At 64.1% G+C, this 226,770-nt stretch carries 213 protein-coding genes, 3 tRNA genes, 1 pseudogene and 3 riboswitches (1 of these 220 cut by a window edge); of the genes and pseudogenes, 114 read left to right on the top strand and 103 right to left on the bottom strand.

Annotation, left to right across the window (positions count from 1 at the left end):
- The 5 genes from CLU88_RS02940 to CLU88_RS02920 all read right to left on the bottom strand — a co-directional run.
- Window positions 1-159, bottom strand: partial view of a methionine ABC transporter permease gene (locus CLU88_RS02940; RefSeq protein ID WP_099655321.1) — the 5' portion only. The gene continues 507 nt to the left of window position 1, outside the view; 159 of the gene's 666 nt are visible here — the first part of the coding sequence; it begins with the start codon at window positions 157-159; the stop codon falls past the left edge of the window.
- 6 nt (window positions 160-165) lie between these two features.
- Window positions 166-1,221 carry a methionine ABC transporter ATP-binding protein gene (locus tag CLU88_RS02935; RefSeq protein ID WP_099655320.1) on the bottom strand — a complete coding sequence of 352 codons (1,056 nt, stop codon included), beginning with the start codon at window positions 1,219-1,221 and terminating at the stop codon, window positions 166-168.
- A 127-nt stretch (window positions 1,222-1,348) separates the two neighbouring features.
- The gene (locus CLU88_RS02930) at window positions 1,349-2,599 is read right to left on the bottom strand and encodes an MFS transporter (protein ID WP_099658599.1); all 1,251 of its coding nucleotides are present in this window, start codon (window positions 2,597-2,599) and stop codon (window positions 1,349-1,351) included.
- Between the two features lie 173 nt (window positions 2,600-2,772).
- Entirely contained in the window at window positions 2,773-3,414 is a 642-nt protein-coding gene (locus tag CLU88_RS02925) for a CoA transferase subunit B (RefSeq protein WP_099655319.1), read from the bottom strand.
- A 44-nt stretch (window positions 3,415-3,458) separates the two neighbouring features.
- The gene (locus tag CLU88_RS02920) at window positions 3,459-4,166 is read right to left on the bottom strand and encodes a CoA transferase subunit A (RefSeq protein WP_099655318.1); all 708 of its coding nucleotides are present in this window, start codon (window positions 4,164-4,166) and stop codon (window positions 3,459-3,461) included.
- Window positions 4,167-4,274: 108 nt separating this feature from the next.
- On the opposite strand from CLU88_RS02920, the gene CLU88_RS02915 reads away from it, so the two are divergent.
- The gene (locus tag CLU88_RS02915) at window positions 4,275-4,820 is read left to right on the top strand and encodes a PAS and helix-turn-helix domain-containing protein (RefSeq protein ID WP_099655317.1); all 546 of its coding nucleotides are present in this window, start codon (window positions 4,275-4,277) and stop codon (window positions 4,818-4,820) included.
- 30 nt (window positions 4,821-4,850) lie between these two features.
- Here the strand turns inward: CLU88_RS02915 and CLU88_RS02910 are convergent, their stop codons facing one another.
- The gene (locus CLU88_RS02910) at window positions 4,851-5,240 is read right to left on the bottom strand and encodes a carboxymuconolactone decarboxylase family protein (protein ID WP_099655316.1); all 390 of its coding nucleotides are present in this window, start codon (window positions 5,238-5,240) and stop codon (window positions 4,851-4,853) included.
- 171 nt (window positions 5,241-5,411) lie between these two features.
- Between CLU88_RS02910 and CLU88_RS02905 the strand changes: the two genes are divergently transcribed.
- On the top strand, window positions 5,412-5,993 hold the full coding sequence (locus CLU88_RS02905; RefSeq protein ID WP_099655315.1) for a peroxidase-related enzyme: 582 nt from the start codon (window positions 5,412-5,414) through the stop codon (window positions 5,991-5,993).
- 41 nt (window positions 5,994-6,034) lie between these two features.
- Window positions 6,035-6,781: a hypothetical protein gene (locus tag CLU88_RS02900; RefSeq protein WP_099655314.1), complete on the top strand. Its 747-nt coding sequence runs from the start codon at window positions 6,035-6,037 to the stop codon at window positions 6,779-6,781.
- A 91-nt stretch (window positions 6,782-6,872) separates the two neighbouring features.
- Here CLU88_RS02900 and CLU88_RS02895 read toward each other — a convergent pair whose 3' ends face one another.
- Window positions 6,873-7,655, bottom strand: a complete 783-nt coding sequence (locus CLU88_RS02895; RefSeq protein ID WP_099655313.1) for an SDR family oxidoreductase — start codon at window positions 7,653-7,655, stop codon at window positions 6,873-6,875.
- 141 nt (window positions 7,656-7,796) lie between these two features.
- Between CLU88_RS02895 and CLU88_RS02890 the strand changes: the two genes are divergently transcribed.
- Window positions 7,797-9,497, top strand: a complete 1,701-nt coding sequence (locus CLU88_RS02890; protein WP_099655312.1) for an electron transfer flavoprotein-ubiquinone oxidoreductase — start codon at window positions 7,797-7,799, stop codon at window positions 9,495-9,497.
- A 141-nt stretch (window positions 9,498-9,638) separates the two neighbouring features.
- Here CLU88_RS02890 and CLU88_RS02885 read toward each other — a convergent pair whose 3' ends face one another.
- A complete protein-coding gene (locus CLU88_RS02885) occupies window positions 9,639-10,088 on the bottom strand; it encodes an Lrp/AsnC family transcriptional regulator (RefSeq protein ID WP_099658598.1) in 450 nt (149 codons plus the stop codon).
- Between CLU88_RS02885 and CLU88_RS22660 the strand changes: the two genes are divergently transcribed.
- From CLU88_RS22660 to CLU88_RS02845, 9 genes are all read left to right on the top strand, one after another.
- Complete coding sequence (locus CLU88_RS22660) at window positions 10,087-10,386, top strand: hypothetical protein (RefSeq protein ID WP_143225934.1); 300 nt, start codon at window positions 10,087-10,089, stop codon at window positions 10,384-10,386. The two genes, CLU88_RS02885 and CLU88_RS22660, sit on opposite strands and share 2 nt — an antisense overlap.
- 51 nt (window positions 10,387-10,437) lie before the next feature.
- Window positions 10,438-11,409 (top strand): TRAP transporter substrate-binding protein, encoded by a 972-nt coding sequence (locus tag CLU88_RS02880; RefSeq protein WP_099655311.1) that lies wholly within the window; start codon window positions 10,438-10,440, stop codon window positions 11,407-11,409.
- A gap of 127 nt (window positions 11,410-11,536) precedes the next feature.
- Window positions 11,537-12,031, top strand: a complete 495-nt coding sequence (locus CLU88_RS02875; protein ID WP_099655310.1) for a TRAP transporter small permease — start codon at window positions 11,537-11,539, stop codon at window positions 12,029-12,031.
- Between the two features lie 85 nt (window positions 12,032-12,116).
- Window positions 12,117-13,394, top strand: coding sequence for a TRAP transporter large permease (locus CLU88_RS02870; protein WP_099655309.1), 1,278 nt, complete (start codon window positions 12,117-12,119; stop codon window positions 13,392-13,394).
- A 16-nt stretch (window positions 13,395-13,410) separates the two neighbouring features.
- A riboswitch (glycine riboswitch) is annotated at window positions 13,411-13,502 on the top strand.
- A 21-nt stretch (window positions 13,503-13,523) separates the two neighbouring features.
- A riboswitch (glycine riboswitch) is annotated at window positions 13,524-13,654 on the top strand.
- A gap of 51 nt (window positions 13,655-13,705) precedes the next feature.
- The gene (gcvT, locus tag CLU88_RS02865) at window positions 13,706-14,863 is read left to right on the top strand and encodes a glycine cleavage system aminomethyltransferase GcvT (protein ID WP_099655308.1); all 1,158 of its coding nucleotides are present in this window, start codon (window positions 13,706-13,708) and stop codon (window positions 14,861-14,863) included.
- A gap of 102 nt (window positions 14,864-14,965) precedes the next feature.
- Window positions 14,966-15,340: a glycine cleavage system protein GcvH gene (gene gcvH / locus CLU88_RS02860; RefSeq protein WP_099655307.1), complete on the top strand. Its 375-nt coding sequence runs from the start codon at window positions 14,966-14,968 to the stop codon at window positions 15,338-15,340.
- A gap of 139 nt (window positions 15,341-15,479) precedes the next feature.
- A complete protein-coding gene (gcvP, locus tag CLU88_RS02855; RefSeq protein WP_099655306.1) occupies window positions 15,480-18,392 on the top strand; it encodes an aminomethyl-transferring glycine dehydrogenase in 2,913 nt (970 codons plus the stop codon).
- A gap of 270 nt (window positions 18,393-18,662) precedes the next feature.
- Window positions 18,663-18,959 (top strand): DUF1010 domain-containing protein, encoded by a 297-nt coding sequence (locus CLU88_RS02850; protein ID WP_099655305.1) that lies wholly within the window; start codon window positions 18,663-18,665, stop codon window positions 18,957-18,959.
- 173 nt (window positions 18,960-19,132) lie between these two features.
- Window positions 19,133-19,636: a hypothetical protein gene (locus CLU88_RS02845; RefSeq protein ID WP_199173406.1), complete on the top strand. Its 504-nt coding sequence runs from the start codon at window positions 19,133-19,135 to the stop codon at window positions 19,634-19,636.
- Between the two features lie 19 nt (window positions 19,637-19,655).
- Here the strand turns inward: CLU88_RS02845 and CLU88_RS02840 are convergent, their stop codons facing one another.
- Window positions 19,656-20,468: an IS5 family transposase gene (locus CLU88_RS02840; RefSeq protein ID WP_099655131.1), complete on the bottom strand. Its 813-nt coding sequence runs from the start codon at window positions 20,466-20,468 to the stop codon at window positions 19,656-19,658.
- Here CLU88_RS02840 and CLU88_RS02835 point away from each other — a divergent pair.
- The 4 genes from CLU88_RS02835 (at window position 20,458) to CLU88_RS02820 (ending at window position 23,705) form a co-directional block, all read left to right on the top strand.
- Window positions 20,458-20,754: a DUF1010 domain-containing protein gene (locus CLU88_RS02835; RefSeq protein ID WP_369827584.1), complete on the top strand. Its 297-nt coding sequence runs from the start codon at window positions 20,458-20,460 to the stop codon at window positions 20,752-20,754. The genes CLU88_RS02840 and CLU88_RS02835 overlap by 11 nt on opposite strands.
- A gap of 75 nt (window positions 20,755-20,829) precedes the next feature.
- Entirely contained in the window at window positions 20,830-21,231 is a 402-nt protein-coding gene (locus CLU88_RS02830; RefSeq protein ID WP_099655302.1) for an FKBP-type peptidyl-prolyl cis-trans isomerase, read from the top strand.
- An 8-nt stretch (window positions 21,232-21,239) separates the two neighbouring features.
- Window positions 21,240-22,286: a MerR family transcriptional regulator gene (locus CLU88_RS02825; protein ID WP_099655301.1), complete on the top strand. Its 1,047-nt coding sequence runs from the start codon at window positions 21,240-21,242 to the stop codon at window positions 22,284-22,286.
- Between the two features lie 72 nt (window positions 22,287-22,358).
- The gene (locus CLU88_RS02820; protein ID WP_255410633.1) at window positions 22,359-23,705 is read left to right on the top strand and encodes an MFS transporter; all 1,347 of its coding nucleotides are present in this window, start codon (window positions 22,359-22,361) and stop codon (window positions 23,703-23,705) included.
- Between the two features lie 106 nt (window positions 23,706-23,811).
- Here the strand turns inward: CLU88_RS02820 and CLU88_RS02815 are convergent, their stop codons facing one another.
- On the bottom strand, window positions 23,812-24,471 hold the full coding sequence (locus CLU88_RS02815) for an NAD(P)H-dependent oxidoreductase (protein ID WP_099655300.1): 660 nt from the start codon (window positions 24,469-24,471) through the stop codon (window positions 23,812-23,814).
- Window positions 24,472-24,885: 414 nt separating this feature from the next.
- Between CLU88_RS02815 and CLU88_RS02810 the strand changes: the two genes are divergently transcribed.
- Entirely contained in the window at window positions 24,886-27,105 is a 2,220-nt protein-coding gene (locus CLU88_RS02810) for an ATP-binding protein (RefSeq protein WP_099655299.1), read from the top strand.
- Window positions 27,089-27,841, top strand: a complete 753-nt coding sequence (locus CLU88_RS02805) for an RluA family pseudouridine synthase (RefSeq protein ID WP_099655298.1) — start codon at window positions 27,089-27,091, stop codon at window positions 27,839-27,841. Before CLU88_RS02810 ends, CLU88_RS02805 begins: the two co-directional genes overlap by 17 nt.
- A 163-nt stretch (window positions 27,842-28,004) precedes the next feature.
- Here CLU88_RS02805 and CLU88_RS02800 read toward each other — a convergent pair whose 3' ends face one another.
- Window positions 28,005-28,448 carry a DUF4902 domain-containing protein gene (locus CLU88_RS02800; protein ID WP_099655297.1) on the bottom strand — a complete coding sequence of 148 codons (444 nt, stop codon included), beginning with the start codon at window positions 28,446-28,448 and terminating at the stop codon, window positions 28,005-28,007.
- Window positions 28,449-28,535: 87 nt separating this feature from the next.
- Window positions 28,536-29,249: an autoinducer binding domain-containing protein gene (locus CLU88_RS02795; protein ID WP_099658596.1), complete on the bottom strand. Its 714-nt coding sequence runs from the start codon at window positions 29,247-29,249 to the stop codon at window positions 28,536-28,538.
- A 232-nt stretch (window positions 29,250-29,481) separates the two neighbouring features.
- Here CLU88_RS02795 and CLU88_RS02790 point away from each other — a divergent pair, with 232 nt between their 5' ends.
- Genes CLU88_RS02790 through CLU88_RS02770 form a run of 5 tightly spaced genes read left to right on the top strand, consistent with a single transcriptional unit; the run spans window position 29,482 to window position 34,550 of the window.
- Complete coding sequence (locus CLU88_RS02790) at window positions 29,482-30,036, top strand: acyl-homoserine-lactone synthase (protein WP_099655296.1); 555 nt, start codon at window positions 29,482-29,484, stop codon at window positions 30,034-30,036.
- Between the two features lie 28 nt (window positions 30,037-30,064).
- Window positions 30,065-30,739, top strand: a complete 675-nt coding sequence (gene cysC / locus CLU88_RS02785; RefSeq protein ID WP_099655295.1) for an adenylyl-sulfate kinase — start codon at window positions 30,065-30,067, stop codon at window positions 30,737-30,739.
- Window positions 30,736-31,767 carry a hypothetical protein gene (locus CLU88_RS02780; RefSeq protein WP_233205355.1) on the top strand — a complete coding sequence of 344 codons (1,032 nt, stop codon included), beginning with the start codon at window positions 30,736-30,738 and terminating at the stop codon, window positions 31,765-31,767. Before cysC ends, CLU88_RS02780 begins: the two co-directional genes overlap by 4 nt.
- Window positions 31,764-32,843 (top strand): sulfotransferase, encoded by a 1,080-nt coding sequence (locus CLU88_RS02775; RefSeq protein WP_099655294.1) that lies wholly within the window; start codon window positions 31,764-31,766, stop codon window positions 32,841-32,843. Before CLU88_RS02780 ends, CLU88_RS02775 begins: the two co-directional genes overlap by 4 nt.
- Before the next feature lie 54 nt (window positions 32,844-32,897).
- Entirely contained in the window at window positions 32,898-34,550 is a 1,653-nt protein-coding gene (locus CLU88_RS02770; RefSeq protein WP_099655293.1) for a methyl-accepting chemotaxis protein, read from the top strand.
- A gap of 158 nt (window positions 34,551-34,708) precedes the next feature.
- Here CLU88_RS02770 and CLU88_RS02765 read toward each other — a convergent pair whose 3' ends face one another.
- Window positions 34,709-35,677, bottom strand: a complete 969-nt coding sequence (locus CLU88_RS02765) for an EamA family transporter (RefSeq protein ID WP_099655292.1) — start codon at window positions 35,675-35,677, stop codon at window positions 34,709-34,711.
- A 102-nt stretch (window positions 35,678-35,779) separates the two neighbouring features.
- On the opposite strand from CLU88_RS02765, the gene CLU88_RS02760 reads away from it, so the two are divergent.
- The 4 genes from CLU88_RS02760 to CLU88_RS02745 all read left to right on the top strand — a co-directional run bounded on the left by CLU88_RS02760 (window position 35,780) and on the right by CLU88_RS02745 (window position 39,545).
- On the top strand, window positions 35,780-36,355 hold the full coding sequence (locus tag CLU88_RS02760) for a MarR family winged helix-turn-helix transcriptional regulator (RefSeq protein WP_099655291.1): 576 nt from the start codon (window positions 35,780-35,782) through the stop codon (window positions 36,353-36,355).
- Between the two features lie 94 nt (window positions 36,356-36,449).
- On the top strand, window positions 36,450-37,211 hold the full coding sequence (locus CLU88_RS02755; protein ID WP_099655290.1) for an SDR family NAD(P)-dependent oxidoreductase: 762 nt from the start codon (window positions 36,450-36,452) through the stop codon (window positions 37,209-37,211).
- 89 nt (window positions 37,212-37,300) lie between these two features.
- Complete coding sequence (gene bktB / locus CLU88_RS02750; RefSeq protein ID WP_099655289.1) at window positions 37,301-38,485, top strand: beta-ketothiolase BktB; 1,185 nt, start codon at window positions 37,301-37,303, stop codon at window positions 38,483-38,485.
- Between the two features lie 70 nt (window positions 38,486-38,555).
- Window positions 38,556-39,545, top strand: coding sequence for a tripartite tricarboxylate transporter substrate binding protein (locus CLU88_RS02745; protein WP_099655288.1), 990 nt, complete (start codon window positions 38,556-38,558; stop codon window positions 39,543-39,545).
- Window positions 39,546-39,915: 370 nt separating this feature from the next.
- Here CLU88_RS02745 and CLU88_RS02740 read toward each other — a convergent pair whose 3' ends face one another.
- From CLU88_RS02740 to CLU88_RS02715, 6 genes are all read right to left on the bottom strand, one after another.
- Entirely contained in the window at window positions 39,916-40,353 is a 438-nt protein-coding gene (locus CLU88_RS02740) for a universal stress protein (protein WP_099655287.1), read from the bottom strand.
- Between the two features lie 129 nt (window positions 40,354-40,482).
- Entirely contained in the window at window positions 40,483-41,253 is a 771-nt protein-coding gene (locus CLU88_RS02735; protein ID WP_099655286.1) for a 2OG-Fe dioxygenase family protein, read from the bottom strand.
- 158 nt (window positions 41,254-41,411) lie between these two features.
- Entirely contained in the window at window positions 41,412-44,021 is a 2,610-nt protein-coding gene (gene alaS / locus CLU88_RS02730) for an alanine--tRNA ligase (RefSeq protein ID WP_099655285.1), read from the bottom strand.
- 79 nt (window positions 44,022-44,100) lie between these two features.
- A complete protein-coding gene (locus tag CLU88_RS02725; protein WP_199173405.1) occupies window positions 44,101-45,366 on the bottom strand; it encodes an ABC transporter substrate-binding protein in 1,266 nt (421 codons plus the stop codon).
- The gene (locus CLU88_RS02720) at window positions 45,363-47,024 is read right to left on the bottom strand and encodes a sensor histidine kinase (protein ID WP_199173404.1); all 1,662 of its coding nucleotides are present in this window, start codon (window positions 47,022-47,024) and stop codon (window positions 45,363-45,365) included. Before CLU88_RS02720 ends, CLU88_RS02725 begins: the two co-directional genes overlap by 4 nt.
- Window positions 46,957-47,760, bottom strand: coding sequence for a response regulator transcription factor (locus CLU88_RS02715; protein ID WP_099655283.1), 804 nt, complete (start codon window positions 47,758-47,760; stop codon window positions 46,957-46,959). The genes CLU88_RS02720 and CLU88_RS02715 overlap by 68 nt, the downstream gene beginning before the upstream one ends.
- Before the next feature lie 325 nt (window positions 47,761-48,085).
- Here CLU88_RS02715 and CLU88_RS02710 point away from each other — a divergent pair, with 325 nt between their 5' ends.
- On the top strand, window positions 48,086-49,450 hold the full coding sequence (locus CLU88_RS02710; protein WP_099655282.1) for a CitMHS family transporter: 1,365 nt from the start codon (window positions 48,086-48,088) through the stop codon (window positions 49,448-49,450).
- A gap of 78 nt (window positions 49,451-49,528) precedes the next feature.
- On the opposite strand, the gene CLU88_RS02705 is transcribed toward CLU88_RS02710, so the two are convergent.
- Window positions 49,529-50,947, bottom strand: coding sequence for a PLP-dependent aminotransferase family protein (locus CLU88_RS02705; protein ID WP_099655281.1), 1,419 nt, complete (start codon window positions 50,945-50,947; stop codon window positions 49,529-49,531).
- 208 nt (window positions 50,948-51,155) lie between these two features.
- On the opposite strand from CLU88_RS02705, the gene gabT reads away from it, so the two are divergent.
- The 7 genes from gabT (at window position 51,156) to CLU88_RS02670 (ending at window position 58,810) form a co-directional block, all read left to right on the top strand.
- Complete coding sequence (gabT, locus tag CLU88_RS02700; protein WP_099655280.1) at window positions 51,156-52,448, top strand: 4-aminobutyrate--2-oxoglutarate transaminase; 1,293 nt, start codon at window positions 51,156-51,158, stop codon at window positions 52,446-52,448.
- A gap of 32 nt (window positions 52,449-52,480) precedes the next feature.
- Complete coding sequence (locus CLU88_RS02695; RefSeq protein WP_099655279.1) at window positions 52,481-53,578, top strand: ABC transporter ATP-binding protein; 1,098 nt, start codon at window positions 52,481-52,483, stop codon at window positions 53,576-53,578.
- 67 nt (window positions 53,579-53,645) lie between these two features.
- Window positions 53,646-54,677 carry an ABC transporter substrate-binding protein gene (locus CLU88_RS02690; protein ID WP_099655278.1) on the top strand — a complete coding sequence of 344 codons (1,032 nt, stop codon included), beginning with the start codon at window positions 53,646-53,648 and terminating at the stop codon, window positions 54,675-54,677.
- Between the two features lie 106 nt (window positions 54,678-54,783).
- Window positions 54,784-56,046: an ABC transporter permease gene (locus CLU88_RS02685; protein ID WP_099655277.1), complete on the top strand. Its 1,263-nt coding sequence runs from the start codon at window positions 54,784-54,786 to the stop codon at window positions 56,044-56,046.
- Between the two features lie 42 nt (window positions 56,047-56,088).
- The gene (locus CLU88_RS02680) at window positions 56,089-56,907 is read left to right on the top strand and encodes an ABC transporter permease (protein WP_099655276.1); all 819 of its coding nucleotides are present in this window, start codon (window positions 56,089-56,091) and stop codon (window positions 56,905-56,907) included.
- Between the two features lie 270 nt (window positions 56,908-57,177).
- Complete coding sequence (locus CLU88_RS02675) at window positions 57,178-58,668, top strand: NAD-dependent succinate-semialdehyde dehydrogenase (RefSeq protein WP_099655275.1); 1,491 nt, start codon at window positions 57,178-57,180, stop codon at window positions 58,666-58,668.
- 68 nt (window positions 58,669-58,736) lie between these two features.
- Window positions 58,737-58,810, top strand: a tRNA-Gly gene (locus CLU88_RS02670).
- A gap of 358 nt (window positions 58,811-59,168) precedes the next feature.
- On the opposite strand, the gene CLU88_RS02665 is transcribed toward CLU88_RS02670, so the two are convergent.
- From CLU88_RS02665 to CLU88_RS02580, 18 genes are all read right to left on the bottom strand, one after another.
- Entirely contained in the window at window positions 59,169-59,363 is a 195-nt protein-coding gene (locus CLU88_RS02665) for a hypothetical protein (protein ID WP_099655274.1), read from the bottom strand.
- A gap of 94 nt (window positions 59,364-59,457) precedes the next feature.
- A complete protein-coding gene (locus CLU88_RS02660) occupies window positions 59,458-60,006 on the bottom strand; it encodes a methylated-DNA--[protein]-cysteine S-methyltransferase (RefSeq protein WP_233205354.1) in 549 nt (182 codons plus the stop codon).
- Between the two features lie 101 nt (window positions 60,007-60,107).
- Window positions 60,108-61,016, bottom strand: a complete 909-nt coding sequence (locus CLU88_RS02655) for an SDR family oxidoreductase (protein ID WP_099655272.1) — start codon at window positions 61,014-61,016, stop codon at window positions 60,108-60,110.
- A 170-nt stretch (window positions 61,017-61,186) separates the two neighbouring features.
- On the bottom strand, window positions 61,187-62,119 hold the full coding sequence (locus CLU88_RS02650) for a glutathione S-transferase family protein (RefSeq protein ID WP_099655271.1): 933 nt from the start codon (window positions 62,117-62,119) through the stop codon (window positions 61,187-61,189).
- Between the two features lie 179 nt (window positions 62,120-62,298).
- Window positions 62,299-62,766 (bottom strand): GNAT family N-acetyltransferase, encoded by a 468-nt coding sequence (locus CLU88_RS02645; RefSeq protein ID WP_099655270.1) that lies wholly within the window; start codon window positions 62,764-62,766, stop codon window positions 62,299-62,301.
- A 142-nt stretch (window positions 62,767-62,908) separates the two neighbouring features.
- On the bottom strand, window positions 62,909-63,925 hold the full coding sequence (locus tag CLU88_RS02640) for an NADP-dependent oxidoreductase (RefSeq protein WP_099655269.1): 1,017 nt from the start codon (window positions 63,923-63,925) through the stop codon (window positions 62,909-62,911).
- 82 nt (window positions 63,926-64,007) lie between these two features.
- Entirely contained in the window at window positions 64,008-64,439 is a 432-nt protein-coding gene (locus CLU88_RS02635) for a PaaI family thioesterase (protein ID WP_099655268.1), read from the bottom strand.
- A gap of 166 nt (window positions 64,440-64,605) precedes the next feature.
- Window positions 64,606-65,403 (bottom strand): SDR family oxidoreductase, encoded by a 798-nt coding sequence (locus CLU88_RS02630; protein WP_099655267.1) that lies wholly within the window; start codon window positions 65,401-65,403, stop codon window positions 64,606-64,608.
- A gap of 184 nt (window positions 65,404-65,587) precedes the next feature.
- Window positions 65,588-67,459 carry an acyl-CoA dehydrogenase gene (locus CLU88_RS02625; protein ID WP_099655266.1) on the bottom strand — a complete coding sequence of 624 codons (1,872 nt, stop codon included), beginning with the start codon at window positions 67,457-67,459 and terminating at the stop codon, window positions 65,588-65,590.
- 144 nt (window positions 67,460-67,603) lie between these two features.
- Window positions 67,604-68,779 carry an acetyl-CoA C-acyltransferase gene (locus tag CLU88_RS02620; protein ID WP_099655265.1) on the bottom strand — a complete coding sequence of 392 codons (1,176 nt, stop codon included), beginning with the start codon at window positions 68,777-68,779 and terminating at the stop codon, window positions 67,604-67,606.
- A 39-nt stretch (window positions 68,780-68,818) separates the two neighbouring features.
- Complete coding sequence (locus CLU88_RS02615; RefSeq protein WP_099655264.1) at window positions 68,819-70,918, bottom strand: 3-hydroxyacyl-CoA dehydrogenase NAD-binding domain-containing protein; 2,100 nt, start codon at window positions 70,916-70,918, stop codon at window positions 68,819-68,821.
- Window positions 70,919-71,116: 198 nt separating this feature from the next.
- Window positions 71,117-72,766, bottom strand: a complete 1,650-nt coding sequence (locus CLU88_RS02610; RefSeq protein ID WP_099655263.1) for an oleate hydratase — start codon at window positions 72,764-72,766, stop codon at window positions 71,117-71,119.
- Window positions 72,767-73,069: 303 nt separating this feature from the next.
- On the bottom strand, window positions 73,070-73,765 hold the full coding sequence (locus tag CLU88_RS02605) for an ABC transporter ATP-binding protein (protein ID WP_099655262.1): 696 nt from the start codon (window positions 73,763-73,765) through the stop codon (window positions 73,070-73,072).
- Window positions 73,766-73,768: 3 nt separating this feature from the next.
- Window positions 73,769-74,554, bottom strand: a complete 786-nt coding sequence (locus CLU88_RS02600) for an ABC transporter ATP-binding protein (protein ID WP_099655261.1) — start codon at window positions 74,552-74,554, stop codon at window positions 73,769-73,771.
- A 2-nt stretch (window positions 74,555-74,556) separates the two neighbouring features.
- Entirely contained in the window at window positions 74,557-75,885 is a 1,329-nt protein-coding gene (locus CLU88_RS02595) for a branched-chain amino acid ABC transporter permease (RefSeq protein ID WP_099655260.1), read from the bottom strand.
- Between the two features lie 4 nt (window positions 75,886-75,889).
- Window positions 75,890-76,843: a branched-chain amino acid ABC transporter permease gene (locus CLU88_RS02590; RefSeq protein ID WP_099655259.1), complete on the bottom strand. Its 954-nt coding sequence runs from the start codon at window positions 76,841-76,843 to the stop codon at window positions 75,890-75,892.
- 68 nt (window positions 76,844-76,911) lie between these two features.
- On the bottom strand, window positions 76,912-78,144 hold the full coding sequence (locus CLU88_RS02585) for a branched-chain amino acid ABC transporter substrate-binding protein (protein ID WP_099655258.1): 1,233 nt from the start codon (window positions 78,142-78,144) through the stop codon (window positions 76,912-76,914).
- Window positions 78,145-78,277: 133 nt separating this feature from the next.
- Complete coding sequence (locus CLU88_RS02580; protein WP_099655257.1) at window positions 78,278-79,921, bottom strand: 3-(methylthio)propionyl-CoA ligase; 1,644 nt, start codon at window positions 79,919-79,921, stop codon at window positions 78,278-78,280.
- 167 nt (window positions 79,922-80,088) lie between these two features.
- On the opposite strand from CLU88_RS02580, the gene CLU88_RS02575 reads away from it, so the two are divergent.
- The 5 genes from CLU88_RS02575 to CLU88_RS02555 all read left to right on the top strand — a co-directional run bounded on the left by CLU88_RS02575 (window position 80,089) and on the right by CLU88_RS02555 (window position 83,734).
- Window positions 80,089-81,579, top strand: a complete 1,491-nt coding sequence (locus CLU88_RS02575) for a YdiU family protein (RefSeq protein WP_099655256.1) — start codon at window positions 80,089-80,091, stop codon at window positions 81,577-81,579.
- Entirely contained in the window at window positions 81,576-81,989 is a 414-nt protein-coding gene (gene msrB / locus CLU88_RS02570) for a peptide-methionine (R)-S-oxide reductase MsrB (protein WP_099655255.1), read from the top strand. Before CLU88_RS02575 ends, msrB begins: the two co-directional genes overlap by 4 nt.
- 58 nt (window positions 81,990-82,047) lie before the next feature.
- Window positions 82,048-82,587, top strand: a complete 540-nt coding sequence (locus CLU88_RS02565; protein WP_099655254.1) for a septation protein A — start codon at window positions 82,048-82,050, stop codon at window positions 82,585-82,587.
- 36 nt (window positions 82,588-82,623) lie between these two features.
- On the top strand, window positions 82,624-82,881 hold the full coding sequence (locus CLU88_RS02560; protein ID WP_099655253.1) for a BolA family transcriptional regulator: 258 nt from the start codon (window positions 82,624-82,626) through the stop codon (window positions 82,879-82,881).
- 67 nt (window positions 82,882-82,948) lie between these two features.
- Entirely contained in the window at window positions 82,949-83,734 is a 786-nt protein-coding gene (locus CLU88_RS02555) for a peptidylprolyl isomerase (protein ID WP_099655252.1), read from the top strand.
- A 174-nt stretch (window positions 83,735-83,908) separates the two neighbouring features.
- Here CLU88_RS02555 and CLU88_RS02550 read toward each other — a convergent pair whose 3' ends face one another.
- From CLU88_RS02550 to CLU88_RS02535, 4 genes are all read right to left on the bottom strand, one after another.
- A complete protein-coding gene (locus tag CLU88_RS02550) occupies window positions 83,909-84,682 on the bottom strand; it encodes a heparan-alpha-glucosaminide N-acetyltransferase (RefSeq protein WP_158235571.1) in 774 nt (257 codons plus the stop codon).
- Between the two features lie 155 nt (window positions 84,683-84,837).
- Window positions 84,838-84,914 (bottom strand) — tRNA-Pro (locus CLU88_RS02545).
- Window positions 84,915-85,093: 179 nt separating this feature from the next.
- Window positions 85,094-85,348 (bottom strand): translation initiation factor IF-1, encoded by a 255-nt coding sequence (gene infA / locus CLU88_RS02540; RefSeq protein WP_099655250.1) that lies wholly within the window; start codon window positions 85,346-85,348, stop codon window positions 85,094-85,096.
- A 381-nt stretch (window positions 85,349-85,729) separates the two neighbouring features.
- Entirely contained in the window at window positions 85,730-88,078 is a 2,349-nt protein-coding gene (locus tag CLU88_RS02535; RefSeq protein ID WP_233205353.1) for a putative Ig domain-containing protein, read from the bottom strand.
- Window positions 88,079-88,218: 140 nt separating this feature from the next.
- A riboswitch (cyclic di-GMP riboswitch) is annotated at window positions 88,219-88,306 on the bottom strand.
- 137 nt (window positions 88,307-88,443) lie between these two features.
- Between CLU88_RS02535 and asd the strand changes: the two genes are divergently transcribed.
- Window positions 88,444-89,289 (top strand): archaetidylserine decarboxylase, encoded by an 846-nt coding sequence (gene asd / locus CLU88_RS02530; RefSeq protein ID WP_099658593.1) that lies wholly within the window; start codon window positions 88,444-88,446, stop codon window positions 89,287-89,289.
- A 69-nt stretch (window positions 89,290-89,358) separates the two neighbouring features.
- On the opposite strand, the gene CLU88_RS02525 is transcribed toward asd, so the two are convergent.
- The 21 genes from CLU88_RS02525 to cysS form a co-directional block, all read right to left on the bottom strand.
- A complete protein-coding gene (locus tag CLU88_RS02525) occupies window positions 89,359-89,589 on the bottom strand; it encodes a hypothetical protein (RefSeq protein ID WP_369827583.1) in 231 nt (76 codons plus the stop codon).
- Between the two features lie 218 nt (window positions 89,590-89,807).
- Window positions 89,808-90,611 (bottom strand): N-formylglutamate deformylase, encoded by an 804-nt coding sequence (gene hutG, locus CLU88_RS02520; protein WP_099655248.1) that lies wholly within the window; start codon window positions 90,609-90,611, stop codon window positions 89,808-89,810.
- A 26-nt stretch (window positions 90,612-90,637) separates the two neighbouring features.
- Window positions 90,638-92,032, bottom strand: a complete 1,395-nt coding sequence (locus CLU88_RS02515) for a formimidoylglutamate deiminase (RefSeq protein ID WP_099655247.1) — start codon at window positions 92,030-92,032, stop codon at window positions 90,638-90,640.
- Window positions 92,029-93,294, bottom strand: a complete 1,266-nt coding sequence (hutI, locus tag CLU88_RS02510) for an imidazolonepropionase (protein ID WP_099655246.1) — start codon at window positions 93,292-93,294, stop codon at window positions 92,029-92,031. The genes CLU88_RS02515 and hutI overlap by 4 nt, the downstream gene beginning before the upstream one ends.
- Before the next feature lie 71 nt (window positions 93,295-93,365).
- Window positions 93,366-93,992, bottom strand: a complete 627-nt coding sequence (locus CLU88_RS02505; protein ID WP_099658591.1) for a HutD family protein — start codon at window positions 93,990-93,992, stop codon at window positions 93,366-93,368.
- A gap of 80 nt (window positions 93,993-94,072) precedes the next feature.
- Window positions 94,073-95,830 carry a urocanate hydratase gene (gene hutU / locus CLU88_RS02500; protein ID WP_099658590.1) on the bottom strand — a complete coding sequence of 586 codons (1,758 nt, stop codon included), beginning with the start codon at window positions 95,828-95,830 and terminating at the stop codon, window positions 94,073-94,075.
- Window positions 95,831-95,871: 41 nt separating this feature from the next.
- Window positions 95,872-97,518 (bottom strand): histidine ammonia-lyase, encoded by a 1,647-nt coding sequence (hutH, locus tag CLU88_RS02495; protein ID WP_099655245.1) that lies wholly within the window; start codon window positions 97,516-97,518, stop codon window positions 95,872-95,874.
- A gap of 89 nt (window positions 97,519-97,607) precedes the next feature.
- On the bottom strand, window positions 97,608-98,489 hold the full coding sequence (gene hutC / locus CLU88_RS02490) for a histidine utilization repressor (RefSeq protein WP_099655244.1): 882 nt from the start codon (window positions 98,487-98,489) through the stop codon (window positions 97,608-97,610).
- 14 nt (window positions 98,490-98,503) lie between these two features.
- Window positions 98,504-99,283, bottom strand: a complete 780-nt coding sequence (locus tag CLU88_RS02485; RefSeq protein ID WP_099655243.1) for an ABC transporter ATP-binding protein — start codon at window positions 99,281-99,283, stop codon at window positions 98,504-98,506.
- Entirely contained in the window at window positions 99,280-100,116 is an 837-nt protein-coding gene (locus CLU88_RS02480; protein WP_099655242.1) for an ABC transporter permease, read from the bottom strand. Before CLU88_RS02480 ends, CLU88_RS02485 begins: the two co-directional genes overlap by 4 nt.
- 21 nt (window positions 100,117-100,137) lie before the next feature.
- Window positions 100,138-101,103: an ABC transporter substrate-binding protein gene (locus tag CLU88_RS02475; protein ID WP_099658589.1), complete on the bottom strand. Its 966-nt coding sequence runs from the start codon at window positions 101,101-101,103 to the stop codon at window positions 100,138-100,140.
- A 376-nt stretch (window positions 101,104-101,479) separates the two neighbouring features.
- Window positions 101,480-102,976, bottom strand: a complete 1,497-nt coding sequence (locus tag CLU88_RS02470) for a cell wall metabolism sensor histidine kinase WalK (protein ID WP_099655241.1) — start codon at window positions 102,974-102,976, stop codon at window positions 101,480-101,482.
- Entirely contained in the window at window positions 102,973-103,659 is a 687-nt protein-coding gene (locus CLU88_RS02465) for a response regulator transcription factor (protein ID WP_099655240.1), read from the bottom strand. Before CLU88_RS02465 ends, CLU88_RS02470 begins: the two co-directional genes overlap by 4 nt.
- Before the next feature lie 9 nt (window positions 103,660-103,668).
- Complete coding sequence (locus CLU88_RS02460; protein ID WP_099655239.1) at window positions 103,669-103,977, bottom strand: hypothetical protein; 309 nt, start codon at window positions 103,975-103,977, stop codon at window positions 103,669-103,671.
- Window positions 103,978-104,006: 29 nt separating this feature from the next.
- Window positions 104,007-104,477 (bottom strand): Spy/CpxP family protein refolding chaperone, encoded by a 471-nt coding sequence (locus CLU88_RS02455; RefSeq protein WP_099655238.1) that lies wholly within the window; start codon window positions 104,475-104,477, stop codon window positions 104,007-104,009.
- A gap of 173 nt (window positions 104,478-104,650) precedes the next feature.
- The gene (locus CLU88_RS02450) at window positions 104,651-105,919 is read right to left on the bottom strand and encodes an HD-GYP domain-containing protein (protein WP_099655237.1); all 1,269 of its coding nucleotides are present in this window, start codon (window positions 105,917-105,919) and stop codon (window positions 104,651-104,653) included.
- Between the two features lie 208 nt (window positions 105,920-106,127).
- Window positions 106,128-106,220: transfer RNA gene (locus tag CLU88_RS02445), tRNA-Ser, on the bottom strand.
- A gap of 228 nt (window positions 106,221-106,448) precedes the next feature.
- A complete protein-coding gene (tilS, locus tag CLU88_RS02440; protein WP_099655236.1) occupies window positions 106,449-107,399 on the bottom strand; it encodes a tRNA lysidine(34) synthetase TilS in 951 nt (316 codons plus the stop codon).
- A 138-nt stretch (window positions 107,400-107,537) separates the two neighbouring features.
- Window positions 107,538-108,515 carry an acetyl-CoA carboxylase carboxyltransferase subunit alpha gene (locus tag CLU88_RS02435; protein WP_099655235.1) on the bottom strand — a complete coding sequence of 326 codons (978 nt, stop codon included), beginning with the start codon at window positions 108,513-108,515 and terminating at the stop codon, window positions 107,538-107,540.
- An 87-nt stretch (window positions 108,516-108,602) separates the two neighbouring features.
- A complete protein-coding gene (locus CLU88_RS02430; protein WP_369803809.1) occupies window positions 108,603-109,277 on the bottom strand; it encodes a DNA-3-methyladenine glycosylase in 675 nt (224 codons plus the stop codon).
- A 45-nt stretch (window positions 109,278-109,322) separates the two neighbouring features.
- Window positions 109,323-110,699, bottom strand: a complete 1,377-nt coding sequence (gene cysS / locus CLU88_RS02425; protein ID WP_099655234.1) for a cysteine--tRNA ligase — start codon at window positions 110,697-110,699, stop codon at window positions 109,323-109,325.
- A 214-nt stretch (window positions 110,700-110,913) separates the two neighbouring features.
- On the opposite strand from cysS, the gene CLU88_RS02420 reads away from it, so the two are divergent.
- The 6 genes from CLU88_RS02420 (at window position 110,914) to CLU88_RS02395 (ending at window position 116,247) form a co-directional block, all read left to right on the top strand.
- Entirely contained in the window at window positions 110,914-111,999 is a 1,086-nt protein-coding gene (locus tag CLU88_RS02420; RefSeq protein ID WP_099655233.1) for a tetratricopeptide repeat protein, read from the top strand.
- Between the two features lie 111 nt (window positions 112,000-112,110).
- Entirely contained in the window at window positions 112,111-113,436 is a 1,326-nt protein-coding gene (locus CLU88_RS02415; protein ID WP_369827582.1) for a L,D-transpeptidase family protein, read from the top strand.
- The gene (locus CLU88_RS02410) at window positions 113,433-114,014 is read left to right on the top strand and encodes a peptidylprolyl isomerase (protein ID WP_099655232.1); all 582 of its coding nucleotides are present in this window, start codon (window positions 113,433-113,435) and stop codon (window positions 114,012-114,014) included. The genes CLU88_RS02415 and CLU88_RS02410 overlap by 4 nt, the downstream gene beginning before the upstream one ends.
- 45 nt (window positions 114,015-114,059) lie before the next feature.
- A complete protein-coding gene (locus CLU88_RS02405) occupies window positions 114,060-114,566 on the top strand; it encodes a peptidylprolyl isomerase (RefSeq protein ID WP_099655231.1) in 507 nt (168 codons plus the stop codon).
- 20 nt (window positions 114,567-114,586) lie between these two features.
- Window positions 114,587-115,378: a UDP-2,3-diacylglucosamine diphosphatase gene (locus CLU88_RS02400; protein ID WP_099655230.1), complete on the top strand. Its 792-nt coding sequence runs from the start codon at window positions 114,587-114,589 to the stop codon at window positions 115,376-115,378.
- 38 nt (window positions 115,379-115,416) lie between these two features.
- A complete protein-coding gene (locus CLU88_RS02395; RefSeq protein ID WP_099655229.1) occupies window positions 115,417-116,247 on the top strand; it encodes a zinc-dependent peptidase in 831 nt (276 codons plus the stop codon).
- A gap of 120 nt (window positions 116,248-116,367) precedes the next feature.
- Here the strand turns inward: CLU88_RS02395 and mdeB are convergent, their stop codons facing one another.
- On the bottom strand, window positions 116,368-119,052 hold the full coding sequence (gene mdeB, locus CLU88_RS02390; protein ID WP_199173403.1) for an alpha-ketoglutarate dehydrogenase: 2,685 nt from the start codon (window positions 119,050-119,052) through the stop codon (window positions 116,368-116,370).
- 102 nt (window positions 119,053-119,154) lie between these two features.
- On the opposite strand from mdeB, the gene CLU88_RS02385 reads away from it, so the two are divergent.
- Window positions 119,155-119,625, top strand: a complete 471-nt coding sequence (locus CLU88_RS02385) for an Lrp/AsnC family transcriptional regulator (RefSeq protein WP_099655228.1) — start codon at window positions 119,155-119,157, stop codon at window positions 119,623-119,625.
- A 26-nt stretch (window positions 119,626-119,651) separates the two neighbouring features.
- On the opposite strand, the gene CLU88_RS02380 is transcribed toward CLU88_RS02385, so the two are convergent.
- A complete protein-coding gene (locus CLU88_RS02380; protein WP_099655227.1) occupies window positions 119,652-120,683 on the bottom strand; it encodes an AraC family transcriptional regulator in 1,032 nt (343 codons plus the stop codon).
- Between the two features lie 75 nt (window positions 120,684-120,758).
- Here CLU88_RS02380 and CLU88_RS02375 point away from each other — a divergent pair, with 75 nt between their 5' ends.
- Entirely contained in the window at window positions 120,759-122,024 is a 1,266-nt protein-coding gene (locus CLU88_RS02375; protein ID WP_369827580.1) for an MFS transporter, read from the top strand.
- Between the two features lie 62 nt (window positions 122,025-122,086).
- Here the strand turns inward: CLU88_RS02375 and CLU88_RS02370 are convergent, their stop codons facing one another.
- The 5 genes from CLU88_RS02370 to CLU88_RS02350 all read right to left on the bottom strand — a co-directional run bounded on the left by CLU88_RS02370 (window position 122,087) and on the right by CLU88_RS02350 (window position 126,005).
- Entirely contained in the window at window positions 122,087-122,989 is a 903-nt protein-coding gene (locus CLU88_RS02370; RefSeq protein WP_099658584.1) for a DUF3014 domain-containing protein, read from the bottom strand.
- Window positions 122,990-123,162: 173 nt separating this feature from the next.
- A complete protein-coding gene (locus CLU88_RS02365; RefSeq protein WP_099655226.1) occupies window positions 123,163-123,837 on the bottom strand; it encodes an alpha/beta hydrolase in 675 nt (224 codons plus the stop codon).
- A 177-nt stretch (window positions 123,838-124,014) separates the two neighbouring features.
- Window positions 124,015-124,869, bottom strand: coding sequence for a class III extradiol ring-cleavage dioxygenase (locus CLU88_RS02360; protein ID WP_099655225.1), 855 nt, complete (start codon window positions 124,867-124,869; stop codon window positions 124,015-124,017).
- A 138-nt stretch (window positions 124,870-125,007) separates the two neighbouring features.
- Window positions 125,008-125,430, bottom strand: coding sequence for an alternative ribosome rescue aminoacyl-tRNA hydrolase ArfB (arfB, locus tag CLU88_RS02355; RefSeq protein WP_233205564.1), 423 nt, complete (start codon window positions 125,428-125,430; stop codon window positions 125,008-125,010).
- Between the two features lie 224 nt (window positions 125,431-125,654).
- Window positions 125,655-126,005, bottom strand: coding sequence for a hypothetical protein (locus CLU88_RS02350; RefSeq protein ID WP_099655224.1), 351 nt, complete (start codon window positions 126,003-126,005; stop codon window positions 125,655-125,657).
- 208 nt (window positions 126,006-126,213) lie between these two features.
- Between CLU88_RS02350 and CLU88_RS02345 the strand changes: the two genes are divergently transcribed.
- From CLU88_RS02345 to CLU88_RS02285, 15 genes and pseudogenes are all read left to right on the top strand, one after another.
- A complete protein-coding gene (locus CLU88_RS02345; RefSeq protein ID WP_099655223.1) occupies window positions 126,214-128,049 on the top strand; it encodes a glutamine--tRNA ligase/YqeY domain fusion protein in 1,836 nt (611 codons plus the stop codon).
- A gap of 3 nt (window positions 128,050-128,052) precedes the next feature.
- Window positions 128,053-128,661: a zeta toxin family protein gene (locus CLU88_RS02340; protein ID WP_099655222.1), complete on the top strand. Its 609-nt coding sequence runs from the start codon at window positions 128,053-128,055 to the stop codon at window positions 128,659-128,661.
- A complete protein-coding gene (locus tag CLU88_RS22655) occupies window positions 128,631-128,819 on the top strand; it encodes a hypothetical protein (protein ID WP_143225933.1) in 189 nt (62 codons plus the stop codon). The genes CLU88_RS02340 and CLU88_RS22655 overlap by 31 nt, the downstream gene beginning before the upstream one ends.
- Window positions 128,813-129,069: pseudogene (locus CLU88_RS02335) on the top strand (glutamine--tRNA ligase); the annotation flags it as partial. The gene CLU88_RS22655 and the pseudogene CLU88_RS02335, both read left to right, overlap by 7 nt.
- Before the next feature lie 42 nt (window positions 129,070-129,111).
- Entirely contained in the window at window positions 129,112-129,513 is a 402-nt protein-coding gene (locus CLU88_RS02330) for an AAA family ATPase (RefSeq protein WP_099658582.1), read from the top strand.
- Window positions 129,419-129,970, top strand: a complete 552-nt coding sequence (locus CLU88_RS22650; RefSeq protein ID WP_143225932.1) for a hypothetical protein — start codon at window positions 129,419-129,421, stop codon at window positions 129,968-129,970. Before CLU88_RS02330 ends, CLU88_RS22650 begins: the two co-directional genes overlap by 95 nt.
- A gap of 19 nt (window positions 129,971-129,989) precedes the next feature.
- Window positions 129,990-130,979: an AAA family ATPase gene (locus CLU88_RS02325; RefSeq protein ID WP_099655221.1), complete on the top strand. Its 990-nt coding sequence runs from the start codon at window positions 129,990-129,992 to the stop codon at window positions 130,977-130,979.
- Window positions 130,980-131,025: 46 nt separating this feature from the next.
- Entirely contained in the window at window positions 131,026-131,550 is a 525-nt protein-coding gene (locus tag CLU88_RS02320; protein ID WP_099655220.1) for a DUF924 family protein, read from the top strand.
- Between the two features lie 130 nt (window positions 131,551-131,680).
- Window positions 131,681-131,914, top strand: coding sequence for an addiction module protein (locus CLU88_RS02315; protein ID WP_099655219.1), 234 nt, complete (start codon window positions 131,681-131,683; stop codon window positions 131,912-131,914).
- Window positions 131,911-132,204, top strand: a complete 294-nt coding sequence (locus CLU88_RS02310; RefSeq protein ID WP_099655218.1) for a type II toxin-antitoxin system RelE/ParE family toxin — start codon at window positions 131,911-131,913, stop codon at window positions 132,202-132,204. Before CLU88_RS02315 ends, CLU88_RS02310 begins: the two co-directional genes overlap by 4 nt.
- Before the next feature lie 111 nt (window positions 132,205-132,315).
- Window positions 132,316-132,627 carry a hypothetical protein gene (locus CLU88_RS02305; RefSeq protein ID WP_099655217.1) on the top strand — a complete coding sequence of 104 codons (312 nt, stop codon included), beginning with the start codon at window positions 132,316-132,318 and terminating at the stop codon, window positions 132,625-132,627.
- A gap of 161 nt (window positions 132,628-132,788) precedes the next feature.
- Window positions 132,789-133,304 (top strand): helix-turn-helix domain-containing protein, encoded by a 516-nt coding sequence (locus tag CLU88_RS02300; RefSeq protein ID WP_099655216.1) that lies wholly within the window; start codon window positions 132,789-132,791, stop codon window positions 133,302-133,304.
- Window positions 133,294-134,007: a nucleotidyl transferase AbiEii/AbiGii toxin family protein gene (locus CLU88_RS02295; protein WP_099655215.1), complete on the top strand. Its 714-nt coding sequence runs from the start codon at window positions 133,294-133,296 to the stop codon at window positions 134,005-134,007. The genes CLU88_RS02300 and CLU88_RS02295 overlap by 11 nt, the downstream gene beginning before the upstream one ends.
- Window positions 134,008-134,052: 45 nt before the next feature.
- Entirely contained in the window at window positions 134,053-134,379 is a 327-nt protein-coding gene (locus tag CLU88_RS02290) for a hypothetical protein (protein WP_099655214.1), read from the top strand.
- A gap of 294 nt (window positions 134,380-134,673) precedes the next feature.
- Window positions 134,674-135,759 carry a restriction endonuclease gene (locus tag CLU88_RS02285; RefSeq protein WP_233205351.1) on the top strand — a complete coding sequence of 362 codons (1,086 nt, stop codon included), beginning with the start codon at window positions 134,674-134,676 and terminating at the stop codon, window positions 135,757-135,759.
- A gap of 162 nt (window positions 135,760-135,921) precedes the next feature.
- Here the strand turns inward: CLU88_RS02285 and CLU88_RS02280 are convergent, their stop codons facing one another.
- Window positions 135,922-136,863, bottom strand: coding sequence for an isopenicillin N synthase family oxygenase (locus tag CLU88_RS02280; RefSeq protein WP_233205563.1), 942 nt, complete (start codon window positions 136,861-136,863; stop codon window positions 135,922-135,924).
- A gap of 1,011 nt (window positions 136,864-137,874) precedes the next feature.
- On the opposite strand from CLU88_RS02280, the gene CLU88_RS02275 reads away from it, so the two are divergent.
- Together CLU88_RS02275 and CLU88_RS02270 are read left to right on the top strand one after the other, a co-directional pair.
- Window positions 137,875-138,894 (top strand): ABC transporter substrate-binding protein, encoded by a 1,020-nt coding sequence (locus CLU88_RS02275; protein ID WP_099655211.1) that lies wholly within the window; start codon window positions 137,875-137,877, stop codon window positions 138,892-138,894.
- Complete coding sequence (locus tag CLU88_RS02270; protein WP_099655210.1) at window positions 138,891-139,412, top strand: nucleoside deaminase; 522 nt, start codon at window positions 138,891-138,893, stop codon at window positions 139,410-139,412. Before CLU88_RS02275 ends, CLU88_RS02270 begins: the two co-directional genes overlap by 4 nt.
- A 237-nt stretch (window positions 139,413-139,649) precedes the next feature.
- Here the strand turns inward: CLU88_RS02270 and CLU88_RS02265 are convergent, their stop codons facing one another.
- The 3 genes from CLU88_RS02265 to CLU88_RS02255 all read right to left on the bottom strand — a co-directional run bounded on the left by CLU88_RS02265 (window position 139,650) and on the right by CLU88_RS02255 (window position 141,926).
- Window positions 139,650-140,048 carry a DUF6678 family protein gene (locus CLU88_RS02265; RefSeq protein ID WP_143225930.1) on the bottom strand — a complete coding sequence of 133 codons (399 nt, stop codon included), beginning with the start codon at window positions 140,046-140,048 and terminating at the stop codon, window positions 139,650-139,652.
- Between the two features lie 7 nt (window positions 140,049-140,055).
- Complete coding sequence (locus CLU88_RS02260) at window positions 140,056-141,030, bottom strand: M14 family metallocarboxypeptidase (RefSeq protein WP_099655208.1); 975 nt, start codon at window positions 141,028-141,030, stop codon at window positions 140,056-140,058.
- 113 nt (window positions 141,031-141,143) lie between these two features.
- The gene (locus tag CLU88_RS02255; protein WP_099655207.1) at window positions 141,144-141,926 is read right to left on the bottom strand and encodes a transporter substrate-binding domain-containing protein; all 783 of its coding nucleotides are present in this window, start codon (window positions 141,924-141,926) and stop codon (window positions 141,144-141,146) included.
- Between the two features lie 229 nt (window positions 141,927-142,155).
- Between CLU88_RS02255 and katG the strand changes: the two genes are divergently transcribed.
- The 7 genes from katG (at window position 142,156) to CLU88_RS02220 (ending at window position 148,197) form a co-directional block, all read left to right on the top strand.
- On the top strand, window positions 142,156-144,384 hold the full coding sequence (gene katG / locus CLU88_RS02250; RefSeq protein WP_099655206.1) for a catalase/peroxidase HPI: 2,229 nt from the start codon (window positions 142,156-142,158) through the stop codon (window positions 144,382-144,384).
- Between the two features lie 163 nt (window positions 144,385-144,547).
- Window positions 144,548-144,868, top strand: a complete 321-nt coding sequence (locus tag CLU88_RS02245; RefSeq protein WP_099655205.1) for a DUF2322 family protein — start codon at window positions 144,548-144,550, stop codon at window positions 144,866-144,868.
- A gap of 136 nt (window positions 144,869-145,004) precedes the next feature.
- Window positions 145,005-145,472, top strand: a complete 468-nt coding sequence (locus CLU88_RS02240) for an SRPBCC family protein (RefSeq protein WP_099655204.1) — start codon at window positions 145,005-145,007, stop codon at window positions 145,470-145,472.
- Window positions 145,473-145,786: 314 nt separating this feature from the next.
- Window positions 145,787-146,035 (top strand): hypothetical protein, encoded by a 249-nt coding sequence (locus tag CLU88_RS02235; protein ID WP_099655203.1) that lies wholly within the window; start codon window positions 145,787-145,789, stop codon window positions 146,033-146,035.
- 150 nt (window positions 146,036-146,185) lie between these two features.
- Window positions 146,186-147,073, top strand: a complete 888-nt coding sequence (locus tag CLU88_RS02230) for a peptidoglycan DD-metalloendopeptidase family protein (protein WP_099658581.1) — start codon at window positions 146,186-146,188, stop codon at window positions 147,071-147,073.
- Between the two features lie 105 nt (window positions 147,074-147,178).
- Window positions 147,179-147,436 carry a hypothetical protein gene (locus CLU88_RS02225; RefSeq protein ID WP_233205350.1) on the top strand — a complete coding sequence of 86 codons (258 nt, stop codon included), beginning with the start codon at window positions 147,179-147,181 and terminating at the stop codon, window positions 147,434-147,436.
- 74 nt (window positions 147,437-147,510) lie between these two features.
- The gene (locus tag CLU88_RS02220; protein WP_099655202.1) at window positions 147,511-148,197 is read left to right on the top strand and encodes a pseudouridine synthase; all 687 of its coding nucleotides are present in this window, start codon (window positions 147,511-147,513) and stop codon (window positions 148,195-148,197) included.
- 226 nt (window positions 148,198-148,423) lie between these two features.
- Here the strand turns inward: CLU88_RS02220 and CLU88_RS02215 are convergent, their stop codons facing one another.
- From CLU88_RS02215 to CLU88_RS02200, 4 genes are all read right to left on the bottom strand, one after another.
- The gene (locus CLU88_RS02215; RefSeq protein WP_099655201.1) at window positions 148,424-148,801 is read right to left on the bottom strand and encodes a hypothetical protein; all 378 of its coding nucleotides are present in this window, start codon (window positions 148,799-148,801) and stop codon (window positions 148,424-148,426) included.
- A 52-nt stretch (window positions 148,802-148,853) separates the two neighbouring features.
- Window positions 148,854-149,276 carry a hypothetical protein gene (locus CLU88_RS02210; protein ID WP_143225929.1) on the bottom strand — a complete coding sequence of 141 codons (423 nt, stop codon included), beginning with the start codon at window positions 149,274-149,276 and terminating at the stop codon, window positions 148,854-148,856.
- Between the two features lie 128 nt (window positions 149,277-149,404).
- On the bottom strand, window positions 149,405-149,956 hold the full coding sequence (locus tag CLU88_RS02205) for a DUF2242 domain-containing protein (protein ID WP_369803874.1): 552 nt from the start codon (window positions 149,954-149,956) through the stop codon (window positions 149,405-149,407).
- A gap of 386 nt (window positions 149,957-150,342) precedes the next feature.
- Entirely contained in the window at window positions 150,343-152,394 is a 2,052-nt protein-coding gene (locus CLU88_RS02200; protein WP_158235570.1) for a DUF3857 and transglutaminase domain-containing protein, read from the bottom strand.
- A gap of 407 nt (window positions 152,395-152,801) precedes the next feature.
- Between CLU88_RS02200 and CLU88_RS02195 the strand changes: the two genes are divergently transcribed.
- Window positions 152,802-153,239 (top strand): thermonuclease family protein, encoded by a 438-nt coding sequence (locus CLU88_RS02195; protein ID WP_099658579.1) that lies wholly within the window; start codon window positions 152,802-152,804, stop codon window positions 153,237-153,239.
- 29 nt (window positions 153,240-153,268) lie between these two features.
- Here CLU88_RS02195 and CLU88_RS02190 read toward each other — a convergent pair whose 3' ends face one another.
- The 3 genes from CLU88_RS02190 to CLU88_RS22640 form a co-directional block, all read right to left on the bottom strand.
- A complete protein-coding gene (locus CLU88_RS02190; protein WP_099655197.1) occupies window positions 153,269-154,969 on the bottom strand; it encodes a flagellinolysin in 1,701 nt (566 codons plus the stop codon).
- Between the two features lie 572 nt (window positions 154,970-155,541).
- The gene (locus tag CLU88_RS22645; RefSeq protein WP_143225928.1) at window positions 155,542-155,886 is read right to left on the bottom strand and encodes a hypothetical protein; all 345 of its coding nucleotides are present in this window, start codon (window positions 155,884-155,886) and stop codon (window positions 155,542-155,544) included.
- 178 nt (window positions 155,887-156,064) lie between these two features.
- Window positions 156,065-156,520, bottom strand: a complete 456-nt coding sequence (locus CLU88_RS22640; RefSeq protein WP_143225927.1) for a hypothetical protein — start codon at window positions 156,518-156,520, stop codon at window positions 156,065-156,067.
- A gap of 274 nt (window positions 156,521-156,794) precedes the next feature.
- Here CLU88_RS22640 and CLU88_RS02185 point away from each other — a divergent pair, with 274 nt between their 5' ends.
- The 3 genes from CLU88_RS02185 to CLU88_RS02175 all read left to right on the top strand — a co-directional run bounded on the left by CLU88_RS02185 (window position 156,795) and on the right by CLU88_RS02175 (window position 161,288).
- Window positions 156,795-158,042 (top strand): MFS transporter, encoded by a 1,248-nt coding sequence (locus CLU88_RS02185; protein WP_369827687.1) that lies wholly within the window; start codon window positions 156,795-156,797, stop codon window positions 158,040-158,042.
- Between the two features lie 227 nt (window positions 158,043-158,269).
- Window positions 158,270-159,967 (top strand): DUF1800 domain-containing protein, encoded by a 1,698-nt coding sequence (locus CLU88_RS02180; protein ID WP_099655195.1) that lies wholly within the window; start codon window positions 158,270-158,272, stop codon window positions 159,965-159,967.
- 109 nt (window positions 159,968-160,076) lie between these two features.
- Entirely contained in the window at window positions 160,077-161,288 is a 1,212-nt protein-coding gene (locus tag CLU88_RS02175; protein WP_099655194.1) for a DUF1501 domain-containing protein, read from the top strand.
- Between the two features lie 117 nt (window positions 161,289-161,405).
- On the opposite strand, the gene CLU88_RS02170 is transcribed toward CLU88_RS02175, so the two are convergent.
- Both CLU88_RS02170 and CLU88_RS02165 read right to left on the bottom strand, forming a co-directional pair.
- Window positions 161,406-162,323, bottom strand: a complete 918-nt coding sequence (locus CLU88_RS02170; RefSeq protein WP_099655193.1) for a DHH family phosphoesterase — start codon at window positions 162,321-162,323, stop codon at window positions 161,406-161,408.
- Between the two features lie 97 nt (window positions 162,324-162,420).
- Window positions 162,421-162,756: an ankyrin repeat domain-containing protein gene (locus CLU88_RS02165; protein ID WP_099655192.1), complete on the bottom strand. Its 336-nt coding sequence runs from the start codon at window positions 162,754-162,756 to the stop codon at window positions 162,421-162,423.
- A 114-nt stretch (window positions 162,757-162,870) separates the two neighbouring features.
- On the opposite strand from CLU88_RS02165, the gene CLU88_RS02160 reads away from it, so the two are divergent.
- From CLU88_RS02160 to CLU88_RS23055, 3 genes are all read left to right on the top strand, one after another.
- Window positions 162,871-163,674 carry a pseudouridine synthase gene (locus CLU88_RS02160; RefSeq protein WP_099655191.1) on the top strand — a complete coding sequence of 268 codons (804 nt, stop codon included), beginning with the start codon at window positions 162,871-162,873 and terminating at the stop codon, window positions 163,672-163,674.
- A 64-nt stretch (window positions 163,675-163,738) separates the two neighbouring features.
- Window positions 163,739-167,032, top strand: coding sequence for a hypothetical protein (locus CLU88_RS02155; protein WP_099655190.1), 3,294 nt, complete (start codon window positions 163,739-163,741; stop codon window positions 167,030-167,032).
- A 108-nt stretch (window positions 167,033-167,140) separates the two neighbouring features.
- Window positions 167,141-167,284, top strand: coding sequence for a hypothetical protein (locus tag CLU88_RS23055; RefSeq protein WP_162995987.1), 144 nt, complete (start codon window positions 167,141-167,143; stop codon window positions 167,282-167,284).
- 165 nt (window positions 167,285-167,449) lie between these two features.
- Here the strand turns inward: CLU88_RS23055 and CLU88_RS02150 are convergent, their stop codons facing one another.
- Both CLU88_RS02150 and ylqF read right to left on the bottom strand, forming a co-directional pair.
- Window positions 167,450-169,732 (bottom strand): bifunctional diguanylate cyclase/phosphodiesterase, encoded by a 2,283-nt coding sequence (locus CLU88_RS02150; protein WP_099655189.1) that lies wholly within the window; start codon window positions 169,730-169,732, stop codon window positions 167,450-167,452.
- A gap of 157 nt (window positions 169,733-169,889) precedes the next feature.
- A complete protein-coding gene (gene ylqF, locus CLU88_RS02145) occupies window positions 169,890-170,864 on the bottom strand; it encodes a ribosome biogenesis GTPase YlqF (protein ID WP_099655188.1) in 975 nt (324 codons plus the stop codon).
- Window positions 170,865-171,043: 179 nt separating this feature from the next.
- Here ylqF and CLU88_RS02140 point away from each other — a divergent pair, with 179 nt between their 5' ends.
- Both CLU88_RS02140 and CLU88_RS02135 read left to right on the top strand, forming a co-directional pair.
- The gene (locus tag CLU88_RS02140; protein WP_099655187.1) at window positions 171,044-171,298 is read left to right on the top strand and encodes a hypothetical protein; all 255 of its coding nucleotides are present in this window, start codon (window positions 171,044-171,046) and stop codon (window positions 171,296-171,298) included.
- Window positions 171,295-171,540 carry an oxidoreductase-like domain-containing protein gene (locus CLU88_RS02135; protein WP_233205349.1) on the top strand — a complete coding sequence of 82 codons (246 nt, stop codon included), beginning with the start codon at window positions 171,295-171,297 and terminating at the stop codon, window positions 171,538-171,540. The genes CLU88_RS02140 and CLU88_RS02135 overlap by 4 nt, the downstream gene beginning before the upstream one ends.
- An 86-nt stretch (window positions 171,541-171,626) precedes the next feature.
- On the opposite strand, the gene gshA is transcribed toward CLU88_RS02135, so the two are convergent.
- Both gshA and CLU88_RS02125 read right to left on the bottom strand, forming a co-directional pair.
- The gene (gene gshA / locus CLU88_RS02130) at window positions 171,627-173,150 is read right to left on the bottom strand and encodes a glutamate--cysteine ligase (protein WP_099655186.1); all 1,524 of its coding nucleotides are present in this window, start codon (window positions 173,148-173,150) and stop codon (window positions 171,627-171,629) included.
- A 177-nt stretch (window positions 173,151-173,327) separates the two neighbouring features.
- On the bottom strand, window positions 173,328-174,236 hold the full coding sequence (locus CLU88_RS02125) for an SDR family NAD(P)-dependent oxidoreductase (protein WP_099655185.1): 909 nt from the start codon (window positions 174,234-174,236) through the stop codon (window positions 173,328-173,330).
- 640 nt (window positions 174,237-174,876) lie between these two features.
- Between CLU88_RS02125 and CLU88_RS02120 the strand changes: the two genes are divergently transcribed.
- The 10 genes from CLU88_RS02120 (at window position 174,877) to tolA (ending at window position 182,304) form a co-directional block, all read left to right on the top strand.
- On the top strand, window positions 174,877-175,503 hold the full coding sequence (locus tag CLU88_RS02120; RefSeq protein ID WP_099655184.1) for a DUF938 domain-containing protein: 627 nt from the start codon (window positions 174,877-174,879) through the stop codon (window positions 175,501-175,503).
- A 72-nt stretch (window positions 175,504-175,575) separates the two neighbouring features.
- Window positions 175,576-175,866, top strand: coding sequence for a 2Fe-2S iron-sulfur cluster binding domain-containing protein (locus CLU88_RS02115; protein WP_099655183.1), 291 nt, complete (start codon window positions 175,576-175,578; stop codon window positions 175,864-175,866).
- Between the two features lie 287 nt (window positions 175,867-176,153).
- Window positions 176,154-177,275, top strand: a complete 1,122-nt coding sequence (ribBA, locus tag CLU88_RS02110) for a bifunctional 3,4-dihydroxy-2-butanone-4-phosphate synthase/GTP cyclohydrolase II (RefSeq protein WP_099655182.1) — start codon at window positions 176,154-176,156, stop codon at window positions 177,273-177,275.
- Between the two features lie 2 nt (window positions 177,276-177,277).
- Window positions 177,278-177,742: a 6,7-dimethyl-8-ribityllumazine synthase gene (ribH, locus tag CLU88_RS02105; RefSeq protein ID WP_099655181.1), complete on the top strand. Its 465-nt coding sequence runs from the start codon at window positions 177,278-177,280 to the stop codon at window positions 177,740-177,742.
- A complete protein-coding gene (gene nusB, locus CLU88_RS02100; RefSeq protein WP_099655180.1) occupies window positions 177,739-178,320 on the top strand; it encodes a transcription antitermination factor NusB in 582 nt (193 codons plus the stop codon). The genes ribH and nusB overlap by 4 nt, the downstream gene beginning before the upstream one ends.
- A gap of 159 nt (window positions 178,321-178,479) precedes the next feature.
- Window positions 178,480-179,664, top strand: a complete 1,185-nt coding sequence (locus CLU88_RS02095; protein WP_099655179.1) for a pyridoxal phosphate-dependent aminotransferase — start codon at window positions 178,480-178,482, stop codon at window positions 179,662-179,664.
- Window positions 179,665-179,684: 20 nt separating this feature from the next.
- Entirely contained in the window at window positions 179,685-180,101 is a 417-nt protein-coding gene (ybgC, locus tag CLU88_RS02090) for a tol-pal system-associated acyl-CoA thioesterase (RefSeq protein ID WP_099655178.1), read from the top strand.
- Window positions 180,098-180,802 carry a protein TolQ gene (tolQ, locus tag CLU88_RS02085; RefSeq protein WP_099655177.1) on the top strand — a complete coding sequence of 235 codons (705 nt, stop codon included), beginning with the start codon at window positions 180,098-180,100 and terminating at the stop codon, window positions 180,800-180,802. Before ybgC ends, tolQ begins: the two co-directional genes overlap by 4 nt.
- Window positions 180,803-180,811: 9 nt before the next feature.
- A complete protein-coding gene (locus CLU88_RS02080; protein ID WP_099655176.1) occupies window positions 180,812-181,234 on the top strand; it encodes a biopolymer transporter ExbD in 423 nt (140 codons plus the stop codon).
- 23 nt (window positions 181,235-181,257) lie between these two features.
- A complete protein-coding gene (gene tolA / locus CLU88_RS02075) occupies window positions 181,258-182,304 on the top strand; it encodes a cell envelope integrity protein TolA (protein WP_099655175.1) in 1,047 nt (348 codons plus the stop codon).
- Between the two features lie 96 nt (window positions 182,305-182,400).
- Here tolA and CLU88_RS02070 read toward each other — a convergent pair whose 3' ends face one another.
- Entirely contained in the window at window positions 182,401-182,802 is a 402-nt protein-coding gene (locus CLU88_RS02070) for a hypothetical protein (RefSeq protein ID WP_143225926.1), read from the bottom strand.
- A 135-nt stretch (window positions 182,803-182,937) separates the two neighbouring features.
- Between CLU88_RS02070 and CLU88_RS02065 the strand changes: the two genes are divergently transcribed.
- Window positions 182,938-183,789 carry a helix-turn-helix transcriptional regulator gene (locus tag CLU88_RS02065; RefSeq protein WP_199173401.1) on the top strand — a complete coding sequence of 284 codons (852 nt, stop codon included), beginning with the start codon at window positions 182,938-182,940 and terminating at the stop codon, window positions 183,787-183,789.
- Between the two features lie 117 nt (window positions 183,790-183,906).
- Window positions 183,907-185,022, top strand: a complete 1,116-nt coding sequence (locus tag CLU88_RS02060) for an ISAs1 family transposase (protein ID WP_099655172.1) — start codon at window positions 183,907-183,909, stop codon at window positions 185,020-185,022.
- Between the two features lie 84 nt (window positions 185,023-185,106).
- On the opposite strand, the gene CLU88_RS02055 is transcribed toward CLU88_RS02060, so the two are convergent.
- From CLU88_RS02055 to CLU88_RS02035, 5 genes are all read right to left on the bottom strand, one after another.
- Window positions 185,107-187,665: a DUF3592 domain-containing protein gene (locus tag CLU88_RS02055; protein WP_233205348.1), complete on the bottom strand. Its 2,559-nt coding sequence runs from the start codon at window positions 187,663-187,665 to the stop codon at window positions 185,107-185,109.
- 148 nt (window positions 187,666-187,813) lie between these two features.
- The gene (gene acnB, locus CLU88_RS02050; RefSeq protein WP_099655170.1) at window positions 187,814-190,405 is read right to left on the bottom strand and encodes a bifunctional aconitate hydratase 2/2-methylisocitrate dehydratase; all 2,592 of its coding nucleotides are present in this window, start codon (window positions 190,403-190,405) and stop codon (window positions 187,814-187,816) included.
- 128 nt (window positions 190,406-190,533) lie between these two features.
- Window positions 190,534-191,169 carry a hypothetical protein gene (locus tag CLU88_RS02045; protein ID WP_099655169.1) on the bottom strand — a complete coding sequence of 212 codons (636 nt, stop codon included), beginning with the start codon at window positions 191,167-191,169 and terminating at the stop codon, window positions 190,534-190,536.
- Between the two features lie 28 nt (window positions 191,170-191,197).
- A complete protein-coding gene (locus CLU88_RS02040; RefSeq protein WP_233205347.1) occupies window positions 191,198-192,109 on the bottom strand; it encodes a CoA ester lyase in 912 nt (303 codons plus the stop codon).
- Between the two features lie 176 nt (window positions 192,110-192,285).
- Window positions 192,286-193,272: a malate dehydrogenase gene (locus CLU88_RS02035; protein ID WP_099655168.1), complete on the bottom strand. Its 987-nt coding sequence runs from the start codon at window positions 193,270-193,272 to the stop codon at window positions 192,286-192,288.
- A 203-nt stretch (window positions 193,273-193,475) separates the two neighbouring features.
- Here CLU88_RS02035 and CLU88_RS02030 point away from each other — a divergent pair, with 203 nt between their 5' ends.
- The 10 genes from CLU88_RS02030 to fghA all read left to right on the top strand — a co-directional run bounded on the left by CLU88_RS02030 (window position 193,476) and on the right by fghA (window position 202,290).
- Window positions 193,476-194,264: a GntR family transcriptional regulator gene (locus tag CLU88_RS02030; RefSeq protein WP_099655167.1), complete on the top strand. Its 789-nt coding sequence runs from the start codon at window positions 193,476-193,478 to the stop codon at window positions 194,262-194,264.
- A gap of 134 nt (window positions 194,265-194,398) precedes the next feature.
- Window positions 194,399-194,833, top strand: a complete 435-nt coding sequence (gene sdhC / locus CLU88_RS02025) for a succinate dehydrogenase, cytochrome b556 subunit (RefSeq protein ID WP_099655166.1) — start codon at window positions 194,399-194,401, stop codon at window positions 194,831-194,833.
- A 63-nt stretch (window positions 194,834-194,896) separates the two neighbouring features.
- Window positions 194,897-195,262, top strand: a complete 366-nt coding sequence (gene sdhD, locus CLU88_RS02020) for a succinate dehydrogenase, hydrophobic membrane anchor protein (protein ID WP_099655165.1) — start codon at window positions 194,897-194,899, stop codon at window positions 195,260-195,262.
- 22 nt (window positions 195,263-195,284) lie between these two features.
- Entirely contained in the window at window positions 195,285-197,093 is a 1,809-nt protein-coding gene (gene sdhA, locus CLU88_RS02015; protein ID WP_099655164.1) for a succinate dehydrogenase flavoprotein subunit, read from the top strand.
- A 25-nt stretch (window positions 197,094-197,118) separates the two neighbouring features.
- The gene (locus tag CLU88_RS02010) at window positions 197,119-197,823 is read left to right on the top strand and encodes a succinate dehydrogenase iron-sulfur subunit (protein WP_099655163.1); all 705 of its coding nucleotides are present in this window, start codon (window positions 197,119-197,121) and stop codon (window positions 197,821-197,823) included.
- Between the two features lie 19 nt (window positions 197,824-197,842).
- Window positions 197,843-198,163 carry a succinate dehydrogenase assembly factor 2 gene (locus tag CLU88_RS02005; protein WP_099655162.1) on the top strand — a complete coding sequence of 107 codons (321 nt, stop codon included), beginning with the start codon at window positions 197,843-197,845 and terminating at the stop codon, window positions 198,161-198,163.
- A gap of 56 nt (window positions 198,164-198,219) precedes the next feature.
- Window positions 198,220-199,530, top strand: coding sequence for a citrate synthase (locus CLU88_RS02000; protein ID WP_099655161.1), 1,311 nt, complete (start codon window positions 198,220-198,222; stop codon window positions 199,528-199,530).
- Window positions 199,531-199,779: 249 nt separating this feature from the next.
- Window positions 199,780-200,046, top strand: coding sequence for a metal/formaldehyde-sensitive transcriptional repressor (locus CLU88_RS01995; RefSeq protein ID WP_099655160.1), 267 nt, complete (start codon window positions 199,780-199,782; stop codon window positions 200,044-200,046).
- A gap of 150 nt (window positions 200,047-200,196) precedes the next feature.
- Window positions 200,197-201,312, top strand: a complete 1,116-nt coding sequence (locus tag CLU88_RS01990) for an S-(hydroxymethyl)glutathione dehydrogenase/class III alcohol dehydrogenase (protein WP_099655159.1) — start codon at window positions 200,197-200,199, stop codon at window positions 201,310-201,312.
- Window positions 201,313-201,426: 114 nt separating this feature from the next.
- Window positions 201,427-202,290, top strand: a complete 864-nt coding sequence (gene fghA / locus CLU88_RS01985) for an S-formylglutathione hydrolase (protein WP_099655158.1) — start codon at window positions 201,427-201,429, stop codon at window positions 202,288-202,290.
- Window positions 202,291-202,379: 89 nt separating this feature from the next.
- Here the strand turns inward: fghA and CLU88_RS01980 are convergent, their stop codons facing one another.
- Window positions 202,380-204,308, bottom strand: coding sequence for a PhoX family phosphatase (locus CLU88_RS01980; protein WP_099655157.1), 1,929 nt, complete (start codon window positions 204,306-204,308; stop codon window positions 202,380-202,382).
- Window positions 204,309-204,907: 599 nt separating this feature from the next.
- Here CLU88_RS01980 and CLU88_RS01975 point away from each other — a divergent pair.
- On the top strand, window positions 204,908-206,716 hold the full coding sequence (locus tag CLU88_RS01975; RefSeq protein ID WP_099658576.1) for a phosphoethanolamine transferase: 1,809 nt from the start codon (window positions 204,908-204,910) through the stop codon (window positions 206,714-206,716).
- Between the two features lie 109 nt (window positions 206,717-206,825).
- Complete coding sequence (locus CLU88_RS01970) at window positions 206,826-207,296, top strand: hypothetical protein (RefSeq protein WP_099655156.1); 471 nt, start codon at window positions 206,826-206,828, stop codon at window positions 207,294-207,296.
- 186 nt (window positions 207,297-207,482) lie between these two features.
- On the opposite strand, the gene CLU88_RS01965 is transcribed toward CLU88_RS01970, so the two are convergent.
- The 9 genes from CLU88_RS01965 to CLU88_RS01925 form a co-directional block, all read right to left on the bottom strand.
- Window positions 207,483-208,952 carry an NAD-dependent succinate-semialdehyde dehydrogenase gene (locus CLU88_RS01965; protein WP_099658575.1) on the bottom strand — a complete coding sequence of 490 codons (1,470 nt, stop codon included), beginning with the start codon at window positions 208,950-208,952 and terminating at the stop codon, window positions 207,483-207,485.
- Between the two features lie 98 nt (window positions 208,953-209,050).
- The gene (locus CLU88_RS01960; RefSeq protein WP_099655155.1) at window positions 209,051-210,139 is read right to left on the bottom strand and encodes a tartrate dehydrogenase; all 1,089 of its coding nucleotides are present in this window, start codon (window positions 210,137-210,139) and stop codon (window positions 209,051-209,053) included.
- A 32-nt stretch (window positions 210,140-210,171) separates the two neighbouring features.
- The gene (locus CLU88_RS01955; protein ID WP_099655154.1) at window positions 210,172-211,818 is read right to left on the bottom strand and encodes an ABC transporter ATP-binding protein; all 1,647 of its coding nucleotides are present in this window, start codon (window positions 211,816-211,818) and stop codon (window positions 210,172-210,174) included.
- A gap of 10 nt (window positions 211,819-211,828) precedes the next feature.
- Window positions 211,829-212,704 carry an ABC transporter permease gene (locus tag CLU88_RS01950; protein ID WP_099655153.1) on the bottom strand — a complete coding sequence of 292 codons (876 nt, stop codon included), beginning with the start codon at window positions 212,702-212,704 and terminating at the stop codon, window positions 211,829-211,831.
- 80 nt (window positions 212,705-212,784) lie between these two features.
- Entirely contained in the window at window positions 212,785-213,741 is a 957-nt protein-coding gene (locus CLU88_RS01945; protein WP_099655152.1) for an ABC transporter permease, read from the bottom strand.
- A 37-nt stretch (window positions 213,742-213,778) separates the two neighbouring features.
- Complete coding sequence (locus CLU88_RS01940) at window positions 213,779-215,398, bottom strand: ABC transporter substrate-binding protein (protein WP_099655151.1); 1,620 nt, start codon at window positions 215,396-215,398, stop codon at window positions 213,779-213,781.
- Between the two features lie 91 nt (window positions 215,399-215,489).
- Entirely contained in the window at window positions 215,490-216,791 is a 1,302-nt protein-coding gene (locus CLU88_RS01935) for an FAD-binding oxidoreductase (RefSeq protein ID WP_099655150.1), read from the bottom strand.
- Between the two features lie 50 nt (window positions 216,792-216,841).
- A complete protein-coding gene (locus tag CLU88_RS01930; RefSeq protein ID WP_099655149.1) occupies window positions 216,842-217,507 on the bottom strand; it encodes a haloacid dehalogenase type II in 666 nt (221 codons plus the stop codon).
- Window positions 217,508-217,717: 210 nt separating this feature from the next.
- Window positions 217,718-219,199 carry an aldehyde dehydrogenase gene (locus CLU88_RS01925; protein WP_099655148.1) on the bottom strand — a complete coding sequence of 494 codons (1,482 nt, stop codon included), beginning with the start codon at window positions 219,197-219,199 and terminating at the stop codon, window positions 217,718-217,720.
- Window positions 219,200-219,499: 300 nt separating this feature from the next.
- On the opposite strand from CLU88_RS01925, the gene CLU88_RS01920 reads away from it, so the two are divergent.
- The 7 genes from CLU88_RS01920 to CLU88_RS01890 all read left to right on the top strand — a co-directional run bounded on the left by CLU88_RS01920 (window position 219,500) and on the right by CLU88_RS01890 (window position 226,749).
- Complete coding sequence (locus CLU88_RS01920) at window positions 219,500-220,396, top strand: GNAT family N-acetyltransferase (protein ID WP_099655147.1); 897 nt, start codon at window positions 219,500-219,502, stop codon at window positions 220,394-220,396.
- A gap of 36 nt (window positions 220,397-220,432) precedes the next feature.
- Entirely contained in the window at window positions 220,433-221,386 is a 954-nt protein-coding gene (locus CLU88_RS01915) for a glyoxylate/hydroxypyruvate reductase A (protein WP_099655146.1), read from the top strand.
- Window positions 221,387-221,664: 278 nt separating this feature from the next.
- Complete coding sequence (locus tag CLU88_RS01910) at window positions 221,665-223,068, top strand: aspartate aminotransferase family protein (RefSeq protein ID WP_099655145.1); 1,404 nt, start codon at window positions 221,665-221,667, stop codon at window positions 223,066-223,068.
- Between the two features lie 96 nt (window positions 223,069-223,164).
- Window positions 223,165-223,659 carry an Lrp/AsnC family transcriptional regulator gene (locus CLU88_RS01905; protein WP_099658574.1) on the top strand — a complete coding sequence of 165 codons (495 nt, stop codon included), beginning with the start codon at window positions 223,165-223,167 and terminating at the stop codon, window positions 223,657-223,659.
- A gap of 128 nt (window positions 223,660-223,787) precedes the next feature.
- Entirely contained in the window at window positions 223,788-224,183 is a 396-nt protein-coding gene (locus CLU88_RS01900) for a (2Fe-2S)-binding protein (RefSeq protein ID WP_099655144.1), read from the top strand.
- Window positions 224,180-225,568: an NAD(P)/FAD-dependent oxidoreductase gene (locus tag CLU88_RS01895; protein WP_099655143.1), complete on the top strand. Its 1,389-nt coding sequence runs from the start codon at window positions 224,180-224,182 to the stop codon at window positions 225,566-225,568. Before CLU88_RS01900 ends, CLU88_RS01895 begins: the two co-directional genes overlap by 4 nt.
- Window positions 225,565-226,749, top strand: a complete 1,185-nt coding sequence (locus tag CLU88_RS01890; RefSeq protein WP_099655142.1) for an FAD-binding oxidoreductase — start codon at window positions 225,565-225,567, stop codon at window positions 226,747-226,749. The genes CLU88_RS01895 and CLU88_RS01890 overlap by 4 nt, the downstream gene beginning before the upstream one ends.
- Window positions 226,750-226,770: the final 21 nt, after the last annotated feature.

The raw sequence follows: 226,770 nt of genomic DNA, 5'->3' as shown, positions 1-226,770 counted from the left end.
GTTTTGCAGCACGCCGCCATGGTCTGTGAGGCGCAAGAAAACGCCCAACGGCACGCCCAGCAAGGCCCCCACCAGGCCCGAGATGCCCACCATGATGAGGGTCTCCCACAGCGAGGTGACAAACAGCTCCAGCATGGCTTCAGTGAAATTGGCAAACATCGCTTTTTAACCCCCGCTCTCAACCACTTGCACCTGCACGCCGTTGGCGCGCAGGTGCTCCACCGCACCGCTCAGGCGGGCGGGCTCGCCCGTGGCGTACAGCGCCAGCGAGCCAAAGGTCTGGTCCTGAATCTCGTCCACCTGCCCGTGCAGGATGCTCATGTCCACACCGTACTCGCGCACCATGCGCGAGAGCACCGGCTGGTAGGCGCTGTCGCCCGCGTAAGACAAGCGCAGCAACTGGCCCACATGCCCCGGCGCCGTGGTGCGCAACTGGCCTGCCAGGTGGCGCACATGCTGCAGCACGCTGGCGGGCAGCTCTTGCGGCAGGATTTCGTCAATCAGGCTCTTGGTGATGGCCTGCTGGGGCTGGGTAAAGACATCCAGCACGCGGCCTTGCTCCACGATCTGGCCGGCCTCGATCACCGCCACGCGGTCGGCCACCTGCTTGATGACCTGCATCTGGTGCGTGATGAGCACCACCGTGAGGCCCAGCTCGCGGTTCACCTGGCGCAGCAGGTCCAGAATCGAACGGGTGGTTTCGGGGTCCAGCGCCGAGGTGGCCTCGTCGCTGAGCAGCACCTTGGGGCGGCTGGCCAGGGCCCGCGCAATGCCCACGCGCTGCTTTTGGCCACCGCTGATCTGGGCGGGGTAGCGGTCGGCCAGGGCGGCCAGGCCCACCAGCTCCAGCAGCGGGCTCACCCGTTCGCGGATGGCGGCTTTGTCCATGCCCGCCAGCTCCAGCGGCAGGGCCACGTTGTCGTACACGGTGCGCGACGACAGCAAGTTGAAGTGCTGGAACACCATGCCAATGTCGCGGCGCGCTTCGCGCAACTGGGCGTCGCTCAACTTCGTCAGGTCGCGCCCGTTGACGATGACCTCGCCGCGCGTGGGGCGGTTGAGCAGGTTGATAACGCGCACCAGCGAGCTTTTGCCCGCGCCGCTGCGCCCGATGATGCCAAACACCTCGCCGGGTGTGATGTGCAGGTCAATGCCTCGCAAGGCCTCCACCGGGCCTTGTGGGCCCTTGTATGTCTGGGTAATGCCCCGTAATTCAATCATGCAAACAAAGCGCGCCGCCCGGGTGGGTTACCCGCAGCGGCGCTGGATAGTTGGGTCAGGGGCTGAACTGTATTGCTTTGCTATAAAAAATCAAACCATCAAAAAATTACGTCATAAGACACGCAGGTTATTTGGCCGACGAAGCCCCTGCTACCTTGGTCCCTGCGGCGTCCATCGCACGGGCTCGGTGCAGCGAGCGGCCAATCACCGCCCCCAGCGCCACCACGCCCAGGGCAGCGGCCGTAAACACCGGCACCAGCCAACCTCGGTCCACACTCAACGCCACCAAAAACACCCCGCACGACTGCCCCAGGAACAACAGGCACGCGAACAAGGTCACGGCCATGCCCCGGGCGTGGGGGGCCATTTGCGTGGCCTGGGTCTGCAAGGTGTTGTGCAGCATGTAAAAGCCCAGCCCCGCAAAGAAGCAACCCACCACGGCCCACGCCACCACGGGCGACCAGGCCAGCAACAACAAGCCGCAGGCAATGGCCAAAGCTCCCAGCATGGCCAGCCCATGCTCACCCAGCAAGGCCAGCCAGCGCCGCGCAAACAGGCTATAGAGCAAGCCACCAATGCCATACAGCACCATCACGCCCCCAGCGGCGGCGGCCGACAAGCCAAACCCCTCGACCATGCGGCTGGGCACAAACGCCAGCGTGCCAAAGGCCAAGGCACCTTCGATGGTGACCACAGTGAGCACCCAACGCACGCGCGGCATGGCCAGCAGTTGGCGGGTGTTGGACAAATAGGTGCGCAGCGAAAAAGGCGCAGCGGCTTGCGGCGTGGCGCCGGCAGGCGCCTGGGCAGCCACGGCACTCACCTGCCGCCACAGCAGCGTGGCGGCCACGGCAAACAACAGCGACAGCACCGCAAACGCTGCGCGCCAGCCCAAAGCCTCCACCGCAAAGCCACCAAACCACTGGCCCGCCATCATCCCGGAGACAGTCGCCACCATCAGCCCCGCCAGGGTCTCCTGGCGCTGCTCGTAGGGCACCTGGTCACCAATCCAGGCCATGCACAGCGGAATGATGCCCGCCGCCGAAGCACCCATGGCCGCCCGCGACACCACCAGAGCCGTCAGGTTAGGCGCCAGCGCCGTGATGGCGCTGAACAACGCGCACGCCGATGTGGCGCCAATCACCACCCGGGTCTTGCCCAGCCGGTCGCCCAGGGGGCCATAAAACAACTGCAGCAGCCCGTAGGCCACAGCAAACGCCGCAATCACCGCCGAGGCATCGCCCGTGCTGACACTGAACTCTTGCGACAAGGCGGGCAGCATGGGGTCGCACACGCGCATGGAGGCCATGCTGGTAAAAGCGGCCAGCGCCATGAAGCGCAAGGTGCGTTTGGTGGTTTCTTGGGGGGCGGTCTGCATGGCGGCGATTGTCACGGCTTGGTGAACAGCGCGCTGACGCAAACCAGAATGTCCTTCATTCGCATGCCCGTGCACGCCCCCAGCCGCACCGACAAGAAACAGCCCAAACAACAAGGGCCGACCGCCCTATTTGGCAGTCGGCCCCTTGAGGCAATGTGCAGCGGCGCGCGGCTTCAGCGCAACAAGGTCACGCCCGTCTTGGACTGGATCTGCTCAAAGCTCACCCCAGGCGCCAGCTCCACCAGCTTCAGGCCTTCGGGCGTCACGTCCATCACGCCCAGGTCGGTGATGATGCGGTCCACCACGCCCACGCCCGTCAAGGGCAAGGTGCAGCTGGGCAGAATCTTCATGTCTTCGGTGCCATCCTTCTTGCGCGCCACATGCTCCATGAGCACGATCACGCGCTTGACACCTGCCACCAAATCCATGGCACCGCCCATGCCCTTGACCATCTTGCCGGGGATCATCCAGTTGGCCAGGTCGCCCTTTTCGCTGACCTGCATGGCGCCCAGGATGGACAAGTTGATCTTGCCGCCACGGATCATGGCAAACGACTGGTCGCTGCCAAAAATGGACGAGCCCTTGATGGTGGTGACGGTCTGCTTGCCCGCATTGATCAGGTCAGCATCCACCTCGTCTTCGGTAGGAAATGGGCCAATGCCCAGCATGCCATTTTCAGACTGCAGCCACACCTCCTTGTCAGCGGGCACAAAGTTGGCCACCAACGTGGGAATGCCAATGCCCAGGTTCACGTAAAAGCCGTCTTCGAGCTCATGGGCGGCACGGGCCGCCATTTGGTCTTGACTCCACGACATAGTGATTTCTCCAGCTTGTTCTGTACTGTTGTGCTGCAGCGGGCTCAGACGCCAGCCTTGTCAGTGATGGTGCGCTTTTCAATGCGCTTCTCGGGCGTGGGGTTGTGCACGATGCGGTGCACGTAAATGCCGGGCAGATGGACCTGGTCGGGTGCAATGGCGCCGGTCTCCACCACCTCTTCCACTTCGACGATGCAAAGCTTGCCGGCCGTGGCCGCTGCGGGGTTGAAGTTGCGCGCCGTGAGGCGGAACTGCAGGTTGCCCGACTTGTCGGCACGCCAGGCCTTGACCAGCGACACATCAGGCACCAGCGAGCGCTCCATCACGTAGGTTTTGCCATCGAACTCACGCAGCTCCTTGCCCTCGGCCACGATGGTGCCCACGCCGGTCTTGGTGAAGAAGGCGGGAATGCCCGCGCCACCTGCGCGCAGCTTCTCGGCCAGCGTGCCTTGGGGGGTGAACTCCAGCTCCAGCTCGCCCGCCAGGTACTGGCGCTCAAACTCCTTGTTCTCGCCCACATAGGACGAGATCATTTTCTTGATCTGGCGGGTTTCGAGCAGCTTGCCCAGGCCAAAGCCGTCCACCCCGGCGTTGTTGGAGATGACGGTGAGGTTCTTCACCGCCGAGTCGCGCAGTGCGTCAATCAGGGCTTCAGGGATGCCGCACAGCCCAAAGCCACCCACGGCCAGCAACTGGCCATCGGCTACGACGCCTTCCAGCGCCTTGGCCGCTGAGGGAAATAACTTGTTCACCACGATCTCCTTGCGAATGTTGGATGCACTACGATACTACGTACCCCTGTAAGTAGTACCCCGTAAAGATTTGCCCGCAGTGGCACAGCCCCGATCACAGCACACACCATGGACGTTGACTACCGTTTGGCTTTTGACATGGCCCCCGTCGGGCTGGTGCTTTCTCGCAACCGCACCATGGTGGACTGCAATCGCCACGTCTGCGAGATGTTTGGCGCCTCGCGCGAGGTGTTGATGGGGCAGTCGTTCCAGGTGCTGTACCCCAGTGCAGACGAGTACGAACGCCTGGGCGCCCACATGGCCCCCATTCTGAACGCCAAAGGCCACTACGCAGACAACCGCGTGATGAAGCGGGCCAATGGTGAGCTGTTCTGGTGCCATGTGTCGGGCCGCGCGCTCAACCGCGACGAACCCCACGCCTCGGGCATCTGGAGTTTTGAAGACCTCAGCTCGCAACGCCCCGTGCGTGCTGAATTGACCGGCCGCGAGCGCGAGGTGGCCGCGCGCCTGCTGGAGGGGCTGACCTCCAAGGAGATCGGCCGCACGCTGGCCATCAGCCACCGCACGGTGGAGATCTACCGCGCCCGGCTCATGCGCAAGTACAACGCGTCGACGGCGGCCGACCTGGTGCACAAGCTGCTGGCAGGTAACTGATCCCGCAAGCCCCATCTCAGGGCTTGCACCTCAGCCCGGCTTGGGCCCGTCAATCACCTCGGCGGCCGAGCGAAAGGCGTCGACCGCCGTGGGCACACCGCAGTAGATGCTGGCGTGCAGCAGCACCTCCTGAATCTCCTGCACGCTGGCACCGTTGTTCAGCGCGCCGCGCACATGCCCTTTGAGTTCGTGCTGCTTGCCCAGCGCCGTCAGCAAGGCCACGGTGATCAGGCTGCGGGTCTTCAGCTCCAGCCCCTCGCGCTGCCACACATCGCCCCAGGCATTGCGGGTGATGAACTCCTGCATGGGCATCGTGAAATCGGTGGCATTGGCAAAGGCATTGGCCACAAAGTCCTCGCCCATCACCTGCTTGCGCGTGGCAAGCCCTTTGTCAAAATCTTTGTGGAAAGTGTCGGTCATGCAGTGGCTACCTCTGGCGGTGCGAACGCGCGCCCGCCGCGCATTCAGAGCGCGGATCTTCGCACCGCAGGTGGTGTAGCAGACCTCGTCAAACGCGAGCGCGGCACCTTCGCCCTATGATGGCCAGGCCAGCGCCGACATGGCCCCGCACAGACTTTGAGGAGACAAACGGTGACATCCCCCCGCTACCCGCATCCCGATCTGAACACCCTGCCGCAAGACATCCAGGACCGCATCTTGGCGGTGCAAGACAAGGCGGGTTTCATCCCCAACGTGTTCCTGGCCTTTGCGCGCCGCCCGGCCGAGTGGCGGGCCTTCTTCGCGTACCACGATGCGCTCATGCTCAAAGAAGAAGGCAGCCTGACCAAGGGCGAGCGCGAGATGATCGTCACCACCACCAGCGCAGCCAACCAGTGCCTGTATTGCGTGGTGGCCCACGGCGCCATCTTGCGCATCTACGAAAAAAAGCCGCTGGTGGCCGACCAGGTGGCGGTGAACTACCGCAAGGCCGACATCAGCCCGCGCCAGCGCGCCATGCTCGACTTTGCGATGAAGGTGTGCCAGCAATCGCACGCCATCGAAGAGGCCGACTTCAGCGCGCTGCACGCCCACGGCTTTGACGACGAAGACATCTGGGACATTGCCGCCATCACCGCGTTCTTTGGCCTCTCCAACCGCATGGCCAGCTTTGCCGGGATGATGCCCAACCCCGAGTTTTATGCGATGGGCCGCATGCCCAAGGCGCCCCAATGATCCGAACTGCAAAGCGATCCGTGGGCAGGCTCTTAAGCCGCTTGCTCCGGCTGCTGTTTTTGGCCGTGGGGCTGCCCGCTGCCTTTGGCCACGCAGCGGGGCTGCCAGAGGGCTTTCGGTGGGCCCCTGGCCCGGCCAACGCGCTGGCACTGAGCGCCTTGGAGATAGAGCAGCAGCCTGGCCGCTTGCAGCCCTGGCCCAGCGCATCACTGCTGCACAACGGCGCACAGCCTCCCACTTACTGGATCACTGCAGGCATGGGCATAGCGCGCCTGGGCATTGACGACCACCCCTTGGCCGCCGCCTGGCGCGTGGAAGCCACGGCCAGTGGCGCCCGCCTCGTTCACGTACCCATGGCCGATGTCAAAGCGCCCGAAGTGCGCGTGGTGCAGCACAGCGAGCTGCTGCCCATGACTTGCGCATCAGGCTTTACCGACGACTGCACCAGCATCGACGGGGTGCTGCGCATCCACACCAGCTTTGAGGGCAAGAAGCGCACACGCACGGTGGGTGGCGGTTTCTACGGCACGGAGGGCACCATCCAGCAGGACGTGTACACCGGCACCCGCACGCTGACCATCACCCACCAGCCCACAGGCCGCAGCCTGCAGCTGACCGAGCGACTAAACGACACCCCCGCCTACACGGCGCAGCAAACCGCCATACGCTACCTGCCCAGCCTGCGCCGGGTGCTGCTGCTGGGGGTGGTGAAAGACCGAGGCATGCCGCTGGCGCACTGCGTGGTGCTGCCCGAGGCTGCGGCTACCTCCACCGCTGCACAGCGGTAGATTGCTCCTTATTTGATAGCTGCTAGCGCTTTCTATACAAGCGCTAGCAGCACATTTTGCTCAAACTGCGCTTGCCAGCGCGCAGGCAACCTCAAATCGCAAACCCGTCGTCTGCCGCAATCACCGCACCGTTGATGAAATGGCTTTGGTCGCTGGCCAGCATCACCAGCAGCGCGTCCAGATCTTCGGGGCTGCCCACGCGCTTGCGCGGCAGCATGTTCACCAGCTTCTGGCCTTGTTCGGTCTGCCAGTGGTGGTGGTTGATTTCGGTGTCGATGTAGCCGGGGCAGATGGCATTGGTGTTGATGCCAAACTTGCCCCACTCCAACGCCATGGCGCGCGTCATCTGCACCACGGCGGCCTTGCTCATGCAATACGCGCCAATTTGCGGCAGCACCTTCAGGCCCGCCATGGACGCAATGTTGATGATGCGCCCGCCCGTGAAGCTGCCCGGCGCCGCGCCGCGCGAGCGGGCCAGCATGCGCTTGCCCACCTCTTGCGCCACAAAGAAGGCGCCCTTCACATTGGTGTCGAAGATGAAGTCGTAGTCTTCGGGCGTCACATCCTGGATGCGCTGGGTGGTGCTGACACCCGAGTTGTTGACCAGGATGTCGATGGAGCCCATCTCCGTTTCGGCGTGCGCCACGGCGGCTTTGATGGAATCGTGGTCCGTCACGTCCAGCTCCACCACATGGGCGTCGCCGCCCTCGCCTTCGATGCGGGCACGCAACTCCTTGAGCTTTTCGATGCGGCGGCTGGCCAGCACCACGCCCGCGCCAGCACGCGCCAGGGTGCGGGCAAACTGCGCGCCCAGCCCGCTGGAGGCGCCGGTCACAAACGCCACGCGGCCGGACAAGTCGATGCTGTATGCCATTGAAAGCCTCCAATTTCCACAAAAAAGAACGGTCGTTCGATTGTCTGTATTCCTTGAATACAATCAGTCGCCAGCCAGACAGTGATTCCCACCCCTGCCTGTAGAAAATCAGCCCATTATCAAACGCCCGACGAGACGCTCATGACGAACGAAGAAATTTTGGCCCAGTACGGTCCCCGCGAATCCATGGAGTACGACGTGGTCGTTGTGGGCGGCGGCCCAGGCGGCCTGTCCACTGCCATCCGGCTCAAGCAACTGGCCGCTGAAAAAGGCCAAGACGTCTCGGTGGTCGTGCTGGAAAAAGGCTCAGAGCCTGGTGCGCACATTCTCTCGGGCGCCATCATGGACCCCAAGGCCCTGACCGAGCTGATCCCCGACTGGAAGGCCAAGGGCGCACCACTGAACCAGCCCGTCACCGACGATGCCTACATCTTCCTGAGCCAGAAGTCGGGCTTTCGCGTGCCCAACCCGCTGCTGCCCCCCTTTGCGCACAACCACGGCAACTACATCGTGAGCCTGGGCGCCGTCACCAAGTGGCTGGCCGAGCAGGCCGAAGCCCTGGGCGTGGAAATCTTCCCCGGCTTCACAGCGGCAGAGGTGCTGTACAACGACGATGGCTCGGTGCGCGGCGTCGCCACGGGCAATCTGGGCATTGGCAAAGAAGGTGAGCCCACCGACAACTTCCAGCTCGGCATGGAGCTGTTGGGCAAGTACACCGTGTTTGCCGAAGGCGCACGCGGCCACCTGGGCAAGCAGTTGATTGCGCGCTTTCACCTCGACGAAGGCCGCGACCCGCAAAGCTTTGGCATCGGCATCAAGGAACTGTGGGAGATCGACCCCAAGCGCCACCAGCCCGGCTTTGTGATGCACACCGCCGGCTGGCCCATGGAGAACGACACCTACGGCGGCGCGTTCCTCTACCACCTCGAAGGCAACAAGGTCGCTGTTGGCTTTGTGACAGGCCTGGGATACACCAACCCCTACCTCAGCCCGTTTGAAGAATTCCAGCGCTGGAAGACGCACCCCAACGTCCGCTACTACTTCGAGAACGACAAGGGCGAAGTCACCGCCAAGCGCCTGTCGTATGGCGCGCGCGCCATCAACGCCAGCGGCATCAACGCGCTGCCCAAGACGGTGTTCCCGGGCGGCGCGCTGGTGGGCTGCAACGCGGGCTACCTGAACGTGGGCCGCATCAAGGGCAGCCATGCCGCCATCAAGACCGGCATGCTGGCCGCAGAAGCGGCTTACGAAGCCATCGTGGCAGGCCGCCAGCACGACGAGCTGAGCGCCTACCCCAAGGCGTTTGAAGCCAGCTGGCTGCACACCGAGCTGAACAAGGACCGCAACTTCAAGAACTGGTTCAAGTACGGCCTGACCACGGCCACGCTGATGAACGGCTTTGAACAATTTGTGCTGCGCGGCCACATCCCCTGGACACTGCACCGCGACAAGCCCGACCACGCGTACCTGAAGCCTGCGGCAGAGTGCAAGCCTATCGACTACCCCAAGCCCGATGGCAAGCTGACGTTTGACCGCCTCTCCAGCGTGTTCATCAGCAACACCAACCACGAAGAGAACCAGCCCGCGCACCTGACGCTCAAAGACGCCAGCGTGCCGGTCAACATCAACCTGGCGAAATACGCTGGTCCCGAGGCGCGCTACTGCCCTGCAGGCGTGTACGAGTTTGTGCCCGACACCGCCAAGGGCGGCGATGCCCAGCGCCTGCAGATCAACGCGCAAAACTGCGTGCACTGCAAAACCTGCGACATCAAGGACCCGACGCAGAACATCGTCTGGGTCACCCCCGAGGGCGGTGGCGGCCCCAACTACGCGGGCATGTAAGGCGCCTGCGCCCTGCACATTCAGGCTCCTTCGGGGGCCTTTTTTTATGCCCCTCCGCTACCGACGCAGGGCACGGCGGATTGCAGGCGAGAGCAGCCATTGCTCTCAAATCAATAGCTACCAGCGCTTTATTGATAAGCGCTACAGCGGTAAATCAGCCTTTTTCAGCGTGCGCAGCACAAAGCTGGAGCGGCTATGGCGTATGCCTTTGATCTTGTAGAGCTTCTCGCGCAGCAGGCGCTCATAGTCCCGCGTGTCTTTGACCACCACGCGCAGCAGGTAGTCGTAGTCGCCCGACACCAAGTGCGCTTCGATCACCTCAGGGATGCTGGCCAGCGTCTCGCCAAACTTCTCCAGCGTGTTGTCGGAGTGGCTGTCGAGCGTGACCTGCACCAGCACCGTGTCGGCCAGGTCTAGCGCCTGCGGGTTGATGCGCACCGTGTAGCCCTGGATCACACCCGCCTCTTCCATCTTTTTGATGCGCCCCCAGCAGGGCGAAGGGCTCAGCCCCACGGCCTGCCCAATCTCTTGCAAGCTGGCTCGGGCATCGGCCTGCAGCACCGCGAGAATTTTCCGATCTATCTTGTCCATGCTGCGCATTATTCCGCCACAGGCGACTATTCAGAATATTTTTCTGAATTTCTCAAAAATCAAAGACAAAACAGAAAACAAAACCAGGAAGCAATCCGCATACTTGCTCCATCAAGGCGCTCTTACCGGAGCCGCACAAACTGCCAAGGCCCCGGCTGGTTACCGCCAGCACGGGGCGCTTGCCATGGTGGGTAACACCCTCACCACGCCAGCGCCAATGGCCTGTAGCCCATGTGACTTGATAAGCACACTTACCAGCACAAACCCCGATGCTCCGGCGCAAGGCGGGCCAACATAATGAACCTGATCCGGCGTGCCACCGTGGGCGCGCCGCACAACAGGAGACACCATGCAATTGACCAAACTCGTCGTTGGCCTGAGCCTTGCGCTCGGCTTTGTGGCCACTGCGGCAGCGCAGACCACCATGCGCATCAGCATCTCTACGGCCCAGAACTCGCACCAGGGCGTAGCCATCGACACGTTTGCCAAAGAAGTGGAAAAGCGCACAGCCGGCCGCTACAAGGTGCAGACCTTCTACAACGGTGCCTTGGGCGGCGAGCGCGAATCAATTGAAGCCGTGCAACTGGGCACACAAGAGCTGGCCTTCAGCTCCAGCGGCCCGGTGCCCAACTTTGTGCCCGAGACCAAGATCCTTGATGTGCCCTTCCTGTTCCGCGACAAGGCGCATGCCCGCGCCGTGCTGGACGGCTCCATCGGCCAAGACCTGCTGGCCAAGTTCGACGCCAAGGGGTTCAAGGCACTGGCCTGGGCTGAAAACGGCTTCCGCCACATGACCAACAGCAAGCGCGATGTGAAGGAGCCCGGCGACCTCAAGGGCCTGAAGATGCGCACCATGGAGAACCCTGTGCACATCGCCGCGTACAAGGGCTTTGGCATCATCACCACGCCCATGGCCTTCCCTGAAGTGTTCACCGCGCTGCAGCAAGGCACCGTGGACGGGCAAGAGAACCCCCTGTCGGTCATCATCTCCGCCAAGTTCGACCAGGTGCAAAAGCACCTGTCCCTGACCGGCCACGTTTACTCGCCCGCCATCTTCGTGATGAACAAGGCGTCGTTCGACAAACTGTCGGCGGCTGACAAACAAGCCTTCCTTGACGCAGCCAAAGAAGGTGCCAAGGCCAACCGCGCCCGCGTGGATGAAGACGATGCCAAGGGCGTGGCCGACCTGCGCGCCAAGGGCATGACGGTGATCGACAGCGTTGACAAAGCCAAGTTTGTCGCAGCCCTGGCACCAGTGAACGCCGAGTTTGAAAAGCAGTTTGGCAAAGCCGCGCTCGACAAGATTCGCGACGTCAAGTGACTCAACTATTGATGCGACGCGCAAGCGCGAGGCAGACACGCCCTCGCTGACCCCGAACGCCCGTGGCGCCTGTGCCTACGGGCGTTTTGTCTTCTCATACTTTCTGTTCAGTGGCGTCCTGCACCCCATGAAAAACGCTTTTTTAACCTTGGAGCGGTGGACCACGTCCATCGCCATGCTCGGGGCCTGCGCCATGCTGGCACTGGCCTCCGCCCTGGGCATGTTCCAGATCCTGATGCGCTTTGTGCTGGAGCAGCCTGCCGAGTGGACTGAAGTGCTCATCCGCTTCAGCCTGATCTGGATGGTGTTCCTCGCCATCCCGGCGGCCTTTCGCCAAGGCGCCATGGTCAGCGTGGACGTGCTCTACCGCTGGAGCCCCCCGCGCATGAAACGTGTGCTGGACTGGGTGGTGACGCTCGCGGCGCTGGCGCTCATCCTCATCATCGTTTGGTTTGGCTGGGATTACGCGCGCCGCGGCGGTGTGCAAAGCATGGCCGGGCTGGAGTCTGTGTCGATGTTCTGGGCCTACCTGGCCATGCCTGTAGGCGGCTTGTTTTGCATCGTCGGCATCGTCGGGAATCTGATCGACCCACTGCGCATGGAACTGGAGACCGCCCAATGAACGCCGCGCCGAGCCGCCTCAAGCAAGTGAACGACCCCCTTGGGGGGCAGCGAGGACATGCAATGCCGAGCGTGGGGGCCACGCTATGAGCGTCGTAATGATCTGCACCATGGTGCTGTGCTTTGCACTCACCGTCTCCGTGGCCGTGTCCATCGGGCTTGCGTCCATTTTGGGTATCCAGGTGTCCAACGCCAACATGCTGATCTCGGTGAAGGAAATGTTTGCCTCGATCAATAAGTTTCCGCTGGCCGCCATTCCGTTTTTCATCCTGGCGGGCAACCTGATGGAAACCGGCGGCATCTCGCGCCGGCTGGTCGAGTTTGCCAAGAGCATCGTGGGCGGTGTGCAGGGTGGCCTGCCCATGACCTGCGTGCTCACCTGCATGATTTTTGCCGCAGTGTCAGGCTCGTCCGTGGCCACCACGTTTGCGATCGGCGCCATCCTGATTCCGGCGCTCATCAAGCACGGCTACCCCACCAGCTACGCAGCTGCCTTGCAGGCCACCAGTGCGGAATTGGGCGTCATCATCCCGCCCTCCATCCCCATGATCCTGTACGGTGTGAGCGCCGAGGTATCGATTGGCGAGCTGTTCATCGCGGGCTTTGGCCCCGGTTTGCTGATCAGCGGCGCCCTCATGCTTTTTGTCTGGGCCTACTGCAAATACAAGGGCTGGGGCAAGAACGATGGCGATGGGCGCCTGCCTTTTGGCCGAGCCACGCTGCAGGCGGGCTGGGCACTGCTCATGCCGGTCATCATCCTGGGCGGCATCTACGGCGGCGTGTTCACGCCCACCGAGGCATCGGCCGTGGCGGTGTTCTACGCACTGATCGTGGGCGTGGTGATCTACCGCGAGATCAAGATCAAGGACCTATACGCCATCCTGCGCAAGTCGGCCATTTCGTCGGCAGTGATCATGTTCATCATCGCCAACGCCGGGCTGTTTGCATTCCTCATCACGCGCGCTGGTGTGCCCGATGCCATTGGCCGCTGGCTGGAATCGGTGCTGCAATCCCCCGCCATGTTCCTGCTGGGCGTGAATGCCGCACTGTTTGTCATCGGCATGTTCATCGAGACCAGCGCCGCCATCATCGTGCTCGCGCCCATCCTGGCTCCTGTGGCCATGCACTTTGGCATCGACCCAGTGCACTTCGGCCTGATCATGGTGGTGAACCTGGCGCTGGGCATGATCACGCCACCGTTTGGCGTGAACCTGTTTGCCGCCTGCACGGTGGCCAAGATCTCGCTGGACCGCATCGTGGGGCACTTGCTGCCGTTTGTAGGCGTGATCCTGGCATGCCTCATGGTCATTACCTACGTGCCGTCGATTTCGTTGGCACTGCGCGATCTGGTGTACGCAAAGTAGGCTTACAATCCGCCCCGTCAGGAGAGAGTGCCCCACCTTGCAACCCAAGGCCGTGCGGCACCGCCGAAGGCGCAGGCAACAGCCGAACGCTCAGGCAAAAGGACTGACAACCGCCCGCAGTGATGCGGGCGTTCCCTTGCTGGAGAGAGGTGGTCCCCACATGAAAACTGTGCGCGAGGCCATCCACCGAAGGAGCAAACCGCACGGCCAGCCAGGGCGCTGCGGTGAATCTCTCAGGTAAAGCGGACAGCAGGGCAAATGTCGCAACCCCCCGTGGTTGCGTCCCCTATTTGCCCTGGAGTCACTGCCGCATGTCCGCCCCTACCCCCACCCCAGCAGCCGCTCTGCTGACCACGCCCCTGAACGCCCTGCACATTGAGCTGGGCGCCCGCATGGTGCCCTTTGCGGGCTACTCCATGCCGGTGCAATACCCCGCGGGCCTGATGGCCGAGCATGTGCACACCCGCACCGCCGCAGGCCTGTTTGACGTGTCCCACATGGGGCAGCTCAAACTCATCGGTGCCGACGCCGCCGCCGCGTTCGAGACGCTGATGCCCGTGGACGTGATCGACCTGCCCGTGGGCAAGCAACGCTACGGCCTGTTGCTCACCGACGAGGGCACGGTCATCGACGACCTGATGTTCTTCAACCAAGGCACCGTGGATGGCGAACCCACACTGTTTGTCATCGTCAACGGTGCTTGTAAAGTGGGTGACATCGCCCACATCCAGGCCCGCATCGGCCAGCGCTGCAAGGTGGCGCCCATGCCCGACCACGCCTTGCTCGCGCTGCAAGGTCCGCAAGCCGTCACCGCCCTCGCCCGCTTGGCGCCCGGCGTTGAAAAGCTGGTGTTCATGACCGGCGGCACATTCACCATCGCAGGCTGCGACTGCTTTGTGACCCGCAGCGGCTACACGGGAGAAGACGGTTTTGAAATCTCGGTGCCCGCCGCGCAGGCAGACACCCTGGCCCGCGCCCTGCTGGCCCAGCCCGAGGTCAAGCCCATTGGCCTGGGCGCGCGCAATTCGCTGCGGCTCGAAGCCGGTCTGTGCCTGTATGGCAACGACATCGACACCACCACCACACCGCCCGAGGCCGCGCTGAACTGGGCCATCCAGAAAGTACGCCGCACCGGTGGCGCACGCGCGGGTGGCTTCCCTGGCGCAGACAAGGTGCTGGCGCAGATCGACAACCCCGCCACCCTGCCCCGCAAACGGGTCGGCCTGGTCGCGTTGGAGCGTGTGCCCGTGCGCGAGCACACCGAGCTGCAAAGCGAAGGCGGCCAGAAGATCGGCGAAGTCACCAGTGGCCTGCTGGGCCCCACGGTGAACGAACCGGTGGCCATGGGCTACGTGCTGCCTGCGTTTGCCGCCATCGGCACCCGCGTGAACGCCATCGTGCGTGGCAAGGCTGTGCCGATGGAAGTGCGCGCCATGCCTTTCACGCCCGCCAACTATTTCCGCGGCTGAAGCCAGCGGGGCGATGGTACGTCACACGCCGCCCCCGCTTCAGCCGCTACATTCAGGTTTCGCTTTTTCAAACCCTTTTCAACCCATTTCGAGGAGCCCCTCATGACCGTCAAATTTTCCAAAGAACACGAGTGGATCAACACCGCCGACACCGCTGCCGCTGTGGTGGGCATCACCGTGCACGCGCAAGACGCACTGGGCGATGTGGTGTTTGTGGACCTGCCCGAGGTGGGCGCAACGTTCAACCAAGGTGACGTGGCAGGCGTGGTCGAATCCGTGAAGGCTGCTGCCGATGTGTACATGCCCGTCACCGGCGAGATCGTGGAAGTGAACGAAGCCCTGCGCGCCGACCCCGCCCTGGCCAACACCGACCCGCTGGGCGCTGGCTGGTTCTTCAAAGTCAAGCTGGCCGACGCAGGCCAGCTGGCCGAGCTGATGGACGAAACGGCCTACACCGCCTTCGCCGCCAACGCCTGATTGGCACTTGGCCACTTTCCGGTTTCAAAAACCATAGCTGCCCGCGCTTGATTCCATTGGGTTTCAAGCTAAAAGTCCTTGAAGCGCACCAAATACAAGCGCGAGCAGCTTCTCTTTTCATAGCACCCCTACGCCCGCCATGACCGCCGCCTTGTCCACATCCCTGCCGTTGTCCGCGCTGGAAAACGCTGCCGAATTCCTGCCCCGTCACATCGGCATCGATGCGGCCGATGAAGCCCACATGCTCTCGGTGATTGGCGAGGCCTCGCGCCGCGCACTCATCGACTCCATCGTGCCGCGCTCCATCGCACGCAGCAGCACCATGGACCTGCCCCCGGCCACCACCGAGGCCGCAGCGCTGGCCGAACTCCAGGCCATCGCGGGCAAGAACCAGGTGCTCAAGAGCTTCATCGGCCAGGGCTACTACGGCACGCACACCCCCGGCGTCATCCTGCGCAACATTCTGGAGAACCCCGCCTGGTACACCGCCTACACACCCTACCAGGCCGAAATCTCGCAGGGTCGCATGGAAGCCCTGGTCAACTTCCAGACCATGGTGTGCGACCTGACGGGCATGCCCATTGCCAACGCATCGATGCTCGACGAAGCCACCGCCGCTGCCGAGGCGATGACGCTGGCCAAGCGCTCCGTCAAAAGCAAGAGCAACGTGTTTGTGGTGGCGGGCGACGCCCACCCTCAGACCATCGAAGTGATCCAGACCCGCGCCAAGCCCTTGGGGCTGGAGGTGAAGCTGGCCAACTCCGCCGACGAATGGAACACCCTGCTGGCGGGCGACTACTTTGCTGTGCTGGCGCAGTATCCCTCCACCAGTGGCCGCATTGACGACCTGCGCGCCGATGTGGAAACAGCCCACGCCAAGCAAGCCGCCTTCATCGTGGCCGCAGACCTGCTGGCCCTCACGCTCATCACCCCGCCCGGCGAACAAGGCGCGGACATTGTGGTGGGCACCACCCAACGCTTTGGCATGCCCATGGGCGCGGGCGGCCCGCACGCCGCCTACATGGCCTGCCGCGACGAATTCAAACGCAGCATGCCCGGCCGCCTGGTGGGCGTGAGCGTGGACGTGCACGGCAAGCCCGCCTACCGACTGGCCCTGCAAACGCGCGAACAGCACATCCGCCGCGAAAAAGCGACCTCCAACATCTGCACGGCCCAGGTGCTGCCCGCCGTCATCGCCAGCATGTACGCCGTGTACCACGGCCCCCAGGGCCTCAAGCGCATTGCCCAGCGCGTGGCCAGCTACACCGCCATCCTGGCCCAGGGCCTCAAGCAACTCGGCGCCCCCGTGCGCGAACAAGCCAGCTTCGACACCCTGAGCCTGCACACCGGCGCCGCTACCAAAACCATAGCTGCTCGCGCGGTATCCATGGGCGCTAACCTGCACATTTACTTTGAAGAGTTCCTGTGCATCTCGCTGGACGAAACCACCACGCGTGCTGACATCGAGCTGCTGTGGAAGGTCTTCGCCAAGGACGGCCAGCAGCTCCCCACGTTCGCCGCCTTTGAAAACGGTGTCGAACCACTGATCCCCGCCGCGCTGCGCCGCACCAGCAGCTACCTCACGCACCCGGTCTTCAACACCCACCACAGTGAGACCGGCATGCTGCGCTACATCCGTGCGCTGTCTGACAAAGACCTCGCGCTGGACCGCAGCATGATCCCGCTGGGTAGCTGCACGATGAAGCTCAACGCCACCAGCGAGATGATCCCCATCACCTGGCCCGAGTTTGCGAACATGCACCCGTTTGCCCCCGCCGACCAGCAACAAGGCTACAAGGAGCTGGACGAGCAGCTGCGCGCCTGGCTGTGCCAGGCCACCGGCTACGCGGGCATCAGCTTGCAGCCCAACGCAGGCAGCCAGGGCGAATACGCGGGCCTCTTGGCCATCAAGGGCTACCACGAGTCGCGTGGCGAAGGCCACCGCAACATCTGCCTCATCCCCAGCAGCGCCCACGGCACCAACCCCGCCAGCGCGCAAATGGTGGGCATGCAGGTGGTGGTGACAGCGTGCGACGCCAACGGCAACGTGGACCTGGCCGACCTGAAGGCCAAATGCGAACAGCACAGTGCCAACCTGGCCTGCGTGATGATCACCTACCCCAGCACACACGGCGTGTTTGAGACCAGCGTCAAAGAACTGTGCGCCCTGGTGCACAGCCACGGCGGCCGCGTGTATGTGGACGGCGCCAACATGAACGCCCTGGTGGGCGTGGCCGCCCCCGGCGAGTTTGGCGGCGACGTGAGCCACCTGAACCTGCACAAAACCTTCTGCATCCCCCACGGCGGTGGCGGCCCCGGCGTAGGCCCCGTGTGCGTGGTGGCAGACCTCGTGCCCTTCTTGCCCGGCCTACCCGGCCAAGGCAGCCAGCCGCAAGCCCCCGCCACCGGCAAGGTAGGCCCCGTCAGCGCCGCCCCCCTGGGCAACGCCGCCGTGCTGCCCATCAGCTGGATGTACATCCGCATGATGGGCGCCGACGGGTTGCAAGCGGCTACAGAGACGGCCATCCTCAGCGCCAACTACATCAGCGCCCGCCTCAAGGACCACTACCCCACGCTGTACGCGAGCGAAAACGGCCACGTCGCGCACGAATGCATTCTGGACCTGCGCAGCCTCAAGGAAACCAGCGGCGTGATGGCCGAAGACGTAGCCAAGCGCCTGATCGACTACGGCTTCCACGCCCCCACGCTCAGCTTCCCCGTGCCCAACACGCTGATGGTGGAGCCCACCGAGAGCGAGACGCTGTTCGAGATCGACCGCTTCATCGACGCGATGATTGCCATCCGCGAAGAGATCCGCCAGATCGAAACAGGCAAGCTGCCGCAAGACAACAACCCGCTCAAGAATGCGCCGCACACGGCAGAGAACCTGCTGAGTAGCGACTGGGCTCGTCCCTACACCCGCGAAGCCGCTGCCTACCCGGTGGCGGCCTTGCGCCAGGCCAAGTACTGGTCGCCGGTGGGTCGGGTGGACAACGTCTATGGCGACCGGAACCTGTTCTGTAGCTGCGTGCCGGTGAGTGAGTTGGCGTAAAGCGCGCTGACGCAGCGCCGCGGTGGCGCTGCGTCCCAAGAAAACAAAGGCCCGGTAACAGGCCTTTTGCATTTGGGCCTCAATTCGTTGGCGTGTAGCCAAGCTTTGCAGGCAGCACTAAAACATTTGCAACATACCGTCAACATTGTTGAATCAATGTAAAAAGCCCTAAGATGGCGGCCAAGCCCGCTCCCTTCAGTCGCTGGACTTTGCGCGATAAAGCCGCGCAGCGCCGGTTCGCTCTACGTTAATCCCTTCATATTCCGCTTTATGCAGGCCCGCATATATTCCAGCGCTTCGCCTCGCTCAAAGATTTCTCCTTGGGGGTTTTGGCGCTCTGCTGGGCTTCGCCTGCGTTCGCTTTGTCGGTTTCAAGCCTTTTTGGACTCCAAAGCTTGTGCAGCAAGCGCTACCAGCTATCTTTCTTGCAGCGCTGCGCCGCTTTCAAGGCCCAGCGCTTTTTCGTGGGCTGCGCTCGTCTTCAAGGCTGGGCGCTCCCGCTTGGCCTTCGGGTATAACTGTTCGTCGCAGCCGACCACTACGCGGCGGCTGAATTCAGGTCGTTGAGTGCCAAAATCAAGGGTAGGAGAATGAATCATATATTTCGTGCTGTTGTGGCAGTTTTTACTCTCACTCTAGTCTCCGCATGCTCAACATATACAGGGGATAACCTGTTGAGACTCCCTGAGCAATCGAGTACGCACAATCAGGAAATAATTATTTCGGAAACTAAAGATGGTGTGTCTGACATACTCGATAGCCTCGGGGTTTCCGAAGAAGTGAAAAAATCTCTTGGAGAAATTTCCCCGAAAAACATCATTCGTGACAGTAAGCCTCTCAAGCTGAATAATATTGACAACCAGCTTGTAGTGGCGGGGGCTGATGCAAATATTGCCTTTGCAACAAATTCCATAATTATTTCAATCGGAGCCCTTCACATCGCACACAGTGGCAACAATGTCGTTGTATCTGGCGGCGATGTAGAAATCAGCCACGATGGAAGCTCAGGCAATGGAAGCCTTGTTATTTCGAAGGGCAAGACCAAGATTAGCCACGCTGAAAATTCCTTGATATATGCGATAAAGGGCGTTGAAATTTCTCACGCGCGTAACATACGGGCGTTCAACACACGCGAACGGAAGACGTCACGGGGTTACATCAATAACAATTTCGTAAAACCACTCTTTCGCGAAGAGACGGAACCCAAAAAATCACTCCAGCCGACTGGCTCCGTCGACGGCTGAGTTCAATCATTAGAGCGTGTTATGAACTTCCCGCTGCAGCCAGCACCCGTGCGGCAGCGGGCAACATGAGCACCGCAAACACCAGGAAATGCAGCCCGCCGAGCACTTCGGGCAGTCGCTCGTAGTCCCGGGAGAGCCTGCGGAACCTCGCCAGCCAGCCGAAGCTTCTCTCCACCACCCAGCGGCGCGGCAGCAGTACAAAGCCTTTCTTTGCCTCGGGCAGCTTCACGATGTGCAGGTCGATGCCGTTGTCCTGCGCCGCTTTGGATGCCGCTTCACCCGTGTAGCCTTGGTCTGCCCAGGCCAGTTGTACCGTGTGGCCCGTGGCCTGCTGTACGTCTTCGCACAGGCGCTGCACCTGCGCACGTTCCTGTTCGTGTGCAGGCGTGACATGCACTGCCAGCAAGTGGCCCAGCGTGTCCACGGCCATGTGCACCTTGCTGCCGCGCTTGCGTTTGTAGCCGTCGTAGCCTGCACGTGGACCGCTCTCGCAACTCGATTGCAGCGTGCGCCCATCCATCACTACTGCGCTGGGCTGGCCCTGGCGACCCTGTGCCACGCGGATGATGGAGCGCAGATCCGACACCATCGCCTCGAAGCAGCCCGCGTCAAGCCAACGCCTGCTTTGCTGGTAGACCGCCTCCCACGGCGGCAGATCGTTGGGCAGCATCCGCCAGGGCGCTCCTGCGCGCACCAGCCAGCGCAGCGAGTTGAAGACTTCGCGCAGATCATGCTCGCGCTGGGGCGCGTGCTGATTCATCAAGGTCAGGTAGGGCGCAGCGAAGCTCCATTCTTCATCGCTAACGTCTGTCGGGTAAGGCTTGCGGGGCATCTGCAAACTCTACCCTTTGCTCCGTGCTCACGCAGCAAAGTTCATAACACGCTCTAGCCCTTCACACTCCGCTTTATGCAGCCCCGCCGTTGACTCCAGCGCTTCGCCCTTCTCAGAGGTTTCTCCTTTAGGGCTTTGGCGCTCTGCTGGGCTTCGCCTGCGTTCGCTTTGTCCGTTTCAAGCCTTTTTGGCCTCCAGCGCTTGTGCAGAAATCGCTACCAGCTATCATTTTGAGAGCGCCGCGCCGCCTCAGCGACACAGGTTGCCCACACCTGCAGGCAGATAGCACCCCAATCCCCATCGCAGCGCCTCTCTGACGCCTCCGCAGGCCCTAACATTGGCCTTTTTCGGAGTTTTCTTCATGCGCGTTCTTTTTGCCCTGCTCACCTCGCTGGCCATCGCCCCCGCCGCCATGGCACAAACCAAACCCGTCACCACGGCCAGTGGCTTGGTGTATGAAGTGATCAAGGAAGGCTCGGGCGAATCGCCCAAGGCGACAGATACGGTGAAGGTGCACTACAAAGGCACGTTCCCTGATGGCAAGGAGTTCGACAGCTCTTACAAGCGTGGCGAGCCCACCGAGTTTCCGCTCAACCGCGTGATTCCCTGCTGGACGGAAGGCGTGCAGCGCATGAAGCCCGGCGGCAAGGCCAAGCTGACTTGCCCACCTGGCATTGCCTATGGCGCCAACGGGGCTGGTGGCGTGATTCCGCCCAACGCCACGTTGAACTTTGAGATCGAGCTGATTTCCGTGAAGCGCTGAGCTTTCAGATGCTGCTGAAGGTGGGAGAGCTGGCGCAGCGCGCGGGCCTGACGGTTCGCACGCTGCACCATTACGATGCCATTGGCCTGCTCACGCCTTCGGGCAGGTCAGAGTCGGGTTACCGCCTCTACGGCCAGGCCGATGTGCAGCGGCTGCACGCGATCCAGACGATGCGCCAGATGGGTCTGGCGCTCAATGACATAACCCACCTGCTGGAGGGCGACAGCGTTGCGCCCGAGCGCATCATCGGCCAGCAGATCCGCGCGCTGGACCAGCAAATAGCGCAAGCCACGGAACTGCGCGGGCGCCTGACCATGCTGCGCGACGGCCTGATGGCGGGGGCCGAGCCTGACATGGGTAACTGGCTCGAAGCGCTGGCGCTCATGACCACCTATGGCAAGTATTTCAGCTCGGCCGAACTCAAGCAGATCTTCAGCAGTTGGAACCTGATTGAGGCGGATTGGCTGGTCGTGAAGGACCTGGTGCAAAGCGCCATGGACCGCCAGTTGCCACCTGACACCCCCGAAGTCCAGGCGCTGGCCTACCGCTGGATGGGGCTGATGCTGCACTGGATGGGGGGCGACTTGGACCTGCTGGAGCGCTGGGGTCACATGTTCCGCACCGAGCCCAGCACGCAAGGGCGCAACCATGCGCCCGCAGGCGAGATGATTGAGTACATCGAAACGGCCATCAAGCTGCGCATGGCACTCCTGGAGAAGTACCTGACACGCGACGACCTGCGCACGCTGGGCCATGTGCCGCACACCGACTGGGCGGCATTGGAGGCCGATGTGCAACAGCTTCTGGCCCGTACCGTACCACACCAGCATCCTGACGCTGCAGCCGCCGCGCTGCGCTGGGGCGCGCTGTTCGACACACTGACGCGCAGCAGCCCCGAATTGCGCCAAAAGCTGCTCAAAGCGTCTGCCAGCGAACCGCTGCTGCAGGCGGGTTCGCCCCTGAGCGCCCCCGTGCGCTCGTATCTGCAAGCGGCGCTGGCACACGCTGCCACAGCCAACGCATCGACTAAAGCGCGGCCATCCGCACAGGGGTAAAAAGTGCGCAAGAGTGCTTGACCCTCACGCAACGTGAGGGTTCATAGTGGGTCCCCATGAATGGATCGAACTATGACTATTGACACAGCATCCCCCCACAAGCCGCAGAGCCCCAGCCCTGCCTCTCCCAAAGACCCGCGCGCCGCGCTGTTCAAAGACCCCAACTTTCGCTGGATGACGGCTGGCTCTTTCCTGTCCATGCTGGGCGATCAGTTCACCCTGATCGCACTGCCCTGGCTGGTACTGCAGATGACGGGGGACACCCTGGTGCTGGGCACCGTGCTGGCCCTCATCAGCATCCCGCGTGCGCTGTTCATCCTGGTGGGCGGAGCACTGGTAGACCGCCATTCGCCCAAGCAGGTGTTGATGGTCACCAAATACGTCAACCTGGTGCTGCTGGCCGCACTGGCGGGGCTGGTGCTTGCAGGCACCCTGACGCTGTGGATGGTGTACGCCCTGTCACTGGGCATTGGCCTGGCCACTGCCTTCAGCATCCCTGCCGGCACGGCCATGATGCCCCACGTGGTGGCGCGCCCGCAGTTGCAGGCGGCCAATGGCATCAGCCTGGGCCTGCGCCAGCTCACCATGTTTCTGGGGCCTTTGCTCGCCGGGCTGTTGATTGCGTTGTTCGGCACCGGGGACACTGCCGCCAGTGAAGCCACGCACGCAAACGCCACGGGCATTGGCCTTGCCTTTGCGATAGATGCGCTGAGTTTTGCGGTGTCGGCCTGGACACTGTCGCAAGTGCAAACCCATGCGGCGCCGGCCACACCCACCGCAGCGCCGCAGGCGGTGCTGGCCTCTGTAGCGCACGGCCTGGCGCACTTTTGGCGCGATCACGAGCTGCGCACCTGCTTTCTCTATTGGAGCGCCATCGCCCTGTTCATCATGGGGCCCATTCACATCGCCATTCCGGTGCTGGCCAGCAGCACGCCGCAACTCGGCGCGGCAGCGTTTGGCACCATGGTGGGCGCGCACGGCGCGGGCACGCTGCTGGGCATGGTGGTGTCGGGCATGGTGCCTCGGCTGCGCATCGGTAGCCTGGGCCTGACGATCCTGGCCTTCGACGCGGTCATTGGGGTGCTGTTCATGCCACTGGGGCTGATCACGGCCGTGTGGCAGGGCGCGGGGCTGATGCTGGCCATCGGCCTGCTGGGCGGGTTCATGCAAGTGAGCGTGTTTACCTGGATACAGCAGCGTGTGCCGCCTGCGTTGCTGGGCCGAGCGATGAGCCTATTCATGTTCATCTTCATGGGCCTGGCGCCGATCTCTGCGGCAGTGACAGGCTGGGTGATGAAGGGCATCACGCTGGCCCAGTTGTTTGCGGCCAGCGGCGGTACGCTGGTGGTGCTGACCGCACTGGCCTTGCTGCTCACGCCGATGCGCCGCGTGACGGACACGGCCCCCGCTGCGCGCTGAAAATGCCCTGAACGCCTCGGCCAAGGCCCGGACGAAAGCTGTGGTGGAAAGCAAAAAGGCCGGGCGCACGCGCCCGGCCTTTTTGGCAGGTGAGACAGACCGGGACTCAGACGGCCGTCACAAATTGCTCCAGCGGACGGCGCACCTTCTTCAGGTTCACCAGCCAGTCACCTTCATCGGCGCGGTAGCCCAGGGGCAGGATGGCGACGCTGCGCAGGCCCTTGGCACGCAGGCCCAGGATGTCGTCGAGGGCGGCGGGGTCGAAGCCTTCCATGGGGGTGCTGTCCACTTGCTCGAAGGCAGCGGCAATGATGGCAGCGCTCATGCCGATGTAGGCTTGGCGCGCTGCGTGCTGGAAGTTCACTTCGGCACCGCGCTGGGGGTAGCTGCTCAGCAGCATGTTGCGGTAGTTTTCCCAGCCTTCGTTCTTAAAGCCACGCACGTCGTTGGTGTAGTCGAACATGGCGTTGATGCGCTCGGCGGTGTAGTCGTCCCAGGCGGCAAACACCAGCAGGTGCGAGCCATCGGTGATCTGGGCCTGGTTCCAGGCGATGGGCTTGATGCGCTCGCGCACGGCGGCATCGGTCACCACAAAAATCTCGTAGGGCTGCAGGCCACTCGAGGTGGGCGCGAGGCGGGCTGCTTCAATGATGCGCTCCACCTTGTCTTGCGCCACCACCTTGGTGGGATTCATCTTCTTGGTGGCGTAGCGCCACTGCAGTTTGTCGATGAGGGCGTTGTCAGCGGCGGTATGGGTGGTGGTCATATGAAAGCGGCTTTCCGTAAGAATGAGGAGAGATACCGAGTGGGTATCAAAGGGGTACGGTGAGGAATGTAGTTTTCATCGGCCCAGGCAGATAGCCCGCAACGGGAAAAATATTGTTCGCGATCTGGCAACAATCGCCCCGCTCATTGGCCAATTTGGGCCCAATCCGCGCACAGACGCATCGATTCAAACTTATCGGCCCATCCATCGGCCGATGGTTGCGGCACCAGAGCCCCTTCGGCCAAGGCACTGCACACCTGTGAAGCACGTACACTGGCAATTCTCTCGGCCCCCTGCGAGCCCCCGGGTGGTCCGGCGTGCCAACCGCCATCCCAGGCCGTCGCACTGGTTGCGGTGGCATTGCCGAGACCCTTTGCAGGGCCCCAACCGCAGGGATTTATCGCGCCAAGCCCCATGAGCCAACCGGACCTCTCCTTTTTGCTGAACGCTGAGCCAGGCAGTGCCCAGCCACTTGTGCCTGCCGAGCGCCGCAAGGCCGACCGCCCCAAGGGCTCGGTGGCGGCTCTGATTGCCGAGCTGCGCGCCTCCCAGGCAGAGCTGGAAGGCCAGAACAAGGTGCTGCGCTACAGCCAGACAGTGGCCGAGAGTGCGTCGGAGCGGTTCGAGACCCTGTTCTCCAGCGTGCCGCTGGCGCTGATGGTGGTGGACGAATACGACATGGTGGTGCAGGCCAACTCGATGGCGCACCGGTCGTTTCAGCCCACCGAGCGCGACCGCCCCCTCACCGCGCTGATGCCTTTTGTCTCGGAAGCCGATGCGCCGCGTGTGCGCGCCGCGTTCGAGCAAGCGCAGGCCGAGGGGCACAGTGAGGTGACCGAGGTGGTCTTCCCCATCGGCCCCCAGGTGCACATCACCGGCGACCTGCACATTGCGCGCATCGAGGCGGCGCAGGACGACGGGACCGTGCAGCTGCAGTTTTTGTGCGCCGTGATTGACCAAGGCCCGCTGCTGGCCGAGCGCCATGCGCTGCAGCAAAGCGCATTGGCCGTGCAGCAACGCAATGAACAGCTCCACGCCAGCGAAAAGCGGCTGGAGGCCGTGATCAACTCGGCGCTGGACGCCATCATTTGCGTAGACCAGCACGGGCTGATTACCGTCTTCAACCCCACAGCGGCGGCCCTGTTCCAGTGCAGCGCGCAGGACGCCCTGGGCAGCCCGCTCGAGCGTTTTTTGCCCGCGGCCGGGCAGGCCATGGCATTTGCCCAGCTCACCACCCAGGCCATGCTGGGCGAGATGACGGCCTGCACGGCCAGCGCCAAAGAACTGGCGGTGGAGGTGAGCGTGTCATTTGAGCGCCATGCCGAGGGCGAGACCACCACCGTGTTTGCGCGCGACCTGACGGGCCGCAAAAAGACCGAGGCGCACCGCAATGAGCTGGAGGCGCAGCTGCGCGAATCCCACAAGATGCAGGCGGTGGGCACCATGGCGGGCGGTATCGCGCACGACTTCAACAACATCCTGAGCGCGATTTTGGGGAATGTGGAGTTGGCCAAAGCCGACTGCGGCCCAGGTTCTTCCGCGCTGGAGAGCCTGCTGGAGATTGAAAAAGCTGGGCGACGGGCGCGCGACCTGGTGCGCCAGATTCTGACCTTCAGCCGCAATGAGCCCCCCCGGCGCACCGCCGTGGCGCTGGCAGAAGTGGCACACGACACCGAGCGCCTGTTGCGCGTGACCCTGCCCCCGGCCATTGAACTGCACATGCATCTGCCCACCGGCCTGCCCCCTGTGCTGGCAGATGCCACGCAGGTGGAGCAAGCCCTGCTGAACCTGTGCACGAACGCCATCCAATCGATGGGCAGCGCCAGAGGCAGCATCCACGTCGAAGCGGTGGCCATCCAACCAGACCAGCGCCTGAGCGAGCGCCTAGGCTTGGCCACCGCCGACTATGTGGCCCTGAGCGTGCGCGACACCGGCCCCGGCATGGATACCGCCACGCTGCAGCGCATTTTTGAGCCCTTCTTCACCACCAAGCCCGTGGGCCAGGGCACGGGCCTAGGCCTGGCCGTGGTGCACGGCGTGATGCGCACGCACGAAGGCGCGGTGGACGTGCAAAGCACGCCAGGCGAAGGCAGCCGCTTCACGCTGTACTTTCCGGTGGCCCGGCCTGAGCAGACGGCAGAGCCAGCACCACCTGCCGCCGCCCTGCCCCCCCCAGAGGCGCCAAACCCGGCCCCCGAGCCCGCCACGGAGACACCAGCCACCATCCCTGCCAACGCACAGGCTCCCCGGGCCCACCACGTCATGTATGTGGACGACGACGAGGCCCTGGTGTTTCTGGTGCAGCGGCTGCTGCGCAGGCGGGGCTACCGCGTCAGCGGGTTTACAGACCCCCACGAAGCCACGGCAGCGCTGCGGGCCCAGCCGCAGGACTATGACCTGCTGGTGACCGACTACAACATGCCGGGCTTTTGCGGCGTGGACCTGGTGCGCGAAGCCAGGCTGATTCGGCCTGACCTGCCCGTGGCCCTGGCCTCGGGCTATGTGACGGCAGAGATTGAACAGGCGGCATTGGCTGAAGGTGCACGCGCCCTCATCCACAAGCCCAATGATGTGGAAGAGCTGTGTGCCACCGTGCACCAGCTGGTGCATGGCGACAATGCGCCCCCTCGCTGAAGAACACGGTGGCGCACAGGCCACCGCGCAACCCGCCACTGCTGTGCCCTTTGCCATACCCCCAGCCCCCCCAGCACTGGCAGTCCCCGCCGGGGTGCAGGCGGTGTACGAAGACGAGCACCTGCTGGTGCTGCACAAGCCCGCAGGCCTGCTGTGCGTGCCCGGCCGTGGCGAGGACAAGCAGGACTGCCTGAGCGCCCGAGCACACATGCGCTGGCCCGGCGCCCTCATCGTGCACCGGCTGGACCAAGCCACATCCGGGCTGGTGCTGATGGCCCGCAGCCTGGCGGTGCAACGCCAGTTGAGCGAGGCGTTTGCCACGCGGCAAGTGCAAAAGCGCTATGTGGCCGTGGTGCAGGGTGCCCTGGGCCAGCCCCAGTGCCCACCCGAAGGCCCCTGGCAACTGATTGACCTGCCCATTGCCGCAGACTGGGAGCGCCGCCCCCTGCGCGTGGTGGACGCCACCACCGGCAAACCCAGCCAGACCCACTGGCGGGCCGTGGGCTACGACAGAGCACAGCACACCACCCGCGTGGAGCTGGAGCCCCTGACCGGGCGCACCCACCAGCTGCGCGTGCACCTGAGCGCCCTGGGCCACCCCATTGTGGGCGACACGCTGTATGCACCGCCACCGCACCACCCCGGCCAGCGCCTGCTGCTGCATGCACGCGAACTGGGCTTTGCCCACCCGGTGCACGCTACCTGGTGCCACGTGGTGCAGGCAGAAGAGTTTTAGTGTTTTATGCCCCTAGCGCTTTAAATACAAGCGCTAGCAGCTATTATTTCAATAGCAAATTAACAAGCAGGCGAGGTCAAGCATCAGCCCAGAGACCCTGTGCCCCGCTGGTGCTCTGCAACCGATGGACGCAGAGGAAGCGACGGCGCAATCACAGCGCCCCTTACGGCACGGCGCAATGGCCCACGGGAGCATCCACCACCCCAAGCCCAGGCGATAGCCCCACCGCCCGCACCAAATGGTCCTGCCAAGGCAGGGCATCCACCACCGTGGCGAGCAACTCCAGATTTTTGATCCACCCCGTGTCGCCCCCTGCGGCATAAACCAGCATGACATTGGTGCGCGGCTGCCCCAATCGGGCCCACTGGAACGTCTGTTGCGCCTGCGACAACTGCAGCTGCCAGTCCCAGCCGATCGAGACGGCAGGTGACGAGGCACTGACCCACTCGGTGTAGCCGCTGATCACGGTCTCGCGGCCGCACTCCCGTAGCGCAACGGGGCAGGTGCCCGCCAATTCGGTGTCCACCCCAGACACCAAGTGCGCGATAGGCAAAGACAGCAGCTCGTCAATCGACAAGCGCAGCAGACCATCAGACGACAGCTGCATGGCCCGCTGCCTGTGGTGAATGAGGTCGCTGCACGCCGCCTGCACCACGCAAGGCGCGTGGGATGCGCGGGCCTAGAGCAAGGGCCATCAGCCCAGCAAACCCAGCATGGCCGCGCGCACTGTGGCCGCCGTCTTGTTGGTGGTCTGCAGCTTGAACACCGCGTTTTTCACGTGAAAGTTGACCGTGTTTTCCGACACATCCAGCAGCGAAGAAATATCGGCAGACGTCTTGCCATCGGCAGTCCATTTGAGCACCTCGATTTCTCTGGCGGTCAAGTTGGGCTGCATCTGCTCAGCTTGCCGTGTGGTGAAAATCCGCGACAGCACCACATGCGCCATGTGCGCCAGCCACCGCATCTTCATCTCGTTGTGGTCCACCTCTTGCGCAGTCAAGGCCTCGCCAGAGCGGGCCAGAGTCAGCATCCCCCGCACCCCGCCCCCATCAATGCAGGCCTTGGCCCACCCAAAGCGCAAACCAAACGAGCGCGCATCCTCCCAAAACCCCTGCGCCTGTGCAAACACCTCATCAGTCCACACCAGCGGCGTGTTCTTGCGGCAGCCATGCTGCACCGTGGGGTCGATCTGCACATAGCCTTGCCGCGCATAACGCTCCTGCCATTCAACAGGGTAGTTGTTGAGCAGGATGGTGCGAGGGTTGGACAAAGGCAATGGCACACGCAGCCCGTAGGCGCAGTAGTCAAAGCCCAACGACCGCGCAGCAAACTCGATCCTGCGGAACACCTCATGCTCCGACTGCGCCTGGTCGAGCACATCCAACAAATCCTCTTGCCAGCTTGTCATAGGGACTCCACCCACGGGCCAAAACCACAGCACGCCGGGGCCATGCAAACCAATGACCAGCCGGGGCAAAACGTTATCAAATTGTTACGTTTAGAGCATTCTGGCGCTTGCAATGCATTTTGGCGAGTGGATTTTTGCAGCCCAGGCCGCCCAGCACCACCTACCAAAGTTGGTAGTTACAAATCTCTTTGCGCAATTCTTTAATGACTCAAACATCTGAGAGGGAATTGACATGCGCATCACTTCGGGTTGTTCTGCAGAACTGCGCCCTCCGCTCATGACCCGCCTGGCCCGCTACCGGCACCGCGTGTTTGTAGAAACACTGGGCTGGCAGTTGCAATGCCGCGATGCGCTGGAGTGGGACCAGTTTGACCGCGACGACACCCTGTATGTGATTGCCCAGAACGCGGCGGGCGACGTGATCGGCACGGCACGCCTGCTGCCCACCACGCGCCCCTACCTGCTGTCTGAGGTGTTTCCGGTGCTGCTCAACGGCGCAGACCCACCCCAATCGCCCACCGTGTGGGAGCTGTCCCGCTTTGCGGCGGTGGACTTTGGGGGCACCACGGGCTCGGCCCTGGACCAGTTCTCCTCCCCCATCACCACCGGCCTGCTGCATGCCGCCAGCCGCTGCGCCATGGCCCAGGGCGCGCAGCGCATGGTGACGGTGTCGCCCCTGGGGGTGGAGCGCCTGCTGCGCCGCACGGGCTTTCAGTCACACCGGCTGGGCCCGCCCATGGTCGTCAATCAGCAGCCTTTGTTTGCCTGCTCCATCCAATGCCAATAGCCCAAATAGCCCATCACCCATCGCCCCCATGAATGCCCTGCCCCACACCCTACGCTCGGCCATAGACACGGCTGCGGACCCAGCGCACGCCAGCGCTGCGCCAGTGCGGGTGATCGTGCCGCACGCTGGGCACATCACGGCGCACCTGCGCCAGCACTTGCTGCAGCAGCGCCCGGTCACGGTGTGGTTCACCGGGCTCAGCGGTGCAGGCAAATCAACCCTGGCCTACGCGCTGGAAGAGCGCCTGCACCACAGCGGCTACGCCAGCTTTGTGCTCGATGGCGACAACCTGCGGCACCGCCTGAACAAAGACCTGGGCTTCAGCGCCCGCGAGCGCACCGAGAACATCCGCCGCGTGGCCGAGGTGGCGGCCTTGATGAACGAAGCCGGCCTGATGGTGTTCACCGCACTCATATCGCCCCAGCAGGAGGACCGCGCCATGGCCCGCGCCATCGTGGGTGCAGAGCGGTTCATGGAGGTGCACGTCAGCACGCCCCTGGAGGTGTGTGAGGAGCGCGACCCCAAAGGCCTGTACGACAAAGCCCGCGCAGGTGTCATTCCCCATTTCACAGGGGTCTCTGCGCCTTATGAGGCGCCCGCAGCCCCCGACCTCACGCTCAACACCGCAGGCATCAGCCTGGAATCCGCCACCCAGCAGGTGCTGAACCTGCTCATCCAACGTGGCTTCATGCCCGTGCCATGACCACACCCGACCACACCAGCCCCGAGGGCGCGACGCCGCCGCCCCACGCACAGCCCGCGCCCACGGCGTACGACCTGTTCAACGGGGATGCCGATGGCCTGTGCGCGCTGCACCAGTTGCGCACGCTGCAGCCACGTGACGCGGTGCTCCTGTCTGGCACCAAGCGCGACATTGCGCTGTTTGACCTGCTGCCCCAGGGGTGCCCACTGGAAGTGACGGCGCTGGATATTTCGTGGGATCGCAATGCCCACAGCGCAGTCCAGGTGCTGGAGGCCGGCGGCAGCGTGACCTATTTTGACCACCACGCCGCGCAAACACTGGTGCGCCACCCACGGCTGCAAAGCCACATCGATACGTCTGCCCAGGTCTGCACCAGCATGCTGGTAGACCGGCATTTGAAGGGTGCCATGCACCAGTGGGCCATCGTGGCTGCCTATGGCGACAACCTGGAAGCCGTGGCCGACCAGATGGCCCGCGCGCACGGCTGCACCGCAGGCACACGGGGCGCCCTGGCGCAGTTGGGCTACCTGCTGAACTACAACGCCTATGGCGAGAGCACGGAAGACCTGCACTTTCACCCCACGCAGCTGTACCGCTCTCTGCACCGCTTCGAAAGCCCGCTGGACTTCATCGCCAAAGCCTATGAATACCGGCGCCTGCTGGAAGGCCACGCCGACGACCAGCGTGCCGTGCACGACCTGCAGCCCTACGCCAGCCACCCCCGTGCCTGCGTGTACGTGCTGCCCGACAAGCCCTGGGCCCGGCGCCTGTGCGGGTCGCTGGCCAACCAGCTGGTGGCGGGCCATGGCGGACAGTCGGTGGCCGTGCTCACGCCCCGCTCGGACGGGCATTTTCTGGTGAACCTGCGCATGGGCTCGGCCAGCACCCGCCGCGCCGATCTGTTTTGCAGCCGCTACCCCGCTGGCGGCGGGCGCCACGCGGCGGGGGGCATCGACCGGCTGCCCCCCGGCGATGTGGAGCACTTCATCCAAGACCTTTTTCAACACCTACAGGAGCACGCCGCATGAGCCACACCACGGATGCCACACCCTCCAGGCCACTTCCGCTGCTGATGGTGCCGCTGCGGCGCTGCGGCAGCCATGCACTGCGCCTGCGGCTGAACGTGAGCCCCGCGTTCCACTCGCCCTACCCACTGCACATCGTGGACTTCATGCCCCTGGTGCCGCTGTATGGCGACCTGGCCGATGACGGCGCCTACCGACAGCTGGTGAAAGACGTGGTGGGCCTGCAAGCCGCCATCATGGTGAAGTGGCCCGGCGTTCACTTCGACGCCGACGAGATTTTTGAGGCACTGCGCCACGCGCCACGCAGCGTGCACCGCATCGTGTGGGAGCTGCTGCTGCGCAGCGGTGAGCAGCATGGCGCGAGCGTGGTCATGGACAAGTCCCTGGACAGCATCCACTACGCGTCCGAGTTGATGGCGCTGTACCCGCAGATGCGCTTTTTGAACGTGGTGCGCGACCCCAGGGCGCAGGTGGCGTCCATGAACCGCGCCATCATCCACGACTTCGACACCACGCTCAATGCACAGGCCTGGGTCAAGGCCCACAGCGCCGGGCGCGCATTGGCCGCCAGCCACCCAAACCGCGTGCTCACCATCCGCTACGAAGACTTTCTGAGCGACCAGGAGAGCACCCTGCGGCGGGTCTGCCAATTCATCGGCCTCGAATTCCTGCCCGCCATGCTGGACATTGGCGCATCGCAAGAGGCCCGGGAGCTGTCGAGCATGTCGGCCCTGTGGGAGTCCAACTGTTTCGCCCCCATTGCGGCCAACAAGGACAAGTTCAAGTCGCAGCTGACACTGCACGAGATCGAAACCATCGAAACCCTGGCGCGCGAACACATGCAGCACTACGGCTACGAACCCATGACGCCAGCCCAGGCCCCGCTGCCTGACGCCGCCGTCCTTGAGCAATGCCGCGCGCAATCGGCACGGCTGCGCCATCTGGCGTGGGAGCAGTTGCGGCTCAATGCCCCCAGCGACTATGCCGCCCGCCGTGTCCGGGCCGAGTACCTGGAGCGGGTGCACCAACGCCTGCTGGCCCACAGCCCCGACCAGACCAGCCTGGAACCCGCAGCCTGACGCACCGCCCACCTGCCCACCCCCTCTGCTTTCTGAGTACCCCCTGGAGACACCATGCGCATTAAAGACCTGAAACTGGGCATTCGCCTCGGAGCAGCCTTTGGGCTGCTGCTGCTCATCACCATCGGCATTGCAGCCATGGGCATCGCCAACATCTCGGCACTGCAAAAGAGCAATGAACACATCGCAACGTCAGAGCTTAAACGCCAGGACCTGGTCCAGCAGTGGCAGACCGACATCCAGATGAACTGGCTGCGCACCGAGGCCTTGCTCAAGGCCAACGACGCGCAGTACACCGCCAAGCTCAAGAAAGACATGTCGGGCGTGGTGGAGGTGCAGAGCAAGCGGATGGACGAGGTGCGCAACTACCTGCTGCCCGGCAAAGAGAAGGAGCTGTACGACCAGGCCATTGCAGCGCGCGATGCTTACCGGGTCAAACGCACCGAGCTGGTAAAAGCCAAGGAAGCCGGGCAGGACGTGGCAGCACAAACCGATACCAACCTCGCACCAGTGTTCAACCAATACTCCGGCGTGCTGCAGCAGCTCACCCAAACCCTGGACGAAGGCGTGAATGCAACGCTGAAAGAAACCACCGGCCAAGCGCAAAACAGCATGTTGTGGGTGGGCAGCAGCACTGTGCTGGCGATTGTGGTGGGCTTGTTCCTGGCGTACTGGACCACCCACTCCATCACCTTGCCGGTGCAACAGGCTGTGAATGCCACCACCGCCATCGCTGCGGGCGACCTGGCCACCCCCATTCCGCAAGGGGCCAAGGACGAACCCGGCCAGTTGCTGACCGAGCTGGCCATCATGCGCAACAAGCTCGCAGAGATCGTGTCCAACGTGCGCCAGAGCGCCGAGAGCGTCTCCACCGCCAGTGCCGAAATCTCACAGGGCAACCACGATCTGTCCGCCCGCACAGAACGCCAGGCCAGTGCACTGGAGGAAACCGCTGCCTCCATGGAAGAGCTGGGCTCTACCGTGCGCCAAAACTCAGACAGCGCGCAGGCCGCCAACAAACTGGCCATGAACGCCAACACCGTGGCCGTGCAAGGGGGTGAAGTGGTGGCGCAGGTGGTTGAGACCATGAAAGGCATCAACGACAGCTCGCGAAAAATCGCAGACATCATCAGCGTGATCGATGGCATCGCCTTTCAGACCAACATCCTGGCGCTGAACGCCGCCGTGGAAGCGGCGCGCGCAGGCGAGCAAGGCCGGGGCTTTGCCGTGGTGGCCAGCGAGGTGCGCGGCCTGGCTGGCCGTTCGGCCGAGGCCGCCAAAGAGATCAAACAACTCATCTCTGCCAGCGTGACCCGCGTGGAGCAAGGCACGGCGCTGGTCGACAAGGCGGGCCTGACGATGACCGAGGTGGTCACCTCGATCCGGCGCGTGACGGACATCGTTCGTGAAATCAGCGCGGCCAGTGCCGAGCAAAGTGACGGCGTGGGACAGGTGGGCGAGGCCGTGATGCAAATGGACCAGGCCACGCAGCAAAACGCGGCCCTGGTGGAAGAGATGGCAGCCGCCGCCAGCAGCATGAAAACCCAGGCACAAGAGCTGGTGGATGCGGTGGCGGTGTTCCGACTGGAGCAGAGCAGCACCGCCTTGGCATCGCGCACACCCCACCACGCCAGCGCGCCCGCGCTGGCCACAGCCCAGCTTCGGCCAGCCCCCTCGGTCAGGCCACGCGCGATTGCGGCGAGCTGACGCCCTGTCCCCAAGAGGCCCCAGCCATCCAACAGCTCAGGGGCGCGGCACCAACACCACCGCTGGCACCGCGCCGGGCAACTTTGAACAGGTTGTGGGAATGTGCAGCCGCCAGAGACCGCAGAGGCACAGGGCGCGGTGATTCGTGCAGAGGTTCTCTATCGCTTGGGCCGCGATACAGACCACTGCACCACGCCAATACAGACCAGCACGGTGCACATCCCCACCAGCGACCAGCCGGCCAATGCTTGCCCCAGCAAGGCCCAGCCCAGCACCACGGCCGCCACGGGGCTGAGCAGGCCCAGCGATGCCACCGCCACCGAGGGCAAGCGGGCAATGCCCCGGAACCACAGCGCATAGGCCACCAGCGCACCGGCAATGCAAAGGTAGGCGTAGCCCAGCACGTTCGTGCTGGTGAGCGCGGGCAAAGGCGGGTCAGCCCACCAAGCCACGGGCAGCAGCATGGCCCCGCCCAGCAGCAGTTGCCAGCCGGTAAAGGCCAGCACGGGCAATTGCGTTTGCCACTTGCGTGACCAAAAGGTGCCTGCTGCCATGCTCAGCGTGCCAGCCAGCGCGGCGGCCACGCCCAGCGGGTCCCACACCGTGCCGGGGGCCACCAGCAGCAGGGCCATGCCAACCACCCCGACAGCGCCCGCCAGCAGCACCGTGCGTGCGGGGCGCAGCTTGTCTACGCCCCAGGCAAAGCCCATCACCAGCAGCGGCTGCACCGCACCCACCACGGCCGCCACGCCACCCGGCAAACGGTAGGCCGCCACAAACAACATGGCCTGAAAGAACCCGATGTTCAGCGCCGCCAGCACCAGCAAGCGCAGCCAGCTGTGCGCTGCGGGCCAGCGCCGGCACCACAGGACCAGCAACAAGCCTGCAGGCAGTGCACGCAGTACGGCCGCGGTGAAGGGCCGGTCAGGCGGCAACAGCTCAGTGGTGACGATGTAGGTCGATCCCCAGATGAGTGGCGCCAGTGCCGTCAACAGCACATCCAGCGGGCCAGCTGCTGGGTGGCCAGGGGCGCGCACGGTGGCCGAAGCCTGTACAGCAGAAGCCGCCCCCACCCCGTGGGACGACGGTGCTTGCGAGGGCGTAAGGGTGGAAGGCCGAGAGTGCATGGGTCGATGTTTCAAAAACAAATGGACAAAGGCATTAATTACCTTGAATTCAAGATAAAACGATACCATAAAATCTTGAAATCAAGACAATATCCAATCACCATGCCCCCCACCCGCCCTGCCCGCCCCACCGATGCGGTCGACGACATCCTGGCCCAGTGGCAGCGAGAAAGGCCCGACCTGGACGTGAGTCCTATGGGCATCATTGGCCGCCTCAACCGCTGCACCGCCTTGCTGATGCGCAAGGTGGAAGAGGTCTTTGCCCAGTTCGATCTGAGCGCCTGGGAGTTCGACATGCTGGCAGCCCTGCGCCGCTCGGGTGCGCCCTACACCCTGGCACCCACCACGTTGTTTTCCACGCTCATGGTCACCTCAGGCACCATGACACACCGCATGCAGCGGCTGGAGGGCCGAGGCTTGGTCGCACGGTTGCCCAACCCCAGCGATGCGCGCAGCTCGCTGGTGCAGCTCACCAGTGCGGGGCTGGACTTGATCGACCGGGCTGTAGAAGCCCACGTTGCCAACGAACACCGCCTGCTGGCACCGCTGAAGGCGGCCGATCTTGCGGCCCTGGAGCACCGCCTGTCTTTGCTGCTGCACACGCTGGAGCCAGACCATGAACCAGCGCAAAGCCAAGACAACCGACTCAGCCCGACCGAGGCGGCGGGCACGAAGTAGAGGCAGCCAAGGCAAGGGGCGAAACGCTTTGCGCGCCATCATGCGGGGGCAATCCCCATGCGGCAAATGCGGCACATGACGGTACGATGCTCGCATGCCTCCAACACAGCTTTTTATCCTCACCGGCGCATCGCGCGGCATGGGCTTGGCCATGGCGCAGCAATTGCTCAAACCACACCACACCGTGGTCTGCATCGCGCGCCACAGCAACCCAGACCTGACGGCCGCTGCCATGGCCTCTGACGTGGCGCTGGAACAGTGGCAGCAAGACCTGTCGCGCGGCCAGGCCGCTGCCGAGCATTTGCGGACCTGGCTGAAGAAGCAGGCGCCCGACGCCTTCACCAGCGCCACGCTGATCAACAACGCAGGCGTCATCCCCCGCATTGCCCCCTTGTCTGACAGCGACCCCGCCGACCTGGCCAATGCCCTGCGCGTGGGGCTGGAGGCGCCCATGCAGCTCACGGCGGCTTTCCTGCACGCCACCGCAGACTGGGCCGTGCCGCGCAAGGTGCTCAATATTTCGTCTGGGCTGGGCCGCCGGGCCATGGCCTCGCAGGCGGCCTACTGCGCGGCCAAGGCGGGCATGGACCATTTCACCCGCTGCCTGGCACTGGACGAAGCGGCCAAGCCCCATGGCGCCAAGGTATGCTCGCTGGCTCCTGGTGTGATCGACACCGACATGCAGGTGCAACTGCGCGGCGCACCCACCGCAGACTTCCCTGATGCACCCAACTTTGCCCATCTCAAGAGTGGTGGGCTGCTGACCTCGCCCGCCGATGCCGCCACCCGCGTGCTCGCCTGGCTGGACCGCGCAGACTTTGGCACCCAACCCGTGGCCGATGTGCGCGAGGGCTGAGCCAGCCCGATCTTTTGCTCCATTTTTTATAGCTGCTAGCGCTTATAGATAAAGCGCTAGCGGCCCATTTCATTTGAAAGGACTTGATCATGAGCCGTGAAGTCGTCGTCGTGAGCGCAGTGCGCACCGCCATTGGTACGTTTGGCGGCAGCCTCAAAGATGTGGCCCCCACCGAGCTGGGAGCCCTGGTGGTGCGTGAATCCCTGGCCCGCGCCAACGTGGAAGGCAAGGACGTGGGCCATGTGGTGTTTGGCCACGTGGTCAACACCGAGCCCAAAGACATGTACCTCTCGCGCGTGGCCGCCATCCAAGGCGGCTGTGGCGAAGGCACGCCCGCCTACAACGTCAACCGCCTGTGCGGCTCGGGCCTGCAGGCCATCGTCAACGCCAGCCAGTCCATCTTGCTGGGCGACGCCGACGTAGCGATTGGTGCCGGTGCCGAGAACATGAGCCGCGTGCCCTTTGCCAGCCTGAACATGCGCTGGGGCGCCCGCATGGGCGACACCAAGATGGTGGACATGATGATCGGCGCGCTGCACGACCCCTTCCACAACATCCACATGGGTGTGACGGCCGAGAACATCGCCGCCAAGTGGGGCATCACCCGCGAAGACCAGGACAAGCTTGCCGTAGAAAGCCACAACCGCGCCGAGCGCGCCACGCAGGCTGGCGTGTTCAAGGACCAGATCGTCCCCGTCACCTTGAAGAGCAAGAAGGGCGACGTGCAGTACGCCACCGATGAGCACTTCCGCCCCGGCGCCACGCTGGAAGACATGGCCAAGCTCAAGCCAGTCTTCATCAAGGAAAACGGCACGGTGACCGCAGGCAACGCCTCGGGCATCAACGACGCCGCCGCCGCCGTGGTGCTGATGGAAGCCGGTGCCGCCAAGGCCCGTGGCGCCAAGCCCCTGGCCCGCCTGGTGGCCTACGCCCACGCAGGTGTGGACCCCAAGTACATGGGCATTGGCCCCGTGCCTGCCACGCAACTGGCACTGAAAAAAGCGGGCCTCACCGTCAACGACCTGGACGTGATCGAAGCCAACGAAGCCTTCGCGGCCCAGGCCTGCGCCGTGACCAAGGACCTGGGCCTGGACCCGGCCAAGGTCAACCCCAATGGCTCGGGCATTTCGCTGGGCCACCCCATCGGCGCCACTGGTGCACTCATCACCGTCAAGGCCATCCATGAGCTGCAACGCATCCAGGGCCGCTACGCACTGGTGACCATGTGCATTGGTGGCGGCCAGGGCATTGCCGCCATTTTTGAGCGCCTGTAACGCGCACCTGCATCAGCGCTGATCGCTGACCATTGAACACTGACCATTGAACCGACGGAGACACCCTCACATGATTCGCGCACTGATTTCCTTCACCGCCCTGGCCTTGGCCCTGGGCAGCACCGCGCAGGCCCAGACAGCCGCCTCGGCCCCGGCGGGCGCATACCCCAGCAAGCCCGTGCGCTTGATCGTGCCCTTCCCACCCGGCGGGGGCACCGACATCCTCTCGCGCCTGGTGGCCACCAAGCTCACCGAGCAGGCCAAGTGGACCGTGGTGGCGGACAACAAGGCGGGCGCAGGCGGCACCATCGGCATCACCGAAGCCGTGAAGGCCGCACCCACCGGCTACGACCTGGTCATGGGCCAGAAGGACAACCTGGTGATCGGCCCCTGGCTGTACAAAAACCTGCCATGGGACCCCACCAAAGACCTGACGGCTGTGGCCCATGTGGCCTACACCCCGGTCATCATCGTGACCAATGCCAACTCCAAATTCAAGACGCTGGCCGATGTGGTAGCCGCCGCCAAGGCCTCGCCAGGCACCGTGACTTACGGATCACCCGGCAACGGCACCTCCATCCATTTGGCGGGCGATCTGTTTGAGAAGGCAGCAGGCATCAAGCTGAGCCACATCCCCTACAAGGGCTCCAACCCCGCGCTGATGGATGCCCTCGCGGGCAATGTGGACCTGCTGGTGTCGTCCCTGCCCTCGGCCATGGGCCAGATCAAATCGGGCAAGCTGCGCCCCCTGGCCGTAACGTCCGCCAAGCGCAGCTCTTCGCTGCCCGACGTGCCCACGGTGGCCGAGTCTGGCTTCAAGGACTTTGATGTGAGCACGTGGTACGGTGTGTTTGCGCCTGCTGGTACGCCAGCCGCCGTGGTTACCACGCTCAATACCGAAATCAACAAGCTGCTGGCCACGCCTGACATGAAGGCCGCCATCCAGGCCCAGGGCGCTGAGGCTCAGGCCATGAGCCCTGCCCAGCTGAGCACCTTGCTCAAGAACGACTACACCAAGTGGAAGGGCATCGTGGAGGCTTCTGGCGCAAAGATTGAGTAACCCCCTGAGGTGCTAAGGACCCTTTGCACGAATCGAGCGGAAAGTGTGCGCTGCGGATCGGGATGGGTTGCTAGGCGCAGAGCGCAGCAATAGCCGCAGCTATTGCGAGCATTTGCAACGACGCAGACCGCCCGATGCCGCAGATGCACACGGCGCGGTGATTCGTGCAGAGGATCCTTAAGCCTTCCCCCTGAAGGGGGACGCACCCGGTGGCCTGGCAGAGCCAGTTCCACGGGTGCACTGGCTGGGAGAGTGCGTGCTCTACGATCTGTGGGATGCGCAAGATATGAAATGAAAAATGGCTCCACTCAGGAGCCATTTTGTTTTTCAGCGCATGTTGAGCATGCGCGGCAAGGGGCGGATTGACGGGTCAGTCGCGCACTACCAGCACAGGCACATGCACCAGGCCCAGCACGCGCTGGGTCACGCTGCCCAGCACCAGCTTTTCCAGCCCACGGCGGCCATGCGAGCCCATCACGATCAGGTCGGCGCCGGTGCTTTCCAGCGCACGCACGATGCCTTCGTGCACGGCATGGCCCTCGCCCACCACGGTGGTCACGTTCACGCCCGCTTCGGTCATGGCCTTGCGGGCGGCGTCCAGTGCGGTGTTGGCCTCGGCCGTGGCAGCACTCAGGTACTGCGCTTGCCCGTAAGCAAAATCAGCCCCCACGCCGGTGAAGGGATAGGGGTCCACCACATACAACGCCGTCACCACGCTGCCAAAGGTCTTGGCCAAAGCCGTGGCCTTGGACACAGCCAGCAGGGAAGTAGCCGAGCCGTCGATGGGAACCAGAATGTGCTTGAACATGGTATTGCTCCTAGGGTGATAGAAATCAGGCGGTGGCCCGAATACAAGCCACAGTGTGAACTGGCACCATACCCTGCATCTTGATTCGCATCAAATTTCACAGTGAATGGCTGTGCACACCACATCCATTCATTGCGGTGCGTCCACCACATCCGCGCCCTGGAAGTTGCCACGGCGGCAGGTGATGACCAGGGTGTCGCGGTAGGCACCATCGGCCAGGGGCTGGATGGGCGTGCTCTCGTGGATCATGCGGGCATCGTCCAGCAACATCAGCGACCAGGGCTGGGTCAATGTAAAGCGCACACCGCTCGGGCCCGTGGCCTCAAACACGCGGGTCTCACCGCCTTTGACGGCATGCCGGTCCACCAGAAAAACCGCCACCAGGTCCACCCCGTCGCGGTGCGCGCCCTCGGGCGTGGGGCGGCCAATGCCGTCGGTGGTGTCGATGCGGAACTGGTGCGCCTCCAAAAACCAGGGCTCGGTGGCGGGCGTGGCGGCAAACACGGTGTCCGATACGCCAGCCAGGGCCTGCAGCAGCTTGTTCCACACCGGTGCAGCCACGGTGGGGGGCAGCATGGGGGCAAACAGCCGCTGCATGCCGCCATGCAGCGCGTTGTATTCCACCGGCTGCCAGTGCGGGCGATGGGGCGCTTGCTGCACCGCACCGTGGTCCACCACAAAACAGGCGTGGCGGCGGCGGCGATAGCGCCCACCGTCTTTCAAAAAATCGTCTGGGGGCAGACCCTGCCAGTCGGGGTTGAGTGCCAGCAGCTCGTGCATATCGCACCCCACCCACGCCGCCACATCGGCCGGGGCCAGTACCGCATAACCGGCGCTGCGCAATTGTTCTGAAACCTGTGAAGGGCGGGTGAACGGCGGGGGGAAGGTGACTTGGGTCATAGAGCGCAAGAGCTTAACTGCAGCGCCACGCCGCTGCGAGGTAGCGTCGCAGAAGACGCACTGCCGACGAGGTAGATCAAAGAAAAAAGCCGCACCCGGTGGCACCGGATGCGGCTTTGGAGAGCCCTGGAAGAAGCCCTTGGGCGAGCGCAGAACGCTTAGACGCGCTCAGCCACCCAGCCTTGCACCGATGCCAAGGCAGCAGGCACCTTGCTGGCGTCTGTACCGCCTGCCATGGCCATGTCAGGCTTGCCGCCGCCCTTGCCACCCACTTGCTGGGCCACAAAATTCACCAGCTCACCGGCCTTCACTTTGCCAATGCTGTCGGCGGTCACACCTGCAGCCAGTTGCACCTTGTCGCCATCCACGGCGGCCAGCACGATGGCGGCGGTCTTGAGCTTGTCCTTGAGCTTGTCCATGGTGTCGCGCAAGGTCTTCGCGTCTGCGCCGGGCAGCACAGCCGCCAAGACCTTCAGGCCCTTGATGTCCACCGCCTGGGTCAGCAGCTCATCGCCCTGGGCAGAAGCCAGCTTGCCCTTGAGGGCGGCCACTTCTTTTTCCAGCGTGCGGGCGTTTTCCAGCGCCTGGGCAATGCGGGCGTTCAGCTCGGCCACGGGCGACTTGAGGGCGCCAGCGGCTTGGTTCACCGTGTCTTCCAGGGTTTGCAGGTAGGCCAGCGCATTGGCGCCGGTCACGGCTTCGATGCGGCGCACGCCTGCGGCCACACCACCTTCGGCCACCACCTTGAACAGGCCAATATCGCCCGTGCGCTGCACGTGCGTGCCGCCGCACAGCTCGCGGCTGGTGCCAATGTCGAGCACGCGCACGGTCTCGCCGTACTTCTCGCCAAACAGCATCATGGCGCCGGTCTTCTGGGCCGACTCGATGTCCATCACGCGGGCATCGGTGGCCGTGTTGGCCAGGATTTCCTCGTTCACACGGCGTTCGATCTCGCGGATCTCGGCATCGCTCACGGCGGCGTTGTGTGCAAAGTCAAAACGGGTGCGGTCGGCATTGACCAAGCTGCCCTTTTGCTGCACATGGCTGCCCAGCACTTCGCGCAGGGCCTTGTGCATGATGTGGGTGACCGAGTGGTTGCGCATGGTGGCGGCGCGCACTGCGGTGTTGACCTGGGCCTGCACCGTGTCGCCCACATTCAGCGTGCCCTCTTCGAGCGTGCCATGGTGGCCAAACACATCGGCCTTCACTTTGAGCGTGTCGCCCACCGCAAAGCGTGCTGAGCCGCTGGTGATGACGCCCTCGTCACCCACCTGACCGCCGCTTTCGGCGTAGAAGGGCGTCGCGTCGAGCACCACCACACCGTTCTGACCCGCCTTCAGCGCAGCCGTGCTGGTGCCGTCCACGTAGATGGCCACGATCTTGGCCGTCTCGGCCAGGTGCTCATAGCCCGTGAAGCGGTTGGCATCGCCGGTGTACTCCAGCGCCTTGTCCATCTTGAACTTGCCGGCAGCGCGGGCCTGGGCCTTTTGCTTTTCCATGGCGGTCTTGAAGCCCGCTTCGTCCACTTCCACGTCGCGCTCGCGGCACACGTCGTTGGTCAGGTCGAGCGGGAAGCCGTAGGTGTCGTGCAGCTTGAAGGCCACTTCGCCGGGCAGCACCTTGGCGCCACCGTCCAGCGCTGCGTCCAGGATTTCCATGCCGTTAGCCAGCGTTTCAAAGAAGCGCTCTTCTTCGGTTTTGAGTACATCGGTGATGCGCTGCTCTTGCTCGCGCAGGGCGGGGTAGGCATCGCCCATCAGGCGGGCCAGGTCGGCCACCAGCTTGTGGAAGAACGGGGTCTTCTTGCCCAGCTTGTAGCCGTGGCGGATGGCGCGGCGCACGATGCGGCGCTGCACGTAGCCACGGCCTTCGTTGCTGGGGATCACGCCGTCGCTCACCAGGAAGGCGGTGGCGCGGATGTGGTCGGCAATCACGCGCAGGCTCTTGTTGTCCAGGTCGGTCACACCGGTCTCACGGCCAGCGGCCTTGATGAGCTGGTCGAAGATGTCGATTTCGTAGTTGCTGTGCACGTGCTGCAAGATGGCAGCCAGGCGCTCCAGGCCCATGCCGGTGTCCACGCAAGGTGCGGGCAGCGGCGTGACCGAGCCGTCTTCCTTCATGTCGAACTGCATGAACACGTTGTTCCAGATCTCGATGAAGCGGTCGCCGTCTTCGTCAGGGCTGCCTGGAGGGCCGCCAGGGATGTGGTCGCCGTGGTCGTAGAAGATTTCGGAGCAAGGGCCGCAAGGGCCGGTGTCGGCCATCATCCAGAAGTTGTCGGACTTGTAGCGGCCGCCCTTGTTGTCGCCAATGCGGATCACGCGCTCGGGCGGCAGGCCGATTTCCTTGGTCCAGATGTCGTAGGCCTCGTCGTCTTCGAGGTAGACCGTGGCCAGCAGGCGCTCGGGCGGCAGCTTGTAGACCTCGGTCAGCAGCTCCCAAGCCCACTTCAGCGATTCGCGCTTGAAGTAGTCGCCAAACGACCAGTTGCCCAGCATCTCAAAGAACGTGTGGTGGCGGGCGGTGTAGCCCACGTTTTCCAGGTCGTTGTGCTTGCCACCCGCACGCAGGCAGGCTTGCACCGACACAGCGCGGTTGTACGGGCGCTTGTCGGAGCCCAAAAACACGTCCTTGAACTGCACCATGCCGGAGTTGGTGAACATCAGCGTGGGGTCGTTGCCAGGCACCAGCGACGACGATGCCACCACGGTGTGGCCGCGCTCGGCGAAGAAGTCGAGAAACTTGGCGCGGATTTCAGATACTTTCATCCGGGTCTTTCTACGCTGCCTCGGCATGCCGGGAGCGGTTGCGTCTAGGTTGGAAGAGGGGTCGAAACCCTCGATTATCTCACCGTTCGCCTGCCCCATGGCCTGCGCCAGGCACCCCCAGACTGGTCGCCCAGGCCTGCAAAAACCGCTGCCGCTTGAGGGGGTCCAGATAGACCAGCAAACCCAGCCCGGGAGACAAGAGCCGCCAGGCGCTGCCACTGGGCGCAGCCCCTTCCGCCGCAGGCAAGGGGCCGGGCTGGCCCGGCAAGGCCAGGGCACGGCCATCGCGCGCTGCGGCCACGGCCTGGCGCACGGGCAACAGCCGCGTGTCGCGTGCCAGCACGGCCTGCCCCTGGGGTGACAGCAGGTAGTCCAGAAACGGGCGGGCCAGCTCGGGGTGCCGGGCTGAAGCGGGAATGAGCGCCACGCGGGTGGTGAGCAAGGTGTAGTCCTCGGGCACGATCACCCGCAGGCTGGACCCGCCTGCCATGCGCGCCAGGGCATAGGACGCAGGCACGTTGTAGACCAGCGCCAGCTCGCCCTGCTCCAGCCGGTCCAGCAGCGGCTCGATGTGGTCGCCCAGCCGCGCTTTGGATGCCCCCATGGCCGCCAGCAACACGCTGGCCGTGCTGTCAAAGCGCGAGTCTTGCGTGGCCAGCAGGTAGCCCAGGCCGCTGCGCAGGGCATCGTAGGTGCCGATGCGCCCCTGCAGCGGGCTACCGCTTTGGCGCAGCAAAGCCAGCAACTGCCCCCGGGTGCGCGGGGCCAGCGCGGGGTTCAACAGGCGCGGGTTGTAGGCCATGACCACGGCGTCGGCCCCCAGCGTGAATGCTTCGCGCCGCCAGTGGGCGCCCTCGGGCAGCTCGCGGGTTTGGGGCGACTGGTGGGACAAGGCATACCCGTCGTTGGCCAGCTGGGTCTGCAGGTCGGGGCTGCTGCTGATGAGCAGGTCGGGCGCCTCGGCCACGTCCACCGCCGGGGCCGCTCCCCTGGCCCCAGCCAGTGCCAGGGCGCGGGCATGGATGTCCAGGCTTTGCCGGTCGGTGTATTGCACCGTGACGCTGGGGTACAGGCGCTGAAAATCGCGGATGGCGGGGGCAAACAAGGCCGTGTCGGTGGAGCTGTCGATGCGCAGCACCGATGCCTCGCGGGCCGTGGCGGCAAAGCGGGTCATGACGGCCGGTGGGCTGGTGGATGGCCCGGCGGTCTGCGCCCTGCCCGGCCCCCAGGCCGCGGCCAGCGCGGCAGCGGCAGCCGCCCGCAAAGCCTGGCGGCGGGTGGGCGATGCGGGCAGTGTGGGCCATGCATGCGCATGGGCCAATGGCGACATGTCTTTCAAAGTCATTCCGCCCCCCGCGCATCCATCGCCGCAGGCTCTGGCGCCAAGCCCGGAGCCTTGCCCGTCGCCCAATCCACCGGCAAGGCCATGGCCACACGCCAGCCGCCCTCGGCGCGATGGCCTACATCCAAGCACCCACCATGGCCTTGCACCACCCGTTGCACAATCGCGAGCCCCAGCCCAGCACCACCGGGGGCGGCCCCCGCGCCCCGGGCAAAACGCTCAAACAGGCGGGCCTGCTCAGCCTCGGGCACGCCGGGGCCGCAGTCCTCCACCACCACGCACCACTGGGGCTGGCCGCTGGCGGGGTCGGTCTGGCCTTGCACAGTCACATCCACCGGGCCGCGCTCGGGCTGGCCGTGCTTGAGGGCGTTGTCCACCACGTTCTTGAAGGCCTCGCGCAGCATGAGCGCATCGCCCTGCAGCACGGCTGCGGGGTGGCTTGCCAGAGACATTTCCATGATCATTTCGGCATCTAGCGCTCTATCTATAAGCGCTGGCAGCTCATTATTTAATAGCAAAACTTTCTCCTGCGACGCGCTGGAGCGCCACCACAGCCGCACCACAGGCCGGGGTTCGGCACGCGGCACCACGTCGTGCAGAGCCTCTTGCAGCAGCACCAGCAGGTCCACGGCCTCAAACCGCTGCAGGTGGCCCTGGTGGGTCACGCTGGCGTCTGAGAGCAACTGGTTGAGCAAGCGGCGCAGGCGCAGCGCATTGCGCTCCACCGCTTGCAGGCTTTGGCGCTGGGCGGCGGGGTCATCGTCGTCCAGGCCTTCTTGCGCCTGGGCGATGAGCGCGGCCAGCGGCGTGCGCATCTGGTGCGCGGCCTCGGCAATGAAGGTGCGCAAAGCGTCCAGGTTGACCGCCAGGCGCTGCATGAAGCCGTTGAGGGCGCGCACCGTCTGGGCCAGCTCTTGCGGCACGGGGCTGGCCATGGGGTGCAGGGCCGATGCGGGGCGCGCCAGCAGCTCTTGCTCCAGCAGCGCCAGGGGGCGCAGCGCCCGCCGCACGCCCAGCCACAGCAGGCAAAACACGCCCGCCATCAGCGCCACGATGGCCGCCGTGGCGCGCCAGGCGATGTCTGCCGCCAGCGCATCGCGCGCCAGGCGCGTTTGGCCCACCTGCACCCACACCAGGCCAGAGCCCGCACCACCGGCGATGTAACGGGGCACCACGGCAAATCGCACCGATTCGCCCCGGTAGGCCTGGTCAAAAAACTGGGCTTGCGCGGGGCCTGCCTCACGGGGCAAGCCTGCCAGGGGCGCGGGCAAATCGGCATAGCCCGTCAGGGTGCTGCCATCGGGCCCGGCAATGCGATAGAAGGCCCGGTCTTCCGGCGCCATGGCCAACAAGTCAAGGGCGGCATAGGGCAAATCCACCTGCCACTGCCCCTGGGCAAACGCCACGCTGTCGGCCATCGACAAGGCGGACGCCTTGAGCAAATGGTCGTAAGACCCATCGGCCGCCCGCTGGCCATAGCTGCGCGCCGCGCCAAACAACACCACCGTGGCCACCACAAACAGCGCGCAAATGGCGCGCAGCAGGGTGTGCCGCACGGCAGGCAGCGTGCGCACGGCAGCGGGTTGCAAAGCCTCAGGCACCATGCGGGGGCTGTTGAGGCGCCACTGCGGCATCGGCCGCAGCGTTATGAGCCACTGCATCGGCCGCAACGGGAAGGTCCGCTGCATCGGCAGCAACGGAAGGGGCCGCTGCATCGGCCACAGCCTCTTGGGGCACCACATCGGCCCGGTAGCCCACGCTGCGCACGGTGGCAATGCGCAGGCCGCTGGCGACCAGCTTTTTGCGCAGGCGGCCCACGTACACCTCGATGGCGTTCAGCCCCACGTCCTCGTCAAAGTTGAACAAGCGGCTGGCGATGTCGTCCTTGCTGACCACGCGGCCCAGGCGCCCCACCAGGATTTCGAGCAGGCTGTATTCGCGGTGCGGCAGCTCCAGCTCGGCCCCCAGCAGGCTCACCCGGCGCGCTGCGCTGTCGATGACCAGGCCACCCACCTCCCAGCGCCCCGCCACCTGGCCTTGCGGGCGGCGCAGCAAGGCGCGGCAACGGGCGTCCAGCTCCCTGAAATCGAAGGGCTTGTCCAGGTAGTCGTCCGCGCCCTCGTCCAGCGCATTCACCCGGTCTTCGATGTCCGATCGCGCGGTGAGCATCAGCACCGGGGTCTTGTTGCCCTGCCTGCGCAGCTGGGCCAGCAGGCTCAGCCCATCCATGCCCGGCAGGCCGATGTCCAGCAGCACCAGATCAAACGGCGTGTAGCCCAGCACCTCATAGGCCTTGCGCCCATCGCCCTGCCAGTCCACGGCATGGCCCTGGCGCCGCAAACGGCGCACCACGGCCTCGGCCAGATCGGGGTCGTCTTCTACCAGCAGGATGCGCATTTCAAACCTTCTCCCGCACGCAGATGCGGTTGCCATCAACAAAAAACCAGCGACCGGCAGTCGACAAACCACCGGGTCAAAGCCCCGTATTGTTCCACGCACCGATGCGGTGCAAGGGTTTACCCTATTAGTAAATACACGAAACCCCTGCACCACGACAGGCGCACGACAGAGTGGAAATCTAAGGTTCACCCCCTGTGGCGAGCACCGTTCATGCCCCGTGCATGGCAGCCCGGCCACGGCACCAAAAAAGGGCGGGAAACCAGCCACAGCCCTCTTCTCGTTTTGAACGGAACCCCATGACACCCACTCGGAGACCCCTGCCATGCTGCTGACCTTGCTTGGATTCGGCATGGTGCTGACCTTCATGATCCTGATCATGACCCGGCGGCTTTCGCCCCTGGTGGCCTTGATCAGCATCCCCATCGTGTTTGCCATCATCGGCGGCTTTGCCCCCACCATGGGGGCCATGATGCTCGACGGCATCCGCAAGATCGCCCCCACGGGCGTGATGCTGATGTTCGCCATCCTGTACTTCGGCGTGATGATCCACGCGGGCCTGTTCGACCCGGTGGTGGGCGTCATCCTCAAGCTGGTCAAGGGCGATCCGCTCAAGATCGTGGTGGGCACAGCGGTGCTGGCACTGCTGATCTCGCTGGACGGCGATGGCTCGACCACCTACATGATCACCGTGGCCTCGATGCTGCCGCTGTACAAGCGGCTCAAGATGAACCCGCTGAGCCTCACCTGCGTGGCCGTGGTGGCCAGCGGCATCATGAACCTCACGCCCTGGGGCGGCCCCACCGCCCGCGCCGCCAGCGCACTGCATGTGGACCCGGCTGATGTGTTTGTGCCCATGGTTCCGGCCATGGGGCTGGCCATCGTGGCGCTGCTGGCGGTCTCCGTTTACCTGGGCCTGCGCGAGCGCCAGCGGCTGGGCACTGTGAGCCTGCCGCTGCAAAGCGACACCCGCGCCGCCATGGAGGCCGATGAAGAAGCCACCGGCGAGCACCTGCCCACCATCACAGGCCCGGAGAACGCCGACATGCGCCGCCCCCGCCTGCTGTGGGTGAACCTGGGCCTGACCACCGCGCTGATGGTGACGCTGGTCATGGGCCTGCTGCCCTTGCCCGTGCTGTTCATGATGGGCTTTGCCGTGGCCATCGTCATCAACTACCCCGATGTGGCCGACCAGCGCAAGGTGGTGAGCGAGTACGCGACCAACGCACTGGCCGTGGTGGCGCTGATTTTTGCAGCGGGCATCTTCACCGGCATCCTGTCGGGCACCGGCATGGTCGAGGCCATGTCGCGTGGGCTGCTGGCGGCCATTCCCAAGAGCATGGGCCCCTACATGCCCACCATCACGGCGCTCTTGAGCATGCCGCTCACGTTCTTCATGTCCAACGATGCGTTCTACTTTGGCGTGCTGCCCATCTTGAACGAAGCCGCACAGGCCTACGGCATCAGCCCCGTGGAAATGGCCCGCGCTTCGCTGATCGGCCAGCCCGTGCACTTGCTCAGCCCACTGGTGCCCTCCACCTACCTGCTGGTGTCACTGGCGGGTGTGGACTTTGGCGACCACCAACGCTTCAGCCTCAAATGGGCCACGGTGGTGAGCCTGGCGCTCATGGGGGCGTGCCTGCTGCTGGGGCTGTTCCCGCTCATGGGGCAACTTACTGCAACCCCTTGACGCGCTGAGCCGTCAAAAGAGGAAAGACATGGCCCAGGCGCAGGGCCATGTGGACCACCCAGCGCCCGCTGCGCCAGCCTACTGCGCAGCCTGGCGCGCGCGCACCATGCTCTGGTCCAGAAAGCTCCACAGCCGCTCGTCCAGGCTGAAGGCCACGTTAAAGCGCAACCAGCCCGTGGGGCGCGATTCGGTCAGGAAGAGCTGGCCCGGCCCGAGCATGATGCCCGCGCCCGTGGCCTCCTTCGACAGCTCGGCACTGTCGGGCAAATCGGGGTGGCGTGCCCACAGGTACATGCCCGCTTCGGGTTCATGGAACAGCTCAAAGCCCAGCCCGTCGAGCTTGCGGCCCACTTGCTGGTGCGCCTCGGCCAGCCGCTCGCGCAGCGACTTCAGGTGCTTGCGCCAGCGCCCATCGGTCACCACGCCAAAGGTCAGGCGCTCGGTGATTTCTGACGAAGTCAGACCCGACACCATTTTCAGCTGCACCAGCTCGTCCAGCAAATCGCGCCGGGCCAACAAAAAGCCCGTGCGCAGGTTGGGCGAAATGGTCTTGGAATAGCTGCCCACGTACACCACGCGGTTGAGCTGGTCCAGGCTGGCCAGCGACGGGCGCGAGGTGGGGTCCATGTCGGCGTAGATGTCGTTCTCTACCAGCATGAAGTCGTGCTGCTCTGCCAACTGCAACAGGCGGTGCAGGTGCGCCATCGAGGCCACCGAGCAGGTGGGGCTTTGCAGGCGCGGCTGCGTGAAGAAAGCCTTGGGCTTGTGCTCGGCCAGCAAGGCCTCCAAGGCCACCAGGTCGTAGCCCGAAGCCGTGCGCGGCACGCCCAGCGTGTGCGCGCCAGCAAAGCGCAACATGAAGGTCAGATTGGGGTAGCCAGGGTCGTCCACCAGCACCACATCGCCAGGCTTGACCAGCTTGCGCGCCACCAGGTCCAGCGCCTGGCTGGAGCCCTGGGTCAGCATCACCTGGTCTGCGTCCACCGACAGGTGGTGCTCTGCCAGCGATTCAGCCACCACCATGCGCAGGGCCATGTGGCCATGTGGCAAGCCGTAGCCGTCCAGCTCAGGCCCGTCGGAGGACAGCTGGCGCATGCTGCGCCGCACGGCGTCGCCAAACAACCAGTCGTGCGGCAACCAGCCACAACCGGGCTTGAGCGGCAGGTTGCGGTTTTCAAAAATTTGCTTGAGGTACCAGCGCGCATCAAAACGGGGCACCGGGCGCTCCAGCCCGCCCCCTGCCGGTGCAGCCCCCTCGTCCCCACGCCGCTTGACGAAAAACCCCGCATTGGCCCGCGACACCAGCCAGCCCTGGGCCACCAGCCGGTCGTAAGCCTCCACCACCGTGAACACACTGACGCCATGCGACGCCGCAAACGCGCGGATGGAGGGAAGTTTGCTGCCCGGCTTGAGCACCTGGCCCACGATAAGGCCACGCAGCCCATCGACGATCTGGCTGACCAGAGGTGTCTGGAGGTCTGGGCTGAGAGTGAGCATCAAGCGATCAAAGAGAAGAGCCGACGAAAAAAGGGGGCGAATTGTGCACCGTGTTGGCGCACACCAAATCAGGGATTGCCTGTACAGCATTTTAGACCTGCACAGTCCGCGCCAATTTACGCTGCGGTGTACATGGACGGTGGGTGGCGCGGCTTTCAGAATTCACCCCATTCCCTCATCACCCACTTTTCACCAAGCCGCTGACACCATGCAACAAGACCGCCACTTCACCAACGCCGCCCTCCTCGCCCGCCGCCATGCCGCTGTGGCCAGGGGCGTGGGCCAGGCCCACGAGATCTTTGTGCACAAGGCCCGCAACGCCGAGCTGTGGGACGTGGAGGGTCGCCGCTTCATCGACTTTGCGGGCGGGATTGCCGTGCTCAACACCGGCCACCTGCACGCTGGCGTGATCGATGCGGTGAAAGCCCAACTGGAGCTGTACACCCACACCTGCTTCCAGGTGGTGGCCTATGAGCCCTATGTGGAAGTGTGCGAGCGCCTGAACACACTGGCCCCCGGCGCGTTTGCCAAGAAGAGCCTGCTGCTCACCACGGGCGCAGAGGCCGTGGAAAACGCCATCAAGATCGCCCGCTCGCACACCGGCCGCCCTGGCGTCATCGCCTTCACAGGCGGCTACCACGGCCGCACCAACTTCACGCTGGGCCTGACCGGCAAGGTCGCGCCCTACAAGCTGGGCTTTGGCCCCTTCCCGGGCGAGGTGTACCACGCACTGTTCCCCAATGCACTGCACGGCGTGAGCGTGGAGCAGGCGCTGCATTCGGTGGAGCTGATCTTCAAGAACGACATCGAGCCCGAACGCGTGGCGGCCTTCATCGTCGAGCCCGTGCAGGGCGAAGGCGGCTTCTATGTGGCCCCCCCCGAGTTCATCACCGGCCTCAAGGCGCTTGCAGACCGTTACGGCATCTTGCTGATTGCTGACGAAGTGCAAACCGGCGCAGGCCGCACGGGCACGTGGTTTGCTTGTGAGCAATGGCCTGTGGCCCCGGACCTGATCACCACCGCCAAATCACTGGCAGGCGGCTTCCCGCTCTCGGGCGTGGTGGGCCGCGCCGACGTGATCGACGCACCTGCGGCTGGCGGCCTGGGCGGCACCTACGCCGGCAGCCCCGTGGCCTGCGCTGCAGCCCTGGCGGTGATCGAAGCCTTTGAAAAGGAACACCTGCTGGCCCGCAGCCAGGACATGGGCGCCCTGCTGGTGCGCAGCCTCAAGGACATGGCCGCCAAGGTGCCTGCCATTGGCGACGTGCGCGGCCTGGGCGCCATGGTGGCCATTGAACTGTTTGAAAACGGAGACCCGCACCGCCCCGACGCAGCCCTGACCAAGAAGGTCGTGACCGAAGCCGCCAAGCGTGGCCTCATCCTGCTGTCGTGCGGCACCTACGGCAACGTGATCCGTATCCTCGTGCCTCTGACGGCCTCTGACGAACTGCTCGCCGAAGGCCTGGCCATCCTGGCCGACAGCTTTGCCGCTGTGGGCTGACCCATCCCCCGTTTGAACGCATCCCCCTCACCATGACCCACGCAGAACCCCTCGTCCGCTTCAGCGGCGTGCAAAAAACCTACGACGGCGAACAGCTGGTGGTGCGCGCGCTGAACCTGGACATCCAGCGCGGCGAGTTCCTGAGCCTGCTGGGGCCTTCGGGCTCTGGCAAGACCACCACGCTGATGATGCTGGCGGGGTTTGAATCGCCCACCTCGGGCGACATCCTGCTCGGCGGCAAACAGATCACCGGCACGCCGCCGCACAAGCGCAACTTTGGCATGGTGTTCCAAAACTACGCGCTGTTCCCCCACCTGACGGTGGGCGAGAACGTGGCCTACCCGCTGACGGTGCGCAAGGTGCCCAAGGCAGAGCAGGCCGAGCGCGTGAAGAAGGCACTGGACATGGTGCGCCTGTCGGGCATGGCCGACCGGCTGCCCACCCGCCTGTCGGGCGGCCAGCAGCAGCGCGTGGCCCTGGCCCGCGCCCTGGTCTTCAATCCCCAGCTGGTGCTGATGGACGAGCCTCTGGGTGCGCTCGACAAGCAACTGCGTGAGCACATGCAGATTGAGCTCAAAGAACTGCACCGCCAGCTGGGCGTGACCTTTGTGTACGTGACGCACGACCAGGGTGAAGCCCTGACCATGAGCGACCGCGTGGCCGTTTTCAACGAGGGCATCATCCAGCAACTGGCCGACGTAGAAAGCCTGTACGAGACCCCCAGCAACCGCTTTGTGGCCGGCTTTGTGGGCGACAGCACCGTGCTCACCGGCACGCTGCAAAGCCAGGGCGCACAAGCCGGGCTGCAGCTGCCCAGCGGCCAGTGGCTGCAAGGGGTGAACGTGAACCAGGCCCCGCAAGGCGCACCGGTGGAAGCCAGCATCCGCCCCGAGCGCATCGTGCTGCACCCACCCGGCGCCAGCACGGGCCCCAACACCGTGCCCGCCACCGTGGCGCGCGCCATCTACTACGGCGACCACCTGCGGCTGATGTGCGACATCGGCCCCGGGCAGGCCCAAGCCACCGTCAAGCTGCCCCTGACCCGTGCCGATGCCAACCCGCATCCCCAGCTCGGCGAGCAGGTGCAGCTGGAGTTCCCCTCGGTCTCCACCCGCATCTATGCACTCTGACGAGCGCATGGTTTCCCCCCGTCTCCCGTTCCCTGTCCACCTCCTTCTATCTCAAGGAAAACGCACCATGAAAAAGAGCCTGATTGCCTGTGCCGCACTGGCCGCCTGCTTCGCCCTGCCCAGCCTGGCGCAGCAGCAGATCACCGTCGTGAACTTTGGTGGCGCCAACGCCAACGCACAGAAAAAGGCGTTCTACGAGCCCTACGAAAAGCAGGGCAACAAGATCGTGGCCGTGGAATACAACGGCGAGCAAGCCAAGGTCAAGGCCATGGTCGAGACCAAGAAGGTGACCTGGGACGTGGTGGAAGTCGAATCGCCCGACGCCGCACGCGGCTGCGACGAAGGCCTGTATGAAAAGCTGGACTACAGCAAGATCGTGCCCAAGGCCGATCTGCTGCCCGCTGCGGTGAACGAATGTGCCGTGGGCATCTTCGTGTGGTCCACCGTGATGGCCTACAACGGCGACAAGCTCAAGACCCCGCCCACCAGCTGGGCTGACTTTTGGGACACCAAGAAGATCCCAGGCAAGCGCGGCATGCGCAAGGGCGCCCGCTACAACCTCGAATTTGCCCTGCTGGCCGATGGCGTGAAGCCCGCCGACGTGTACAAGGTGCTGGCCACCAAGGAGGGTGCCGACCGCGCCTTCAAGAAGCTGACGGAACTCAAGCCCAACATCCAGTGGTGGGAGGCCGGTGCCCAGGCGCCCCAGTTCTTGGTCGCAGGCGATGTGGCGCTGACCACCGTGTTCAACGGCCGCATCGATGCAGCCAACCGCGAAGGCCGCAACCTCAAGATCTACTGGCCCGGCGGCATCTATGACCTGGACTACTGGGCCATCCCCAAGGGCACGCCCAACAAGGATGCCGCAGTGAAGTTCATCGCCTTCACGCTGCAGACCCCACAACAGGGCGCCTACGCACAGAACATCGCCTACGGTCCAGCCAACACCAAGGCTCTGGCCACACTGGACAAGAAGGTGCTGGACGACCTGCCCACATCGGCCTCCAACGCCAAAGAAGCCCTGCAGTTCAGCGTGGGCTTCTGGGCGGACCAAGGCGAGGCGCTGGAGAAGCGCTTTGCCGCCTGGGCCACGCAGTAAGGCACCCAGCCTGCGCCTGCTGAGATGAAGTCTTCGGCCACCACGGGCCGTTGAACCAGCGCAGCAGGCGCAGGCCCTGTTATCGGAACGCAGAGAGCAAGACACCATGCAAGCCACCCTGGCCTCCCCTCCCCTCAGTGCATCTTCTGGCGAAGCCCACGGCGCCTTGCGCCAGGCCTTGGCCCGTGCAGAAGCTCGGCGCAAATGGCGCGCCTTTGCGCTGACACTGCCGCTGTTGGTGTTCCTGCTGCTCACGCTGCTGGTGCCCATCGTGGCACTGCTGCAACGCGCCGTGGAAAACCCCGAGGTAGCCAACGCCCTGCCCGCCACCGTGCGCGCCCTGGACGGCTGGGACCGCAAGGAAGCCCCTGCAGCCAATGCCTATGCCGCACTGATGGCAGACCTGGGCCACCTGCCCGACAGCTCGGACGCCGGGGCCCTGGCCCGCAGGCTCAACACCGATCTGCCCGGCGCACGCTCGCTCATCATGGGGGCCTACCGGGCCTTGCCGATGGAGGGCAGCCCCGACGCCATCCGTGCCCAGTTGATTGAAAAAGACGCCCGCTGGGCCGAAGCCCCGCTGTGGCAAGCCATTGCCAAAAACGGCGCCCGCTGGACGCCCGACTATCTGCTCGCCTCTGTCGACCTGCAGCGCGACGCGCAAGGCCAAGTCGAGCGCATGCCCGAAGAGCAACGTGCCTTTGGCGGCATCTTGCTGCGCACCTTCCACATCAGCCTGGTGGTCACCGTGATTTGCCTGCTGCTGGCCTACCCGCTGGCCTGGTGGCTGGCCACGCTGCCTGCGCGCTCGGCCAATGTGCTGATGATTCTGGTGCTGGTGCCGTTCTGGACGTCCATCCTCGTGCGGGTGGCCGCCTGGATCGTGCTGCTGCAGTCTGAAGGCCTGGTCAACCGGGGGCTGATGGGCTTGGGCGTCATCAACGAGCCCCTGGCACTGCTGTTCAACCGCACGGGCGTGGTGATTGCCATGGTGCACATCCTGCTGCCCTTCATGATTTTGCCGCTGTACAGCGTGATGAAAAGCGTGCCGCCCACCTACCTGCGCGCGGCCGTTTCGCTGGGCAGCTCGCCCATCGCCGCGTTCTTTCGCGTGTATGTGCCGCAAACCTACCCCGGCGTGGGTGCCGGTGCGCTGCTGGTGTTCATTTTGTCGATTGGCTACTACGTCACCCCGGCCCTGCTCGGCGGTGCCGACGACCAGATGCTGAGCTACTACATCGCCCGCTACACGAATGTGGAAATCAACTGGGGCATGGCCTGCGCACTGGGCGCGCTGCTGCTCACCGCCACGCTGGTGCTGTATGGCGTGTACCGCCGCATCGGCAAGGCCGAGCTAAGCCTAGGCTGAACGAGACCTGAGCAATACCCGCGCTGAATAAAGGCCCTGACCATGTTTCGCCTCCCCCAATTTCCCCTCTACGCTACCTGGCTCGACAAGCTCGGCTGGTGGGCCGTGCGCGCGCTGTGTGTGGCAGTGCTGGCCTATCTGCTGGCCCCTATCCTGGTGATGGTGCCGCTGTCGTTCTCCGAGAGTTCGTTCCTGGCCTACCCCATCCACGGCTGGTCGCTCAAGTGGTACCAGCACCTGTTCGAATCGCCCGAATGGGCCCGCGCCACGCGCAACAGCTTTATCGTGGCCCCGGCCGCTACGCTGATTGCCACGGTGCTGGGCACGCTGGCGGCCGTGGGGCTATCGCGGTCGGACTTCCGCTTCAAGGGCCTGATCATGGGCATCCTGATTGCACCGATGGTGGTACCCATCATCGTGGTGGGCGTGGCCACCTACCTGTACTTTGCGCCGCTGGGCCTGGCCGACAGCTACTTTGGTCTCATCGTGGTGCACGCCGCCCTGGGGGCCCCTTTTGTGCTGACCACCGTGCTGGCCACGCTGGCGGGCTTCAACCACAACCTGGTGCGCGCCTCCCTGAGCCTGGGCGAGACGCCGTTCAACACCTTCTTTCGCATCACGCTGCCGGTGATTGCACCGGGCGTGATCTCTGGGGCGCTGTTCGCGTTTGCCACCTCGTTCGACGAAGTGGTGGTCACCCTCTTCCTGGCGGGTGCCGACCAATCCACCCTGCCGCGGCAGATGTTCAATGGCATCCGCGAAAACATCTCGCCCACCATTGCGGCTGTGGCCACGCTACTGATCCTGTTCACCACAGCCTTGCTACTGGCGCTGGAGTGGCTGCGCGGACGAAGGGCATGATGGCCCCCCTGAGTCGCTTCGCGCCTTCCCCCCGCTCTCGCATTGCTGCGCAATGCGGGCAGGGGGACGCAGCCAGCGCGGCGGGGCGGCCCTTGCGCGGCTGCCCTCGCCTGGGCCTCGCCAGTTGCATGCGCCATGAACGAACGCAGCACTCTTGAAAACTGACCTGAAACCACGCCACCAACGCCACATTGCAAAGAGACTCAGCGGCAACGCGTGTTAGCTTCTTCCTCAACCCCCTCCCATTTTTTCTTCACCCGGACGCATCCCATGGACATGAAGACCTCCCCCCTTTCTCTGCTCAACGACCCCAGCCTGTTCAAGACCGATGCCCTGGTCAACGGCCAATGGCTGGCAGGCAGCAGCCGCTTTGATGTGAACGACCCCGCCACCGGCCTGAAGCTGGCCGATGTGGCCAACCTGGGCCCGCAAGACGCCGAGGCCGCCATTGCCGCCGCCAACGCCGCCTGGGGCCCCTGGAAGACCAAGACCGCCAAGGAGCGCAGCGCCATCCTGCGCAAATGGTTTGACCTGCTCATGGCCCACCAGGACGACCTGGCCCGCATCATGACCGCCGAGCAAGGCAAGCCCTTTGCCGAAGCCAAGGGTGAAGTGGCCTACGGCGCCAGCTTTGTGGAGTGGTTTGCCGAAGAAGCCAAGCGTGTCAACGGCGAGACGCTGCCGCAGTTTGACAACAACCGGCGCCTGCTGGTGCTCAAGCAGCCCATTGGCGTGTGTGCGGCCATCACACCATGGAACTTTCCGCTGGCCATGATCACCCGCAAAGTCGCGCCTGCGCTGGCGGCAGGCTGCCCTGTGGTCATCAAGCCCGCCGAGCTGACGCCCCTCACCGCCCTAGCGGCGGCCGAGCTGGCCCTGCGTGCAGGCATTCCGGCCGGGGTGCTCAATATTTTGAGCGCCGACAGCGCCAACTCGATTGCCATCGGCAAGGTGCTCTGCGCGAGCGACGTGGTGCGCCACATCAGCTTCACAGGCTCAACCGAAGTGGGTCGCATCCTGATGGCGCAGTCGGCCCCCACCGTCAAGAAAATGTCGCTGGAGCTGGGCGGCAATGCGCCCTTCATCGTGTTTGACGATGCAGACATCGACAGCGCCGTGGAAGGCGCCTTTGCCAGCAAATACCGCAATGCAGGCCAGACCTGCGTGTGCACCAACCGCTTCTACGTGCAAGAAGGCGTGTACGACCAGTTTGTCGCCAAGTTCGCCGCCAAGGTCAAGACGGCCAAGGTGGGCAACGGCTTTGAAGACGGCGTGAACCAAGGCCCGCTGATCGAAGAAGCAGCGCTTGAAAAGGTGCAGCGCCATGTGGATGACGCGCTGGCCAAGGGCGGCCAGGTGGTGGCCGGAGGCCAGCGCCTGACCCTGCTGGGCTCGGGCCAGTTCTTTGAGCCCACCGTGGTGGCCAACGCCACGGCCGACATGCTGTGCGCCCGCGAGGAAACCTTTGGACCCTTCGCCCCTGTCTTCAAATTCAAGACCGAGCAAGAAGCCATCGACGCCGCCAACGCCACCGAGTTTGGCCTGGCCAGCTACTTCTACAGCCGCGATGTGGGCCGTATCTTCCGCGTGGGCGAAGCGCTGGAGTACGGCATGGTCGGCATCAACGTGGGCATCCTGGCCACCGAGCATGTGCCGTTTGGCGGCGTCAAACAATCCGGCCTGGGGCGCGAAGGCTCGCACTACGGCATGGACGACTACGTGGAGATCAAGTACCTGTGCCTGGGCGACATCCAGAAATAAGGCTGGCGCGCAGCGCCTGAGGCGCCTGATCGGTAGGCGCCGCAGACATGCCTATAATGGCGGGCTGTGCGGGTGTAGTTCAATGGTAGAACGGCAGCTTCCCAAGCTTCATACGAGGGTTCGATTCCCTTCACCCGCTCCAACAGATTCCCCAAAATTCCGATGAAGCCTGATGTGCCCCGCGCCATCAGGCTTTTTTGTTGGCGCGTCCATCAACGCCAAAGCCCTCTGCCCAGACCACGCTTTGGCATGCCCATGCGGTATGCACAAACCGTCTATGCATAGCCCATCTTGTTCCTTGGCGATGCCGGGGCTGCGGCTTACATTGGAAACACATGGACGGCGGCAAGCCACTGCGCTGCTCACGCAGCAGCTGGCCACAACCCATGTGCTTTTGGTAGGGGGTAAAACTTTGCAGCCCGCTTCGTGCGGGCTGTTTTTTTGCGCGGGTGGGCGTGTGGGGTTTCGTGAGGATCAGTCCAGGCCTGAGGCAATGCCGCTCAAGACTTGTTGCCCAACTGGGCTGCGTAGTTGGTGGCAATGATTTGTGCGATGCCCAGCACCTCGGCCCGCGAAGCCTCGCCCCCCGGAAAGATTTCCTTGGCCAGGCTCTGCGCCTCGCGGATTTGCGCGGTGGCCAGGGTGCACGCGTTGTACAGGCCGCGCGCCAGGGTGATGTTCGGGTCTTGGCTCATGGTGTCTCTCCGTCAAATGGACCACCAGTATGGCGCAGCCAGGCGCCCGGCATCGGTGCGGTGACGGTGTTTTGCAACACCCCAACCGTGCCCCTCAAAACCCTGGCAACGACTGCGTTTCGCCCCAGCGCGCGCCTTCGATCTGCAGCATGCGCAGCTTGGTCTGGGCCCCGCCGTTGGCGGAAAAGCCCCCGGCATGGAACCCCGCAGCCAGCACCCGGTGGCAAGGCACCACGGGCGCAAAGGGGTTCAGCCCCAGGGCTTGCCCCACGGCGCGGGCCAGGCCTTTGCCGCCCAGCGCCTGTGCCATGTCGCCATAGGTGCGCACCTGCCCCGGTGCAATGGCCCGCGTGAGGGCGTAGACGCGCTGATGGAACTCCGACAGGTGCGCCATGTCCAGCCGCACCTCGCACAAATCCAGCGGCTGGCCTTGCAGCAACGCCTGGATGCCTTGGATGGCCGCCACCGCTTCTGCCGTGGGCGCCGCCGCATCGCACGGGCCGCTGGCGCGCAGCAGCCGGGCCACGGTGGCGGCATCGTCCACCTCGGGCAGTTGCACGGCACGCAAGCCCGCAGCGCCCCAGGCCAACCCGCAGCGGCCTAAAGCAGTGTCAAACAAGGCGTAACCCAGGGCAGGATTCACCGCATTGCACTCCATCGTATTGCTATCACATTTATAGCTGCCAGCGCTTTCATATCAAGCGCCAGCGGCACATTGAATGCACAAAACACCTGGCCACTGGATCAACCGCCGCTGCGCAAGGCTGCGCGCAGCTGGGCGCCCACCTCGGGCTTGCCCGCAAAGGGGTCGGTGGGGTTGCGGCCCAGCACGATGTCTTCCATGCGCGTCTGTACCGAGGCCAGGGCCTTGGGGTGGCTGTAGATGTAGAACTGGCCCTGGGCGGCGGCGTCAAACACCTTTTGCGCCACCTCGGCCGCCGTCACCTTGCCACTGCCCACGGCCTTGTCGCTCATGGCCTGACCGATGAGCTGGCTCTGGGTGGGCTTGTCGGCCGCCAGCTCGCCGGGGCGGTTGCGGTGGCTCTGGTTGATGCCCGTGGGCACAAAAAACGGGCACAGCACGCTGGCGCTGACCTGGTCGGTGACCAGCGACAAATCCTGGTACAGCGTCTCTGACAGCGCCACCACGGCGTGCTTGCTGACGTTGTAAATGCCCATGTTGGGGGCGTCGAGCAAGCCCGCCATGCTGGCGGTGTTGACGATGTGGCCACGCCAGGCCGGGTCGGCCTGCGCAGCGGCCAACATCATGGGCGTGAACAGGCGCACGCCATGCACCACGCCCCACAGGTTCACGCCCAGCACCCATTCCCAGTCCTTGACGGAGTTCTCCCACACCAGCCCACCCGCGCCCACGCCCGCGTTGTTGAAGACCAGGTGCGGCGCGCCAAAGCGCTGCAGCACGTCTGCGGCCAGTTGTTCCATCTGCGCGGCGTTGGACACATCGACCTTGCGGGCCAGCACCTGGGCGCCTGCGGCCTGCATCTCGGCCGCGGCAGCGTCCAGCGCGTCTTGCTGCACATCGACCAGCACCAGGTTCATGCCCAGGCGGGCGCCAATGCGGGCGCACTCCAGCCCAAAGCCCGAGCCTGCGCCGGTGAGGACGGCGGTCTTGCCTGCAAAGTTGTCGATCATGTTTTGTCTCCTTGAAATAGTTGGTATCTACAGCGTCGGTCGAAACTGGCGAGGCCTGGGCCAGAGACGCCGAGCAAGGGCCTGGCCGGCCGCGCCGCCCCGCAGCGAGGGCGTCGTCCCCCTTCCCGAATTGCGCCAGCAATTCGGGAAGGGGGAAGCGGCGCAGCCGCTCAGGGGGATGCTCTTAAAACATAACCAATGCGCGGAAAGTGCACATGCACCACCCCTGCGCGCGGGTCGGTGCGGCGCAGGGTGTAGCGGGTGCGGGTGGCTGCGATCAGCTCGCCCTCGGTCACTTCGGTGCCAAAACTCTCGGCAGCGATGTGCACCTGGGAGCCCAGGGCAATGCCATGCTCGTCCTGAAACACATCGTCCAGCAGCGGCAAGGGCTCGGCCCCGGCGGCCACGGTGATGGCATCCGCCGCACTGAACTTCTCCATGCGGCCCTGGCCCAGGGCTTCGATGCGGTCCATCCATTCGAGCACGGCGGGCGTGGCGTTGAAGATGTCGTCCATCAGCGGCACCACGCGGCGCGTGAACCACAGCGGGTGGTAGGCGGCAAAGTCGGCCACGCAGGGCTCTGCGCCAAACAAAAAGTCGTGCTCCTCGGCCATGTGCGCGATGCGGCGCAGGTAGGAGCGATACGCCCCGGCGGCATCCTGCGGGCGGTGGCGCTGCATGCCCGCACCCATGGCCTTGCGGTCTTCGGTAAAGGCCTGGGCAGCCGCTGGTGGCAGGTTGGCAAACAGCATGGCCGCGCCCTTGGGCTGCAGGTTGTAGGCCATGGACGCCCAGAACAGCGTGGTATCGGCCCACTGCGCAAACACACGCGCCACGCCCTTGAGGTGCGGCGGGTACAGCACGGGCTCGGGCTGGGTGTGCTCCAGCACGTCGCAGATCAGGGCGGTGTCGCAGTAAATGTCGGCCCCCACCTGCAGCACCGGCGTTTTGCGATACCCGCCCGTCAGCGCCACCAGATCCGGCTTGGGGCTGACGCTGGGGATGATGACGGACTTCCAGGCCAGTTGCTTGAAGCCCAACACCGAACGGATCTTCTGCGCGAAGGGCGAGGTGGGGTAGTGGTGAAGGATCAGGGCAGACATGGTGAACGCTCCTTGGCAACAAACGCAACAAAACCACCGCAGTGCCCGCGAATGCGGGGCTGAAGAATATTGAGTCGGCTTGAATCAACTTGAACCGTTCACGCTGACCCTGTCGAAGCGCCGCGCAGGGCTTCGACAGGCTCAGCCCGAACGGATTATTCAAATTCAAAGATGCCGACTCAATAAGCGAGCCCTCCGGGCGGGCTGCACAGCATCTCAATGTGCGGGATGTCATCTTCCAGATACTCATCCGACACGGCAACAAAGCCCAGGCTGCCGTAAAAGCGCTGCAGATGGGCCTGGGCACTGATGCGCACCGCCCTGCCCGGCCACACCTGCTGGCAACGGGCCAGACCCTCGGCCATCAGTGCACGGCCAGTGCCGTTGCCACGGGCTTCCTTGGCAGTCACCACGCGGCCAATCGAGGGCTCGGGGTAGTTCACACCCGGGTCCACCACGCGCAGGCAGGCATGCAAGGCCCCCGCACCGTCATAGCCTAGCAGGTGCCACGACTGCTTGTCGGCGCCATCAGGGTCCTGGTAGGGTCCCTGCTCCAGGATGAACACCTTGCAGCGCAGGGCCAGCGCATCGTGCAGCGCGTGCACGCCCAGGTCGTCAAAGCGGGCCCAGGTCCAGCTCAACTTCATTGCGGCGCTCCCTCGTGCTCTTCATGGGGCACGCACTGCGCAACTGGCGCGGCCCAGGCCAGTGCCGCCGTGCAAGGGCCGCCCCGCCGCAGGGGCGGCGTCCCCCTGGAGGGGGAAGACGCAAAGCGGCTCAGGGGGTGCCTCATACCAGCTTGACCAGTTGCTTGCCAAAGTTCTTGCCTTTGAGCAGACCCAAGAACGCCTCGGGCGCGGCGGCAATGCCCTGGGCAACCGTCTCACGCGGGCGCAGCTTGCCGGTGCCCACCAGCGTGCCCAGTTCCTTCAGCGCCTCGGGCCACACTTCCATGTGCTCGCTCACGATAAAGCCTTCGACCTTCATGCGGTTAATCAGCATGAGCGCGGGGTTGGCCATGGGCAGGGGTGCGCCGTCGTAGCCAGCGATCATGCCGCACAGGGCAATGCGGCTGAAGGCGTTCATGCGCAGCATGACGGCGTCCATGATCCAGCCGCCCACGTTTTCAAAGTAGCCATCGATGCCGTTGGGGCAGGCTTCTTTCAGCGCCTTGGACATGGCTTTCACGTCGCCATGCACCTTGTAGTCAATGCAGGCGTCAAAGCCCAGCTCGCTCACCGCGTACTGGCATTTGTCCACGCCCCCGGCAATGCCGACCACGCGGCAGCCACGGGCTTTGGCCAGCGCGGCAAAGGCGCTGCCCACGGCGCCGGTGGCGGCGCTCACCACCACGGTGTCGCCCTCCTTGGGTGCGATGATCTTGACCAGGCCGTACCAGGCCGTCACGCCAGGCATGCCCACCGCGCCCAGATAGTGCGACAGCGGCACATGGGTCGTATCGACCTTGCGCAGCGCGCCAGGCTGCTCGGCATTGACCACGCTGTACTCCTGCCAGCCGCCCATGCCCACCACCTTGTCGCCCACGGCGTACTTGGGGTTCTGGCTCTCCACCACCTCACCCACCGTGCCGCCAATCATCACCTCGCCCAGCGCCTGCGACGCGGCGTAGCTCTTGCTCTCGTTCATGCGCCCGCGCATGTAGGGGTCCAGGCTCAGGTAGTGGTGGCGCACCAGCACATGGCCGGGCTGCAGCGCGGGGGTGTCGGTGGCGACAAGCTTGAAGTTGCTGGCAACGGCCTCGCCCTGGGGGCGGTTGTCCAAAACGATCTGCTGGTTGCGTGGCATGGAAACACTCCTCAAACACTATTAAAAAGATAGCTGCTAGCGCTTATATTGATTGCGCCAGAAGCCTATTTGATTCAAAACGTCAATCCGTGGAAATGACCTTGAGGCCGTTGACGCTGCGCCCATCCACCGGCAGGCGCTTGACGTACTTGAAGGTACCCGTGGCATGGCTGCACACGCGGCCCTGCGCGTCGTACACGGTGCCCTCGGTGAAAGCCATGGTGGCGGTGCGGTGGATGAGCCGCCCCTTGGCCACCAGCGGGCCCCGTGCGGGCTGCATGAAGCTGGTCTTCATCTCGATGGTGACCACGCCCATCTCCGGAGTCTCGCTGCGCGCGGCCGTGGCCATGGTCACGTCCAGCAGCGTCATCGAAGCGCCGCCATGCGTCACGTCAAACGAGTTCAGGTGCTCGGGCTTGGCCTCGTAGTGCAGCTCAGACTCGCCGCCTTCCATGCGGTGCAACGTAAAGCCGAGGTGGCTGACAAAGGGGATCTCAACGCCGAATTTCAGCAAAGTATTTCCTCAAGGGTGAAGCGGATAAAACCGGCGCGGCCCAGGCCTGCGACCGCCGCGCAAGGGCCTACGCCGGCCGCACCGCCGCGCTGGCGGTGTCCCCCTTCCCGGCGCAGCCGAGAGAAGGGGGAAGGCGCAAAGCGCCTCAGGGGGTTGTACTTTATCTCTAGCCGCCCGTCACTACGCTCACGCCACCGTCCACCGCCAGCCACTGGCCGGTGATGTGCTTGGCGGCGTCCGACGCATACAGCACGCACAGGCCCTTGAGGTCTTCATCGTCACCCAGGCGGCCCAGGGGAGCGCCTGCCTTCAGGGCTTCTTCGCCCAAGGCTTTGAGCGTGCCCACCGTCATCTTGCTGGGGAAGAAGCCGGGGCAGATGGCATTGACGCGGATGTTGTACTTGCCCCATTCGGCCGCCAGCGCGCGGGTGAAGTTGATGACCGCGCCCTTGGAGGTGTTGTAGGCAATGGTGTTCATGCCGCTGGGGTTGCCACCCAGGCCCGCAATGGACGCCACGTTGATGATGCTGCCTTGTTTTCGGGCAATCATGCTGTGCTTGGCAATGTGCTGGCTCAGGATGAAATAGCCACGCACATTCAGGTTCATCACCTTGTCCCAGGCGTCCACGGGGTGGTCTTCAGCAGGCGAGCCCCAGGCAGCGCCCGCGTTGTTCACGAGGATGTCCACATGGCCGCCCAGGCGGCGGATGGCTTCGTCGGCCAGGCTGCGGATGTCGGCCTCATTGGCGCAGTCGGCAGCAATCCATTGTGCATCAATGCCCGCGGCTTTGAGCTCAGCGGCGGCCTCTTCCAGGTCGGACGCCTTGCGCGAGCTGAGCAGCACCTTGGCGCCCGCTTCGCCCAGCGCGTGGGCCAGTTGCAGGCCGAGGCCGCGCGAGCCGCCGGTGACCAGAGCGGTCTTGCCCTTGAGGTCAAAAAGTTGCTGGATGGTGCGATGGGTCATGGTGTGTCTCCTTGGGTATGCAAACGAATCGGGCAAACAGGCACGGCAAACAGGGAATGGGCGCCGATGGCGGTGCCTCCTTTTTGGCGGTTGCCGCACATTGTGGTGACGCAGGCCGCGCAGCCATGTCGCCTGCGCGATCCTGCGGCGTGCGGGGCGGCCCCGCAGCGCCGCCATCCACGCATCAGAACGCGTCTTCCGGCATCTGCGCGCAGGTGGCATCGCGCGTGCTCACCACCTGCAGCCAGGCTCCGATCTTGGGCAGCTCGTAGCGGAAGAAAAACTGCATGGCGCCCATGCGGCCCACGCTGGCGGGCTGCGCCAGGGCGGCGTCATGCGCCAGCGTGGCCAGGGCCAAGTCCAGCCACACCCAGGCCAGCACAGTGTGCCCAAAGGCCTGCATGTAGGGCACGGCATTGGCCAGCGCATCGTTAGGCTCGCCCGTGGCCCAGGCCGCCTTGGTGGCGGCGCCCACCTGGGCCAGCGCGGCCCCCAGGGCGTTGGCATGCACAGCCAGTGCAGGCACCTGGATGGCGCGCTCGATGGTGGCGTTGATGCGCCCCGCCACCAGCTGCAAGCCGCGCCCGCCCTCCATCAGCACCTTGCGGCCCAGCAGGTCCATGGCCTGGATGCCGTGCGTGCCTTCGTGGATCATGTTCAGGCGGTTGTCGCGCCAGTACTGCTCCACCGGGAAGTCGCGCGTGTAGCCGTAGCCACCGTGGATCTGAATGGCCAGGCTGTTGGCCTCCAGGCACCACTCGCTGGGCCAGCTCTTGGCGATGGGGGTGAGCACCTCCAGCAGCAGGCGGGCCTCGTCGGCCGACTCGGGCGTGCCCGTGTGTTGCTCGTCCACCAGCAGCGCGCAGTACAGGTTCAGCGCCAGGGCACCCTCGCCATAGGCCTTTTGCGCCAGCAGCATGCGCTTGATGTCTGCGTGCTCAATCAAGCGCACCTGGGGGGCGCTGGCGTCCTTGCCGCCCTTGCCCGCAGCGCTGGCGCTGCTTGACTGGATGGGGCGGCCCTGGGGCCGGTTCTTGGCGTAGTCCAGGCTCGCGTAGTAGCCCGCCAGGCCCAGCATGGACGCCGCCATGCCAATGCCAATGCGGGCCTCGTTCATCATGTGGAACATGCACTTGAGACCATCGCCCGGCTTGCCCACCAGGTAACCCACAGCACCCGCACCGCCGCGCACGGGGTACTTGCCTTCGCCAAAGTTCAGCAGTGTGTTGGTGGTGCCGCGCCAGCCCAGCTTGTGGTTCAGGCCTGCCAGCGCCACGTCGTTGCGCTCGCCAGTCAGGTTGCCTTCGGTGTCCACCAGCTTCTTGGGCACGATGAACAACGAGATGCCTTTGACACCCGGCACCAGCTTGCCGTCTGGCCCCGGAATCTTGGCCAGCACCAGGTGCACGATGTTTTCCGTCAGCTCATGGTCGCCCGAGCTGATCCACATCTTGTTGCCCTTGAGGCGATAGCGCGGGCCCAGCGGGTCGGCCTCAAAGTCTGCCCCATCCGGCACGGCGCGCGTGGCCACGTCCGACAGCGACGAGCCTGCCTGCGGCTCTGACAGGCACATGGTGCCCGCCCAGCGGCCATTGAATTCATTGAGCGCAAACACCTGCCTTTGCAGATCGGTGCCGTGCACCATCAGCAGGTTGGCATTGCCTGCTGTGAGCAAGTTGGAGCCAATGCTGATCGACGCCACGGCAAAGAAGCTGTTGGCTGCAGCGTCCACCGTGTAGGGCAGCTGCATGCCGCCAATGTCGTAGTCCTGCGCGGCGCTCAGCAGGCCGGACTCGGCGTAGGCGCGGCGCGCCTCGTGCGTGGCCTGCGGCAGCACCACGCGCAGCGTGCCATCGGGCTCGGTCTCGGTGCGCGGCTCTTCCAGATCGACCAGCCGGTTGAACGGCGCGTACTTCTCGCGGGCGATGCGCTCGGAGGTGTCCAGCACCGCGTCGAAGGTTTCGCGGGAGTGGTCTGCAAAACGCTCGCGCGCTTGCAGCTTCTCGGCATCGAGCCACTGGTACAGCAGGAAGTCAACGGTGGGGCGCAGGCTCATGGCATTTACATTAAAAATAGCCTCTAGCGCTTATCTATAAAGCGCAAACAGCTATAAAAACAGGAGCAAACAAATCCATAAAAAACCCCGTCACGGCGCTACTGCAAACAGCAGACCGTGCACGGGGTCTCTACGACCATGGGGTCAGAACACTTCGAAGATACCCGCAGCGCCCATGCCGCCGCCAATGCACATGGTCACGCACACGCGCTTGGCGCCACGGCGCTTGCCTTCAATGAGGGCGTGGCCCGTGAGGCGCTGGCCCGACACACCGTAAGGGTGGCCCAGGGCGATGGCGCCGCCGTTCACGTTCAGGCGGTCGGCCGGGATGCCCAGCTTGTCGCGGCAGTACAGCACTTGCACGGCAAAGGCTTCGTTCAGCTCCCACAGGTCGATGTCCTCCACCTTGAGACCCAGCTTCTTGAGCACCTTGGGCACGGCAAACACAGGGCCAATGCCCATTTCGTCGGGCTCGCATCCGGCCACCGCAAAGCCGAGGAAACGGCCCAGGGGCTTGAGGCCCTTCTTGCTCGCATAGTCTTCGCTGGTCAGCACGCAGGCACCGGCACCGTCACTGAACTGGCTGGCATTGCCGGCGGAAATCAGGCCGCCTGGCAGCGCAGAGCGCAGGCCACTGATGGCCTCCACCGTCGTGCCTTCGCGCGTACCTTCGTCGCGGCTCACAGTGACTTGCTTGGTGATCAGGCCCAGCGTCTTGTCGGCAATGCCTGCGGTGACGGTGATGGGCGCAATTTCTGCATCAAACAGGCCGTTGGCCTGCGCAGCACAGGCCTTTTGCTGGCTGCCCGCACCATATTCGTCCATGGCTTCGCGGCCGATGTTGTAGCGCTTGGCCACTTGTTCGGCGGTCTGCAGCATGCTCCAGTAGATCTCGGGCTTTTGCTTGGCCAGGGCCAGGTCCTGGATCATGTGCAGGTTCATCTCTTGCTGCACGCAAGAGATGCTCTCCACACCACCGGCCACGAACACATCGGCCTCGCCCGCGATGATGCGCTGGGCGGCCATGGCGATGGTCTGCAAACCTGACGAGCAAAAGCGGTTGACGGTGACGCCCGAAGCCGTGATGGGCAAGCCCGCTTTGAGCGCAATCTGGCGCGCGATGTTGCTGCCGGTGGCACCTTCGGGTGTGGCGCAGCCCATGATGACGTCGTCCACATCGGCGCCGTCAATGCCGGCGCGCTGCACGGCGTGCTGCACGGCATGGCCGCCCAAGGTGGCGCCGTGCGTCATGTTGAAGGAACCCTTCCAGCTTTTGGCAAGCGGGGTGCGGGCGGTGGAAACAATCACTGCGGATGTCATGTGAATTCCTTTGATTCTTTGGAAGGGTGCGCGTGCGGCTTACTGGAAGGCCTTGCCTTCGGCGGCCAGCTTGGCCAGCAGCGGAGCAGGCGTCCAGAACGCGGCATCGTCCAGCGGGTTCTTGGCGAAGCGGTTCATGGCTTGCACCACGTTGAACAGGCCCACCTCGCTGGCGTAGTGCATAGGGCCGCCACGGTGGATGGGGAAGCCGTAGCCGGTCAGGTACACCATGTCGATGTCGCCGGACTTGCTGGCAATGCCGTCTTCCAGGATGTGCGCGCCTTCGTTGACCAGTGCGAACACCAGGCGCTGCACGATTTCGTCGTCCGAAATCTTGCGCGGCGTGATGCCTTGTGCCTTGCGGTGGTCTTCAATCATCTGCACCACCTCGGCATTGGGGATGGCGTCGCGCTTGCCGGGCACGTAGTCGTACCAGCCCGCGCCCGTCTTCTGGCCAAAGCGGCCCTTCTCGCACAGCAGGTCTGCCGTCTTGCTGTACTTCATGTCGGGCTTTTCGGTGTAGCGGCGCTTGCGAATGGCCCAGCCAATGTCGTTGCCCGCTAGGTCGCCCATGCGGAAGGGGCCCATGGCAAAGCCAAACTTCTCGACGGCCTTGTCCACCTGCTGGGGCGTGCAGCCTTCGTCCAGCAAAAAGCCGGCTTGCTGGCTGTAGCGCTCGATCATGCGGTTGCCAATGAACCCATCGCACACGCCCGAGACCACGGCGGTCTTCTTGATCTTCTTGGCGATTGCCATCACGGTGGCCAGCACGTCCTTGGCCGTAGCCTTGCCGCGCACCACTTCCAGCAGCTTCATCACGTTGGCAGGGCTGAAGAAGTGCATGCCCACCACGTCCTGCGGGCGCTGGGTGAACGATGCGATCTTGTCCACGTCCAGCGTGGAGGTGTTGGAGGCCAGGATCGCGCCGGGCTTCATCACCGCGTCAAGCTGCTTGAAGACGGCTTCCTTGACACCGATTTCTTCAAACACGGCTTCGATGACCAGGTCCGCGTCCTTGAGGTCGTCGTAGCTCAGCGTGGTGCTCAGCAGCGCCATGCGTTGCTCGTATTTGTCTTGCTTGAGCTTGCCCTTCTTGACCTGGGCTTCGTAGTTCTTTTGGATCGTGGCGATGCCACGGTCCAGAGCTTCCTGCTTGGTCTCCAGAATCTTGACGGGCAGGCCTGCATTCAGGAAGTTCATGGCGATGCCGCCGCCCATGGTGCCCGCACCAATCACGGCCACGGCGGAGATTGCGCGCTTGGGGGTGTCCGATGGCACATCCGGAATCTTGGAGGCAGCGCGCTCGGCCACGAAGAGGTGGCGCAGTGCGCGGCACTCGGGGGTCCACATCAGGTTGATGAAAATCTCGCGCTCGACCAGCATGCCTTCGGCAAACTTCTTCTTGGTAGCGGCTTCCACAGCGTCCACGCACTTGGCGGGCGCGGGGTAGTTTTTGGCCATGCCTTTGACCATGTTGCGTGCAAACTGGAAGTACGCATCGCCTTCAGGGTGCTTGCAAGGGAAGTTGCGCACCAGCGGCAGGGGGCGGGCGTCTTGCACGCTTTGGGCAAATGCCAGGGCTTCTTCGGCCAGGGATTCTGGCGAGGCAGCCAGTTTGTCGAACAGCTTCTGGCCGGGCACACCGGCGATCATTTCGCTCTTGACGGGCTCGCCACTCACGATCAGGTTGAGCGCAGCTTCCACGCCGATCACGCGGGGCAAGCGCTGTGTGCCGCCTGCACCTGGGATCAGGCCCAGCTTCACTTCAGGCAGCGCAATGGAGCAGCCAGGCGCCGCAATGCGGTAGTGGCAGCCCAGGGCCAGCTCCAGGCCTCCACCCATGGCCACGGTGTGCATGGCCGCCACGACGGGCTTGTCCGAGTTTTCAACCGCCAGAATGACCGACAGCAGATTGGGTTCTTGCAGCGATTTGTCGGTGCCGAACTCCTTGATGTCCGCACCGCCTGAGAAGGCGCCGCCAGCGCCGGTGATGACGATGGACTTCACGGCCGCATCGGCATTGGCGCGCGCAAGCCCGTCCACAATGCCTTGGCGGGTGGCCAGACCGAGCCCGTTGACGGGAGGGTTTGACAGGGTGATCACGGCAACAGAGCCGTGGACTTTGTATTCAGCGGTCATGCTGTTGTCCCTTGGAAGAATGAAAAAGAACGGTCGTGCGATTTTATTGTAGAGGCTCTCTGTGACTTTGCCAGTGACAGGGGGTATCTGTTTGTCCCGCCCGGGACAAGATTGAGTGCGACGGCGGGAATTGAACCCGCGTCCCCATGCAAAAAGCCCCTCGCAAGGGGCTTTTGCAGTGCATTCGGGGGCGTCGTTTCAGCGGAAGGCGGCTTCTAGCGCATGCAGCCCCACCTTGGGGTCCAGCATGCCGTTGTAGATGGCTGGGATCTCCCGCTCAATGCCCAGCAGGTGGTAGGTGGCCACCATCGCGCAGCGCACCGAATATTCCACCGTGAACACCACATCCTCTTCCATCTCGACAAACTGGCCGAGGAAGGCGAAGTTCTGCGAGCCCTCGGGCAGCACCAGGGGCCGGTCGCCCGGCGCGCGGCAGGCAAACAGGGCCGAGGCATAGGGCATCATCACGGTGGTCACGTCGGTGGTGGCCAGCACATGTTCGAGCAGGTCGTCAAAGCCCATCTGGTGAATCAGCTCGGTGAGGATTTCACGGCCCGTGGCCTGCGACATGGGCTTGCGCACGTAGTCGCCCTCGTTGTCCACTTGAAAGCCATAGCCCCACAGGGTGTAAGTGCCATCGGCCTGGCCATGAAAATGCGGCTGGTGCGGCACCACCACCGACAGGTGCCAGCCCGACTCGTACCAGGTCATCAGGGCGCCCGTGCCAGGCTTGTTGCCCGAGTATTCGGTGATGCGCTGCAGCAGCCGGTCGTCGCGCATGGTGAGGGTGAACGACTCCCACTTGTGCTCGTCCACATTGCCGCAGAACGCCGCAGGGCGGCCAAAGTCAGGGGCCTTCTGCGCGATCTTTTCCCACAGCGCCCAGCCGTGGTCCTCGCGGCCACGCACCAGGGCCGGAACGTCGTCGTTGCCGCCGTAGCGTGCGTCCGAGGTGATGGAACCCAGGGTAAAGAAAGCCAGGTCGTCTGCACCCAGGTCCAGCGTGGTGTCTGTGGCCACACCACCGACACCGCCCTGCACCGTTTGCACCTGCAGCGCCGTGGCTCGGCGGGTGCCATCGCTCTGGGTGGCAAAGCTGGCGTCGGTCACCCGGTGGCCAAAGCGCACGTCCACGCCCTGCTCCATCAGCCAGCGCTGCAGCGGCACGACCATCGAGTCGTACTGGTTGTACTTGGTGCGTTTGACGCCCGCCAGGGTGTGGATGCGCGAGAACTCTTGCACAAATCGCAGGAAGTAACGGCGCAGCTCAATGGCGCTGTGCCACTTCTGGAAGGCAAAAGTGGTGCGCCACATGCGCCAGAAATGGGTCTGGAAAAACGCTTCGTCAAAAAACTCATCGATGCGGCGGCTGCCGATGTGGGCCTCGGTCAGGGCCAGCAGGCGCAGCATCTGCACGCGGTGCCCCATCGACAGGCCCAGCTTCTGGGCATCGGCAATCACATGCTGGGCATCGATCAGGCGGGCCTGGGCATGGGTGTGCACGCGGGCATTGAACTGGCGGCACTCTTCGCGCACCGACACGGTGGGGTCTTCCAGCGAGGGAATGCCCTCAAACAAGTCCCACAGGCACAGGTAGGTTTCGTCGGTCAACATGCGGCCGCCGCGCGTCACCCAGGTCTGGGGCGCGGGTGCATTGGGTGCGGCACCGCCATCGAGCGAGCCACCGGGCATGCCCGTTTCTTCCAGAATGTGGATGTGGCTGGCGGGCACCTTGCCATCGCGGATGGCAAAGGCGGCCACAGACATGCCTGCGATGCCGCCCCCCACGATCCACAGCTGGGCAGTTTGGGGATTGGCGGGAGATGGGTTTTTGGTGTGCTTTTTCATGTGCTTCTGACGTCCCTTAGGTAGGTTGAACATCCGCGAAGCGCCGGGGGCTTCAAGGCAATCAGGCGGGTGGCCATGCCCTGTGGCTATGCGGCCTGCGGGTGCCCAGGTCGCCCGTTGGCAAAGAGCCAAACGCAGGCGATAGAGGATTTATACGCCTGCGCGCGGTCATTGCCGTGACATCACAGCGCTCAAAAAACAAGTTCCCGACACAGATCAAGACAAAGGCGCGCAGGGCAAAAAAAAGCCCCAGCAGCGATGCCGAGGCTTGAAGTCACTCGCACTGACAAACCGATGGGGTAATCAAACCTCCAGCCACTCCTTGCGGATGTAGTTGTCCGCCCGCAGGCTGTCGGGCGTGCCCTGGAACACGATGGAGCCATGGCCCATGACCAGCGCGCGGTCAGAGATGGTCATGGCGATGGTGAGCTTTTGCTCAATGAGCAGCACCGAGATGCCCCTGGCTTTCAGCGTCTGCAGGTACTGTCCCACCAGCTCCACGATCTTGGGCGCCAGGCCTTCGGTGGGCTCGTCGATGATGATGAGGTCGGGGTCGCCCATGAGGGTACGGCACAGCGTCAGCATTTGCTGCTCACCGCCAGACATCACGCCCGCCTCGGTGTGCTGGCGCTCTTTGAGCCGGGGGAACATTTCGTACATGTCGTCAAACGACCAGCGGCTGCCTTTGCCACTGCCCTTTTGCCCGAGCAGCAGGTTCTGGTGCACCGTGAGGTTGGGGAACACGTCGCGGCTCTCGGGCACATAGCCCAGGCCCAGGTGGGCAATCTCGTAGGCCTTTTTGCCGTTGAGGTTCTGCCCTTTCCATTGCAGCGTGCCCTCCCAGTCCACCAGCCCCATGATGGCCTTGGCGGTGGTGGAGCGGCCCGAGCCGTTGCGCCCCAGCAGCGCCACAATCTCGCCGGGTTGCACTTCAAAGCTGACGCCATGCAGCACATGGCTTTTGCCGTAGTAGGCGTGAAGGTTGTCGATTTTCAGCATAAGTCAGTGTCCCGCTCCCTGTGCGTCTGCCACGGCCGAGCCAAGGTAGGCCTCTTGCACGCGCTGGTTGGCCCGCACCTTCTCGGGGGTGTCAAACGCAATCACCTCGCCATAGACCACCACAGCGATCTTGTCGGCCAGGCCAAACACCACGCCCATGTCGTGCTCTACCGTCAGCAGGGTTCGGCCCACGGTCACTTCCTTGATGAGGCGAATGAAGCGCGTGGTTTCGCTCTTGCTCATGCCTGCGGTGGGCTCGTCGAGCAAGATCACGTTGGCACCGCCTGCGATGGTGATGCCGATCTCCAGCGCACGCTGCTCGGCGTAGGTCAGGTTCATCGCCAGCGTGTCGCGTTTCTTGTCGAGCTTGATCATCTCCATCAACTCTTTGGCGCGCTCGTTGGCGTCGTCAAGATTGGAGAGAAAACGCAAGAAGGTGTACTTGTAGCCCATGCTCCACAGCACCCCGCAGCGCAGGTTTTCAAACACCGACAGCTTGGGGAAGATGTTGGTGATCTGGAAACTGCGGGACAGCCCCTTGCGGTTGATCTCGTACGGGGCCAGGCCGTTGATGCGCTGGCCGTTCAAGATCACGTCGCCACTGGTGGGCGCAAAGCGCCCACTGATGAGGTTGAACAGCGTGGACTTGCCTGCGCCGTTAGGGCCGATGATGGCCACCCGTTCGCCCGGCGCCACCGCCAAGTTCGCCCCTCGAATGATCTCGGTCTTGCCAAAACTCTTGCGCAGGTCGCGCAGTTCCAGCGCGTAGGTTGCGTTGTCAGCCGCCATGGTCACAAAGCCTCCCCGCGTTTGATTTCATGTTCAATCTCTTCCTGAATGGAGCCCCACTGCTTGGCAAACTGCCGACGGCACAGCTCAAACAGCCCGGCCCCTGTCAGCATCACAAAACCCGCACCAAACCAGCTGGTCAAGCCCTTGGCGTTGATGGTGGCGCCCAGAAAGTTCATCTCTGGCCCCAGGGCCGCATTGAGCTGCAGGTGGTAGGTCATCTCCACCATGCAGGCCGCGCCCATCACCGCCACCAGGCCTGTGCCAGCCAGCCCCAGGTAAGAAGACCACAGCGGGCGCAGCTTGCCGTATTTGGCCAGGCGCAGGTTCATCATGATCAGGCTGGCAATGCCGCCGGGTGCGTACATCACCATGAACAGGAACACCAGCCCCAGGTACAAGAGCCAAGCCTTGGACAACTCAGACAACAGCACCGAGGCCAGCACCAGCAGCACCGCACCGATGATGGGGCCGAAGAAGAATGTGGCCCCACCCAGGAAGGTGAAGAGCAGGTAGCCGCCCGAGCGGATCACGCTCAGGCTGTCGGCGCCGGTGATGATTTCAAAGTTGATGGTGGCCAAGCCCCCGCCAATACCGGCAAAGAAGCCCGCAATGATGAAAGCGAAATAGCGCACACGCTGCGTGTTGTAGCCGATGAATTCGACACGCTCGGGGTTATCGCGCACGGCGTTGAGGATGCGCCCCAGCGGGGTGCCGGTGAAGGCAAACATGGCCGCCGTGCACACAAAGCAGTAGGCGGCGATGAGGTAGTACACCTGAATGGCAGGCCCGAAGCTGATGCCAAAGAACGACTGGCCGTACACCCGGTCGGTGGTGATACCGCCCTCGCCTCCGAAGAACTCCGGGAACATCAGCGCCATGGAAGCCACCAGCTCGCCCACACCCAAGGTGATCATGGCAAAGGTGGTGCCCGATTTTTTGGTGGTGACAAAGCCGAGCAAGGTGGCAAAGAACGCCCCCGCCAAGCCCCCCACCACGGGGATCAGCACCAGCGGAATGCCCCCCGAGCTTTTGGTGGCCATGTTCATGGCATGGATGGCAATGAACGAGCCCAGCCCCGTGTACACCGCATGCCCAAAGCTGAGCATGCCGCCCTGCCCCAGCAGCATGTTGTAGGACAGGCAGATGATGATGAGGTAGCCGATCTGCGAGAGCATGGTCAGCGCCAGGCTGCTGCGAAACAGCATGGGCGCAACGATGAGTGCCACGGCAAACAGGGCCCAGATCACGAAGCGCCCCACGTTCAAGGGCTTGAAGCGGTAGTAGGAAACGGGGCCAGCAGCGGCCGTTGTGGGTTTGGAGTTATTCATGGGGTCAGTCCTCGCGGGTGCCCAGCAGGCCCTTGGGACGGAAGATCAAAATCAGCACCAAAAACAGGTACGGCAGGATGGGCGCCACCTGCGAAATGGTGAGCTTGAGCACCGGGTAGCCAAAAGTTTGCTCGGTCACCGCAACGCCCACCAGCTTGAAGGCGTGGATCAGGGAATAGTCGAGCGCCACAGCAAAGGTCTGCACCAGGCCAATGAGCAGCGACGCCAAAAACGCCCCGGCCAGCGAGCCCATGCCCCCCACCACCACCACCACAAAAATGATGGAGCCCACCGAGGCCGCCATGGCGGGCTCAGTCACGTAGGTGTTGCCACCAATCACGCCCGCCAGCCCGGCCAGCGCAGCGCCTCCGCCAAACACCAGCATGAACACGCGCGGCACGTTGTGGCCCAGCGCCTCCACCATTTCGGGGTATTTCAGCGCCGCCTGAATCACCAGACCAATGCGCGTGCGGGTAAGCAGCAACCACACCGACACCAACATCAACAAAGCCACCAGCATCACAAACGAACGGGACTTGGGGAACTGCGTGCCATACAGCGTAAACAGCGGCCCTTGCAGTTGCTCTGGCAGGCCATAAGGCACGGTAGAGCGCCCCCACACCAGCTGCACCAGCTCCAGGATCAGGTACGACAGCCCGAACGTCACCAGCAGCTCTGGCACATGGCCGAACTTGTGCACCCGGCGCAGGCAGTAGCGCTCAAAGGCCGCGCCCAGCGCAAACACCACCAGGGGCGCCAGCACCAGCGCAGGCCAAAAGCCCACCACGCTGGAGATGGTGAATGCGAAATAGGCCCCCAGCATGTAGAAGCTGGTGTGCGCGAAGTTGAGCACTCCCATCATGCTGAAGATCAGCGTGAGGCCTGAACTCAGCATGAACAGCAACAGCCCGTAGCTGACGCCGTTGAGCAAAGAGATCACGAAAAACTCAAGATTCATGGGAATTTTTCATTGCTGGGTAAAAAAAAGGCCCGAGTATGTCGGGCCTCGAAGCTAAGCCGCCAAACTCAAGGGCGCTTCATCTGGCACGAAGTGGGCGTGCTGGCCACGTAGGGCTCGTAATACTTCACGGGCACAAAGGTGTAGCCGGTGTTTTCCGAGTCGATCGGGAATTTGTCATTGGCCTTTTCCCACTTGGAGATGAACAGGCCTTGCTGCAACTGGTGGTCGGTCTTGCGCATCTCGACCTCACCATTGAAGCTCTTGAACTTCATTCCCTCAAACACCGCAGCCACCTTCACCGGATCGGTGGACTTGGCTTTGACGAAGCCTTCCGACAGCATGGTGAAGGCATGGTAGACCGAGCCGGTGTACATGTCGTCGTTGAACTTCTTCTTGTAATCCAGCACGATCTTGTTCAGCTCGCCCGGCAGGTTCATGTGGGCATAGGCCACCATGTACACGCGGCCTGCCGCAGCCGATCCCATGGCGGTGGGGCTGCCAGTGACCGAGCCATAGTAGGTGTAGAAGTTGACGTTGTTCAGGCCTGCATCGTTGGCGGCCTTGATGAGCAGCGCCAAGTCTGAGCCCCAGTTGCCGGTGATGACACTGTCGGCACCCGACTGTTTGATCTTGGCAATGTAGGGCGCAAAGTCACGCACCTGCGCCAGAGGGTGCAAGTCGTCCCCCACAAACTGCACATCGGGGCGCTTGCGCGCCATCATCTCCTTGGCGAACTTCGACACCTGCTGGCCGTGCGAATAGTTCTGGTTGATCAGGTAGACCTTTTTGACCTCGGGCAGGTCTTTCATGTAGGTGGTCAGCGCCTCCATCTTCATGGAGGTATCGGCATCCAGGCGGAAGTGCCAGTAGCTGCACTTGCTGTTGGTGAGGTCAGGGTCCACGGCCGCGTAGTTCAGGAACAGCACTTCCTTGCCAGGGTTGCGGGCGTTGTGCTTTTCCAGCGCGTCCATGATGGCCAGGGCTGGGCCCGAGCCGTTGCCTTGCACGACATAGCGTGCGCCCTGGTCCATGGCCGAGCGCAAGGCGCTGGTGGTTTCCTGGGGGCTGAGTTTGTTGTCGATTCCAATGATTTCAAATTTGACGCCAGCAGGGTTCTTTTTGTTGAACTCTTCGGCCAGGAACTGGAAGCTCTTGAGCTGGTTGGTTCCCACCGCTGCCATCAAGCCCGAGAGGGGGTCGAGCCAAGCGATTTTGACCGTCTCACCCTTTTGGGCAAAAACCGCGCCAGCGCTCACCAGAAGGACGGAAGCCGCTACAGCCTTGATAGCAAATCTCATGGTCTTGTCTCCTTGTAAATCGACACGACGCAGAGTACCGCGTTGCAATCCCTGAACGCTCAGGGATTGCCCCTAGCAGCTATCGCGCACGCGACTGGCAGCACCAACGCGGCGTACGACTCCCCTCAAACACTCAAAGGCCCGGCAGCTTGTAGTCCTTGAGTTGCTCGCGCAGTTTGGTCTTGAGCATCTTGCCGGTGGCCCCAATCGGGATGGCATCGACAAACACCACGTCGTCCGGGATCTGCCACTTGGCGGTCTTGCCTTCATAGAAAGCCAGCAACTCTTCACGGCTGACTTCGGTGCCTGGGCGCTTGACCACGGCCACGATGGGGCGCTCGTCCCACTTGGGGTGGGGCATGCCCACGCACGCCGCCATCTGGATGGAAGGGTGCGCCATGGCGATGTTTTCAATGTCGATGGAACTGATCCATTCGCCGCCCGACTTGATAACGTCCTTGCTGCGGTCAGTGATCTGCATGAAACCATCGGCATCGATGGTGGCCACATCGCCCGTGGGGAACCAGCCCCGGCCCTGCGCATCTTTGACGAGCGGGTTACCGCCCTCGCCCTTGAAGTAGCTGCCCACGATCCAGGGGCCCTTAACCAGCAGGTCGCCATAGGTTTTGCCGTCCCAGGGCAGCTCTTCGCCATCGCCGCCCACGATCTTCATGTCCACGCCATAGATCGCGCGGCCCTGCTTTTGCACGATCTTCATCTGCTCATCCTTGGGCAGCGACAGGTGCTTGTTCTTCAAGGTGCACAGGGTGCCCAGCGGGCTCATCTCGGTCATGCCCCAGGCATGCAGCACCGTGACGCCGTACACCTCCTGGAAGGCCGTGATCATGGCGGGTGGGCAGGCCGAGCCCCCAATCACCGTGCGTTTGAGCGAGGAGAACCTGAGCCCTTCGGGCTTCATGTGCCCCAGCAGCATCTGCCACACGGTGGGCACGCCAGCAGCGTAGGTCACTTGCTCGGCTTCGATCAACTCGTACACCGATTTGCCGTCGAGTGCAGGCCCGGGGAACACCAGCTTGCAGCCCGTGAGCGCCGCCGAATACGGGATGCCCCAGGCATTGACGTGGAACATGGGCACCACGGGCAAAACGGCATCGCGGGCCGACATGCACATCACATCGGGCAGCGCCGCCGCGTAGGCATGCAGCGTGGTGGAGCGGTGGCTGTACAGCGCTGCCTTGGGGTTGCCCGTGGTGCCGCTGGTGTAGCACATGCTCGATGCCGAGTTTTCGTCGAACTCGGGCCAGGCGTAGTCGGTGCTGTGCTGGCCAATCCAGGCCTCGTAACTCACCAGGCCGGGCACGCCGGTGTCGGCGGGCAACTTGTCGGCATCACACAGTGCCACCCATTGCTTGACGGTGGGGCAGCGCGCGTGCACGGCCTGCACCAGGGGCAAAAAGCTCATGTCAAAGCACAACACCTGGTCCTCGGCGTGGTTCACGATCCAGGCGATCTGGTCGGGGTGCAGGCGGGGGTTGATGGTGTGCAGCACGCGGCCCGAGCCACTCACGCCAAAGTACATCTCCATGTGGCGGTAGCCGTTCCAGGCCAGGGTGGCCACCCGGTCGCTGAACTGCAGCTTCATGGCATCCAGTGCATTGGCCAGGCGGCGCGAGCGTGCCGCCAAATCACGGTAGGTGTAGCGGTGGATATCGCCTTCGACCCGGCGGGAGACGATTTCCGCGTCACCGTGGTGGCGCTCTGCAAACTCGATCAATGACGAAATGAGCAGCGGTTGGCTCTGCATCAGGCCCAGCATGTTGACTCCTAGGATGTTGTTGTGAACGAAACGGTCATCGTACTGCGCCGGGCAGGCGGTCGGTGTCGCAAAGGGCTCGTGAAATCCCTCATGGCGCACGCAAAGTCCACGGCACCAGCAAGGCCCCGGAAGCTGAGGGAATTAGCGTGCTGCGAGACAATGGCGCCATGAACCAGCCCACCCTAAACCCCCTTGCGCAGCCCTTGAACTTGCGCTGGCAAAGTGGCTTTAGCGCCCTGGGCAGCGACTTTTTTACCGAGCTGCGCCCCACCCCCTTGCCCAGCCCCCACTGGGTGGGCACCAGCGCCGATGTGGCACAACTGCTGGGGCTGTCTGCCCACTGGGCACAAACCGACGAAGCACTGCAGGCCTTCACCGGCAACCAATTGCTTGCAGGCTCGCAACCATTGGCCAGCGTTTACAGCGGGCACCAGTTTGGTGTGTGGGCCGGGCAACTGGGTGACGGCAGGGCCATCTTGCTGGGCGAAACCGCTGCTGGGTACGAAATACAGCTCAAAGGCGCAGGCCGCACGCCCTACTCCCGCATGGGCGACGGGCGGGCCGTGCTGCGCTCCAGCATCCGCGAATTTTTGTGCAGCGAGGCCATGCACGGCCTGGGCATCCCCACGTCCCGCGCACTGTGCATCACCGGCTCGCCTGCGTCGGTACGGCGCGAGGAAATCGAAACCGCCGCCGTTGTCACGCGGGTGGCACCCAGCTTTGTGCGCTTTGGCCACTTCGAGCACTTTGCGGCCAACGACCTGGAGCCACAGCTGCGCGCGCTGGCCGACTACGTCATCGACCGCTACCACCCCGAATGCCGAAGTACGGAAGCCACGAGCCCATGGGGTGGCAATGCCTATGCCGCACTGCTGCACAGCGTGAGCGAGCGCACGGCCCACTTGATGGCGCAGTGGCAGGCCGTGGGCTTTTGCCACGGGGTGATGAACACCGACAACATGAGCATCCTGGGCCTGACACTGGACTATGGGCCGTTTCAGTTTCTCGATGCCTTCGTGCCGGGCCACATCTGCAACCACAGTGACCACCACGGCCGCTACGCCTACAACCGCCAGCCCAACATCGCGTACTGGAACCTGTTTTGCCTGGCCCAGGCGCTGCTGCCGCTCATCGAAGAGCAAGACACGGCGCTGGCCGCGCTGGAGTCGTACAAGACGGTGTTCCCCAACGCCTTCATGGGGCAAATGCGCAAAAAGCTGGGGCTGACGCAAACCCGTGCGGAGGATGAAGCCCTGGTGGAAAACCTGCTGCAACTGCTGGCACGCAATGCGGTGGACTACACCATTTTTTGGCGGCGCTTGTCGCACGCGGTGGCGAATGGCCAGTACGAACCCGTGCGCGACCTGTTTGCCGACCGGCCCGCGTGGGATGCCTGGTTGCTATCATATTCAGAGCTTATGGCGCTTGATAATAAAGCGCTAGCGGGTGATTTGATGCTCAAATCCAACCCCAAGTACGTGCTGCGCAACCACCTGGGCGAACAAGCCATCCGCGCCGCCAAGGCGGGGGATTTTTCAGAACTGGCCACGTTGCAGCGCCTGCTGGAGCAGCCCTTTGAAGAACACCCGGGCCACGAGGCCTATGCCGACTTCCCGCCCGACTGGGCTTCTTCCATTTCCATCAGTTGCTCATCATGACCTTTCCCATCCAGAAGACCGACGCCGAATGGCAAGAGATCCTGCGCGACAAAGGTGCTGAACCCGTCGCCCTGCAAGTCACCCGCCACGCGGCCACCGAGCGCCCTTTCACCGGCAAATACGAAGCCCACTGGGCCGACGGCAGCTACCACTGCATTTGCTGCGGGGCCAAACTGTTTGAGTCGCTCACCAAGTTCGACGCCGGGTGCGGCTGGCCCAGCTTCTCTGAAGCTATCCCTGGAACCATCCACGAAATCGTGGACCGCAGCCACGGCATGGTGCGCACCGAGACAGTGTGTGCACAATGCGGGGCCCACCTGGGCCATGTCTTTGAGGACGGCCCCGCACCCACCGGGCTGCGCTACTGTATGAACTCTGCGTCACTCGACTTTGAACCCGACGCCCCTTGAACCGCTCAACCGCTGAACTGCTGCTTGAACCGCCGTGCCAGCACGCTGGCCTCGCCTTATGAAAATATTGATTGATTTCTTCCCCATCCTGCTGTTCTTCGGCGCATACAAGTTCTTCAACATTTATGTGGCCACCGGGGTGCTGATGGCCGCTACCGTGGCGCAGATGGGCCTGATCTACGCCATCGACCGCAGGCTGCAGACCATGCACAAGATCACGCTGGTGCTGATCGTGGTGTTCGGCACGCTCACGCTGGTGCTGCAGGACGACCGCTTCATCAAATGGAAGCCAACGGTGCTGTACGGCGCGATGGCCGTGGCGCTGGCAGTTGCCGTGTGGGTGATGAAGAAGAATATCTTGCACATGCTGCTGGGCGGCCAGTTGAGCCTGCCCGATGCGGTATGGATGCGACTGAACCAGGCCTGGATCGTGTATTGCGCCTTCATGTCGGCGGTGAACGCCTACGTGGTGATGAACTTCAGCACCGAGTTCTGGGTGGACTTCAAGCTCTGGGGCTACGCCTTCCCTCTGGTCTTCCTGGTGGGTCAGGGCCTTTACATCGCCCCCCACATCAAGGGTGATGAGCCCACGCAGTAACCCCAGTTTGTCCGCCGCCCCACCCTTTTGCAGACCATGACCCTTGCAGACCAAATGCACCACCAGTTGGCGCAACAACTGAGCACCACCGCCCTGGAGGTACTGGACGAAAGCGCCGCCCACGCAGGGCATTCGGGCTCCAACGGCACCGACTTTGGCACCCACTTTCGGGTGCGCATAGCGTCACCTTTGTTTACAGGCAAGTCACGGGTGGCACAGCACCGCCTTGTGTATGATGCGCTGCAAGAATTTATTGACCAGGGCGTTCACGCACTCGCCATTGAAATTCTCTGAGCCGGCCCCAGTTTCCTCACTTGCCGGTTTTCAGCCAGCAAACACCTTCTCATTTTTTGGATCTCGCATGAAGAAACAGCTCCTGTCCGGCCTCGTGGCCGCTGCCGTGCTGGGCACGATGGCCCTGCCCGTTTCCGCCCAGAACATTGCCATCGTCAACGGCAAGGCCGTGCCCAAAGAGCGTGCAGAAGTGCTGCGCCAGCAAGTGGAGCGTTCAGGCCGTCCTGTGACGCCTGAAGTGGAAGGCCAAATCAAGGAAGAAGTGGTCGCCCGCGAAATCTTCTTGCAAGAAGCCCAAAAGCGCGGCTTGGACGGCTCCGGAGACTTCAAGGCCCAGATGGAACTGGCCCGCCAGACCATCCTGATCCGCGAACTGTTCGCCGATTACCAAAAGACCAACCCTGTGACCGACGCTGAAATCCAGGCCGAGTACGACAAGTTCGTGGCAGCCAACAGCGGCAAGGAATACAAGGCCAGCCACATCCTGGTGGAAAAAGAAGCCGACGCCAAGGCCATCATTGCCGCCTTGAAGAAGGGTGCCAAGTTTGAAGACCTGGCCAAGAAGCAATCCAAGGACCCCGGCTCTGCAGCCAAGGGCGGTGACCTGGACTGGGCCAACCCTTCCAGCTACGTGAACGAATTCACTGAAGCGCTGCTGAAGCTCGAAAAGGGCAAGACCACAGACGCCCCCGTGAAGAGCCAATTCGGCTGGCACGTGATCCGCCTGGTGGATGTTCGCCAAGCCGAACTCCCCAAGCTGGAAGAAGTGAAGCCTCAAGTGGCCCAGCAACTTCAACAGCAAAAGCTGGTGAAGTTCCAGGAAGACCTGCGCGCCAAGGCCAAGGTCGAGTAAGCACCCGAAAGCGTCCTGCTTGGGCGCTTCAGCATCAAACGCGGCCCAGGCCGCGTTTTTTTATGCCTGGGCCCCGCCTACAAGTCACCACCTGCAGGCCAACGTGATGCACTGCAATCAACTCTTGGGCGGCCTCGCTGCGCTCATCGCGCCCACTGCATAGCCGCATTCACCTCAGCGTTTGGCCAGCCACAGGAAAGCCATCAAACCACCCATTAGCACAGGCTGGTGCAGCAGGTAGTAGCTGAGGCTCCAACGCCCCAGCACTGCGGGGCCTTTTAAAAGGCCAGGCAAGGGCCGCTGCAACCAGTGAGGCCTGTTAAACAGCAACCACTGGCCCGCCGCCATGCCCCACCACATGACACCCAGCCACGGAAACACGGGCACATAGTCTTGCGTGAAGGGCTTGCGGCTCACCCAGCCCAGCCAATTCAACGCAGGGGCATTGAACCAGGGCGCCAAGGCCTCAGCACCGTGGGTAAACACATAGACGGCCAGAGGCGGCAGACACAGCGCCGCGCCGCCCGCCCACCACAGCCAACGACCCCAGCCGGCGCTCCAGCGCACAACGCACAACATGACCGCCATGCCATGCAACACGCCAAAGTAAATGAAGCTTTGGGGAAACATGGCGTACGAAGCCAAGCTCACCAGCGCAGCCCCCCCCGCAATCTGCAGCCAACGCCACCCAAACCGGGTCCAACTCTGCCCCTGCTGCACGGCAATGGACTGCGAAAGCCCAGCGCAAAACAAAAACAAACTCACGATGGCTGTGCGCTGCGTCGTCCACACCGGGTCGATGCGAAAGTTCTGCGCCCACAAACCAAAGTGCGCCAAGTCGAAGCAGAAGTGAAACAGCGTCATCCACACCATGGCACAGCCCCGAAGGGCATCGACCAACGCATAACGCGGTGTGGGAGGGGGCGAATCGGCAGAACTCAAGGGCATGACAGCACGGGAAGAGGCGCAGAAGCAGAGCACACGATAGTGCCAGATCAGCGAGCCCAAAAGCCGCAGCCCCATGAGGCAAAGCAGATACACACCGCAAAGCCCGCCAGAATGCAAAAAGGGTCTGCAACTATTGTTGCAGACCCTTAAAACAATGGTCGGAGCGGCGGGATTCGAACTCGCGACCCTCTGCTCCCAAAGCAGATGCGCTACCAGGCTGCGCTACGCTCCGACAGCTCGTATTCTAACCCGGTTTTTCCGGGCTTCTGACCAAACAAGCAAATTTTTAAAAACTTTAAAAACCTGCTGTGCCTACGAGAGGTCAGCCAGATTGCCACCAAGGCAACAATCTGAAGAGATAAAAATTATAACTTTGAAAAATGGGCCGTTTTCCCCAGCCCATTGAAAATTTTAACGATTGCCGCCAGAAGGGCCTGGGCCACGTCCAGCCAAGTGGCGGAAAGTGATACGGCCCTTGCTCAGGTCGTAGGGCGACATTTCCAACGACACCTTGTCACCCGCCAGAATGCGGATGTGGTGCTTGCGCATCTTGCCGCCGGTGTAGGCGATCAGTTGGTGACCGTTGTCCAGGGTGACGCGAAAGCGCGAGTCAGGCAGGACTTCGGTGACGGAGCCTTGCATTTCAATGAGTTCTTCTTTGGCCATGTTTTTCTATCTCGTGATCTTAAAAACAAAATTCTGTGGTTTGCGCGCTGCACATGCGGGCATCTGCCAACGCGGCCCCTGAAGACAGATCTTCAAGGATCTCTGGGCACGGTGCTTTGCGGGCGGGGGAGTCGCTGCACCCGGGGCGCAGATCAGAAAGAAAAGAGGCCTGGATGAGACGGCTTCAATGAACAGGCGAGGCGCTGTGCATGAGCCTGTCAATTGTAGCGCGATGTGGGTATCTTGCCTATGGACGTTGCCGCATGCACCCGGCCCTGTCGCCCACACCGAACAAACTGCGCCAAAGCAAAGCGGCACAGAGCGTGTTCAACGCCACTGTGCCGCGCCAGTTCCAGCCCTCCCGGGCCAACCCTGATCAACTCATTTGGCGCTGACCGTGATCGGCGCCAAGGCCTGCGTGGTGCGGCCTGCAGAATCCTTGGCCACCACCGTGAGCTGGTAGCTGCCAGCCACAGGTGCAGCCCACAGTGCAGTGATGGTGGTGCCGCTGAGCGAGAAACCCATGCCCCAAGGAACACCCGAGATGGACACAGAGAACGAGGTGCCTGCGGGTGCCGAAATGGCGATGGAGCCTGTCAACGGCTTGCCCACCACCCCAACCATGGCCGGCGCCGTAATGGTCAAGCCCCCTGAGGTGATTTGCACAGTGTAGGTTCCCTTGCCAGACAGCCCGGTCTTGGTGTCCTTGGCCGTTACGACCACCGAGTAGTTCCCCAGCACAGGCGAGCCCCACGTCACAACGCCCGTAGTGGCGTTGATTGCCATGCCAGAAGGCGCCCCAGCCAGGGTGTAAGCCATGGGATTGGACGAAGGCACCGTCGCATTGAAGGACAGGGCGACGCCGACCTTGCCTGCCACCGTACCACCGGCGACCACAGGCGCACTGGGAGGCGCGGCAACCACGACGGTGTACACGCCCTGCCCGCTCAGCCCGGTCTTGGTGTCACGGGCTGTGACGGTGACGGCATAGGAGCCAGCCACTGGCGCGGCCCAGGTCACCACACCGGTAGAACCGATGGCCATGCCGGAGGGCGCGCCTGTCAGGGCATAGGTTACGGGGTTCGGTGCGGTGACCGACACGGTGAACGACAGCGCTGTATTCGCCTGACCATTGATGGTGGCGGATGTCACCGAGGGCGGCACGGCCGGGGCTGACGCACCGGACAGCAAGTTGACGAGGTTGGTGGCATTGGGTGTACCCAGGCCGGTCAGCTGGTCATAGCCCACCCGAGCCGAGCAAGTGCCGCAAGTGCCATGCGACCCCAGCGTGATATCGGCAAAGCCACTGGCATAGTTGCCCGGCACCGCGCCGACTTGTCCGTACAAAGTGGTGTGCGCAGCACCCAGCACAGGCTTGGCTGCCTGCACGCGTGCGGCATTGGCCACCGCCACCAGCCCTGCCCACATGGGCGAGGAGAGGCTGGTGCCGCCAGCGCTCAGCCACTGCACGGTCGAGCTGCCAGGAGACAACACCGCCAAGTAGTGACCCGTGGCAGGGTCCGCGTTCATGGCCACATCGGCCACGGTGCGGCGCACCGCCGAGCCCACGCCTGGCAAACCCGATTTTTGGTAGGTGGGCGTGGCCACATAGGCGCTGATCCCACCGCCGGTGCCCGACCAGCTCACTTCAGACCGAGAGCCTGTGCCGCTGTAGGTCAGCGTGGTACCGCCCACACCCAGAACGTTGGCCGATGCGGAAGGCCACATCACACCCGCACCCCAATCCCCCGTGGCGGCCAGGTACGTCATGTTGGCGGTAGAGAACGCAGAGTCCAAGGTCGAAGTCCAGGCGCCCTCCGCCGCACCGAAGCTCATCGACACCACCCCCGGCCCCATCGCATTGGCCAGGCGGATCGCAGATGTCAGGTTGTTCACGGACGCATCAGGCGCCTCGACCAGAACGATGCGGGCGAAGGGGGCAATGGCGTGCGACCACTGCACATCCAGCGCAATTTCCGTGGCCCAACCCGAATCGTAGGCAGGCGCCGTGGCGGAGAGCGTGCCCGTGGCGCTGCTGTAGGCCACCACCAGCTCACAACCCGACGTAGAGGCTGCAGGCAGTGGCAATGCTGTGCTGGCGGCCAAGGTGCGGGTGGTGCAGGTGGGCAGGCCAAACTTTTGATTGAAAGCGGCCAACTCGGCTGCCGCATTGGGGTTGTGCTTGGCAGCCACGATGTAGATGGTTTGCCCCGCCCCCAGTTGCGCAGCCTGGACGGCCGTGGGCTGGGTTCCTACCGCAGGCAATGCCGGGAAACCATAGGCGGCACGCACCTGGGCCACCGTGTAGGTGGTGACCGCTGAGCCCGCCAGTGGTGTGGCCTGCTCACCGTCGGCAGACGATGGCGCGGCCTGCATCCCTTTGGTACGAACAGCCTCCAGCGTGTCCAGCGTCAGGCGTTTGGTCGAGAGCGCCGCAAGGCCCGAGGGCACCGCTTGCGATTTGGGGGTTTGCGTAGCAGACGCATTGGCGTTGAGGACGTCCGAGTCATCCGGCGGCGTCAACACCACAGGGGCGACGTGGAACGTGGGCTGGGCGATGAGCGCGCCAGCATCGCTGGACAGTTCATCGGCCTGCAGCGCCAGGGTGGTCGTGGCTGTGGCCACTTCGGCTTGGGCCAGGGCTTGCGAGGCCTGGTCTTCGCTGCCGCCACCGCAGGCACCCAGTGCAGCCAACAAAACGCCAGAAACAGCCCATTGCGTTTTGCGCATGGAAGACCGGCGGTCACTCGAAATCAAAACTGAGCGCATGTATCACCCCTCAAAGGACAGTGTGGATACAAGGCACCGCAGCCCGCCGCAAAGCAGGCGATACAACACGGCACAGGCCCCATTCCGAGCGCACTTGCTGTATTGGCAACCCCGCTATCGTGCCCATCGCTGGGTTTAGACCGGTGGCTTTGCGACCCCGTCTTTCGAACGGGTGTGCCTTGAATGATTCAAATGTAATTAGTTGTTTCAATTGCGTCAATAGCATTTGCATCATTTCCATCAAATGCAAATGAATGCCATTTAGCGCACCGCCCGGTGAACAGGCCCTAGAATGCGCCGCACCACCTGCTGTGAAGGAAGTGCTCTTGTCCGATCGCCTCGCCGTTCTGCCCCAATACCTCTTGCCCAAGCAAGCCTTGACCTCCACCGCTGGGCGCTTGGCCCGGGCCCGGGCGGGCCGCTGGACGACGATGGCCATTGAGCGCTTCATCGCGCGCTACAACGTGAACATGTCCGAGGCAGAGAACCCGGACCCGGCCGCCTACGCCACGTTCAACGATTTCTTCACCCGCGCGCTGAAACCGGGTGCCAGGCCGCAAGCCAGTGCCACCTGGATTTGCCCCGTGGACGGGGCCATCAGCCAATTTGGCCGTATCGAGCGCGATCAGGTCTTCCAGGCCAAGGGGCATTCGTACTCCACCACCGCGTTGGTGGGGGGCGATGCGGCCCGCGCAGCAGTGTTTGACGATGGCCACTTCGCCACGCTGTACCTCAGCCCACGCGACTACCACCGCATTCACATGCCCTGTGCGGGCCAGCTCACACACATGGTGCACGCCCCTGGTGACCTCTTCTCAGTCAACCCCACAACGGCCCGGGGCGTGCCTGGGCTGTTTGCGCGCAACGAGCGCGTGGTGTGCTTTTTTGAGTCAGACCTGGGGCCGTTTGTGATGGTGCTGGTGGGCGCCACCATTGTGGGCAGCATGGCCACCGTGTGGCATGGCTTGGTGAACCCGCCTCGCACGGGCCAATTGCGCCAGTGGGACTATGCCCCTGGCCAGGTGAGCCTGCAGCAAGGGCAGGAAATGGGGCGCTTTTTGCTGGGGTCCACCGTGGTGATGCTGTTCCCCAAAGGGGCCATGCAGTTCAACCCGCAATGGGCGCCTGCACGTCCCATCCGGCTGGGCGAAACCATGGCACAACGCGGGTAACCCGACACGGATTACGCCACAAAGCAAAACAGGCGCGATAGCGCCTGTTTACCGCCTTACATCCCCGCGTCAGTATTTGTCTGGCCTGCGGGTGAGCTGAAAAGCCGTGGGTTCCAGCTTGAGAGATTCGGGGTGCACCGGGTTTTCATGGCCCTCCAGATAGACCATCATCGCGTAGCGCCGCACCACCACGTGGCTCACGGTTTCGTGGCGCGACCCGAGCATGACAGGCGCACCCGGCCTGAACAAAGGCATGTAGTAATAAGCCGCATCGCGCATGGTGTGCGGCTCCTTCCGCATGGGTGGTGTAACCACCCCGCCCTCCAGTGCAGAGGGCTGTGTGGGAGCATCGTAGCACCACCCACCCAGTAAAAGCCCGAATCCAGGGGCGAATCTTGCCCAAGATCAAGCACCCCGGTCTTCCCAGTCGCCCGCTGCGGTGCAGAACCGGTTCAAAGTGCCGTGCAATGAAGCCCGCCTGGCACAGCCCCTAAGAACCTGTTCAAAGCCCCGACGCCTCACCGCACAAAATCCAAGGCAGCAGCCAGCATGCGCTGCAGATGCGGCTGCACCTGCACAGCACGCTCTGGCAGGTAGTCAAACGGCAGGCATTCCTGCATGTAGCTGCACTGCGTCATCTCCAGTTGCACGGCATGCACGCCCTGCCCTGGCTGGCCGTAGTGGCGGGTGATGTGCCCCCCTTTGAAGCGGCCATTGAGCACGGCGGTGTAGCCTGGGGCGGCTTCAGCAATCTGCAGCAGCTCTTGTGCCAGCGCCGGGTCACAGCTTTCACCATGGGCCGTGCCCAGGTTCAGGTCGGGCAGCTTGCCCTCAAAAAAGCGCGGCAATACCGAGCGAATAGAGTGCGCATCCCACAGCACGGCCACGCCATGCTGGGCACGGATGCGGTCCAGCGCGGCGCGCAATTGCGCATGGTAGGGCGTCCAGACGGCATCGCGGCGGGCAGCGATCTCTGCCTCTTGCGGCACATCGCCTGCGGCATAGATGGGGGTGTCGTCAAACGTATCGACCGGGCACAGGCCCGTAACGCTTTGGCCTGGGTAGAGGCTCGCGCCATCGGGCGGGCGGTTCAGGTCCACCACGTAGCGCGAATGCGTGGCCACGAGGATAGACGCACCCATGTCTTTGGCGAAGGCATACAGGCGCTCCATGTGCCAGTCGGTGTCTGGCACCTGGCGGGCCTCGTCGGTAAAACGCGCGGCCAGTTCGGGTGGCACATAGGTGCCAGCGTGCGGCATAGACACCAGCAAGGGCTGCGTGCCCTGGTGAAAAACGAACGGTGGGGGGGCGATAGCGGTCATGGAGATCGGATCAGAAAGGTTCAGGGTCAGTCGGGTGCAATGGTGCTGGCGCGTGCGGAGGCAAAAGCGCTGGCGGCTCGGTCATGCAGCGCATGGCGGCCCTGGGTCACACGGCGTGCACCGCCCACCCACACACTGTCGATGGCCGAAGTGCGGTGGCTGGCAAACACATGGGCCGACAGCATGGCGGGCGCGGGCAGGCCGCGCAGGGCCACATGCTGGGCATCGAGCACGACCCAGTCGGCCGACTGCCCCACAGCAATGCCCGCTGCTGCACCAGGCACCCTGCGGCCCGATGCCTGCGCCCCGCCCTGCACGGCCTGCAAGGTCATGGCGGTGGCCACCTCCGGCTGGCTGCTGTGGGCCAACACGTTGCGCTGGCGGCGCGACAGGCGCTGGCCATATTCCAGCATCAGCAGTTCTTCGGCCGCGTTCACGCAGGCGTGGCTGTCCGAGCCCACGCCCCAGCGGCCGTCGTGCTGCAGCCACAAGGGCATGTCGAAAATGCCATCGCCCAGGTTGGCCTCCGTCGTCGGGCAAATGCCTGCCACGGCGCCCGTTGCGGCGGCGCCAGCGTACTCGGCGGGCGTCATGTGCGTGGCGTGCACCAGGCACCAGCGCTCATCCACCGGCGCGTGCTCCAGCAGCCACTGCACGGGGCGCTGGCCGCTCCAGGCGATGCAGTCATCCACCTCCTGCGTCTGCTCGGCAATGTGGATGTGAATGGGCGCCTGGGAGTTCAGCGCCGTGAGGCCCTGCACGGCAGCTGTCAGGCTGTCTGGCGGCACGGCGCGCAGCGAATGCGGGGCCAGGCCCAAAACAGCCCCTTGCGCTTGTGCAGCGGGCGCCAGGCGCTCCAATAATGAGAGCATGTTGTCAGTGCTGCGAATGAACCGGGCCTGGTCCGCCCGGGGCGGCTTGGCGCCAAAGCCGCTGCTCTGGTACAGCACGGGCAGCAGCGTGATGGCGATGCCCGCCGTGTCCGCGGCGCGCAGCAGGGCCAGCGACAGCGTGGCGTCGTCCGCGTAAGGGCGGCCGTCGGTGTCGTGGTGCACGTAATGGAATTCGCACACCGAGGTGTAGCCCGCCTCCAGCATCTCGATGTACAGCCAGGTGGCAATGGCCTCCAGCGCCTGTGGCGTGATGCGCTGGGCAAAGCGGTACATGAGGTTGCGCCAGCTCCAGAAGCTGTCCTCCGCCTGGCCCCGGTATTCGGTCAACCCCGCAAAGGCGCGCTGGAAGGCGTGCGAGTGCAAGTTGGGCATGCCAGGGATCACCGGGCCCGGTGCCATGGCAGCCCCTTCAGGGCGCTGCATGTTGGGCGTGACGGCGGTGATGCGCCCTGCCCCGTCCCACGCGATGAGCACGTCGCGCGCCCAGCCGGTGGGCAGCAGCGCGTCGGCAGCAAAGATCTGGTTCATGCCTGGGCTCCGTGAATGCGCCCTTGCCGCACGATGGTGCAGGCGGGCTGGTGGCCAAACCAGTAGGCCAGCTCGGCCGCGTCGGCCAGCGGCCACAGTACAAAATTGGCCGGCCGCCCGGAGGCGATCAAGCCATGCGTTGCCTGCAAACCCAGCGCCTTGGCTGCGTGGGTGGTGATGCCCGCCAACGCCTCAGGCACCGTCAGCCGAAACAGCGTGCAGGCCATGTTGGCCATGAGCAGCAGGCTGAGGGCTGGCGACGTACCGGGGTTGTGGTCGGTCGATACGGCCATCGGCACCCCCGCATCGCGCAGCGCCTGGATGGGCGGCAGGTGTGTGTCGCGCAGCGTGTAGTAAGCGCCGGGCAGCAGCACAGCCACCGTGCCAGCGGCTTGCATGGCGGCGATGCCTGCTTGCGACAGGTGCTCAATGTGATCGCAAGACAGCGCGCCATAACGTGCCGCCAGCGCCGCGCCGCCCATGTCCGAGAGCTGCTCGGCATGCAGCTTGACGGGGATGCCCAGCTTTTGAGCGGCCTGGAAGACCTGCTCGGTCTCGGCCAGCGTGAAGGCGATGCGTTCGCAGAACACATCCACCGCATCCACCAGGCCTTCGGCCACCAGCGCAGGCAGCATCTCTTGGCAAACCACATCGATGTAGTCCTGGCTACGCCCTGCGTATTCGGGCGGCAAGGCGTGTGCGCCCAGAAAGGTGGTGCACACCGTCACGCCAAAGGCCTCGCCCAAACGGCGCGCCACGCGCAGTTGCTTGCGCTCATGTTCCAGTGCCAGGCCGTAGCCGGATTTGATCTCGATAGCGCACACGCCCTCAGCCAGCAGGGATTGCAGGCGTGGGACGGCCTGGGCGAAGAGTTCATCTTCCGAGGCCTCGCGCGTGGCCTTGACGGACGAGACAATGCCGCCGCCCGCCTTGGCCACCTCTTCGTACGTGGCGCCTGCCAGGCGCATGGCGAACTCGTTGGCGCGCTGGCCGCCGTAGACTAGGTGGGTGTGGCAATCGACCAAGCCCGGCGTGACCAACGCATCCGCGCCTTGCCTGCGCGCCAGGTGCAGCCAAGCGGGGGGCACTGCGGCATCGGGCCCCACCCACTGGATCTGCCCCTGCTGCACCACGATGCTGGCGCGCGCGCCGGGTGGCACAGGCACATCGGGCTGCACCAGCCCCGGCACCGGCAGCAGGCCGTGCCAGATGCCATCGGCGCTGGGGCCAGGACCGGATGGGGAAGGAATGCAATCACGCATGGCGCTCAGCCCTTTACTACATTATTGATAGCTGCCAGCGCTTATTAGATAAGTGCTAGAGGCCAATTTGACTACAAATGCACTGGCACCACATCGACCCACACCAGTGCGGGCCGCACATCGGGTGCAAACGGATGGGGGTTGGCCGCTTCGGGCGACAGCGGCTGCAAGGGCTGCAGCACCCGTGCGCCCATGGCCTCGGGCCACCACAGTCCCTGGCCAGGCTGCAGCACGCGCGCCGCATCGCCGCCCAACACCGCCCACTGGCCCTGCAGCACCATGCACAGCCCGGCCCCTGTGGCGCCTACGGTGCCCGTGTCGTGCAGCATCTGCATGTGACCTTGCCACTGGCCCCGGCGCAGCATCAGGTTGAAGTCGGTCGATGGCCCGCCGATCAGGCGGCTGTTAAGCGGCTGCTCGCCCGCAAAGCTCCAGGGCTGCCAGCGCTGCTGCAGCGTGTGGCACAGCTCGGCTTGCTCGCCATGCAGCGTCACGCCATCGCCGTCGAGCAGCATGATCTGCCGATCGACCCCCGCGAACGCCGAAAACGGCCCAGCGGCCGCAATGCGGGCCACACTCATGCGCCAGCCAAAGGCATCGGTGCCCGCGCCAGGCGGCCAGCACACCAGCTCGCGGGTGCTGCCGCCGCCGTTCTTCCACGGGGTGGCAGGCACCGTGCGCAGATCAAACCAGTGCACGGCCTCGCCCTGCGCTGCAGCCGCACCAGATTCAGCAGGCGCAGGCTGCGGCGTGGCCTCCACAACAGCGGCGGCGGGCATCACCGCGCTCCTGAAGCACCTGGGACCATGGGCAGCTTCAGGCCCTGCTTCTTCGCCGTTTCCACCGCCAGTTCGTAGCCCGCGTCGGCATGGCGCATCACGCCACTGCCGCAGTCGTTGACCAGCACATTGGCCAGCCGTGCAGCCGCTGCGTCAGTGCCATCGGCCACGATGACCATGCCCGAGTGCTGCGAGTAGCCCATGCCCACGCCGCCGCCGTGGTGCAGGCTGACCCAGGTGGCGCCACCCGAGGTGTTGAGCAGCGCGTTGAGCAGCGGCCAGTCGCTCACGGCGTCGGTGCCGTCGCGCATGCCTTCGGTCTCGCGGTTGGGGCTGGCCACGCTGCCGGTGTCCAGGTGGTCGCGGCCGATGACGATGGGGGCCTTCAGCTCGCCGTTCTTCACCATCTCGTTGAAGGCCAGGCCCGCGATGTGGCGCTCGCCCAGGCCCAGCCAGCAGATGCGTGCGGGCAGGCCCTGGAACGCGATGCGCTCGCCGGCCATGTCGAGCCAGCGGTGCACGTGTTTGTTCTCGGGGAACAGCTCCTTGATCTTGGCGTCGGTCTTGCGGATGTCTTCGGGGTCGCCCGACAGGGCCACCCAGCGGAACGGGCCCTTGCCTTCGCAGAACAGCGGGCGGATGTACGCGGGGACGAAGCCGGGGAAGTCGAACGCGTTGGCCACGCCTTCGTCGAATGCCACCTGGCGGATGTTGTTGCCGTAGTCCACCGTGGGGATACCCATCGATTGGAAGTCGAGCATGGCCTGCACATGCACGGCGCAGGACTTGGCGGCGGCTTTCTTCAGCATCTCGTGCTGCATCACGTCCTGCTGCGCGGCGCGCCACTGTGCCACCGTCCAACCTGCGGGCAGGTAGCCGTTGACGAGGTCGTGGGCCGAGGTCTGGTCGGTGACCAGGTCGGGCTTCAAGCCGCCGGCCTTGGCGCGTTTGACCAGCTCGGGCAGCACGTCGGCGGCGTTGCCCAGCAGGGCGATGGAGATGGCCTCTTTGGCCGCCGTGTGCTGCTGGATGAGCTCGAACGCATGATCGATGTCGCGCGCTTGCTTGTCCACGTAGCGTGTGCGCAGGCGAAAGTCGATGCTGCTTTGCTGGCATTCGATGTTGAGCGACACCGCGCCCGCGAACGTGGCCGCCAGCGGCTGCGCGCCGCCCATGCCGCCCAGGCCCGCGGTCAAAATCCACTTGCCTTCGAGCGAGCCGCCGTAGTGCTTGCGGCCCGCCTCGGCAAAGGTCTCGTACGTGCCCTGCACGATGCCTTGCGTGCCAATGTAGATCCAGCTGCCGGCGGTCATCTGGCCGTACATGAACAGGCCCTTCTGGTCCAGTTCGCTGAAGTGCTCCCAGTTGGCCCACTTGGGCACCAGGTTGGAATTGGCCAGCAGCACGCGGGGCGCGTTGGCGTGGGTCTTGAAGACGCCCACGGGCTTGCCGGACTGGATGAGCAGGGTTTCGTCGTCGTTCAGCTCCTTGAGCGAGGCGAGGATCTGGTCATAGCACTCCCAGTTGCGCGCGGCGCGGCCGATGCCGCCGTACACCACCAGGTCCTGCGGGCGCTCGGCCACTTCGGAGTCCAGGTTGTTCTGGATCATGCGGTAGGCCGCCTCGGTGAGCCAGCTCTTGCAGGTGAGCTGGTTGCCGCGCGGCGCGCGGATCACGCGGCTGGCGTCGTGACGGGGGTCGGTGCTAGTGGTGGTGGAAGAAGCTGCGGCGGCAAGGATGGCGTCGTTGGCGTTCATGGTGGGCTCCTGGGGTATGTGGCTAGAAGGGGTGATGCCTGTCAGGCGTGGCTGGGCTGGCAGGCGAGCAGCGGTGCGGGCCAATCGGCCTGCAGAGCCCACTCGCGCATGGCGTCGATGTCCGGGGCCAGGTAGCGGTCTTGCTCCAAAAAGGCAACGCGCTGGCGGATGGCGGCGAATTGCGCTTCGATCAGGGGCGAGGATTTCAGCCAGCCGCCGGGCCGCCCCAAGGCTGGCTGGGTCCCCTCGGGGGGCAGCGAGGACACGCCAGTGCCGAGCGTGGGGGCAACTGGCCTTCTATCGAACTCCATGCCCTGCGCAGCAGCCATGGCTTCGACGCCCACCACCACCGCGGCGTTGTTCACCATGTCGGCCAGGCGGCGGGCGCCGTAGGTGGCCATGGAGACATGGTCCTCCTGGTTGGCGGAGGTGGGCAGGCTGGTCACGCTGCTGGGGTTGGCCAGGCATTGGTTCTCAGCGGCCAGTGCGGCGGCAGTGACCTGGGCGATCATGAAGCCGGAGTTCACCCCGCTGTCTCGGATCAAGAAGGCTGGCAGGCCCGACAGGCCCGTATCGAGCAGCAGGGCCATGCGGCGCTCGGAGATGGCGCCGATCTCGGCCACGGCCAGCGCAATGATGTCGGCCGCAAAGGCCACAGGCTCGGCGTGGAAGTTGCCGCCAGAGATGACTTCACCCGTGTCCGTGAACACCAGCGGGTTGTCCGATGCGGCATTGGCCTCGATGCGCAGCACGCGTGCGGCATGCTGCAGGTTATCGAGGCACGCGCCCATCACCTGCGGCACGCAGCGGATGGAATACGGGTCTTGCACCCGGCCGCAATTGGGGTGCGATGGGTCGATCTCGCTGCCCTCCAGCAGCCCGCGCACGGCGGCCGCCACGGCGATCTGGCCCAGTTGGCCCCGCGCCTCGTGGATGCGGGCGTCGAACGGCTTGACCGAGCCCTTGATGGCTTCGAGCGACAGACAGCCCGCCACCAGGCCTGCGGCCAGCACGTTCTCAGCCCCAAACAGCCCAGCCAGCGCCAGTGCGGTAGACACCTGGGTGCCGTTGAGCAAAGCCAACCCTTCCTTGGGGCCCAGCACAAAGGGCGGCAAACCGATGGAGCGCATGGCTTCTGCCCCCGACACCACCTGGCCGTTCACCTTGGCCTGCCCTTCGCCAATCAACACGCACGACAGGTGCGCCAGCGGCGCCAGGTCGCCTGACGCCCCCACCGAGCCCTTGGCCGGAATCACCGGCAGCACATTGGCATTGGCCAAGGCCAGCAGTGCATCCACGATGGCGGGGCGAATACCCGAATGGCCCCGAGCCAAGCTCACTGCCTTGGTGGCCAGGATGAGGCGCACCACGCCGTCGGGCAATGCATCGCCTGTGCCCACGCTGTGCGACAGCACCAGGTTGCGCTGCAACTCGGCCAGGCGGTCATGGGCGATTTTGGTGCTGGCCAGCTTGCCAAAGCCGGTGTTGATGCCGTAGACCACCTGGTCCTCGTCCACGATGCGCTGCACCACGGCCTGGGCCGCCTGCATCCCTGCGAGGGCGCCCCCGTCCAGCTGCAAGGCCACGCCGCCTGCATGGATGCGGCGCAGCGCGGCCAGGGTGACGGAGCCCGGCACCAGGGTGATGGCGGCGGGGGAATGGGAGGCCAAAGGTGTGGAAGTGGTCATAAGTCTCATCCTGTATATACAGGTTAGTATCAGCGAAAAAATGGCATTTGAAAAGGGGGTAAACCTGTGGTGGTGGCAGCAGTGCGGGTTCAACCAGCCGCCGGGTTCCCATCGGCCCGAAAGCGGCTGCCCAACCGGTAGCGCGACGCCGGGTGCAGGCAGCGCACTACCGTGATGGGCACGCCACGCGACCAGGTGCGCCGCGTGAGCAGCAGGCAGGGCTCGGTCGCAGGCATCTCCAGCAGCGCAGCCTGCTCTGCGGTGGGCATGACGGCATCGACCACATGTTCGACCTGGTCAAAGGGCACGTTGCGCACCAGGTATTCCGACGGCTGCAGTTGCGTAAAGTCTTGCACCGCAAATTGCGGCACCTGGCGGGGGTTGACGTGGCGGTCTTCCAGCTGCACCGGCAGACCGTCTTCACGGTGCACGCACAGCGAATGGAACACCGACTCGCCGGTGCGCAAATCCAGCGCGGCCGCCACTTCGAGTGATGCAGACACCCGCTCCACGGCCAGCACATCGCAGCGGTAGTCGTGCCCACGCTGGCGAATCTCGCTGGCCAGGTTGGCAATCTGCAGCAGCGTGGACTGGGGCTTGTCTTCGGCCACAAAGCTGCCCACCCCGGCCACGCGCACGATGCGGCCCTGCTCCACCAACTCGCGCAGCGCGCGGTTTACCGTCATGCGCGAGATGCCGAACTGGGTGACCAGCTCGCTCTCGGACGGCAGCCGGTCCCCCGCGCGCCAGGCGCCCTCCTGGATCTTGCGGGCGATGAAATCTTTGACCTGCTCGTACAAGGCCATGGCCTGGGTGGCTGCGGGCGCAGGCGCCGCAGCCCGGGGTTTGTCCGCCCGCGAAGATGTGGCTGGCGCGCGGGCAGGCGATGCAACCGGGGCCCGCGCAGCAGGCGCAGTGGTAGAGCGGGCTTTGGCAGAAACTGCGGGGCGGCGAGGAGAACGGGCAGGCATGGGCAGGTCAGGGGTCAGTGCAAATCGGCAGCCATGGATTCTGCGCGAATCTCCTCGGTCAACCGGGCCTTGAGGTCCATGAACTCGGGGCTGGTCTTGATCGTGTAATGGCGCGGGTGCGGCAAGTCCACCGCCAGCTCGGTCTTGATGCGACCGGGCCGGGCGCTGAACACGGCCACGCGGTTGGCCATGAAGATGGCCTCGTCGATGTCGTGGGTGACGAAGAGCACGGTCTTGCGCTCGGCCTCCCAGATGCCCAGGAGCAGCTCTTGCATGAGCACGCGGGTCTGGTTGTCGAGCGCGCCAAAGGGCTCATCCATCAGCAAAATCTTGGGGTCGTTGGCCAGCGCGCGTGCAATGGCGGTGCGCTGCTGCATGCCGCCCGACAGCTGCTTGGGAAAGTGCTGCTCGAAGCCGCGCAGCCCCACCTTGGCGATGAAGTACGCGGCGCGCTCTTTCTGCTGCGCCTCGGGCATGCCGCGTTCGCGCAGGCCAAAGCGGATGTTCTGCTCGATGGTGAGCCAGGGGAACAGCGTGTAACTCTGGAACACCATGCCGCGCTCGGGCCCGGGGCCTTCGACCGGCATGCCGTCGAGCAGCACGCGGCCGCTGGTGGCGTGGTCCAGCCCTGCCACGATGCGCAGCAGCGTGGACTTGCCGCAGCCCGACGGGCCGAGGATGGTGACGAAGTCGTTGTCCTGCACTTCAAAATCGACCGGCTGCAGCGCCTGTGTGCGCTGGCCCTTGGCGGTTTCGAAGACACGCGAAACGGCTTGAATGGATACGCGGTTCATCGCACAAAACTCCAGGCAAACAGACGGTGGTTGAGCGCCTTGAAGGCGAAGTCGGACACCAGCCCGATGAGGCCGATGATGATGATGCCGAAGATGATCTGGCCGGTGTTGAGCAGCGACTGGCTGTCGGTGATCATGTGGCCGATGCCGCTCGACGACCCGATCAGCTCGGCCACGATCACATAGGTCCAGGCCCAGCCTAGCACCAGGCGCAGGGTCTCGGCGATCTCGGGCGCGGCGCCGGGGATGAGCACGCGGGTGACGATGCCCTTGTGGCCCGCGCCCAGCGTGTACGCAGCCTCCACCAGGTCGCGCCGCGCGCCACCCACGGTGACGGCGACCATGAGCGTGATCTGGAAGACCGAGCCGATGAAGATGACGAGGATCTTCTGTGCCTCGCCAATGCCCGCCCACAGAATGAGCAGCGGAATGAAGGCCGACGCGGGCAGGTAGCGGCAGAACGAGACGAAGGGCTCGAAGAAGGCTTCAATGCCCTTGTACGCGCCCATCGCAATGCCCAGCGGCACGGCGATGACGGCGGCCAGGATGAAGCCGCCGAACACGCGCCACACCGTCATACCGATGTCCTTGTGAAAGCCGTATTCGCTGAACAGCAGCCAGCCTTCCTTGGCCATGGTGACGGGGCTGGCCAGGAAGGTGGGCGACACGAAGCCGCCCAGCGTGAAGAACGCCCATACCAACACGAACAACACAAAAAAACCGAAGCCCAGCAGCCAGCGGGCACGGGCGCTCACGGGCTCCAGAGGGGCCAGTGAGCGTCGGCGCGTGGGGGCCTTTGGCGTGGTCACAGACAGGGGTTGCACAGCAGACATGGCGCGTTCTTCTTCCTGCTCTTATTTGATGAAGCTCGCGTCGAAAGTGACGGCCAGATCCTCAGGCGCCTTGCGGATGATGCCCGCCTCCAGCAGGATCGCCGTGGCGTCCTTCATGAAGGCGGTCAGCTCGCCCGCAAAGAACTTCTGGTTGGCGGCCTTGTCCTGCCAGCGCAGGAACGACGACGACTTGGCGAACTGCTCGCCCGTCTGCTTGACGGCAGCGCCCATGATCTCGTTGGACTTGGTCGGGTCGGCCTTGATCATGTCGAGCGCCTGGAAGTACGAGTTGGCCAGTGCCTGCGCGGCCTTGCCGTTGGCCTTGAGCCAGGTGGGGTCGCAGCCCACGGTGTCCATCACCATCGGATAGTCGAGCGTGGTGGCCAAAATCTTGCCAGCAGCAGGGTTGTCACGCACGGTGGAGAGGTAAGGCTCGTACGTCATGGCAGCGTCGTTCTGCCCCGCCACGAACGCCTGCGCCGCAGCCTGGGGCGACAGCGTGGTGGTCTTCACGTCCTTAAGGCTCATGCCGTTCTTGCTGAGCATCCAGGCCAGGCCAAAGTACGGTGCGGTGCCGGGTGCGTCCACGCCGATGGTCTTGCCCTTCAGGTCTGCAAAGCCCTTGATGTCGCCGCGCACCGCAATGCCGTCGGCGCCGTAGGACTTGTCCATCTGGAAGATCTGCACGATGGGCACGCCGTTGGCGTTCCAGGCCACATGCGTCTCCACGGTGGTGGCCGCGCACTGGATGGACTTGGACGCAAGGGCCAGGTGGCGGTCCTTCTGCGGGATCATCTTGATCTCCACATCGAGGCCGTTCTTCTTGAAGATGCCGGCCTTGTCGGCCAGGGTGAGCGGTGCAAAGCCCGTCCAACCGGACATGCCCAGCACGATTTTGGTGTCTTGCGCCTGTGCGGGCACGGCCGCAGTCAGGACACAAGCAGCGGCCGCAGCCAGCGTTGCCATCTTCACAACCAATCGAGTCATCATCTGCTCCTGTCTGAATAAAAGTCCATCGCCTACCCCGCCCGGCATTGCCGCAGCACCAGGGTGCCATGATGGCATTGCAGCCATACCTGTCTATACAGGGTAAGTACCGACAATGCCCTGCCATCAAGGGTGAACACATTCAGCAAGAACAGGGCCAGCCCAACGCGCGCAAGCGGCCATGGGATCACCAACGAAAAAACGCTACGTTTTTAATAGCTGCCAGCGCTTATTCTGATTGCGCTACATGGCATTTTGATTGCAAAACTGAGGGCACGGCACCGCCACCCAGCCCAGACATGGCGCACCGTGCAGGTGCATGCCCAGGGCGCACCACGCTGCATCCCTGGCCAGGAGGCACATACAAGTAAGTGCCCTACCCCACCCGTGGCAGCGCCACCTGCACCTCCAGGCCCGGCTTGGCATTGGCAATGTGCAGCCAACCGCCGTGGGCCTGGGCCACCAAGCGGCACAGGTACAAACCCAAGCCCACGCCCCCCGTGGCGCGCTGGCGCGCTGTGTCGGGCCGAAAGAACGGCTCGGCTAGGCGGCCCAGGTGCTCGTCTGCCACGCCGGGGCCAAAATCGCGCACCCGCAGCACCACGCCGCCCATCGTATCCAAGGTGCAATGCAACTCGGGCGGCGGCGCGGCAGGGTCGCTGTGGCGCAAGCTGTTGTCCAGCAGATTGCGCAGCAGCAGACGCACGCGCGAGCGGTCCAGCGCCATCAGCGGGGCCGGGTGCTGGGGCGCGCGCCCCTCGGTGGGCTTGCCAGCCAGACCACCGCAGTCCATCACCACCCGGATGTGGGCGGCAGCGGCGTGGCGCACGCTCAGCTCCTCCACCACCTCACGGGCCAGTGCAGCCAGGTCAGTAGGCTCGCGGTGCAGCGCCGCGTGGCGGCCGGCCAGGCGTTCGCTTTCCAGCAGGTCAGAGATCAATCGGGCCATTTCGCCCAGGTCGCGCAGCAAGGCGTCGCGCTGCGCCTGGGTGTCTGCGCCTTCAGGCAGCAGTTCGGTGTTCAGGCGCGCCCGGGTCAGGGGGCTGCGCAGCTCATGGCTCATGGCCAGCAGCAGTGCGCGCTTGGCCTCCAGCATCTGGTGGATGTCTTCTCCCATGGTGTTGATGGTGGCTGCCAGTTGCCCCAGCTCATCGGGGCGGCGGGTGCTGCGCAGTGGAATCGGCTGCGCAAAATCACCCGCACCAAAGCGCTGTGCGCCCCGGCGAATGTCGTCCAGCGGGCGCAGCAGGTAGCGCACGTAGGCATAGGCCAGCGCCGTCAGCAGCAGCAGCACCGTCAGTGTCAGCCAGGCGATGCGGGGCTTTTGGTCCCAGGTCATGGCGTTCAGGCCGAACACAATGGTGTGGCCGTCGGCCGTCACGCGTTGCAGCAGCTTGTGTCCATCGGCCTCGGACAGCCAGCGCTTGTCGGACGCGCTTTGCCTGCGCATCCATTCGGGCCGGGGCTGGTCGGGGTGCGAGTCCCATTTCACCACCGGCCCCTCGATGTGCATGTGGATGGGCAAGCGCCCCACGATGGCTTGGGCGCGCTCAATGCTGGGCGGGGTGCCCACCTCTTCTACCAGCCGGTCCACATAGTCCATGAGCAACGGGCGAGCGGCCTCGCGCCAGCCGATGGCAATGGCTTTTTGAACGCCTCCCATGAAGGTGACGGCCATGGCCAAGGCCAGCAGCAAAAACACCAGCACCAGCCGCAATCGCAGCGAATACCCTACGGCATCGCGTGCGCGGCGGTGCCAGGGGCAAAAGGGTGCGGGGCCGCAGGCATTTTCTTCACCGCCGGGGTGGTCCGCCGCGTGCCGTCCTCTGCGCCAACGGGGGGGCCTGGTCCGCGCAGTTCGCTGGTCGCTCATGCAGCCACCCTGCGCAGGGCCAGCGAGTAGCCCGCATTGCGCAGGGTTTTGATGCAGTCCAGCGGCTCCAGCTTTTTGCGCAAACGGCTCACCACGATGTCCACGGCGCGGGTGTACAGCTCGGCGTCGTGCCCGCGCAGCTGGTTCAGAATGTCGTCGCGGCTGAAGACGCGGCCTGGCTCGCGCGCCAGCAGGTGCAGCAAATCAAACTCGGTGCCCGTCAACTCCAAGGCCTGGCCTTGGCGCACCACGCTGCGCCGGGCCGCATCGATGCTCAAGCCGTCAAACCGGATCACGTCCCCCGCCTCGCTCACACCGTTGCCACGCCGCCTGCGCAGCACGGTTTGCATGCGTGCCACCAGCTCGCGCGGCTCAAAGGGCTTGGGCAGGTAGTCGTCCGCGCCCAGTTCCAGGCCCACCACACGGTCCATCACATCGCCCCGCGCCGTGAGCATGACGATGGGCAAATCGCTTTGCTTGCGGATGGTGCGGCACAGCTCAAAGCCATCCATCTCCGGCAGCATGACGTCCAGGATGGCCGCATCAAAGCCGCCTTGCCCCAACCGGGCCAGCCCGTCACTGGGGCGCAGGGCATGGGTCAGCGCCATCTCAAACCGCTGGAAGTAAGTGGTCAGCGGGGGGCCCAGCTGTTCATCATCGTCAATGAGCAAAATGCGGTACATACCGAATTTTCACACTGCGGCAATGTCCGCAACGCCTGCCAGCGCACGGTGCCGCAAAATCATCCGGCGCAGCCGGGCTTGCGCAGGGCCATGGAGTTGATCAAAGTGGTCGGCCGCGTCCAGCAAAGCGGGCAGCAGGCTGGCCGCCACATCGGGCCTGCGGGCCACCAGGCCCATGGCATGGCCCCGATCAAACCGGGGCCCCCACACCAGGGACATCAACTCATCGTGTGGCTCCTCCAGCCCCGCCAGCAGCTGCGGGCCATGGGCGCGCAGGCCTATGGCCAATTGGTGAACCGGTTGCATTGCAAGGTGCATGGTGCGCTCCTGAGAAGCTGTTCAAACTGTCAGCCGTGCGATGCCATCCAGCCACGGCGGCGCTGCATCATGTCGCGTACTTTCTGCTGCTGGGCGGGTTGCAAGCTGTCATAAAAATCGCCCAGCGCGGCAATCACGGCGGGGCCACCGGCCTGCACGGCACGGGTCTTTTCGTCGAGCAAGGACTGCGCAGCCAATCGGTCAAACCGCTCGCCCGCTACCAGGGCCTGCACCTGCGCACGGGGGTCACCGGATGCACCGGCCATGGCCTTGCGCTGGGCCAGCAGCACATCGGTCAGTGTCTGCAGCTTTTGCTTTTGCTCGGCATTCAAATCCAGCTTGCTGCCGATGCGCTCGACCATCTTGCCCTGCATCTGGGCCATCTGCTCGGGGCTGGCATCGTGGTGCCAAGGCCTTGCGCTAGAGCAGGCCGTGAGCCCACCCAGGGCAATGCTGGCGCCAAACACAGTGAACAGGGATTTCTTGATCCAGGACTTCATGACAGGACTCCTCACAACACAGCGTTGAACATGAACGCCATGGTGCCGCCCGCGCTGGCAACCGTCGTCTCTGGGCAGTTTCGGTTTATTGCGTTTTGTTTCAGCGCCCGGTTGCCCTGGCGGCGTACGAGCGTTGCCTCAAGGCTTGTTAGCCACTCACACCCGGGTCCGAGTCACGCCCCCATCGCCAAGGAGTCACACAGCGCCAGCAACTGCCCAGCCTCAGGCTCAGGCAACTGGCCTGCGCGCAGCAAGGTCGCACGCTGCACGCCACGCAGACGGAAGTACAACTCGTCCTCCAGCGCCTCCACCTCGGCAGCGTCCGCGCTGAGCAGGGCTGCCGGGTTCCACAAACCACTCTCGTTCCAGCCCGTGCGCAAGCGGCCCAACAAGAACTGCGCCAAGGCCAGCGCGGTCTGCATGGCAGGCAACTGGGCCACTTGGGCCAGTGCCAGCACCCGCTGCTCTGCGCCTGCCAGCACATCACCCAACGCCGCCAGCCGTTGTTCAATCTCGCTGGCCTGCAGCACGGCAGACTGCGGCGGCTGAGCGCCCGCCGCTTGGGTGATCTTGCCCACCCAATGCAAATCAAACTCGCCAGGCACCGCACGCAGCGCCACACTGGCATGCAGCAAGTGGCTGTACGGACTGCGCAGCGCATTGAGCGTGGCCTCAGTCACCGCCAGCAAACGCCCTTGCGGAGACATCTTCCCACCCCCCAGGGCGTTGGGATAGCCGGACTGGTCCAGGCGCTCATGGTGTTCGGCAATCGCCCGCGCCACCTCTGCCGGGTAATTGGTAAGTTGCGCCACCAACAAATAGCCCACATGGGGGTGCACGACCAATTGCTGGTAGCTGGCAAAGTCCAGGTCGCGGTCCGCTTCGGCCTCGCCATGGAGCGGATCGATGTACATCTCGCCCACATCGTGCAACAAGCCACTGAGCAAGGCCAAGCGCACGGCCGCGTCGTCTCCGCCATCCGCGGCCATCAACGCCCCATTGAGGGCCATGGCCGCCACGGCATGCGCGTAGTGCGCAGGCCGTGCCGTTTGGGCCGCCGTCAGCAGCAACTGGACCACAGGGTGCAGCGTGAGCCCCCCTACCAAGGCCAGCAAACGCGGGGCGTGGGGCTGCAACACAGGCACCAGCGGCGACGCACTCTGCAGCACATCCTGCACCGCCTTCACCAAGCCCGCGACCGATACGCCGTCCTCGGCAATCAGGCTGGTCTCCAGCGGCTGGCGCAATTCGCGGTCCAACAACCTGCGCTGCAAAGAAGCAGACACCGGCTGGTTGCCCGCCCACAGCTTCACGCCGGAAATGTCGTAGATGTCGGTGGCCGAGATGATGCGGCGGGTTTCGCCAGCTTCCAAAATCGTGGCCAGCGCATGCGGGTTGGCGGTGCCAAATGCGCTACGGCTTGCAGTCGTCGATGACGTCATGGAGAGTCTCCCCAAAGCTTGGTGCGCTGATTATCTGCCCGAGCACCGCAATTGCATCAGCCAAGCCGCGCAAATCAATCACACACCTTGCCGCGCAACAACGGTTTGCCCCAACCAGCGCAAACCCGGATACAGCAACGAGCGGCCATGCTAGAAAATGGAGACGCAAAGAAAAAAGCCCAAGTAACGAATCACTTGGGCTTTATCTTGGCGGAAACGGAGGGATTCGAACCCTCGATGAGGCTCTACACCCCATACTCCCTTAGCAGGGGAGCACCTTCGGCCACTCGGTCACGTTTCCAATCCAGCTATTATGCCTCATTTTTAGCGCCTTTCAGCGAAACTCGAACGTCAGGTAAACGGACGGGAGCTGGATCGAATGCGTTGCGCAGCACCTATCCAATCTGCTCGGACTGTGTTTCATTGATCGTTTTTGGCGATGCAGTTTCCAAAGCGAGAGCCTCTGCAGCCCTTGACCCCCGAGCTCACAGGCCATGAGCACATTCCCCTGCGGGCGCTTGTACAAAGCCTAGGTGCAACACCAATCCAGAATCGGCCCCTGACGAACAACAAAGCCCCGCCCTACCCTGAGCCGCAATCGATGCCCTCGGGTGGTGCAGGCGGCCACTTGGTCCAGCAGCTCGGCCAGTTGGGCGGCTGAGGGTGTGGTGTGGTGGTGCACACGCAGCCAGTGGCGAAGCACATTGGCTTGCCGAGCCCGGCTCAGCGCTTGTAAGGCCTTGATCTGTGGCGGTGCGCCAATCAGTAGCAAGTCTTGCTGGGCGACTTCTTGTAGCAATGCATCAGCCTGAGCGGCGTGGGATGCGGCGCGGCCAAAGGTGTCGCGGAATGCGGGGAAGGCAGCCTCCAGAGCAGGCAAAAGGCGTGCGCGGATTCGATTGCGGGTAAAGCGTTCGTCGCTGTTGCTGGGGTCTTCCACCCAGGTCTGCCCACTCTGGCGCAGCCAGTCGCGCACTGCGCTGCCTGGCACTTGCAGCCAGGGTCGGTACCACGGCCGACCTGCGCGCTGCCACTGGGCGGGCATGGCGGCCAGGCCCGCGACGCCTGCGCCTCGAGAGAGCGCCAGCAGCATCGTCTCCACCTGGTCATCGGCATGCTGCGCAAGTGCTATCGATTTAACATCGCCCAGCGCTGAATTTTCGGCCAATGCGGCATCAAAGGCCTGGTAACGCGCCTGGCGCGCAGCGTCTTCAGGGCTCTGCCCGCTGGCGTGGCGGGCATCCACCCGCTGCACCACCAGGGGCACCTGCAGTGCGCGGCACAACTGCACGCAATGCGCTTCAAACACCGCAGCCGCAGCCTGCAAGCCGTGGTTGACGTGGATCGCACGCACTTGGCCCGGCCACTTCTGGGCCGCCGCCACCAGCAGCGCTGTTGAGTCCGCACCGCCACTCAGTCCCACGGCCAAGGGCAACTCCGGGTTGAAGGCGGCCATTGCCGCATCGACAGACAGCGTCATGCCAAACCCGCCCTTCCCGACATGCCCAGCAAGGGACTGACCCACCCTGCAACAAAGGCCAGCACAAAGACAAAGGCCCCTTGCGGGGCCTTAGCATGGGGGCGATGAAAACAGCCCATCGCAGTCATGTGCGTGCGCTCAGCGGCTGTCGGCCTTGGTATCGCTGAAGCGGCCGTAGCTTTGCAGGCGCTCGTAGCGGCGGTCGAGCAAGTCCTTGGTCTTGAGGTCTGCCACTTGGCGGAAGGCATCGCCCAGCGCGCGCTTCAGGAAGGCCGCCATTTGCTTGTGGTCACGGTGCGCGCCGCCCACGGGCTCGCTCACGATTTTGTCCACCAAACCCAAGGCCTTGAGGCGGTGGGCGGTAATGCCCAGGGCGTCAGCCGCCTCCTGCGCCTTGTCGCTGGTCTTCCAGAGGATGGACGCGCAGCCTTCGGGGCTGATGACGGAGTAGATGGCGTACTGCAGCATGACGACCTGATCGGCCACGCTGATGGCCAGCGCGCCGCCCGAGCCACCTTCGCCAATGATGGTGGTGATGATGGGCACTTCCAGCTGCGCCATCTCGAAGATGTTGCGGCCAATGGCCTCGGACTGGCCGCGCTCTTCGGCATCAATGCCCGGGTAGGCGCCGGGCGTGTCCACAAAGGTGAACACGGGCAGCTTGAATTTCTCGGCCGTCTTCATCAGGCGCAGCGCCTTGCGGTAGCCCTCGGGCTTGCTCATGCCAAAGTTGCGCATGGCGCGCTCTTTGGTGTCGCGACCTTTTTGGTGGCCCATCACCATGCAGGCGTGGCCGTTGAAACGGGCCAGGCCGCCCACGATGGACAGGTCGTCCGAGTAATGGCGATCGCCATGCAGCTCGACAAAGTCCGTGAAGATATCGCGCACATAGTCCAGCGTGTAGGGACGCTCGGGGTGGCGCGCAATCTTGGTGATTTGCCAGGGACTCAGCTCACTGTAGATGTCCTTGGTGAGCTGCTGGCTCTTCTTGCTCAGCTGGTCGATTTCTTCAGAAATATCGACAGCGCTTTCGGTCTGCACGTAGCGCAGTTCTTCGATTTTGGACTCGAGTTCGGCAATCGGCTGCTCGAAATCCAGAAAGGTTTTTTTCGCCAACGTTTTTCTCCTTAGGTCGCGCACTGCGGGGCGGCCACAAATGGCACGCAATGTAACCGATGCCGGGCAACGGTCAGTTGTCCACCATCAATCGGCGACGGGTGCGGGGTCCAGCGACCGCCAAATATACCAAGTTGCCACACTGCACCAAGGCTTCCAGGCCTCGGCCACTTCACGGGCGTCACTGCGGCTGACCAACTCGCCAGAAAAGTAATTCTGGCTGATGCCCGTGATCAAGCCTGGGTCGTCCAGCGGCAGCACATTGGGGCGCTGCAGATAGAAGATCAGAAACATCTCGGCCGTCCAGCGGCCAATGCCACGGATGTCCACCAGCTCGGCAATGATCGCCTCGTCGTCCATGGACTCCCAGTCCTTGACGTGCAGCTTGCCATTGTCAAAGTGCAGCGCCAAATCCACGAGGTAGTCGATCTTGCGAGCCGACAGGCCCGCCGCACGCATGTCGTCCACCTTGAGCTTGAGCACATTGGCCGGGCTCAGTTGGCGCGACAGTGCGGCAAACCGTTCCCACACGGCCTGTGCGGCCTTGACCGAAGCCTGCTGCCCCACGATGCTGCGCGCCAGCGTGGTGAAGGCATCGCGGCGGGTTTGCAGCGCTGCATCGCCAAATTGGGGGATCAGGCGCTTCATCACCCGGTCTTTTTTGACCAAGTGCTTGCACGCCTCGGCCCAGTAAGCTGGTGTCGTCAGCACGGGCGAAGCCTCAGGAGCATCGATTGATGCTATTTTTTTAGTAGCTGCCACCGCTCATCCAGTCTGCCTTGATGGCGGTTTTATTCACACAAACGTTCACTGCGCAGCTTCCCAGGTCGTCCCAGCGGCTGAATCCTTGAGCACGATGCCTTGCGCCAGAAGCGCCTGGCGGATGCGGTCTGCCTCGGCAAAGTTCTTGGCGGCCTTCGCCGCAGCGCGGGCGGCAATTTGGGCCTGGATGGCGGACTCGTCCAGCCCGGCACCGGCCTGCAAGAAGGCCTTGGGGTCGCCTTGCAGCAGGCCCAGGCATTGGCCCAAGCCCTTGAGCAGGCCCGCCAGTTCGGCAGAGCGGGTCTTGTTGACCTCGCCAGCCAAGTCAAACAGCACGGCCACCGCTTCGGGTGTGCCAAAGTCTTCGTCCATGGCGGCCTTGAAGCGTGCAGCGTAGGAATTGCTCCAGTCCACCGCTACGGCAGCGGGCTCCACCAGGCTCAGCGCGGTGTACAGGCGCTTGAGCGCCTGGCGTGCATCGTCCAGGTGGGCGTCGCTGTAGTTGAGGGCGCTGCGGTAATGGGCACGCACAATGAAGAAGCGCACCGTCTCGGCGTCGTACTGCTTGAGCACATCACGGATGGTGAAGAAGTTGCCCAGGCTCTTGGACATCTTCTCGTTGTCCACGCGCACAAAGCCGTTGTGCACCCAGAAGTGGGCCAGCGGCTTGCCCGTGGCGCCTTCGCTCTGGGCGATTTCGTTTTCGTGGTGGGGGAACTGCAGGTCGGCCCCGCCACCGTGGATGTCGAAGGTTTCGCCCAGCGTGGCGCAGCTCATGGCCGAGCACTCAATGTGCCAGCCAGGGCGGCCCGCGCCAAACTCGCTCGCCCACTTGGCATCGGCCGGTTCATCGGCCTTGGCAGACTTCCACAACACAAAGTCGAGCGGGTCTTCCTTGCCGTCTTGCACGGCCACGCGCTCACCCGCACGCAGCTCATCGAGCGACTTGCCCGACAGCTTGCCGTAGCCGTCGAACTTGCGCACGGAATAGTTCACGTCGCCATTGCCAGCGCGGTAAGCCAAGCCCTTGCCTTCCAGCTGGCTGATGAGCGAGAGCATCTGCGGCACATATTCAGTGGCCCGAGGCTCGACCGATGGCGGCTCGATGCCCAAAAGGCCAATGTCCTGGTGCATGGCCGCAATCATCTCGTCGGTGAGCTGGCGGATGGTGATGCCACGCTCCAGCGCACGCTTGATGATCTTGTCGTCAATGTCGGTGATGTTGCGCACGTAGGTCACGCGCAAGCCACTGGCTTTGAGCCAGCGCTGCACCACATCAAAGGCCATCATCATGCGGGCGTGGCCGATGTGGCACAGGTCGTAAATGGTCATGCCGCACACATACATGCGGACGTGGCCAGGTTCGAGCGGGGAAAAGTCTTCCAATGCACGCGAAAGCGTGTTGTAGATGCGCAAACTCATGGGGTATCAGTGTCGGGAATGGGGAGGATGGGCGATGCGGATCGCCCTGCAGCGCGGAGGCACAGCCCCACGCGGGGGATGGTGCCCGGCACCGGACACCCTATGAAATCACCAGCGGCAACAGCGCACCGTCATGACAACCCCCCTCAGCTACAATCCGCCGAAGTATAAGCCCGGCCCGGGTTTCACGCCGTTCAACCCCTCCAGAACCCCCATGAAGCAAGTCCGCCGCACCCTTCCCCGACTCCTGCGCCTGTTGGCACTGACGGCGCTTGTCGGCACCGGCGCAGCCCAGGCCAACGACTACGCCGACATCACCCAGTTGCTCAAGGCGGGCAAGGCCGCAGAAGCACTTGCCAAGGCAGACCAGCGATTGTCCGCCACCCCCCGCGACCCGCAATTGCGCTTCCTCAAAGGCGTGGCGCAAGCCGACTCCGGCAAGCCCGCTGACGCAGTGGCCACGTTCACCAAGCTCACCGAGGAATACCCAGAGCTGCCCGAGCCCTACAACAACCTGGCCGTGCTGTACGCCAACCAGAACCAGTTGGACAAGGCCCGCACCGCGCTGGAAATGGCCATCCGCACCAACCCCAGCTACGCCACGGCGCACGAAAACCTGGGCGACATCTATGCCAAGCTGGCCAGCCAGGCCTACAACAAGGCGCTGCAGCTGGACGCGGCCAACGCCACATCGCTCAAGCCCAAGCTGGCGCTGATCCGTGAACTGTTCTCCGCCGACGCGGCCAAGGGCGCCAAGCCCGCCGCAGCCGCACCAGTCCCTGCCGTGATTGCCACGCAGCGCCCCGCCCCCGCACCGGCGGCAACACCGGCGCCGGCTCCAGCAGCAGCCCCCACGGCGGCCCCTGCGCCCGCAGCGGCTGCCCCTGCCGCCAGCCCCGCACCTGCAGCGGCCCCTGCGGCAGCGCCCGCCGCCGACACGGCCAAGAAAGAGGCCGCCAAAGACACCAAGGAAGTCTCTGCCGCCGTGCAAGCCTGGGCCGCCGCCTGGGCTGCCAAGGACATGAAGGGCTATCTGTCGGCCTACGGCAAGGAATTCAACCCACCCGGCAAGCAAACCCGCGCCGCCTGGGAAAAAGAACGCGAAGCCCGCATCGTGGGCAAATCCAAGATCACCGTGCAGGTGTCTGACCTGAACGTGTCGATGAACGGCAGCAAAGCCACGGCCCGCTTTCGCCAGGCCTACAGTGCCGACTCGCTCAACGTGACCAGCCGCAAGACGCTGGACCTGGTGGAGACCAACGGCCGCTGGCTCATCGTTCGCGAAGCCACAGGCGGTTGATGCCACCGGCCGCCTGACTCCAGCCCAGACCTCTCACCTTTGACAGGGCCGACAGCGCAAGCCGTTGGCTCTTCGGTTTTTTCTGACAGCCCCTTGATACAGCGCCACAGCGTGCCAGCCCCTTACTGCAGCGTGCAAGCCCCCTTCTGGATTCGCCACGCGGCCACGGCCGTGACCCTGTTCGCCTTGGCGGCGCAGTCTGCAGCGGCCCCCCCGGTGCATGCGCAAGCATCGCAGCCAGCTGCAAAAAGCAAGCGCCCCGCCGCCGCTGCGCAGCGCGCCGCCCCAACCCCTGTGGCCCCCAAGGTGCTGCAAGACGGTCAGGCCGAAACGCGCCTGCTCAAGGTGTACCAACTGGCAAGCGAGGGGCGCGGCCGCGAGGCACTGGCCCAGGCCGAAAGCCTGGCACGCGAATACCCCAACTTCCAACTCGCACAACTGGCCGTGGGCGACTTGCTGGCCGCGCGCGTGCGCCCCATCAAGCAGCTGGGCGATGTGCCAGAACCAGCCCTGCCCTACCCGCCCGAAGTGACAGCCACGCTCGATGAGCTGCGCACCGAATCGCGCCAGCGCGTGCAGGCCCAGCGCGCCCGTCCGGCCTCCACCCACATCCCGGCGCAGTTTGTTGAGCTGGCCCCGCGCTACAAGCACGCCATTGCCATCGACGCCTCGCGCTCGCGGCTGTACCTGTTTGAGAACACGGACAAGGGCCTGAAACTGGTGGCCGACTACTACGCCTCGGTGGGCAAGTCGGGCATTGAAAAAGCCACCGAAGGCGACCAACGCACCCCCCTGGGCGTGTACTTCATCACCAGCCGCCTGGACCCCGCCACGCTCAAGGACTTTTACGGCGCGGGCGCCCTGCCCATCAACTACCCCAACCCGCTGGACCAGAGCCGGGGCAAGACCGGCAGCGGCATCTGGCTGCACGGCACGCCGCCCGACCAGTTCTCGCGCGCGCCCCTGGCCACCGATGGTTGCGTGGCCCTGGCCAACCCCGATCTGGAACGCATCCTGCGCACGGTGGAGCCACGCTCCACCCCCGTGGTCATCGCGCAGAAGCTGCAGTGGGTGCAGGCCCAGAGCATGCAGGCCGAGCGCCAGTCGTTTGAGACGGTGCTCAACGCCTGGCGCACCGCCAAGTCCAATGGCGATATGAACCGCCTGCTGGGTTTTTACGCCCCCGACTTTCAGAGCTACAAGAAAAAGCCCCTGGGCGAATGGGCCGCCGTGCTGCAAGCCGAGGCCCAGGCGCTCAAGGGCCGCACCGTCCACCTCAAGGACAAGGCCTACCTGCGCTGGACCGACTCGGCCGACACCATGGTGGTAACGTTCGGCGAAGTGGCCGAGGGCGCACGCACCGGCCCCATCAAACGCCAGTACTGGACGCGACGCGGCCAGCAGTGGCAAATCTTTTTTGAAGGAGTGATTGGATGATTTCCAAAAGAAAATCGATGCTAACGCTTGCAGGAATTGCGCTGGCAGCTATGGTTTCAGTAGCACCCGCCCACGCGCAGACCGCCCCCAAGGTCAAGCTCGCCACCTCCATGGGCGACATCGTGGTGCAGCTCGACCCTGCCAAGGCCCCTAAGTCGGTTGAGAACTTCCTCGCCTACGTGAACGACAAGCACTACGACGGCACGGTGTTCCACCGCGTGATCGACGGCTTCATGATCCAGGGCGGCGGCTTCACCGCCGACATGGTGCAAAAGCCCACCAAGCCGCCGATCCCTCTGGAAGCCAGCAACGGCCTCAAGAACGACACCTACACCATCGCCATGGCGCGCACGGGCAACCCCAACTCGGCCACCTCGCAGTTCTTCATCAACGTGAAGGACAACGCCATGCTCAACGCCCCCAACCCCGACGGCCACGGCTATGCCGTGTTCGGCAAGGTGGTGGAAGGCACTGCCGTGGTCGACAAGATCAAGGCCGTGGCCACCGGCAACAAGGGCGGCCACCAAAACGTGCCCAACACCCCCATCACCATCACTTCGGCCACCGTGGTGAAGTGATTTCGCATTCCTACCCCAGACTTTTTTTCTGAAAGAAGCATTGCCATGAGCAACCCACAAGTCGAACTGCACATCGCTGGCTACGGCGTCATCACCCTCGAACTCGACGCAGCCAACGCGCCCAAGTCCACCGAGAACTTCCTGGCCTACGTGAACAAGGGCCACTACAACAACACGATTTTTCACCGTGTGATCCCCGGCTTCATGGTGCAAGGCGGCGGCTTTGAGCCCGGAATGAACCAGAAGAACTCCGATGCCCCCATCGAGAACGAAGCCAAGAACGGCCTGAAGAACGCCAACTACACCGTGGCCATGGCCCGCACCAGCGACCCCCACTCGGCCACCGCACAGTTCTTCATCAACGTGGCCGACAACGGCTTCCTGAACCACACCTCCCCCACCCCCCAAGGCTGGGGCTACGCCGTGTTCGGCAAAGTGGTCTCGGGCACCGATGTGGTGGACAAGATCAAGGCCGTGAAGACCGGCCGCAAGGGCTTCCATGACGACGTGCCAAAGGAAGACGTGATCATCGAAAAGGCTGTGGCCCTGTAAGCAGGCCACGCTGTCACCACGTGACCCCGACCGTGCCCCCGTTCGCGGAGCTTGCTGCTCCTGCGCACTGGCGCACGGTCGATTTCATTTCGGACCTGCACCTGCAGGCCAGCGAGCCCGCCACCGTGGCCGCATGCCTGCACTACCTGCAGGCCACTCCCGCCGATGCCATCTTTCTGCTCGGCGACATTTTTGAAGTCTGGGTGGGCGACGATGCCCTCCAAGACCCTGGCAGCTTCGAGGCCCAGGTCTGCGCCCAACTGCAAGCCGCGGCACAACACAGCGCGCTGTACTTCATGCACGGCAACCGCGACTTTCTGGCGGGCAATGCCTTTTTGCAGCACTGCGGCATCACCGGGCTGCCAGACCCCACCGTGCTGACCTTTGCAGGCCAGCGCTACCTGCTCAGCCATGGCGACCTGCTGTGCATTGACGACACGGACTACCAGCGCTTTCGCGTACAGGCGCGCAGCAGCGCCTGGCAGCAGCAGTTTTTGTCCCAGCCCCTGGCCGTGCGGCGCGCGCAGGCACGCGGCATTCGGCAAGAGAGCGAGGCGCGCAAGCAGTCCGGCGCCATCTATGCCGATGTGGACCACGCGAGCGCCATCGCCTGGCTGCAGGCCGCAGGCGCCCACACCCTCATCCACGGCCACACCCACCGGCCTGCCGACCATACCCTGGCCTCGGGCCTGCAGCGCGTGGTGCTGAGCGACTGGGACGCCGCCGCATTACCCCCGCGGCTGGAAACACTGCGTTTGTCCGCTGCGGGCTTGGAACGGGTGGCCCTGGCCCCCATGTACCAGCCATCCTGACTCAGGGGCCGTGATCGCGTCCCCGCCCGTTCACTGCCATGCCCCCCATCCTCAACCGGCTTTGGCGCCATGTGCGCGCCACCGTAGCGCCCGTGCCCGACATCTCGGCAGACCTGTGGCTACAGACGCTGCAGCGCTACCCGTTTTTGGCCGCGCTGTCGCTGCACGAGCAAAGCAAGCTGCGCGCACTGAGCGCGCTGTTTCTGGACCAAAAGCAGTTCCACGGCGCACACGGCCTTGCGGTGACGGATGAGATGGCCATCGACATTGCGGCACAGGCCTGCCTGCCACTGCTGCACCTGGGCGATGCCGCCAAGGCGCTGGGCTGGTACGACGATTTCGTGACCATCGTGGTGCACCCCGGCGAGGCCGTGGCGCGCCGCCAGACGGTGGACGAGGCCGGTGTGGTGCACGAACACACCCAGGTGCTGCTGGGCGAGGCCATGGAGCGCGGCCCCGTGATGCTGAGCTGGCAGCACATTGCCAACGCCCACGAGAACACCGCGCGCGGGCACAACGTGGTGGTGCACGAGTTTGTGCACAAGCTGGACATGCGCACGGGCACCGCCAACGGCTGCCCGCCCCTGCCTGCAGGCTTCATGGGCGCCCGCACGGGCCGTGGGGCGTATGAAGCCTGGTGGAATGCATGGGAGCCCGCCTACCAGGAGTTCCGCGAACGCGTCATCCTGGCCGAGCGCTTTGGCGCCGAACGGCCCTGGCTGGATGCGTACGGCGCCACCTCGCAGTCCGAGTTTTTTGCCGTGGCCTGCGAGGCGTACTTTGTGAACCGCACCCGGTTTGCGCAAGAGTTTGCGAGCCTGGTGCCGGTGCTGGATGCGTTCTTCCGGCGCGAAGCGATGGTGGGCTGAGGCCCACCCGCCCCAAGACTGCGGGCCCACGGCGGCCAGCACACCTTCTTGCGAAGCTCCGATTGCTATATTTTCAATAGCTGCCAGCGCTTATATTTCAGGCGCCAGCAGCCATTTTGACTACAAACCCAGCGCAAAGTGCGCCGCCTTGGCCACGGCCTGCGCATCCACACCAAAGAACTGGCGCAGCGCCGCACGCGTGTCGCTGCGGCCAAAGCCATCCGTGCCCAGGGTGATGTAGCGGCGGCCTTCGGGCACGAAGGCGCGCACGGTCTCAGGCACGGCGCGCACGTAGTCGGTGGCGGCAATCACCGGGCCCTGGGTACCGGCCAGTTGCTGCGCCAGCCACGGGGTCTCGGGGGCCGCACCGCCGCCCATGGCGCGCTGCTCGCAGGCAATGCCGTCGCGGGCCAGCTCGCTCCAGCTGGTCACGCTCAGCACCGTCACCTCCACGCCTTCAGCGGCCAGCAGCTCTGCAGCCTTGACCACCTCGGTCAGGATGGCGCCAGAGCCCATCAGGGTGATTGATTTAGACGAAATTGGCTTCTCACGCCCGTCCTGCAAGCGCGGGAAGCTCTTAAAAACATAGCAACCGCGCAGCACACCTTCGGCCGCATTGGCGGGCAGGTCGGGCTGGGCGTAGTTCTCGTTCATCAGCGTGACGTAGTAGAAAACGTCGCGCTGCTCGGTCACCATCTCGCGCATGCCAGCGTCGATGATCACGGCCATCTCGCCCGCATAGGCCGGGTCGTAGGCCTTGCAGTTGGGGATGGTGGCGGCCACCAGGTGGCTGGTGCCGTCCTGGTGCTGCAGCCCCTCGCCGCCCAGCGTGGTGCGGCCCGAGGTCGCGCCCAGCAAAAAGCCCCGCGCGCGCTGGTCGGCAGCGGCCCAGATGGCGTCGCCCACGCGCTGGAAGCCGAACATCGAGTAGTAGATGTAGAACGGCAGCATGGCCAGGCCGTGCACGCTGTAGCTGGTGGCGGCCGCTGTCCAGCTCGCAATCGCACCCGCCTCGCTGATGCCCTCTTCCAGAATCTGCCCATCCAGCGCCTCGCGGTAGCTCAGCACCGAGCCGATGTCTTCGGGCGCATAGCGCTGGCCCACGCTGCTGTAGATGCCCACCTGCTTGAACAGGTTGGCCATGCCAAAGGTGCGCGCCTCGTCGGCCACGATGGGCACGATGCGCGGGCCGAGTTGTGCGTCCTTCAGCAGCGTGCCCAGCATGCGCACAAAGGCCATGGTGGTGCTCATCTCCTTGCCATCGGCCTGCAACGCAAACTGCGCGTAGCTGGCCAGGGGCGGCACGGGCAGCGCATCGCACACCGTCTCGCGCCGGGGCAGGTAGCCGCCCAGTTGCTGGCGGTGGCGGCGCAGGTACTGCATCTCGGGGCTGTCTTCGGCGGGCTTGTAGAAGGCCAGGCCCGTGGCCTGCGCGTCGGTGAGCGGCAGGTTGAAGCGGTTGCGGAATTCGATGAGATCCGTATCGTCGAACTTCTTCTGACTGTGCGTGGTCATCTTGCCCTGCCCAGCTGTGCCCATGCCGTAGCCCTTCTTGGTGTGGGCCAGGATGACGGTGGGCTGGCCCTTGTGGGCGCTGGCTGCGGCATAGGCTGCGTGGATCTTCACCAGGTCGTGCCCGCCGCGCTTGAGGCGGTCAATCTGCTCGTCCGTCATGCCCTGCGCCAGCGCGGCCAGCTCGGGGCTTTGGCCGAAGAAGTTGTCGCGGTTGAAGCGCCCGTCCTTGGCGGCAAAGGTCTGCATTTGCCCGTCCACCGTGCCTTGCAGCGTGCGCACCAGCGCGCCCGTCAGGTCGCGGGCAAACAGGCCGTCCCAGTCGCTGCCCCACACCAGTTTGACCACGTTCCAGCCCGCACCGGCAAACAAGCGCTCGAGCTCGTCGATGATGCGGCCATTGCCGCGCACCGGGCCGTCCAGCCGCTGCAGGTTGCAGTTGACCACCCACACCAGGTTATCGAGCCCCTCGCGCGCGGCCAGGGTCAGCGCGCTCATGCTCTCGGGCTCGTCCATCTCGCCGTCGCCAAACACGCCCCACACCTTGCGCCCCTCGCAGTTGAGCAAATTGCGGTGCGTGAGGTAGCGCATGAAGCGCGCGTGGTAGATGCTGCTGATGGGCCCGATGCCCATCGAGCCGGTGGGGAACTGCCAGAAGTCCGGCATCAGCCAAGGGTGCGGATAGCTGCACAGGCCCTGCGCCCCAGCGGCGGGCGCCGTGATTTCCTGGCGGTAGTGCATCAGGTCTTGTTCAGACAAGCGCCCTTCCAGAAACGCCCGCGCGTACACGCCCGGCGCGCTGTGCGGCTGAAAGAACACCAAGTCGCCCCGGTGCTGCCCTTCGCCCAGGCCCTCGCGGGCGCGGAAGAAGTGGTTGAAGCCGCTCTGAAACAAATCGGCCGCGCTGGCATAGCTGGCAATGTGCCCGCCCAGCTCACCATAGGCCTGGTTGGCCCGCACCACCATGGCCAGCGCGTTCCAGCGCATGATGGATGCCAGCCGCTCTTCCACCGCCAGATCCCCCGCAAACGCAGGCTGGTTCTGCGCCGACACAGTGTTCACGTAGGGCGTGTTGAGCTGGGGCTGCCAGCCAATCTGCTGGGTGCGCGCCAAGTGCACCAACTCGGCCAGGATGTGGCGCGCACGCTCTGGCCCCTCGGTGGCGACCAGGGCCACAAAGGCATCGCGCCATTCGGCGGTTTCTTGGGGGTCTGCATCCGGCGCACCCAGGGTGCAATCGAAGGCGGCGGGATCAGCGGCTTGCAGCAGGGTGTGGGGTGTAGGGGCGTTCATGCCGTTCACTGTAGTGAGGGCATCGCCAAATAAGTTGCCGATATCGCTCTATATTCAGAACGCGCCAGCACAGCATGCCGCAAAAACCATAAACTGCAGCACATGAAACTGGACGCCATCGATTTGCGCATTCTGGCCGAGCTGCAAGCCGACGGCTCGCTCTCCAACGTGGAGCTGGCGCGGCGCGTGCACCTGTCGCCCTCCCCATGCCTGGCGCGGGTCAAGGCGCTGGAGGCTGCGGGCGTCATCAGCCGCTATGTGGCGCTGGCCAGCAGCGCCGCGCTGGGGCTGGGCCTCAATGTGTTCATCAGCATCAGCCTCAAAACCCAAAGCAAGGAGGCTCTGGCCGACTTTGAGCGCCGCATTGCCGAGCACGATGAGGTGATGGAGTGCTACCTGATGACCGGCGACAGCGACTACCTGATCCGCGTCGCCCTGGCCGACATGGCGGCGCTGGAGCGCTTTATCCTGGAGCAGCTCTCACCCATTCCGGGGGTGGAAAAGATCCGCTCCAGCTTTGCGCTCAAGCAGGTGCGCTACAAAACGGCGCTGCCACTGCCCAAAGCAAACTAGGTTCGCAGCAAGAACCTGCTCCAAACTCACTGCGCCCTGGCCGTGCTGGGCGGTTGCCCAATCACACGCTTGTAGGCGCGGCTGAAGGACGCTTCAGACTCATACCCCAGCCTGTGGGCCGCCACAGCCACGCGCATGCCATCGCGGGCAATCCAGCTGCGGGCCTGCGACATCTTCACCTTGGCCACATAGCGCGCCGGGCTCTCGCCCATGGTGCGTGTGAACGATTCGGCAAAGCGTGAACGCGAGGCGCCCATCAGGTCGGCCAGCAGCGGCACATTCCAGTCGCGCTCCGGGTCTGCGTGGATGGCAGCAATCACCTTGCCGATGCGCGGGCAGCGCACGGCGGCAATCCAGCCCGTGGGGTTATTGCAGCTGCACTCCACCCACGCGCGGATGATGCTGGCGGCCAGGGCATCGGCCAAGCGCGCCAAGATGGCGCAAGCGCCCATGCGGTCCTGGGCCACCTCGCGCTCCATGGCGTCCAGCAGCACGGGCACGGTAGTGTCGCGGCGGGCCAGGTCACCGGCCAGCATCACCTCGGGCATCATGGCCCTGAGCGGGTGCAGAGGGTCCAGGTTAAAGCGCAAGGCCCCGCAAAACACCACGTCCGGGCTCTGGCCGGGTGTCTGCGGCACCCCCGCCTGTCCTGCGAAATGGCCGCTGTGCACAGGGTCTCGCCCATCCAGCAGGTAGATGTTTTCAGACACCGGCCTGCGTGCCAGCAAGTCAATGTCCACCGGCGTCACATCGGGTGCGCTGGCCAGCACATGAAAGCTGCCATGGGGCAGCAGCACCGCATCGCCAGGGTGCAGCCGCTGCCAGTCGGCGCTGCGGGTGCGCAGCCACGCGCCACCGCTGCCCACAAAGTGGAACCGCGCTGACGGCAACGCCGGGAACGCCACCGCCCAGGGCGCATGCATCACACAGCGGCCATACTCCACGCCGTCCAGGCGCAGGCCCAGCAGGATCTGGGTCAGCAAGTCTGGTGGCTCTGGGCCCACGGCCACAGGAGGCAGGGTTGCCCCCTCGGCAGGGCTGGATAAAAAGTCAAGCATTCAGGCTTTTATGGCATGGAAACGCCTGCATCTTATCCCTACGATGCCTGTCCGTTCATCCCAAGGCCTTTACCTGTGTCTTCCCCATCTTCTTGCTCCGTTTGCCTGGATGCCACCGCAGGCGCCCCAGCGGCAGACGCCCACCCGGCCCCTGAAAACACCACACTGCAACCCGCCAGCCACGAGCCCATCCAGGCACGCTGGGCGGCTGTTGCCTCCATGGCGCTGGGGGTGTTTGGCCTCGTGACGGCAGAGTTTCTGCCCGCCAGCCTGCTCACGGCCATGGCCGCCGACCTGGGGGTGAGCGACGGCGCGGCAGGCCAGGCCGTCACCGTCACGGCCCTGGTGGCGGCCGTGGCGGCGCCCTCGCTGCCGCTGCTCACCCGCCGGCTGGACCGGCGCGCCGTGATGATCGCCTTCACGCTGCTGCTGGTGCTGTCCAACGCGCTGTCTGCCCTGGCCAGCAGCCTGCCCATGCTGCTGGTGGCGCGCGTGCTGCTGGGGGTGGCACTGGGCGGCTTTTGGTCCATGTCGGCAGCGCTGGCGATGCGGCTGGTGCCTGCATCGCTGTTTGCGCGGGCCATGTCCTTCATCCTGACCGGGGTGTCGGTTGCCACCGTGTGTGCGGCACCCATTGGTGCCTGGATGGGCGACCTGTGGGGCTGGCGCAGCGCCTTCATTGCAGCCGGGGGCATCAGCCTGATCACCCTGGCCGTGCAGTTGCTGGCCCTGCCCGCCTTGCCGCCGCGTGACAACCCCAACCTGCGGGTGCTGGGCGAGCTGCTGCGCCGCCCCCCCGTGCGCATGGCCCTGCTGGCGGTGCTGCTGGTCATCTCCGGTCACTTCGCGGGCTTTACCTACATCCGCCCGCTGATGGAGCAAGTCACGCACCTGTCGGTGACCAGCATCACGGCCGTGCTGTTGGGCTATGGCGTAGGCGGGTTCTTCGGCAACTTTGTGGGCGGCTGGATTGCCGGGCGCAGCGAGCGCCAAGCCATCGTGGCCGGTGGCGCCGTGATTGCCGTGCTGGCGGCCACCTTGCTCATTGCGGGCCATTCAGCGGCCATCACGGCGGTGGCCATCACGCTGTGGGGCTTTGCGTTTGGCGCGTTTCCGGTGGGGTTTCAGACCTGGATGGTGCGCGCCGCCCCAGACCAGGCTGAGGGCGCGGGCGGGCTGCTGGTGGCGGCGTTTCAGATTGCGATTGCCAGCGGCGCCATCTTTGGTGGCCTGATGGTGGACCACCTGGGCGCCTTGGGTGGTCCTGCATTTGCCCTGGGGGCCATGGTGCTGGGTACGGTGCTGACCTGGCAGCGCGGGCCGCGCGCCGTGGCCGCTTGAAACAGGCCTGATCCAATGATCCAAGCCAGGGGCGGGGCACGCCCTGCCCCATCACCCCGCAGTCAGGGGGCCGAATTGGCCGGCTTGCGTGCCACCTCACTCGTCGCCACGCGGCGGCGCAGCTCGCGCAGCACGGCCTTGGCACGGGCCTCGTTGGCGGGGCCCATGCGCACCATGATTTTCTGGCCGCTCGACAGCGCCTCCAGCGCCGGGTCGGCAAACTCATAGCGCAGCCAGGGCCGGGGGTCAGGCAGCTCGGTTTGCACCTTGGTCAGCTTGAGCTGCAACGGGCCCTGCGGCTCGGGAGCTTTGATCAGGTGGTCCAGCACGGCCACCAGCCGGTCGTTGAAGTAGCGATTAGGGTAGCCCAGCTCCTCATACGCCTGCTGAAACAACGGGTACAGCCGCGCGTACAGTGCCACCGCGTTGTCCATGGGCACCGACTCGGCAAACACCAGCATGGCCGCATAGCGTGCGGCATTGGCCTTGGCGGCGACCAGCTCGGCCCCTTCGCCATCCACCAAAAAGCGCTGGGGCGTGGGGTGCACCGGCCACACACGCACGGGGGCGTGGGCCTGGGTAAGGCTGTCTACCGTGGCCACCACGCGGCGCGCAAACGATTCTGTTTGCAAGAGCGACGACACCTGGCCTGCACCCAGCACCTCAGACAGTAACTCCGTCACCATCACGTCCGATTCGGCCAGCGGGGGCAAGGCCGTGTCGGGCGGGCCCAGCACGCCCACGGGGTTTTGCACCCCTGCGGGGATCGGCGCTGTACTAGGCGCCGCAGGCGCAGAGCTTTGCGCAGGGGCTGCGGCCTGCACGGCATCTGCCGGTGCGGGTTTGAACCACACCCAGGCGCCCGCAAGCGCAGCCAATACCAAGGCGCCAGCCCCCACAGCCAGCACCACGGGCGATGCTTGCCGCGGAGGTGGACGGAATCGGGTGTCTTCTTTGTTAGGCATGTGCATTCCTCATCGGTTCAAAAGGGCTGCATCAACGTGCCCTTTCGCATCCGAACAATGTAGCGGCCTGAACAAGCGCCAGCGGGCACAGCCTGCCCAGGGGTGTAACAGCCTGTTGCCCCACAGCAGGCAGGCCCATGCCCACCAGCAAGGAGCATGGTGAATGCGCCGCTTTACAGCACGGCCGAGGGCGTGCTGCCCAGTCCCTGCAGCCAGGACACCGTAGCAGCCAGCTCTGCGGGGCGAATCTCGTGCGCGCCCGGAAACTCTTTGAACGTGACCGACACCGGCAGCTGCGCCATGTGGTGCGCAATGGCGTGGGCATGGGCGATGGGGATCACGTTATCGTGCGTGCCGTGGCTCAGCCACAGTTGGCGGCCGTGCAGCGCCTCGGCCGAGGCCGTCAGGGGCACCACCTGCGCCAGCAGGCGGCTGTGCCACACCATGGCGGCATGCAGCAGGCCAGGCTGGGTCAACAGCAGCGACAGCGCCATGATGCCGCCCTGGCTGAAGCCGCCCACCACCACCCGCTCGGGGGCAACGTGGAGCTGGGCAGACGCAGCGGCCACAGCCTGTGCCACCAGGGCCCGGCTTTGCGATTCTTGGGCTTCGTTGATGGTGCGCTCGCCATTGGGCTCGATCGAAAAATCAAACCACGCAAACGAGCCCGGCCCCATGCGAAACGGTGCGCGCAAGCTCACCACATGAAAGTGGTCTGGAATGTGCGACGCCAGGCCAAACAAATCTTGCTCGTTGCTGCCCACGCCGTGCATCAGCACCAGCAGCCAGGGGTGGGGAGTGGAGGCGGCAGCGGGGCGCTGCAAAAAGGTGAGCGGCAAATCAAGCATGTTCAGGCGCCAGAGGCAATTTTGGATCGATTAAAAAAATGTGTGCAGCAAAACCGCACCACTTGGAGCAGCTAACAAAACTCAGCGAAGCGGCCCTGGCCAGGCGTCTCGCCGCAGGCAGTACAAGCGGTACAACAAGGCGAGACAACGACGCCAGGGGAGTTTTGTGAGCCGCTCTCAGTGCATGGGGTGCAAGGCAAACGCATCCATGGCCAGCATGCTGTACATCACCTCGCGGCTCAGGTAGTTTGCGCGCAAATCGTCGCCCGCTGCCCCCAGGGCAAAAAACAGCGGCAAAAAGTGGTCTTCCGTGGGGTGGGCGCGCGCAGCGTGGGGTGCCTGGCTGCGGTAGTTGAGCAGCGCCGTCATGTCGCCGCGCACCACGGCGTCTTCAATCCAGCGGCTGAACTCGACCACGTACGGCGCGGGCTCGCGGGCCCCACCAAAAAACTCCGACAGGTTGTGCGTCATGCTGCCCGAGCCCATCACGAGCACACCCTGGCTGCGCAGGCTGCGCAACGCAGCGCCCATGGCATACACCTCTGCCGGGCCAGCCGCTGCGGGCAAGGCCACCTGCACCACCGGCACATCGGCCTGCGGAAACAGGTGCATCAGCGGCACCCAGGCACCGTGGTCAAACGGCCGGGCGGCATCGCCCTGGGCAGGCATGCCCGCTGCGCTGAGCAGCGCCACCACCTCGGCCGCCAGCGCTGGCGAGCCCGGTGCAGGGTATTGCAACTGGTACAGCGCGGGCGGAAACCCGCCAAAGTCGTGCCAAGTGGCAGGCTGCGGGCCCGCCATGACCAGGGGCGAGCGCGCCATCCAATGCGGCGACATGATGACCACGCCCCGCAGCCCCGGAAACTGCGCCTTCAAATCCTGCCCCCAGCGCCCCAATGCTGGCCCAGTCTCGCCCGCCTCCACCGCAAACAGCGGGGCGCCGTGCGAGACAAACAGCGCAGGCAAAGCCAAGGCAGGGGCGTTGGCAGAAGTGGCTTGGGGGGCAGACAGTGCGGAGGGCAACGTAGACATGGTGAACCTTTGGTAACTAATGGCCACTGTAAAAGAGATCACCCGAGCGAAAAAGTAGCCCACCCACAACGGATTGTTCTAATTTCAGGGCCAATCCTGCAGTCCAGGCGCGACCGCACTGCATGCAGTGCCACAGCCTCAATCCCCACCCCGCACCCTGCCGCGCAACGCCTTGGTCTCACCCCGCTGGCTTTTGCCCGCCAGGCGGCGCTGCTGGGAGCCATAGGTGGGCTTGGTGGCGCGGCGTGTGCGGGGCGCCATAGCCACAGACTGCACCAGCGCATTCAGCCGCGCCAGCGCATCGGCACGGTTTTGTTCTTGGCTGCGAAACTGCTGCGCCTTGATCACCACCACCCCTTCTTGGGTGATGCGCGTGTCACGCAGGGCCAGCAGGCGCTCTTTCACCGGCTCAGGCAGTGAAGAGGCGGGCACATCAAAGCGCAGGTGCACCGCGCTCGACACCTTGTTCACGTTCTGCCCGCCCGCCCCCTGCGCGCGCATGGCAGAAAACTCCACCTCCCGCTCATCCACGCACAGCAAAGGCGCCACCGCCAGCATCATCCGCACCCCGCTCTGTTCATACCCACCCCGTGTTCCGCCACAACTTGTTTAAGAACCTGTTCAAAGGGGCACATCATAGGCAGACGCAAAAAAACGCCCTGGCATACGCAATGCACAGGGCGTTGAGAAGGCGCCTGAAGCCCTGAAGCAGGGCAAACAAGCGCCGAGGGGAACCAAAAAATGGCGGCACGGCCCGCCAGGGCCTGCCCACCGCCAGCGCTCAATCAGCGCCAGTCACGGTATCCGTGGTGCCGGTGATGGCGGTGCCCTTCACGGTAGTAATAACCGGGGGGCGGTGCGTAGTACACCGGTGCGGGTGGCGCGTAGTACACCGCTGGGGGTGGCGGTGGGGGGGCGTAGTAAATGGGGCGTGGGGCCACATACACAGGGGCCGGGGCCACATAAGCAGGGTAGCCGTAGCCATAACCATTGCTCACACCCACCGACACTCCGGGCGAATTCACGCCAATCGACCAATTGACATCGCGCGCCTGGGCAGAGCCTGCGCCAGCCAGCAGCGCCAGTGCCACACCAGCCGCAGCGGCCATGGCTTGGATAGAACGGGTTTTCGTCATGGAAATCTCCTTTTTGAAGGGAGGCGGCCCACGGGTGGGGTTGGCCTCTGCAGTGCATAACGCACCAAGTGACCAAAAGGATGTCATGAAAACACCGCAATATTGTTTCTGGAAGTACACACTGACAAGCGCCCAGAGAAATACGTCACACAAAGCCCAAGTTCGCCCACAGGCCCGCCAACCTGTAACCGCCGCCTAAAATGGGCGAATGAGCACCCCCAACCCCGCCAACACCCAACCTGCAGGCACCGCCGCAGCCCCTGAATCCGTCAAGCCCAGCAACTTTCTGCGCCAGATCATCGAAGCCGACCTGGACAAAGGCACCTACGCCAGCCGCCGCTGGGCGGGCACCCCCGGCGACGCAGCCCACCAGGCCACTGGCGAGCCCGACCCCGCCAAAATCCGCACCCGCTTCCCGCCCGAGCCCAACGGCTACCTGCACGTCGGCCACGCCAAAAGCATCTGCATCAACTTTGGCCTGGCACGCGACTACGGCGGCGTGTGCCACCTGCGCTTTGACGACACCAACCCCGAAAAAGAAGACACCGAATACGTCAACAGCATCATCGACGCCGTCAAATGGCTCGGTTTTGACTGGGCCCAACTGGGCCAAGCCCCCGGCAGCGCCGCGCCCTACCAGGCCAGCGACTACTTCGACTTCATGTACCGCGCAGCAGAGAGCCTGATCGAAGCCGGCCACGCCTATGTAGACGAACAAACGCCCGAAGAAATGCGCGTCAACCGGGGCGACTTTGGCAAGCCCGGCGTCAACAGCCCGTTCCGCGCCCGCACCCCAGCAGAAAACCTGGCCCGCTTTCGCGAAATGCGCGACGGCAAACTGGCCGACGGCGCTGCCGTGCTACGCGCCAAGATCGACATGGCCTCGCCCAACATCAACATGCGCGACCCGGCCATCTACCGCATTCGCCGCGCAACCCACCACAACACGGGCGACACATGGTGCATTTACCCCATGTACACCTTTGCGCACCCCATTGAAGATGCGCTAGAGCAAATCACCCACAGCCTGTGCACGCTGGAGTTTGAAGACCAACGGCCCTTCTACGACTGGCTGCTGGAGCGCCTGACCGAAGGTGGCCTGCTGGCATCGCCCCCGCCCAAGCAGTACGAATTTGCGCGCCTGAACCTCACGTACGTCATCACCAGCAAACGCAAGCTGGCCACGCTGGTCAACGAAGGCAAGGTCAACGGCTGGGACGACCCCCGCATGCCAACAATAGTCGGCCTGCGCCGCCGTGGCTACACCCCCGCCGCCATCCAGACCTTTGCCGAACGCATTGGCGTGACCAAATCCGACAGCTGGATCGACTACAGCACCCTGGAAGGCTGCCTGCGCGAAGACCTGGAGCTGAAGGCCCACCGCGGCATGGCCGTGCTCAACCCCGTCAAACTCGTACTGACCAACTGGGACGAAGTGATGGGCGCAGGCCACCTGGAGCCCTGCACCCTGCCCGCCCTGCCCCACCCACCCGAAGGAACAGAGTCACCGACCCGCCACTTCACCATCGGTAAGGAAGTCTGGATCGAACGCGAAGACTTTGAAGAAGTGCCGCCCAAGGGCTACAAGCGCCTCTTCCCCGGCAACAAGGTGCGCCTGAAGGGCGGCTACGTCATCGAATGCACCGGCTGCACCAAGGACGCTAACGGCGTCATCACCGAAGTGCTGGCCACCGTGGTGCCCGACACCAAGAGCGGCACCCCCGGCGCTGACACCGTGAAGGTCAAAGCCGCCATCACCTGGGTGGGCGTGGCCGACGGCGTGAACGCCGAAGTGCGCATGTACGACCGCCTGTTCCTGGACGCCCACCCCGACGCGGGTGGCAAAGACTTCATCGAAAGCCTGAACCCGAACAGCCTGAAGGTAGTGACGGCCATCGTGGAGCCGTCATTGGCGAATGCGAAGCCGGATGACAAGTTCCAGTTTGAGCGGCATGGGTACTTTGTGGCGGATCGGGTTGACCACACAGCGGAGAAGCCGGTGTTTAACTTGGCGGTGGGGTTGAAGGACAGCTGGGGCAAGTAAAACATGCCCGCCCGCGCCACCAAGCCACAAGCTAGGCCCAAGCAACCCACCGTGGTGGTGATTGCCGGGCCGAACGGCGCGGGCAAATCCACGGCAGCACCCTATTTGCTCAAAGACGCTTTGGGCATTCTGGAGTTTGTGAACGCTGACCAGATAGCAGCGGGCCTCTCGGCCTACGCCCCCGAAACCGTGGCGTTTGAGGCCGGGCGCATCATGCTGCAGCGCCTGCGCACGCTGGCTGCAGCCAAAGTCAGCTTTGCGTTTGAAACCACGCTGTCCAGCCGCACGTTTGCCCTGTTTCTGGCCAACTGCAAGGCCCAGGGCTACCAAGTGCATATCTATTACGTGGCCCTGCCCAGCGCTGCACTGGCCACACAGCGTGTAGCCCTGCGCGTCAAACTGGGCGGGCACAACATCCCACCCGACGACATTGCCCGCCGCTTTCGGCGCAGCGTACATAACCTGTTTGCGCTGTATCTGCCCCTGGCGGACCGTTGGCACGTTCTAAATAACGCCACTGGCGCATTAACATCCATCGCACGCGGCACTGCACACCGCACTTATGTAGAGGCCCCAGAAAAATGGCTGAATCTTCAACAACTCGCACAGTAGAACGCACCACCAGCAAGCCAGTCGCAACCGGGCAAGACCGGGTGGAAAACGCGCTCAAACAAGCATCTAAGCAAGCCAAGAAGCAATTGATTGCCAACGGGCTCAAGCTGCCGACGCAAAGTTGGGCAGGCACCGCAGTTAAAAACCCGGCGGCGTGAATGCCGAAGTGCATATGCAAAACCGCCTGGTCATCGATGCCCAGTCCGACGAAGGCGGCAAAGACTTCATTGAAAGCCTGAACAGGAACAGCTTGAAGGTGTTGACCACCATCGTCGAGCTATCAACGCCAAGCCAGACGACGAGTTTCAATTTGAGCGGCATGGGTCCGCTGTGACGGATCGGGTGGATCACACAGCGGGTAAGCCGGTGTTTAACTTGGCCTTCGGGTTAAAGGATAGCTGGAGGAAGTTGAAATCCAGCGAGTATTTGAAAGAAAGTAGGGGGAGAAAAATGAAACTAACAAAATTCCGTGTCAAAAATTACAAATCGATCATTGACTCTGGCGACTGCTACCCCACACATGGCGTAACCATATTAGCGGGAAAAAATGAGGCGGGGAAAAGCTCTTTTCTTGAGGCATTGGAAGATCTAAATAACGAAACAAACATCCGCGCAAGCGCCATCCCAATTGGAGATTCAGATGCAAAGCCAAGGATAGCGGTCGAATTTCAAGTAGACAAAAATGAAGCAGCTCAAATAATAGAGAAGACAGATTTGAGCAGAGAAATAAAAAACTCAATACTTGAAGTTTTGAAGAATGAAAATCAGCTTTACATTGAAAAGAAATATCCAAATATTTACACCATATCATTCTCACCATTATCTGAAATACCCCCCCAGCGAACCCAATAAATGGCAAGTTTTAATTTCAGATGTTATTGCTTCAATTACAACACTCCAAACCCATGAGTTGACCAAAAAAGCAAAGCTCCCGCTACCGATCATTAATCCACTGAATGGTGCGGAGGCCAAGTCAGCCATTGATAGCTACCTAGAAAAAATTGCGCCACAACTAAATCTACTAAATGAATCCGAGCGCGTTGCAATTCAAAACAAATTCCAAGAACTCTCTGCCGCTATAGAAAACAACGAAAATATTAAGAAAACCACGCTGAGCCGTGTACTTGGACAGTGCTTATTGTCCATGCCAAATTTTGTTCTATTCAGCTCTTTCGACGACGTTTTTCCAAGCCAAGTTCCATTCTCAGAACTAACAACAAACAGGTGGATTAGTGATTTGAAGAAAATGAGCAACCTCAACATAGATACGATTACTGGAGACAATCACAACGCGAAAAAAACAACATAAACATCAGCTAAATGTTCAGTTGAACGAGGATTTCAGTCAATTTTGGACCCAAGATTTGTCCGAACTTTCTGTAGATTGGGATAATGAGCGACTAGAGTTCTGGATCGAGGAAAAAGGCAAGTTCTACCCACCTGAAATGCGTAGCCAAGGTAGAAGATGGCACCTCGCTTTTTATGTTCGAGTATCAGCCAGAACGCGGGAAGATGTACAAAATATCATATTAATCGACGAACCAGGGCTGTACCTACATGCGACAGCTCAAAGGGACATTCTCAAACATCTAGACGACGCAAGCCGCAAATCACAGATACTGATTTCTACGCACTCGCCATACTTGATTGAGCCGGAAAAATTGGATCGATTACGTCTAGTGCAAAAACACGAAACACGTGGCACGTACATCGAAAATAAAATTCATGCCGTGGCTGACAAGGAGACATTGACTCCAATATTAACCGCTATTGGTCTTGAATTAAATCAAGGAATAGTCGGCGGAAACAAAGTAGACAACGTCGTTGTCGAAGGTCCATCTGACTATTTTTATCTAACTGCTTTCGCCCAAATTTTCGATGAATTTCATGGAAATTTTGTATCCGGCGGAAGTTCAGGAAATATGACAAAAATAGGCACTATTCTTCAGGGCTGGGGATGTCGCGTAATATATCTATACGACAACGACAAGGCATATAAAGATGCACAAAACTCCATAAAGAAAGACTGGTTGACAATAAATAGGGACTGCCTCACTGCTCTCAACATAGATGGTGCAATTGAGGATATCTTCACCAAAGAAGAATTCGCAGCAATTCTTGAAATTCAACCAGAGACGATTACCGAGAAGAATTCAAACCACATGAAGACAACTAGACGCGATAAAGTACTGCCGTCGCGGATGTACCTTCAAAAGGTTCGTTCTGGAATAGCACCCTACCTCAGCCCGGATACATCAGACAAAATAAAATTGCTTCTCTCGCATTTATCAAGCAAGTTCCAAGAATATTCTATTTAAACTGTATCAAATAATCTATTGTTCGGAATCTTTAGCGAACTAATTCATCCTCAACATCTGGTTCGAAGAGCTAACACCCAAGCGAAACTTCGCCAAAGACACCGCGCTGGACGACACCACCCGCACGCGCTCCTGCCAAAAACTGGAATCCGCGGCCCGCTGTGAACTGTTCCCCTGGCGCGCCACGCCCGAAGGCCGATTGGCAGAAATCCTGGTGCTGGACCAGTTCTCGCGCAATGTGTACCGCGACACCGCCCGCGCCTTTGCGCAAGACGCGCTGGCCCTCGCACTGGCGCAAGAGCTGGTGGCCAGCGGGCAAGACCGCAGCCTGCCCACGGCGCAGCGCGTGTTTGCCTACATGCCATATATGCACAGCGAATCGGCGGTGATCCACGAGCAAGCCCTGGAGCTGTTTGCGCAGCCGGGGATGGAAAACAACCTGGACTTTGAGCGCCGCCACAAGGCCATCATTGACCGCTTTGGGCGTTACCCACACCGCAATGCCGTCCTGGGTCGCAGCTCCACGCCCGAAGAGTTAGCGTTTCTGAGCGAGCCGGGGTCTTCGTTCTAAAGGGGAAGCAATGGCTTGGGGATGCTCGAGCACTCCAAGCGCTAGGCCCTGCGCCCATGACGACCGCGATGTGCTTTGAGCTTTCCCTCTCGCTATAGTCAAGCCTTCTGCCAATGCCACCGGAGCCGCCATGACCACCACCGCCGAAGCCCTCAGTGCCCAAGCCGCCCAACTGCCGCCCGCAGAGCGCATGCAAGTGGTGGAGCGCATCCTGGACAGCCTGGACCAGCCCGACGCCGCGCTCGATACGCTCTGGGCCAATGAAGCGAGTGACCGGCTGGCCGCCTACCGGCGCGGCGAGATCAAGGCGGTGGCCTTGTCCGATGTGATTGCCAAGTACTCTGCCGCCGCCCAGCGCACATGAACATCCGCTTGCTGGAGCCAGCACAAGCAGAGTTGGACGAAGCCATTGCCTGGTATGCAGAGCAAGCGCCCGGGCTGGGTGATGCCTTTTTGATCGAGGCGCTCAAAACACTGCAGCTTGTTGAGCAGTTTCCCGAAGCATGGCACCCGCTCTCCCCTGAGATTCGGCGCTGTAGGTTGCGGCGCTTTCCTTACAGCGTGGTCTACACCCAAGATGGCCTAGACATTCTGGTGCTCGCCATCGCGCACCAGCACCGCAAACCCGGCTATTGGAAGCATCGCCACGGCTGAGCACAAAGCCCCGTTTCGGCTTGATTGAACTATTATTTTGATAGCTGCTTGCGCTGACCCATCAAGCGCTAGGGGCTTTTTATTCATAAATTTGCAGAGCCCAGGCCATCAATGACGCATCCCTTCACCCCCACCTACGGCCCCGTGCCGCCCGGCCCGCTGGCGGGGCCGCTGCAGTTGCTGCCCGTCAACGCCGAGGTGATGGCGGTGCACACGGCCACAGGGGCGCATGTGGGTTCGCTCAAAAAGATAGGTGGGGTGTGGAAGTTCAAGGCCATGGGCTACGACGCGGCAGGCCACATGGGGCCCGGCCACGGCCCGCTGACAGACCAGCACAACATGGCGTTTGCCGCGCCGGATGCGGCCGAGGTGAGCGCGCGGCTGTTGGGGGCGCTGGCGAGTGGGTCGGGGGCGTCGGCCTGAATCTCTTTGCACCCAATTTGCTTCTATTTTGATAGCTGCTTGCGCTGGTAGTGCAAATTTGACTCATAAAAATAGCGTCAAAGGCATTGTGAACGGTAGCTCCAGCCCCAAAAATTCCAAAAGTGTTTCTCATATTTGACAAAAAAGCATTTTTGCAAATAATGAGAAACATCATTCCATCACCCGCACCGATTACACCTGAACATTGCGCCGCCCAGTTGCAAACCCTGGGCGCGCAGATTCGCGCACAGCGCAAGGCGCTGCGTCTGAGCGCCACGGTGACGGCAGAGGCGGCAGGGCTGTCGCGGGTGACTTTGCACCGCATTGAAAAGGGCGAGCCCTCGGTGACCATGGGCGCGTGGTGCAACGCCATGGCGGCGCTGGGCATGGGGCTGCTGGCCCAGACGGGCACGCAGGCACCGCCCGCCGCAGAGGCAGACCGCACGGGTTGGATACCGGCGCGGGTGGCACTGGCGGACTACCCACAACTGCGCGCATTGGCGTGGCAGGTGCATGGCACGGACACCCTCACCCCTGCCGAGGCGCTGGGCATTTACGAACGCAATGCCCGGCACCTGGACATGGCAGCCATGCCTGCCCACGAGCAGGCGCTGCTAGAAGCCCTACGGCTGGCACTGCAACCCGCCGCGAACGCAGGGGCCGGCGATGCAGTTTGAACGCCCGCACCACCAGCGCATTGCGCATGTGCTGGCGGCAATGAACGGGGACACGCTGCGGCAGCACGGCTGCCTGTTTGGGGGCGGCACCTGCATTGCGTTGCGCTATGGCGAGTACCGCGAGTCGGTGAACATTGACTTTTTGGTGTCGGACGCGGGCGGTTACCGCGAGCTTCGGCACCTGCTCACCGGCCCCGATGGTCTGGCCGCCATCACGCACACCCATGCGCAGCCGCTGGTGGCCCTGCGCGAGATTCGGGCCGACCAGTACGGCATTCGCACCCAGGTGCAGATGGATGGGCAGGCCATCAAGCTGGAGATCGTGCGCGAGGCGCGCATTGAGCTGGAGCCGCCCGTGGCGGGCGACACGGTGTGTGGGGTCAGCACACTGACACGGCTGGACCTGGCCGCATCCAAGCTGTTGGCCAACTCTGACCGGCAAGCCGACGATGGCGTGTTCAGCCGCGACGTGATTGACCTTGCCGTGATGGAGCTGCCCCTGCCCGCCTTGCGCGCCGCGCTGGCTAAGGCCGCAGAGGCGTATGGCCCATCGGTCGCACGCGACCTGGGCAAGGCCATAGACCGGCTGCAAACCCGCACTGGCTGGCTGGAGCGCTGCATGCAAGCCATGGGCATGCCCATGCCCAAAGCGGCGCTGTGGCAAAAGGTGCGCGCCCTGCGGCGCATCGTGCCCGAGGCCTGAGGCAACACTCCGCAGCACCCCACGCACTAAACCACCTGCGCCGCCATGCCCCGCCGCCCCCACCACCACGTCTACGTCATCGAACTATCGAAAGACGTACTGCTGGAACCGCGCTTTCGCCGCTGCAACCCCGGCTACATCGAGGGAAAGCCTTGCGTCTATGTGGGCATGACGGGGCTGGACCCGGATGTGCGGTTTGACAAGCACAAGGCAGGCATCCAGGCCAACCGGTTTGTGATGCTGTACGGCCTGTGGCTGCTGCCGGATTTGTACGAAGGCTTTAACCCCATGCGCTACGAAGAGGCGGTGGACCGCGAGATTGAAATAGGCATTGACCTGCGATCGGCAGGGTTTGGGGTGTGGCAGGCCTGAGAAGGCAGCGTGGACGCGGCACAGGAAGCAAGCCAGCGGCATCGGCGAGATGTCTGAATCCACTGCCGAGCAGGCCCGCCGTGAGGTGCGCCGTGCCCCACATCCCAACCGTTAACAAAATGTAATACTCAGCCCACTGCAGCGCGAATGCGCCTGCATGCTGCTTCCAAATCGCTATCAATTTAAGAGCTGCCAGCGCTTGCAGACATTGCGCTAAAGGCCATTGAGGCAGCCAAACAATTAAACATCGACGCTCCACCCGCCTTCGGGGGCGCCGCAACAAGGGGGAAACACGTGGCACGCACTCGTTCTGGCCCATCGGGCCGCCGCAAACGGCAAGACCGCGCACGGGCGCAATTGCAGGAGAAGGGGTGGGCGGCTTGTGCCCTAGGGGTGGGCATGCTGGTGGTCTTGCCCGTGCTGGCGGGCAAGACGCCCATAGGAGCCATCGTGGTGCAGGGCCTGCGCCCGCTGGGCTGGATGGCGCTGGGGCTAGGGGTGCTGTTGCTGGCGCTGCACTACGCATTGCGCAGCAAAGCACCACGGCTGCAGTTGGCCGCAGGCCATGAGACCCAACCCCCCACAACACAGCGCGCAGACCAACGCGGGCGTCTGCAGGTGGCCCAACGCTCGGCGCAACCCAGTGCTGCGGACGATGCATGGCCTGAGCGCATAGAGCCGGTGCGGCAAACGCAGCCGCACGCCATGCAAGCCGCTGCGCAGCAATTGCAGCCTGAGAAGGCGCCCCCTGGCAATCTCCATAAAACCCCCGCTGCCCCACCGCAGGCCACGCCCAAGGTAAGCAGCCATGCCACCAACGACCCCACCCAAACGTGGAGCGCGGCGGTATTTGCCGCGATTGAATGGCGCAGGTTTGAAGCCGTGTGCGAGACGCTGTTTGCCCAGGCGGGGTTTGAGACCCGCACCCAATCGCACGGAGCCGATGGTGGGGTGGACATCTGGCTGCACAGCAGCAACAGCCCCGGCCCGGCTGCCGTGGTGCAGTGCAAGCACTGGCAAAGCAAAGCGGTCGGGGTGCGAGAGCTGCGCGAGTTCTTCGGCGTGATGGCGTCGCACCAGCTCAAGCGCGGCACGTATGCCACCACCTCAACCTACACCGCAGACGCACTGGCCTTTGCCAAGGCCAACAGCATCCACACGCTGGATGGCGCAGGGCTGCTGCAACTGATAGCGCGGCGCACACCGGCACAGCAACAGGCGCTGCTGCTGGTGGCGTTTGAGGGCGAATACTGGCGCCCCACCTGCGCCAGCTGTGGCACCAAGATGGTGGAGCGCACGCGCCGCGCTGACGGCCGTGGGTTCTGGGCCTGCGCCAACAGCCCCCGCTGCAAAAACACGATGCGCAAGGCGAGTACCTAGACACGGCACGCGGTGCAGGCACTAGGCAACACGTAGGCCCTGCGGATGGTTGAGGGCGCACAGCAAGCCAACACTATCCAGTCCAATGGCAACAAACCTTTGCGCCCATCGCCCGTGGGTAGCCTGCATCAACAAGGCCGCCCCGCACCATCCGCCTTCACCTCAATATCGATTAGAAAAATTGGCACTGATGCGCTGGCGCAGGTACTCCGCCCCGGTGATGGGCGGGTACTTTTTGCCGGGGCCTTCGATCACTGCGTCTTCATTGGCCTGCGCGAAGAAGGCCAGGCTGTAGCGGGCGCCCTGGTATTCGTGTGGCAGCGGGTTGCGCACGCGGTGGAAGTTGCTGGGCAGCGCGTCGTCGCTCCAGCGGGTCAGCATGTCGCCGATGTTGCAGGTGATGACACCCTCGGCGGGCTCCACCGGCGTCCATTGGCGGCCTTCCATCTCTTTGCCGGGCAGCACCTGCAGCCCGCCCTGCCCTGGGCGCTGGAACAGCAGCGTGAGGCAGTCAAAGTCGGTGTGTGCACCGGCGCGCCACAGGCCCAGTTCGTCTTTGAGGGCCGGGTCCATCGCAAAGTAATGCAGCATGCGCAGCGTGCTTTGGTAGCTGGGCACCTCGGGGTTGTGGGCGCGGGTGAAGAAGCCTTCGTCAAACCCCAGCTTGGTCGCAAAGCACGACAGCAGGCGCATGGCCACCTCCCAGCACTGGCGCTCGAAGGCCAGGCAGGCTTGTTGAAAGCCGGGCAGCTCGGCTTCGGTGGGCCACAGGCCCTGCATGCGGGGGCGGGTGATTTGGTAGGACTCTTTCTGGTCAGGCGTGCGGGTGGAGGGGCGGATCTGGCTCTTGTGCTCCCACCCCGCGTTGCGGGACAGGGGCCACTGGGCCTTGGTGTCCGCAGGCAAGGCAAAGAAGGCCTCAGCCCGAGCAAAGGCATCGCGGATGTCTTGCAGCGCAATGCCGTGGTGGCTGACCTGGAAGAAGCCGATGTCTACCGCCGCGCTCCACAGCTCATCGGCAATCTCGCGCTTGCGGTGTTCAAAGTCGCTCAGGTCAATGCAGCGCACCTCGCGGGTGTGCGTTTCCTGGCCCATGTCGCCCATGCGGGCTTCTTTGGCCAGTTCGCCCAGCACGTCGGGCGCGACAGACGGGGAATACGGGGTGTTGGAAAGGCTGTGTGGCTGGGTCGTTTCAGCGATAGCGGTGGTCATGGCAGTGTTCCTTGTCAAAGTACCAAAGTACAAAATCAACAAGGGCTGGGCCTGCACAGGCCAGCGTTGTCATCTGCGTGCGCTGCACTTGCCATGGATTCGGACTCTTTGAACTGGCATAACCGTTCGAGCTGAGCCTGTCGAAGCCTCGCGCGGCGCTTCGACAGGCTCAGCGTGAACGGTTCTGCGGGTTCAACCGCGATCCATCACAGCGCTGCGCACAGCAAATAAGTTCACTGGCCCATGCTGGGCGCCCTTGAAGTGGACAGGGGCAACGGCCCTGCCGGGGCCAGGCCGCTTCCCTCTTCAAGAGCAATGACCCGCCTACAGCCTCCGCACCCTGGTGGGCGGACGCTGCAGCGCTGAACGCTTCTACTCTTGCCCTCACCCAAGCAATTCAGGGGCCAGCAGTGCGGTGGCTTCCCAGCGACTCACCGCACTCAAAGACACCGCAAAGACAACGCATCAGTGCCATGCAAGGGTGCGCAGCACCACACTCCGCCCCGCTTCGGTGATGCGCTGCACCACAACGGCGTGCGCAAGCTGGTGCAGCGCCGTGTGCTCAGGCCAACGCAAGCGCCCAGCAGGCCGCGCAGCCGCCACCACAGAAACACCGTGCACCCTTTGCGCTGCAGCAAGAGCAGCCTGAATCACCACCGCAACATCACTGCCATGTCGCGCGCCGGGCACGCTTCATGCATTGGCATGCCCTTGAGTAGAAGCGTTCAGCACACAGGCCCCGCGCCTGTGTTGCCCGGAAATTGCTCAGTTTCGTGCCGACCTGCCTGGCATGTGCCGGAGGCTGGTGCGGGTGCCCGTTTGCCTTGTGCAGGGGCGCGCGCCCTGCCCCGCCACGGCGAGTGCGGTCGGTGGCCTGCAGCACTTGTTCAATGGGGCACCGCCATGCAAAGACGCCTGTTTCTCTCCACCTCTGTCGCCTCCTCCATCAGCCTTGCTGCACCGTGGGTGCACGCCCAGGGGCCGCTCACGCCGCTCAAGTTCACGCTCGATTTTCGGGTGACGAGCCAGACCTCGCCCTTCTTTATGGCGCAGGCCAAGGGCTACTACAAGGACGAAGGCCTGGACGTGAGCATTGACGTGGGGGCGGGCTCGGTGGCCTCCATCACCCGTGTGGCCAGCGGGGCGTATGACCTGGGGCTGGGCGACATCAGCTCGCTGACTGAGTTCCACGCGCAAAACCCCGACACGCCGGTGCAGGCTGTTTACCAGTACTACAACCGCGCACCCTTCGTCATCATTGGCCGCAAGGACCGTGGCGTGACCAGCGACTTTGCCTCGCTCAAAGGCAAGCGCGTGGCGGCTGCTGCGGTGGAATCCACCCGCCGCAGTTGGCCCATGGTGGCGCGCAGCCTCAAGACCACGCCCGATTTGTTTGAGTGGGTGACCACCGATTTCAGCGCGCGCGACAACGTGATGGTGCGCGGCGATGTGGACGCGGCCACGTACTTCCACGACTCGGCCGTGTCGCTGTTTGCGCGCATGCCGCCCAAGGATTTGGCAGTGCTGGAATATGGCAAGGCGGGCTTGCAGCTGTACGGCAACGCCGTGCTGGCAGGCAAGCTGCTGCAAGACAAGCCCGAGCTGGCCAAAGCCTTTTTGCGCGCCAGCAACCGCGCCCTGCGCGAGACACTGCAAAACCCCGATGCCGCGCTGGCCGCCATCAAGGCGCGTGAGCCCATCTTGAACATGGATGTGGAGCGCGAGCGCTGGGCCATCACTCGCCAGTACCTGGCTGCGCCCGAGGTGCACAGCGTGGGCCTGGGCGGCGTGCAGGCCAGCGTGCTGGCCCAGCAAGTAGACGAGGTGGCCGCCGTGTATGGCCTGGCGCGCAAGCCTGCGGCAGAGCGCGTGTTCAACCCCGCCTTTTTGCCTGCAGCGGCTGACCGCAAGGTGGTGGCATGACGGCCCAGCTAACCCAGCCAATGCTGCCCGCTGAGGTGCCGCTGCACGAGCGCGACGGCCGCTACCTGCGCCACGCCATTGCGCTGGCCGACCAGGCCCGCGCACGCGGCAACCGGCCCTTTGGCGCGGTGATTGTGGCGCCCGACGACACGGTGCTGGCCGAGGCCTGGAACGCCAATGGCGAGACGGGCGACTGCACGGCGCACGCCGAGACATCGGCCATCCGCCTGGCCAGCCCGCGCCACAGCCGCGAGGCGCTGGCCCAGGCCACGCTCTACTCGTCGGGCGAGCCGTGTGTGATGTGCGCAGGTGCCATCTTCTGGTCGGCCATTGGCCGAGTGGTGTACGGCATTGACGCCGAGCGGCTGCGCGTGTTCCGCGGCGAGCGGCTGGACCAGCGCGATGCCGAGCTGTCGTGCCGCGATGTGTTCAACACCTCAGGCCACGCCATCGAGTGCATCGGGCCTGCGCTGATTGACGAGGCATCGGCATCGCACCACGGGGCGTGGAAGACTTGATTGCGGCGCAGATTGCTATGTTTTCAATAGCTTCTAGCGCTTTATCCATAAGCGCTAGCAGCCTATTTAGCCTGATTTTTGGCCTGCCTCAGACGCCTTCTCGTCCCCACCCGTTCGGGCTGAGCCTGTCGAAGCCTTGCACGCACGCGGCAAGCCCTGGCTTCGACGGGCTCAGCCCGAACGGATGCAGGGATATCTGAGGCAAGTCGTTAGTCAGGCATTTTCTGGAGATATCAACTACCGATAGCCATAGATCCAGATCGAGCCATCGGCCTTTTCGTAGGGCAACCCCAGCGACTGCAGTGCCTGCTCTAGCGCGGCCTCGCAATCGACCACGGTGGGCGGCAGCAACTGGCCGACATGGGCCAAGTACCTCGGCCGAATGCGCAGCCATTCGATGGAATACAAGGGGTGAATCCCCTCCACCCAGTCGCCCAGGTACCAAACGTCTACATCAAACGTACTGGGCTCTGGCTCAGAACGCAGCACGTCTTTGCGCTGGTACGGCGGAGGAAAAGGCAGCGTATCAATTACGGCCAGCAGCTCGCGCCACTTGGTGTCATTCATCCACGCGCCCAGGCCGCGCTGCGCCAGCGCCTGCCTCACTTGGCGCTTGTGCTTTGCAACGGCGTCCATGCGCAGGTCAGCGGCCACTGGCCAGCACAAAATCCAGCGCCGCACACACCGCCGCCACTTGCGCGGCGGTGCAAGCCTCGGGCGTGGTGCGGGGGCTGTCGGGGTAGACCTCGGTGGTGGTGGTGTAGCGCGCGCCTGTCACGCTGGCGCACAGGCCCCAGGCGGCCAGCTCGTAGCGAATGACGCCGGGCTCCGTCATGGACGAGCCGATGATTTCGTTGCGCTCGTCAGGCGGTGCAATGTGGGTGACGCGGGCCACCGCCTGCAGCACGGCCTGCTGGAAGGCGGGCTGGGGGTTCTCGGTGTCGTCCACCAGATAAAAACCGTCGGGGATGCTGCTGGGCTCAAACGCCTTGCCGTCGCGCGCGGCCACTGCAGGGCGGTATTCGGATTCGTCGGTGTCGGTGGTTTCGTGCAGGTCAATGTGCGCCGCAAATGCGCCTTGCAGGGATGCCACCTGGGCCACCAGCGCCATGAGTGCGGCGGACTCTTGCACCGTGCTGCCGGGGCGAAAGCTGCGGTTGGGGTCGATGGCGTCGTGGTTCCAGCGCTGGATGCGCTCCCAACCCCAGGGGCTGATGCAGGGGGCCACCAGCCAGTTCACGCGGCCTGCATAGCGCTCGCCGTGCTGGTCCACAAACCGCAGCGCGCCCATCACGCCACTGGTTTCGTAGCCGTGCACACCGCCGGTGACCAGCACGGTGGGCAGGCCAGGTGCCCAGGCGCGGGGGCGAATGGCCTGCAGCGCATAGCGCTCATCACCATAGGCCACCTCGCCGTAGCTCGTCACATCAAAGCGGGTGCGCAGCGTATCGACTGCAGCCAGCACGTCATCGGCATAGCTGCGCTGGCGCACTTGGCGCGCGCGCCACTGGGCCAGCTCGGCAGGGCCCCAGGGCTGGCCGGGGGTGCCAATGGGATACGAAGCGGGAGGGAATGCCGTGGCGGGTGCAGTAGTGGGCGCTGTGCTGGGTGCGGTCATGAAAAAAGCCCCGGCGGCAACGCCGGAAGGGGTGTGCGGCGTGTGGCCGGGGCCTTTATTTTGCCGGGGGATGGCCTGGATCCATCAAGCCGGCAGCTCACCCGCTGCGCAGGTTACTTCAGCCACTTGGTGGCGGCCTGCTGGATGGCGCCACGGCTTTCGATCAGGCCCCACACAAAGCCCATCACGCGGGTGTAGTCGGCGTCGTCGGTGGGCACCATGAAGCCCAGGTAGTTCTTGGGCGTCAGCGGTGCGTCCACAAACGCGGCGTAAAGGCGCGGGTCGGCCTTGGCGTAGTGCAGGGCTTCGTAGGTTTCGGTGATCATCACATCGCCCTTGCCTTCGGCGATCAGCGCAGGGATCTCTGCGTTCTTGTCGTGTGTGCTGACCTGGGCGGCCTTGAGGTTGGCCAGCACAAAGGTTTCGTTGGTGCCGCCGGGGTTCTTGATGACGCGCACGGTGGGCTGGTTCAGGGCGTCCACGCTGGTGTATTTGGCCTTGTCAGCACTGCGCACCAGGGCCACTTTGCCAAACGGGGCGTAGCCGGGCAGCATGTCAAACAGGCGCATGCGGGTGACGTTGCGGGTGATGCCGCCCACGGCCACGTCGAACTTGTCGGCCTGCAGGTCTTTGACCAGGTTGGGCCAGGAGGTCTGCACGTATTCGATCTTCACGCCCAGCTCTTTGGCCATGGTTTCGATCACGTCGATGTCGTGGCCCGAAAAGCCCGCATCGGTCTTGATGGCGAAGGGGCGGTAGTCGCCCGGCGTGCCCACGCGGATGGTCTTGGCCTCCATGATCTTGTCGAGCCGGGGGCCTGCCTGCGCCGCCTGGGTGAAGGACAGGCAGGTGATGACGGCGGCAGCGGCGATGGCGAGGAATTTTTTGGGGGTCATTTCAAAAAGGCTCCGAAGAGGACGAGGGTGGAGGGAAAACGCGATAGCAAAAGCACCGTAAGCCAAAGCACGATGAATGCCAATGCGGGGTTACCACGGAGCCTCTTTGCCAACCCACCCATTGCATAGCGCCAGTGCATGCCTGCGATTAGTTTTAATCAATGGATATGGATAGTTGATTGAAATATCCTTCGTTCACTTGTTTAAGCCAACTACCAAGGAGAGCCCCATGAGCAGCAACGAATCGAAATGCCCTTTCCACAGTGCCGCAGGCGCACAGGCAGGCGCCAAGACCGCCGTGGCCCGCCAGTCCAACCGCGACTGGTGGCCCAACCAGCTGAACCTGGGCATCCTGCACCAGCATGCTCCGGCCTCCAACCCGCTGGGCGAAGAATTTGACTACGCCGCCGCGTTCGAGAAGCTGGACTACGCGGCCCTCAAGGCCGACCTGACGGCGCTGATGACCGATTCACAAGACTGGTGGCCCGCCGACTGGGGCCACTACGGCGGCCTGTTCATCCGCATGGCCTGGCACAGCGCAGGCACCTACCGCACAGGCGATGGCCGGGGTGGCGCGGGCACAGGCAACCAGCGCTTTGCCCCGCTCAACAGCTGGCCCGACAACGGCAACCTGGACAAGGCCCGCCGCCTGCTGTGGCCCATCAAGCAAAAGTACGGCAACGCCATCTCGTGGGCCGACCTGATGATCTTGGCGGGCAACGTGGCGCTCGAATCCATGGGCTTCAAGACCTTTGGCTTTGCCGGGGGCCGTGCCGACATCTGGCAACCCGAAGAAGACATCTACTGGGGTGCCGAAGCCCAGTGGCTGGCCACCAGCGACAAGCCGAACAGCCGCTACAGCGGCGAGCGCGACCTGGAGAACCCCCTGGCCGCCGTGCAGATGGGCCTGATCTACGTGAACCCCGAAGGCCCGGACGGCAAGCCCGACCCCGTGGCCAGCGGCCGCGATGTGCGCGAAACCTTTGCCCGCATGGCCATGAACGACGAAGAGACCGTGGCCCTGGTGGCTGGCGGCCACACCTTTGGCAAGGCCCACGGCGCGGGCGACCCTACCCTGGTCGGCGCCGAGCCCGAAGCCGCTGCCATTGAAGTGCAAGGCCTGGGCTGGATCAACCAACTGGGCAGCGGCAAGGGGGTGCACACCACCACCAGCGGCATTGAAGGCGCCTGGAAGCCCAACCCCACCACCTGGGACAACGGCTACTTCGACATGCTGTTCGGCTACGAGTGGGAGCTGACCAAGAGCCCCGCGGGCGCGCACCAGTGGGTGGCCAAGGACGTGAAGCCCGAGCACCTGATCCCCGACGCGCACGACCCCAGCCAAAAGCATGCGCCGATGATGACCACGGCCGACCTTTCGCTGCGCATGGACCCGGCCTACGAAAAAATTGCCCGCCGCTTCCACCAGAACCCGGCCGAGTTTGCCGACGCATTTGCCCGCGCCTGGTTCAAGCTGACCCACCGCGACATGGGCCCCAAGGCCCTGTACAAGGGCCCTGAAGTGCCAGCAGAAAACCTCATCTGGCAAGACCCGCTGCCTGCGGTGGACCACGCGCTGATCGACGCGCAGGATGTGGCCGCACTCAAGGCCAAGGTGCTGGCAACCGGCCTGTCGGTGGCGGAGCTGGTGTCCACCGCCTGGGCCTCGGCATCGACCTTCCGTGGATCGGACAAGCGCGGCGGTGCCAACGGCGCACGCATCCGCCTGGCCCCGCAAAAGGACTGGGAAGCCAACCAGCCCGCGCAGCTGGCCAAGGTGCTGGTGGTGCTTGAAGGCGTTCAGGCCGCCTTCAACTCGGCGCAAAGCGGTGGCAAAAAGGTGTCGCTGGCCGACCTGATCGTGCTGGCAGGCAATGCCGGTGTGGAAGCCGCTGCCAAGGCCGCAGGCCAGGCGGTGGAAGTGCCCTTCACCCCCGGCCGCACCGATGCCAGCCAGGCGCAGACCGATGTGGAATCGTTCGCCGTGCTGGAGCCCGTGGCCGATGGCTTCCGCAACTACCAGAAGAAAACGTTCAGCGTGCCCGCCGAGGCCTTGCTGATCGACAAGGCGCAGCTGCTGACCCTGAGCGCGCCCGAGTTGACGGTGCTGGTGGGTGGCCTGCGGGTGCTGGGCGCCAACGTGGGGGGCGCACAGCATGGCGTGTTCACCCAGCGCGCCGGGCAGCTCACCAACGACTTCTTTGTGAACCTGCTGGACATGGGCGCCGCTTGGAGCCCCACATCGTCCGCCAACGACGTGTTTGAAGCCCGCGACCGCAAGACCGGCGCCGTGAAGTGGACCGGCACCCGCGTGGACCTGGTGTTTGGCTCCAACTCGCAACTGCGCGCCTTGGCCGAGGTGTATGCCCAGGCCGATGCACAGCCCAAATTTGTGCGCGACTTTGTGGCCGCCTGGACCAAGGTGATGAACCTGGACCGCTTCGACTTGAAGAAGTGATTTGGAGAAGTGAGCGGGCATCTGTGAGGGATGCGGCGCAGGGCGCGAAATTGGGTTAACTTCACGCCCCTGCGCTTTGGACTGCCCCTGAAAAGGCAGTCCAATGGATCACCCGGGCTGGCGCAGCAATGTGCCAGCCCTTTCTTCGTCTGGAACTGAACCCATGAACTTCGCTGACCGCCTCAAGCAACTGCCCTCTGCCGCCCACCTCACCTCCTTGCAAGTGCTGGGCGCTGACGGCGCTGTGCTTGCCACCCTGGAGAACAAGCCCGGCCAGGCCGGTTCGCTGGCGCTGTATGCCGCACTGGCCGCGCTGTACGGCGGCCACATCACACCCGCCGCTGCCAGCCTGGGCCTGGAGTGGTATGCCGAGCACACCGCCGATGCCCACGCCCACCCTGGCAAGCACCCCAACATCGACCGCCTGGTGCAGTGGGCCCAGGGCAGCACCAGCTATGCGGTGCGCGTGCAGGCACTGGCCTGAGTGCATTGACCCGATGGCTGTGCGGCCAGCCCAAGCCATCGGAAACACCCTGTAAAGCCGCAAGCGCAGGCGTTTACAGCGCCACAGGGCTGGGGGATGATGAGCGCCCGACCACTCCCCCCACCCAAGGCTCGACATGACCCAGAGCAACGCCCCCGCATCCACCGGCACTGTCACCCTGCACCGCGTGTTGCGCGCCCCGCCAGAGCGGGTGTACCGCGCCTTTCTGGACCCCGACGCCATGGCCAAGTGGCTGCCGCCCCACGGTTTTACGGGCCGGGTGCTGGAGATGGATGCCCGCGTGGGCGGCGCGTACCGCATGCAGTTCACCAACCTGGCCTCGGGCCACACCCATGCGTTTGGCGGGCGCTATCTGGAGCTGGTGCCGGGCGAGCGCATCGTCCACACCGACCGCTTTGACGACACCCACCTGCCGGGTGAAATGCGCACAACCATCACCTTCAAGGCCGTATCGGTGGGCACCGAGCTGGTGGCGGTGCAAGAAGGCATCCCGGCCATGATCCCGACCGAGGCCTGCTACCTGGGCTGGCAAGAGTCACTGCAGTTGCTGGCGCAGCTGGTAGAGGCCAACATTGCGGGCTAGAGCGGGTGGCACTGAAGGCAAGGCAGCCTGATTGGCGACCTGCCTCAGACGCCTTCTCGTCCCCACCCGTTCGGGCTGAGCTTGTCGAAGCCTTGCACGCAGGCGGCAAGCCCTGGCTTCGACGGGCTCAGCCCGAACGGATGCAGGGGTATCTGAGGCAAGTAGCTAATCAGGCAAGGCAGCCCGCCCACCCAAAGCAGCCGGGGTTAATTAGCTCCTTTTTTTATAGCTGCCAGCGCTTATTCCTTGAGCGCTAGCGGCACTTTTTATTCAAAATTCGGTTACCCTCGCAGCCTTACCCTCAGGAATGCACCATGAAAAAACTCAACGTCACCATCCAGCTTGAAATGTCCGTGCCCGACGACTGGGAGCTGGTGGGCACCTCGGAAGGCACCCCTGTGCTCAAGCTGCCCAACGGCACCTTCATGGACGTCGCCATCGAGCCCCTGTTTGCCACCAACCCCGAAGAAACCTGGAGCAGCACCGACGATGACGACGTGCTCAACGACGTGCTGGACATGGTGGACAGCGAATCGGTGACTTACGAGTTCGTCACCCACTGATGTCCTTGTGACGGGGCTGGCGGTGTGCCGCGTCTGCGCCTTCCCACCACATCAAAATTGATAGCTGCCAGCGCTTATAAAATGCGCCCTGGCGGCTATTTTTCTTTGAAGCTGCCTCTGCTCTCCCGCACCCTCACCGCTTCGCCCTCCATGCACCAACCCCACCGCCGCACCCTGCTCACCACCCTGGGTCTTTTGTCTTTGCCGGGCGCCAGCTGGGCGGCCAAGCCGCAGCCCGCCGCGCCCGTGGTGTGGCCGCACGCGCTGCAGGTGCCGGGCGGCGTGGCGCGCCTGTCGCTGGGGCCTGCAGCGCAGCGCCCCCGGGTGCAGGTGCGCCAGGGTGATGCCGATGTGCCGGTGCTGGTGGTGGGCGATGCCATCGAGTGGACAGCGGTGCTCGGCATCCCATTGGCCGCCGCCGTGGGCAGCGCCCACGCCACGCTGCTGGCCGGCGGAGCAGACACCCAACTGACGCAGGCCCGGCAACTGCCCTACACCGTGGCGCCCAAGCGCTATGCCGAGCAGCAACTCAAGGTGTCGCCCCGCACAGTGGATTTGGCGCCCGAAGACCAGGCCCGCTACGAACGCGAGCGCGACCACCAGGCCCGCGTGATGGCCACCTGGAGCGAGCCCACAGGCGGTGCTTTGCCATCGCTGCGCATGCAGCAGCCCGTGCCGGGGCGACGCTCCAGCTCGTTCGGGCTGCGGCGGGTATTCAACGGGCAGTCGCGCAACCCGCACAGCGGCATGGACATTGCGGCCCCCACGGGCACCCCCATCGTGGCCCCGCTGCCTGGCACCGTCATTGACACGGGCGACTACTTCTTCAACGGCGGCACCGTGTGGATGGACCATGGCCACGGCCTGCTCACCATGTACTGCCACCTGAGCAGCATTCAGGTCCGCGTGGGCGACACCGTCCAGACGGGCGAAGCCTTTTGCAAGGTGGGCGCCACCGGCCGCGTCACCGGCCCCCACCTGCACTGGGGCGTGATGCTCAACCGCACCATGGTGGACCCGGCCCTGTTCATTGAATGACAATGCAGCAGCGGCCCTCGGGCCAGCTTTGTGCGTCCTTCAGGTCTTTCACGCCCTTCAACGTTTCGCCACCCTGCCGCTCCGGCCCCTTCACCCGCCACCACCATGCCCAGCACCCGCCCTGCCCCAAAAGGCACACCACAAGCCCTAACCCCCGCCGCCAGGCCCTGGCCCCGTGCAGCGCTGTGGGCCGCGGCATGTGCCGCGCCCCTGCTGGGCACCGGCTGCGCTGTAGTGGCCGTGGCCGATGCCGCCGTGACAGTGGTCAGCACCACCGTGAAGGTGGGTGCCACGGTGGTGGGCACGACCGTTGATGTGGGCGCCGCAGGCGTGCGGGCCGTGGTGGGCAAGGGCGAGGACTGAGGGCTACGCCCCTGCCGCGCCACCCCTCGCTCGGAATACACGCCTCTCACCGCCCTCCCCACGTTTGCAACGGCATGACGACGCAGCCCCCACGCCGCCCCACACTCTCGCGCCCTGCCGCCGCCCCGCGCACAGGCCCGGCCAAAGCCACGCGCCCATCCCCAGCGCCCGCGCGCAGGCCCGTGACCGAGCGCATCGCCCCCGAGGCGGTACAGCTCATCTGCTTTAACAAGCCCTACGGCGTGCTCAGCCAGTTCACCCCCGAGGGGCAGTGGCAGGGCCTCAAGGACTACATCGACCTGCCCGGCGTGTACGTGGCCGGTCGGCTGGACGCCGACAGCGAAGGGCTTTTGCTGCTGACCAACGATGGCAAGCTGCAGGCCCACATTGCCGACCCGCGCTTCAAGATGGCCAAGACCTATTGGGTGCAGGTGGAAGGGGTGCCCGATGAGGCCGCACTGGCCGCACTGCGCCAGGGCGTACAACTCAACGACGGCCCCACCCTGCCCGCCCAGGCCCGCTTGCTGGACCCTGCCCCCGCCCTGGCGCCCCGGGTGCCGCCCATCCGCGAGCGCAAGTCAATCCCGACGGCGTGGCTGGAGCTGGTGATACGCGAAGGCCGCAACCGCCAGGTGCGGCGCATGACCGCCGCCGTGGGCCACCCCACGCTGCGGCTGGTGCGCGCCGCCGTGGGCCCCTACACGCTGGAAGGGCTGGCGCCGGGGGCATGGAAGCAGGTGGCGGTGCAGCGAATGGAGTGAGGGGCACGGCCCCGGGGCGGAAATGACCACGGCCCCACAAGACCTTGGACGTGTTGTAGTGCTATCGAGCGAGCTTCTTTGAACTTGAAATACCCGTTCGGGTTGAGCTTGTCGAAACCCTGCGTAGCGCTTAGGCAAGCCTGTCCTGAGCCCGTCGAAGGACTCAGCGTGAACGCCTTAAGAAGGTCCGTGCCGGATCCATCACAGCAAGACCGTGGCAACCCGTTCAGGCGTACACGTTCACAAACATCCCGGCACTGACGCCACCGGCCACGCGGCCGGAAGCACTGAGCAAGCGGGTATTTTCAGGAGGTGCCGCAGGCGCCACGGCCTGGGTCTGGGATTGGCTGGCCGTGCGAGAGGCTGGGTCGTTGGCCGCCGCCAGATTGCGCCGTGCACTGACCGACCGCTGGCTCGCATCGGCCGACTGGCCACTCAAATCATCGGCCCGGGCCTGCTCTTGGTCGGCGCTGCGCTGGGCGGCCTCGGCCTGGGTTTGCAGGGTTTGCGCCGTTTGCTCAGCCTGCAGGGCTTCGCGCCGAGCGGTCTGCACGGCATACGAGTTGCTGGGCGCGGCTGCGGCGCTGCTGACGGCGGTGACCATGGTGAACTCCTAACGCGCGGGTGGCGTGCGGTGGGGGCTGGGGCAGGATGGGTCAGGCCACAGAGGCCGCGCCCTCGCTGGCTTGGTAGGCACGGCGCACCTGGGCATCGCGCGGGCTGCTGCCGCTGGCACGGTCGGCATTGTTGGCGCCGCTGGCATTGCCCTGCGAGGCCACCGCATTGGCGGCCACAGCGTTGGCTGCCACCGCGTCATCAGCGTCCTGGCGGGCCTGCGCGGCATCACTGGCTTGCTGAACGTTTTCACGGGACTCTTCCCGGGTCTGCTGGGCCGACAGCTCTTGCGCTCGGCGGCTCAGGGTCACAGTGGTTGTGCTGGCCGGGGTGGCGGTGGTGTCTGCCGCCTGCGATGCGTTGCGGTTGCCCACCGTGGCACGGCCCGCAGGCTGCACCCCGTCGGTGGGGTTCACCGCGCCGTAGCGGCTTACAGGGTCGATGCGGGGCTGAACGGAATCCATGGCAGTCTCCTGTTGCAGTGCAGAAAACCAAATCGTCCCGCAATCGGCCCCAAAAGTAAAGGCCAGGGCGGTGAACGCGCCTGGCCTGGGTTCAGGGTTGATGAGCCCCTGGGAGGTCAAATATCCGTTTAACTGCCTGCCGAAACCTCGGCAGGCACATCATCGGCCACCAGGTAGCGCTTGATCAGGTCAAAAAAGCTGTCGTAGAAGCTGTCGGCCGCAATGGTCTCGCTGCCCACCTTGACCAGCGAGTCGCTGCTGGCCGCAATGGGCAAGGACACCGACCCCAGCGCCCCCACCCCCAGGCTGGCCGAGTTATTGGTTTTGCGCAGGGTGTAGCTGTCTTGCAGGGCAGTCACAAAGCCCAGGCTGACCTTGCCGCTGGGAGAGTCGGGCACGCACACCACCCGAATGACCATTTGCAAATGGGTCTCGGCGCTGGGCTGGAAGCTCTTTTTGCCCTCCACCATCTCGGCAGTGGTGGTGTTGATGAGGTAGCCCTGGCTGAGCAAGGCGCGGCGCGAGGCTTCGCAAGTCTGCGCAGGCGTGGCATCAAACAGGCGTGAATAGGTGGCGACCGAGCCAAACTTCTCCTGCGGGCCATAGAACTTGGGCGCAGGGCCGGTGGCAGCGCAGCCTGCCAACAGAGCCGCCACACCAAGGGCGGCCCAGGGCGTCAGTCGCCCCGCCAAAGCCGACAAGGCGCCACCAGCGTGTGCGCGTAAAAGATGCTTCAAAACCGTTTTCTCCAAACTGGGCATGTGCCGTGTGCCGCGCCCTGCCGATGGCTTGTGTGGCCCACCGGTGTGAAAGGGTAGCCTGTTTTTGGGGCGGCCCCATGAAGCCCAGGGCTGTCGCACCCAAAGCCCCCAGCCGCACAGCAAAGAAACCCACCAGGGCAGAGCCCCCTGGGGAGGCGGGAGTTCCCCTTCTTTGCGCAGCACCCGTTCACACCGCCTTGGCTGCGCCACGGGCTGGCAGCCCATTAACGCTATCACTTCAATAGCTGCCAGCGCTTTATCCATAAGCCTTAGCGGCCAAAAACCCTCAACACCCTCAACCCATTTCATCGCTTTTTGGGTTGCACCTTGCCCGGGGCTTTGGCTGGCCCCTTGGCGGCGCCCCTGGCCTGGCCCTTTTGGGCGCCCTTGGTCTGGCCCCTGGCCTGCTCTTTGGCGGGCTCGCCACGCTGGTAAAAAATCTGGCTTTGCAGGTTTTGCGCGATGGGCTTGACCTCGTTGTTCCACTGCGCGGCGTACTCGGGCGTGCACAGGCCCTGCGGCGTGGTGTCGTGCACCTCACGGCTGACCTTGTAGCCATTGGTGGTGCGCTGATAGGTGGCGCTGTAGTTCAGTGCCTGGTTGCGGGTTTGCAGGTTGGGCGGCACGCGGTTGAAGGCCACGCCCGCGCCCAGTTCTACGTCATAGGTTTCGTAGCTGTGGTATCCGTAGCAGCCCGTGCGCCTGCGCGGCAGGTGCTTTTCTTCGGCCTCGGCCAGGCGCGCAATGCCCATGGGCAGGTTCAGCACTGGGGCCAGCACAAAGGCGCCGCGCTTGCCTGCCTGCAGGTACTTGGCGATCTCGAAGGTGATCGAAAAGCTGTAGCTGTCCGACAGCTCCTTGGCGGGGGCCAGGTCGCCCCGGTCCAGCACGCCCTGGCCCTTGAAGCCCCCGCTCGCCAGCATGTTGCGCACAAAGTCGCGCTCGCCGTCGCCCTGCAAATCGGCCATGTAGCTGCGCATCTGGGCGGCAGCCAGCCCCTTGAAGGAGGCCTGCAGGCTGCCCTTGGCGCTGCCATCGGCGGCGATCTGGATGCTGGTGTGTGCGCGCTGCTCCGTCAGGTCGGCACTGCCGGGCGGGATGCTGGCCAGCGCCTTGTCTGCGCCCACATGGATCACCGGCTTGGCGTAGGCGCTGCCGGGCAGGTAGCCAAAGGGCACCTGCTTGGCGGTGGCGTCCAGGTACATCTTGAAATCGGGCAGGTAGTTGATGACGTGGTTGACGGTGGAAACCACCGGCGTGGTGGGCAGGTCATACAGCTCGCCCGCATTGATCAGCACCTGCTCGCTGCGCACGCCCACCGCGGTCAGCAGCGCCTGCAGCAGCGTGGCGTGGTCTTTGCAATCGCCCATTTTGTTGTCGAGCACAACGTCCACATCGCGCGGCACCACGGCCCCCACGCCAATGCAATTGCCGCCGTAGGTGATTTGCGTGGACACCCATTCGTACAGCAGCCGTGCGCGCTCGCGCGGGTCGGTCTGCGCGCCCACGATGGACTGGGCCAGCGCCTCGATGCGCGGTGTGGGCCGGGCCTTGGGCAAGGCGCGCTCGCCATAGGCGCGGGCAATGCTTTCATAGTCGGCAAACGTGCTCGCCAGCAGCACGGGCGATTCGTCCAGCCGCCAGATGCCGGCATCGGCCTCGTCCCAGGCCTTGGGGGTGGTGTTTTGGTAGCGCCACTGGCGCACGGTGGCGTCGCCGTCTTGCACCGGGGGCTGCTCTTGCAGGCCGTGGGCTTCAAAGCGCAGGTTCAGGCCCTTGGGCGCGCGGATGGTGACGCGGCTGTCCTCGTGCACGCCATACGGCGAGAAGCCCTGCACCACCGAGAAGGCGCCCGGGAAGATGGGTTCTTTGTCATCAATGCGGTAGCGCATGCCCACCGAATCGCCCACGGCCAGGTCCGGGAACACCACAGAGATGCGGGTGCGGTCAGAGAACAGGGGCTTGGCGCCATCGCGGCCATCGCTCACCACAGTCTGGTAATTGGTGGGTGGCACCGGTATGCGGCGGCCGTCGGCCTTGAGGGTGTAGGCCTCCAGGATTTGCGCGGTCTGGATGCCTGCGCTGTAGGAGAAGGAGAACGACTTCATGCGCTCCAGCGCGCTGGCGTGGGCCACCTGGTGCTGCGTGGCGTAGGCCACCGAAGACTTGCCATCGGCCGCCACGTCATAGTCCACATGCCACAGTTGCGACACCACGGGCACGCCAGCGGCGGCCCCAGCTGCAGCGGCTGCGGCCTTGGGCGGCGTGGTCTGGGCGCCTGCCCCCACACCCCAAACCGCCAGGGCCCACAAAGCCCCGGCCGAGCAACGGCGACCCCATTGGAGGTAATTGAACATAGTCGGATCGGTTTCCTGTGATTGGTTGGAGGCAGCCCGGGGCGCTGAACGCATCCATCGGGATGGATCGGGCCATCGCCTCTGGTGTCACTCCTGCTGTCGCGGGTATAGCCATTCGCCAGCGGGGCGCCTTGTGCCTGCGCAAAAAAGCCCGCCCAAGGCCCGTCAAGGGCCCAGGCAAGCGGTGGCATCTTAGTGGCGAAGTGGGCCGTTCACCCCGAAAAACGCCGCAAAGAAACATCCAGAAACACAACGGCAAGCAGCGTTAACAATGGCCTCGCGCGCACGGGCGGCACCACGAAAGAAGCCCGTATAGTGGCGCCCCTTTGCCCTTTGAATTGAACAGGTGGTGCAGGCGCTGGCATGTGGGCCGCCGCTGCCGCACGACACCACAGACTTGGATTTTTGTGCCTGTAACGACCCTGCTTTGCCTCGTCATTGCCATCAGCGATGGCGACACCCTCACCGCCCGCTGCAGCCAAGCCGGGGCCTACCGCCCCCTGAAAGTGCGCATTGCCGCCATCGACGCGCCAGAGAGTAAGCAGGCCTTTGGCCTGCGCTCCAAGCAAAACCTGGCGCGCCTGTGCTTCAAGCAGCAAGCCACGCTGCAGCCCCTGCAAAAAGACGACTACGGTCGCACCGTGGCCAATGTGCGCTGCAGCGGCCAGGACGTTGCCGCCGCGCAGGTGAACGCGGGCCTGGCCTGGGTGTACACGCCGTATGCCAAGCAACACCCGCAACTGCAGCCGCTGCAGCAGCGCGCCCAGGCCCAGCATGTGGGGCTGTGGTCGCAAAAGCGGCCCCAGGCGCCGTGGACGTACCGGCATCGGCAGCACCCGCGTTAACTCAGACCTGCAGGCCTGCCCGGCTGTCCTCAGCGCAGCAACGCGAGCACGCCCTGGGGCAACTGGTTGGCCTGCGCCACCATGGCCGAGCCCGCCTGCTGCAGGATCTGCTGGCGCGCCAGGGCTGCAGCCTCGACTGCAAAGTCAGCATCCACAATGCGCGCGCGGCTGGCCGACAGGTTCTGGCTGGTGTTCTGCAGCGTGGACAGGGTGGTCTCCAGCCGCGAAGACTGGGCTCCGATCACTGCGCGCTGGCCGTTGACGTAGTCCAGCGCCCGGTCCACCGCCACGATGGCCTGGGCTGGCGAGAGCGTCACATCCAGCGTGCTGCGCAAGCCCAGCGCACTGAGGTTGACCGCGCCAACCCGGGTTTCCAAAGTCTGGTTGGCATTGGCCCCCACCTGGAACACCTTGCTGGTCGTAGAGCCGCCCGAGGTGGCAATCGCCTCAAACGACTCCGTGAACCCATCCAACACGTTGGTGCCCGATTTGCTGCCGCTGTTGGGCACCGTGCTGGTGGCGGTCTTCACATCCCCGCCATCCACATCAAGCCCCCCGATGGCGCCGGTGTCTGCGTTGTTCAAGTCAAACGCGCCGATGAACGCAGCACCCGCCGCTGCAAACTGGGTCTTGAAATCGGCCGCGCTGGCAAACTGCCCGCTGGACGCGTTGGCCAGCGCCTGGTCCAGGGTGGCGCCGGGGTTGCCGTTCAGGTAGGTGAGCACGTCCTTGATGCCCTCGCCCCCCGCCGCCTTGATGCGGCTGTGCATGTAGCGCGCCGCCGAATAGCTGGCCGAGTAAAAAGCGCTGGTGTTGGACGGCCCATTGACGGCCGCCGCCAGAGCGGCGGCACTGGAGCTGGCCACGTCGGCTTTGACGCGCTCCTCCGCCCCTTGAATGAACTCGGCCGTGCCCTCCACAAACCACAGGTGGTTGCCCGTCAAGTCCTGCCAGTTGGTGGCGCGCGCCATCACGGCGTGCACCATTTCGTGGGCAATGATGCGGTCGTTGTAGTACGGGGCCGAGCCGCCGTTGGGCAGGTTGGGCGGCACAAAGTCGGCCATGTCCACCTGCAAGACGAGATTGGTGCCCCGGCCTTGGGCATCAAAGCCCGTGGCCTGCACGTAGGCCGCCACCCCCCCGGCGTTGTCGGTAAAGCCGGTGTAGCGAATGTCCAGCGCCGCCCCATCGGCCTGGATGCCATACAGGCGGGAGATCAACTGCTCGCTGCTCTCCAGCCAGCTGCCCACGCTGGTCATGCCATCAAACACGGCCAGCTGGTTCTCGTCCCCCACCGCACTGGCCCGGCTGGGGTCAAACACCGCCATGCCGTTGAACTGGGTGGCCAAGGCAGACCGGTCAATCTCTGCCGCCAGCTGCGCCACCTCGGCCTGTATGGCCTGCTTGTCTGAGGCGCTGTAGGTGCCGTTGGCCGCTTGCACGGCCAGCTCGCGAATGCGCTGCAGATTGCCGCTGACGCCAGACAGCGCACCCTCGGCCGTTTGCAAAAGGGACAGAGCATCGTTGGAATTGCGCGCGGCCTGGTTAAGCCCCCGGATCTGGCTGGTGAAGCGCTCGGATATGGCGAGCCCAGCGGCATCGTCCTTGGCGCTGTTGATGCGCAGGCCCGACGACAGGCGCTGTATGGACAAGGCCAGCTCGCCCTGCACACGGCCCAGGCTGCGCTGCGCGCTCTGCGACATCACATTGGTATTGACGCTCAGCCCCATGGCAGTTCTCTTGGTTTGTCTCCAGATAGGCAGCGCGGACCCTAGGAGTCTGCGCGGCAGAAGGCATCGAAGCGAAACGCGCGAAAACCGAGGATCGCGTGGTGCTACCGACAAGCCCAGGGTGGGCCCCTGGGCGCCGGAGGTAGTACCGCGTGAGACCGGTTTATCGTGCGTTGCAGCCGATGCTCCTTCTGCCGCGCAGACTCCTAGCCAGGGGCCCGCAACGACGCATGCTCCACTGCGCCAGCGGCGGTGGCATCTCCCTCTTTGATCGGCTCTGTGAGGGTTATCGGACGCTGGGGCGAAAACTTCTGGGAAATGTGAGGAACGCGCCGCACCAACTTTTCTTAGCAGGTACCCGACATGACGATGGCGCGGCGGAACTCAAGCGTCACGAGCGGCGGTAGGAGCGGCAGGACGTGATCGCACGCCAGTGGTTACAGGTTGCGAGTGGCTGAAACCGGCCAGGAGCAGCCGTTCACTGCAAATGGAAGCGGACGTTCAACGGCCAAGGTAAGCGGCTGGCTGAAAGCCAGTCCGCTTGAGCGCCGAGTTAGACCATCGCAACACCGCTATGCCTGTTTTTCCCTATTGCGGCTTATTGCAACGCCAGCGAAGCATCCGAAGGCCAATCCAAAAGGCACACCTATATAAAGAAACCCTTGAATCCAGAGCGCAAATGCCACGCCCTGAAATACCATAAGACGCTCCCGAGTTTGCCAACCCTGAAACGTTAGCCATATACCGGCAAGCAGCACGGCCAAAACCTGCAGGACACGGCTTAATTCGTCCGTCGCAGCAAGTTTGCGCAATCCAGGTAGTGGAAATGGTTCACCTGAGACATAAGGCCAGACGCCAGCAACCGTGAATAGGACGGGCCATATCAAAACTAAAAAAATCTCAGATTTTCGCTTCATGTCTTTTCTTAGGGACCCAACGGGGAAAACTATAGCTCGCGAGTCGGCAGGCACCGAGATTTCCAACAGTAGCGTGCAGCGAGTCAAAGGCAGCTTACGGGCGGCGCTACTGAAAGTCGGCTCAGGGCCCAAAGCAGCTGTACGCCGCGCCCGAAAGCAGACAGAGGCCCTCAGCTGTTTATTGCGGAACTGCCCTTTGCGCTACGGTTTTTAATACTCTCTCTTTAGCCGTTCGCCATGCCCATTGCATGTTCTCCGACATACGCTGGTCAGCTTGATCAAGCACCCAATGGGCAATGGAGCGCCGAAAGCTCTCTGTCGAATCATTGACTAGCAACTCGTAGGCACAAGCTGCAACACGGTGCTGAATCTCATTAATCCGGCGAAGATGAGTGGGATGTTCTAACTCTTCGCTTTGAGGGGTGTAGCTATCACGGCCAGCGACAGTCAAACAGTGACTAAGTGCCGTCAGAAAGAGAACTTGATGATTGCATGGCAGCGACTCCAGCCATTCCCCTTGAACTTCGTATTGCACCACCTTGTTGCTCCGTTTGATCGTCAGGTTTTGGCCGAATTCTGCCTCACAGAAAACAGAGACAAAGAACTCTTCGCGTTGACTTGCAGGCACTGGCAACAGGAACTGGCATCCAAGGCAAGGTGCCTCAAAGGGATTGCAAGGATTGAAACGCCTTTACAACGGGCCAGTTCCTCATATTCCCCTTCAGCCCGGAAAATCCCGATGTATCGCGCCCACCGTGATGGTGGCTTTCTCAATTCCCATCACAAGGGCCCGCCCAGCAAGCTGCGCCACAAAGCGTTAGCATGCGAATCAATCTCATGCGCGGCTTGTGCTGCCCCTTCACGTGACGTCTTCCACCTCCCTCCCGCCTGTGGCTGCACCAGTCAGCATCTACCGCCACCCCGGTTTTCTCTCCTTCATCAGCGCCCGCCTCATGGCGGTGTTTGCCACCCAGGTGCAAGCCGTGGTGGTGGCCTGGCAGGTGTATGACCTGACGCGCAACCCGCTGGCATTGGCCTACGTGGGGCTGGCGCAGTTCCTGCCCATGCTGTGTCTGCTGTTGCCTGCGGGCGATTTGATCGACCGCTTCTCGCGCAAGAACATCCTGGCCATCAGTTGGGCGGTGGGGGCCTTGTGCAGCGCAGGGCTGTGGTGGCTGTCGGGCCACGGCGCCAGTGGGGTGGCGGGCGTGTATGCCGTGTTGGTGCTGTTTGGCTGCTCGCGGGCGTTTTCAGGGCCCGCGCTGCAAAGCCTGCTGCCCCAGGTGGTGCCGCGCGAACAGCTAGCACAGGCCATTGCGGCCAACAGCATGCTCATGCGCTCTGCCAGCATTGGCGGCCCGCTGTTGGGGGGCGTGCTGTATGCCCTGGGCGGTGGTGAGCTAACCTTTGCCCTTTGCTTTGCCTGCTTTGCCATCGGCACTGCGCTGCTGATGCGCGTGGCCACCGCCCACGCCAGCCCTCTGGGCCCCACGCTGGGCACCATGTGGCAGCGCTTTGGCGCGGGCATCCAGTTCATTCGCTCGCGCCCCATCATCCTGGGCACCATCTCGCTGGACCTGTTTGCCGTGCTGCTGGGCGGCGTGGTGGCCCTGCTGCCCATTTATGCCAGCGAGGTGCTGCACGTGGGCCCGGCGGGCCTGGGCGCGCTGCGCAGCGCCGTGGCGGTGGGCGAGGTGGGCGCGGGGCTGTACCTGAGCATGCGCCCCTTCAACCGCAAAGTGGGCCGCACCATGTTTATGGCCGTGGCGGTGTTCGGTCTGGCCAACTTGCTGTTTGCGGTGTCGACCTGGTTCTGGCTGTCGTTTGCCGCGCTGCTGGTGGCGGGGGCGGCCGACATGGTCAGCGTCTACATCCGGGGTGCGCTGGTGCAGTTCTCCACCCCCGACCACATGCGCGGCCGTGTGAATGCGGTCAACATGCTGTTCATCGGCTCGTCCAACGAGCTGGGCGAGTTCCGCGCAGGCACCAGCGCCGCGTGGCTGGGCGTGGTGCCTGCGGCCGTGCTGGGCGGCTTGTGCACCCTGGGCGTGGTGGGCGGGTGGACGCTGGGCTTCAAGCAACTGCGCACGGTGGACCGCTTTGAAGAGGCGGCCGAGGCCACTGGCGCCAGTAGCACGGCTGGCAACGCTCCATAGGCGCCACAAAGAACCGTCGCCAGAAGGCGACGCACAACGGGTCCCACAACGCAGGCCCCAAGCAGGGCCCAGAGCCCGCCCATCTGCATCAAAGTGCAACCGCTGCAGCGGCCTTCATGTCCCGCAGGTAAAGCCTGTGGGCACGGGCTTGCATGCCACGGGCAAGGTGCGGCAGCATAGGCGCTGAGCCCTTGGAACCTGTTCATAGATGTCCTGCGTGAGGCCCCATGACCCCTTCTTCCGCGCCCCCCACCGCCATCGCCCGCCGCACCTTGCTGGTGGGCCTGCTGGGTTTGGCCGCTTCGGGCGCATCGTGCACATCTAGCGCGCCACGCCCCGCCCGCAGCGCACACGCGGCACCACTGCCTGCCAGCGCCACGGGCCCTGACACCTGGGGAGTGGCCGACGAGCGCACCACCGCGCGCCTGCTGGACCGTGTCACCTGGGGTTGCACGGCGCGGGGCGCGCACGCCCTGGGCGCACAGGGCACCAGGGGCATCGGCGCCTACCTGGCCCAGCAACTGCGCGCGGGCACCACTGCGGCACTGCCTGCTGCCGCCCAGGCGCAGATCGACGCCATGGTGATCTCGCGCACGCCTATCGAAGCCCTGGCGCTCGATATGGAAGCCCGCCAACGCGAGGCCAAGGCACGCCCAACCGAAGACGAGCGCAAGGCCGCCCTGAACGCCTGGCAGCAAGACATGCGCGCCCTGCAGCAAGAGGCAGCCACCCGCCACGTGCTGCGTGCGCTGTACTCCCCCACCCCTTTGCGCGAGAAGATGACCTGGTTCTGGATGAACCACTTCAACGTCTTCGCAGGCAAGGGCAACCTGCGCGCTCTGGTGGGCGACTACGAAGAGCGCGCCGTGCGCCCGCATGCGATGGGGCGCTTTCGCGACCTGCTGGGCGCCACCGTGCGCCACCCGGCCATGCTGCACTACCTGGACAATGCCCAGAATGCCGCAGGCCGCATCAACGAGAACTACGCCCGTGAGCTGATGGAGCTGCACACCCTGGGCGTGGACGGCGGCTACAGCCAGCAAGATGTGCAAGAGCTGGCGCGCGTGCTCACCGGCGTGGGCATCTCGCTGCGCCCGCTGGGCGACGAGCCACCGCGCATGAAGCCCGCACTGCGCCGCCACTACGTGCGCGAAGGCCTGTTCGAGTTCAACCCCCAGCGCCACGACTGGGACCCCAAGACGCTGCTGGGCCAGCCCCTCAAAGCCGAGGGCCTGGCCGAGGTGGACGAGGCGCTGGACCGGCTGGCACGCGCCCCGGCCACGGCACGCTTCATCACCCGCAAGATCGCACTGTTCATGGTGGGTGACCAGCCTACGCCCGCGCTGCTGCAGACCCTGGCCCGCACCTTCGAGCGCACCGATGGCGACATTGCCGCCGTGCTGCAAGCACTCTTTGCCACCGCAGAATTTCGCGCATCGCTGGGCCAGCGGTTTCGCGACCCGGTGCACTACGTGCTGGCCAGCCTGCGCCTGGCGCATGGCGACGCGGTGTTGCCCAGCGTGGAGCCCGCACTGGGCTGGCTGCAGCGCCTGGCCGAGCCCCTGTATGGCCGCGCCACGCCCGACGGTTATCCGCTGGACGCTGCCGCGTGGTCCGGGTCGGGGCAGATGGCCAGCCGTTTTGACATCGCCCGGGCCATTGGGGCTGGGGGCGCCGGAGGTGCTGGCACCGCCGTGGCGGCCCCGGCACCACCGGACATGGGCATGGTCCCGTCGCGCGCGCCTGCGGCGTCTTCTGCACCACCGGCTGCTGCCCGCACGCCCCCACCCTTGGCGCAAAGCGCCTACGTGCAGGCCATGCTGCCCAGCCGATCGGCCGCCACGCGCCAGGCGCTGGAGCAAGCCACATCCCCGCGCGAGTGGAACCTGCTGTTCCTCGCGTCGCCTGAGTTCATGTACGGGTGAGGACACCATGGCGCACATCCCCCTGAGTCGTTTAGCGCCCCGGGCCAGAGCGTGCAAATCCATGTGCCGCCATCGAAGCCATACGCCCGGCTATTGAAAGGACTGTTCCATGCTTCGCAGGCACCTTCTACAAGCCCTGGGCGCCAGCACGCTGGCCGTTGGCAGCGCGGGCGTGCTGGCCGCACCACAGGCACAAGATGTGCGCTTTCTGCTCGTGTTCTTGCGTGGTGGATACGACTGCGCCAGCCTGCTGGTGCCCACGGGCAGCAGCTTTTATTACGAGTCGCGGCCCAACATCGCCATTGCCCGCCCAGGGCAGCAGGGCAGTGCCCTGCCCCTCACGCCCGACTGGGGCCTGCACCCTGCGCTGGCGGGCTCAATGCTGCCGCTGTACCAGCAGGGCCAGCTGGCGTTTGTGCCCTTTGCGGGCACCGACGATCTCTCGCGCAGCCACTTCGACACGCAAGACAGCATGGAGCTGGGCCAGCCCGTGGGTGGGCGGCGCGACTACCGCTCCGGCTTTCTGAACCGGCTGGTGGCCGAGCTGAACCCACGCGCTGGTGCCAGCGCCCCGCCGCTGCAACCCATGGCCTTCACCAGCACCCTGCCCCTGGTGCTGCGCGGCGCGGTCGATGTACCCAACACCTTGCTCAGTGCAGGCGCTGGCCGGGGTGGCGTGGATGCACGGCAGGCCCAGCTCATCGCATCCATGTACCAAGGCACGGCACTGGCAACACCCGTGGCCGAAGGCTTTGCCACGCGGGACGAAGTGGCCCGCACCATGCAGGGCGAAATGGAAGCCGCCAGCCGCAACGCGCTGAGCACCAAGGGCTTTGAGGGCACGGCCCGGCGCATGGCGCGGCTGATGCAGGCGCGCTACCAGATTGGTTTTGTGGACGTGGGCGGCTGGGACACCCATGTGGCGCAGGGGGCCGCCACCGGGGCGCTGGCCAACCGGCTCGAAGAACTGGGCCAGGGCCTGGCTGGCTTTGCCGACGAAATGGGGGCGGCCTGGAAGTCCACCGTGGTGGTGGTTGTCAGCGAGTTTGGCCGCACCTTCCGCGAAAACGGCAACCGGGGCACTGACCACGGCCACGGCACGGTGTTCTGGGTGCTGGGCGGCGCCTTGCAGGGCGGGCGCATCGCGGGCGAACAACAAGCACTCACGCCCACCACCTTGTTCCAAAACCGCGACTACCCCGTGCTCAACGACTACCGCAGCGTTCTGGGCGGGCTGTTTGCGCGCCTGTACGGGCTCAACGCAGCGGCTGTGGCGCGGGTGTTTCCGGGAACCAAGGGGGCGGATTTGCGGCTGGTTTAGGGCGGCGTGGGGTTGCACACCCTGCGGTGCGCAACACCCATTGCTACATTTTCAATAGCTGCTAGCGCTTATTCGATAAGCGCTAGAGCCCATTTTTATTGAAAGACCTCGCCACCTTCAAGCGTTGAAGGTGCCCGACAGCAACTCAGGCAACCGCTCCACCCCCATCCGAAAGCCGCACGCCTGCGCGTGGCCGCCGCCGCCCATGCTCTCGGCCAGGGCGATGCAGTCAAAGTTGCGCTGTGCACGCAGGCCCGCCTTCACGCCCTTGTCGCTGGCGCTCCACATCAGCGCAAACGTGCCCGTCTTGGCCGAGAGAATGTCGCCCACCAGGCTATGGAACATGCCCGGCGCATTCACCATCAGCCCGGTGATGCCGTTGAAAACCAGGGGCTGCGCGCCCTCGGCAATGTCGTGGGCCATCTTGCGGTACTTCTCGTCCATGGCGCCGCCACGGGCCATGAAGGCGTCCAGCTGCTCGGGCGTGAAATGGGCGATCTCCTTCCAGCGGGCGAAGTCCTGGCCCTCCATATCGAGTGCCGAGAGGAAGGCCGCGCTTTGCGGAAACTCCCACTTCCAGATGTCGCGGTCTTCCACGTACTGCAGCAGCGCGGGCACGGGCTGCTCTGGGTGAAAGAACTCCCAGGCCAGGCGGGCGCCCGACTTGCTCATGTCGAAATGCACCACGCCGCAGCGGCAGGCAAAGCCGGTGAGCTTTTCCGCCGCGCTCTTGTGGTGGTCCAGCATCACCAGCTTGGCCGCCTGCGCGTCGATGGCGGTGAGGATGTCGGCGGAGAAAGAGAAGTCGAGGATGTACACCGCACGCCCCGCCAGCGCAGGCAGGTCGGCCACGGTTTGCACGTCGCCGTGGTCCAGCCCCACGTATTCGGCCCGGTCGCCGTAGTAGAGCCACGCGGCCAGCGCGGCGCCAAAGCCGTCAGGGCACCGGCGGCCATGGTAGAGCACCAGCGGAGAAGGGTCGTCTTGGCTGGGGGCAACCAGCAGTTGCAGGGGAAGAATGGTTTTTTTCGTCATGACCCTGCGATTGTCGCCTGCACGTTGCCTGGTTTTCGCCTTGGACAAGCCATGCGCGGCAAGGCCAGCAAGCCAGGGCATGCCAGGCAGCCAGGCCTTACACGGGCAGCCAGCGCCACCAAAAGGGCTTGCGATCTTCCTTCGCACCGCACGCTTGCAGCAGCGCAACGAACTCGCTGCGCTGGTAGCGGCGTGCCGCTTCCAGTGGTGTCATGTCGTCAAAATCTGAGCGCAATTGGGGGTCAGCGCCATGCGCCAGCAGATAGTGCGCAATCTCGCGGTGACCATGGATGAGGCTGGCCACCAGTGGTGTGCACAAAATCTCGGGGTGCTGGTAGTTGGGGTTCACGCCCGCACTGATGTGGTGGCGCACCAATGCCAGATCGCCCGCCACAGCGGCGGCATACATGTCTTTCCAATCTCCAGCAGACATCCCTGGGCATCCTTTCTGCAACACGATCGGGTCAGTGTAGTGAGTGCCGCGTGCGGCACAATCCGCGCCTTCCCTGATAACTTGCCCGCAACGCTCGTCGCCTTTTCAACGCCCATGCACACACCATTGCACATCCTCCGGCAAGACGAGCACCTGGTGGCCGTCTACAAACCTGCGGGCTGGCTGGTGCACCGCACGGGGCTGGATGCAGGCGAGACGCGCTTTGTGATGCAGACCCTGCGCGACCAACTGGGGCAGCATGTGTACCCCGTGCACCGGCTGGACAAAGGCACTTGCGGCGTGCTGGTGATGGCGCTGCACAGCGATGCGGCGCGGGCGCTGTCGCAGGCGTTTGAGCAGCACGCCACCCACAAGCGCTACCTGGCCATGGTGCGCGGCTGGGCCCCCGCCGAGGCCGAGGTCAACCACCCCCTGCGCCCCGACGACGCCCCGCCCGACGCCCCCGTGCAGGACGCCCACACCCGCTTTCGCACCCTGGCCCAGCTGACCCTGCCGCAAGCCAGCGACCCGCGCTTTGCCACCACCCGCGCCGCGCTGGTCGAGGCCGTGCCCACCACCGGCCGCCGCCACCAGATACGCCGCCACCTCAAGCACCTGGCACACCCCATCATTGGCGACGCCACGCACGGCAAAGGCCCCCTCAACCGCTGGTGGGCCGACCGCCTGGGCCAGCAGCGGCTGTGGCTGCATGCGTGGCAGCTCAGCCTGCCGCACCCGGTAACGGGCGAATGGCTGCAATTGCACAGCGGGCTGGCGCTGCCTGCCATGGCCCAAGACACGCCCCAGCCTGGCGGGCCTGCCACCACGCCAACGGCAGACTGGCAGCGCTTGCAAACCCAGTGGCCTTGGGAATGGTTGCCACCTGCGCGCCAAGCCGCAGCCACGGGCCCGGCCTGACGCGCCCCCCCCGGGACGGCTACCATCGCGCCAGCCCACAGCCCAGCCCGCTTTGCTCCACACCATGCCCTTTCCCCCCGTGCACCTCACCCACCTGGCAGCACTGGCCCACCGCCTGCCCGCCACCTGCTGGCTGGCTGCCGCACTGCAGCGGGATGCGGCATCTTGGGCCGATTTGCCCGTGTGGTGGGTGGACGGCGACCTGGACCTGGCCGCGCTGGAACTGTGCGCACAGCCCAGCACCAGCGCCCCTGGCGAGTGGCAAGCGCCCATCCCTGCTGCGGCCTTGCCCGCCACCCCGCCGCACCCCGAGGGGGCCTTGCTGTGGGTGAACGGGCATTTGCACCTGCAAGGCGCCTTGACCACGGCCATGGCGGGCATTCCCCCTGCCCACACACCGCTGCCCGTGCACGCGCTGGTCATGGGCGATGCGCGTATGACCAGCGCTGTGCTGCAATGCGTGCATCTGCATGTGCAGGGCGACCTGGCCGTGCAAACGCTGCTGTGGAGCGATGGCGCGCCAGGCGGGCTGACGGTGCTGGGGCAATGCACCGCCCAGGCGGGCCTGTTCACCCGGGGCAGCGCGCAGCACTGGAACAAGCCGCCCCATCTGGAATTTGCGCTGCAAGACCCACCGGGCCTCCAGCATGAACAGCCCATGCACGCGCACCATGAAACAGCAGACCATGAAACGCTGGGCCTGCTGCTGCCACCACACTGCCTGGCCGCCGACGACGCGGGCACCGGCAGCCTGGCCCAGCTGCTGGACCCTGCCGCCGTACTGCGCGCCGCCAAGGCACAACAGCCCCTCACCCAGCCCACAGCGCTGGTGCATGCACTGCTGCCGCCACTGCCCACCCCTGGCTTGTTCGCCGACGAGACCATCAGCGCCGCGAACCTCCTGGCCGCCGTGCGCTCGCCCGTCATCGCGCACAAAGAGCACACGGCAGCGGGCTGGTTTGGGCAAACCGACTTTTCGCTGTGCCGCCAGCATGTGGACGCCGACGGCGATGCGCGGGACGACAGCGTGTTCATCACGGTGTGGAAGCAGTGGGACTTTTACCTGGCGGTGGACCGCCCGGAGCGCAACCAAGGCTGGCTGGGCAGCGCCCTGGCCACGCTGCAAGGGGTGCTGAAACGGGGGAGGCAACATCCACCATCGCCCAGCGCTCCACCCAGCGTGCCTTCCACGGCATCGACCAAGGCGGCGTCTGCAGGCCCGCTCACCCTGCTGTACCGCCCTTACCACCAAGGCGAGCCCGGCGACTGGCAAGCCTTGCTGCCGCCCGATGCTGCCGAAGCACCTGAAAACGCACAGGCCTGGCAAGCCTGCCAACAGGCCTGGCGCGGCGTGCTGGACTATGTGCGCAAAGGCACGGCCCAGGCCCGCGCCCGCTACCCGCTGTGGGCACAGTTGCAGGCCGAGATCACCCCGGCGCGGCTGGAGGCCTTGACCTCTGGCCCCCTGTTCACCGAGCACTACAACGACTGGTGGGACGCTGAGAAAAACGGCTTTTGGGCCGGGCAGCTCTGGATCGGGGCGCGCCAGCCTTGCCTGCACAAAGGCGAGCCCTGGGGCCGCGCCTTCAAGCTGAGCTGGCAAAACGGCGAAGACGGCCCCGGCGACCCGCCCGACGATGCCCACGCCGCCTACCAGCTGGACCTGGACGAAGCACGCGAAGGCCCACCGCAGGTGCTGGTGCAGTACACCCAGCGCCAAAGCGAAAGCCGCAGCCCCCTGCCCCCCTGCGCGGCAGACCACCTGGCACGGCTGCTGCGCCTGGTCCGCCAGGCCCAGGCGCACATTGAAAGCCGCTCGGCCACGCTGCAAGCCGCTGGCCCCGCCGCCACCGTGCCCGCACTCCCGCTGCTGGCCACGCCCCCACTGCCGCCCAACCTGCCCGACACCGCCGTGTTTGGCCCCGAAGGCATGGAATGCTCGGGCCTGTGGCAAAGCCGTGGGCAAGACTATGTGCGCACCGTGCGCGCGCACCTGCAGGCCCCACAAAGCCCGGTGGACGGCACCTTGCCCAGGGGCGATGCCCCTGTGGCCGGGCAGGCCAGCCTCCCGTCACCCTTTCACGTGGCGGATGACGCCCCCGCCCTGCCCGAAGACCCCCGAACCCCGCTGGCCGATGCCGTGCTGCAGCTGGCGCGTGCGGTGCACCAGCACGCAGACGGGGAGCTGTCTGCCCGCTTTCGCCAGCGCTTTGCCTTTGCGCCCGATGCGTTTGCCGCGCACGCCTACCGCGCAGGCCAGGCCACCGGGCCCGCGCTGCTGCTGGGCAGCGGGCCCAACGGCAGCCGCGTGGTGGTGCGCACAGTGCAGTCTGGCCAACCCCAGTGGTGGTTGCTGCAGGGCCTGCAGGCCGAGCCCCTGCCCGGCCTGCATGGCGCAGGCCGCTCGCCCAACCACCAGTGCTTTGCCCGCTGCGACGGCACCCACATCACCACCCACGCGGGGTGGGACGGCCCGGTGATCGCCCGCTTTGCATTGCCCCAGGGCAACGAGGGCATACCGCCTGCGCTGGGCTTGGCGGCTGGTGCGGCAGGCCAGGCGTGCGACGAACTCATCCCCTTCAACAACGGCCAGCGCGTATTGCTGCGCAACAGCACCGGCGTGTACCTGCTCACGCCAGATGCCGTGCAACGCCTGCACCCCCTGCAATGGGACGAAGACGGCCCCTACACCTGGGCCAAGAATCAACAGGCCTGCCCCGACGGCCACATGCTGCGCCTGCACATGGTGCACATGGCCTTGTCTGCCGACGAGCGACACATCGCCGTGGGCGGCCAGGACAGCGCGCATATCGTGATTCAGACCCAGACCTCCATTCAGGCCGAGGCAAGGGTGCTTGCGCGCTACGCCCCCCTGTCTGCCTACCCTTGCCACGCCACCTTCACGCACACCACCTTCCCGCATGAATCGGCCACGCTGCTGGCCAGCGCATGCCACCTGTACGCAGGCAGTACCGGCGTGGCCCCGGTCCACAGCCTGGGTACGCCAATGCAGCCTGCAAGGGGCGATCTGGCCCTGCAAGCCATCCAGACGCAGTGGCGAATCGAGGCATCGGCCGCAGTAGCCGGGTTGGTGGTGCTGGGCGATGCGAACGGCACGCTGCACGGGCTGGACGACACCGGGCAGCCCCTGTGGCACCACCACATTGGTGGCGCGGTGGCCGCCATCGACCTGGCGCCGGACGGCAGCACCCTGATCGCCACCAGCCACAGCGGGTATCTGGTGCTGCTGCAGCGGGTAGAAACCGGCCCGGACCCCTATGCCATCGGCAACTCGGACTACGCCGAAGTGGGCCGCTGGATTTTCTGGGAAGACCACGCCGCGCCACTGCACTGGTAACAGCCCTGCATTGCCCCCCAAAAGGGAGAGCAAAACACATCTGGGCGCCTGCATTTGTGGCTTACCATGCCGGGGCGGTCCCATCCCGAGACCTTTACAGGAGGCCCCATGGCCAAAGGCGAACAGCGCAGCAACAAGATGGCGAAGAAACCCAAAAAGGACACTTCCCTTCCCAAAGAATCCAGCGGTTCCGACCGCCCCATGCCACCGACCACCACGGTGCTCCCCAAGGGCAAAGACAAAAACAAGTAGCCCCCAGCGAGTGGCCGCCAGACAAGGCGGCAGAGGCAGCCAGCTTCTGCCAATAGTCAGCAGCCACCAGGCAACGGAAAATAGCTACTAAAAACATAGCTGCCAGCGCTTATTGAATAAGCGCTGGCAGCTATTTTTGCTTCAGGCCTCGCTCGCGCCCCTGCATCACAGGGCGAGCCGCTCCACCCACTGCGCCACGGGCTCGGGGCGCCCGAACAGGTAGCCCTGGTACACCATGTCAGGCTGGCGCTGCTCCAGAAATCGCACCTGCTCGCGGGTCTCTACGCCTTCGGCCACCACGCGCAGGCCAAAGTGGCTGGCCACCGACAAAATGGCTTCGACCAGCGCACCGTCGTCGGCATTGGTGGGCGCCTCGGTCACGAACGAGCGGTCAATCTTCAGCTCCCGGATAGGCAGCCGCTTGAGGTAAGCCAGCGACGAGTAGCCCGTGCCAAAGTCGTCCAGCGCAAACTCCAGGCCCATGGCCACCAGCTCGCGCATCTTGGCCACCGCGTCGTCAAAGTCTTCGATCACCAGGCCCTCTGTCACTTCCAGCGTGAGCAGCGTCGGGTCGGCCCCCGTGGTGGCCAGCAAGGCACGCAGGTTGGGCACAAAACTGGCTTGGCGAAACTGCCGCGCACTGAGGTTGACCGACATGCGCAAGCGCCGCTGGCTGAAGGCAGGCATGGCCAGCACCGCGCAGGCCTGCGCCAGCACCCAGTCGCCCAGGCCCACAATCAAATCCGACTCTTCCGCCACCGGGATGAACACGCCGGGCGGCACCAAGCCATCGCGCGGGTGCTGCCAGCGCACCAGCGCCTCGCCCCCGGTGAACTCGCCACGCCCATCCACCTGCGGCTGCACGTACAGCCGCAGCTCCTGCGCGCCGATGGCGTGGCGCAAATCGCGCTCCAGGTGAAAACGCTGGGCCGCCACCTCGCCCATGCCTTGCTCAAAAAACGCCGCGCGGGCACCGCCCCCGTGCTTGGCGCGGTGCAGCGCCGTTCCTGCCCGCCCCATGGCGTTCAGTGGCAGGTCATCCATCCCCTGTGGGTACAGGGTGATGCCAATGCTGGCCTGCAGCTGTGCCTCTTCGGCCGCGTCGCCCGCCTGCAGCCCCAGGGGCAATGGCTGGGCCAGGGCCTGCGCCACCTGCTCGGCAAACACCAGGGCGCGGCGGCCTGCGGCGGCGGCATCGGCGCTCAGGCCGTGCAGCACGATGCCAAACTCGTCCGCCGCCACGCGCACCAGCAGGTCCTGCCCGCCCAGGCATTCCGACAGGCGCAGCGCCACCGCACACAGCAGCCGGTCGCCCATCTCGCTGCCGCGCGCATCATTGAAGGTGGTGAAGCGGTCCAGGTCCAGCAACAGCAGGGCATTCAAGGCATCCGGGGCGCGCTGGTGGCGCGCCTGCAGGCCGGTCAGCCGCTCGATCAGCATGGAGCGGTTGGGCAGGCTGGTGAGCGGGTCGAAGTGGGCCAGGCGGTGGATTTCTTCGGCCGCGCGCTTGCGCTCGCTCATGTCCTGCTTGAGCTCTACGTGGTGGCTGATGCGCCCATCGGGCTGCCGAATGGGCGCCACCACCACGCTCTCCCAGATGGTGACCCCGTCCTTGCGCACGTTGGCCTGCTCGCCCGCCCAGCTCTCGCCACGGGCCAGGGTCTCTTGCAGGCCCGCAAGCTGCGCCGGGGCCAGCCCGTTGCCCGAGAAGGCCGAAGACAACTGGCCAATCACCTCGCTGCGCGCATAGCCGGTGCGGGCCACAAAGGCGTCGTTCACAAATTCGATGCACCCTTGCAGGTCGGTGATGACGGTGCTCTCGGGGCTTTGCTCTACCACGCGCAGCAGTTTGCGCAGCTCGGTGTCTCGCGCGGCCAAGTCGGCCGCCATGTCCTGGGCCTCACCCACACGGCCCAGGTAGCTGCGCCGCGACAGCAGCGTGGCCGTGGCCGTGAGCCCCACAATGCCCGCCAGGTAGGCGGCATAGGCGTAGTGGTTGTTGGGCGGCGTCACAGGCAGTGCGCCCCGGGCATCGGCCCAGAGGAAGAAGCCAAACAGCCCGCCCGTCAACGCCAGCAAGCACATCGTGGCCCGCCCACCCAGCAGCCAGCCGGACAGCACGATGAGCACGGGGTAGTTCAGCAAATTGGGGCCTTTGACGCCCCCATTGCCCGCGGCCACCAGCGACACAAACACCCACACGCCCCACACCAGCACATGGGCGGCAAGCAGCCAGCGCCGCAGGTGCACCAGGGCCAGCGCCGCCACCCCCACAAGCCCGGCGCACAGGTTCAAGACCACCCTGCCCCACTGCACCGGGTCGTCTCGCAGCAGCAGCAAGGCGACCAAACAGCCAATCAGGGTGACAGCCCATCCGGTCACCTGCACCAGTTTGCGGATGGTGGGATCGCTCTGATCGGATGCGCTCAGGAGTGAAACGTCTGCCATGGTGGGTGGTTTGGACAATCGTTCCATCCTAACGCCGCCCCCCAGGGCCGCAGCCGGGAATCCACTGATGTGACGTGGAGATGCAACGCGGCAGCAACCCGCTGGCCCGCCCACGCAGGGGCCAGGGGCACGAGGCAAGAGGCGCTACAGGGGCGGCTTACTCGGTCGCAGCGTCGCCCGATTGCGGGTCGCGCCGGCCGGTGCCCTTGCCGCGGGCTTTGGTGCGGGCTTCCTTCTTGGCAGCGCGTTCAGCGTCTTGCGCCTGCCCGGCGGCCAGCCAGACTTCAAACTCTGCGGGCGTTTCCAGGGTAATGCGGCCCAGCGTGGCGGTGCGGAAGTCCGTCATCACGATCTCGGCCGTCTTTTGCAGGTTGACCCGGCCGCCACCCAGCATGGCCCCCCGCTTGCGGCCGATGGCTTCGAGCAGTTCTTCGTCGTGCATCTCGCCCACAGCGCCCGCAGGCAGACCGAGCTTGTAGCGCGCCTCCAGCAAGGGCGCGTAGTGCTGCTGCAGACGGCGCAGCAACTCCAGCGCCACCAGCTCTTCGTCGTAGGCGTTGCGGCCCACGGCGCCGCTGGCGGCCAGGTTGTAGCCGCTCTCGGGCACGATGATGCGGGGCCACAGCATGCCGGGGGTATCCCACAGGTAAAAATCGTCGGCCACCGTGATGCGCTGCTCCAGCTTGGTAATGCCCGCTTCGTCGCCCGTCTTGGCCTGGCGTTTGTTGCTCAGGGTGTTGATCAGCGTGGATTTGCCCACGTTGGGCACGCCGCAGATCAGCACGCGCATGGGCTTGGCCATGCCGCCCCGGTTGGGCGACAGCAGGTGGCAGGCGTCAATGAGCTTGCGGGCGGGGGCGGGGTCAGAGGCATCAAGCGGCACGGCGCGCGTTTCGCTCTGGGCGTTGTACCAGTCCAGCCACAGCGCGGTGCGTTCGGGGTCGGCCACGTCCTGCTTGTTGAGCACCTTGAGCTTGGGCTTGTGGTCGGTGATTTCGGCCAGTAACGGGTTGGCGCTAGAGCCCGGCAGGCGCGCATCCAGCACCTCAATCACCACGTCAATGTCCTTGATGCGTTCGGTGATGGCTTTTTTGGTCAGGTGCATGTGACCGGGGAACCACTGGATGGCCATGCGGGGGGTACTTTCTGGTGTTTTCGGGGCTAAAAGCCGGCTCAGGGTACTGAACGGGCTCCTGGAAGAAGGGGGCAAGGATAATCGCGGTCCGGGTTCACCGGCCATTCACTGGCGTGTTCCAGGCAAAAACCGTTCATTCCCGCCCCGCTCACCCCCACGCCCACTTCAGGTTCGACATGTCACCACGCCCGCCCTCTGCCCCCACCCCAACGCCACCCAGCAAAGCCGACAAGGAGATGCTGTTCAAAGGCGTTACCTGCGCACTGATCGGGCTGGTGATTGTGCTGGCGCCCTACGTTGCCCGCTCTGGCAGCGTGCGCGAGTTGATGGGCCAAGTGGCTGCGGTAGGCTGGTTTGCGCTGGTGCTGGGCGCGGCGTTCATCGTGCAATACGTGGTGCGCCGCGTACGTGCGGGCGCCCATCGGCAATGAGCACGTTGCCTGCCAGCGGTCCCGGTGCTGGCACCACCGCCCAGGCCACCGACGGGCCCAGCGCCCTGGCGATGTTTGCGGTGCTGCAGTCGCAGGCGCTGGTCCAGGGCGTGCCCCTGCGCCCGCCGCCGCCAGAGCCCACCACCTGTTGCGGCCGGGGCTGCAATGGCTGTGTGTGGGAGGGGTTTCTCAGCGCTGCCGAATACTGGCGGCAGGATGCTTTGCAGGCGCTGAACGGCTAGCCGATTCAAGCAAAAAATGGATCTAGCGCTTGACTAATAAGCGCTAGCAGCTATTTATTCGATAGCAAAACGCCCTGCATCCAGACTCAGCCCAAGCCTTCCACGGCCATGTACTGCTCGCGCCAGGTTTCAAACGGCAGGGTGTCGGCCGCTTCGATGGCTTTTTGGGCGGCGATGGATTCGTCGCTCATGGCCAGGTAACGCGCCTGCTGCTCTGCGCTCCAGGGCAGGGCCAGCAAGGCGTCGCGGGCGTGCTCGGATTGGCGGAAGGCAAACCCCTCGAAGCTGCTGGCGTGCTGCTGGGCCATGGTGTCCAGCACACGGGCCGATGGCGTGCGCTCTGGCGCCTGCATGAGCGCACGGGCGTCGCGCAGCGCGGCGCTGTAGTCGGTGGTGCCGTGGGTGGCGTCCAGCGCGGCGGCCAAGGGCTCGCACGCGGCCAGCACTTCGTCGCCCCAGGTGGTCAGCGCCACGTTCTGGCCATTGCGCTGCAGTTGCAGGCCGGGCTCGCGGCCACGCTCGGCCGTCAGGTGCTGGTTGCGCTGCAGTTCAGCGATTTCTGCAGGGGTGTCGGGCGGGCTGTCCGACAGCAGGCAGTGCAGCAAAAACACATCCAGCAGCCGCATGGTGGGCGCGGTGATGCCCACGGGCACAAACGGGTCCAGGTCCATCAGGCGCACTTCGACATATTCGACACCGCGCTCGCGCAGCGCGTGCAGCGGGCGCTCGCCCGTGCGCACGGTGCGCTTGGGGCGGATGGTGCCGTAGAACTCGTTTTCGATCTGCAGCAGGCTGGTGCCCAGCTGGTTGTAGTCACCGCCCGGGTTGCGCACACCCACCGTCTCATACGCGGGGTAAGGCTTGGTCAACGCTTCGTGCAGCGAATTAGCATAGCCTTGCAGGCCGTTGTAGCTCACGGCCAGCGTGGCCTGCGCGTCGCTTTGGTAGCCCAGGCGCCCCATGCGCAGCGATGTGGCGTGCGGCAGGAACAGGGCGCTGTCGCTCAGGCGCTGCAAACGGTGCTCACGCCCCTGCACAAAGCAAGGGCACAGCGCGGGCGATGCGCCAAACAGGTACAGCAGCACAAAGGCATGGCGGCGGAAGTTGCGGATGAGCGAGAAATACTGCTCGCTGCTCACCCCTGGCAACGACCAGTTGTAGTGAATGCCCGAGATGGTCTGCATGCGGCGGCCATAGCGGTGGCCCAGGCCCATGCGGTAGACGCTTTTGGCGCGCCCCACATTAGAGCCGCCGTAACGGGCCAACGGAATCGTCTCATCGGTGGGCAAGCCGCAAGGCATGCTGGAGGCCCACAGCAGCTCGCCGCCGCTGTCCTTCAAGGTGTGGTGCACAAACTGGTGCACTTCGGTCAGCTCATCCAGGCATTGCTGCACGCCCCGGTGCGCGCCGGTGATCAGTTCCAGCTGCGATTCGCTGTAATCGGTGGTGATGAGAGGGTGCGTGAGTGCCGACCCCAGGGCCTTGGGGTGCGGGGTGAGTGCCAGCCCGCCCGTGGGCTGCACACGCAGCCCCTCCTTCTCGACCCCACGGCGGATGCCGCGCAGGGCGTCGGGGGTGAATGCGCTCAGTCTGTCCTGCAATTTGCTCATATCGTTATACCGGTCCATCTTCTCGTTGGCCCGGAACTTAGCACGGCGCAGCGCCTCACGCCCAGACCGGGCGCAAGTCCTTCAGCCCAAACGGCTGAAAACCCGGCGGGGCGCACGATGGCGCCAGCTGTGCTTTACCACACAGCGGGCGCCGTCGGCCTTTGCAGGGGCCCGCGCTCAGCGGCGCGCCAGGGCTTTGCCGACTTCGTTGGTGCCCTGCGCCGCGCCGCTTTGCGGCACTTGCTCGCCCGTGCGGTCCACCACTTCGGCCAGGCGCGCGGCCAGTTGCTCAGGGATGTCGCTGCCCACGCCCAGGTGCACGCCTTGGGTCAGGGTGATGTGGGCCGCCTCGAAGGTGCCTGCGCCCGCACACAAGATGGTGCGCGTGGGGGCCGATTCGTGTGCCAGCACCAGCATGGCGGGCACCACGGCTTCGGGCTTGAGGGCATCCAGCACCTCTTGGGGCATGAGCCCCTCGGTCATGCGCGTGGCCGCTGTGGGGGCCAGCGCGTTCACATGGATGTTGTGTTTGGCGCCTTCAATGGCCAGGGTCTGCATCAGGCCCACCTGGGCCAGCTTGGCCGCGCCGTAGTTGGCCTGGCCAAAGTTGCCGTACAGGCCGGTGGACGAGGTCGTCATGACGATGCGCCCGTATTGCTGCGCCACCATGTGGGGCCACACGGCCTTGCAGCAGTGGGCGGCGCCCATCAGGTGCACATCCACCACGAGCCTGAAGTCGTCCATCTCCATCTTGCCGAACGACTTGTCGCGCAAGATGCCCGCGTTGTTCACCAGCACATCCACACGGCCCCAGGCGTCCACCGCCTGCTGCACCATGGCCTGCACGGCCGCAAAGTCGGTCACCGAAGCGCCATTGGCCAGTGCCTCGCCCCCTGCGGCGCGGATTTCGTCCACCACCTTCTGGGCCGCGCCCACCGTGCCACCGCTGCCGTCCACCGCCCCGCCCAGGTCATTGACCAGCACCTTGGCACCGCGTGCCGCCAAGGCCAGTGCATGCTGGCGCCCCAGCCCGCCCCCAGCCCCGGTCACGATGGCCACGCGGCCCTTGAAGTCAATGTCTGTCATGCGATGGATCTCCTGTATGGGTTGGTGGCCGCCCCCGGGAATGCCCGGGGGCTGGATTGCGTCTGCGCGCAGCACTGTAAGCCAAGGCTGGGGACGCGCCGGTTGCATGGGGGACAACCAAGACAGGCCCACGCGAGAGCCCCAGGGTTATCCCTGACATCACTGGACAATCATGTGGATAACTGTGGAGAAGTCCTGTATAGGACTGCTAAGTGCTTGATTTGCAAAGGAGGACCACCCGGCGCCTCATTTTTAAGCAGAATCTATTCACAAACCGGCACTTATCCCGCAAGGCACTGGACAATCCTGTGCATAAGTTTTGACAAGTTCTGTATGAAGCGCATAACCCATTGATTTATATAAACATTCAACGCACTGCTGAAATAAAAGGCAAAACACGAGACCTCAGCACCCCTCGGCTTTTGCGCCACTTATCCCGCAGGCCACTGGACAATCTTGTGGATAACCTTGGACAAGTGCTGTATGGGCAGCGTAAGTGGTTGATTTACAAGGCACCCGCACATAACGCCCAATTTTTAAGCAGCATTCTGTTCGGGAGCGCGCTTCAATTTAGCTACACTTTCAATAGCTACCAGCGCTTATCCAATCAGCGCTAGAGGCTATTTTTATTCACAAAAACATGACCCAACCCCCACTGGCCCACAGCCCTGCCGCAGAGCGCAATCAGGCGCCCATCCTCGCGGTGCTGCGCACGCTGCTGGCCCCCACCGGCTCTGCACTGGAGATAGCCTGTGGCACCGGCCAGCATGCCGCCAGCTTCGGCGCCGCCCTGCCGGGCTGGCGCTGGCAGCCCACTGACTGGCAAGACACGCTGTTCCCCTCCGTCACCGGCTGGTGCGCGCAGCAGGGTGCGACCCATGTGCAAGCGCCGCTGCGCCTGGATGTGACCCAGAGCCCATGGCCCAGCGAGGGCCCCACCTTCACCACCCCGTTTGACCTGGTCTATTGCGCCAACATGCTGCACATCGCCCCGTGGGAGTGCTGCGGCGGGCTCATGCGCGGCGCGGCCCGCCACCTGGACGCGCAGGGCGTGCTCGTCACCTACGGCCCGTACCTGGAACAGGGCGTACCCACGGCCGAGGGCAATCTCGCCTTTGACGCCAGCCTGCGCGCGCAAGACCCGCGCTGGGGCATTCGCGCCGTGGAAGACGTGGCGGCAGAGGCCCAGGCGGCAGGCCTGCAACTGGCCCAGCGCCACGCACTGCCCGCCAACAATTTGCTGCTGGTGTGGCAACGCACGCAGTGATTCCCCACCGCTTCAAGCACAACACCCCTTTGGCTACACTGCGCCCGCCCTTCCTCCCACAACCCCCCTCACATGACCCAAGCCGCCCCCTTTTTCACGGCCCACATTGAGCCCGACGGCATGCAGTGCGATGCCTGGCCCCAGCAACCCCTGCTGCAATCCATGGAGCAAGGCGGCATTGACTGGCCCAGTTCGTGCCGCAACGGCACCTGCCGCACCTGCATCGGGCAACTGGTGCAAGGGCAAGTGCGCTACGAGATCGAATGGCCCGGCCTCTCGCCTGAAGAAAAGGCCGAAGGCTGCGTGCTGCCCTGCGTGGCCTACCCCGAGTCAGACGTCGTTTTGCAAGGCTCTGCGATCTGATCGCCGCAAAACCGCCAGCTGACACAGAACGACAGCGAGCCGCCCCGGGCAACGGCACATTCTGAATATGGATATGCAGGCCATTGACGCAACACACGGCCCGCGCCCGTTGGCTGAACTAAAATAGCCAGCTTTGCGGGAGGCTGCACGCTTGGCCTCCCCCCGTGCGGCAGCGCCGCATCGCATGTTCTTTGGGTGGTTTTGGGGGCGTTCAACGCCCCGGCCAGTGAGGGGCATGCGGTTTGCGCTGCACAACCCTGCTGCGGCCCTAACGAAAGCCCTCTCCCATGAACACCCCCCTGACCCCAGTGCCCATCTCGCCGGTGGAAGACATCGTGGCCGACATGCGCGCCGGGCGCATCGTCATCTTGGTGGACGAAGAAGACCGTGAAAACGAAGGCGACCTGGTGCTGGCGGCCGACCACGTCACGCCCGAAGCCATCAACTTCATGGCCCGCTTTGGCCGTGGCCTGATCTGCCTGACGCTCACCCGCGAGCGCTGCGAATTCCTGAAGCTGCCCCCAATGGCCGCTCGCAACGGCACCGTCTACAGCACCGCGTTCACCGTGTCGATTGAAGCGGCCGAAGGCGTCACCACAGGCATCTCGGCGGCCGACCGCGCACGCACCGTGCAAGTGGCGGTAGACCGCAAGAGCCAGCCCACCGACCTGGTGCAGCCCGGCCACATCTTCCCGCTGCAGGCGGTGGATGGCGGCGTGCTGATGCGCGCTGGGCACACCGAGGCAGGCTGCGACTTGGCAGCCATGGCAGGCTGCAGCCCCGCATCGGTCATCTGCGAGATCATGAAGGACGACGGCACCATGGCCCGCCTGCCTGACCTGCAGCTGTTTGCCGCAGAACACGGCCTCAAGATCGGCACCATCGCCGACCTGATCGAATACCGCAGCCGCAACGAGTCCCTGGTCGAGAAGGTGGGCAGCCGCGCACTGAACACGGCCTACGGCACCTTCACCGCCCATGCCTTCCGCGACAAACCCAGCCAAGCCGTGCACCTGGCACTGGTGATGGGTGAGTGGACGGCCGACGACGTGGTGCCCGTGCGTGTGCACGAGCCCCTGTCGGTGTTTGACGCGCTGGAAGTCAACCGCTCCATGCACTCATGGGGCCTGGACACTAGCCTGCAATACCTGGCCAAGCAAGGCAAAGGCGTGGCCGTGCTGCTGAACTGCGGCGAAACCGCCGCGCAACTGCTGGCGCAGTTTGAGGGCACGGCCCGTGCCTCCCAAGCGCCCGAGCGCGGCCGCATGGACCTGCGCACCTACGGTGTCGGCGCGCAGATCCTGCGCGACTGCGGCGTGCACAAAATGGCCCTCATGGGCCAGCCCCGCCGCATGCCCAGCATGACCGGCTACGGACTCGAAATCACAGGCTTCATCCCCAAGGAATAAACATGTTTGGCGCAGAAAAAGGAACCTCGGACCGCCTGGACGGCAAGAAGCTGCACATCGGCATCGTGCAGGCCCGCTTCAACGAGGGCATCACCAACACCCTGGCAGCCGCCTGCCTGGCCGAGCTCAAGGCCCTGGGCGTGCCCGAGAAAAACATCACCCATGTGCAAGTGCCCGGCGCCCTGGAAGTGCCCGTGGCACTGCAAGCCATGGCCGAGAGCGACAACTTTGACGCCTTGATCGCCCTGGGCTGCATCATCCGTGGCGAAACCTACCACTTTGAGCTGGTGGCCAACGAATCCGGCGCAGGCGTGACCCGCCTGTCGCTGGACTACCAAATCCCGATTGCCAACGCCATCATCACCACCGAAAACCTGGAGCAAGCTATCGCCCGCCAATCCGAAAAAGGCACCGATGCAGCCCGTGTTGCGGTAGAGATGGCCAACCTGCTGGACGACCTGTCATGACTGAAAACACCCCCTCGTCCAATACCCGCCCCCCCAAGCAATCGCGCACCGGGCTCAAGGCCAACGGCACGCGCAAGGCAGCGTCCAAGTCCAACCGCAGCCGCGCCCGCGAATTTGCCCTGCAAGCGCTGTACCAGCACATCGTGGGCCGCAACGATGCGGCAGCGATCGACTCGTTCACGCGCGACCTGGCAGGCTTTCACAAGGCCGATGCCGCCCACTACAACGCCGTGCTGCACGGCTGCATCAACACGGCCGAAGACCTGGATGCGCTGATCACCCCATTGCTGGACCGCAAGCTGGGCGAGATCTCGCCCATCGAGCGCGCTTCCATGTGGATTGGCGTGTATGAGTTCCAGCATTGCATGGACGTGCCATGGCGCGTGGTGCTCAATGAGTGCATCGAGTTGGCCAAGGAGTTTGGCGGCACCGACGGCCACAAGTACGTGAACGCCGTGCTCAACGGCTTGGCCCCGCGCCTGCGCGCCGCCGAAGTGGCCTCGGACAAATCGGCCGAGAAAGCCCCCGGCAAGCCCGCGGCGGACAGCGCCGCAGCGCAACAGGCCGAAGGCCAGTGAGCCCCTCCTGCGAAGCTTGCTGCGACGCAGGACCCCTCACACAACGGGCTACGCCCAAGCAAGCGTGGCCACACACGCTGCACTGGGCTGGCGACAGCCCACCGCCCCGCCCTTTTTTGAGCCCCACCCGCGTCCGCGCGGGCCGCAGGACCTCTCCCCATGAAGTTTTCCTCCCGCGCAGAGCAGATCGAACCGTTTTACGTGATGGAAGTGGCCAAGGCCGCACAGGCCCTGGCCCGCGAAGTGGCCGACACGCGCGAGCCCATGATCTTCCTGAACATTGGCGAGCCCGACTTCACCGCGCCGCCCCTGGTGCAAGAGGCGGCCGCCAAGGCCGTGCGCGATGGCGCCACGCAATACACCAACGCACTGGGCCTGGACGCCCTGCGCGAGCGCATCAGCGGCTGGTACCAAAGCCGCTTTGGGGTGCAGGTGCCAGCCCGCCGCATCGTGGTGACGGCCGGGGCATCGGCAGCGCTGCACCTGGCCTGCCTGGCGCTGATCGAGAAAGGGGACGAGATCCTCATGCCCGACCCGAGCTACCCCTGCAACCGCCACTTTGTGAGCGCGGCAGAGGGCAAGGCCGTGCTGCTGCCCACCACGGCGGCAGAGCGCTACCAGCTCAGCAGCGACAAGGTGCGCGCGGCCTGGACCGAAAAAACCCGTGGTGTCCTGCTGGCATCGCCCTCCAATCCCACCGGCACCTCGATTGCGCCGGGCGAGTTGCGGCGCATCCACGAGGTGGTGCAGGGCCATGGCGGCATCACGATGATCGATGAGATCTACCTGGGCCTGTCGTATGAAGAAGAGTTTGGCCACACGGCCCTCGCCATCGACGAGAACATCATCAGCATCAACAGCTTCAGCAAATACTTCAACATGACCGGCTGGCGCCTGGGCTGGATGGTGGTGCCCGAGGCCATGGTGCCCGTGGTGGAGCGGCTGGCGCAAAACCTGTTCATCTGCGCCAGCACCGTCTCGCAAATGGCGGCGCTGGCCTGCTTTGAAGCCGAGAGCATTGCCGAGTACGAGCGCCGCCGCGCCGAGTTCAAGGCCCGCCGCGACTACTTCATCCCTGCGCTGCAATCGCTGGGCTTGCAAGTGCCGGTGATGCCCGACGGCGCCTTCTATGCGTGGGCCGACTGCACCGATGCGGCGCAGCGCCTGGGCGTGACTGGGAGCTGGGATTTCGCGTTTGAGGTGATGCGCCGCGCGCACGTTGCCATCACCCCAGGGCGCGACTTTGGCAGCCACAAACCCGAGCGCTTTGTGCGCTTTTCCACGGCCAACTCCATGGCACAGCTGCAAGAGTCGGTGGCGCGCCTGCGCACCCTGCTGGCCTAGCGCGGTTTGAAAGCACACGCATGGCCTTTGAGTTTCCGATCCGCATCTATTGGGAAGACACCGATGCCGGTGGCATCGTGTTCTATGCCAACTACCTCAAGTTTTTTGAGCGCGCCCGCACCGAGTGGCTGCGTTCTTTGGGCATTGGTCAGCACACATTGCGGGAACAAACCGGCGGCATGTTTGTCGTAACCGACGCGCAGCTGCGTTACTTGCGGCCCGCGCGGCTGGACGATGAACTGATTGTTACCGCCAGCCTGCAGGACAAGGGGCGTGCATCGCTGACAATATTGCAGCAAGCGCTCCTGAAACCAGAGCACATGACCGAAGCCAAGCCCACGTTACTGAGCGAAGGCACCATCCGCATAGGCTGGGTGGACGCCGCAACGATGCGCCCCGCAAGAATACCGAGCCCCCTTCTGGAACAACTTTCATGAACCATCAAAACATGTCCATCTTGAACCTGGTGCTGCAGGCCAGCTGGGTGGTGCAGCTGGTGATGTTGCTGCTGCTGACCGTGTCGATCGCCAGCTGGGCCGCCATCTTTCGCAAGCTGATTGCGCTCAAGCGCGTGAAGTCGCTGAACGAAGACTTTGAGCGCGACTTCTGGTCGGGCACCAGCCTGAACGATCTGTTTGCCAGCGCCGCGCAAAACGCCAAGAACGCTGGCCCCATGGAGCGTATTTTTGCCAGCGGCATGCGCGAATACCAAAAACTGCGCGAGCGCCGCATCACCGACGCAGGCACCCTGCTGGACGGCGCCCGCCGCGCCATGCGCGCCAGCATGCAGCGCGAGATGGATGTGGTCGAATCCAGCCTGTCCTTCCTAGCGTCGGTCGGCTCTGTGTCGCCGTATGTGGGCCTGTTTGGCACGGTGTGGGGCATCATGCACGCCTTCACAGGCTTTGCGGGCATGGAGCAGGTCACCCTGGCCACCGTGGCCCCCGGAATTGCCGAGGCGCTGGTGGCCACCGCCATCGGCCTGTTCTCTGCCATTCCGGCCGTGATTGCCTACAACCGCTTTGCGCGCGACATTGACCGCGTGTCCACACACCTGGAGACCTTCATTGAAGAGTTCTCCAACATCCTGCAGCGCAACCTGGGCGCACAGCCTTCGCAATCGGCCTCTGGCCATTAAGGAGCCCGCATGCCCGCCATGGCGTCTCGCGGCAAAGGCCGTCGCACCATCAATGAAATCAACATGGTGCCGTTCATCGACGTGATGCTGGTGCTGCTCATCATCTTCATGGTGACAGCGCCCATGCTCACCCCCGGCATGATCGATGTGCCCAGCGTGGGCAAAGGCAAGAACGTGCCCAAGGTGGTGGCGCAGGTCATCGTGAACAAAGACGGATCGCTGCAGCTCAAAACCCCCGAGGCCACGCGTACCGTGACCCAGCGCGAAGTGGGCGACGCGGCCCTGCGCTGGCAAAAAGACCAGAGCAAGGACACCGCCGTGATCATCAGCGCCGACAAGGGCGTGCAGTACGAAGCGGTGGTCAAGGCCATGGATGCCCTGCAAAAGGCGGGGGTTCAACGTGTTGGCCTGTCCGTCAAGCAAGGCGGTTGAACCCATTGCTGCCCCCATCCTCCATGCACGCTCAAGACGACCGCGATCAGTTTTCGCCCCCACGGCCACCAGGGCGCCTGCGCGCAGTGGCCATGGCCGTGCTGGTGCACGCCGCACTGATGGGTGCCCTGACCCTGGGCGTGAACTGGAAGACCACAGTGGACCAGCCGGCGGTGGAAGCCGAGTTGTGGGACAACGTGCCCCGACAAGCGGCCCCGGCAGACAACACACCGCCGCAGCCCCCCGAGCCACCATCGCCGCCAGAGCCCCCTCCAAGGCCGGTGCCTGCGCCCCCTCCTCCACCGCCGCCCCCACCGCCCCGCGCGCAGGACAAGCCTGACACGCGCGAAGCAGACATCGCCATCGAACGTGAGAAGAAGCGGCTGGAGCAGGAAAAGCGCGAGCGCGCAGAGCAGCAAGAGCGCGACAAACGTGAACGCGACCGCCGCGAAAAGCTGGAAACGGAAAAGAAGGAACGCCTGGAGCAAGAGCGCAAGGAGCGCCTGCAAAAGGAAAAAGACAAAGAGCGCGAGCTGAAAGAAAAGCAGGCCGAGCAAAAGCGTGCCGAGCTGAAAAAGCAGGCCGACGAAAAACGCAAGGCGGAAGAAGCGGACGCCAAACGCAAGGCCGAGGCGGAGTCGGATGCCAAGCGCAAATCAGAAGCCGATGCGAAGCGCCGCGCCGATGCCCAGGCCAAAGAAATGGCGGCCCAGCGCGAAGCCAACTTGCGCCGCATGCAAGGCCTGGCCGGCGCCACCGGCGGTGAGAACGCGAAGGGTAGCGACAAGGTGTCCTCAGGCCCATCGGGCAGCTACGGCGGCAAGGTCGCGGCCAAGGTCAAGCCCAACATCGTGTACCCCGATGCCATTTCGGGCAACCCGCGCGCGGTGGTGGAAGTGCGTGCGGCCCCCGATGGCACCATCGTCGGCAAGAAGCTGATCCAGTCCAGCGGCAACAAGGCCTGGGATGACGCCGTGCTGCGTGCGCTGGACAAGACCGAAACACTGCCGCGCGACATAGATGGGCGCGTCCCCTCGTCGCTGGAAATCGGGTTCCGTCCACAGGACTGAGAAACAGCCTGTACTCTCCAACCGCGCCCACCCGGTCACCACGTGACCGGGTGGAAAGCAGGGCCTCAGCCATTGCAGAGCCCCCCTGTACACAGATCACACGGCAGCGCGAGGCGTGGACACGCTAGAACCCGCCCACTCCAGCTCGGCGAGCACCAACACCACCAGCCCCTGCAACACGACCCAACCCTGCCCCAGCGGGGTCAGGGCCATGCCAGAACCCCAGACGAGCCAGGCACTGGCAGCCACCCAGGCAAAGTTGCCAAGCGCCAGAAAGCGCACACCCGTGGATGGCAACTGCGGGCGCGATGCCAACCAGGCCGCCAGCGAAGCAGCCGAAAGCACGATCAGCGCAGCCAGCTGCAACACGTAGGCCGGGATACCCATCCACGGAGCGATGAGCGCACTGCCCAGCCCATGGCTCAGGCACATACCCAAGCCAGAGGCGGCATCCAGCCACAACACGCGGCGCAAGGTAGAAGAACGAATCGTGAACATAAGAGACTCCTGTGAACCAAGTGGTAGGAGCCCCATGTTCCGCAGCATCGGTCATGGCGTCGATGACCTGGGAGGTCATAAGACCGCAGGCATTTGGGGTGGTATGGCGGAGCGAACCTGCTCACAATCACGGCCATGGCATCCGACACACAGCATTCCAACGCCGCCCCATTCGCGCCGACCCGGCGGATGGCCGTGGGCGACCACCTGCGCCAGTGGCGCCTGCGAAGGCGCCTGAGCCAGCAGGAGCTGGCCGATGACGCAGCCCTTTCGCCACGCCATCTGAGCTGCGTAGAGACCGGCAAGGCCAGCCCCAGCCGCGAGCTGGTGCTGCGCCTGTGCGAGCGCTTGGCCGTCCCCCTGCGTGATCGCAACGCTTGGCTGGTCGCAGCGGGCTATGCCCCCATGTACCGCCAGCAGCCGCTCGACGACCCGTCGATGCATGCCGCTCGCCAGGCCGTGCAACACCTGCTCGACCGCCACGCCCCCTGGCCCGCCGTGGCGTTTGACCGGCACTGGAACATGGTGCTGGCCAACCGCATGGTGCAACCCTTGCTCGAAGGGGTGGACCCTTCCCTGCTGCAAGCCCCCGTCAACCTGCTGCGGGTGAGCCTGCACCCCCAGGGGTTGGCACCGCGCATTGTCAATCTGAACCAATGGCGCGAGCACCTGTTTGCACGCCTACAGCAGCAACTGCACAACACCTTTGACGCGTCACTGCAAGCCCTACTCACCGAGTTGCATAGTTACCCCGGCCAGCCAGACGAGCAAGCCCACCACTTGGCGGGAGAGCATCTGGGGGTGTTGATGCCTTTTCTCATCCAGTCCCCCTGGGGCGTGCTGAACCTGATCAGCACCACCACGGTGTTCGGCTCGCCCACCGATATCACCTTGCAAGAGCTGGCGCTGGAGACGTTTTTTCCTGGAGACGAGGCCACGGCGCAGACCCTGCACGCTCTGGCGGCAAAGAGCACGCTCGAAGTCTGAGATTCATATGAAAAATCGCCTCTAGCGCTTACAGACAAAGCGCAGGGCAATCGCATCTAAATAGATGCAGCTATTTGCGGCGAAACTGCAGCGTGTGATCACCCAACCAACGCTCCCGTGACCCTGCTGCAGCACCTGCAAGTCATCCCCGACCCGCGCCTAGAGCGCACGCGTCGCCATGAACTCCAATCCATCCTGGCCATAGCGCTGTGCGCAACCATCGCAGGCGCAGACAACTGGGTGGAAGTAGCCGAGTTCGGCGAGTTGCACCACGACTGGTTCATTCGTTTCGTTCCGCTGCCCTCAGGCATTGCCTCGCACGACACCTTCGCGCGAGTGTTTCGCCTGCTTGACGCCAAGCAACTAGAGCTGGCCTGCCAACAGTGGCTGGCCCAAGTGGCGGGCCGGGTATACGGCACAGTGGCGATTGACGGCAAAAGCGTGCGCGGCAGCAGCAAAGGGGAGGCTCGCAGGCCACTGCACATGGTCAGCGCCTGGGCTGCAGACATGGGATTGCTACTGGGCCAGTGCAAGGTTGATGGCAAGAGCAACGAGATCACCGCCATCCCCGAGTTGCTCAGGCTGCTGCACCTCAAAGGCTGCATCGTCACCATCGATGCCATCGGCTGCCAAAAGAGCATCGCCCAGCAGCTTCACGAGCATGGTGCGGCTTATGTTCTGTCCCTCAAAGGCAACCAGCGGCACATGCACGCAGTGGTTCAAAAGCACTTTGAAGTGCAGGCGAGCCAAGAGCCGCCCGATGAGAACACCTACACCGAGCGCTCAAGCGGCCATGGGCGCCAGGAGCTGCGCAGCTACCGGCTCAGCCCCGTGCCCGAGGCATTGCAGCGAGCGGCAGTGCACTGGCCGGGGCTGGCCAGCGTGGTGCAAGTCACGCGCCAGCGCCAACAAACGGGAGGCGAGGCTAGCGAAGAAGTCAGCTACTACCTGAGCAGCTTGCCAGTGCACACGCCTGCACGGGTGCTGGCGCACAGTATCCGTTCGCACTGGGCGGTGGAGAACCAGTTGCACTGGAGTCTGGATGTGGCGATGCGCGAGGATGCGGCGCAGTCCTATAAAGACCAGGGACCGCACAACCAGACGCTGCTGCGGCGCATGGCGCTGCAGTTGCTCAAGAGTGACACGTCGGTGAAGGTGGGTGTGCAGGCAAAGCGCAAGCGCGCTGGCTGGGATGTGGGCTATCTGGCACATGTCCTGGGCATCAGGGTTTAGATGCGATTGCCCTGAGACAAAGCGCAACAAGCTATAAATTCAATAGCAAACCGCAAGCCTATGAGGCACGGAAAGAAGCAACGCTCACGTTCCCGCAGGCTGGCGTTTCAACAACCACTGCTCCGTCTCCTGCTGCTGCCGAAACCGCGCCCAATCCAGCACATTCTTGCCATGCGGGTCGCGGCCCCACAGGTCTACACGCTGCTGCTCCAGCCATTCCAGCACGGGGATGCGGCCTTTGGCGGCCGCCAGCATGGCCGGTGTCTCGCCCCGGCTGGCAGGGGCTGGTTCGGTCAAGGATTGCCCTTGTTCTTTCAGCCAATCGAGGCAAGGCACGCAGCCGCTTTGCGCGGCCATGTGCACGGGGCCCCAGTCCCAGCGGTTGCGTGCCTGCAGGCTGGCCCCCGCCTGCACCAGGCGTTGCGCCACCGCCAGATGGCCACCATAAAAAGCCCGCAGCAGGGAGGTGTCGCCGCGCTCACTGTCTTTGGCCATCTGCCGCAGATCGGGCTGGGCCCCGGCCTGCAGCAGCGCCTCGACATGTGCCAGTTGCCCCCGATGGGCGGCCAGCATCAACACGGAGGAACCCGTGTCCGCGAGCAAATTGGGGTTGGCGCCATCGCGCAATGCCTGCACCAGCGCGCTGGCATCGCCCGCATTCTGGGCATCCATCAAGCGGGCATCCGCAGGCGCCCAAATGCGCGAGGACGCCACCGTGGCGGGGCCTTGCGACACAGCATGCCGCCCCGCGCCCACCACCGAGCGCCCGCCATAAGCCCACCACACGAGCATCCCAAAGGCCAAGAGCCAAACCCAGCCACCCCAGGCTGGGCGTGAATGTGCAGCCACCTGGGGCCGCTGCGCCCCCGGCGTGAAGCGCCCCCGCCGGTCCAGCCAGGCACGGGCCACCGCCTGGCCCACGGCTTGTGCAGCAGCCGTGCCGCTCAGCCCCGGGGTCAGCTTTTGCAGATACCCTGACGCATCCTTGCCCAACACCGCATGGTAGGCCTGAGTCCCAGCCGTGAACTGCAGCTTGTGCACCAGCGCCTGGCTGGATTCGCCCGGCAACGACGCAACGCGAGACCACACCCAAGAGCCGCGATGCACCACCAGGCCATCGTCTTGCACCCGCAGCGTCCACCGCCGGGTGGCGGCATGCAACGCCCAGGCAGGCAAAACCAACCAAGCCAACCAACCCCAAAAGCCGCTCGGCAGCACCAGGGAGCCAGGCTGGATGCGGTCGTTCACCCACCACTCCAGCGCCAGCAAAGCCAGCGCCACAGCCGCGGACCAGCGCCACGCGGTCTGCTCGAACGCGAGCGACCAGGCATCCGCTGTCTCCGTCAAACGCACGTCCGGGGGAAGAAAGCGCGGGAAATCAGCGGGCTCCACCATGCTCGATGAACCCAAGGCCTGAGGGGCGACATCTTGCCAAAAGGCTGGTGGCTCGATGGGGACTTCTTGCGTCCACTGCGCCCGCCGGTCAAAGCGGTCTGGCGCGGAGGTAGCCTCAGTCCAGGAAGGGGTGGCGGCCTCTACCGGCAAGTCATACGCCAGTTCCAGCGTGCCATCCTCGCGCACCAGCTCCAGCCGCCAGTCCACCCGCTCACCACCACGCCGCGCACCATGGGTGGGTGCATCCTCAGGCAGCTCAAAACGCGCGACCAGACGCATGCCGCCCTCGCCCGTCGGCTGGCGCCGCGCCGTGGCCTCCAGCACCTCCACCCGGCGCTCGGGCGATCCCGAGCTGGACTCGTCCACACGGTATTGCGCCAGTTGCATGCGCAGGCTTTCGGCACCCGCCTGCTGGACGGCCCGCACAGGCAACACCAGCGTGATTTCGACCGGCCGCCCCGCCGTGGGCCGTGATGGCAAGGCCGTCATGCCCATGCCTTGGTAGCGCCAGGCCTTGCGGCTGTGATGCCAAGCAGCCACCACCAACCCCACGCCGATCACCACAAAGATGCCCATGAAGCCCTTGCCCCACCACGGCGCTTTGCCATCCGACCAGAACAGAGCAGCCATGGGGAAAGCAATGCCACACCAGAACACCGCGAAGAACCACAACGCCCCCTGCCCCTTGGCCAAGGAATGGCGCGGCTCAAGGTCCTGCGCATCTTCCTTGGGGCGCCACAAGATGCGCAGGAACATCCATGCGGCCGCCACGCCAACGCCGGTGAACACCAGGGCAAACGGAAGTCGAAAAATTTGCAGCCGCCAGCGGATGCTTCGGTCCAGCAGTGCCTGGGCCGGGGCCTGTGGGTTGACCCAGGCGGTGACGGGTTCACCCCGCTCCTGCGCCTGGCGCAGGGTGCGGTGCCATTGCGCCTGCCAGTCGCCCACGTTGTCTGCGCCTGGGCGCAGGTCGAGCCCCACGCGTTGCCCTTCGTAAGCTTGCCCAGCCACCGTGTAGCGGTACCGGGCCTGCACCTGGTAGGTGGTGCCACCTTCGCTGCCTGGATGCTGCTTCAGTTGCACATCCAGCACCTGGGCTGGCACGGGTTGCCATTGGCGCACAGCCCATGCCGCCGACGCGGTCTCTGCCAAAGGCCGCAGCCCTGCCCAGTACCCACTGGCACCAAACGCCACTGCAAAGATGGCGCAGAAAACCAGCAAAACCCCTCGTCCCATTGTGTTGTCCATGCTTGCCTCCTTTTTGTTGTTGTTGTTATGGATGTCTTGTTTTGGGCTCCAGCATAGTGACGAATTCATGACGGCGGCATGACACCCAAGGCAGGGCAAAAAAAAGCGGCCCCGAAGGGCCGCTTGTGTTGCGCAAAGAACGCAAGGATCAGGCGGTCACGCCCTTGGCGGTTTCTGCGTACTCTTCGATCTGGTCGAAGTTCAGGTACTTGTAGATCGAAGCACCATCCTTGTTCACGATGCCCATGGCGTCGTGGTACTCGGCCACCGTGGGGATCTTGCCCAGCTTGGACGCGATGGCGGCCAGCTCAGCCGAGGCTAGGAACACGTTGGTGTTCTTGCCCAGGCGGTTGGGGAAGTTGCGGGTGGAGGTAGACACCACCGTTGCGCCTTCGCGCACCTGGGCCTGGTTGCCCATGCACAGCGAGCAACCGGGCATTTCGGTACGGGCACCGGCGGCGCCAAAGTTGGCGTAGTGGCCTTCCTTGATCAGCTCGCTCTCGTCCATCTTGGTCGGTGGTGCCACCCACAGCTTGACGGGGATGTCACGGCTGCCGCCGAGCAGCTTGGCTGCAGCGCGGAAGTGACCGATGTTGGTCATGCAAGAACCGATGAAGGCTTCATCAATCTTGGTGCCAGCCACATCCGACAGGGTCTTGGCATCATCAGGGTCGTTCGGGCAGCACAGGATGGGTTCCTTGATGTCGGCCAGATCGATCTCGATGACGGCTGCGTATTCGGCATCCTTGTCGGCTTCGAGCAGGTTGGGGTTGGCCAACCAGGCTTCCACCTTTTCGATACGACGCTGCAGTGTGCGTGCATCGGCATAGCCGTCGGCAATCATGTTCTTCATCAGCACGACGTTGCTGGTGAGGTATTCCTTGACGGGCGCTGGGTTGAGTTTGATGGTGCAACCGGCAGCAGAGCGCTCTGCGGATGCATCAGACAGTTCAAACGCTTGCTCGACCTTCAGGTCTGGCAGGCCTTCGATTTCAAGGATGCGACCGGAGAAGACGTTCTTCTTGCCAGCCTTGGCCACCGTGAGCAGACCCGCCTTGATGGCATACAGAGGAATGGCGTGCACGAGGTCGCGCAGCGTCACGCCAGGCTGCATTTCGCCCTTGAAACGCACCAGAACCGATTCGGGCATGTCCAGGGGCATCACGCCCGTTGCAGCACCAAACGCCACCAGACCGGAGCCAGCAGGGAACGAAATGCCGATGGGGAAGCGGGTGTGCGAGTCGCCACCAGTGCCGACCGTGTCAGGCAACAGCAGGCGGTTGAGCCAGCTGTGGATCACGCCATCACCAGGACGCAGGGCCACGCCGCCACGGTTGCTGATGAACGCGGGCAGTTCGCGGTGAGTCTTCACGTCCACAGGCTTGGGGTAAGCCGCAGTGTGGCAGAACGATTGCATGACCAGATCGGCCGAGAAGCCCAGGCAGGCCAGGTCCTTCAGCTCGTCGCGGGTCATGGGGCCGGTGGTGTCTTGCGAGCCCACAGTGGTCATCTTGGGTTCGCAGTACGTGCCGGGGCGCACGCCTTGGCCTTCTGGCAAGCCCACGGCACGGCCCACCATCTTCTGGGCCAGCGTGAAGCCTGCGGTTGTGGCCACAGGCGCGGTTGGCAGGCGGAACAGTGCGGAAACGGGCAGGCCCAGGAATTCGCGGGCCTTGGCCGTCAGCGAACGCCCGATGATCAGGTTGATACGGCCGCCAGCGCGCACTTCGTCAAACAGCACATCGCTCTTGAGCTTGAACTCCACCACGGTCTCGCCGTTCTTCACGATCTTGCCGTCGTAGGGGAGGATGTCGACCACGTCGCCCATTTCGAGCTTGGACACATCCACTTCGATGGGCAGGGAGCCAGAGTCTTCTTGCGTGTTGAAGAAGATGGGGGCGATCTTGCCACCCAGCGTCACGCCACCAAAGCGCTTGTTGGGCACAAACGGAATGTCTTGGCCCGTGGCCCAGATCACGCTGTTGGTGGCCGACTTGCGGCTGGAGCCCGTGCCCACCACGTCGCCCACATAGGCCACGAGGTGGCCCTTCTTCTTGAGGTCTTCGATGAACTGCATCGGACCGCGCTTGCCATCTTCTTCAGGCTTGAACGCCGCGCCTTCGCGGGTGTTCTTGAGCATGGCCAGGTAATGCAGCGGGATGTCGGGGCGGCTCCAGGCATCTGGCGCGGGCGACAGGTCGTCGGTGTTGGTTTCACCGGGCACCTTGAACACGGTGACGGTGATCTTCTTTTCAACTTCAGGGCGGGTGGTGAACCACTCGGCATCGGCCCAGCTCTTGATGACTTCCTGCGCCTTGGCATTGCCAGCCTTGGCCTTGGTCGCGACATCGTTGAAGAAGTCGAACATCAGCAGGGTCTTCTTCAGGCCCTCTGCAGCCACACCGGCCACTTCGGCGTCGTCCAGCAATTCAATCAGCGGGTGCACGTTGTAGCCGCCGACCATGGTGCCCAGCAACTCCGTGGCCTTGGCCTTGGAGATCAGGCCTACCTTAATGTCACCATGAGCCACAGCGGCCAAAAAGCTGGCCTTGACTTTGGCAGCATCGTCCACGCCGGGCGGTACGCGGTGGGTCAGCAAATCGAGCAAAAAGGCATCTTCACCGGCAGGTGGGTTCTTGATCAGCTCGATCAGTTCAGCAACCTGCTTGGCTTCCAGGGGCAGCGGGGGAATGCCCAGGGCGGCGCGCTCGGCTACGTGGTCACGGTAGGCTTTCAACATGGTTTTCTCCGGTTGTTTTCTAAAGTGGGGCGATGGCGCGCCTGCCCTATCAGGCAATCGGCACCGACGTTTTTAAGGCAGTGTCTTGTGCTGGCAAACCAGACGGCAAGAGGCACTGCCCGGATGATTTACTTGCTGCCCTTGGGCGCGTCGAACACGCTCGGTGGCGGAGTCTTCTTGATGGCTTCGGCCACCACGACCTGCTCAGGGCTCATGCATTCGTCAGCCATGCGCTGGCCCAGCTTCTGGTTCATCAGCATGGACTTGTTGGCAATCTGCAGCCACACAGCACCGGCCTTCTGGTCTTCCAGGCGCACGGCCCCCGTGCTGGTAGCCACTGGCGTCATGCGGTACTTGAAGCCTTTGCCTTCCACATGGAAATAGCCCGGCGTGGCGGCGTCTGCAGAGATATTGACCACAGCACCCAATTCGCAGGGGATACGGCCCACATGCACGCGCTCGGCAATGGCCAGTTCTTCAGGTGACAAGGCGGCCTCTGCGGCAATGATGCCGGTCGCTACCTGGTTGGCAGCGCTCTTGAGCTGGGTGCGGCTGCTGGTTTGCTGTGCCTTGGCTACTGTGGTCTTGTTGGCGGGCGCACTGGCATTGCCACTGGCCTTGGCGGCAGGGGCTGGCTTGGCCTTTGCCGGCGCATCCTGCTTGGCGGATGCGGTCTTGGAAGCGGGCTGGGCCGCCGTAGTGGCCTGCGCCATCACCCATGCGGGAGCAAGCAGCATGACTGCAGAAGCGATCAGAGTTTTCATGGCGTCGTGGGTCCTGTGGAATGTCAGGCTATAAAGAAGAGTTCAATGCGCAAGCATCAAACCAGTGACTGACGGCGGGAGGCAGCGACACACCTGTGCGGTGCGCGCGCTCCAGCAATTGCCAGTAAAAACGGTAGCTGGCCCGGTCATGCAACACCCCGCCATGGCTGATGGGTGCCCACTGCGCGGTTTCAGCCGCCAACAAAATCTGCGATGCCGTCTGCACCTCATCCATGGCGGGCGCGAAGGCACGCAAGATGGGCCGAATCTGCGACGGGTGAATGCTCCACATGCGGGTGTAGCCCAGCTCCTGCGATGCCTGTGTGGCGGCAGCCTGCATGGCGGCGGGGTCGGTGAACTCGGTCACTACGCAATGCGAAGGGACTTTGCCATAGGCATGGCAAGCAGCGGCAATTTCAAGCTTGGCGCGCACCACCAGCGGATGGGCAAACTGCCCCCGTGACGTCATGGCATGGACAGGGATCGCGCCACCGTGGGCCGACACAAAGTCCATCAAGCCAAAGCTGAGGCTCTGTACCCGGGGGTGGGCCGCAATGTCAAAAGCATGCTTTACGGCCAAAGGGGATTCGATCAGTGCGTGCAAAGGAAGGCCTGCGGCGCCTGCGCGCTCCAGCGCCCGGTCCACCGCCAACACATCGTCAATGGATTCGACCTTGGGCAACATCACATGGCACAGGCGATCACCCGCCAAATCCACAATGGTGGCCACATCATTGGCAAAAGCGGGGTGACTGGCTGCATGCACCCGGGCCGCAACACGGGCGCCCGCAGGGGCTTGCGCAGCCAACCCGCCCACCAGGCGGGCATGCTCAGCCTCAAGCCCTACCGGCGCGCCATCCTCGCAATCGAGGGTGACGTCCACCACGCAGGTGCCAAATTCTTGGGTCAGTTCGGCCTGCATCTGCAGGCTTTTGCGCATACGCGCTTCAACCCCGCTGTAGTGGTCGCAAACGGGCAATAAGCCTGTTTGCACCTGCGCACCCAACAGCAGGGTGCGAGGATGCACCTGTGCCCGCCCTGCCCCGCCCGCTGGGGCAGCGGAGGTCGCAAGACCCGAGGAATCAGAAGGGGCAGGCACGGGTACCACAGGCAGATTTACAGCAGGTGCTTGACGCCGTCTTGCTCGCCTTGCAGCTCAGCCAGCGTGATGTTGATGCGCTCTTGCGAGAAGGCATCGATTTCCAGACCTTCAACGACCTTGTACTCGCCGTTTTCGCAAGTCACGGGGAAGCCGAACATCGTGTCCTTGGGAATGCCGTATTGGCCGTCCGAAGGAATACCCATGGTGACCCACTTGCCATTGGTGCCCAGGGCCCAGTCGCGCATGTGGTCGATGGCCGCATTGGCAGCCGAAGCAGCCGAAGACAGGCCGCGGGCTTCAATGATGGCGGCACCACGCTTGCCCACGGTAGGCAAGAAGGTGTTGGCGTTCCACTCTTGGTCGTTGATGGTCTTGGCAACGCTTTCGCCGTTGATGGTGGCAAAACGGTAGTCGGCATACATCGTGGGCGAGTGGTTGCCCCAGACGGTCAGCTTTTCGATGTCAGCCACAGCCTTGCCGGTCTTGGCAGCGATCTGGCTGGCAGCACGGTTGTGGTCCAGGCGCAGCATGGCCGTGAAGTTCTTGCGTGGCAGGTCAGGGGCCGACTTCATGGCGATATAGGCGTTGGTGTTGGCGGGGTTCCCCACCACGAGCACCTTCACGTTGCGCGAAGCCACGGCATTCAGGGCCTTGCCTTGTGCGGTGAAGATGGCACCGTTGACGGCCAGCAGTTCGGCACGTTCCATGCCAGGGCCGCGTGGGCGCGAGCCAACCAGCAAAGCGTAGTCAGCGTCCTTGAACGCAGTCATGGGGTCGCTGTGGGCGGTCATGCCCACCAGCAGAGGGAATGCGCAATCGTCCAGTTCCATCATCACGCCCTTGAGCGCCTTTTGGGGGCCTTCGGCCGGCACTTCCAGCAGTTGCAGGATGACGGGCTGGTCCTTGCCGAGCATTTCGCCAGAGGCGATGCGGAACAGCAGTGCGTAACCGATTTGACCAGCGGCGCCTGTAACGGCAACACGGACGGGCTTCTTGCTCATGGTGAAAACTCCAGGAAGTGACAAAAACAGGTAAAGGTGCAACGCAAGCACCAGCGCCTGTTACCAGCAGCCCGTGCCCCGCAAACAGCCTTGGAGTTTACCCCTGTTTCATGGCCTCGGTCAATTTGTCTTATGTCTTATATAAGATATGATTGCGCAGCTTCAAATTGCCATCCTGCCCCACAGCACCCACGACCAGCGCCATGTCTTCGCTCCCGTTCGCCGCCGACAATCCCGCCACGCCGCAAAGCGCCACCGGACTGTCCACGCCTGCGTTCAGCCCGCTGTACCAGCAAATCAAAGGGCTCATCCTGCAAAGCCTGCAGCAAGGCGAGTGGAAGCCCGGCGAAGCCATCCCCAGCGAGATGGAACTGGCGGCGCGCTTTCGCGTAAGCCAAGGCACCGTCCGCAAGGCCATTGATGAGCTGGCCGCTGAAAATCTGGTCATGCGCCGCCAAGGCAAAGGCACTTTTGTGGCAACGCATGCCGAGCAGCATGTGCAGTACCGATTTCTGAAGCTACTGCCCGACACCGGCGATGCCAGCGTGGAGGGCCCCGCCCAGCGCAACATCATCGACTGCCGCAGGGTGCGCGCCTCTGCCGAAATTGCGCGGACCTTGGCGCTGCGCAGCGGCGATGCCGTGATACAGGCCAAGCGCATTTTGTCGTTTGCCGGGGTTCCCACCATTTTGGAAGACATCTGGCTGCCAGGCCATGCCTTCAAGGGGCTGACGGGCGAGCAGATGGCGAACTACCAAGGCCCTACTTACGCCATGTTTGAAATTGATTTTGGCGTGCGCATGGTGCGCGCCGAAGAGAAAATCCGGGCCGTTTTGCCCGACGCAGACCAAGCCGCTTTGCTGCGAGTAACCACCGGCACCCCCTTGCTCAGCGTAGAGCGCATCGCTTACACCTACAACGATGTTCCGATGGAGTTACGCCGCGGTTTGTACCTCACAGACACGCACCATTACCGTAACGAACTGAGCTGACAGCAGGCTGGCACCTGAGCGCAAAGGTCAAAAATTCAACCCAACACAAATCCCCGGTTGTTGCATTGCAATAGAATTTTGTGTTGTTTGCATCTTCCAATTACAGAGCAGTTACATCCACGAAAGCACCAGACATGACCGAACTAGCCAAAAAACGGCCTGAATTCCGCAACATCAATGCCTTCAAGGACCTGACAACCTACCGCATGGCGCCAGCAGCATGGGTTTCCATTCTGCACCGCGCCAGCGGGGTGATCATGTTCCTTTTACTGCCTTTCATCCTCTGGATGTTTGACACGTCTCTGTCATCTGAAATCTCTTTCGCCAAATTCAAGGCGGCTTTCAATGTCGGTTTGTATTTTGTTCCCGGCTGGTTCGTCAAGCTGGTGGCCTTGGCATTGATCTGGGCCTATCTGCACCACTTCATCGCAGGCCTGCGCCATTTGCTGATGGATGTGAACCACGCAGCAGTCACCAAGGAATTCGGCAAGTCATCCGCCGTCTTCACCTTGGCCGTGAGCATTGGCTTGGCTTTGGTGCTTGGCGCCAAGCTGTTCGGTCTGTACTGATTCAAACAATAAGGCAAGTGCAGCACCTAGCAGCACCGCCCCACCCCCAAAGAGGAAACTGATATGTCCGTCAATTACGGCTCCAAGCGCACCGTCGTCGGTGCCCACTACGGCCTGCGCGACTGGCTGAGCCAGCGCGTCACCGCCGCCCTCATGGCTTTGTTCACCATTGTGGTTCTGGTTCAACTCGTGGCCTCCAAGGGCCCGATTGGCTACGACCTGTGGGCTGGCATTTTTTCCGCCCAATGGATGAAGGTTCTGACCTTCTCCGTGATCGTGGCCATGGCGTGGCACGTGTGGGTGGGTGTCCGCGACATTTTCATGGACTACATCCAGCCCGTGGGCCTGCGCCTGGCCCTGCAAGTTTTCACCATTGTCTGGCTCGTCAGCTGCGCTGGCTGGGGCATCCAGGTTCTGTGGCGTCTCTGATTCCCGCGATTGAAGGTACAAAATGAGCTATACAAAAGCCAACATCACCACGCGCAAGTTTGACGTAGTCATCGTCGGCGCAGGCGGCTCGGGCATGCGCGCCGCACTGGAACTGTCTCGCGCAGGCCTGAACGTGGCCTCGCTGTCCAAGGTCTTCCCCACCCGCTCGCACACCGTGGCAGCCCAAGGCGGCGTGTCCGCCTCGCTGGGCAACATGAGCGAAGACAACTGGCACTATCACTTCTACGACACCATCAAGGGTTCTGACTGGCTGGGCGACCAGGATGCCATCGAGTTCATGTGCCGCGAAGCCCCCAAGGTGGTGTACGAGCTGGAACACTTCGGCATGCCGTTCGACCGCAACCCCGACGGCACCATCTACCAGCGCCCCTTCGGCGGCCACACCGCCAACTACGGCGAAAAGCCTGTGCAACGCGCCTGCGCTGCAGCCGACCGCACTGGCCACGCCATGCTGCACACGCTGTACCAGCAAAACGTCAAGGCCAAGACCAACTTTTTCGTGGAATGGATGGCCCTGGACCTGATCCGCGACGAGTCCGGCGACGTGGTCGGCGTGACCGCCCTGGAAATGGAAACCGGCGACCTGCACATTCTGCAAGCCAAGACGGTGCTGCTGGCCACCGGCGGTGCGGGCCGCATCTTCGGCGCCTCCACCAACGCCTTCATCAACACCGGTGACGGCCTGGGCATGGCGGCACGCGCAGGCATCGCCTTGCAAGACATGGAGTTCTGGCAGTTCCACCCCACCGGCGTGGCCGGCGCTGGCGTGCTGCTGACCGAAGGCTGCCGCGGCGAAGGCGCCATCTTGCTCAACAGCAACGGTGAACGCTTCATGGAGCGCTATGCCCCCACCCTGAAGGACTTGGCCCCCCGCGACTTCGTGTCGCGCTGCATGGACCAGGAAATCAAGGAAGGCCGTGGCTGTGGCCCTAACAAGGACTACATCCTGCTCAAGCTGGATCACCTGGGTGCAGAAACCATCCACAAGCGCCTGCCTTCGGTGTACGAAATCGGCGTCAACTTCGCCAACGTGGACATCACCAAGGAACCCATCCCCGTGGTTCCCACCATCCACTACCAGATGGGTGGCGTGCCCACCAACATCCATGGCCAGGTCGTGGAACAAAAGGACGGCATCAACAACTCCGTGATCAACGGCCTGTACGCGGTGGGTGAATGCGCTTGCGTGAGCGTGCACGGCGCCAACCGCCTGGGCACCAACTCGCTGTTGGACCTGCTGGTGTTTGGCAAGGCCGCAGGCCGCCACATCGTCGAGTTCAACAACAAGAACAAAGAGCACAAGACCCTGCCAGCCAATGCGGCCGACCGCACGCTGCAGCGCCTGAACCAGCTCGAAGACTCCAAGGGCGGCACCTACTCGCAAGCCCTGGCAGGCGACATCCGCGCCACGATGCAGCAGCACGCTGGCGTGTTCCGCACCCAGGCCAGCATGGACGAAGGCGTTCAAAAAATCGCCGAACTGCGTGCCCGCGTGTCCAGCGTCACGCTGCAAGACAAGTCCAAGGTGTTCAACACGGCCCGCATCGAAGCCCTCGAAGTGGACAACCTGATCGAAGTGGCCCAGGCCACCATGGTGTCTGCCGCAGCCCGCAAGGAATGCCGTGGCGCCCACACCGTGTACGACTATGAGCACCCTGCGGACCACGCAGAGTTCCCTCTGGGCCGTAACGACAAGGAGTGGATGAAGCACACCCTGTGGTACAGCGAAGGCAACCGTCTGGATTACAAGCCGGTCAACCTCAAGCCCCTGACAGTGGACAGCATTCCACCCAAGGTCCGGACGTTCTAAACAGTAGCCCCACGAGAGCAGAATCATGAAGCGCACATTCCAAATCTATCGCTACGATCCGGACAAGGACGCCAAGCCCTACATGCAAACCATCGAGATCGAACTCGACGGCCACGAACGCATGCTGCTGGATGCCCTGGTCAAGCTCAAGGAGCAAGACCCCACGATGTCGTTCCGCCGCTCCTGCCGCGAAGGTGTTTGCGGCTCCGACGCCATGAACATCAACGGCAAGAACGGCTTGGCTTGCTTGACGAACATGAACACCCTCAAGGGCACGATTGTTCTGAAGCCCCTGCCCGGCCTGCCAGTGATCCGCGACCTGATCGTGGACATGACGCAGTTCTTCAAGCAGTACAACTCGATCAAGCCTTACCTGATCAATGACAGCCTGACGGCACCCGACCGCGAGCGCCTGCAAAGCCCTGAAGAGCGCGAAGAGCTCAATGGACTGTACGAGTGCATTCTGTGCGCCAGCTGTTCCACCAGCTGCCCCAGCTTCTGGTGGAACCCCGACAAGTTCGTGGGCCCAGCAGGCCTGCTGCAAGCCTATCGCTTCATTGCCGACAGCCGCGACGAAGCCACGGGCCAGCGCCTGGACAACCTGGAAGACCCCTACCGTCTGTTCCGTTGCCACACCATCATGAATTGCGTGGACGTTTGCCCCAAGGGACTGAACCCCACCAAGGCGATTGGCAAGATCAAGGAACTGATGGTGCGCCGCGCTGTCTGATCTTTTCAGAGCACACACCATGAGCGACACCGTCATCACTGCGCCCACCGCTGCCTCCGAGCGGCTGAGCGAACGCGAACTGAGCAAGCTGCACTGGCGCTGCCGGCGCGGTTTGCTGGAGAACGATCTGTTCATTCAGCAGTTCTTCAAACGCTTTGAGCCCGAGCTGACACAGCGGCACGCGCAAGGGCTGACGGCGCTCATGGAGCTGGCGGACAACGATCTGCTGGACTTGGTGCTCTGCCGACGCGAACCAGACGAGACACTGGCCAGCGCAGAAGTGAACGAAGTACTCAGCATGCTGCGCTCCAGCGGCGGCACCCCTGCCCTGCGGGCCTGACAAACGCAGGGCGCCCCTAGACCGGATTGACATCGGCAAACCTAAGGAAAGTAACAATGAAGCTAGCTGACAACAAAGCCACCCTGTCGTTCAGTAACGGCAGCCCCAGCGTGGACCTGCCGGTCTATCAGGGCAACATCGGTCCGGACGTCATCGACATCCGTAAGCTGTATGCGCAAACGGGCATGTTCACCTATGACCCGGGCTTCCTGTCCACAGCCGCCACGCAATCCGCCATCACGTACATCGACGGCGACAAGGGCGAACTGCTGTACCGCGGCTACCCCATTGAGCAGTTGGCCGTGAATTGCGACTTTCTGGAAACTTGCCACCTGCTGCTGTACGGAAACCTGCCCAACGAAGCCCAGAAGAAGGACTTCACCAGCCGCGTGACCAACCACACCATGGTCAACGAGCAAATGCAGTTTTTCCTGCGTGGCTTCCGCCGTGACGCGCACCCCATGGCTGTGTTGACCGGCCTGGTGGGCGGTCTGTCGGCCTTCTACCACGACAGCACCGACATCAACAACCCAGAGCACCGCGAAATCGCTGCGATCCGCCTGATCGCCAAGATGCCCACGCTGGTGTCCATGGCGTACAAGTACAGCGTCGGCCAGCCTTACATCTACCCTCGCAACGACCTGAGCTACGCTGGCAACTTCATGCGCATGATGTTTGCCACGCCTTGCGAAGAGTACAAGGTCAACCCCGTGCTCGAACGCGCACTGGACCGCATCTTCATCCTGCACGCTGACCACGAGCAAAACGCATCGACCTCCACCGTGCGCCTGTGCGGCTCGTCGGGCACCAACCCCTTCGCCGCCATCGCTGCGGGCGTGGCCTGCCTGTGGGGCCCTGCCCACGGTGGCGCCAACGAAGCCTGCCTGAACATGCTGGAAGACATCCAGCGCAACGGTGGCGTGGCCAAGGTCGGTGAGTTCATGGAGAAGGTCAAGGACAAGAACTCCGGCGTGAAGCTGATGGGTTTTGGCCACCGCGTCTACAAGAACTACGACCCCCGCGCCAAGCTGATGCAGGAAACCTGCAACGAAGTACTGCAGGAACTGGGCCTGGAAAACGACCCCCTGTTCAAGCTGGCCAAGCAACTCGAAAAGATCGCCCTGGAAGACGATTACTTCGTCTCGCGCAAGCTGTACCCCAACGTGGACTTCTACTCGGGCATCGTGCAACGCGCCATCGGCATCCCCGTCTCGCTGTTCACCGCCATCTTCGCGCTGGCCCGCACCGTGGGCTGGATTGCCCAACTGAACGAAATGATCGGCGACCCCGAGTACAAGATCGGCCGCCCACGCCAGCTGTTCACCGGCTCCGAGCGCCGCGACGTGCAGCCTATCGGCAAGCGCTGATCGGAACATCCCCTGCGCGGCCCCGCCCGCAGGCAGCACACAAAGCCCACAGGCCCAGCCTGTGGGCTTTTTTGCTTTGTGGACGGACAGCGCATGCAACCTGCGCATAGCGTGCATCCGAGTCGCATGACAGGCAATACTCCCCCCTAGTAGCCTATTTTTTAAACCCCTAGCGCTTACCAGCATTGCGCTAGCGTTTTATACTACCCTCCAGTACAACGTCAGCAGGGCTTTACAGCCCCGCCCCACATGCCCCATTCCGCAGAAGACAAGCAGCGCGCCATCACCCGCCTGCGCCGCATCAAAGGCCAGGCCGAAGCGCTGGAGCGCGCCGTGGAGGCGGGCAGCGATTGCGCGCCCATCCTGCAGCAACTGGCCGCCATGCGCGGTGCGGTGCACGGTCTGATGGCCGACCTGCTCGACGGGCACGTGCGCGAGGTGCTGTCTGAAAAGCCTGCCCCCTCCCAGCCAGCGGTGGACGAAACCCTCGCCCTGCTGCGGTCGTATTTGAAATGACCCCTGCACATCGCCTCGGGTGCGGGGAGTCCCTCACTCCGCGTCACGACATTGACCCGCGCCAGGGGTGAAGCACCGCAGTAGGCAGGCCCAGCTACCCGATCAACACCCTTTTTATTTCCACCCTATCTTTTGCCAAGGAGCCACCCCATGAAATCCCGCGCCGCCGTAGCCTTCAAAGCCGGAGAACCCCTGCAGATCGTCGAAATCGATGTGGCCCCCCCTAAAAAGGGCGAGGTGCTCATCAAGATCACCGACACCGGTGTGTGCCATACCGACGCCTTCACACTGAGCGGTGACGACCCCGAGGGCCTGTTCCCCGTGGTGCTGGGCCATGAAGGCGCAGGCATCGTGGTGGAAGTGGGCGAAGGCGTGACCAGCGTGAAGCCGGGCGACCACGTCATCCCGCTGTACACCGCCGAATGCGGCGAATGCCTGTTCTGCAAGAGCGGCAAGACCAACCTGTGCGTCGCCGTGCGCGCCACACAGGGCAAGGGCGTGATGCCCGACGGCACCACGCGCTTCAGCTACAACGGCCAGCCCATCTACCACTACATGGGCTGCAGCACCTTCAGCGAATACACCGTGGTGGCCGAGGTGTCGCTCGCCAAGGTCAACCCCAAGGCCAACCCCGAGCAGGTCTGCCTGCTGGGCTGCGGCGTGACCACCGGCCTGGGCGCCGTGAAGAACACCGCCAAGGTGCAAGAGGGCGACACCGTGGCCGTGTTCGGCCTGGGCGGCATTGGTCTGGCAGTCATTCAAGGCGCCAAACTGGCCAAGGCGGGCCGCATCATCGCCGTGGACACCAACCCCTCCAAGTTCGACCTGGCACGCACCTTCGGCGCTACCGACTGCGTGAACCCGAAAGACTTCGACAAGCCGATCCAGCAGGTCATCGTCGAGATGACGACCTGGGGCGTGGACCACAGCTTTGAGTGCATTGGCAACGTGAACGTGATGCGCGCCGCACTGGAATGCGCACACCGTGGCTGGGGCCAGAGCGTGATCATCGGCGTGGCCGGTGCGGGCCAAGAGATCAGCACCCGCCCCTTCCAGCTCGTCACTGGCCGCAAGTGGCTGGGCACCGCGTTTGGTGGCGTCAAGGGCCGCAGCGAGCTGCCCGGCATGGTCGAAGACGCCATGGCAGGCAAGATCCAGCTCGAGCCCTTTGTGACCCACACCATGGGCCTCAAGGACATCAACGAAGCCTTCGACCTGATGCACGAAGGCAAGTCGATCCGGTCCGTGGTCAAGTACGCGGCCTGACATCCACTATCAAAACAGAAGCGCCTTGCGCTTGTTTGGCGGCACTTGAGAAACAAAACTTCTCAAAACCCTCTTAAAACAAGCGCGACCAGCTATCACTTTGTGAGCACACTCATGTCCACATCCATCGAACTGCTCAGCAGCCACGCCAGTTTTGGCGGAGAGCAGCGCTTTTACCAGCATGCGTCCAGCACCATCGGCCTGCCGATGAAGTTTGCGGTGTACCTGCCCCCCCAGGCCAGCCAAGGCCCCGTGCCCGCCGTGCTGTACCTGGCCGGGCTGACCTGCACCGAAGAAACTTTCATCATCAAGGCCGGTGCCCAACGCCGCGCCGCAGAGCTGGGCCTGGCCTTGATCGCCCCGGACACCAGCCCGCGCGGGGCCAACGTGCCGGGCGAGGCCGACAGCTGGGACTTTGGCGTGGGCGCGGGCTTTTACCTGGACGCCACGGCCGCCCCCTGGGCCACCCACTGGCGCATGGAGAGCTACCTGATGGACGAGCTGCTGCCCCTGTGCACAGCGGCCTTGCCCATCGACGCCCAGCGCCTGGGCATCTTCGGCCACTCGATGGGGGGGCACGGTGCGCTCACGCTGGCCTTGCGCCATCCGGGCCGCTTCCAGTCACTGTCCGCCTTCGCGCCCATCTGCGCGCCCACCCGCTGCCCCTGGGGCGAGAAGGCCTTCACGGGCTACCTGGGTGCAGACCGCACCAGCTGGGGCGAGCACGACGCCACTGTGCTGATGGAAAACCAGCCCATGGCGCCCTATGCCGGCGGTATCCTCGTCGACCAGGGGCTGGCAGACAAGTTTCTGGCCGAGCAACTCCACCCCCACCTGTTTGAAGCCGCCTGCGCGCACATCGGCCAGCCGCTCACGCTGCGCCGCCACGCGGGCTACGACCACGGCTACTACTTCATCCAGACCTTCATGGACGACCACCTGCTGCACCACGCGCGGGGTTTGGGCATTGCTGCCTGATCGACATCGCCGCAAGACCTTGTCATGAAAAAGGGCTGCCCCCTACAGGGCAGCCCTTTTTTCTTGCGCAATCAACCAGTGGCGCAGGCTCAGGTGCCGATCACACCGCCATCGGCCTTGCGCACCACCACCGTGGCAGAGCGTGGGCGGCCATTGGCCTTCTTCTCCGGCCAGTTCGACACGGCACGGGGGTTCTTGGGGTCGCTGATCTCGTCGGCAGGCTCACCAGGATGCTGGATGTTGAGGAACATGGTGCGCCCATCCGGCGTGGCCGTGAGGCCCGTGATTTCGCAACCCGAGGGGCCAACCAGAAAGCGCCGCACTTCGCCCGTGTGCACATCGGCGGCCAGCATCATGTTGTTGCCAAAGTTCTTCAAGTCGCCCTTGCCCATGGCCGAGGTGGACATGTCGCACTGGATCCAGAGCACGCCACGACCGTCCACCCACAGGCCATCGGGGCAAGAGAACATATCGCCCTTGATGTTGCCCTTGGCCTCTGCGCGCGCCAGCGATGGGTCGCCCGCCATGACGAAATGGTTCCAGGCAAAGGTCTGGCCGCTGAAGTCACCATCTTCCTTCCAGCGGATGATGTTGCCCTGGGTGTTGTTGACACGGGGGTTGGCGGCATCCACACCCGGCTGGTTGGCGGCGCCACGGTTGCTGTTGTTGGTCAGCGTGGTGTAGACCCAGCCCTGCTTGTCCACGGCAATCCACTCGGGGCGGTCCATCTTGGTGGCGCCCAGCAGGTCGCTGGCCTGGCGGGCCTTGATCAGCACCTCGCCCTGGTCGGCAAAGCCATTGGCAGCCGTCAGTGGGCCCTGGCCGTGGGTCAGCGCAATCCAGCGGCCCTTGCCATCGGCATTGAACTGGGCCACGTACAGCGTGCCGTGGTCCAGCAGCGTGGCATTGGCGGCAGCGCCACCGGGCTTGATGGCATCGCGGCTCACAAACTTGTAGATGTACTCAAAGCGCGAGTCCTCGCCCATGTACACCACCGCGCGGTTGTCGCGCGTGACGGCCACGGTGGCGCCTTCGTGCGCGGCCCGGCCCATGGCGGTGCGCTTGATGGGGGTGGAGCTGGGGTTGTTGGGGTCGATCTCCACAATCCAGCCAAAGCGGTTGGGTTCGTTGGGGTTCTTGGTGGCGTCAAAGCGCGCATCGAACTCGTGCCAACGGTAGCCCGCGCCGCCCTTCTTCAGGCCCCAGCGCTTTTCGTGGGCGCTCAGCGTGTCGCCACCGCTGAAGTAGTTGATGAAGTTCTCTTCCGAGGTCAGGTAAGTGCCCCAGGGCGTGATGCCGCTGGCGCAGTTGTTGAAGGTACCCAGCACCTTGGTGCCTTGCGGGTCGGCAGCGGTCTTCAGCAGGGCATGGCCAGCGGCAGGGCCGCTGAGCTGCATGGGCGTGTTGGCCGTGATGCGGCGCGCCCAGGGCGATGGCTTGACCACTTCCCACTTGCCATTGGTTTCCTGCACCTCGCACACCGACACGCCATGGGCCGCTTGCGACTTGCGCACTTTCTCCAGGCTCCAGTTCGCCGTGCCGTCGGGGAACAGCAGGCCATGGTCCACATACTCGTGGTTCATCACCAGCAGCCCGGTCTTCGAGCCCTCTTGCGCAAAGTAGTGCATGCCATCGTGGTGCATGCCAAACTGGGTTTCCTGGTGTGCAGTGGTGTTGCTGCCGTCGTCCTTGAAGGCCGTCGTCTCGCCCGACATGCCCACTGGGTCGCCCCAGGGCGCAATCACCTGCACGGTGTAGCCCTCGGGCACCGTCACCGTGTCTGCGGTAGAAATGGCCACGCTCTTGAAGCCCAGGGCCGCGCCCGCTGCGCCGCCCGCCGTAGCGCAGCCTGCCAGCGCAGCAACACCACCGACGGCCCCCAAGGGTGCCAAAAAGCTGCCGGCCAAGGCCCCCAGGCCACCGCGCAACAGGGTACGCCGCGCTGGGTCGGACACGTCATGGATGCTGGGGTTAGAAGACGTGTTGCTGTCTTCCATCAGGGAAAAGTCTTTTGCCATCGTGCTGTTCTCGGTTGTAACTGCGCTGCCAGGGATGGCAGAGCTGCGCCGCATTTGTAGATTTTTCGTGTGACGGCACGGTGACAGCTCCCGGCACCAGCGCCATGGCGGCGCCCTCCACGCAGGTGCTCAGGCCTCAAAAAAGCGGACTTTGACGAGCACCCCAGCCAACGAAGCACCAGCACGGACTAAAAGGTCATCAGGCGAATGGCCTCAGCGCACGAATTCGGTGGCCCGAAGGCCCCCAAAAAGCCCAGTACTTGCGAGGGGGGCACAGAAGCCCCCGTGCGCACTGTGGCGAAGCGGCGGATCACCCCAGATCGCCAAGGCCCAAGGTGCGGCGCTTCACGTAAAGCGTTCTTGCGTATGCGGGTATCCAGGCATGCCAAGAATCTTTACATTTTGATAAATTCAGACACAAAACAAGGGAACGGATCGACTCACCTGTTGGCGGCCGCGCCACGGCGAACCCACGGAAACACCTCCGACCAAGCTCCGCAAATGGATTTAGGGCCCATTCCCGCAGGCTTCCCCATCGCAGCCAAAGCAAGTCAAGCACCTTAATGTTGCTTTAAGTGACACGCAAAACAATGCCCGTCATGCCCCTGATCCTGCAACGGCTGCTGCCCTACGCCCCTCGTTTTAGTTTTCTGCGCCCCCCCCAAGAGGCTTCACAACAGGCATTGCACCCGGGTTGGGTCGTGCTGTGGATCAGTGTGTGGATGTCTGCGGTGTGCAACGTGCCCCTGTGGCGCGAATTGGCGAATCTGCCTGGGCACGGCAGCTTGCGCTCCTGGGCTTTCATGCTGGCTTTCATGGTGCTGGTCACGGCGGGCAATGCTGCGCTGCTCAGCCTGCTGGCCTGGCGCTGGACGCTCAAGCCCGCAGCGGCCCTGCTGGTGCTGATGGCCGCCTTTGGCGCCTATTTCATGCTGGCCTACGGTATTGCCATTGACGCCAGCATGCTCACCAACGTGCTGCAAACCGATGTGAAAGAAGCGGGCGACCTGCTGAACTGGCGCCTGCCACTGACCGTAGGCGCCTTGGCCCTGCCACCGCTGGTGTGGCTGGCCCGCCAACCCGTGCGCGCCATGCCCCCTTTGCGCCAGGTGCTGCACAACGCAGTCCTGCTGCTGGCCGCCGTGCTGGTGGCGGTGTGCAGCGTGCTGGTGGTGTTCCAGGACTTTGCCTCCACCATGCGCAACCACACCCAGTTGCGTTACCTGATGAATCCGCTCAACAGCGTGTACGCGCTTGGCAACATTGCCACCCGTCCGCTGCGCATGGACACCCGCACCATCCTGCCCCTGGGCCGCGATGCTCGCCTGGGCGCCAGCTATGCCCAACAAGACAAGCCACCGCTGCTGGTACTGGTGCTGGGCGAAACCGGGCGCGCGGGCAACTTCGCCATTAACGGCTACGCCCGCCCCACCACCCCCCACCTGTCGGCACGCAACGACTTGGTCAACGCCCCCAACGCATGGTCGTGCGGCACCAGCACGGCGGCTTCGGTGCCCTGCATGTTTTCGCACCTGGGGCGCAGCGGCTACGAATCGCGCAGCGCCAACTTTGAAGGCCTGATGGATGTGCTGCAACACGCAGGTCTGGCCGTGCTGTGGGTAGACAACCAATCGGGCTGCAAGGGCACCTGCGACCGCATCCCCAACGCAGACACCTCGGCCCAAAAAGACCCCGAACTGTGCCCCACCGGCAGCGACTGCCTGGACAGCATCATGCTCAAAGACCTGGACCAGCGCCTGGCCGCCTTGCCCGCTGACCAACGCCAGCGCGGTACGGTGGTGGTGCTGCACCAGATGGGCAGCCACGGCCCCGCATACTCCAAACGCTCAGCCCCCGAGCGCAAGCCCTTCCAGCCCGAATGCAACTCCACCGCGCTGCAAGAGTGCGGACAGCAAGCCGTCATCAATGCCTACGACAACAGCATCGTGGAAACCGACCACTTTCTGAATTCTGTATTGAATTGGCTTGCAGGACATGAAAATAAAGCGCAACCAGCTATGATTTATGTAGCAGACCACGGTGAATCGCTGGGCGAGAACAACATCTACCTGCACGGCCTGCCCTACTCCATCGCCCCAGACGTGCAAAAGCACGTCCCCTGGATCACCTGGCTCTCACCCGCCATGCAGTCCCGCAACGGCACCAGCACCCCTTGCCTGCAAAAAGAACTGGCAGAGCAACGCATCACGCACGACAACTACTTCCACTCGGTGCTGGGGCTGATGGACGTGCAGACCGGCGCGTATAAGCCTGAGCTGGACATGTTTGCGGGCTGCAAGAAGAACGCAACGCTGGCCAGCGTACCGAGGCAAGGGCTCTGCACCGCCTCGCAGTTAACAAGCTGGCTGACTCGCCAAAATGAACGCATCACCACAGTCAAAGTCTGACCAAGGAGGTGCCTATACTGAAACACCTTCAGCCCAATGCTGTGTCTGGTGTGCACGTCCTCGACTCTGGGATTCCTAGCTCGCCCGCAGCACTTGAGAACCAGAATCCATGGAAGACGCTCTCTCCGCTCTCGTCGCACTGATCATCTGGCGCATCCTTGTCTGCACAGTTGGGTCAATAGCTCTTGCGTTTGCTCTTTCCAATGCAATCCCATCGTTTACTGCGGAGTACGGCATCGCACTGGTGATCCTTGGAACCGTATGCGGCCTCTACTGGCAAAGCCGAACTGAAGCCAAATCGACTGCCTCAGAAAGCGTTGAGGATTCAGAAATTTCTCAGCCTGTCGCCTTCCTGGGGCTTGCGTTTATCGGGCTCATCGTTGGCGGAGCGTTCGCAGAATTGTTCAGCTCCAAACTCTGTGGCGCAGTCTCACTCGCCGTCGGAGCTACTTCGGTAGCAGCTTGGTACCACTACGCAAAGCACCAGCCCGTCAACCGTGAGGCATTTGCTTTTGCGCTGGCCTCTTTGCTGGTCGGATTTTGGGTTCTGCTGTTGCTATCTCTGTGGGGAGCACCATGACTTTCATAGTGCACCCGCTGCAACCGCGTCGACCGGCGGAGTGAAGCCTTGCCCCCGCCAATCGCCATCCGCTGCGACGACGCGTAGTTGGTAGCACGTAAGTTCTTTGCTGCTGCTCAGCAACGCAGCAGCCACCCGCCAAAAAGAAGGGACCACCAAGGTCCCTGCTTTCTCCGCACCGATGTCTCAGTCCAGCAGCCCCTGACAAACATACTTGGTGTGCAGGTAATCGTCGAGCCCATGGGTCGAGCCCTCGCGGCCGTAGCCGGACTCCTTCACCCCCCCAAACGGCGCAGCCTCCGCCGCAATCGCCCCTTCGTTGATACCGACGATGCCCGTCTCCAGGGCTTCGGCCACCCGCCAGATGCGCCTGACGTTCTGGCTGTAGAAGTACCCCGCCAGCCCAAACGGTGTGTCATTGGCCTGGGCCACCACCTCGGCCTCGTCGTCAAACACCGTGAGCGGCGCCACCGGCCCAAAGGTCTCCTCACACGCACAGGCCATGCTGGCATCCGCTCCGCTGAGCACCGTGGGGGCGTAGTAGTTGGGCCCCAGGTGCGCCAGGCGTTGCCCCCCTGTGAGCACTTTGGCCCCCTTGGCGACGGCGTCGTTGACATGCCGCTCGATCTTCTCCACCGCCCGGTCATTGATCATGGGGCCGATCTGCGAAGCCGGATCGCTGGCCGGGCCGACCTTGAGGGCAGCCACCTTGGCCGCCAGCTTGGCGGCAAAGGTGTCAAACACGCTGCGGTGCACAAACACCCGGTTCGGGCAGACACAGGTCTGGCCACCGTTTCGGAACTTGGCCGCCATCAGGCCGTCCACGGCCGCATCCAGGTCGGCATCGTCAAACACGATGAAAGGTGCATTGCCCCCCAGCTCCAGAGACAGCTTCTTGAGCGTGTCGGCACTGCGCCGGGCCAGGTGCTTGCCCACAGGAGTAGAGCCGGTGAAGGTGATCTTGCGCACCCGGCTATCGTCCAGCCACACATCCACCACCGCAGGGGTGTTCTGGCGTGAGGCGGTAACGATGTTGAGCACACCCGCAGGCACGCCTGCCTCATGGGCCAACTGCACCAAAGCCAAAGACGTCAGCGGCGTGTCCTCGGCAGGCTTGCACACCACCGTGCACCCTGCTGCCAGGGCCGGGGCGATCTTGCGGGCGATCATGGCGGCGGGGAAGTTCCAGGGGGTGATGGCAGCGACCACGCCCACAGGCTCCTTCAAAGCAAACATGCGCCGACCGGGCACCGGGGCCGGAATGACCTCGCCATTCATGCGCGTGGCTTCTTCACCAAACCACTCGATGTAGCTGGCGGCATAGGCCACCTCGCCCTTGCCTTCGGCCAAAGGCTTACCTTGCTCCAGCGAAATCAACGCACCCAGATCATCCTGGTGGGCCAGCACCAGATCGTTCCAGCGCTTGATGATGGCTGCGCGCTGCTTGGCGGGGACTTTGCGCCAGGTGGGAAAGGCAGCATGGGCGGCATTCAGGGCGGCCAGGGCTTCAGGCGCACCGGAGTCGGGCACGGAGGTGATGACGGCGCCGGTGGCGGGGTTGGTGACATCCAGGCGGGGGCCAGTGAAGGCAGTCCACTGGCCGGCGATGAAGTTGGCGCTGCGGATCAGGTCGGTGCGCGTGAAGGCCAGGGGCAGAGACGGGGAAGGAGTGGCGGACATGGGTTTGAGTGAAATGGGGCTCTGGCGCTTATCTAATAAGCGCTAGCAGCTATTGTTTTAGGAGCAAAAATCTATCAACCTTGGGCAATCAAAGCCGCAATGGCCTCACCGACCTGCGTCGTGTTGGCCGTGCCCCCCAGGTCCGGCGTGCGCGGCCCACCCTTGAGCGTCTCTTCAATCGCACCCACGATCGCATCGTGCGCCTGGCGCCCCGCACCCTGGCCCTGCGTGAGGAAGTCCAGCATCAGCGCCCCCGACCAGATCATCGCAATCGGGTTGGCAATGTTCTTGCCGTAGATGTCGGGCGCGGAGCCGTGCACGGGCTCGAACAGGCTGGGGAAATTGCGTTCGGGGTTGAGGTTGGCCGAAGGGGCCAGGCCGATGGTGCCGGTGGTGGCCGGGCCCAGGTCACTGAGGATGTCACCGAACAGGTTGGTGGCGGCCACCACGTCAAAGCGCCCGGGCTGCAGCACAAAGCGGGCGGTGAGGATGTCGATGTGCTGCTTGTCCAGGGTGATCTCGGGGTAGTCCTTGGCGACGTCGTCCGCCCTCTTATCCCACCAGGGCATGCTGATGGCGATGCCGTTGCTCTTGGTGGCCAGGGTGACGTGCTTTTTGGGGCGGCTTTGGGCCAGGTCGAAGGCGAACTTCAAGAGGCGGTTGGCGCCGTGGCGGGAGTAGACCGATTCCTGGATGACGATTTCGCGGTCGGTGCCTTCGTACATGATGCCGCCAAGCGATGTGTACTCGCCCTCGGTGTTCTCGCGCACCACGTAGTAGTCGATGTCTCCGGGCTTGCGGCCTGCCAGGGGGCAAGGCACGCCTTCAAACAAACGCACGGGGCGCAGGTTGATGTACTGGTCGAACTCGCGGCGGAACTTGAGCAGAGACCCCCACAGCGAGACATGGTCGGGCACGGTGGCGGGCCAGCCGACGGCGCCAAAGAAGATGGCGTCCATGCCTGACAGTTGTGCCTTCCAGTCGTCAGGCATCATTTTTCCGTGCTGGGCGTAGTAGTCGCAGCTGGCCCACTCGAAGGTGTGCAGTTGCAGCTCAAAGCCAAAGCGGGCGGCGGCGGCCTGGATGGCGCGCAGGCCTTCGGGCATCACTTCTTTGCCGATGCCGTCTCCGGGCAATACGGCGATGCGGAATGCGGGAATCATGGAGTGCTCCTCTTTGAAGACCTGTGAACGGATCAGGCAGCCATTGCCAGTGCAGGCGCGGCAGCCAGGCGCTGCGGGTCACGCTCTTCCAGCCAGCCCTGGCGCAGCTCGGGCACCGAGGCGGCCAGCAGCTCGTAGTACGGGTGGTGCGGGCCCTTGTCAAAGTCGGCACGCGCCACCTGGTCGAGCTTGCGGCCATGCTGCATAACGATGATTTCATCGCACACCGCACGCACCGTGTGCAGATCGTGGCTGATGAAGAGGTAGGACACGCCCAGCTCGCGGCGCAGGTCGGCCATCAAATCCAGTACGGCAGCGCCCACCACCGTGTCCAGGGCCGACGTGACTTCGTCGCACAGAATCAAATCGGGCTCGGCCGCCAGGGCACGCGCCAGGTTCACCCGCTGCTTTTGCCCGCCCGAGAGCCCGCCCGGCAGGCGTTGGGCCACGCTGTGTGGCAAGCGCACCAGGTCCAGCAGCTCATGGATACGGCGCTGCAAAGCGGGCCCCTGCAGGCCTTTGTAGAACTGCAGTGGGCGCGCCAGGATGCGCTCGATGGTCTGTGAGGGGTTGAGCGCCGTGTCGGCCATCTGGAACACGATCTGGATCTGCCGCAGCTCTTCCTTGCTGCGCTGCCCCAGGTCAGGTTTGAGCTCGCGGTTGTTGAACAGCATGGAGCCCTTGCATGGCGCGATCAGCCCCGCAATCGCCCGCGCCAGCGTGGTCTTGCCCGAGCCCGATTCGCCAATCACCCCAATGGCCTGGCCCCGGTACAGCTTGAAGTTGATGTCTTCCAAAATGAGCGTGGCGGGCTGGCCCTTGGCGTCCACAGCGCCGTAGCCTGCAGACAGCTCGCGCACATCGAGCAGCAGCTCGCCCTCGCCTTTGCAATGCTCTGTGGCACGCGGCGCGGGGCGGGCAGCGGCCAGCAGGCTCTTGGTGTAGTCGTGCGCGGGCTCGGCCAGGATGCGGGCGGTGGTGTTCACCTCCTGCGTCTTGCCGCCGCGCAGCACCAGAATGTGGTCGGCCATCTGCGCCACTACGGCCAGGTCGTGGCTCACATACACCGCCGTGGCCTGCCGCTCGCGCACCACGCGCCGAAAGGCGCGCAGCACCTCGATCTGCGTGGTCACGTCCAGCGCGGTGGTGGGCTCGTCCAGGATCACCACATCGGGATCGGTGATGAGCGCCATGGCCGCCATCAGCCGCTGCAATTGCCCACCCGATACCTGGTGCGGGTAGCGCTGGCCAATGGTGTCGGGGTTGGGCAAGGCCAGCTCGCGGAACAGCTCCACGGCCTTGCGCTCGGCCTCTTGCCGCGTCATCGTGCCGTGGATGCCCGCAGGCTCCACCACCTGGTCCATGATGGTGCGCGAGGGGTTGAACGACGCCGCTGCACTCTGCGCGATGTACGACACGGTGCGCCCGCGCATGGCCCGCTGCCCTGCGGGCGAGAGCTTCAGCACATCGGTATCGCCAATGCGCACGCTGCCCCCTGAGATAGCGCAGCCGCGCCGCGCATAGCCCATCAAGGCCAGGGCCGTGGTGGTCTTGCCCGAGCCCGACTCTCCAATCAGTGCCAGCACCTCGCCGGGCTGGATGGCAAAGCTCAAATGATCGACCAGGGTCTGGTCGCCTGCGGTGATGTGCAGGCCTTCGACGATGACGGAAGCACCCATTCTTAGCTCCTTAGCGTTCGCGGGCTGCACGGCCCGGCAGGTTGTCGATCACCAGATTGACGGCAATCGTCAGGCTGGCAATGGCCAGCGCGGGGGCAATCACCGAAGCGCCTGCGTCAGACAGCGAGCCGATGTTCTCGCGCACCAGAGAGCCCCAGTCAGCCTCGGGGGGCTGAATGCCCAGGCCCAGAAAGCTCAGGCTGGCCAGCAGCAGCACCACGTACACAAAGCGCAGCCCCAGGTCGGCCAGCATGGGGCCAATGATGTTGGGCAGTATCTCGCGCAGCATGATGTAGAGCTTGCCTTCACCGCGTGTGCGGGCCACCGTCACGTAGTCCAGCGCATTGATGTTGACGGCCAGCGAGCGGGCAATGCGAAAGGCCCCAGGCACGTAGATGAGCGCGGCCGTAAACACCAGCATGCCCACCGAAGACCCAAAGCCTGCCACCAGCACGAGCGCAAACATCTTGCTGGGGATGGAGGTCAGGGTGTCGAGCAAGCGGCTGAGCACTGCATCCAGCACCGGCCCGCTGGACGCGGCCAGCAGCGCCAGCACCGTGCCCGTGCCACTGGCCAACATCGTGGCCACCAGCGCCAGGCCCACGGTGTAGCGGGCACCCTGCACCACGCGCACCAGCATGTCGCGCCCCAGGTAGTCGGTGCCCAGCCAATGGGTTGCGTCGATGGGGGCATAGACCACAGACGCCTGCAAGTCCACCAGCGACCTGGGCAGCAGCGCGGGCCCCACCAGCGCCGTGGCGAGCCAGAACACCAGAATGGCCAGCCCGACCAACCCGGAAAAGCCAAAGCCTGCCAGCCAACGCCCCACCCCGCTGCGGCGTGAAGCGGGGGCAGCCTGGGTGGGCAAAGAAGGAAGTGTGTCCATCAAAAGGTCCCCGTTGTTTCAACTGTATTGCGCGGCATGTGCCGGTGTTTCTGTGTGCGCATAGTTCGCTCCTGGGCTCATCAGCGGTGGCGCAAACGGGGGTTGGCCACAATGCCACACACATCGGCCAGCGTGACCAGCAGCAGGTAGCCCGTGCAGAAAATCATGGCGCAGGTTTGCACCAGCGGCATGTCGCGCTGGGTGACGCCATCCACCATCAGCTTGGCAATGCCGGGGTAGTTGAAGATGGTTTCGATCACGATCACCCCGCCCAACAGATACGACAGCGACAGCGCCACGGCATTGGCAATCGGCCCCACCGCGTTGGGCAGTGCGTGGGCCAGCACCATGCGCATGGGCGATGCACCCTTGAGCCGCACCATCTCGATGTAGGGGGCCTCCAGCTGGTCGATCACTGCGGCACGGGTCATGCGCATCATCTGCGCAACGATCACACAGCACAGGCTGAGCACCGGCATGGCAAACGCGCGCAGCATCTGGCCCAGCGATTCAATGTCGCTCACGTAAGACAGCGCAGGCAGCCAGCGCAGCTGCACCGCAAACACCAGCACCGCCAGCGTGGCCACCAGAAACTCGGGCACCGAGACCACGGCCACCGACAGGCTCGACGCGATGCGGTCCAGCCACGAACCGCGCCACACCGCCGAGGCAATGCCAAACACCAGGGCGATGGGCACGGAGAACAGCGCCGTCACTGCGGCCAACAGCAACGAGTTGGGCAGGCGGCTGCCCACCAGTTCGGCCACCGGCATCTGCGTGGTTACGGACTGCCCCAGGTCACCGCGCACCACGCCCCCCAGCCACTTCAGGTAGCGCTCGGGGGCGGGCACATTCAGCCCCATCTGGGTGCGCAAGGCAGCCAAGGCTTCAGGGGTCGCATCTTGGCCCAGCTGTTCCTGAGCAGCGTCGCCGGGCAGCACGGCGGTGATCGAAAAAACGATCACCGACACCGCCAGCAGCGACAGCAGCGCAATGAGCAGGCGCTTGGCCAGCAGCGAGAGAATCACGCGGTTCATGCAAAGCCTTCCATTGCAGTGTGCCGGGGCCCGCGCGTCAGGCGTCCAGCCAGACGTGCTCGGCGAACGAGTAGCCCATCAGGCCGCCCAGAGGAATGGGCGACAAACCCTTGAGCTTGGTCGAATGCCCGTCGATGCTGGCCAGGAACAGCGGGATGCCGATGCCTGCCTCGTTGTGGATCATCGTCTGCATGTCGGCATACATCTGCTTGCGCTTGGGCAAATCGGTCTCGGCACGCGATGCCAGCAGCAACTGGTCGAACTGTGCACTCTTCCAGCGCGATTCGTTCCAGGCCGCATCGGACTTGAAGAACTGCGTGAGGATGGTATCGGCGCTGGGGCGCGGGTTGACGTTGCCAAAGCCCACAGGGCTGTTGAGCCAGTGGTTGGACCAGTAGCCGTCGGCAGGCATGCGCTTGACGTCGATGTCGAGCCCGATGCGCTGGCCTGCTTGCTGCAGCAGCAGTGCAATCTCCACCGAATACATGGCCGCTGGCGAGACCACCATGGGAATCTTGCCCGTGACGCCGGACTTTTGCAGGTGGAACTTGGCCTTGTCCAGGTCAAAGCTGCGTTGTGGCAGGTCCTTGAAGTGAAAGCGGTTGGTTGGGTCGATGGGCTGGTCGTTGCCCAGCACGGCGTAATCCAGCGCAATGGTCTTTTTCATCTGTTCGCGGTCGAACAGGTACTTCATGGCCTGGGCGAAATCGGGGCTCATGCCGGGGCCCATGTCCTTGCGCATGATGAGGTCAGAGTACTGGCCCGACTGCGTGGTGAAGATGGCGTAGCCGGGCGTGCTCTTGACGCGGGCCACCGAGCGGGGATTGACCGAGGCGACCAGGTCCATGCCACCAGACAGCAGCGCATTCACACGGGCAGTCTCATCCCCGATGCCGACGAATTCAATCTCGTCCAGGTAAGGTTTGCCGGGCTTCCAGTAGGCTTCATTGCGCACCATCAATGAACGCACGCCGGGCTTGAACTCCTTGAGTTTATAAGGGCCCGTGCCAATGCCTGCATTGAAGTCGGTGGTGCCGTCCTTGACGATGCAAAAGTGGAAGGTACCCAGGATCACGGGCAGGTCGGCATTGGGGGCGGACAACACCATGGTGACCTCATTGGGGCCACTGGCGCGCACCGTCTCGATCTGGTCGGCCAGCACCTTGGCCTTGGAGGCCGTGGCAGGGTCTTTGTGCCGCAGGATGGAGAACACCACGTCGGCCGGTGACAAGGCTTTGCCGTCGTGAAACACCACGCCCTTGCGCAGGGTGAACACCCAGGTCTTGGCATCTTGCGTGGTGAACGATTCAGCCAACGCTGGCTGGGGAGTGAGCGATCCATCCAGCGAAGTCAACCCGTTGTAGATCATGCTGCCGCGCGAGTAGTCGGTCTGGTTGGACTGCTTGGCAGGGTCCAGCGTGTCGGTGGCGGCTGCCGTGGCCCCGGCCACGCGAATGCGCCCGCCGCGCTTGGGCGTCTGCGCATGGGCCGAGGTGGCCAAACTTGCCAGGCCACCCGCTGCGCCCACCTGCATACCGCAGGCCATGAGCATGGTGAGCACATCGCGGCGGGACGCACCGCGTTTGAGCGATTCCATCACTCGCATGCTCTCGCTGGGACCGACAAGGTTCTCGAACTGTTTGTGGCTATCGCTCATGGTCGCTCTCCTGGTTGAAAAGGGGTGGGGGTCAGGGTTGTGGTTATTGAAAAATCACGCGGGGCAAATACGGTTGTCAGCGAATGCGGCATCACGCCAGACGGTCTTTGAGCCTGAAGTACAGGCCCACAGCAGGCAAAAACCAAGGGGGGCCAAAGTGGCCCGGAATGGCGGGCCAGTGGCGCCCCTGCCAGGGGTTGGCTGCCGCATTGCCTGCCATCACTTCGGCCATGCGCTCGCCCATGTGCACCGACATCTGCGTTCCGTGGCCGCTGTAGCCCATCGAATAAAACAGGCCATCGCGCTCACCCGCTTGCGGCAAGCGGTCCTGGGTCATGTCCACCAGACCACCCCAGCAATAATCGAGCCGCACGGGGCCCAGTTGCGGGAAGGTCTCGGCCAAGCCTGCGCGCAGGATCTCGCCGCTGGCGGCGTCTGACTGCGGGCTGGAGATGGCAAAGCGTGCACGCCCGCCAAACACCAGCCGGTGGTCCGCAGTGAGGCGGAAGTAATGGTGGATATTGGCAATGGTGGTGTAGGTGCGGCGCTCGCGCAGCAAGGCCTGGGCACGCTCCGCCCCCAAAGGCTCTGTGACCACGATGAAACTGCCAATGGGCACGATGCGCCGGCGCAGCCAGCCAAAGCTTCCGTAGCTGCCATGGCGCGACGCACCCGTGGCCAGCAGCACCTGCTGGGCCGTGACCACGCCTTGCGCCGTGTGCAAGCGGTGCACCTGCCCTTGCACGCGCTCCAGCCGGTTGACACAGGTGTTGGTGCAAATGGTGGCGCCTTGGCGCTCGGCCGCCTGGGCCAGCCCATGGGCAAAACGGCCCATGTGCATCTGCGCGCTGCGCTTGTACAGCAGGCCACCGTGAAAACGCTCGCTTTGCACCTCGGCGCGCACACGCTCAGCGTTCAGCACTTCCACATCGGTGTCCACACCGTCCGCCACCAGGCGTTCCACACTGCGTTGCAGTGCGTCCATCTGGTAGGGGCGCGTGGCCAGCTTGAGCTTGCCGTGGCGCAGAAAGTCGCAATCGATGGACTCCTGCTGCACCAGGCGCGCCACGGTGTTCACCGCATCGTCGTAAGCGTGGTACCAGGCGCGGGCCTTCTCCACCCCCACCTTGGCAGCGACATCGGCGTAGTCCACCGCCAGGCCATTGTTGACATGCCCGCCATTGCGGCCCGACGCCTCGGGCGCTACGGTGGGACCAGCCTCCAGCACCACCACACGGGCGCCCTTGCGGGCCAGGGCCAGTGCGGCAGACAGGCCGGTAAAGCCACCGCCCACAATGGCCACATCGACCTTGTCAGGCAGGCTGCGTGCGCCTCCCGTAGAGCCTGCTGGCCACAGGGGCAAGGCATCATTCCAGTACGAGTCGAGCTTCATGGTGTGGGCAGGTCAGCGATACAAAGAAGGGTGCTGGGCCATTGCGGGCGTCAGAGGCCCACCACACCGGGCAGGCCGCCAATGTCCTGGATCTCGGTGTAGCCGTAGGCCGGGTTACCCGGGCCGTGGCCACGGTTCACAAACACCTTGTTCTTGATGCCGATGTCGTCAGCCGACATGAGGTCGTAGCGCAGGCTGGAGGACACGTGCAGCACATCTTCCGGGTTGCAACCCAGCGAGTCGAGCATGTACTCAAAGGCCTTGAGGCGCGGCTTGTAGGCCTGGGCCTGCTGCGCGGTGTACACCCGGTGGAATGGGGCCCCCAGCATGGCCACGTTCTTCTGGATCTGGTCGTCTGCCGCGTTGGACAGGATCACCAGCGGGATCTCCTTGGCCACCTTGGCCAGGCCTGCAGGCACGTCCGCGTGTGGGTCCCAGGTGGGCACAGCGTCGTAGTACTTTTGGCCGTCTGCATCGAAGTACTGGATCTTCCATTTCTTGCAAAGACGGCGCACGGCGTTCTTCAGCACCACCTCATAGGGCTGCCAGTCGCCCAGCACTTCGTCAAACCGATAGGCCGTGAAGTCGGCAATGAACTGCTCCATGTGCTGCGCAGGAATGCGGTCTGCAAACAACTCACGTGTCATCTCACCCATGCGAAAGCGGGTGAGCGTTCCGTAGCAGTCAAAAGTCACGTACTTGGGGCGAAAAGTCATGGTCTCGATTCCAGTTTGAACGGTCACCGACCGCAGCGGGTCGCATCCCTTAATTACCGTTTGCGACAGAGTTATTACAAATTCATTGGAGCATGCAAGGGCGCAGAACATGTTGGGAAATGGGCCCTGTCCACGCCAGAAAGTTGCGCTTTGAGTGGGGGGCTGCGGCATGCCGTGCGGTGTGCACTGCATGCGTGCAGACCCGCACCATTAGTGCGCTGCAGCAAAGTCGATGAGCACGCTTTTGAAGCGCAAATTGGCCTCGACCGCCTGGCGCCCCAGGTCTTTGCCAATGCCCGACTGGTGGTAGCCCCCGGTAGGGATGACGAAGTCGGCGCTGCGCCCGTAGCGGTTGATCCACACCGTGCCCGCAGAGATGTCCCGCATGGCCCGCAGGGCCCTGCCGATGTCTGCGGTGTGCACCCCGGCGGCCAGGCCATAGTGCTCGTGCGCGGCCAGGGCTAGGCCCTCTTCTTCGGTGTCGAAGGTCTGCACCGTAAGCACCGGGCCAAAGATCTCCTCTTGCACCGCAGGGTTGGAGGCCGTCACACCCTCCATCAATGTGGGCTGGAAGTACGCACCGCCCGGCCCACCATCAAACAGACCACCACCGCAGCGCACTTGCGCGCCTGCATCGCGTGCGCGCTCCACAATGTCCAGGATGCGCGCTGCCTGGAGCGCAGAGATGATGGGGGGCAACGTGGCATCGGCATCCCAGGTAGCCCCAGGGCGCAATGCAGCAAACCTGGCCGCAATGCGATCCACCAAGGCCTCTGCAATGCCGCGCTGCACGATCAGGCGCGAGCCCGCCACGCACACCTGCCCGGCATTGCCAGTGATGGCCCCGGCAATGATCCCCGCCAGGCGGTCCAGGTCCGGGGCATCGTCAAACACCAGTTGCGGGCTCTTGCCACCCAGCTCCAGCGTCACAGGCTTGGGGCCTTGCAGCGCGCAGCTGGCCATGATGGCCGCGCCCGTACGCGTAGAGCCAGTGAACGTCATCTTGGCAATGAGCGGGTGGCGCGTGAGTGCATCGCCCGTGGTGCGCCCATCGCCCTGCACCACGTTGAACAAGCCTGCAGGCACACCGGCCTGCACCGCCAACTCAGCCAGACGCACAGCGGAAAATGGCGTCATCTCTGAAGGCTTGAGCACCACCGCATTGCCTGCGGCCAGCGCGGCGCCCACCTTCCAGGACATCATCACCAGCGGAAAATTCCAAGGCGTGATGGCACCCACCACGCCATAGGGCTCGGCCACCACCATCCCCAGGTGGTCGTGCCGCGTGGCAGCCACATCGCCGCCCAGCTTGTCGGCGTACTCGGCAAAAAAGCGCAACCCCTCCGCCGTAAAAGGCACATCCCAAGCCGTGGCGTCACGCACCGGGCGGGTAGAGCACACGGCCTCCAACGGTGCCAAAAGGGCCACATCGGCGTCGATCAGATCAGCCCAGCGGCGCAACACGCGGGCACGGTCACGCGGCGCTCGGCGCGCCCAGTCGCTGCTGCGCCAGGCCTGCCAGGCGTTTTGCACCGCTGCATCCACAGTGCTGGCATCAGCCAGTGGCAAGTCGGCATGCATTTGCCCATCAGAGGGGCGCAGCACACCAAGGCGTGGGGTGTCTTGCACCAGGCGGCCACCAATGAAGTGGCCGCTACTGACAGCGATGGAGCGGGGATCAAATAACGACATACGGGCACTCAAAATGAGAAGGCAAAGAAAGCGAAATAGCGGGGAAGGCAACCACAAGGCCAGGTGCAAAAAGAGCTGCAGCAACGCACCCCTCAGCCCTAGCCAAATCCGTCATTGATGCTAGGCAGTAAGCCCCAGCATTTGTCGCCGTAAGCGCCCCTGCTGCCGCAGCGAATTGCAAAAGCCACAGGCCGGACAGACGAAGCTTGCAAGTTGCTGGCAAACCCTTATTCGCGCTGGTGTGCTGGCGCGTTGTCGGCCAAGATAGGCAGCAATTTCACTGACAAGAGGTTGCCGTACATGCACTTGAAGTCCCCTTTTTCGGCACTGGAAAACGCCGCTCCAGCCGACGACGGCGTGCTGCTGCGCCCCATGACCGAGGCCGATCTGCCCAGCGCCCACGCCCTGTCGGCGGAGCTGCGCTGGCCCCACCGTCCCACCGATTGGGAGCAGGTGTTTGCCCACTCCGAGGGACTGGTAGCCGAGCGCGATGGCCAGATCCTGGCCACGGCACAGCGCTGGCGCTGGGGCCCCGCACACGCCACCATTGGCCTCGTGATCGTCACCCCCGCCTGCCAGGGACGCCGCATTGGCCACCGGCTGATGACCACGCTGTTGGGTGGCCTGGAGGACTGCACGGTGCTGCTGCACGCCACGGCTGAAGGCCGGGGCTTGTATGAACGGCTGGGCTTTGTGCGCACGGGCGAAGTGCGCCAACACCAGGGCGTGGCGCAGCCCACCCCGCTGATTGCCCTACCCTCAGGCTGGCGCCTGCGCCCTGCAGGCCAGAACGAAGCCGCCGCCTTGCAGCAACTGGACACGGATGCGCGTGGCATGCCCCGGCCTGCCTTGATAGAAGACCTGCTGGCCCAAGCCGATGCCTGCGTGGTTCTGGACCATGACGGCACCCAACAAGGCTTTGCCATGCTGCGCCGCTTTGGCCGAGGGCACGCCATTGGCCCGGTGGTGGCCCCCGATGCCGAGAGCGCCAAGGCACTCATTGCCCACCTGGCGGGCATGAATGCGGGTCACTTCACCCGCATTGACATCGACTTTGACTCGGGCCTGGCCGAATGGCTGGAAAGCATTGGCTTGCTGCGGGTAGACGCCCCCACCACCATGGTGCGTGGCACGCCTTTACAGCACCCGGCAGACGCACCCAAGCTGTTCGCCATCGTCACCCAGGCCGTGGGCTGATTTCTCCTTTTTGTCTTTGCTACCGCACACCATCGCATGAGCCCCCAAGCCCCCCTGCCCTCCGCCACCTTTGTCTACAAATCTGACCCGGTGCGAGGCCGGCAGTGGGCCGAGGTCTTCCGCGCCCAGGCGCCCGAGATCGACTTTCGCATCTGGCCCGACATGGGCGATCCGGCCAAGGTGCGCTTTCTGGCAGCGTGGGAGCCGCCAGAGAACATTTCGGAGTGCTTTCCCAACCTCCAGGTGTTGTTCTCTTCGGGTGCGGGCGTCGATCAGTTCAACTTTGCCGCCCTGCCGCCCGAACTGCCCGTGGTGCGCATGGTGGAGCCCGGCATCGTGCAAGGCATGGTCGAGTACGTGACCCGCGCCGTGCTGGACCTGCACCGCGACATGCCCCAGTACCGCCGCCAACAACAGCGCGGCGAATGGAAGGCCCTGCCCGTGCGCCCTGCCAGCCAGCGCCGCATCGGCGTGCTGGGCCTGGGCTCGCTGGGGCAAGCCGTGCTGCAGGCACTGCAAGGCCTGGGCTTTGCCTGCGCAGGCTGGAGCCGGTCACAACACCAGATGGACGGTATTTGCTGCTACGCCGGCAGCGACGAATTGCCTGCGTTTCTCGAAAAACTCGACGTGCTGGTGTGCCTGCTGCCGCTGACCGATGCCACGCGCGGCTTTCTGAACGCCGACCTGTTCAGCCGTCTGCCTGTGGGGGCTGCGCTGGTGCATGTGGGCCGTGGGCCGCAGCTGGTCACCGCCGACCTGCTGGCCGCCCTGGCCACGGGGCAGCTCAGCGAAGCCGTGCTGGACGTGACCGATCCCGAACCCCTGCCCACCGCGCACCCACTGTGGCGCCACCCCCAGGTGCAAATCACCCCTCACATTGCGAGCATGACCCAGCCCCTGAGTGCAGCTGCGGTGGTGATCGACAACCTGCACCGCTTTCACGCAGGCGAGCCCATGACAGGGCTGGTGGACCGCGCACGCGGCTACTGAAGGCGGCCACGGCATGCAGCCATCGGCGTTCAACCTTGTGCACTGCTGCTGCATTTCGGGGCGATGCAACGCGCCTTCGCACCACACCTGGGCGTACCAAACGATCTGCTGTAGAGCCCGCAACAACCGCAGGCTGCTGTGCCAAAGCCCCCCAATTGCAGCACCAAGTTGAGGGGCAATCGGCCTAACCTTTGTCTTCATGAAGCCGCGTTGGCAACACCCCGGCGCCCCTTGATTTCAGACCTTTGCAAGCCTCTTGCCCACCACCCTCCAATGCCATGACCCACTCTGAAGCCCTGCCCCAACTCGCTGCGCTGGACGCGCTGGACCGTGCCCACCTGATCCACCCGGTGGCGCCCTGGCGCACGCACGAAGAGCGCGGCCCCAACATCCTCACCGCCGCACAAGGCATTTGGCTGACCGATGGCAAAGGCCAGCAACTGCTGGACGCATTCGCAGGCCTGTGGTGCGTGAACGTGGGCTACGGGCAAGAGAGCGTGGTGCAGGCTGCTGCCGACCAGATGCGCAAGCTGCCCTATGCCACGGGGTACTTCCACTTCAGCAGCGAGCCCGCCATTCGCCTGGCCGACAAGCTGGTGCAGATCTCGCCTGCGTCGCTGCAGCACGTGTACCTCACGCTGGGCGGCTCTGAATCGGTGGATGCGGCCGTGCGCTTCATCGTGCAGTACTACAACGCCTTGGGCAAGCCGGGCAAGAAGCATTTCATCGCACTGGAGCGCGGCTACCACGGCTCGTCGTCCACTGGCGCAGGCCTCACGGCGCTGCCAGTGTTCCACCGTGGGTTTGACCTGCCCTTGCCCACGCAGCACTACATCCCCTCGCCCAACCCTTACCGCGCCGCCAACCCGGCCGATGGGCAAGCCATCATCGATGCGTCCGTCGCAGCCCTGAAGGCCAAGGTGGCCGAGCTGGGTGCCGAGAACGTTGCCGCGTTCTTTTGCGAGCCCATCCAGGGCTCAGGCGGCGTCATCGTGCCGCCCAAGGGCTGGCTCAAGGCCATGCGCGAGGCCGCGCGTGCGCTCGACATCTTGTTTGTGGTCGACGAAGTCATCACCGGCTTTGGCCGCACAGGCCCCATGTTTGCGTGCGACGCCGAGGGCGTAGAGCCCGACCTGATGACCGTCGCCAAGGGCCTGACCTCTGGTTATGTGCCCATGGGCGCCACACTGATGAGCGACAAGGTGTACGCGGCGATTGCCGATGGCGCTCCCAAGGGTGCCCCCATTGGCCATGGCGCCACCTACTCCGCCCACCCGGTGAGCGCCGCCGTGGCACTGGAGGTGCTGCGCCTGTACGAAGAAGGCGGCGTTCTGGCCAACGGCCAGCGCGTGGCCCGCGCGTTTGGCCAGGGGCTGGACGACTTGCTGGCCCACCCGCTGGTGGGCGATTCGCGCCACCGTGGCCTGCTGGGCGCACTGGAGCTGGTGAGCAGCAAAACCACCAAGACGGGGTTTGATGCCGCGCTGGACCTGCCCACCCGCATGGCCGCCACGGCCTACCGCAATGGCATTGTGTTCCGTGCGTTTGGCGACAACATCCTGGGCTTTGCGCCCGCGCTCACGTTCACCGAGTCGGACTTCGGCCTGATGTTTGAGCGCCTGAAGAAGACTCTGGACGATGTGCTGGCCGCACCCGATGTGCGGGCCGCCTTGAAAGACTGAAGCGTACCGAAAGAACACGTGTAAACCACATCGCTACAGCCCCCTGCGCAGCCGCAGAATGGATGCACTCTTTTCTTCAAGCCCCTGCACACCATGATGAACGAAGCCTTCAAGATCGACCGCCTGGACCTGCGCATTCTGGGCCAGTTGCAAAAGAACGGCCGGATGACCAATGTGGATTTGGCCGACGCGGTAGGCCTGTCGCCCAGTCCCTGCCTCATCCGCGTCAAGCGGCTGGAGCAGGCGGGCTACATCGCAGGCTACGGTGCCCACCTGCGGCTCGAAAAGCTGGGCGACACGCTCACGGTGTTCACCGAAGTCACCCTGTCTGACCACCGCCGCGAAGACTTTGCCCGCTTTGAGGCCGCGCTGCGCGAGGTGGACGAGGTGCTGGAATGCCACTTGGTGAGCGGCGGGTATGACTACCTGCTGCGCTTCCTGACCCGTGGCGTCAACCACTACCAGGAAGTGATCGAAGACCTGCTGGAGCGCAACCTGGGCATTGCCAAGTACTTCAGCTACATCGTCATCAAGTCACCCTTCATCAAGACGCACTGCCCTATCGAGCGCCTGTTTCCGCACCAGCGCTGACCTGATCGCTAACACCCCATGCCTGCACCCGCCTATTCCACTTCCAAATCATTTGTGTCTAGGCGCGAAGCCGCAGACAGTGCTGCAGCACGGCAAGGCGAAGCAACAACGACACGGATGATTTAGAAATGGAATACACCCCACCGCCGCGCTTTGTGCGGCTGGCCGAGGCCAACCGGCCCGCCGTCCCTCTCACCATCGATGCAAAGCCCTGCACTGCACTGGAGGGCGACACCTTGCTGGTGGCCCTGATGTGCAACGGCCGCCGCGCCCGCGACAGCGAATTTGGCGATGGCCCCCGTGCGGGCTTTTGCCTCATGGGCGCGTGTCAGGACTGCTGGGTGTGGACACCGCAGGGCGAACGGTTGCGTGCCTGCTCCACCCCCGTGGCCGCCAACATGGCGGTGCTGACACAGCCCCCGGCCCAGCACTGGCCGGTGACGCAAGACCTGGCCGAATCGCTGCAACGCCATGGGCAACCCCTGCCCGTGCGGGCAACACCGGCAAGCGAGGGCACCGCATGACAGCCCCCCGCATCGTCATCGTAGGCACCGGCCCCGCCGGCGTGCGCGCCGCGCAAGCGGTGGTCGAGACAGGCCTGCGCCCCACGGTGGTAGACGAAAGCCGCCGCGACGGTGGCCAGATTTACCGCCGCCAGCCTGAAGGGTTCAAGCGCCCCTACAGCAAGCTCTACGGCACCGAAGCGGCCAAAGCCCAGGCCCTGCACAGCAGCTTTGAAGCCCTGCGCCCCCACATCGATTACCGGCCTGACACCCTGGCCTGGAACCACACAGCAGGCGAGTTGCATGTGGTGAGCCAGGGTGAGCCCGCCACGCTGGCGTATGACGCGCTCATCTTGTGCGCTGGCGCCACCGACCGGCTCATGCCCGTGCCCGGCTGGCACCGCGCAGGCTGCTACAGCCTGGGCGCCTCGCAAATCGCCCTCAAGGCCCAGGCCTGTGCCATTGGCTCGCAAGTGGTTTTCATGGGCAGCGGGCCGTTGCTTTACTTGGTGGCGTCGCAGTACGTGCAAGCCGGGGCCAAAGTGGTCGCCGTGCTGGACACCGCGCCCGCCAGCAAACCCTGGAAGGCCATCACCGGTCTGCTCGCCCGCCCCACGCTGGCTTTGCGTGGTCTGGGGCTGATACGCGGGCTGCGGGCTGCGGGCGTGCCGGTGCTGCAAGGGATCACTCCGGTACAGATTGACGGTGACGATGCCCTGGGCGTACAGGCCGTGGCGGTGCGCACCGCGCAGGGTGCCATCCAGCGCTTTGAATGCGACGCGGTGGGCCTGGGCTGGCACCTGCGGTCCGAAACCCAGCTGGCCGACCTGGCCCAGTGCGAATTTGCGTTCGAGCCCCTGAGCCGCCAGTGGCTGCCGCGCATCGACGAAGATGGCCGTAGCACCACCAGGGGCGTCTACCTGGCGGGCGACGGCACACGCATCCTGGGCGCCGATGGGGCCGAGGCGGCGGGCCGACTGGCGGCACTGGCCGCCCTGAGTGACGCAGGCCACGCGACAGGGCAAGTGGCCTACCGCGACCAGGCCCCTGGCCTGCGCGGCACGCTGGCCAACATGGACCGTTTCCGCCAAGGGCTGGTGCATGCCTTTCCTTGGCCGCATGCGCAAGCCGCCCTGTTGCCCGATGACGCCATCGTCTGCCGCTGCGAAGCCGTGACGGCGGGCGAGCTGCGCCGCTGCGCAACCGAGCTGGACAGCCAGGAAGTCAACCGCGCCAAGGCCTTCAGCCGCGTCGGCATGGGTCGCTGCCAGGGGCGCTTTTGCGGCCATGCAGCCGCCGAGGTCATCGCACACACCTGCAGCATCCCTATCGAACAGGTGGGCCGCCTGCGCTCGCAAGCCCCCGTCAAACCCCTGATGATGAACACCCGCGAGGTGCAGCCATGAGCAGCGCACACCCTCACACGACCCCATCCACCACGCAGGAGAGCGACGTGCTGGTGCTGGGCGGTGGCCTGATGGGCACCACCACCGCGTTCTTTCTGCGCCAGCATGGCAAGTCCGTCACGCTGCTGGAGCGCGAGCTGGTGGGCCGCCAAGCCAGTGGAACCAACTTTGGCAACGTGCGCCGCCAGGGCCGCGAGCTGCACCAGCTGCCCCTGGCCAACCGCGCACGTGCGGTGTGGGGCCGCATCAAGGACCTGCTGGGCGAAGACGCGGAGTTTGTGCCCTACGGCCACCTGCGCGTGTGCTACACCGAAAAGCAGGCTGCCATCATCGAAAAACACACGCACGACGTGAAACCCTACGGGTTGCGCCTGGAGATGCAGACGGCCGAGCAGCTGCGCAAGCGCTGGGGCATTTTTGCGCCGGGGGTGGTGGCAGGCTCGTACTCACCCGAAGATGGACACGCCAACCCACGCCTGGCGGGCCCTGCCTTTGCCCGCGCTGCGCGCCGCGCAGGCGCGAACATCGTGGAGCACGCTGAGGTGTTGAAGGTGGAGCACGACGGCCACGGTTTTACCGCCCACACGGCTGACGGCCGCCGCTACCGTGCGCCGCAGATGCTGGTGGCCTGTGGTGCCTGGTCCAACCGCATGGCCGAGCAGTTTGGCGAAGGCGTATCCCTGGACCCGCGCGGCCCCCAGATGGGCGTGACAGAACCCCTGCCCTACGCCATCGGCCCGTCCATCGGGCTGTCATCGCCCATAGAGCACGAGGGGCTGTACTTCCGCCAGATATCGCGCGGCAACATTGTGTTTGGCGGCGGCCTCAAAGGCCCGGCCTATGCAGACCACATCCGCGCTTACTCCAAGCCCGACAACATCCTGCGCCAGCTGCGCGAACTGCGCCGCTTTGTGCCTGCTTTTGAGCATGTGCAACTCATTCGCGTATGGAGCGGCATTGAAGGCTACACCCCCGACTGGCAGCCCATCATGGGTCCCAGCGCCAAGGTGCCGGGGCTGCATTACGCGTTTGGCTTCAATGGCGAGGGCTTTGCCATCAGCCCCGGTGTGGGCGAGACCATGGCAGAGCTGATGGCAACGGGACGCACCGACATTCCGCTGGGGCCCTACTTCATTGGCCGACCTGGGGCGCAAAGGGCAGAGGCCGCCAAAGCCGCCTGAGTACGGCTAGATGTGACAGAT

Origin of the sequence: Acidovorax sp. 56 (assembly GCF_002749705.1) — a bacterium.
Taxonomy (GTDB): domain Bacteria; phylum Pseudomonadota; class Gammaproteobacteria; order Burkholderiales; family Burkholderiaceae_C; genus Acidovorax.
This window is presented reverse-complemented; position numbering and strand designations above follow the sequence as displayed.

Coding starts and splice junctions, on each gene's coding strand:
- CLU88_RS01935 (WP_099655150.1), bottom strand. CDS start 216,791: ATGAAGCTCGACTCGTACTGGAATGATGCCTTGCCCCTGTGGCCAGCA.
- CLU88_RS02775 (WP_099655294.1), top strand. CDS start 31,764: ATGAGCCACACCACGGATGCCACACCCTCCAGGCCACTTCCGCTGCTG.
- CLU88_RS02525 (WP_369827583.1), bottom strand. CDS start 89,589: ATGCGGAAGGAGCCGCACACCATGCGCGATGCGGCTTATTACTACATG.
- CLU88_RS01925 (WP_099655148.1), bottom strand. CDS start 219,199: ATGTCGTTATTTGATCCCCGCTCCATCGCTGTCAGTAGCGGCCACTTC.
- CLU88_RS23055 (WP_162995987.1), top strand. CDS start 167,141: ATGGCCAAAGGCGAACAGCGCAGCAACAAGATGGCGAAGAAACCCAAA.
- CLU88_RS02795 (WP_099658596.1), bottom strand. CDS start 29,249: ATGACAAGCTGGCAAGAGGATTTGTTGGATGTGCTCGACCAGGCGCAG.
- CLU88_RS02005 (WP_099655162.1), top strand. CDS start 197,843: ATGAGCGACACCGTCATCACTGCGCCCACCGCTGCCTCCGAGCGGCTG.
- CLU88_RS22645 (WP_143225928.1), bottom strand. CDS start 155,886: ATGAAGCGAAAATCTGAGATTTTTTTAGTTTTGATATGGCCCGTCCTA.
- CLU88_RS22650 (WP_143225932.1), top strand. CDS start 129,419: ATGAAAATCAGCTTTACATTGAAAAGAAATATCCAAATATTTACACCA.
- CLU88_RS02585 (WP_099655258.1), bottom strand. CDS start 78,144: ATGAGATTTGCTATCAAGGCTGTAGCGGCTTCCGTCCTTCTGGTGAGC.
- gcvT (WP_099655308.1), top strand. CDS start 13,706: ATGTCCGCCCCTACCCCCACCCCAGCAGCCGCTCTGCTGACCACGCCC.
- CLU88_RS02345 (WP_099655223.1), top strand. CDS start 126,214: ATGAGCACCCCCAACCCCGCCAACACCCAACCTGCAGGCACCGCCGCA.
- CLU88_RS02625 (WP_099655266.1), bottom strand. CDS start 67,459: ATGAGCCTGCGCCCCACCGTTGACTTCCTGCTGTACCAGTGGCTCGAT.
- alaS (WP_099655285.1), bottom strand. CDS start 44,021: ATGAAAGTATCTGAAATCCGCGCCAAGTTTCTCGACTTCTTCGCCGAG.
- gcvH (WP_099655307.1), top strand. CDS start 14,966: ATGACCGTCAAATTTTCCAAAGAACACGAGTGGATCAACACCGCCGAC.
- CLU88_RS02295 (WP_099655215.1), top strand. CDS start 133,294: ATGCAGTTTGAACGCCCGCACCACCAGCGCATTGCGCATGTGCTGGCG.
- sdhA (WP_099655164.1), top strand. CDS start 195,285: ATGAGCTATACAAAAGCCAACATCACCACGCGCAAGTTTGACGTAGTC.
- CLU88_RS02170 (WP_099655193.1), bottom strand. CDS start 162,323: ATGACGAAAAAAACCATTCTTCCCCTGCAACTGCTGGTTGCCCCCAGC.
- CLU88_RS02895 (WP_099655313.1), bottom strand. CDS start 7,655: ATGGCATACAGCATCGACTTGTCCGGCCGCGTGGCGTTTGTGACCGGC.
- hutG (WP_099655248.1), bottom strand. CDS start 90,611: ATGACCGCTATCGCCCCCCCACCGTTCGTTTTTCACCAGGGCACGCAG.
- CLU88_RS02675 (WP_099655275.1), top strand. CDS start 57,178: ATGGACATGAAGACCTCCCCCCTTTCTCTGCTCAACGACCCCAGCCTG.
- CLU88_RS01950 (WP_099655153.1), bottom strand. CDS start 212,704: ATGGACACACTTCCTTCTTTGCCCACCCAGGCTGCCCCCGCTTCACGC.
- CLU88_RS01995 (WP_099655160.1), top strand. CDS start 199,780: ATGCCCCATTCCGCAGAAGACAAGCAGCGCGCCATCACCCGCCTGCGC.
- CLU88_RS02350 (WP_099655224.1), bottom strand. CDS start 126,005: ATGACGAAAACCCGTTCTATCCAAGCCATGGCCGCTGCGGCTGGTGTG.
- CLU88_RS02140 (WP_099655187.1), top strand. CDS start 171,044: ATGTCACCACGCCCGCCCTCTGCCCCCACCCCAACGCCACCCAGCAAA.
- CLU88_RS02065 (WP_199173401.1), top strand. CDS start 182,938: ATGGCATCCGACACACAGCATTCCAACGCCGCCCCATTCGCGCCGACC.
- ylqF (WP_099655188.1), bottom strand. CDS start 170,864: ATGGCCATCCAGTGGTTCCCCGGTCACATGCACCTGACCAAAAAAGCC.
- CLU88_RS02710 (WP_099655282.1), top strand. CDS start 48,086: ATGCTGCTGACCTTGCTTGGATTCGGCATGGTGCTGACCTTCATGATC.
- CLU88_RS02805 (WP_099655298.1), top strand. CDS start 27,089: ATGCGCCCCCTCGCTGAAGAACACGGTGGCGCACAGGCCACCGCGCAA.
- CLU88_RS02275 (WP_099655211.1), top strand. CDS start 137,875: ATGCAAAGACGCCTGTTTCTCTCCACCTCTGTCGCCTCCTCCATCAGC.
- ribH (WP_099655181.1), top strand. CDS start 177,278: ATGTTTGGCGCAGAAAAAGGAACCTCGGACCGCCTGGACGGCAAGAAG.
- sdhC (WP_099655166.1), top strand. CDS start 194,399: ATGACCGAACTAGCCAAAAAACGGCCTGAATTCCGCAACATCAATGCC.
- CLU88_RS02475 (WP_099658589.1), bottom strand. CDS start 101,103: ATGACTCGATTGGTTGTGAAGATGGCAACGCTGGCTGCGGCCGCTGCT.
- CLU88_RS22655 (WP_143225933.1), top strand. CDS start 128,631: ATGGCTGAATCTTCAACAACTCGCACAGTAGAACGCACCACCAGCAAG.
- CLU88_RS02650 (WP_099655271.1), bottom strand. CDS start 62,119: ATGTCTGCCCTGATCCTTCACCACTACCCCACCTCGCCCTTCGCGCAG.
- CLU88_RS01970 (WP_099655156.1), top strand. CDS start 206,826: ATGGAAGACGCTCTCTCCGCTCTCGTCGCACTGATCATCTGGCGCATC.
- CLU88_RS02480 (WP_099655242.1), bottom strand. CDS start 100,116: ATGTCTGCTGTGCAACCCCTGTCTGTGACCACGCCAAAGGCCCCCACG.
- CLU88_RS02315 (WP_099655219.1), top strand. CDS start 131,681: ATGACCACCACCGCCGAAGCCCTCAGTGCCCAAGCCGCCCAACTGCCG.
- CLU88_RS02040 (WP_233205347.1), bottom strand. CDS start 192,109: ATGCGCAAAAGCCTGCAGATGCAGGCCGAACTGACCCAAGAATTTGGC.
- CLU88_RS02810 (WP_099655299.1), top strand. CDS start 24,886: ATGAGCCAACCGGACCTCTCCTTTTTGCTGAACGCTGAGCCAGGCAGT.
- CLU88_RS02885 (WP_099658598.1), bottom strand. CDS start 10,088: ATGGACAAGATAGATCGGAAAATTCTCGCGGTGCTGCAGGCCGATGCC.
- CLU88_RS02640 (WP_099655269.1), bottom strand. CDS start 63,925: ATGCCACGCAACCAGCAGATCGTTTTGGACAACCGCCCCCAGGGCGAG.
- CLU88_RS02460 (WP_099655239.1), bottom strand. CDS start 103,977: ATGCACCTTGCAATGCAACCGGTTCACCAATTGGCCATAGGCCTGCGC.
- CLU88_RS02935 (WP_099655320.1), bottom strand. CDS start 1,221: ATGATTGAATTACGGGGCATTACCCAGACATACAAGGGCCCACAAGGC.
- CLU88_RS02135 (WP_233205349.1), top strand. CDS start 171,295: ATGAGCACGTTGCCTGCCAGCGGTCCCGGTGCTGGCACCACCGCCCAG.
- CLU88_RS02725 (WP_199173405.1), bottom strand. CDS start 45,366: ATGACTTTGAAAGACATGTCGCCATTGGCCCATGCGCATGCATGGCCC.
- CLU88_RS02420 (WP_099655233.1), top strand. CDS start 110,914: ATGAAGCAAGTCCGCCGCACCCTTCCCCGACTCCTGCGCCTGTTGGCA.
- CLU88_RS02380 (WP_099655227.1), bottom strand. CDS start 120,683: ATGCTTGACTTTTTATCCAGCCCTGCCGAGGGGGCAACCCTGCCTCCT.
- CLU88_RS02045 (WP_099655169.1), bottom strand. CDS start 191,169: ATGAAAACTCTGATCGCTTCTGCAGTCATGCTGCTTGCTCCCGCATGG.
- gshA (WP_099655186.1), bottom strand. CDS start 173,150: ATGAGCAAATTGCAGGACAGACTGAGCGCATTCACCCCCGACGCCCTG.
- CLU88_RS02305 (WP_099655217.1), top strand. CDS start 132,316: ATGACGCATCCCTTCACCCCCACCTACGGCCCCGTGCCGCCCGGCCCG.
- CLU88_RS02790 (WP_099655296.1), top strand. CDS start 29,482: ATGCGCATCACTTCGGGTTGTTCTGCAGAACTGCGCCCTCCGCTCATG.
- CLU88_RS02595 (WP_099655260.1), bottom strand. CDS start 75,885: ATGAATAACTCCAAACCCACAACGGCCGCTGCTGGCCCCGTTTCCTAC.
- CLU88_RS01895 (WP_099655143.1), top strand. CDS start 224,180: ATGACAGCCCCCCGCATCGTCATCGTAGGCACCGGCCCCGCCGGCGTG.
- CLU88_RS02555 (WP_099655252.1), top strand. CDS start 82,949: ATGAAGAAACAGCTCCTGTCCGGCCTCGTGGCCGCTGCCGTGCTGGGC.
- CLU88_RS01980 (WP_099655157.1), bottom strand. CDS start 204,308: ATGGCAAAAGACTTTTCCCTGATGGAAGACAGCAACACGTCTTCTAAC.
- CLU88_RS02055 (WP_233205348.1), bottom strand. CDS start 187,665: ATGGACAACACAATGGGACGAGGGGTTTTGCTGGTTTTCTGCGCCATC.
- ybgC (WP_099655178.1), top strand. CDS start 179,685: ATGGCCTTTGAGTTTCCGATCCGCATCTATTGGGAAGACACCGATGCC.
- CLU88_RS02925 (WP_099655319.1), bottom strand. CDS start 3,414: ATGTCGTGGAGTCAAGACCAAATGGCGGCCCGTGCCGCCCATGAGCTC.
- CLU88_RS02910 (WP_099655316.1), bottom strand. CDS start 5,240: ATGACCGACACTTTCCACAAAGATTTTGACAAAGGGCTTGCCACGCGC.
- CLU88_RS02755 (WP_099655290.1), top strand. CDS start 36,450: ATGCCTCCAACACAGCTTTTTATCCTCACCGGCGCATCGCGCGGCATG.
- tolQ (WP_099655177.1), top strand. CDS start 180,098: ATGAACCATCAAAACATGTCCATCTTGAACCTGGTGCTGCAGGCCAGC.
- CLU88_RS02165 (WP_099655192.1), bottom strand. CDS start 162,756: ATGTCTGCTGGAGATTGGAAAGACATGTATGCCGCCGCTGTGGCGGGC.
- CLU88_RS02235 (WP_099655203.1), top strand. CDS start 145,787: ATGAAAAAACTCAACGTCACCATCCAGCTTGAAATGTCCGTGCCCGAC.
- CLU88_RS02080 (WP_099655176.1), top strand. CDS start 180,812: ATGCCCGCCATGGCGTCTCGCGGCAAAGGCCGTCGCACCATCAATGAA.
- CLU88_RS02485 (WP_099655243.1), bottom strand. CDS start 99,283: ATGAACCGCGTATCCATTCAAGCCGTTTCGCGTGTCTTCGAAACCGCC.
- CLU88_RS02770 (WP_099655293.1), top strand. CDS start 32,898: ATGCGCATTAAAGACCTGAAACTGGGCATTCGCCTCGGAGCAGCCTTT.
- CLU88_RS02825 (WP_099655301.1), top strand. CDS start 21,240: ATGCTGCTGAAGGTGGGAGAGCTGGCGCAGCGCGCGGGCCTGACGGTT.
- CLU88_RS01890 (WP_099655142.1), top strand. CDS start 225,565: ATGAGCAGCGCACACCCTCACACGACCCCATCCACCACGCAGGAGAGC.
- CLU88_RS01900 (WP_099655144.1), top strand. CDS start 223,788: ATGGAATACACCCCACCGCCGCGCTTTGTGCGGCTGGCCGAGGCCAAC.
- CLU88_RS02720 (WP_199173404.1), bottom strand. CDS start 47,024: ATGCAGTGGCTCATAACGCTGCGGCCGATGCCGCAGTGGCGCCTCAAC.
- CLU88_RS02225 (WP_233205350.1), top strand. CDS start 147,179: ATGCCCAGCACCCGCCCTGCCCCAAAAGGCACACCACAAGCCCTAACC.
- CLU88_RS02765 (WP_099655292.1), bottom strand. CDS start 35,677: ATGCACTCTCGGCCTTCCACCCTTACGCCCTCGCAAGCACCGTCGTCC.
- CLU88_RS02455 (WP_099655238.1), bottom strand. CDS start 104,477: ATGAAGTCCTGGATCAAGAAATCCCTGTTCACTGTGTTTGGCGCCAGC.
- tolA (WP_099655175.1), top strand. CDS start 181,258: ATGCACGCTCAAGACGACCGCGATCAGTTTTCGCCCCCACGGCCACCA.
- CLU88_RS01960 (WP_099655155.1), bottom strand. CDS start 210,139: ATGATTCCCGCATTCCGCATCGCCGTATTGCCCGGAGACGGCATCGGC.
- ribBA (WP_099655182.1), top strand. CDS start 176,154: ATGAACACCCCCCTGACCCCAGTGCCCATCTCGCCGGTGGAAGACATC.
- CLU88_RS02565 (WP_099655254.1), top strand. CDS start 82,048: ATGAAAATATTGATTGATTTCTTCCCCATCCTGCTGTTCTTCGGCGCA.
- CLU88_RS02210 (WP_143225929.1), bottom strand. CDS start 149,276: ATGGATTCCGTTCAGCCCCGCATCGACCCTGTAAGCCGCTACGGCGCG.
- CLU88_RS02410 (WP_099655232.1), top strand. CDS start 113,433: ATGATTTCCAAAAGAAAATCGATGCTAACGCTTGCAGGAATTGCGCTG.
- CLU88_RS02535 (WP_233205353.1), bottom strand. CDS start 88,078: ATGCGCAAAACGCAATGGGCTGTTTCTGGCGTTTTGTTGGCTGCACTG.
- CLU88_RS02820 (WP_255410633.1), top strand. CDS start 22,359: ATGACTATTGACACAGCATCCCCCCACAAGCCGCAGAGCCCCAGCCCT.
- acnB (WP_099655170.1), bottom strand. CDS start 190,405: ATGTTGAAAGCCTACCGTGACCACGTAGCCGAGCGCGCCGCCCTGGGC.
- CLU88_RS02155 (WP_099655190.1), top strand. CDS start 163,739: ATGCCCTTTCCCCCCGTGCACCTCACCCACCTGGCAGCACTGGCCCAC.
- cysS (WP_099655234.1), bottom strand. CDS start 110,699: ATGAGTTTGCGCATCTACAACACGCTTTCGCGTGCATTGGAAGACTTT.
- CLU88_RS02190 (WP_099655197.1), bottom strand. CDS start 154,969: ATGGGGCTGAGCGTCAATACCAATGTGATGTCGCAGAGCGCGCAGCGC.
- infA (WP_099655250.1), bottom strand. CDS start 85,348: ATGGCCAAAGAAGAACTCATTGAAATGCAAGGCTCCGTCACCGAAGTC.
- CLU88_RS02405 (WP_099655231.1), top strand. CDS start 114,060: ATGAGCAACCCACAAGTCGAACTGCACATCGCTGGCTACGGCGTCATC.
- bktB (WP_099655289.1), top strand. CDS start 37,301: ATGAGCCGTGAAGTCGTCGTCGTGAGCGCAGTGCGCACCGCCATTGGT.
- CLU88_RS02160 (WP_099655191.1), top strand. CDS start 162,871: ATGCACACACCATTGCACATCCTCCGGCAAGACGAGCACCTGGTGGCC.
- CLU88_RS02800 (WP_099655297.1), bottom strand. CDS start 28,448: ATGCAGCTGTCGTCTGATGGTCTGCTGCGCTTGTCGATTGACGAGCTG.
- CLU88_RS01975 (WP_099658576.1), top strand. CDS start 204,908: ATGCCCCTGATCCTGCAACGGCTGCTGCCCTACGCCCCTCGTTTTAGT.
- CLU88_RS02125 (WP_099655185.1), bottom strand. CDS start 174,236: ATGACAGACATTGACTTCAAGGGCCGCGTGGCCATCGTGACCGGGGCT.
- CLU88_RS02850 (WP_099655305.1), top strand. CDS start 18,663: ATGCAGGCCCGCATATATTCCAGCGCTTCGCCTCGCTCAAAGATTTCT.
- CLU88_RS02880 (WP_099655311.1), top strand. CDS start 10,438: ATGCAATTGACCAAACTCGTCGTTGGCCTGAGCCTTGCGCTCGGCTTT.
- hutC (WP_099655244.1), bottom strand. CDS start 98,489: ATGCCTGCCCGTTCTCCTCGCCGCCCCGCAGTTTCTGCCAAAGCCCGC.
- arfB (WP_233205564.1), bottom strand. CDS start 125,430: ATGATGCTGGCGGTGGCGCCTTTGCTGTGCGTGGATGAGCGGGAGGTG.
- CLU88_RS02180 (WP_099655195.1), top strand. CDS start 158,270: ATGACCCCTTCTTCCGCGCCCCCCACCGCCATCGCCCGCCGCACCTTG.
- CLU88_RS02115 (WP_099655183.1), top strand. CDS start 175,576: ATGACCCAAGCCGCCCCCTTTTTCACGGCCCACATTGAGCCCGACGGC.
- CLU88_RS02245 (WP_099655205.1), top strand. CDS start 144,548: ATGAACTTCGCTGACCGCCTCAAGCAACTGCCCTCTGCCGCCCACCTC.
- CLU88_RS02310 (WP_099655218.1), top strand. CDS start 131,911: ATGAACATCCGCTTGCTGGAGCCAGCACAAGCAGAGTTGGACGAAGCC.
- CLU88_RS02560 (WP_099655253.1), top strand. CDS start 82,624: ATGACCCTTGCAGACCAAATGCACCACCAGTTGGCGCAACAACTGAGC.
- CLU88_RS02615 (WP_099655264.1), bottom strand. CDS start 70,918: ATGACCGCTGAATACAAAGTCCACGGCTCTGTTGCCGTGATCACCCTG.
- CLU88_RS02740 (WP_099655287.1), bottom strand. CDS start 40,353: ATGTTCAAGCACATTCTGGTTCCCATCGACGGCTCGGCTACTTCCCTG.
- CLU88_RS02645 (WP_099655270.1), bottom strand. CDS start 62,766: ATGAAGTTGAGCTGGACCTGGGCCCGCTTTGACGACCTGGGCGTGCAC.
- CLU88_RS02610 (WP_099655263.1), bottom strand. CDS start 72,766: ATGAAAAAGCACACCAAAAACCCATCTCCCGCCAATCCCCAAACTGCC.
- CLU88_RS02230 (WP_099658581.1), top strand. CDS start 146,186: ATGCACCAACCCCACCGCCGCACCCTGCTCACCACCCTGGGTCTTTTG.
- CLU88_RS02175 (WP_099655194.1), top strand. CDS start 160,077: ATGCTTCGCAGGCACCTTCTACAAGCCCTGGGCGCCAGCACGCTGGCC.
- CLU88_RS02365 (WP_099655226.1), bottom strand. CDS start 123,837: ATGCTTGATTTGCCGCTCACCTTTTTGCAGCGCCCCGCTGCCGCCTCC.
- nusB (WP_099655180.1), top strand. CDS start 177,739: ATGACTGAAAACACCCCCTCGTCCAATACCCGCCCCCCCAAGCAATCG.
- CLU88_RS02600 (WP_099655261.1), bottom strand. CDS start 74,554: ATGGCGGCTGACAACGCAACCTACGCGCTGGAACTGCGCGACCTGCGC.
- CLU88_RS01955 (WP_099655154.1), bottom strand. CDS start 211,818: ATGGGTGCTTCCGTCATCGTCGAAGGCCTGCACATCACCGCAGGCGAC.
- katG (WP_099655206.1), top strand. CDS start 142,156: ATGAGCAGCAACGAATCGAAATGCCCTTTCCACAGTGCCGCAGGCGCA.
- CLU88_RS02605 (WP_099655262.1), bottom strand. CDS start 73,765: ATGCTGAAAATCGACAACCTTCACGCCTACTACGGCAAAAGCCATGTG.
- CLU88_RS02265 (WP_143225930.1), bottom strand. CDS start 140,048: ATGGACGCCGTTGCAAAGCACAAGCGCCAAGTGAGGCAGGCGCTGGCG.
- CLU88_RS02450 (WP_099655237.1), bottom strand. CDS start 105,919: ATGACGTCATCGACGACTGCAAGCCGTAGCGCATTTGGCACCGCCAAC.
- CLU88_RS02690 (WP_099655278.1), top strand. CDS start 53,646: ATGAAAAAGAGCCTGATTGCCTGTGCCGCACTGGCCGCCTGCTTCGCC.
- CLU88_RS02760 (WP_099655291.1), top strand. CDS start 35,780: ATGCCCCCCACCCGCCCTGCCCGCCCCACCGATGCGGTCGACGACATC.
- CLU88_RS02665 (WP_099655274.1), bottom strand. CDS start 59,363: ATGAGCCAAGACCCGAACATCACCCTGGCGCGCGGCCTGTACAACGCG.
- CLU88_RS02830 (WP_099655302.1), top strand. CDS start 20,830: ATGCGCGTTCTTTTTGCCCTGCTCACCTCGCTGGCCATCGCCCCCGCC.
- CLU88_RS02330 (WP_099658582.1), top strand. CDS start 129,112: ATGAAACTAACAAAATTCCGTGTCAAAAATTACAAATCGATCATTGAC.
- CLU88_RS02070 (WP_143225926.1), bottom strand. CDS start 182,802: ATGTTCACGATTCGTTCTTCTACCTTGCGCCGCGTGTTGTGGCTGGAT.
- CLU88_RS02915 (WP_099655317.1), top strand. CDS start 4,275: ATGGACGTTGACTACCGTTTGGCTTTTGACATGGCCCCCGTCGGGCTG.
- hutU (WP_099658590.1), bottom strand. CDS start 95,830: ATGAACGCCAACGACGCCATCCTTGCCGCCGCAGCTTCTTCCACCACC.
- CLU88_RS02930 (WP_099658599.1), bottom strand. CDS start 2,599: ATGCAGACCGCCCCCCAAGAAACCACCAAACGCACCTTGCGCTTCATG.
- CLU88_RS02590 (WP_099655259.1), bottom strand. CDS start 76,843: ATGAATCTTGAGTTTTTCGTGATCTCTTTGCTCAACGGCGTCAGCTAC.
- CLU88_RS02220 (WP_099655202.1), top strand. CDS start 147,511: ATGACGACGCAGCCCCCACGCCGCCCCACACTCTCGCGCCCTGCCGCC.
- CLU88_RS02685 (WP_099655277.1), top strand. CDS start 54,784: ATGCAAGCCACCCTGGCCTCCCCTCCCCTCAGTGCATCTTCTGGCGAA.
- CLU88_RS02255 (WP_099655207.1), bottom strand. CDS start 141,926: ATGACCCCCAAAAAATTCCTCGCCATCGCCGCTGCCGCCGTCATCACC.
- CLU88_RS02290 (WP_099655214.1), top strand. CDS start 134,053: ATGCCCCGCCGCCCCCACCACCACGTCTACGTCATCGAACTATCGAAA.
- CLU88_RS02630 (WP_099655267.1), bottom strand. CDS start 65,403: ATGACCCATCGCACCATCCAGCAACTTTTTGACCTCAAGGGCAAGACC.
- CLU88_RS02240 (WP_099655204.1), top strand. CDS start 145,005: ATGACCCAGAGCAACGCCCCCGCATCCACCGGCACTGTCACCCTGCAC.
- CLU88_RS02385 (WP_099655228.1), top strand. CDS start 119,155: ATGAAACTGGACGCCATCGATTTGCGCATTCTGGCCGAGCTGCAAGCC.
- CLU88_RS02655 (WP_099655272.1), bottom strand. CDS start 61,016: ATGATCGACAACTTTGCAGGCAAGACCGCCGTCCTCACCGGCGCAGGC.
- CLU88_RS02470 (WP_099655241.1), bottom strand. CDS start 102,976: ATGAGCGACCAGCGAACTGCGCGGACCAGGCCCCCCCGTTGGCGCAGA.
- CLU88_RS02890 (WP_099655312.1), top strand. CDS start 7,797: ATGACGAACGAAGAAATTTTGGCCCAGTACGGTCCCCGCGAATCCATG.
- CLU88_RS02550 (WP_158235571.1), bottom strand. CDS start 84,682: ATGCCCTTGAGTTCTGCCGATTCGCCCCCTCCCACACCGCGTTATGCG.
- msrB (WP_099655255.1), top strand. CDS start 81,576: ATGACCTTTCCCATCCAGAAGACCGACGCCGAATGGCAAGAGATCCTG.
- mdeB (WP_199173403.1), bottom strand. CDS start 119,052: ATGAACGCCCCTACACCCCACACCCTGCTGCAAGCCGCTGATCCCGCC.
- CLU88_RS02580 (WP_099655257.1), bottom strand. CDS start 79,921: ATGCTGGGCCTGATGCAGAGCCAACCGCTGCTCATTTCGTCATTGATC.
- hutH (WP_099655245.1), bottom strand. CDS start 97,518: ATGACCACTTCCACACCTTTGGCCTCCCATTCCCCCGCCGCCATCACC.
- CLU88_RS02360 (WP_099655225.1), bottom strand. CDS start 124,869: ATGTCTACGTTGCCCTCCGCACTGTCTGCCCCCCAAGCCACTTCTGCC.
- CLU88_RS02395 (WP_099655229.1), top strand. CDS start 115,417: ATGCCCCCCATCCTCAACCGGCTTTGGCGCCATGTGCGCGCCACCGTA.
- CLU88_RS02035 (WP_099655168.1), bottom strand. CDS start 193,272: ATGAGCAAGAAGCCCGTCCGTGTTGCCGTTACAGGCGCCGCTGGTCAA.
- CLU88_RS02200 (WP_158235570.1), bottom strand. CDS start 152,394: ATGTTCAATTACCTCCAATGGGGTCGCCGTTGCTCGGCCGGGGCTTTG.
- CLU88_RS02695 (WP_099655279.1), top strand. CDS start 52,481: ATGACCCACGCAGAACCCCTCGTCCGCTTCAGCGGCGTGCAAAAAACC.
- CLU88_RS02815 (WP_099655300.1), bottom strand. CDS start 24,471: ATGACCACCACCCATACCGCCGCTGACAACGCCCTCATCGACAAACTG.
- cysC (WP_099655295.1), top strand. CDS start 30,065: ATGAATGCCCTGCCCCACACCCTACGCTCGGCCATAGACACGGCTGCG.
- CLU88_RS02840 (WP_099655131.1), bottom strand. CDS start 20,468: ATGCCCCGCAAGCCTTACCCGACAGACGTTAGCGATGAAGAATGGAGC.
- CLU88_RS02745 (WP_099655288.1), top strand. CDS start 38,556: ATGATTCGCGCACTGATTTCCTTCACCGCCCTGGCCTTGGCCCTGGGC.
- hutI (WP_099655246.1), bottom strand. CDS start 93,294: ATGCGTGATTGCATTCCTTCCCCATCCGGTCCTGGCCCCAGCGCCGAT.
- CLU88_RS01915 (WP_099655146.1), top strand. CDS start 220,433: ATGAGCCCCCAAGCCCCCCTGCCCTCCGCCACCTTTGTCTACAAATCT.
- gcvP (WP_099655306.1), top strand. CDS start 15,480: ATGACCGCCGCCTTGTCCACATCCCTGCCGTTGTCCGCGCTGGAAAAC.
- CLU88_RS02010 (WP_099655163.1), top strand. CDS start 197,119: ATGAAGCGCACATTCCAAATCTATCGCTACGATCCGGACAAGGACGCC.
- CLU88_RS01920 (WP_099655147.1), top strand. CDS start 219,500: ATGCACTTGAAGTCCCCTTTTTCGGCACTGGAAAACGCCGCTCCAGCC.
- CLU88_RS01990 (WP_099655159.1), top strand. CDS start 200,197: ATGAAATCCCGCGCCGCCGTAGCCTTCAAAGCCGGAGAACCCCTGCAG.
- CLU88_RS02465 (WP_099655240.1), bottom strand. CDS start 103,659: ATGTACCGCATTTTGCTCATTGACGATGATGAACAGCTGGGCCCCCCG.
- gabT (WP_099655280.1), top strand. CDS start 51,156: ATGCAACAAGACCGCCACTTCACCAACGCCGCCCTCCTCGCCCGCCGC.
- CLU88_RS02715 (WP_099655283.1), bottom strand. CDS start 47,760: ATGCGCATCCTGCTGGTAGAAGACGACCCCGATCTGGCCGAGGCCGTG.
- tilS (WP_099655236.1), bottom strand. CDS start 107,399: ATGACGCTGTCTGTCGATGCGGCAATGGCCGCCTTCAACCCGGAGTTG.
- CLU88_RS02620 (WP_099655265.1), bottom strand. CDS start 68,779: ATGACATCCGCAGTGATTGTTTCCACCGCCCGCACCCCGCTTGCCAAA.
- CLU88_RS01945 (WP_099655152.1), bottom strand. CDS start 213,741: ATGAACCGCGTGATTCTCTCGCTGCTGGCCAAGCGCCTGCTCATTGCG.
- CLU88_RS02095 (WP_099655179.1), top strand. CDS start 178,480: ATGAAGTTTTCCTCCCGCGCAGAGCAGATCGAACCGTTTTACGTGATG.
- CLU88_RS02870 (WP_099655309.1), top strand. CDS start 12,117: ATGAGCGTCGTAATGATCTGCACCATGGTGCTGTGCTTTGCACTCACC.
- CLU88_RS02575 (WP_099655256.1), top strand. CDS start 80,089: ATGAACCAGCCCACCCTAAACCCCCTTGCGCAGCCCTTGAACTTGCGC.
- CLU88_RS02280 (WP_233205563.1), bottom strand. CDS start 136,863: ATGGGCGACATGGGCCAGGAAACGCACACCCGCGAGGTGCGCTGCATT.
- CLU88_RS02705 (WP_099655281.1), bottom strand. CDS start 50,947: ATGCTCACTCTCAGCCCAGACCTCCAGACACCTCTGGTCAGCCAGATC.
- CLU88_RS02680 (WP_099655276.1), top strand. CDS start 56,089: ATGTTTCGCCTCCCCCAATTTCCCCTCTACGCTACCTGGCTCGACAAG.
- CLU88_RS02515 (WP_099655247.1), bottom strand. CDS start 92,032: ATGAACCAGATCTTTGCTGCCGACGCGCTGCTGCCCACCGGCTGGGCG.
- CLU88_RS02150 (WP_099655189.1), bottom strand. CDS start 169,732: ATGGCAGACGTTTCACTCCTGAGCGCATCCGATCAGAGCGATCCCACC.
- CLU88_RS02370 (WP_099658584.1), bottom strand. CDS start 122,989: ATGCCTAACAAAGAAGACACCCGATTCCGTCCACCTCCGCGGCAAGCA.
- CLU88_RS02875 (WP_099655310.1), top strand. CDS start 11,537: ATGAAAAACGCTTTTTTAACCTTGGAGCGGTGGACCACGTCCATCGCC.
- CLU88_RS02000 (WP_099655161.1), top strand. CDS start 198,220: ATGAAGCTAGCTGACAACAAAGCCACCCTGTCGTTCAGTAACGGCAGC.
- CLU88_RS02270 (WP_099655210.1), top strand. CDS start 138,891: ATGACGGCCCAGCTAACCCAGCCAATGCTGCCCGCTGAGGTGCCGCTG.
- CLU88_RS02030 (WP_099655167.1), top strand. CDS start 193,476: ATGTCTTCGCTCCCGTTCGCCGCCGACAATCCCGCCACGCCGCAAAGC.
- CLU88_RS02260 (WP_099655208.1), bottom strand. CDS start 141,030: ATGACCGCACCCAGCACAGCGCCCACTACTGCACCCGCCACGGCATTC.
- CLU88_RS02300 (WP_099655216.1), top strand. CDS start 132,789: ATGAGAAACATCATTCCATCACCCGCACCGATTACACCTGAACATTGC.
- CLU88_RS01905 (WP_099658574.1), top strand. CDS start 223,165: ATGAACGAAGCCTTCAAGATCGACCGCCTGGACCTGCGCATTCTGGGC.
- CLU88_RS02735 (WP_099655286.1), bottom strand. CDS start 41,253: ATGACCCAAGTCACCTTCCCCCCGCCGTTCACCCGCCCTTCACAGGTT.
- CLU88_RS02120 (WP_099655184.1), top strand. CDS start 174,877: ATGACCCAACCCCCACTGGCCCACAGCCCTGCCGCAGAGCGCAATCAG.
- CLU88_RS02780 (WP_233205355.1), top strand. CDS start 30,736: ATGACCACACCCGACCACACCAGCCCCGAGGGCGCGACGCCGCCGCCC.
- sdhD (WP_099655165.1), top strand. CDS start 194,897: ATGTCCGTCAATTACGGCTCCAAGCGCACCGTCGTCGGTGCCCACTAC.
- CLU88_RS01940 (WP_099655151.1), bottom strand. CDS start 215,398: ATGAGCGATAGCCACAAACAGTTCGAGAACCTTGTCGGTCCCAGCGAG.
- fghA (WP_099655158.1), top strand. CDS start 201,427: ATGTCCACATCCATCGAACTGCTCAGCAGCCACGCCAGTTTTGGCGGA.
- CLU88_RS01910 (WP_099655145.1), top strand. CDS start 221,665: ATGACCCACTCTGAAGCCCTGCCCCAACTCGCTGCGCTGGACGCGCTG.
- CLU88_RS01930 (WP_099655149.1), bottom strand. CDS start 217,507: ATGACTTTTCGCCCCAAGTACGTGACTTTTGACTGCTACGGAACGCTC.
- CLU88_RS22660 (WP_143225934.1), top strand. CDS start 10,087: ATGCTGCGCATTATTCCGCCACAGGCGACTATTCAGAATATTTTTCTG.
- CLU88_RS02215 (WP_099655201.1), bottom strand. CDS start 148,801: ATGGTCACCGCCGTCAGCAGCGCCGCAGCCGCGCCCAGCAACTCGTAT.
- CLU88_RS02340 (WP_099655222.1), top strand. CDS start 128,053: ATGCCCGCCCGCGCCACCAAGCCACAAGCTAGGCCCAAGCAACCCACC.